The sequence below is a fragment of the Lutimonas saemankumensis genome (genome assembly GCF_020171465.1).
GTDB lineage: Bacteria > Bacteroidota > Bacteroidia > Flavobacteriales > Flavobacteriaceae > Lutimonas > Lutimonas saemankumensis.
Genome location: NZ_JAIUZR010000006.1, coordinates 173,015 through 386,542, shown reverse-complemented (window position 1 = coordinate 386,542; position 213,528 = coordinate 173,015). Strand labels below are relative to the sequence as shown.

At 38.6% G+C, this 213,528-nt stretch carries 162 protein-coding genes, 1 other RNA gene and 1 pseudogene (1 of these 164 running past the window's edge); 82 read left to right on the top strand and 82 right to left on the bottom strand.

Annotated features, from left to right (window positions below):
* Positions 1-379: 379 nt before the first annotated feature.
* Genes LCM02_RS15860 through LCM02_RS15850 form a run of 3 tightly spaced genes read right to left on the bottom strand, consistent with a single transcriptional unit; the run spans position 380 to position 2,571 of the window.
* Positions 380-1,300 carry an SDR family oxidoreductase gene (locus LCM02_RS15860; RefSeq protein ID WP_224932240.1) on the bottom strand — a complete coding sequence of 307 codons (921 nt, stop codon included), beginning with the start codon at positions 1,298-1,300 and terminating at the stop codon, positions 380-382.
* 11 nt (positions 1,301-1,311) lie between these two features.
* Complete coding sequence (locus LCM02_RS15855; protein ID WP_224932238.1) at positions 1,312-2,325, bottom strand: potassium channel family protein; 1,014 nt, start codon at positions 2,323-2,325, stop codon at positions 1,312-1,314.
* An 18-nt stretch (positions 2,326-2,343) separates the two neighbouring features.
* Positions 2,344-2,571, bottom strand: a complete 228-nt coding sequence (locus tag LCM02_RS15850; protein WP_224932236.1) for a PspC domain-containing protein — start codon at positions 2,569-2,571, stop codon at positions 2,344-2,346.
* 102 nt (positions 2,572-2,673) lie between these two features.
* Between LCM02_RS15850 and uvrA the strand changes: the two genes are divergently transcribed.
* The 5 genes from uvrA (at position 2,674) to LCM02_RS15825 (ending at position 12,528) form a co-directional block, all read left to right on the top strand.
* Positions 2,674-5,514 carry an excinuclease ABC subunit UvrA gene (gene uvrA / locus LCM02_RS15845; RefSeq protein ID WP_224932234.1) on the top strand — a complete coding sequence of 947 codons (2,841 nt, stop codon included), beginning with the start codon at positions 2,674-2,676 and terminating at the stop codon, positions 5,512-5,514.
* A gap of 32 nt (positions 5,515-5,546) precedes the next feature.
* Positions 5,547-6,260 carry an LOG family protein gene (locus tag LCM02_RS15840; RefSeq protein ID WP_224932224.1) on the top strand — a complete coding sequence of 238 codons (714 nt, stop codon included), beginning with the start codon at positions 5,547-5,549 and terminating at the stop codon, positions 6,258-6,260.
* A gap of 100 nt (positions 6,261-6,360) precedes the next feature.
* Positions 6,361-9,096: an aminopeptidase gene (locus LCM02_RS15835; RefSeq protein WP_224932222.1), complete on the top strand. Its 2,736-nt coding sequence runs from the start codon at positions 6,361-6,363 to the stop codon at positions 9,094-9,096.
* 117 nt (positions 9,097-9,213) lie between these two features.
* Positions 9,214-11,667, top strand: a complete 2,454-nt coding sequence (locus tag LCM02_RS15830) for an alpha-ketoacid dehydrogenase subunit alpha/beta (protein WP_224932220.1) — start codon at positions 9,214-9,216, stop codon at positions 11,665-11,667.
* Positions 11,668-11,751: 84 nt separating this feature from the next.
* Entirely contained in the window at positions 11,752-12,528 is a 777-nt protein-coding gene (locus tag LCM02_RS15825) for a murein L,D-transpeptidase catalytic domain family protein (RefSeq protein ID WP_224932218.1), read from the top strand.
* A gap of 17 nt (positions 12,529-12,545) precedes the next feature.
* On the opposite strand, the gene LCM02_RS15820 is transcribed toward LCM02_RS15825, so the two are convergent.
* Positions 12,546-13,562: a quinone-dependent dihydroorotate dehydrogenase gene (locus LCM02_RS15820; protein WP_224932216.1), complete on the bottom strand. Its 1,017-nt coding sequence runs from the start codon at positions 13,560-13,562 to the stop codon at positions 12,546-12,548.
* A 13-nt stretch (positions 13,563-13,575) separates the two neighbouring features.
* A complete protein-coding gene (gene pheT / locus LCM02_RS15815) occupies positions 13,576-16,008 on the bottom strand; it encodes a phenylalanine--tRNA ligase subunit beta (protein ID WP_224932214.1) in 2,433 nt (810 codons plus the stop codon).
* Positions 16,009-16,214: 206 nt separating this feature from the next.
* Between pheT and LCM02_RS15810 the strand changes: the two genes are divergently transcribed.
* The 3 genes and pseudogenes from LCM02_RS15810 (at position 16,215) to miaE (ending at position 20,443) form a co-directional block, all read left to right on the top strand.
* Entirely contained in the window at positions 16,215-17,993 is a 1,779-nt protein-coding gene (locus LCM02_RS15810) for an AMP-dependent synthetase/ligase (protein ID WP_224932212.1), read from the top strand.
* Positions 17,994-18,076: 83 nt separating this feature from the next.
* Positions 18,077-19,844, top strand: a pseudogene (locus tag LCM02_RS15805) (DNA polymerase III subunit gamma/tau).
* Positions 19,845-19,861: 17 nt separating this feature from the next.
* Positions 19,862-20,443: a tRNA-(ms[2]io[6]A)-hydroxylase gene (gene miaE, locus LCM02_RS15800; protein ID WP_224932210.1), complete on the top strand. Its 582-nt coding sequence runs from the start codon at positions 19,862-19,864 to the stop codon at positions 20,441-20,443.
* Between the two features lie 13 nt (positions 20,444-20,456).
* Here the strand turns inward: miaE and LCM02_RS15795 are convergent, their stop codons facing one another.
* Positions 20,457-20,795 carry a DUF4870 domain-containing protein gene (locus LCM02_RS15795; RefSeq protein WP_224932208.1) on the bottom strand — a complete coding sequence of 113 codons (339 nt, stop codon included), beginning with the start codon at positions 20,793-20,795 and terminating at the stop codon, positions 20,457-20,459.
* A 99-nt stretch (positions 20,796-20,894) separates the two neighbouring features.
* Here LCM02_RS15795 and mnmE point away from each other — a divergent pair, with 99 nt between their 5' ends.
* The 20 genes from mnmE (at position 20,895) to LCM02_RS15700 (ending at position 46,834) form a co-directional block, all read left to right on the top strand.
* The gene (mnmE, locus tag LCM02_RS15790) at positions 20,895-22,298 is read left to right on the top strand and encodes a tRNA uridine-5-carboxymethylaminomethyl(34) synthesis GTPase MnmE (RefSeq protein WP_224932206.1); all 1,404 of its coding nucleotides are present in this window, start codon (positions 20,895-20,897) and stop codon (positions 22,296-22,298) included.
* A gap of 247 nt (positions 22,299-22,545) precedes the next feature.
* Positions 22,546-22,899 carry a helix-turn-helix domain-containing protein gene (locus tag LCM02_RS15785; RefSeq protein WP_224932204.1) on the top strand — a complete coding sequence of 118 codons (354 nt, stop codon included), beginning with the start codon at positions 22,546-22,548 and terminating at the stop codon, positions 22,897-22,899.
* Positions 22,900-24,039, top strand: a complete 1,140-nt coding sequence (locus LCM02_RS15780) for a site-specific integrase (protein ID WP_224932202.1) — start codon at positions 22,900-22,902, stop codon at positions 24,037-24,039. It abuts the gene before it with no gap.
* Positions 24,040-24,054: 15 nt separating this feature from the next.
* Positions 24,055-25,044, top strand: coding sequence for a hypothetical protein (locus tag LCM02_RS15775; RefSeq protein ID WP_224932200.1), 990 nt, complete (start codon positions 24,055-24,057; stop codon positions 25,042-25,044).
* A gap of 137 nt (positions 25,045-25,181) precedes the next feature.
* Positions 25,182-25,511: a helix-turn-helix domain-containing protein gene (locus LCM02_RS15770; RefSeq protein WP_224932198.1), complete on the top strand. Its 330-nt coding sequence runs from the start codon at positions 25,182-25,184 to the stop codon at positions 25,509-25,511.
* Positions 25,512-25,515: 4 nt separating this feature from the next.
* On the top strand, positions 25,516-26,910 hold the full coding sequence (locus LCM02_RS15765) for a DUF3987 domain-containing protein (protein ID WP_224932195.1): 1,395 nt from the start codon (positions 25,516-25,518) through the stop codon (positions 26,908-26,910).
* A gap of 127 nt (positions 26,911-27,037) precedes the next feature.
* Positions 27,038-27,649 (top strand): hypothetical protein, encoded by a 612-nt coding sequence (locus tag LCM02_RS15760; protein WP_224932193.1) that lies wholly within the window; start codon positions 27,038-27,040, stop codon positions 27,647-27,649.
* A 585-nt stretch (positions 27,650-28,234) separates the two neighbouring features.
* Positions 28,235-28,684, top strand: a complete 450-nt coding sequence (locus tag LCM02_RS15755; protein WP_224932191.1) for a JAB domain-containing protein — start codon at positions 28,235-28,237, stop codon at positions 28,682-28,684.
* Between the two features lie 308 nt (positions 28,685-28,992).
* Entirely contained in the window at positions 28,993-29,406 is a 414-nt protein-coding gene (locus LCM02_RS15750) for an HYC_CC_PP family protein (RefSeq protein WP_449566804.1), read from the top strand.
* Positions 29,407-29,513: 107 nt separating this feature from the next.
* Positions 29,514-33,221 carry an efflux RND transporter permease subunit gene (locus tag LCM02_RS15745; RefSeq protein WP_224932187.1) on the top strand — a complete coding sequence of 1,236 codons (3,708 nt, stop codon included), beginning with the start codon at positions 29,514-29,516 and terminating at the stop codon, positions 33,219-33,221.
* A complete protein-coding gene (locus LCM02_RS15740) occupies positions 33,218-34,453 on the top strand; it encodes a TolC family protein (protein ID WP_224932177.1) in 1,236 nt (411 codons plus the stop codon). The genes LCM02_RS15745 and LCM02_RS15740 overlap by 4 nt, the downstream gene beginning before the upstream one ends.
* 2 nt (positions 34,454-34,455) lie before the next feature.
* Positions 34,456-36,957: a heavy metal translocating P-type ATPase gene (locus tag LCM02_RS15735; RefSeq protein ID WP_224932174.1), complete on the top strand. Its 2,502-nt coding sequence runs from the start codon at positions 34,456-34,458 to the stop codon at positions 36,955-36,957.
* A gap of 4 nt (positions 36,958-36,961) precedes the next feature.
* A complete protein-coding gene (locus LCM02_RS15730; RefSeq protein WP_224932172.1) occupies positions 36,962-38,734 on the top strand; it encodes an efflux RND transporter periplasmic adaptor subunit in 1,773 nt (590 codons plus the stop codon).
* Positions 38,735-38,767: 33 nt separating this feature from the next.
* Positions 38,768-39,256, top strand: coding sequence for a heavy-metal-associated domain-containing protein (locus LCM02_RS15725; protein ID WP_224932170.1), 489 nt, complete (start codon positions 38,768-38,770; stop codon positions 39,254-39,256).
* A gap of 298 nt (positions 39,257-39,554) precedes the next feature.
* Complete coding sequence (locus LCM02_RS15975; protein WP_317197461.1) at positions 39,555-39,866, top strand: DUF6660 family protein; 312 nt, start codon at positions 39,555-39,557, stop codon at positions 39,864-39,866.
* 119 nt (positions 39,867-39,985) lie between these two features.
* A complete protein-coding gene (locus LCM02_RS15720) occupies positions 39,986-44,317 on the top strand; it encodes a CusA/CzcA family heavy metal efflux RND transporter (RefSeq protein ID WP_224932167.1) in 4,332 nt (1,443 codons plus the stop codon).
* A gap of 4 nt (positions 44,318-44,321) precedes the next feature.
* Positions 44,322-45,527, top strand: a complete 1,206-nt coding sequence (locus LCM02_RS15715; protein WP_224932165.1) for an efflux RND transporter periplasmic adaptor subunit — start codon at positions 44,322-44,324, stop codon at positions 45,525-45,527.
* A 2-nt stretch (positions 45,528-45,529) separates the two neighbouring features.
* Positions 45,530-45,946 (top strand): Fur family transcriptional regulator, encoded by a 417-nt coding sequence (locus LCM02_RS15710; RefSeq protein WP_224932163.1) that lies wholly within the window; start codon positions 45,530-45,532, stop codon positions 45,944-45,946.
* A 63-nt stretch (positions 45,947-46,009) separates the two neighbouring features.
* A complete protein-coding gene (locus LCM02_RS15705; RefSeq protein ID WP_224932160.1) occupies positions 46,010-46,594 on the top strand; it encodes a methyltransferase family protein in 585 nt (194 codons plus the stop codon).
* Between the two features lie 30 nt (positions 46,595-46,624).
* Entirely contained in the window at positions 46,625-46,834 is a 210-nt protein-coding gene (locus tag LCM02_RS15700) for a hypothetical protein (protein WP_224932158.1), read from the top strand.
* A 29-nt stretch (positions 46,835-46,863) separates the two neighbouring features.
* On the opposite strand, the gene LCM02_RS15695 is transcribed toward LCM02_RS15700, so the two are convergent.
* Positions 46,864-47,376, bottom strand: coding sequence for a hypothetical protein (locus tag LCM02_RS15695; RefSeq protein WP_224932156.1), 513 nt, complete (start codon positions 47,374-47,376; stop codon positions 46,864-46,866).
* Positions 47,377-47,624: 248 nt separating this feature from the next.
* Here LCM02_RS15695 and LCM02_RS15690 point away from each other — a divergent pair, with 248 nt between their 5' ends.
* The 10 genes from LCM02_RS15690 (at position 47,625) to LCM02_RS15645 (ending at position 64,189) form a co-directional block, all read left to right on the top strand.
* On the top strand, positions 47,625-48,419 hold the full coding sequence (locus LCM02_RS15690) for a cation transporter (RefSeq protein WP_224932154.1): 795 nt from the start codon (positions 47,625-47,627) through the stop codon (positions 48,417-48,419).
* A gap of 385 nt (positions 48,420-48,804) precedes the next feature.
* Positions 48,805-49,698: a methyltransferase domain-containing protein gene (locus LCM02_RS15685; RefSeq protein WP_224932144.1), complete on the top strand. Its 894-nt coding sequence runs from the start codon at positions 48,805-48,807 to the stop codon at positions 49,696-49,698.
* Entirely contained in the window at positions 49,695-51,047 is a 1,353-nt protein-coding gene (locus LCM02_RS15680) for an oxygenase MpaB family protein (protein WP_224932142.1), read from the top strand. Before LCM02_RS15685 ends, LCM02_RS15680 begins: the two co-directional genes overlap by 4 nt.
* A 118-nt stretch (positions 51,048-51,165) precedes the next feature.
* Positions 51,166-56,472, top strand: coding sequence for a protein kinase domain-containing protein (locus LCM02_RS15675; protein ID WP_224932140.1), 5,307 nt, complete (start codon positions 51,166-51,168; stop codon positions 56,470-56,472).
* 169 nt (positions 56,473-56,641) lie between these two features.
* Positions 56,642-59,296: a LuxR C-terminal-related transcriptional regulator gene (locus LCM02_RS15970; protein WP_317197460.1), complete on the top strand. Its 2,655-nt coding sequence runs from the start codon at positions 56,642-56,644 to the stop codon at positions 59,294-59,296.
* A 121-nt stretch (positions 59,297-59,417) separates the two neighbouring features.
* Complete coding sequence (locus LCM02_RS15665) at positions 59,418-59,714, top strand: hypothetical protein (RefSeq protein WP_224932131.1); 297 nt, start codon at positions 59,418-59,420, stop codon at positions 59,712-59,714.
* 14 nt (positions 59,715-59,728) lie between these two features.
* Positions 59,729-61,063, top strand: a complete 1,335-nt coding sequence (locus LCM02_RS15660; RefSeq protein WP_224932130.1) for a metal-dependent hydrolase family protein — start codon at positions 59,729-59,731, stop codon at positions 61,061-61,063.
* 91 nt (positions 61,064-61,154) lie between these two features.
* Positions 61,155-62,438 carry a carbohydrate porin gene (locus tag LCM02_RS15655; RefSeq protein ID WP_224932127.1) on the top strand — a complete coding sequence of 428 codons (1,284 nt, stop codon included), beginning with the start codon at positions 61,155-61,157 and terminating at the stop codon, positions 62,436-62,438.
* 8 nt (positions 62,439-62,446) lie between these two features.
* Positions 62,447-62,947: a DUF2391 family protein gene (locus tag LCM02_RS15650; protein WP_224932125.1), complete on the top strand. Its 501-nt coding sequence runs from the start codon at positions 62,447-62,449 to the stop codon at positions 62,945-62,947.
* Positions 62,948-62,995: 48 nt separating this feature from the next.
* Complete coding sequence (locus LCM02_RS15645; RefSeq protein ID WP_224932123.1) at positions 62,996-64,189, top strand: DcaP family trimeric outer membrane transporter; 1,194 nt, start codon at positions 62,996-62,998, stop codon at positions 64,187-64,189.
* Between the two features lie 56 nt (positions 64,190-64,245).
* Here LCM02_RS15645 and LCM02_RS15640 read toward each other — a convergent pair whose 3' ends face one another.
* The 5 genes from LCM02_RS15640 to LCM02_RS15620 form a co-directional block, all read right to left on the bottom strand.
* Complete coding sequence (locus tag LCM02_RS15640; protein ID WP_224932121.1) at positions 64,246-64,461, bottom strand: hypothetical protein; 216 nt, start codon at positions 64,459-64,461, stop codon at positions 64,246-64,248.
* A gap of 11 nt (positions 64,462-64,472) precedes the next feature.
* Positions 64,473-65,489 (bottom strand): FAD binding domain-containing protein, encoded by a 1,017-nt coding sequence (locus LCM02_RS15635; RefSeq protein WP_224932119.1) that lies wholly within the window; start codon positions 65,487-65,489, stop codon positions 64,473-64,475.
* 41 nt (positions 65,490-65,530) lie between these two features.
* A complete protein-coding gene (locus tag LCM02_RS15630; RefSeq protein ID WP_224932117.1) occupies positions 65,531-67,873 on the bottom strand; it encodes a xanthine dehydrogenase family protein molybdopterin-binding subunit in 2,343 nt (780 codons plus the stop codon).
* Position 67,874: 1 nt separating this feature from the next.
* On the bottom strand, positions 67,875-68,510 hold the full coding sequence (locus LCM02_RS15625; protein ID WP_224932115.1) for a (2Fe-2S)-binding protein: 636 nt from the start codon (positions 68,508-68,510) through the stop codon (positions 67,875-67,877).
* A 158-nt stretch (positions 68,511-68,668) separates the two neighbouring features.
* On the bottom strand, positions 68,669-69,619 hold the full coding sequence (locus tag LCM02_RS15620; protein ID WP_224932113.1) for an ABC transporter ATP-binding protein: 951 nt from the start codon (positions 69,617-69,619) through the stop codon (positions 68,669-68,671).
* A gap of 335 nt (positions 69,620-69,954) precedes the next feature.
* Between LCM02_RS15620 and LCM02_RS15615 the strand changes: the two genes are divergently transcribed.
* From LCM02_RS15615 to LCM02_RS15585, 7 genes are all read left to right on the top strand, one after another.
* Positions 69,955-70,419, top strand: coding sequence for a (2Fe-2S)-binding protein (locus LCM02_RS15615; protein WP_224932111.1), 465 nt, complete (start codon positions 69,955-69,957; stop codon positions 70,417-70,419).
* Between the two features lie 59 nt (positions 70,420-70,478).
* Positions 70,479-72,695: a xanthine dehydrogenase family protein molybdopterin-binding subunit gene (locus tag LCM02_RS15610; RefSeq protein WP_224932109.1), complete on the top strand. Its 2,217-nt coding sequence runs from the start codon at positions 70,479-70,481 to the stop codon at positions 72,693-72,695.
* Positions 72,696-72,821: 126 nt separating this feature from the next.
* A complete protein-coding gene (locus tag LCM02_RS15605; protein WP_224932100.1) occupies positions 72,822-77,213 on the top strand; it encodes a response regulator in 4,392 nt (1,463 codons plus the stop codon).
* Between the two features lie 27 nt (positions 77,214-77,240).
* Positions 77,241-77,618, top strand: coding sequence for a response regulator transcription factor (locus LCM02_RS15600; protein WP_224932098.1), 378 nt, complete (start codon positions 77,241-77,243; stop codon positions 77,616-77,618).
* A 1-nt stretch (position 77,619) separates the two neighbouring features.
* A complete protein-coding gene (locus LCM02_RS15595; protein ID WP_224932096.1) occupies positions 77,620-79,317 on the top strand; it encodes an adenylate/guanylate cyclase domain-containing protein in 1,698 nt (565 codons plus the stop codon).
* A 100-nt stretch (positions 79,318-79,417) separates the two neighbouring features.
* The gene (locus LCM02_RS15590; protein WP_224932094.1) at positions 79,418-80,170 is read left to right on the top strand and encodes a head GIN domain-containing protein; all 753 of its coding nucleotides are present in this window, start codon (positions 79,418-79,420) and stop codon (positions 80,168-80,170) included.
* A 550-nt stretch (positions 80,171-80,720) separates the two neighbouring features.
* On the top strand, positions 80,721-81,593 hold the full coding sequence (locus LCM02_RS15585) for a helix-turn-helix domain-containing protein (protein WP_224932092.1): 873 nt from the start codon (positions 80,721-80,723) through the stop codon (positions 81,591-81,593).
* A 57-nt stretch (positions 81,594-81,650) separates the two neighbouring features.
* Here LCM02_RS15585 and LCM02_RS15580 read toward each other — a convergent pair whose 3' ends face one another.
* The 21 genes from LCM02_RS15580 to LCM02_RS15480 form a co-directional block, all read right to left on the bottom strand.
* Positions 81,651-84,086, bottom strand: coding sequence for a GH36-type glycosyl hydrolase domain-containing protein (locus LCM02_RS15580; protein WP_224932090.1), 2,436 nt, complete (start codon positions 84,084-84,086; stop codon positions 81,651-81,653).
* Between the two features lie 21 nt (positions 84,087-84,107).
* The gene (locus LCM02_RS15575; protein WP_224932088.1) at positions 84,108-85,721 is read right to left on the bottom strand and encodes an MFS transporter; all 1,614 of its coding nucleotides are present in this window, start codon (positions 85,719-85,721) and stop codon (positions 84,108-84,110) included.
* Positions 85,722-85,852: 131 nt separating this feature from the next.
* Positions 85,853-86,764 carry a ribokinase gene (gene rbsK, locus LCM02_RS15570; RefSeq protein ID WP_224932086.1) on the bottom strand — a complete coding sequence of 304 codons (912 nt, stop codon included), beginning with the start codon at positions 86,762-86,764 and terminating at the stop codon, positions 85,853-85,855.
* Between the two features lie 6 nt (positions 86,765-86,770).
* Positions 86,771-87,775 (bottom strand): GRP family sugar transporter, encoded by a 1,005-nt coding sequence (locus tag LCM02_RS15565; RefSeq protein WP_224932084.1) that lies wholly within the window; start codon positions 87,773-87,775, stop codon positions 86,771-86,773.
* Positions 87,776-87,821: 46 nt separating this feature from the next.
* Positions 87,822-89,279 carry a sugar porter family MFS transporter gene (locus tag LCM02_RS15560; protein WP_224932082.1) on the bottom strand — a complete coding sequence of 486 codons (1,458 nt, stop codon included), beginning with the start codon at positions 89,277-89,279 and terminating at the stop codon, positions 87,822-87,824.
* A 120-nt stretch (positions 89,280-89,399) separates the two neighbouring features.
* The gene (locus LCM02_RS15555) at positions 89,400-90,905 is read right to left on the bottom strand and encodes a CotH kinase family protein (RefSeq protein WP_224932080.1); all 1,506 of its coding nucleotides are present in this window, start codon (positions 90,903-90,905) and stop codon (positions 89,400-89,402) included.
* Positions 90,906-91,108: 203 nt separating this feature from the next.
* Entirely contained in the window at positions 91,109-92,038 is a 930-nt protein-coding gene (locus tag LCM02_RS15550) for a glycosyl hydrolase family 17 protein (protein WP_224932078.1), read from the bottom strand.
* 40 nt (positions 92,039-92,078) lie between these two features.
* On the bottom strand, positions 92,079-92,966 hold the full coding sequence (locus LCM02_RS15545) for a glycoside hydrolase family 17 protein (protein WP_224932076.1): 888 nt from the start codon (positions 92,964-92,966) through the stop codon (positions 92,079-92,081).
* Between the two features lie 2 nt (positions 92,967-92,968).
* Positions 92,969-95,314 carry an MFS transporter gene (locus tag LCM02_RS15540; protein ID WP_224932074.1) on the bottom strand — a complete coding sequence of 782 codons (2,346 nt, stop codon included), beginning with the start codon at positions 95,312-95,314 and terminating at the stop codon, positions 92,969-92,971.
* Between the two features lie 35 nt (positions 95,315-95,349).
* On the bottom strand, positions 95,350-96,849 hold the full coding sequence (locus LCM02_RS15535) for a glycoside hydrolase family 30 protein (protein ID WP_224932072.1): 1,500 nt from the start codon (positions 96,847-96,849) through the stop codon (positions 95,350-95,352).
* Positions 96,850-96,892: 43 nt separating this feature from the next.
* Entirely contained in the window at positions 96,893-97,918 is a 1,026-nt protein-coding gene (locus LCM02_RS15530) for a glycoside hydrolase family 2 TIM barrel-domain containing protein (protein ID WP_224932070.1), read from the bottom strand.
* A complete protein-coding gene (locus LCM02_RS15525) occupies positions 97,919-99,205 on the bottom strand; it encodes a glycoside hydrolase family 17 protein (RefSeq protein WP_224932068.1) in 1,287 nt (428 codons plus the stop codon). It lies immediately after the preceding gene.
* An 8-nt stretch (positions 99,206-99,213) separates the two neighbouring features.
* Positions 99,214-102,672 carry a hypothetical protein gene (locus LCM02_RS15520; protein WP_224932066.1) on the bottom strand — a complete coding sequence of 1,153 codons (3,459 nt, stop codon included), beginning with the start codon at positions 102,670-102,672 and terminating at the stop codon, positions 99,214-99,216.
* 66 nt (positions 102,673-102,738) lie between these two features.
* Entirely contained in the window at positions 102,739-104,250 is a 1,512-nt protein-coding gene (locus tag LCM02_RS15515; protein WP_224932064.1) for a sugar porter family MFS transporter, read from the bottom strand.
* Positions 104,251-104,289: 39 nt separating this feature from the next.
* Complete coding sequence (locus LCM02_RS15510; protein ID WP_224932062.1) at positions 104,290-105,771, bottom strand: glycoside hydrolase family 30 protein; 1,482 nt, start codon at positions 105,769-105,771, stop codon at positions 104,290-104,292.
* A 127-nt stretch (positions 105,772-105,898) separates the two neighbouring features.
* Positions 105,899-107,533, bottom strand: a complete 1,635-nt coding sequence (locus tag LCM02_RS15505) for a glycoside hydrolase family 16 protein (RefSeq protein ID WP_224932059.1) — start codon at positions 107,531-107,533, stop codon at positions 105,899-105,901.
* An 11-nt stretch (positions 107,534-107,544) separates the two neighbouring features.
* On the bottom strand, positions 107,545-110,706 hold the full coding sequence (locus LCM02_RS15500; protein ID WP_224932057.1) for a hypothetical protein: 3,162 nt from the start codon (positions 110,704-110,706) through the stop codon (positions 107,545-107,547).
* 19 nt (positions 110,707-110,725) lie between these two features.
* On the bottom strand, positions 110,726-112,189 hold the full coding sequence (locus LCM02_RS15495) for a RagB/SusD family nutrient uptake outer membrane protein (protein WP_224932262.1): 1,464 nt from the start codon (positions 112,187-112,189) through the stop codon (positions 110,726-110,728).
* 5 nt (positions 112,190-112,194) lie between these two features.
* Positions 112,195-115,245 carry a SusC/RagA family TonB-linked outer membrane protein gene (locus LCM02_RS15490; protein WP_224932056.1) on the bottom strand — a complete coding sequence of 1,017 codons (3,051 nt, stop codon included), beginning with the start codon at positions 115,243-115,245 and terminating at the stop codon, positions 112,195-112,197.
* 282 nt (positions 115,246-115,527) lie between these two features.
* Positions 115,528-118,338, bottom strand: a complete 2,811-nt coding sequence (locus LCM02_RS15485; protein ID WP_224932054.1) for a helix-turn-helix and ligand-binding sensor domain-containing protein — start codon at positions 118,336-118,338, stop codon at positions 115,528-115,530.
* A gap of 114 nt (positions 118,339-118,452) precedes the next feature.
* Positions 118,453-120,075 carry a family 16 glycosylhydrolase gene (locus LCM02_RS15480; protein ID WP_224932052.1) on the bottom strand — a complete coding sequence of 541 codons (1,623 nt, stop codon included), beginning with the start codon at positions 120,073-120,075 and terminating at the stop codon, positions 118,453-118,455.
* A 507-nt stretch (positions 120,076-120,582) separates the two neighbouring features.
* Here LCM02_RS15480 and LCM02_RS15475 point away from each other — a divergent pair.
* Positions 120,583-120,972 carry a DUF302 domain-containing protein gene (locus LCM02_RS15475; RefSeq protein WP_224932260.1) on the top strand — a complete coding sequence of 130 codons (390 nt, stop codon included), beginning with the start codon at positions 120,583-120,585 and terminating at the stop codon, positions 120,970-120,972.
* On the opposite strand, the gene LCM02_RS15470 is transcribed toward LCM02_RS15475, so the two are convergent.
* Positions 120,969-121,514 (bottom strand): hypothetical protein, encoded by a 546-nt coding sequence (locus tag LCM02_RS15470; protein WP_224932050.1) that lies wholly within the window; start codon positions 121,512-121,514, stop codon positions 120,969-120,971. The genes LCM02_RS15475 and LCM02_RS15470 overlap by 4 nt on opposite strands.
* Before the next feature lie 87 nt (positions 121,515-121,601).
* Here LCM02_RS15470 and LCM02_RS15465 point away from each other — a divergent pair, with 87 nt between their 5' ends.
* Entirely contained in the window at positions 121,602-122,942 is a 1,341-nt protein-coding gene (locus tag LCM02_RS15465; protein WP_224932048.1) for a DEAD/DEAH box helicase, read from the top strand.
* A 409-nt stretch (positions 122,943-123,351) separates the two neighbouring features.
* Here LCM02_RS15465 and pafA read toward each other — a convergent pair whose 3' ends face one another.
* Positions 123,352-124,989, bottom strand: a complete 1,638-nt coding sequence (gene pafA, locus LCM02_RS15460) for an alkaline phosphatase PafA (protein ID WP_224932046.1) — start codon at positions 124,987-124,989, stop codon at positions 123,352-123,354.
* A 95-nt stretch (positions 124,990-125,084) separates the two neighbouring features.
* On the opposite strand from pafA, the gene LCM02_RS15455 reads away from it, so the two are divergent.
* Complete coding sequence (locus LCM02_RS15455; protein WP_224932045.1) at positions 125,085-125,825, top strand: MlaE family ABC transporter permease; 741 nt, start codon at positions 125,085-125,087, stop codon at positions 125,823-125,825.
* Entirely contained in the window at positions 125,826-126,587 is a 762-nt protein-coding gene (locus LCM02_RS15450; RefSeq protein WP_224932044.1) for an ABC transporter ATP-binding protein, read from the top strand.
* A gap of 18 nt (positions 126,588-126,605) precedes the next feature.
* On the opposite strand, the gene LCM02_RS15445 is transcribed toward LCM02_RS15450, so the two are convergent.
* The 4 genes from LCM02_RS15445 to LCM02_RS15430 are packed head-to-tail and all read right to left on the bottom strand — an operon-like array spanning position 126,606 to position 130,487.
* A complete protein-coding gene (locus tag LCM02_RS15445; RefSeq protein WP_224932043.1) occupies positions 126,606-128,054 on the bottom strand; it encodes a DUF389 domain-containing protein in 1,449 nt (482 codons plus the stop codon).
* A 42-nt stretch (positions 128,055-128,096) separates the two neighbouring features.
* A complete protein-coding gene (locus LCM02_RS15440; RefSeq protein WP_224932042.1) occupies positions 128,097-129,167 on the bottom strand; it encodes a mannose-1-phosphate guanylyltransferase in 1,071 nt (356 codons plus the stop codon).
* 1 nt (position 129,168) lies between these two features.
* Positions 129,169-129,771 (bottom strand): SprT-like domain-containing protein, encoded by a 603-nt coding sequence (locus LCM02_RS15435; protein WP_224932040.1) that lies wholly within the window; start codon positions 129,769-129,771, stop codon positions 129,169-129,171.
* A gap of 23 nt (positions 129,772-129,794) precedes the next feature.
* Positions 129,795-130,487 carry an SDR family NAD(P)-dependent oxidoreductase gene (locus tag LCM02_RS15430; protein ID WP_224932038.1) on the bottom strand — a complete coding sequence of 231 codons (693 nt, stop codon included), beginning with the start codon at positions 130,485-130,487 and terminating at the stop codon, positions 129,795-129,797.
* Positions 130,488-130,538: 51 nt separating this feature from the next.
* Here LCM02_RS15430 and LCM02_RS15425 point away from each other — a divergent pair, with 51 nt between their 5' ends.
* Positions 130,539-131,813: a metal-dependent hydrolase family protein gene (locus tag LCM02_RS15425; RefSeq protein WP_224932036.1), complete on the top strand. Its 1,275-nt coding sequence runs from the start codon at positions 130,539-130,541 to the stop codon at positions 131,811-131,813.
* Positions 131,814-131,821: 8 nt separating this feature from the next.
* Here the strand turns inward: LCM02_RS15425 and LCM02_RS15420 are convergent, their stop codons facing one another.
* Together LCM02_RS15420 and LCM02_RS15415 are read right to left on the bottom strand one after the other, a co-directional pair.
* Complete coding sequence (locus LCM02_RS15420) at positions 131,822-133,345, bottom strand: hypothetical protein (protein WP_224932034.1); 1,524 nt, start codon at positions 133,343-133,345, stop codon at positions 131,822-131,824.
* A 4-nt stretch (positions 133,346-133,349) separates the two neighbouring features.
* Positions 133,350-134,366, bottom strand: coding sequence for a glutaminyl-peptide cyclotransferase (locus LCM02_RS15415; RefSeq protein ID WP_224932032.1), 1,017 nt, complete (start codon positions 134,364-134,366; stop codon positions 133,350-133,352).
* 139 nt (positions 134,367-134,505) lie between these two features.
* On the opposite strand from LCM02_RS15415, the gene LCM02_RS15410 reads away from it, so the two are divergent.
* The 3 genes from LCM02_RS15410 (at position 134,506) to LCM02_RS15400 (ending at position 136,077) form a co-directional block, all read left to right on the top strand.
* Positions 134,506-134,757 (top strand): type B 50S ribosomal protein L31, encoded by a 252-nt coding sequence (locus LCM02_RS15410; protein WP_224932030.1) that lies wholly within the window; start codon positions 134,506-134,508, stop codon positions 134,755-134,757.
* A 275-nt stretch (positions 134,758-135,032) separates the two neighbouring features.
* Positions 135,033-135,557: a hypothetical protein gene (locus LCM02_RS15405; protein ID WP_224932018.1), complete on the top strand. Its 525-nt coding sequence runs from the start codon at positions 135,033-135,035 to the stop codon at positions 135,555-135,557.
* 85 nt (positions 135,558-135,642) lie between these two features.
* On the top strand, positions 135,643-136,077 hold the full coding sequence (locus tag LCM02_RS15400; RefSeq protein WP_224932016.1) for an NUDIX domain-containing protein: 435 nt from the start codon (positions 135,643-135,645) through the stop codon (positions 136,075-136,077).
* Here the strand turns inward: LCM02_RS15400 and bshC are convergent.
* The 7 genes from bshC to LCM02_RS15365 form a co-directional block, all read right to left on the bottom strand.
* Positions 136,074-137,669 (bottom strand): bacillithiol biosynthesis cysteine-adding enzyme BshC, encoded by a 1,596-nt coding sequence (bshC, locus tag LCM02_RS15395; RefSeq protein ID WP_224932014.1) that lies wholly within the window; start codon positions 137,667-137,669, stop codon positions 136,074-136,076. The genes LCM02_RS15400 and bshC overlap by 4 nt on opposite strands.
* A 147-nt stretch (positions 137,670-137,816) precedes the next feature.
* Complete coding sequence (gene rimO, locus LCM02_RS15390) at positions 137,817-139,127, bottom strand: 30S ribosomal protein S12 methylthiotransferase RimO (RefSeq protein ID WP_224932002.1); 1,311 nt, start codon at positions 139,125-139,127, stop codon at positions 137,817-137,819.
* 3 nt (positions 139,128-139,130) lie between these two features.
* Positions 139,131-140,087, bottom strand: a complete 957-nt coding sequence (gene ftsY, locus LCM02_RS15385; RefSeq protein ID WP_224931994.1) for a signal recognition particle-docking protein FtsY — start codon at positions 140,085-140,087, stop codon at positions 139,131-139,133.
* A gap of 135 nt (positions 140,088-140,222) precedes the next feature.
* Positions 140,223-140,375, bottom strand: a complete 153-nt coding sequence (locus LCM02_RS15380; protein ID WP_224931983.1) for a DUF4295 domain-containing protein — start codon at positions 140,373-140,375, stop codon at positions 140,223-140,225.
* 46 nt (positions 140,376-140,421) lie between these two features.
* Entirely contained in the window at positions 140,422-140,607 is a 186-nt protein-coding gene (gene rpmG, locus LCM02_RS15375) for a 50S ribosomal protein L33 (protein ID WP_224931981.1), read from the bottom strand.
* 6 nt (positions 140,608-140,613) lie between these two features.
* Positions 140,614-140,853, bottom strand: a complete 240-nt coding sequence (gene rpmB, locus LCM02_RS15370) for a 50S ribosomal protein L28 (protein ID WP_224931979.1) — start codon at positions 140,851-140,853, stop codon at positions 140,614-140,616.
* A gap of 62 nt (positions 140,854-140,915) precedes the next feature.
* Positions 140,916-142,175 (bottom strand): competence/damage-inducible protein A, encoded by a 1,260-nt coding sequence (locus tag LCM02_RS15365; protein ID WP_224931977.1) that lies wholly within the window; start codon positions 142,173-142,175, stop codon positions 140,916-140,918.
* 117 nt (positions 142,176-142,292) lie between these two features.
* Here LCM02_RS15365 and LCM02_RS15360 point away from each other — a divergent pair, with 117 nt between their 5' ends.
* The 3 genes from LCM02_RS15360 (at position 142,293) to LCM02_RS15350 (ending at position 144,949) form a co-directional block, all read left to right on the top strand.
* The gene (locus tag LCM02_RS15360; protein ID WP_224931975.1) at positions 142,293-143,789 is read left to right on the top strand and encodes a M28 family peptidase; all 1,497 of its coding nucleotides are present in this window, start codon (positions 142,293-142,295) and stop codon (positions 143,787-143,789) included.
* A 115-nt stretch (positions 143,790-143,904) separates the two neighbouring features.
* Positions 143,905-144,408, top strand: a complete 504-nt coding sequence (locus LCM02_RS15355; protein ID WP_224931973.1) for a hypothetical protein — start codon at positions 143,905-143,907, stop codon at positions 144,406-144,408.
* Between the two features lie 4 nt (positions 144,409-144,412).
* Positions 144,413-144,949 (top strand): hypothetical protein, encoded by a 537-nt coding sequence (locus LCM02_RS15350; RefSeq protein WP_224931971.1) that lies wholly within the window; start codon positions 144,413-144,415, stop codon positions 144,947-144,949.
* Positions 144,950-144,979: 30 nt separating this feature from the next.
* On the opposite strand, the gene LCM02_RS15345 is transcribed toward LCM02_RS15350, so the two are convergent.
* From LCM02_RS15345 to LCM02_RS15335, 3 genes are read right to left on the bottom strand one after another with little or no spacing between them, the layout of a single operon-like run.
* Positions 144,980-145,453, bottom strand: a complete 474-nt coding sequence (locus LCM02_RS15345) for a CYTH domain-containing protein (RefSeq protein ID WP_224931969.1) — start codon at positions 145,451-145,453, stop codon at positions 144,980-144,982.
* Between the two features lie 2 nt (positions 145,454-145,455).
* Positions 145,456-146,064: a fumarylacetoacetate hydrolase family protein gene (locus LCM02_RS15340; RefSeq protein ID WP_224931968.1), complete on the bottom strand. Its 609-nt coding sequence runs from the start codon at positions 146,062-146,064 to the stop codon at positions 145,456-145,458.
* 29 nt (positions 146,065-146,093) lie between these two features.
* Entirely contained in the window at positions 146,094-146,933 is an 840-nt protein-coding gene (locus LCM02_RS15335) for a 1,4-dihydroxy-2-naphthoyl-CoA synthase (RefSeq protein WP_224931966.1), read from the bottom strand.
* A gap of 149 nt (positions 146,934-147,082) precedes the next feature.
* Between LCM02_RS15335 and LCM02_RS15330 the strand changes: the two genes are divergently transcribed.
* A complete protein-coding gene (locus LCM02_RS15330) occupies positions 147,083-148,312 on the top strand; it encodes an alpha/beta hydrolase (protein WP_224931964.1) in 1,230 nt (409 codons plus the stop codon).
* Positions 148,313-148,321: 9 nt separating this feature from the next.
* Here the strand turns inward: LCM02_RS15330 and menD are convergent, their stop codons facing one another.
* From menD to LCM02_RS15310, 4 genes are all read right to left on the bottom strand, one after another.
* Positions 148,322-150,037 carry a 2-succinyl-5-enolpyruvyl-6-hydroxy-3-cyclohexene-1-carboxylic-acid synthase gene (menD, locus tag LCM02_RS15325; RefSeq protein ID WP_224931962.1) on the bottom strand — a complete coding sequence of 572 codons (1,716 nt, stop codon included), beginning with the start codon at positions 150,035-150,037 and terminating at the stop codon, positions 148,322-148,324.
* A 118-nt stretch (positions 150,038-150,155) separates the two neighbouring features.
* Complete coding sequence (locus tag LCM02_RS15320) at positions 150,156-151,277, bottom strand: chorismate-binding protein (protein ID WP_224931960.1); 1,122 nt, start codon at positions 151,275-151,277, stop codon at positions 150,156-150,158.
* The gene (locus LCM02_RS15315; RefSeq protein WP_224931958.1) at positions 151,277-152,143 is read right to left on the bottom strand and encodes an alpha/beta fold hydrolase; all 867 of its coding nucleotides are present in this window, start codon (positions 152,141-152,143) and stop codon (positions 151,277-151,279) included. The genes LCM02_RS15320 and LCM02_RS15315 overlap by 1 nt, the downstream gene beginning before the upstream one ends.
* A gap of 8 nt (positions 152,144-152,151) precedes the next feature.
* A complete protein-coding gene (locus LCM02_RS15310; RefSeq protein ID WP_224931956.1) occupies positions 152,152-152,568 on the bottom strand; it encodes a PaaI family thioesterase in 417 nt (138 codons plus the stop codon).
* A 94-nt stretch (positions 152,569-152,662) separates the two neighbouring features.
* On the opposite strand from LCM02_RS15310, the gene LCM02_RS15305 reads away from it, so the two are divergent.
* Positions 152,663-153,166 (top strand): plasmid pRiA4b ORF-3 family protein, encoded by a 504-nt coding sequence (locus LCM02_RS15305; RefSeq protein ID WP_224931954.1) that lies wholly within the window; start codon positions 152,663-152,665, stop codon positions 153,164-153,166.
* A gap of 100 nt (positions 153,167-153,266) precedes the next feature.
* On the opposite strand, the gene LCM02_RS15300 is transcribed toward LCM02_RS15305, so the two are convergent.
* The 3 genes from LCM02_RS15300 to LCM02_RS15290 form a co-directional block, all read right to left on the bottom strand.
* Positions 153,267-155,396 (bottom strand): DUF418 domain-containing protein, encoded by a 2,130-nt coding sequence (locus tag LCM02_RS15300; RefSeq protein ID WP_224931952.1) that lies wholly within the window; start codon positions 155,394-155,396, stop codon positions 153,267-153,269.
* Between the two features lie 146 nt (positions 155,397-155,542).
* Positions 155,543-156,667, bottom strand: coding sequence for a helix-turn-helix domain-containing protein (locus LCM02_RS15295; protein ID WP_224931950.1), 1,125 nt, complete (start codon positions 156,665-156,667; stop codon positions 155,543-155,545).
* Positions 156,668-156,709: 42 nt separating this feature from the next.
* Entirely contained in the window at positions 156,710-157,774 is a 1,065-nt protein-coding gene (locus tag LCM02_RS15290; RefSeq protein WP_224931948.1) for a hypothetical protein, read from the bottom strand.
* 138 nt (positions 157,775-157,912) lie between these two features.
* Between LCM02_RS15290 and LCM02_RS15285 the strand changes: the two genes are divergently transcribed.
* The 4 genes from LCM02_RS15285 (at position 157,913) to LCM02_RS15270 (ending at position 164,562) form a co-directional block, all read left to right on the top strand.
* Complete coding sequence (locus LCM02_RS15285) at positions 157,913-158,812, top strand: ABC transporter ATP-binding protein (RefSeq protein ID WP_224931946.1); 900 nt, start codon at positions 157,913-157,915, stop codon at positions 158,810-158,812.
* Between the two features lie 22 nt (positions 158,813-158,834).
* Complete coding sequence (locus LCM02_RS15280; protein WP_224931937.1) at positions 158,835-159,671, top strand: ABC transporter permease; 837 nt, start codon at positions 158,835-158,837, stop codon at positions 159,669-159,671.
* Between the two features lie 30 nt (positions 159,672-159,701).
* The gene (gene uvrB, locus LCM02_RS15275) at positions 159,702-161,693 is read left to right on the top strand and encodes an excinuclease ABC subunit UvrB (protein WP_224931935.1); all 1,992 of its coding nucleotides are present in this window, start codon (positions 159,702-159,704) and stop codon (positions 161,691-161,693) included.
* A gap of 94 nt (positions 161,694-161,787) precedes the next feature.
* Complete coding sequence (locus LCM02_RS15270; RefSeq protein ID WP_224931933.1) at positions 161,788-164,562, top strand: T9SS type B sorting domain-containing protein; 2,775 nt, start codon at positions 161,788-161,790, stop codon at positions 164,560-164,562.
* A gap of 45 nt (positions 164,563-164,607) precedes the next feature.
* On the opposite strand, the gene LCM02_RS15265 is transcribed toward LCM02_RS15270, so the two are convergent.
* Positions 164,608-165,456 (bottom strand): carboxylesterase family protein, encoded by an 849-nt coding sequence (locus tag LCM02_RS15265; protein ID WP_224931931.1) that lies wholly within the window; start codon positions 165,454-165,456, stop codon positions 164,608-164,610.
* A gap of 167 nt (positions 165,457-165,623) precedes the next feature.
* The gene (gene fsa, locus LCM02_RS15260; protein WP_224931930.1) at positions 165,624-166,277 is read right to left on the bottom strand and encodes a fructose-6-phosphate aldolase; all 654 of its coding nucleotides are present in this window, start codon (positions 166,275-166,277) and stop codon (positions 165,624-165,626) included.
* 212 nt (positions 166,278-166,489) lie between these two features.
* Here fsa and LCM02_RS15255 point away from each other — a divergent pair, with 212 nt between their 5' ends.
* Positions 166,490-167,095, top strand: a complete 606-nt coding sequence (locus LCM02_RS15255; protein ID WP_224931928.1) for a carboxymuconolactone decarboxylase family protein — start codon at positions 166,490-166,492, stop codon at positions 167,093-167,095.
* Positions 167,096-167,170: 75 nt separating this feature from the next.
* Complete coding sequence (locus tag LCM02_RS15250; protein WP_224931925.1) at positions 167,171-167,869, top strand: nitroreductase family protein; 699 nt, start codon at positions 167,171-167,173, stop codon at positions 167,867-167,869.
* Between the two features lie 10 nt (positions 167,870-167,879).
* On the opposite strand, the gene LCM02_RS15245 is transcribed toward LCM02_RS15250, so the two are convergent.
* Together LCM02_RS15245 and ffs are read right to left on the bottom strand one after the other, a co-directional pair.
* Positions 167,880-168,680: an SDR family oxidoreductase gene (locus tag LCM02_RS15245; RefSeq protein WP_224931923.1), complete on the bottom strand. Its 801-nt coding sequence runs from the start codon at positions 168,678-168,680 to the stop codon at positions 167,880-167,882.
* 83 nt (positions 168,681-168,763) lie between these two features.
* An RNA gene (gene ffs / locus LCM02_RS15240) (signal recognition particle sRNA small type) lies at positions 168,764-168,862 on the bottom strand.
* A 122-nt stretch (positions 168,863-168,984) separates the two neighbouring features.
* On the opposite strand from ffs, the gene LCM02_RS15235 reads away from it, so the two are divergent.
* The 6 genes from LCM02_RS15235 to LCM02_RS15210 all read left to right on the top strand — a co-directional run bounded on the left by LCM02_RS15235 (position 168,985) and on the right by LCM02_RS15210 (position 176,393).
* Positions 168,985-169,512 (top strand): DUF4199 domain-containing protein, encoded by a 528-nt coding sequence (locus tag LCM02_RS15235; RefSeq protein ID WP_224931921.1) that lies wholly within the window; start codon positions 168,985-168,987, stop codon positions 169,510-169,512.
* Positions 169,513-169,531: 19 nt separating this feature from the next.
* Positions 169,532-170,488, top strand: a complete 957-nt coding sequence (locus LCM02_RS15230) for a glycosyltransferase family 2 protein (RefSeq protein WP_224931919.1) — start codon at positions 169,532-169,534, stop codon at positions 170,486-170,488.
* A 103-nt stretch (positions 170,489-170,591) separates the two neighbouring features.
* Positions 170,592-172,313, top strand: coding sequence for a phospho-sugar mutase (locus tag LCM02_RS15225; protein WP_224931917.1), 1,722 nt, complete (start codon positions 170,592-170,594; stop codon positions 172,311-172,313).
* Between the two features lie 61 nt (positions 172,314-172,374).
* A complete protein-coding gene (locus tag LCM02_RS15220) occupies positions 172,375-174,204 on the top strand; it encodes an ABC transporter ATP-binding protein (protein WP_224931914.1) in 1,830 nt (609 codons plus the stop codon).
* A 37-nt stretch (positions 174,205-174,241) separates the two neighbouring features.
* Positions 174,242-174,889 (top strand): NAD(P)H-dependent oxidoreductase, encoded by a 648-nt coding sequence (locus tag LCM02_RS15215; RefSeq protein WP_224931912.1) that lies wholly within the window; start codon positions 174,242-174,244, stop codon positions 174,887-174,889.
* Between the two features lie 43 nt (positions 174,890-174,932).
* A complete protein-coding gene (locus LCM02_RS15210; RefSeq protein ID WP_224931910.1) occupies positions 174,933-176,393 on the top strand; it encodes an aminoacyl-histidine dipeptidase in 1,461 nt (486 codons plus the stop codon).
* A 24-nt stretch (positions 176,394-176,417) separates the two neighbouring features.
* Here the strand turns inward: LCM02_RS15210 and LCM02_RS15205 are convergent, their stop codons facing one another.
* Positions 176,418-177,083, bottom strand: a complete 666-nt coding sequence (locus tag LCM02_RS15205; protein ID WP_224931908.1) for a uracil-DNA glycosylase — start codon at positions 177,081-177,083, stop codon at positions 176,418-176,420.
* A gap of 41 nt (positions 177,084-177,124) precedes the next feature.
* On the opposite strand from LCM02_RS15205, the gene LCM02_RS15200 reads away from it, so the two are divergent.
* Entirely contained in the window at positions 177,125-179,386 is a 2,262-nt protein-coding gene (locus LCM02_RS15200) for an endonuclease MutS2 (RefSeq protein ID WP_224931906.1), read from the top strand.
* 3 nt (positions 179,387-179,389) lie between these two features.
* Here LCM02_RS15200 and LCM02_RS15195 read toward each other — a convergent pair whose 3' ends face one another.
* On the bottom strand, positions 179,390-179,617 hold the full coding sequence (locus LCM02_RS15195; RefSeq protein ID WP_224931904.1) for a hypothetical protein: 228 nt from the start codon (positions 179,615-179,617) through the stop codon (positions 179,390-179,392).
* 149 nt (positions 179,618-179,766) lie between these two features.
* On the opposite strand from LCM02_RS15195, the gene LCM02_RS15190 reads away from it, so the two are divergent.
* Together LCM02_RS15190 and LCM02_RS15185 are read left to right on the top strand one after the other, a co-directional pair.
* The gene (locus tag LCM02_RS15190) at positions 179,767-181,707 is read left to right on the top strand and encodes an AMP-dependent synthetase/ligase (protein ID WP_224931902.1); all 1,941 of its coding nucleotides are present in this window, start codon (positions 179,767-179,769) and stop codon (positions 181,705-181,707) included.
* Positions 181,708-181,723: 16 nt separating this feature from the next.
* A complete protein-coding gene (locus LCM02_RS15185; RefSeq protein ID WP_224931900.1) occupies positions 181,724-182,158 on the top strand; it encodes a GNAT family N-acetyltransferase in 435 nt (144 codons plus the stop codon).
* Between the two features lie 2 nt (positions 182,159-182,160).
* Here LCM02_RS15185 and LCM02_RS15180 read toward each other — a convergent pair whose 3' ends face one another.
* The 6 genes from LCM02_RS15180 to LCM02_RS15155 form a co-directional block, all read right to left on the bottom strand.
* Entirely contained in the window at positions 182,161-182,862 is a 702-nt protein-coding gene (locus LCM02_RS15180; RefSeq protein WP_224931898.1) for a lycopene cyclase domain-containing protein, read from the bottom strand.
* 4 nt (positions 182,863-182,866) lie between these two features.
* Positions 182,867-183,316 carry a sterol desaturase family protein gene (locus tag LCM02_RS15175; RefSeq protein ID WP_224931896.1) on the bottom strand — a complete coding sequence of 150 codons (450 nt, stop codon included), beginning with the start codon at positions 183,314-183,316 and terminating at the stop codon, positions 182,867-182,869.
* Positions 183,317-183,330: 14 nt separating this feature from the next.
* Positions 183,331-183,801 (bottom strand): hypothetical protein, encoded by a 471-nt coding sequence (locus LCM02_RS15170; RefSeq protein WP_224931888.1) that lies wholly within the window; start codon positions 183,799-183,801, stop codon positions 183,331-183,333.
* A 44-nt stretch (positions 183,802-183,845) separates the two neighbouring features.
* Positions 183,846-184,685: a phytoene/squalene synthase family protein gene (locus LCM02_RS15165; protein WP_224931886.1), complete on the bottom strand. Its 840-nt coding sequence runs from the start codon at positions 184,683-184,685 to the stop codon at positions 183,846-183,848.
* Position 184,686: 1 nt separating this feature from the next.
* A complete protein-coding gene (locus tag LCM02_RS15160) occupies positions 184,687-186,150 on the bottom strand; it encodes a phytoene desaturase family protein (RefSeq protein ID WP_224931884.1) in 1,464 nt (487 codons plus the stop codon).
* 340 nt (positions 186,151-186,490) lie between these two features.
* On the bottom strand, positions 186,491-187,378 hold the full coding sequence (locus tag LCM02_RS15155; RefSeq protein WP_224931882.1) for a MerR family transcriptional regulator: 888 nt from the start codon (positions 187,376-187,378) through the stop codon (positions 186,491-186,493).
* Positions 187,379-187,546: 168 nt separating this feature from the next.
* On the opposite strand from LCM02_RS15155, the gene LCM02_RS15150 reads away from it, so the two are divergent.
* Together LCM02_RS15150 and LCM02_RS15145 are read left to right on the top strand one after the other, a co-directional pair.
* The gene (locus LCM02_RS15150) at positions 187,547-189,370 is read left to right on the top strand and encodes a fasciclin domain-containing protein (protein ID WP_224931880.1); all 1,824 of its coding nucleotides are present in this window, start codon (positions 187,547-187,549) and stop codon (positions 189,368-189,370) included.
* A 158-nt stretch (positions 189,371-189,528) separates the two neighbouring features.
* Complete coding sequence (locus tag LCM02_RS15145; RefSeq protein WP_224931878.1) at positions 189,529-191,937, top strand: TonB-dependent receptor; 2,409 nt, start codon at positions 189,529-189,531, stop codon at positions 191,935-191,937.
* Positions 191,938-191,943: 6 nt separating this feature from the next.
* Here the strand turns inward: LCM02_RS15145 and asnB are convergent, their stop codons facing one another.
* The 7 genes from asnB to LCM02_RS15110 form a co-directional block, all read right to left on the bottom strand.
* Entirely contained in the window at positions 191,944-193,629 is a 1,686-nt protein-coding gene (gene asnB / locus LCM02_RS15140; RefSeq protein ID WP_224931876.1) for an asparagine synthase B, read from the bottom strand.
* Between the two features lie 318 nt (positions 193,630-193,947).
* Positions 193,948-195,036 carry a non-hydrolyzing UDP-N-acetylglucosamine 2-epimerase gene (gene wecB / locus LCM02_RS15135; protein WP_224931874.1) on the bottom strand — a complete coding sequence of 363 codons (1,089 nt, stop codon included), beginning with the start codon at positions 195,034-195,036 and terminating at the stop codon, positions 193,948-193,950.
* Positions 195,037-195,081: 45 nt separating this feature from the next.
* A complete protein-coding gene (locus LCM02_RS15130) occupies positions 195,082-196,353 on the bottom strand; it encodes a glycosyltransferase (protein WP_224931872.1) in 1,272 nt (423 codons plus the stop codon).
* Positions 196,350-197,540: a glycosyltransferase family 4 protein gene (locus LCM02_RS15125; RefSeq protein WP_224931871.1), complete on the bottom strand. Its 1,191-nt coding sequence runs from the start codon at positions 197,538-197,540 to the stop codon at positions 196,350-196,352. The genes LCM02_RS15130 and LCM02_RS15125 overlap by 4 nt, the downstream gene beginning before the upstream one ends.
* A gap of 23 nt (positions 197,541-197,563) precedes the next feature.
* Positions 197,564-198,094 carry a methyltransferase domain-containing protein gene (locus LCM02_RS15120; RefSeq protein ID WP_224931869.1) on the bottom strand — a complete coding sequence of 177 codons (531 nt, stop codon included), beginning with the start codon at positions 198,092-198,094 and terminating at the stop codon, positions 197,564-197,566.
* The gene (locus LCM02_RS15115; RefSeq protein ID WP_224931867.1) at positions 198,072-200,558 is read right to left on the bottom strand and encodes a YfhO family protein; all 2,487 of its coding nucleotides are present in this window, start codon (positions 200,556-200,558) and stop codon (positions 198,072-198,074) included. The genes LCM02_RS15120 and LCM02_RS15115 overlap by 23 nt, the downstream gene beginning before the upstream one ends.
* A gap of 40 nt (positions 200,559-200,598) precedes the next feature.
* Positions 200,599-200,871, bottom strand: a complete 273-nt coding sequence (locus tag LCM02_RS15110) for a DUF4834 family protein (RefSeq protein WP_224931865.1) — start codon at positions 200,869-200,871, stop codon at positions 200,599-200,601.
* A 94-nt stretch (positions 200,872-200,965) separates the two neighbouring features.
* Between LCM02_RS15110 and LCM02_RS15105 the strand changes: the two genes are divergently transcribed.
* From LCM02_RS15105 to LCM02_RS15080, 6 genes are read left to right on the top strand one after another with little or no spacing between them, the layout of a single operon-like run.
* Positions 200,966-202,114, top strand: a complete 1,149-nt coding sequence (locus tag LCM02_RS15105; protein WP_224931863.1) for a transporter — start codon at positions 200,966-200,968, stop codon at positions 202,112-202,114.
* A gap of 27 nt (positions 202,115-202,141) precedes the next feature.
* A complete protein-coding gene (locus tag LCM02_RS15100) occupies positions 202,142-203,269 on the top strand; it encodes a GTP cyclohydrolase (protein WP_224931861.1) in 1,128 nt (375 codons plus the stop codon).
* A gap of 55 nt (positions 203,270-203,324) precedes the next feature.
* Positions 203,325-204,053 (top strand): 16S rRNA (uracil(1498)-N(3))-methyltransferase, encoded by a 729-nt coding sequence (locus LCM02_RS15095; protein ID WP_224931858.1) that lies wholly within the window; start codon positions 203,325-203,327, stop codon positions 204,051-204,053.
* Positions 204,043-204,717 (top strand): DUF4159 domain-containing protein, encoded by a 675-nt coding sequence (locus LCM02_RS15090; protein ID WP_394369949.1) that lies wholly within the window; start codon positions 204,043-204,045, stop codon positions 204,715-204,717. The genes LCM02_RS15095 and LCM02_RS15090 overlap by 11 nt, the downstream gene beginning before the upstream one ends.
* Before the next feature lie 18 nt (positions 204,718-204,735).
* Positions 204,736-205,647, top strand: coding sequence for a bile acid:sodium symporter family protein (locus LCM02_RS15085; RefSeq protein WP_224931856.1), 912 nt, complete (start codon positions 204,736-204,738; stop codon positions 205,645-205,647).
* Positions 205,644-206,669: a lysophospholipid acyltransferase family protein gene (locus LCM02_RS15080; protein ID WP_224931854.1), complete on the top strand. Its 1,026-nt coding sequence runs from the start codon at positions 205,644-205,646 to the stop codon at positions 206,667-206,669. Before LCM02_RS15085 ends, LCM02_RS15080 begins: the two co-directional genes overlap by 4 nt.
* Positions 206,670-206,679: 10 nt before the next feature.
* On the opposite strand, the gene LCM02_RS15075 is transcribed toward LCM02_RS15080, so the two are convergent.
* The 5 genes from LCM02_RS15075 to LCM02_RS15055 all read right to left on the bottom strand — a co-directional run bounded on the left by LCM02_RS15075 (position 206,680) and on the right by LCM02_RS15055 (position 213,098).
* Positions 206,680-209,586: a glycoside hydrolase family 3 N-terminal domain-containing protein gene (locus tag LCM02_RS15075; protein WP_224931852.1), complete on the bottom strand. Its 2,907-nt coding sequence runs from the start codon at positions 209,584-209,586 to the stop codon at positions 206,680-206,682.
* A 93-nt stretch (positions 209,587-209,679) separates the two neighbouring features.
* The gene (locus LCM02_RS15070) at positions 209,680-210,165 is read right to left on the bottom strand and encodes an ABC transporter ATPase (protein ID WP_224931850.1); all 486 of its coding nucleotides are present in this window, start codon (positions 210,163-210,165) and stop codon (positions 209,680-209,682) included.
* 2 nt (positions 210,166-210,167) lie between these two features.
* Positions 210,168-210,986, bottom strand: coding sequence for a 3'-5' exonuclease (locus tag LCM02_RS15065; protein ID WP_224931848.1), 819 nt, complete (start codon positions 210,984-210,986; stop codon positions 210,168-210,170).
* Positions 210,987-211,024: 38 nt separating this feature from the next.
* Positions 211,025-212,365 (bottom strand): dihydrolipoamide acetyltransferase family protein, encoded by a 1,341-nt coding sequence (locus LCM02_RS15060; RefSeq protein ID WP_224931846.1) that lies wholly within the window; start codon positions 212,363-212,365, stop codon positions 211,025-211,027.
* Positions 212,366-212,510: 145 nt separating this feature from the next.
* Positions 212,511-213,098 carry a precorrin-2 dehydrogenase/sirohydrochlorin ferrochelatase family protein gene (locus tag LCM02_RS15055; protein WP_224931844.1) on the bottom strand — a complete coding sequence of 196 codons (588 nt, stop codon included), beginning with the start codon at positions 213,096-213,098 and terminating at the stop codon, positions 212,511-212,513.
* A 192-nt stretch (positions 213,099-213,290) separates the two neighbouring features.
* Here LCM02_RS15055 and LCM02_RS15050 point away from each other — a divergent pair, with 192 nt between their 5' ends.
* Positions 213,291-213,528, top strand: partial view of a thiamine pyrophosphate-dependent enzyme gene (locus LCM02_RS15050; protein ID WP_224931842.1) — the 5' end (the start) only. It continues 1,376 nt past the right edge of the window; only the first 238 of its 1,614 coding nucleotides appear in the window; the start codon lies at positions 213,291-213,293; its stop codon lies beyond the right edge, outside the window.

Here is a 213,528-nt window from a genome sequence, read left to right as displayed (position 1 = left end):
TGAACTCTAAATCCTTTTCTTCGCTCTCTTCCCTACTTCAAATTTCTTTAACCCTGAAAGCGGGTGCAAAACTAAAACCATTTTTTAAAACCACCAAATAAAATCTGAAAATAATTTTATCGAAAATTTTAATCCCTGATTTTGCCGTAAACATCCGGACCATCACCTAGCAATAGTCACAAAAAAAAGGGACTGCAAATTTATAACCCTTTTCTCTAAACAGCAAATAAAAACACATTTTTATTTACTTTTTTGTTTACCTAATAATTCAAAAGAACTATCCCGCAAAAAACGGGACTGCAAATCTAAAACAAATCCCAGAAACAGAAAACAATTTGGGTGCCAAACTTATTAACAATTGACTGATTTTTAAGAAGCATTATAAACTATTATAGCTATCGAGTTGATCCTTAAAAACTTGAAGACGTTCAGTAAAGGAATACAGAGGTAAATTAATTTCGTTTACTGACTTATTAAGGTCGAAACCTGTGCTAACAGGTCTTTCTGCAGGAAGCTTTAAGGCATTTGTTTCAACTGGCTTGATCAAATTTTTGTCGAGACCGAATTCATGGGCCACGGCAATTGCAATATCATATATACTCATCAAGCTATTACACGATACATTAAAGACTCCCTGAGCCTCGTTCATAACGGCGAGCCAGCAAGCTTCTGCCAGATCTTCTGCATAAGTTGGCATTCGCAACTGGTCGGTAACAACATTTATTTCTTTCCCCAGTTCCAGGGAATTCTTGACCCAAAGTACAATATTGCTTCGATCATTTCTATCCACCATTCCGTAGACGAGAATGGTTCGAAGTATGGAATGTTTGATGCCGGAGGATCTTAACAACTCTTCAGATTTCCATTTGGACAGTCCATAATGATTAACGGGACAAGCTGGATCATCTTCTGTATAAAGACCTGCCTTGTTACCGTCAAAAATAAAATCAGTGGAAAGATGCACAACATAGATATCCCTATCTCGACAATAATCTATAAGATTGGCTACAACCTCAATATTCATTTTATCGCAATCTTCAGGATTCAATTCACAGGCATCTACATTGGTCATGGCTGCTGTGTGAATTATAATGTCCGGAGATATTTGTGACAAAGTTTCAATCAAGATCTTTTTGTCCAGAAGATCAATATCAATATAATGGTATCCTTTTTTATCGGACAATCTGTTTTCACCTCTGGAAAGTGCAAAAATCTCGTAATTTACCTTACCCTTAAACAACTTGACCAGCTTTTGACCCAACAATCCGTTACTTCCGGTTATGACCAGCTTTTTGACCATTACACAATTTTCTAAAATAGTTTATTCAGCTTTTGAATTTCTTCGGGCCTTCCAATTACGATAAGCTTTGATTTTGGGACGAGTATGGTTGAGGCATCGGGATTGATCATATATTCCTTATCAGGTGTTTTAAAACCTATCACCGTACAGCCTGTCCTCTTTCTCAAATCAAGGTCAAGAATGGATTTATTGGTATATTCTTCAGGAAGATTTTCGATAACGAGTTCTTCTATATTTGATGAACTCTCCCCTTCAATGGAAAGCCTGTCAATAAACTCTATAATATCCGGGGTAACAACCAGTGAGGCCATATGGGCACCACCAAGCTTATCAGGCATGATTACATTGTCTGCCCCTGCTACTTTCAATTTTTTGTAAGAGGTATCGATTGAAGCTCGGCTAACAATTATGCAACTGTCATTCAATTGTCTTGCAGATAAAACAACATATAAATTATCGGCGTCTGATGGTAATGTTGTAATTAAACTTGCGGCCCTGTCAATTCCGGCAGCCATTAATACCTCATCATTGGTTGCGTCTCCGCGGACATAAAGCATGTCACCCTGCAATTCTATCTCTTCAATTAAGTCCGGATTGCTCTCCACAATGACACAACCTTTATTGTAGCTTCCCAATTTGGCCATTGCCTGTTTCCCATTTCGGCCGAATCCACAAACAATAGTGTGATTCTCCAGTTTCTGAATTCTTTTCTGTACCTGCTTCATTTTGAGTTCTTCAATAAATTTATTGTTAGCTATATAATCTGTGATTACCGAAATAATATAACCAAACAAGGTAATACTTGTTATAATCAAGAATATCGTAAAAATTTTCGATTCTGAATCGAGTGGCTCCACTTCCTTGAATCCCACGGTAGAAATTGTAATTACCGTCATATACAAGGCGTTCACCCATTCATAATCAGCAATCAGAATAAAACCTGTGGTACCAATAAATATCAACAGGAACAACAACCCCAGGGCTGTGTAGAATCTTGACTTTATAAATCCACTTTTAAATGCCAATTCAATATAGATTAGATGTTACAGATCAAAAACTGATGTCCTTTTCGTATAGATCATATCCTTTAATCTTAACAAAAATGCCAGGGTCAGGTAAATTCCAAAAGACAACCCAACCGTAACAAATGAAATATAGATAAAGAAAAGTCTGACATTAGTTGCTCGAATACCCAGTTTATCAGCAAATCTGGCCGACACATCAAATCCTCTTATCTCAAAAAAATGCCGTATGGAATGAATAAAGTTCAAGCTTCAATTTTTAATGCAATTTATAAAAATAAAATTTACAATACATGTATAATTTAAAACTGCTCTCAATTAATTAAATTTGCTCTTTTTTCACCTTTATATATGAGTATAAATCATGATAGCATAGAAGTTCTCGGAGCAAGAGTTCACAATTTAAAGAATATTGATGTTAGCATCCCGAGAGAAAAACTTGTCGTTATTACTGGTATCAGTGGCAGCGGGAAGTCTTCACTTGCTTTTGACACGATTTATGCTGAAGGTCAGCGAAGATATATTGAGACTTTTTCAGCCTATGCCCGTCAATTTCTAGGGGGGTTGGAAAGACCTGATGTTGACAAAATCGAGGGTCTGTCACCCGTTATAGCCATTGAACAAAAGACAACGAGCAAAAGCCCAAGGTCAACGGTAGGTACGATTACAGAAATTTACGACTTTTTGAGGCTTCTGTATGCCCGTGTTGGTGTGGCCTATTCATACAATACGGATGAAAAAATGGTAAGCTATTCCGATGAGGAGATACACTTACTGATCAGTCAGGACTTTTTTGAAGAAAAGGCAATGATCCTTGCTCCGGTGGTTAAGTCCAGAAAAGGACATTATCGTGAATTGTTTCAGCAAATCTCCAAACAAGGTTTTCTGAGGGTCAGAGTTGATGGTGAAATCAGAGAAATTGAAAGAGGCATGAAACTGGATCGTTACAAGACTCATGACATAGAAATTGTGATCGACAGGCTGGTGATCAATGAGAACGCTTCCAAACGGCTGATGGAAAGTATCAAAACTGCCATGTATCACGGAGATGAAACCCTGATGATAGTAAAGCAAAATGATGATGGAAGCATCTCAGGACCAAGATATTTTAGCCGTAATCTTATGTGCCCCTCCACAGGTATTTCTTATCCAAAACCCGAACCTAATTCATTTTCTTTTAATTCGCCAAAAGGAGCCTGTGAAAACTGTAATGGTCTTGGAAAAGTTCAACAGATCAATCTTAAAAAAATTATTCCGGACGAAAAGGTTTCCATAAAAAACGGTGGCCTTGCCCCTTTGGGGGAATTAAAAAAATCCTGGATTTTCAAACAACTGCAGCATATTGCTGATAAGTTTGGTTTCGATTTGTCAGACCCGGTTAGCGAAATACCCAAAGAGGCAATGACCCTGATTTTATATGGTGGTAAGGAAAAACTTGAAATAAATTCTAAAGAACTTGGAGTTTCAAGAAGGTATGATATTGATTTTGAAGGGGTGAGTAATTTTATTCAGTCTCAACACAAAGACAGTCATTCGGGTTCCATAAAAAGATGGGCAAAAGGTTTTATGGATGAAGTTGATTGTGGCGTATGCCAGGGAGGGCGTCTGAAAAAAGAAGCTTTACATTTTAAAATCAACGAAGCGTCAATAACGGATCTTTCCAATATGGATATTGATCATCTTGCCCTTTGGTTTGAAAATCTGGAATCCAAACTGACCGACAAGCAACGCATAATCGGAGAAGAAATAATCAAGGAACTAAAGACCAGAATAAGGTTTTTGCTGGATGTTGGATTGAATTATCTTTCCTTATCCCGAGGTTCCAAAACCTTGTCAGGTGGTGAAGCCCAGAGAATAAGACTTGCAACTCAAATTGGTTCTCAGCTTGTTGGGGTATTGTACATTTTGGATGAACCAAGTATTGGACTTCACCAAAGAGATAATATCAAACTCATAGAATCACTTCAGAAACTGCGCGATCTTGGAAATTCCGTTTTGGTCGTGGAACATGATAAGGATATGATGATCGCTTCAGATTGTGTCATAGATATTGGTCCGGAAGCCGGAAAACACGGCGGTGAAATTATAAGTAACGGGAGTCCTGAGGACTTGTTAAAAGGCAATACTTTGACGGCTGAATATTTAAACGGGACAAAAACATTTCCTATTCCTGAGTTCAGACGGAAGGGAAATGGAAAGCAGATCGTACTTAAAGGTGCCTCCGGAAACAATCTCAAAAACGTCACCCTAAAGGTTCCTCTGGGTAAGCTGATCGGAGTAACGGGCGTTTCAGGTAGCGGAAAGTCTACGTTGATCAATGAAACCCTGTATCCCATTCTCAACAGGCATATTTATAAATCAGTCAAAGAACCCTTGCCCTTCACCTCTATCGAGGGGCTGGAGCATGTTGACAAGGTTATCGATGTTAATCAAACAGCTATCGGCAGGACTCCTCGATCAAACCCTGCTACATATACAGGGGTTTTCAGTGAAATTCGGAGCCTTTTTGCAAAAACTCCTGAAGCACAGATTCGAGGCTACAAACCCGGCCGGTTTTCGTTTAATGTGAAGGATGGCCGCTGTGAAACATGCAAAGGAGGAGGGGTTCGTGTTATCGAAATGAATTTTCTGCCGGATGTGGAAGTTGAATGCGAAACATGCCAGGGCAAAAGATTTACGCGGGAAACACTCGAGATACGATACAAAGGAAAGTCCATTTCTGACGTATTGAATATGACCATTGAAGAGGCGGTCAAATTCTTCGAACATATCCCAAAGATTTATTTAAAACTAAAGACCATTGAAGATGTTGGACTGGGTTATATTACCCTTGGTCAGCAATCAACCACCCTCTCAGGTGGAGAGGCACAGCGAATCAAACTTGCGGCTGAGTTATCAAAAAGAGATACAGGAAATACATTTTACATTCTGGATGAACCCACAACAGGATTGCATTTTGAAGATATCAGCATATTGATGAAAGTTCTGAATAAATTAGTGGATAAAGGCAATACGGTCCTGGTGATCGAACACAACCTGGATGTAATTAAATTGTGTGATCATTTGATCGATATTGGAAAAGAAGGTGGAATGAAAGGTGGGAAAATCCTGTGTGCAGGAACTCCCGAAGAAATCAGTTTGAGCAAACAAAGTTATACGGCAAGGTTCTTAAAAAAAGAATTACATTTATAGAATTGCAGGAGAAATTGAAAATATAGTTGCCTATGTCACCGAATGAAGAGAAAAAAATACGAGAAAAGCTAAAACAAAAAACCTGGAACGAAATCAAGACTAATGATTCCTGGGCCATTTTTAAGGTCATGAGCGAATTTGTCGATGGGTATGAAAAACTCAGTAGAATAGGTCCATGCGTAAGTGTTTTTGGATCTGCCAGAACCAAGCCCGGAGATACCTACTATGAATTAGCTGAAAATATTGCATTTAAGCTGACGCAGCACGGATACGGGGTCATCACAGGAGGAGGGCCCGGAATCATGGAAGCTGGCAACAAAGGTGCTCACAGGGGTGGTGGTGTATCTGTTGGCCTGAATATTGATTTGCCCTTCGAACAAAAAGACAATCCATATATAGACAGGGACAAAAACCTGGAATTCGATTATTTTTTCGTTCGTAAGGTTATGTTTGTCAAATACGCTCAGGGATTTGTTGCCATGCCGGGTGGCTTTGGAACCCTGGATGAGCTTTTTGAGGCCATGACTCTTATTCAAACAAAAAAAATAGGAAAATTTCCGATCATTTTAGTTGGTTCTTCCTTTTGGGCAGGACTAATTGACTGGATCAAGGAAGTGATGATCAAAAAAAATGCAAATATTAGCGAGGGGGATCTCGATTTATTCAAAATCGTTGATACTGCCCAGGAAGTAGTGGACATTATTGATAATTTCTACAACAAACATCAACTAAGCCCAAATTTTTAAGTTTATAGACTATTTAAAAAATGAATTTGTGCGAAAGAAAAAGTTCATATTAACTTTTCTGATTTTACTGCCGTTATTTTTTTTCGGACAAAACAATAAGATGTCCCTTAAGGCTGTCCTGATGCAGGATTATAAAATTCTGATAGACCAGGACATCACCTATTTCAACCCATCTGACAGTATACTGGATACGATTTACTTGTTGAACTGGGCCAATGGATATAAAGATAAAACAACCCCTTTAACACGAAGATTGATAGAGGATTATGATAAAAGCCTTTATTTTGCAAATATCAAGGACCGGGGATATTCCGCCATCAGAACGCTTACCTGCGATAATTCTAACGTCCTTTTCTACGAACTTAAGGGTGCCTCGGACATTCTAAAAGTAGTACTCCCCAAACCTTTGGGACCCGGGGAATCAACAAAAATTCAAATAACTTATGAAGTCAAGGTACCCAAAGACAAATACACGCGTTATGGGCGTAATCCTCTTGGATACAAACTCAGGTACTGGCACCTTACCCCGGCGGTATTTGATAAAAAATGGCACCTGTTCAGTAACCTGAATATGGATGATCACTATATGCATCCAGCAGATATTGAGATTGAGTTCTCCATACCCCTGGGCTATACCTTAAATTCAGATCTTGAACAGGAAGTTGAGATCAAAGAGGATCATGTATTGTACAGATTAAGTGGTAAGAACCGCCTTGACACAGAGTTAAGCATTCAACCCAGAAATGATTATTCTGTATACCCTACTTCCGGTCCGGATATCATTACGAACCTAAAAAGTAAGAATCTGACCGAAAATATAAAAGCTGACGTCCTTCAAAGACAGCTTGACTTTATTGCCGATCACCTTGGAAAGTATCCTCATTCAAAATTAATGGTTAGCCAGACTACCTATCAGAAAAGGCCCGTTTACGGCTTTAATCAATTGCCAAAAAAATTAAATCCCTTCTCGGATATTTTTGAATGGGATATCAAAATATTTAAAGCATTGACCGAACGCTATATTGAAAATACGATCCTGACCAACCCACGTGAAGATAATTGGCTTGCAGATGGAATTCAGATCTACTTAATGATGGAATATGTAAAACAATTTTATCCCGAGGTAAAAGCCATTGGTAATATCTCTAAAAAGTGGGGTATCAGAAGGTACAATATTGCAAAATTAGATTTCAACGGAAAATATCCTTTTGTTTATCAGTTTTCCACCAGAAAACAATTAGACCAGTCCCTGACTACAAGGGCAGACTCCTTGTCAAATATTAATTTAAAGCTGGTCAATAAATATAAGTCAGGGCTTGGGTTAAGGTATTTGGATGCCTATCTTGAGAAAGACATCATAAGATCCAGTCTAAGGTTATTTTACAGGGAAAATGCCTTAAAACTATCTACAACTGACCAGTTCAACCGTATTTTAATATCCAAGGCGGATAAGGACCTCAATTGGTTCTTCGATGATTACCTGACTACCAATAACAAGATCAACTATACGATTGACAAAATTAAAAAGGATGAAGATTCAGTTCATGTCACGATCAGGAACAGAAGTAATTTTTCGGCACCAATGCTTCTTTACGGGCTGGACAAAAAATCCGTAAAATTCGAACAATGGATCGAACCGTTGGAGGATGAGACCACAGTAACTGTTCCGAAGAAGGACATAGATCGCCTGAATCTTAATTATGAATACCTTATTCCTGAGGATAATCTAAGAGACAACTGGAAAAAACTTGATAAAAAGCTTCTAAACAGGCCTTTAAAAGTTACTTTTTTCCGAGATATAGAAAACCCCTACTATAATCAGGTATTTTATAAACCTTTTGTAGGGTATAATTTTTATGATGGGTTCATGCTGGGTCCAACCATTTATAATCAGGCCCTTTTCAAGAAAAAGTGGTTATTCATTGCCTCTCCGGTCTACGGATTCAAAAGCAACGAACTAACCGGGGGGCTGGGATTCGCCTACGAACATTTACCTCAACAAACAAGTGTCTACAGGTATCGGGCCGGTTTTTCAGCCAGCCGGTCTCATTATGACAAGGACCTTGCATTCAACAGGTTCACCCCATTTGTAAGTATAGATTTCAAAAGAAATTCTTTACGCGACGTAGGAGGAAAGGCGCTGACAGCAAGATATGTAATGGTAGACAAGGAATTACCTGATGATGTTGTAAACCCTGAAACGTACAAATACAATATACTCAATTTCCGGTATGGTTATTCAAAGCCGGAAATTGTCAATGACCTTAGGTACTTTGCCGATTTTCAGTACCAAAAGGATTTTAGCAGGGTTTCCTTTGATGTTCGGTACAGAAAGCTGACAAATATAAATCGTTACCTGGATTTCCGACTATACTTTGGAGCCTTCCTGTTTAACAATACAACAACTGATTTTTTCAGTTTTGCCTCAGACCGGCCCAGTGACTATTTATTTGATCTGAATTATCTTGGGCGATCAGAAAGTTCAGGGTTTTTAAGTCAAGAAATCATCATTACTGAAGGAGGGTTTAAAAGTATATTTGAAGATCCCTATGCCAATGAATGGATTCTCAGTACGAATGCGAGTATAAGCGTTTGGAGATGGATTGAAATATACGCCGACGCAGGATTCTTAAAAAACAAAAATGAAAATCCAAGATTTAAATATGACTCGGGAGTAAGGCTAAATTTCATCCACAATTTTCTTGAAGTTTATTTCCCTCTTCAATCGAGCCTGGGTTTTGAACCTGGATTCTCTGATTATGCCTCAAGAATTCGCTTTGTACTGACGCTGGATTTCGAAAGAATTTACAACCTTATCAAAAGAGGATTTTACTAATTCATCTCTGAACAAAATATTTTACATAAGATTAACCACTCTTTTACAGGCATTTAGATCAGCCAGAAAATGCCCTTATTTTTTGTATATTTGCTCAACTCCTAAAGTCTTACTTATATGATCAAAAAGACGGTTGAATCTCCAAAAAAATTGTCATTTCTAGAATTTAAAAATGAAGTCCTAAAAGACTATAAAACTGCAATAGTAAGCAGGGAATGCAGTTTGTTGGGAAGAAGAGAGGTTTTGACCGGGAAGGCGAAGTTTGGAATCTTTGGAGGAGGGAAGGAAGTCCCGCAGCTCGCTATGGCCAAGGCGTTTAAAAAAGGGGATTGGAGGTCTGGGTATTACAGGGATCAGACCTTTATGATGGCCATTGGTGAGTACAATCCAAGACACTTTTTTTCCAGTTTATACGCACATCCCGACATTGCGGCTGATTCATTTTCTGCCGGCCGACAGATGAATGGCCATTTTGCCACCCATTCCCTCGATGAGGACGGTTCCTGGAAAAATCTTAAAGACCAGTATAATGTCAGTTCGGACATCTCCCCTACCTCGGGACAGATGCCAAGACTTTTAGGGCTTGCCGAAGCCTCAAAAAAATTCAGAAAATTAGAAGGTCTTGATAAAGAAAATATCCTTTCGGATCAGGGCAACGAAATCGCCTGGGGAACCATTGGTAATGCCAGCACATCCGAGGGCCCGTTTTTTGAAACCATAAATGCTGCAGGAGTACTTAAGGTACCTATGGTCATTAGTATATGGGACGATGAATACGGAATTTCAGTCCATTCTAAATACCAGACTACAAAAGAGAGTATATCAGAAATTCTTAAAGGTTTCCAGCGGGATGGCGACGGAGACGGTTATGAAATTTTTGTTGTCAATGGATGGAATTACACTCAATTGGTTGACGTGTACACCAAAGCAGCAAAAATAGCCAGAGAGGATCACGTTCCTGTATTGATCCACGTGAAAGAATTAACTCAACCTCAGGGCCATTCGACCTCCGGATCTCATGAAAGATATAAAAGTAAAGAGAGGCTTGCCTGGGAAAAGGAACACGATTGTATTGCCAAGATGAGAGAATGGATCCTGAATTTTGAGCTTGAGGACCAGGATGGTGAAGTTTTGAAGTTTGTTGAAAATGAGCAGGAATTGAAAGATCTTGAAAAAGAAGCCAAGACAGAAGTCAGAAAGGCAAAAACAGACTCTTGGAGAGCCTTTCTAGAGCCTATGTTAAAGGAAAGAAAGGAGCTGCTCGCCCTTCTGGAGAAAGCAGCAAAAAAGAGTGAGAATGAGATCTTTCTTGAAAAATTAAAAAGGGAACTTGAAGCCATTGACGAACCGATTCGTAAAAATATTTTAACCATCGGAAGAAGGAGCCTGATCTATCTGAGAAATGAGGAATTTAAGGAAAAAGAGTTACTTCAGAACTGGCTGAAGGACTATATGCAGCTTCAACAACCAAAGTACAGTACCCATCTTTACAGTGAGCTCGATTCCAAAGTGACCAACGTTTCAGAAGTTGAAGCCGAATACGATGATGAGGCCGAAGATGTAGATGCAAGGCTGATTCTCAGGGACAATTTTGATGTTTTACTTGGAAAGCATCAAAAAATTATGATTTTCGGTGAAGATTCCGGGAAAATAGGAGACGTTAATCAAGGACTCGAAGGGCTCCAGGAAAAGCATGGAAAGGAAAGAGTTTACGATACGGGAATAAGAGAGGCAACTATTATTGGTCAGGGAATTGGAATGGCTATGAGAGGTCTTAGACCGATTGCTGAGATACAGTATCTGGATTACATATTTTACGCAACGCAGGTTCTAACTGACGATCTTGCCACTTTGAGATACAGAACCTTTGGCAAACAGGTTGCCCCATTGATCATCAGAACGAGAGGTCATCGACTCGAAGGTATCTGGCACTCTGGGTCCCAAATGGGAAGTCTGATCAATTTGGTTCGAGGCGTTTATCTTCTGGTCCCGAGAAACATGACTAAAGCTGCGGGCTTCTATAATGCACTCATCCAATCTGACGAGCCAGCTATTGTGGTAGAAAACCTGAATGGATACAGGTTGAAGGAACGAATGCCTGTAAATCTGGGAGAATTCACTACACCCATTGGCGTTGTTGAGACTGTAAAAGAAGGTAATGATATCACCCTGGTGTCTTATGGATCAACTTTGCGACTGGTGGAAGAAGCATCAAAAGATCTGTCACAGGTAGGAATTGATGCGGAAATCATAGATGCACAATCCTTGTTACCCTTTGATATTGAAAATGAGGTTTTGGAAAGTGTTAGAAAAACGAATCGACTTGTGGTTATTGATGAAGACATTCCGGGTGGAGCATCAGCTTATCTTCTTGAAGAAATTGTGAATAAACAAGGTGCCTATAACTATCTGGACAGTAAACCGACAACCATAACCGCTCAGGCACACAGACCGGCCTATGGTACGGACGGTGATTATTTTTCCAAACCTTCTGTAAATGACATATTTGAAGGAGTGTATAAAGTGATGCAGGAAAGTGATCCTGCTAAATTCAAGAGTTTATACTTCTGATGACTGTTTATCATTCGCTATAGACACCTGATTTACGGTCTTAAAATTGATAAATTATTTTATTGAGGGGAAAAATACTTACCTTTGCATTTAAATTATTTGTTCGGGACAACTATATCCCTGAATTCAACAGCTGCCTTTTTAAATGACATGATGATGAGCAAACGTTTTTTGTTGTTTTTTGCTTTGACGCTCTCCCTGGTGGCCACAAATGTTTGTGCTGTAAACCGCGAGTACGAGGTTTTGATTGAAATTGAGGACTTCGAAATATATGCCCGGGAGTTATATTTGGAGCTCAATGAGCCGGATCTGGAGTACGACGCTTTTGAGACCGCTCTTAAAGGATATGTCAAGCTCCAGAAGGAGGGGCAGATCATGGAACACAGCCTGCTAACCGTGATAGACATGAGTGTCTCAGCTAATCGCAATCGATTCTTTTTGATCGATATTGACAAGAAAAAGGTAATACATAAAAGCATTGTAGCTCACGGGAGAAATTCAGGAGGAGAATTTGCAAAATATTTCTCTAATGAAGTAGGGTCCTTTAAAAGCAGTATCGGCTTCTATAAAACGGGAGAAACCTATCATGGTAAACATGGCTTGTCCCTTAGACTTGATGGCCTTGAATACACTAATAATAATGCCCGAAAGAGGGCGATTGTGGTGCATGCAGCCGATTATGTCAGTTCCGTATTCATTAAAAAGAATGGCAGATTAGGTCGTAGTCTTGGATGCCCTTCACTTCCTAAAGAAAACTACGACGAAGTTATCCACAGGATCAAAGGCGGATCCCTTCTGTTCATTTACTATCCGGAAGAGAATTATTTGAAAAAATCACTTCTGGCAAATTACAGAATTTAGCTCAACTGAGAATTCTTTTAACTCAATAAACTTTTGTTGATTCTTTTTACCAAACCAGGGCCTTCATAGATAAAGCCCGTATACAGTTGAACAAGATCTGCTCCTGCCGCCAATTTTTCTTTGGCATCCTCTTCAGAATGAATTCCACCTACTCCAATGATCGGAAATGCTTTATTGGATTTATCAGCCAGGTAACGAATAACTTCGGTAGACCTTTCTTTTACAGGTTTTCCGCTTAAACCCCCAGTTTCATCTTTGTGTTCAGATTTCAGGCCATCTCTTGAAATCGTGGTATTGGTTGCTATGACTCCTGCAATTTTCGTTGAACTGACAATATCAATAATGTCCTGCAGTTGATCATTCGTTAGGTCCGGTGCTATTTTTAATAGAATGGGTTTGGGTTGTTTTTTCTGATGATTGGCGTCCTGAAGGGTTTGAAGCAACTTGGTTAAAGGCTCTTTGTCCTGAAGCGCTCTTAAATTGGGCGTATTGGGAGAACTTACGTTTACTACAAAATAATCCACAACCTCGAAAAGTTTCTCAAAACAGATCATATAATCGTCAATGGCCCTTTCATTTGGAGTTACCTTGTTCTTGCCTATGTTCCCTCCTATAATGATATTCGACTTTTTCTTCTTGAGGCGTTCAACAACCACATCTACCCCATCATTGTTAAACCCCATTCTGTTGATCAGGGCCTCGTCCTCCTTTAAACGGAATATTCTCTTTTTTGGATTCCCGGGCTGTGGTTTGGGTGTAACCGTGCCTATTTCAACGAACCCAAAACCATAATTCGCAAATTCATCAAAAAGAAGTGCATTTTTGTCAAATCCCGCAGCAAGACCAACAGAATTCTTAAACTTCAGGCCAAACAGATTCTTTTCCAATTCAGGGTCTTCAATCTTAAAGATGTTGCGAGTAACTGAAGGAACCAGAGGAATCTTCATCAATGTTTTTATCGCAGAAAACGAAAAATGATGAATTTTTTCCGGGTCAAACCGGAAGAGAAACCTTCTGACAACTGATTTGTACATATCAAATATTTTTTTACCTCAATTCAGCTTTAAAATTCTTCTTAAAGCCCTCTTGCAATTTGTTCATGATCTTATCGATCTGTTTATCGGTAAGTGTCTTTTTATCATCCTGCAAAATAAAACTCATGGCATAGGATTTTTTACCCTCAGGCAATTTATCACCCATATAAACATCAAAAAGGTCCATATCTTTTAAAAGCTTTCTTTCACTCTGAAATGCAAAATTGTATAGATCGATGAACTCAATGTTTTCATCCAGCAATAGAGCCAAATCACGCCTTACTTCCGGGTACTTTGGTAATTCAGAAATTTTGATGCTGCTCTTTCCGGCATTTTCAATAACCCTGTTCCAGTCAAAATCAGCAAATAGAACCTCTTGCTTGATACCAAACTCTTTCAGGAGATTCGTTTTCAGAACACCAAATTCAACAATTCGGGTTTTTCCCAAATAAAGGCTGATCCCTTCTGAAAAAATGTCATTTTTGACCTTACCGTATTTAAGGTTCTTCAGACCCAATCCTTCCAGAAGTGATTTGATTATTCCTTTTAAATAAAAGACATCTGTTGAGCCATCATTCTGCGCCCAGTTCTCTTTAGACCTGCTTCCGGTAATCACAATGGACAGGTGCTTGTTTTCAACATAGCCACTGTCAAATTTATGGTAAGTATTACCAAATTCAAAAAGCTTTAAGTCACTGTTTTTTCTATTGATATTATAGGACAAACTCTCGAGCAAACCAAATAACATGGATTGTCTCATCACAGCCAGATCACCACTTAAAGCATTTAGGATATTGACGTTTCTTTCTTCATTCAAATTCTCAGAAATACTCGAATAATCCGGTTTTGTCAGTGAATTATTCATCGCCTCATAAATTCCATTGGAAATCAAAAAACCTGCAGCCCTCTGCTCGATTTTTTCTTTAGTCCATTTTTCAGAGCTCGAAACGGAAGTCTTTATTTTTTCAGGGATAGATATGTTGTTATAGCCATAAACCCTTAGAATTTCTTCCACGATGTCCGCTTCTCTTGTAACATCTACACGATATGCAGGAATGGTCAAACCAAGTCCGGATTGCGTCTGATGATTAATCTTTATGTCCAGTGACGCAAGTATATCTTTAATGGTGTCAGTGGAAATCTCTTCTCCTATCAATTTAAAAGCCTTTTCATAAGAAAAATTGACTTGAAAATCTTCTATTTTATTTGGATACAGATCTGTAATTTCTGAAACTATTTTACCATTGGCCAGCTGGGCAATCCAAATCGCCGCACGCTTCAATGCATAAACTACTGCGTTTGGATTAATCCCTCTTTCAAACCGAAAAGAAGCATCTGTATTCAGACCATGTCGTTTTGCTGTTTTTCGTATGGATACAGGATCAAAATATGCCGCTTCCAAAAATATGCTTTTGGTTTCTTCGGTCACACCCGAATTCAATCCTCCAAAGACACCTCCAATACACATGGGGTTATCCTTTGCGTCACAGATCATAATATCATCCTCGTGCAATTCCCTTTCAACACCATCAAGGCCCAAAAAAGGGGTTCCGGCAGGGAGGTTTTTAACAACAACCTTTCCTCCCTTGATCTTATCCGCGTCAAAAGCATGTAAAGGCTGTCCAAGGCCATGTAGAATGTAATTGGTGATATCTACGACATTATTGATAGGACCCAGTCCAATTGCCTTTAATTTGTTCTGAAGCCAGGCAGGAGATTCCTCAATTTTAAGATCCGTGATCGTGATTCCGGCATATCGCGGAACCTGATCATAATCATCAACTTCAACCTTTATATTAAAGGTTCTTTCATCAATGTGGAAATCACTGACCGACGGTGTATTCAATTTGGTTTGTATTTCTTCCATTTGAAGAAGTCCTGCATAAAGGTCTCTTGCTACACCAAGATGACTCATAGCATCTGCCCTGTTCGGTGTTAGGCCAATTTCAATAACCTTATCATTATACAGCTCGAAAATGTCAGCAGCAGCGGAACCAACCTTTGTATCTTCCGGCAAAACCATAATTCCGTCATGGCTTTGACCCAGGCCCAACTCATCCTCTGCACATATCATACCATGACTCAATTCACCTCTGATCTTTCCTTTTTTAATTTTAAAGTCTTCTCCCTGATCCGTATACAGCACCGTACCAATGGTTGCCACCGGCACTTTCTGGCCCCTTGCTACATTTGGAGCCCCACATACGATCTGTACCGGACTGCCATCACCTAAGTCTACCTGAGTAACCTTTAGTCTGTCCGCATTTGGATGCTGCTCACAACTTAGAACTTCACCTACGACAACCCCATTCAGGTTTCCCTTAACAGATTCATAAGATTCAATACCCTCTACTTCCAATCCCAAATCAGTAAGAATCTCACTGACCTTTTCAACGTCCAGGTCAATGTTCAAAAATTCTTTCAACCAATTGTATGATATCTTCATTGTAAAAATTTTAACGGTTCAAAATTAAGTAAAATGCTTCTTTTAAAGAGCCTTAAACCCTCAGAAACTCCTTAATTTTTTCAGCTGCAAAGATATACAATTGAACCAGTAATGATATAGCTTATACCCAAGAATTTTTAACTCTTTAGAACGATTTTAAATATTAATTTAATTTCCCTATTTTGCGATTTTAATAATTTAAACACATGTCTACAGAAATAACAAGAATTTTTGATTTCGCATATTATCAACTTGATAAATATAACCTCTCTAAGGCATTCGTGTCGAAAGTGACCGGAGAATGGGTGGCTACCTCAACCAAAGAATTTGTGGCCAAAGTGAATATTGTGAGTCGAGGTTTACTTGCCTTGGGTGTAAAACCAGGAGATAAAATTGCGCTCATTTCATCCACCAATCGGACCGAATGGAACATTCTTGATATCGCCTTACTTCAGATCGGAGCCGTAAACGTTCCTATTTATCCAACGATCAGCGAGAAGGATTATGAGTATATTTTCAATCATGCCGAAGTTAAATTCTGTTTTCTATCCGACGAGATTTTATTTGAAAAAGCAACAGCCATTGAAAAGAACGTTAAAAGTTTAAAACGAATTTTTTCATTTGACAAGATTAAGGATTGCGCCTACTGGGAAGAAGTTTTTACCCTTGGGTCAGACGAGGGCCTGCAGGAGAAGGTGGATAAACTTAAAGATAAGGTGAAGCCAGGTGACCTTGCCACGATCATTTACACCTCGGGTACTACAGGAGTTCCCAAAGGAGTTATGCTTTCCCATAACAACTTGGTGAGCAATGTTCTGGACAGCGTCCCAAGATTACCCCTTGAAAAAGGAGAAAGCACCGTTTTGAGTTTCCTTCCGGTCTGCCACGTTTTTGAGCGTATGTTACACTATCTGTATCTGTATTCAGGATTGACCATACATTTTGCGGAATCCATTGAAAAAATAGCCGATAACATAAAAGAAGTGAAACCACACTTCATGAGTGTGGTACCCAGATTACTAGAGAAAATATACGACAGTATCATTGCCAAAGGTGCGGATCTTACGGGAATTAAAAAACGCCTTTTCTTCTGGGCCGTGGAAACAGGATTGAAATACGAACCCTATGAAAGGAATGGATGGTACTACGAGAAAAAACTGAAGCTCGCCAATAAACTGATCTTCAGTAAATGGAGGGCGGCCCTCGGAGGAAATTTGTCTACGATGGTTTCGGGCTCTGCGGCCTTACAACCCCGATTATCAAGAATTTTTGCAGCTGCCGGTATGCAGGTCATGGAAGGCTACGGCCTAACCGAAACCTCCCCGGTAATTTCTGTCAATATGTACGAAGGTGAAAATTTTAAAATTGGTTCCGTTGGAAAAGCGATTGATAATGTGGAAATCAAGATCGCAGATGATGGAGAGATCTTGATAAAAGGTCCCAATGTAATGCAGGGATATTACAAGGATCCTGATAAAACAGCGGAGGTCATGACAGATGACTTTTTCCATACAGGTGACAAAGGAGAATTAGACAAAGACGGTTTTTTAACCATTACGGGAAGAAAAAAAGAAATTTTCAAAACCTCGGGAGGGAAATATATCAGTCCAACTCTACTTGAAAATGAAATGAAGCAATCGCGTTTTATTGAGCAGATATTAGTCATTGGAGAAGGACAGAAAATGCCGGCCGCTATCGTACAGCCAAATTTCGAATTTGTCAAGGAATGGGCAAAACGACATGATGTGAACTGTGGTAATACCCCTGAAGAGATGGCCTTCAACCAGGACGTTAAGAAGAGAATCAAGGAAGAAATAGACCTTGGAAATCAAAATTTTGGCAAATGGGAAACCATCAAGAAGATGGAGTTGACACCTGAGATCTGGTCTGTAGACAACAACCTCCTTACCCCTACATTCAAACCCAAAAGAGAGGTCATTCTGAAAAAATACAAACATCTTTATGACAAAATTTACGGATCCTAGATTTATATCAACACAAGCCTGTTAAATTTGTTGTAAATACCTAAGGTTATTCATACATTTGTTTGCTTCAATAATCGTATTAAATGGAACATTTTATCGTATCAGCCAGAAAATACCGTCCTCAGGTATTTAGTGATGTCGTAGGCCAGCGGGCCATAACGAACACCCTGGAGAATGCGATAAAAAACGATCACTTGGCACAGGCCTTGCTATTTACCGGGCCGAGAGGTGTTGGTAAAACAACGTGCGCCCGAATTCTGGCAAAACAAATCAATCTTGAGAGTCTTGAGAGCCCAATGGCAGATGAGGATTTTGCCTTTAATATATTTGAGCTTGATGCGGCTTCAAATAATTCGGTGGATGATATCAGAACCCTGACGGAACAGGTAAGGATTCCTCCTCAGACGGGTAAGTTTAAAGTATATATCATTGACGAGGTCCATATGCTTTCTCAATCGGCTTTTAATGCGTTTTTAAAAACGCTTGAAGAGCCACCCGCACATGCCATATTTATTTTGGCAACTACCGAAAAGCATAAAATCATTCCAACGATCCTGTCCCGATGCCAGATTTTTGATTTTAAACGCATTGGTGTGCTGGATATAAAAAATTACCTGCACAAAATAGCCAAAGGGGAAAATGTCACTGCAGAGGATGATGCCTTGCATATTATTGCTCAAAAAGCAGATGGGGCCCTGAGGGATGCCTTATCAATTTTTGACAGGGTTGTGAGTTTTTCAGGAGATCAACTGACCAGAAAGGCTGTTGCGGACAACCTCAATGTGCTGGATCACGATGTGTATTTTCAGGTCACGGACCTCTTGCTGGACAATAATATCCCACAGGTTCTCATTACACTGAATAATATTCTGACAAAGGGCTTTGAAAGTCATCATTTTGTAATAGGGCTGGCTTCGCATTTCAGGGACCTCCTCGTCGCGAAAGATCCTGAAACTGTCCAACTGCTCGAGGTTGGGGATACCACTAAAAAGCAGTATCTGGAACAGGCAAAGAAATCTGATTTACGATTTTTAATGAGGGCCATAGATCTTGCCAATGAATGTGATTTAAATTTCAAAAGCAGTAAGAATCAAAGGCTTTTGGTTGAACTTACTTTAATGAAAATTGCTTCCATCACATTTGATGGCAAAAAAAAAATCTAAACGATTTATAATTCCTTCGTTTCATTTTTTAACCACGACAAAACAGGTTTCACAACCGGCAATGCCTGTTACTGATCGAACTTCAGTGGTAGCTAAAGTTGCGGTTCCTAAACGCGAGCATGAGCATCCTCCTGCTGCCAAGAAGGAAACGTTGTCGGTCCCAACGCCTGCTAAAAACATAGAAAAGCCGAAGCCCTTAAAGGTAAAGCCCGGAGAGCGCAGGAATTCCGCCCTTTCTTTATCAAGTTTAAAACGGAATAAAAAGGAAGAAGAAGAGCGGATCAAAAAGAATAAGGAGGAACAGGACCAACAAAAAGATCTTCCCAAAGATCCTTTCACGGAAGGAACCTTTTTGGAAGTTTGGAATACCTATGTCAATGATCTGCATGTAAAAGGAGAAAAAATTCTGGCCTCTATTTTAAAAGCAGATGCTCCAAAATTAGTTGGAACTCAAATACATGTAACCTATCCCAATGAATTGATGAAGGTTGAATTATTGAAAGTTCGCCCAAAAGTTTTAAGGCATATCCGAAGAAAACTGAATAATTATGAAGTGGATTTCGAAATTTCCGTCAATGAGGATACCACCAAACGATTTGCTTACACACCTCAGGAAAAATACGAATTGCTTAAGGAAAAAAACGAAGCCATTTCCTTGCTGAGAAAAAAATTCAATCTGGAACTTTAAATACAAAGCGAAGAAATATGTTAGGACTCAAATTTGAAACTGAGACTTCCTGGGTGGAAGTTGCTAAAAGCGGTCTAAAACAGGTGCTTACCGACCATGCATTTGCCGAACAGAAGGCTGCATCCAATGCAGTTTCAATCATTATCAATTATTCTGAAGAAACTGAGCTGGTTCAGGCCATGAGCGAGATTGCCATAGAAGAAATGGAACACTTCAAAATGGTTCATGATTTTATGGTGGCCAGAGGCATGGTTTTAGGGAGAGAACAAAAAAATGATTACGCCAAACACCTCCATTCTTATTTCCCGAAAACGAATGACAGGACAGACGCCTTGATCCAAAGACTTTTGATTGCTGCTCTGATTGAAGCCAGAAGCTGCGAAAGATTCAAAGTCTTCTCTGAAAACATAGAAGACCAGGAATTAGCCCGCTTCTATCGTGACCTTATGGCTTCTGAAGCGAATCATTACACTGTTTTTCTTGGATTCGCCAGAAAATATCAGGACCGTAAGATTGTGGATCAAAAATGGGATGGTTTACTGGCTTACGAGGCCGAATTCATGCGAAACAGAGGTACCACAGCCAGGGTCCATGGTTAACCAGACTGCCTTCCTAATTGATAAATCGAATGGAAAGCGGATAATGTATGGGTTCTCCGTTGTTAACCTTTATTGCGTTGATTACGGGGAAAACAAGACATAAGATCCCAATGGCAATTAAACCGAGAATTCCTAAGCCAATCAATAAAATAAGCGGTACACAGATCAAGGCATACAAAAACATACTCAACTGGAAATTAATAATACTTTTCCCGTGTTCATCCATTTCATAGATTTCGTCTTTTTTACTGATCCAAATAACTAAAGGAACGATGAATCCTCCAAATCCTGTAACAAGATCAAGTAATTGGCTAAGATGGGTAAGCATTAAGGTTTGTCTGTCTTCTCTCATTTAAATATTTTTCTATTTGACGCAGACAGATTCAAAATGTTACATCAAGGTAAAATCAAATGTATGTACCTTTGCAACGATCGGATAAAGAAATAAAAAATGCAAAAAGGCTCAAGTTTAAACAAGGATACAATTATTGCACTGGCAACCCCTTTTGGAATCGGTGCTATAGCCGTGATACGATTGTCAGGTCCCGGGGCCATCGAACTTGTCAATTCGATTTTCCGTCCGCGAAAAAAAGGTAAAAATCTGAAGACGGTTTCTTCACATACCGTTCATCTGGGTTTTATCGTCGATGAGGACAGAATTATTGATGAATCTTTGGTTACTGTTTTTAAAGGGCCCCATTCGTATACCGGGGAAAATGTCGTTGAGATTTCCTGCCATGGTTCGGCCTACATTCAACAAGAAATCCTTCAACTCATGATCAGATCGGGAGCCAGACATGCAGAGGCCGGAGAATTTACCCTTAGAGCATTTTTAAATGGAAAAATGGATTTAAGCCAGGCTGAGGCAGTTGCCGATGTCATTGCCTCCGATTCACAAAGTTCGCACAGTATAGCCATGCAGCAAATGCGAGGAGGATTTTCAAACGAGATCGCCCAATTGAGGGAAGAATTATTGAACTTTGCTTCACTGATCGAACTGGAACTTGATTTCTCAGAAGAAGACGTGGAATTTGCTGACCGATCGGAATTTCAGGAACTGATCAACAGGATAACTAAGGTTCTAAAAAGACTAATTGATTCTTTCGCCTTGGGGAATGTTCTAAAAAATGGAATACCGGTAGCCATTGTAGGAGAACCTAATGTGGGGAAATCAACGCTGTTAAATGCTTTGCTGAATGAGGAAAAAGCCATTGTAAGCGATATCGCAGGAACCACACGTGATGCCATCGAAGATGAAATTGTATTACAGGGAGTCACCTATCGTTTTATTGACACAGCCGGAATTCGTGACACCCAGGATATTGTAGAAAATATAGGGATCCAGAAGACTTATGAAAATATTGAAAAGGCCCAACTCGTCCTTCATCTGATTGATGCAATTCAAATTAAGGAGTTCAGCAAATTGATTCAGGAAGAGAATAACCTTCAGGAAAAATATCCTGAAAAGAAAATATTAACCCTAATTAACAAATCTGATCAGTTATCTCAGGAGAAACAAAATGAAATCACTGCGGCTCAACCTGACTGGATATTGATCTCGGCTAAAGAAAAAACAGGTATCGATGTTTTGCTGGACCATTTGACTCAGCTCGTCAACACCGGAGCTCTTAGCAACCAGCAAACAGTAGTTAGCAATTCCCGCCATTTTGAAGCGCTTAACAAAGCATATATCGCCTTGAATGAAGTCCAGAAAGGAATGGATGACAATATCTCAAGTGACCTGATGGCTATTGATATCAGGCAAGCCTTATTTCATCTGGGGGAAATCACTGGTGAGATTACTACGGATGATCTTTTGGGCAATATTTTTGCCAATTTCTGTATCGGGAAGTAATTCAACAAAATAAACCATCCTTAAATATTAATAAACCTTCCATAAACCCTTTATTTAAAGTATTTTTAATCTATCAGCTAATATTTATTCATATTCCAAATAAGTTTAATTGGTAATTATTTGTACCCCTCTTGTACCTCAAAATAAAAAAACATTTAAAATGCAATTGATTTATTTATTATATTGCACTTAAATGCATCTAATTACACTTAATTACTCTTATATATACTTATCGTCACTTAAATAAATGAGTAGCAATATTAAAATTGAAAGAATATGTGATAATTGTGGTGAGGCCTTTACAGCGAGAACCACTAAGACTAAATACTGCTCCAAAAAATGTAATAGTCAACATTATAAAGCAAAGCTTAGACAAGAAAAAATTGAATCAAGCAACAAAGAAACAGTTAAAACAATTATGTTTCCTTTAGATCAACTTAGGGCAAAAGAATTTTTAACAGTAAAAGAGGTAGCAACATTACTCAACTGTTCTATTAGGACTATCTACTATTATATTGATCAAGGAAATATTAAGGCTGTTAATTTGGGTAAAAGAATGACCCGTGTAAAACGTTCTGAACTAGATAAACTTTTCAACTAAATGATAAGCAAGGTAACATTGAGAAAAAAATCCATCTCTAAAGGACGGTATAGCTTGTATCTTGATTTCTATCCTCCAATATATACATCAAGCTCAGATAAAACAACACGCCGAGAATTTCTAAGACTATGGATTTATGAAAAACCTAAAAATTCCATCCAAAAGCAAGAAAACAAACAGACATTATTGTTAGCCGAACAGATAAGGCTGAAAAGGGACAATGAAATAAACAAACCAGAAGTTTATACTCCATTCGAACTTGAACAAATAAAGGCTCAAGAAAGAGGTGAGAAATCCTTCCTTAATTACTATGAGTCTCTAATGAAAAAACGAAAGGGGTCAACTTACCTTGTTTGGCTAGCCACTTTGAAACATTTGAAGAGATTTGCTGATGACAATATTAAATTTAAAGATATTGATGAGAGATTTTGTAATGATTTCAAAGATTACTTAACACATGCAAACCGTATTAAGGGAAACAAAAAATTAAACCGAAATACTGCCAGCAGTTATTTCAACAAATTTAAGGCATCTCTAAAACAAGCCTTTAAAGATGGTTATATTACAATAGATATAAATTCTAAGATTGAAGCTATCAAAGAAGCTGAAACCAGGAGAGAATTTTTGACATTGCAAGAATTGGAGTTATTGGCCAATACGCCCTGTAAAAATACTTTACTAAGAAAGTTTGCTATTTTTTCGGCTTTAACCGGATTAGGATTTAAGGAGGTTCAAAATATGGTTTGGAAAGATATCTCCTACCAAGAAAACCAAGGTTATCTCGTAATTACAAAAAGGCAAAAGACTCAACGTGATAATTACCTTCCAATACCAAATCAGGCATATGAACTACTTGGAGAACCTGGTAAACCAGACGAGAAAGTCTTCACAGGCTTAAAGTATTCAGCTTATCATAATCGTCAATTACTCGATTGGCTTGATGATGCTGGAATCGAGAAAAACTTAACTCCTCATTGTTTTCGTCATACCTATGCTACATTACAACTTCAAGCAGGTACAGATCTGTATACCATTTCAAAGATGTTAGGGCACAAAAACTTGAAAACCACACAGGTTTACGCGAAAATCGTTGATCAATCCAAGCGTGACACTGTTGATAAAATTAAACTTAACTTTTAGCAAATTTTACTCACTATGAAATTCTTTACAGATTTAATTGCCAAAAGCTATCTTGAATATACAAAAGAAAATGATGACAATATTGCTCAGTTTTATTTCCAGGAATTTTATAAAGTTAGACCTGAAGCAAATGCTAAAGATATTTATTCAAAAAAACAGTTTTATACCAAGCTGATTACAAAACTTGATTCTTTAATTAACAAATCCATTTCAAAAGAAAGAATTACAATTGGAACTGAGACTTTAATACAAGCCTTTTCTGCAACTCAAGCTGAAATTGATGACATATATCTGGAACTTGGACATGAGCAGAGAGATGAAAAAAATGAGCGTATTGTAAGTAAAGAGGAATTGGACTATTATTTTGAGAGACCTAATTTATCATTTATTGAGCCTCTCTGGGAAACATGCGATGATGCTGCAACATTAATTTACGGTATAAAAAAAGCTAAAATAGAATTAAAAGATCCTATCTCAATTATTAATCCAAGTGTTGATATTCATAAGAAACTTTTGGTTCTGCGTAAATCAAAATTAGAATATTTGAAAGAAGAAGCCATTAGAGCAAGTCAAGCAAAGACCATTGCAGAACTTGATAGTCACCCAGAGCTCTCGGATAAAAACATAGTAGCATCGAAAGAATCAATTAAGGAAGAAAACCTAATATCACCGGAAGAAAGAACAGTTAAAGCTATTAAAGATTCTTTTGCACAACTAGGTTCTAAGGGATGGTCATATGCGTTTACATATGAAAAAGAGTTTGATGAATTTGTGGATATCCTCGCATTGATGTTAGAGGGTAAGTCATTTATAATCCCTATTAAACATTTCAAACTTAAAACACGTACTAGAACAAATGTTTCCGCCGTATTAAAATCTATACATGATGATTTAAGTAATGCTGATAACTTAAAAAATGATACTCCCTTTTTTCAATTAATAAGAACATTATCTGTATATGAGGGGATGGATGATCGAGCCATTTACAATTCTTTAACAAAATAAATCTTATTTATATCACTGATTTTCAGTGATCCCAATTATCCCATAAATACCCCCATAGCCACATCATACATTGACCATAATTTTGTCCTGAAATCAAGTACAAAGTGTATTTGATAATTAATATAAATTATTAAATAATGGAGAAAATTAACACCTTCGATTCGCTGCCAAACATGGTATACGAGCTAAAAGAAAAGATGGACTACTTCACCAGTATAGTAGAATCTCTAAAACCTGAAAAAGAATCAAACAAACTACTTACAATTGAGGAAGCTGCCAAATTGTTAGACCTAAAAGTATCTACCATGTACAGTAAAGCCAATAAAAATGAGCTTCCCTTTATGAAAAAAGGTAAAAAACTTTACTTCTTTAAAAGTGAACTCCTTAGTTATGTAAAGTCAGGCAAAATTCCATCTATTGAAGAGATTCATGACAGAGCAAAAAATTACTTAAACAATAAAAAATAATTCTATGAAATCAAATATGAAAGATTATAAGCCCAATAATAGTAAAGAAAAATTACCTGTTTTTCCAGATTCTTTATATCCTCAACTTCCTCAATTTCTTCAAGACGTAGTGATTCATGCCTCGTCAAATCAAGAAAGAGATATGCTCTTATTAGGGGCATTAACTAGCATAAGTTCTTGCATACCTAAATTATATGGATTCTACGATGGTGAAAAAATATATGCAAACTTGTATTTATTTGTCACAGCTCCACCTTCATCTGGCAAAGGCAAATTAAATCTATGTAAAAAGATCATATTACCAATACATGATTCTTTAAGAGAAGAAACCGAAGAATTAAAGTTTAAATATAAAAATGAACTAGCAATTTCAAAGATAAATAAAGAAACTAAGGCACCTAAAAGTCCTGCAGATAAAATGCTATTTATCCCTGCTAATAACAGCAGCACAGGCATGTTTCAATTACTCTCTGATAATGATGGTCGAGGTATTATTTTTGAAACTGAAGGAGATACTGTAACACTGGCCCTAAATTCGGATTATGGAAATTATAGTGATGGTTTTAGAAAAGCCTTTCACCATGAGACTATATCATATTATCGCAGAACTGATAAAGAATTTGTTGAAATTATAAGCCCTTGTTTATCCGTAGTTCTATCAGGTACACCTGGTCAAGTTAAATCCTTAATTCCAAATGCAGAAAATGGATTATTTAGTCGTTTCGTTTTCTATTATCTTGATTTAGAATCTGATTGGAAAGACGTCTTTAAACATACATCTAATGGATTAGAATCATTCTATACTAATTTAGGGTCTCAATTCTTTGACTTCTATGAAAAATTGAATCGAAACAATGAAATTGAGATCTTTCTATCTAAAAGTCAAAGAACTGATTTTCATACATTCTTTAAAAAATTACAGGAAAAATATCTCTACATTGAATCAGATGAATATATCGCCACAATAAGACGTTTAGGTATTGTCGCCTTCAGGTTTGCTATGATATTCACCTCACTAAGAATCATGGAAGATGGAAACGACTCACAAAAACTAGAGTGCTCTGACATAGATTTTAGTAATGCCCTTAAAATGATCCCTGTTCTCGATCATCATAGCCGGATAGTATTTTCTGCATTACCCAAAGAAAGAAAACCTTTACAATTTAAAAATTTAAAAGAGCAACTTTTAGATTCATTACCGAAAAAATTCAATCGTAAAAAATATTTAGATATTGCAAAGGAAATTGGAATCAATCCCAAAACAGCTGAAGGATATATTACAAAATTCATTGATAAAGGTTTTATATATAGAGAACAAAATAATCACTACATAAACACTTTGGTCCAAGAAAATAAGGATTCTAAGGATCTTAAGGATACAAAAAATAAATCCGTATAATCCTTTAAATCCTCATATTCCTCACCCATAAATCATGAGAACTTAAATACCATTTTCCCTTAAGTGCAGTAGGTGATCAAATCAAGAAACTAAAATCAAATTATTTATAATTAACTTACAATATTCTATGAAAAATAAATTCAAAATTACAGGCCTCTATTATGAAGTTCAAGACTTTAAACTAAGAAAATACCTAAATATAAGAAGAAAGAATTCATTGATTGAAAGACCGGACATAATGGTTATTATGATGAATCCGGGAGGTTCCAAACCTGTAGACGGAATCGATAATAACATTTTGGAATCAGAGGCAATACCGGATAGAACCCAAGATCAAATCATGAAGGTTCTGACAGCCTGTAAGCTTGAGTATGCACGGGTTTTGAACCTTTCTGACATACGCGAGCCTAAGTCCAAACAAATGCTTTTAAAAGTCTTAGAAATGGACAAGAAAGGTATAGCTCATTCCATATTTGATGATCGAAGAAAAGATGATTTTGATTCACTATTCATTAAGGATGTTCCTGTACTTTTTGCCTGGGGTGTAGGGAAAGAATTAAAGATTTTAGCGGAGAAAGCTATTGAAGCCATTGATAATGATAATCCAATTGGCTTAAAGAAAGAAGGTGTTGATTGGGCCTATTATCATCCCCTCCCACAAAATTTTCAAAAACAAGATGAATGGGTTGATAATATAATTGAAGCATACAATAAGTTTGCTAAACAAGGAGCTGTCTGAACGAGTATTTACATTTAGACTAGCTTTCATTCTGATTCTTTATAAGAGATCAGTTACAATTTTTTACTCATAATAAGGATCAACTTTACTTTGTCATGAAATTCATTCTGATTGTAGGCCCCTGGTTTCCAAAGCTATGTTAACATATTGCATAGTTATCGATGCATTCATTCACTTTCTGATCGATAACGGACAATATGTGGTAAATAGCCGCTTCCCAAGGCTCCACCCTCGCCTTCCCTTCTCTCCAACGTTCATATATCTCATATTCTTCTCTCTTTGAATAGATATACTAATCACTTTATGGCGGACTCATTTTTCCTCAAGGTATATTGAACTCTGCCTCTGTTTCTATCAAAAAATGATATGACTTCCGAAATTTTCTACAGCTAATTCTCATAAGTGGCTATATACTATTGGTGTAGCCCCCCATTCAATCATATGGGGAAAACCGTTTCTCACTCAAAACTTGGGTAGGGGCAACTTTCTTTTGTCTTTTTATTTCCAGACGTGCAGGGTCACAAGGATTCTGCCTTAACTATTCGAGAGACTGATTCCTGACTCTTGAACTAATTCCATTTAATTATGAAGATATTCAAATCAAAGCTTCGGGAGGTATCCGCTGTTTACAAAACAAGTGATGTTGTACCGAACGTAAAGATTAGTCAATCAAAAGATGTTGCAGATTATATCCGTCAAGTTTATCCTGTTGAGATCAATATTCGCGAAGCTATGGTCGTTTTATTCTTATCGAATTCAAATAAATCCATTGGCTGGAGTATTGCAAGTATTGGGGGTATAACAGCGACAATTGTAGATGTAAGGCTCGTTCTAAGGGATGCTTTACTCACTCAAGCCACAAGTATCATTTTGGTCCATAATCATCCTTCAGGATCGCTTAATCCAAGTAAGTCCGACCTTTCAATTACCCATAAAGTAAAGAAGGCCGCAGAATTAATGGACATTAAACTATTGGATCATTTAATTCTTACAGAGGATGCTTATTTTTCCTTCGTTGACGAAGGGAAATTATAATAAGAGGTTCGAATCCAGGGGGTCCACAATTCTAAAAATTAGAGGAGCTCTACAAGAAATTGCGGGGCTCACTTTATTCATATCAAAACAATCAAATCAGGAAATAATAAACAACCCATTTACTTCGTTTAGGATTGATTAATTTAATTATTTGAACAATTCAACAAGAAGGTGATTAATTTTAACATTCTACCTTGTAATTTCATGTTACTAATGACTAAAAACAAAGAATCTAACTCATAATTAAATGGTTAAATTTCCGTTAATTATACTAAGAAGTTATAAACTTTAGTATCTTTGTATTCGACATGAAGCAGATTTTTCATAAAATATCATCGGTTTTGATGGCCATTGTCGTCCTTTTCTCTACAATGTCATTTACTGTAAATATGCATTACTGTGGTGATACTTTGGCAGAAACTGCTATCTTTCATAAGGCAGAAGGCTGTGGAATGGAAATGGAGAAACCTTCAACCGAAGGTTGTGACATTGCAAAAAAGAATTGCTGTAAGGATGAGCAATTAGTAATTAATGGTCAAGACGAACTACAATTACAAGTTGACAAGATTTCTTTTGAACAACAAATATTTATAGCTTCATTTGTTTATACTTATATTAACCTTTTTGAAGGTTTAGACAAGAATGTATCTACTTATGAAGAATATAGGCCTCCACTCGTCATAAGGCAAATCTACAAGCTCGACGAGACTTATTTAATTTGATTTTTAAACAATAGACTGTTGTATCCTATGGCTTATGTCATATGGATAATTTCCTGTATTCGGTGTTTTCTTAACACTATTGTCTAATTGTTTAATTATCAAAGCCAATGCTAAACAAAAGCATAAAATTTCTAATAGAAAATAAACTTGTTGCCGTATTATTACTCGTACTATTTATAGGATGGGGAATTGTAAATGCACCTTTCAATTGGGATACTGGTTTTTTACCAAGTGATCCCGTAGCCGTGGATGCCATACCAGATATTGGGGAAAACCAACAAATAGTTTTTACCAAATGGGACGGTCGTTCGCCACAAGACATAGAAGACCAAATCACTTACCCTTTAACAACCTCACTCTTGGGTATTCCTGGTGTAAAAACCATCCGAAGTTCGTCTATGTTTGGCTTTTCCAGTATCTATATCATTTTTGAAGAAGATATAGAATTTTACTGGAGCAGAAGTCGTATTCTCGAAAAACTCAATTCCTTACCAAGTGGTTTACTACCCGAAGGAGTTAATCCTGCTTTAGGTCCAGATGCCACAGGATTAGGACAAATATATTGGTACACTTTAGAAGGTCGTGATGAAAACGGTAATGTTACTGGTGGCTGGGATTTACAAGAGTTGCGCAGTATCCAAGACTACTATGTAAAATATGCCCTATCCTCTGCAAGTGGTGTTTCCGAAGTTGCTTCAATAGGTGGTTATGTCCAAGAATACCAAGTGGATGTAAATCCAGAATTAATGCGTCAATACAATATTGGATTACATCATGTTGTAAAAGCCGTTAAGGAGAGCAACAAAGATATTGGTGCACAAACCATTGAAATCAATAACGCAGAATACTTAGTGCGTGGTTTAGGTTATGTGAAATCTATTGAAGATATAGAAAATGCAGTAGTCACTTCCGAAGATTATACATCAATCAAAATAAAAGATATTGGAAAAGTCTCATTAGGTCCAGCAACAAGACGGGGATTATTGGATAAAGAAGGTGCGGAAGTCGTGGGAGCTGTTGTGGTAGCAAGATACGGGGCTAATCCAATGGAAGTCATCAATAACGTAAAAGAGAAAATCAATGAGCTAAGTGCTGGATTGCCATCAAAAGTGTTAGCGGATGGCAGAACATCACAAGTGACAATAGTGCCCTTTTATGATAGGACAGAATTAATTCAAGAAACATTAGGCACACTTAATGAAGCATTGACTTTAGAAATCCTCATAACCATTCTGGTCATTATCATTATGGTCTTTAATCTTAGAGCTTCAGTATTAATTTCTGGCTTATTGCCTGTGGCGGTTTTAATGGTTTTTATCGCAATGAAACTATTTGGTGTGGATGCAAACATAGTAGCTCTATCTGGTATTGCTATTGCTATTGGTACCATGGTCGATGTAGGGGTAATACTTTCAGAAAATATTATAAGGCATTTGGATGAAGATAATGATTCACAATCCATTAATACAGTAGTTTATAACGCAACAGCTGAAGTGTCTGGTGCAATCGTAACGGCAGTAATGACCACTATTATTAGTTTCATTCCCGTATTTACAATGATTGGTGCAGAAGGTAAATTATTCAGACCATTAGCCTTTACGAAAACTTTCGCTTTAACAGCGTCTATTATTGTGGCCTTATTCTTAATACCACCATTTGCCTCTATTCTATTCAGAAAGAAAAGCATTAATACAAATTTTAAATACGTTTTAAATGGTGTTTTAATAGCATTAGGTATTACAGCAATAATTTATGGATATTGGTTGGGGTTAATATTGGTAGGTTTTGGAATCGTTGCACTAATTAAGCAACACAAAATACTATTTGAGAAACAGACTAACATTATCAATATAATCATTTCAGTATCGGCGATAGTATTCTTGTTAGCCGAATATTGGAGACCCTTAGGAGTTGACAAAAGTATCTTCTGGAATCTCATTTTTGTAAGTGTAATTTGCTTTGGCTTATTAGGCGTTTTCTCATTATTCATAAAAAACTACACACGTATTTTAAGGTGGTGTTTAGATAACAAATTTTTGTTTTTATCACTTCCAACGGCTATTGTAATAGCAGGGTTTTTCATTATGAAGAACACAGGCAAAGAGTTTATGCCATCATTAAATGAAGGTTCATTTCTCTTAATGCCAACCTCAATGCCACATTCTGGTGTAGAAGAAAATAAACGTGTATTGCAGCAATTAGATATGGCTGTTGCTAGTATTCCAGAGATTGAAACTGTCGTAGGAAAAGCAGGTCGTACAGAATCCGCTTTAGACCCAGCACCAATGTCAATGTATGAAAATATGATTCAGTATAAACCAGAATATATGCTGAACGATAACGGAAAGCGCCAACGATACAAAGTAAGTGATGAAGGTTTATTTGAACTAAAGGATGGTCGTTTTATTTCAAACCCTAATAATTCCGAAAATGTCAACTTTATCACAGTTAAAAGGTCTCAATTAATTGAAGATAATTATGGTGAGTACTATCGTAATTGGAGACCAGAAATACAATCACCAGATGATATTTGGAATGAAATAATAAAGGTTACAAAATTACCAGGTGTAACCTCCGCACCAAAGCTACAACCCATTGAAACCCGATTAGTAATGCTTCAAACAGGTATGCGAGCACCAATGGGAATAAAAGTAAAAGGTCAAGACTTGAATCAAATTGAAGCGTTTGGAGTTCAACTAGAAAACATTATCAAGCAAGCTGAGGGTGTTAAAAAGGAAGCCGTATTCGCTGACAGAATTGTTGGTAAACCTTATTTACTTATTGATATAGACAGAGATAAAATAGCTCGTTATGGTATTTCTATCCAGGATGTCCAAGACGTGTTAAAAATCGCTGTTGGCGGTATGGTATTAACACAAACAGTTGAAGGTCGTGAGCGATATGGTGTTCGAGTACGATACCCAAGAGAATTGCGAGCAAATCCAACAGACATACAACAGATATATGTGCCAGTTGAAAAAGGTAGTCCAGTTCCTTTAAGTGAATTGGCAACCATTCGTTACCAACAAGGTCCACAAGTCATTAAGAGTGAAGATACTTTTTTAGTAGGTTATGTATTGTTTGATAAATTGGATGGATTTGCTGAAGTAAGTGTTGTTGAAAACGCACAAGCGCTTATTCAAGAAAAAATAAATTCTGGTGAATTGATAGTTCCAAAAGGAATCAACTATGCATTCACAGGAACTTACGAGAATCAATTACGAGCAGAAAAAACTTTATCCGTTGTTGTACCATTGGCCTTGGCAATTATCTTTCTAATACTGTATTTCCAATTTCGCTCAGTGGGAACATCATTAATGGTCTTTACAGGAATAGCAGTAGCTTTTGCGGGGGGATTTATAATGATTTGGCTATACGGTCAAGATTGGTTTTTAAACTTCAATTTCTTTGGGGAAAATATACGAGACTTATTCCAGATGCACCCAATTAATTTAAGCGTAGCTGTTTGGGTTGGGTTTATTGCACTCTTCGGAATTGCAACAGATGATGGTGTTGTAATGGCAACCTATTTAACTCAAACTTTTGACAGGAATACACCAGAAAATAGGAACGAAATAAGAGCATCAATAGTAGAAGCGGGTGAAAAACGAATAAGACCATGTTTAATGACTACAGCGACCACAATTTTGGCATTGTTACCAGTACTAACCTCAACAGGACGTGGAAGCGATATTATGATCCCTATGGCAATACCGAGTTTTGGTGGAATGCTAATAGCCTTAATAACCTTATTTGTCGTACCAGTATTATTTAGCTGGAAAGCGGAGGTTCAACTTAAAAGACCTACAAAATGAAACAGATAAAATCATACATAAAAACAGTCTTTATTTTTTGTTCTATATTTTTTGTTCTCAAAGGAAATGCACAACAATTAGATTCACTTATTGATATAGCCTTGACAAACAATCCTGAAATTCAAAAATTTGAGTTGCAATATAAAAGAGCTTCGGAACAGGTAAACGAGGTCAATAATACTCCCAATACCGCATTTGCTGTCGGGTATTTTGTAAGTGAACCAGAAACACGAACAGGTGCGCAAAAGTTTAAAATATCGGCTAATCAAATGTTGCCATGGTTTGGTACAATTACTTCAAGAGAAAAATATGTGAGTTCATTGGCTGAATCTAAATACGAAGACATTGTCATTGCCAAAAGAAAACTAATGTCTTCAGTATCACAATCCTATTATAATTTATACGCAAATGAAGCAAAGCAAGAAGTGTTGAGAAAGAATATAAAGTTATTGGAAACCTATGAAACTTTGGCACTAACATCGGTTGAGGTTGGTAAAGCTTCTGCTGTAGATGTGTTGCGGTTGCAAATGCGTCAGAACGAAATGCAACAATTAAAGGATGTTTTAAAGCAACAATTTTTAGCAGAACAAACAAACTTTAATAATCTATTAAATAGAGCAAATGATGTAACGGTTAATGTAATAGAGGGTTTAACTATACCATCGGAAGATTTTGAAATCAATTCTGAAAAATTAGCATTACATCCCGAATTATTGAAATATGACAAGCTCTACCTATCAGTGGAACAATCTGAATTGCTAAACCAAAAAGAAAGCAGCCCTATGATTGGTTTTGGGTTAGATTATATCAATGTAGAGAAACGTCCAGATATGGATTTTAGTGACAATGGTAAAGATATTTTGATGCCAATGGTTTCATTAACAGTCCCAATTTTCAACAAAAAATATAAATCGCAAACAAAACAAAACGAGTTGCAGGAACGAGAAATATTGGCACAAAAACAAGAACGATTAAATACGTTGGAAACGGTTTTGGACAAAGCAATAAAGGATAGAATTTCTTCAAGAATAAGTTATTCTACCCAAACTAAAAACTTAAAGCAAGCGAAAGATGCAGAAAACATTGTAATCAAAAGTTATGAAACTGGAACCATAGATTTTAATGATGTTTTAGACATTCAAGAACTGCAATTAAAGTTTCAAATTAATCAAATAGAATCTGTGAAAACTTATTATGTGCAGACTACAATAATTAACTATTTAACGCAGTAATCATGAAACACACATATCACATACACGGAATGACCTGCAACGGATGTCGCAGTCACGTGGAAGAATCGCTCTCTAAAGTGGAAGGGGTTTCAAAAGTAACAGTTGATTTGGATAGAGCTGAAGCTACTATCAAAATGGAATTACATATTCCTATAGAAACTTTTCAAGAAGCCTTAAAAAAGGATGGTAATAGCTACAGCATTTTTAAACCAGGTGAACATCATCAGCATTCAAAAGCTAAAAAGAAAGAGCAACCCAAAGGAAATGACACAGGTACATTTTATTGTCCTATGCATTGCGAAGGCGATAAAACATACGACAAACCAGGCGATTGTCCTGTTTGCGGAATGGATTTGGTAGAAGAACAAAATCTATCTACATCAACAGCAGAACAATGGACCTGTCCTATGCACCCAAAAATCGTTAAAGACGAAGCAGGTTCGTGCCCTATTTGTGGGATGGATTTAGTACCCATGCAACCTGACCTTTCAGCAGAAGAAAAGACCTATAAAAAACTATTAAAAAAGTTTTGGATTGCCACAGCATTCACCTTACCAATTTTCTTAATTGCTATGAGCGAAATGCTCAATAACAATCCATTATACGATGTAATGGAACAGAAATATTGGAACTGGATTCAGTTTACATTATCAATTCCAGTTGTGTTTTATGCCACTTGGATGTTCTTTGAACGTGCCTATAAAAGCATTAAGACGTGGAATCTCAATATGTTTACGCTCATTGGAATTGGTGCTGGGGTAGCGTGGTTGTTTAGTGTAATTGGAATGTTATTTCCCGATGTGTTTCCAAGTGAATTTAAAACAGAATCAGGTGCAGTCCACGTCTATTTTGAAGCATCAACGGTAATTCTAACATTGGTGCTTTTAGGTCAATTGTTAGAAGCTCGCGCACACAGCAAAACCAATTCGGCAGTAAAAGAACTGTTGAAATTCGCACCAAATAAAGCTATAAAAATTGTAGATGGTGAAGAAGTTGAAGTCAGTATTGACGAGATAGAACTTAATGATATTCTAAAAGTAAAACCAGGTGACAAAATTCCTGTAGATGGTGTCATCACGGAAGGCAATACAAGTATTGACGAATCAATGATTACAGGTGAGCCTATTCCTGTAAACAAAGCTGAAGATGATAAAGTAAGTAGCGGTACAATCAATGGGAATCAATCCTTTTTAATGAAAGCCGAAAAGGTTGGAAGCGACACCTTATTATCTCAAATCATACATATGGTGAATGATGCCAGTAGAAGTCGTGCACCTATTCAAAATTTAGCTGATAAAGTTTCGGGTTATTTTGTGCCAGTTGTAGTAATCATTTCGGTTATCACATTTATTGTATGGTCAATTTGGGGACCAGAACCAGCTTACGTCTATGCGTTGGTTAATGCAATTGCAGTTTTAATTATTGCGTGTCCGTGTGCATTAGGTTTAGCAACGCCAATGTCTGTAATGGTTGGTGTGGGTAAAGGTGCTCAAAATGGTGTATTGATTAAAAATGCCGAAGCTCTTGAAAAAATGGACAAGGTAAATGCACTTATTGTTGACAAAACAGGAACAATTACCAAAGGAAAACCAACCGTAGAAACCGTTGGTGCTTTTAACAATGCTTTGAGCGAAAAAGAGGTGCTACAATACATCGTTTCATTAAATACAAATAGTAAACATCCTTTAGCAGAAGCTACTGTAAAATACGGAAAAGAACATATTACTGAAATACTAGAGTCCCAAGACTTTAGCGCGGTTACCGGAAAAGGTGTTGAAGCAAAAATTGATGGTAAAAAAGCAGCATTGGGTAATCCTAAAATGATGGAATATACCAAAGCAGACCTTACATCTACGATGAAAGAGGAAGCCAAAGCCTATCAAAAACAAGGTAAAACAGTTTCTTATTTAGCGATAGATAAAATCGTTGTTGGTTATGTAGTTATTGGCGATAAGATAAAGGAAACAAGTGCCAAAGCTATTAAAGCACTTCAAGATAAAGGTATTAATGTAATAATGCTTACAGGTGATAATCACGATACTGCACAAGCAGTAGCATCAGAATTGAATTTGGCAGATTTTAAAGCCAGTATGTTACCAGAGGACAAGCTCAAAGAAGTTGAGAAACTACAAGTAAATGGAAAAGTAGTCGCCATGGCAGGTGATGGTATTAATGATGCACCAGCATTGGCTAAAAGTGATGTGGGAATTGCTATGGGAACAGGAACAGATGTTGCCATTGAAAGTGCAATGATAACGCTGGTGAAGGGAGATTTACAAGGCATTGTAAAAGCACGAAATTTAAGTGATGATGTAATGAAAAATATCAAGCAAAACTTATTTTTTGCACTTATCTACAACACAATAGGTGTACCTATTGCGGCAGGAGTTTTATTTCCTTTTATCGGAATATTACTATCGCCAATGATAGCAGCTTTAGCAATGAGCTTTAGTTCAGTTTCGGTTATAGGTAACGCATTAAGAATAAGAAATATCAAAATATAATAATATGAAAAAATACATAATTTATTCAGGTATATTAATAGTAGGTCTATTATTAGGTTGGTGGATGTTTGGTGGTTCATCAAATGAAAAAACAGACCATAATCACGATAAGGTTTCAGAAACAAATCAAATGTGGACGTGCTCTATGCATCCACAAATTATGCAACCAGAACCAGGCGATTGTCCCATTTGTGGTATGGATTTAATTCCTGCTGATGGTGGAAGTGATGTATTGATGGCGGACCAATTCAAACTGACTGAAAATGCAATGGCCTTAGCCAATATTCAAACAACCATTGTGGGTAAAGGAAATGTAGAAGGCAATACCATAAAATTATCTGGTAAAATTGCTGAAAACGAGGAAGCCAATGCAGTTCAGGTCAGTTACTTTGCTGGCAGAATTGAACGGTTGGATGTGAGATTTACAGGTGAAAAAATTCGTAAAGGACAGCTTTTGGCGACCATTTATTCGCCTGAATTGTATGCAGCACAACAAGAATTGATTACAGCAGGGTCTTTAAAAGATTCGCAACCTGATTTATACAGAGCTGTTCGTAACAAAATGAAGTTATGGAAGCTATCTGAAAATCAAATCAATCAGATTGAAGAAACCGGAAAAGTGCAAGAAAATTTTCCTGTCTATGCAACCGTTTCAGGAACAGTTACAGAAAAGTTGGTAGAGCAAGGGGATTACATCAAACAAGGTCAACCTTTATTAAATATTTCTAACCTCAACACTGTTTGGGGTAATTTTGATATCTATGAAAATCAGATTAATCGCTTTAAAAAAGGACAGGAAGTATTGATTACAACCAATGCTTATCCCAACGACAAATTTAAAGGTAAAATCGATTTCATAGACCCAATCCTAAACACCAAAACAAGAACCGTAACCTTGCGTGTGGTTCTAAATAATATGGATGACAGGTTTAAACCTGGAATGTTTGTAATCGCACATATTGAAAGTTCTACAAGTAACAATGGCGAAGATTTAACTATTCCTGTAACTGCTGTTTTATGGACGGGTGAGCGTTCAGTGGTTTACCTTAAATCAAATCCAGACCAACCCGTTTTTGAAATGCGAGAAGTAACCTTAGGTAATAATATAGGCGATAATTATGAGGTATTCACTGGACTGGATAACGGCGATGAAATAGTTACTAATGGAACTTTCACTATCGATGCCGCGGCACAACTCCAAGGTAAAAAGTCTATGATGAATAAGGAAGGAGGAAAAGTAGTGACTGGTCACGAAGGACATTTGGGAATGGACAACAATTCAGTCAATAAAGAAAATGATCTTACCAATATGAATGAACGTTTGATAGTATCAGAGAAATTTCAAGAACAGTTAAAAATTGTTTTCAATGAGTATATTCATTTAAAAGATGCTTTAGTAAAAGAAGATTCAAAAAGTACTTCTGCAAGTGCATCAACTTTATTAAATAATTTGAGTGAAGTAGATATGAAATTGTTATCAGATAACAAGGCGCATAACCATTGGATGTCAATAGAAGGCGACATAAAATCTTCAGCTACTCCTATTTCAATGTCTTCTAATATTAAAGAGCAAAGAGAACACTTTAAACTTCTATCATCTCACTTAATTAATGCTGTACAACTCTTCGGAATCAACGAAAAAATCTATGTAGAATTTTGTCCAATGGCAGATAACAACAATGGTGCGTATTGGTTGAGTAAAGAAGAAAAAGTAATCAATCCATATTTTGGTGAAGCAATGCTAACCTGTGGAGAAGTAAAACAAGTAATAGAATAAATCAAAACAAGTATAAATATTAAATTTTAAACAATGAATTTTTCAAAGAAAAATCACGAACACAAAAACAAAAATGTAATCAAGGTGAGTAAAAAAGTAATTTTAAGTATCGCTGTATTAACAGCATTAGCTTTAACAAGTTGCAAAAACGAAACTAAAAAAGAAACGGAAACAGCCACTACAGAAGTTTCAAATGAAATGGCAATGACAGACCTGTCTTTTGGCGTAAGGGGAAACTGTGGTATGTGTAAAAAAACAATCGAAAAAGCAGCCAACAGTGTTGAAGGTGTTGCAAGTGCTAATTGGGATGTCGATAAAAAGAAGATTGATGTGTCTTTTGATGATACAAAAACCGATGCAATGGCAATTCATAATGCTATTGCCGAATCAGGATATGATACCGAAAAAGTACAAGGTGATGAGCAAGCCTATAAAAATTTAGCTGGATGTTGTCAATATGACCATAGTATGGAGATGAAACGATCCGGTGAAGCAGAAGATCATTCAAACCATGATCACTGATGCGTTTTTTATTAGTTTCAACAGAAAACAACTGCGAAATTTATTTAGTAAAATAATTAAACCGAGTGATTTTCATTCGGTTTTTTTATGATCAATATTGACAAAGGAATTAGTATTGTACTCATTTTTGACCCTACCCTGTCAAGTATTAATTCAATTCACCTAAATCTTTCAACATTAGACATAAATAACCATAATATTTAAGTGCAGTTTAAAACCAACTTCAACATGGATACAGAATAATTTAAGAATGACTTTTTGCACAACTATTGCATTAATTAATTGCTATATTTGACCCGTGAAAATTGTAACATTCATATTAGCAATAATTATACTGTTCTTATCAGTAAAACCATGTTCTGACGGTCTAAATCTCGAGGATCAAAACCCAACGGAAATTAGTAGCAATCACAACCATCAAGAAGATAGTGACGATTCTTGTCCAATAACGTGTATTTGTAACTGTTGCGGGATGTCAATTACTTATGAGCCTTTAGGCTCTTATAACCTCACAATTAATTCAAAAATTTCTACAGAAATAATGTCTTCATATCAATCATTATATCGATTTGATTTCCATTCCAGTATTTGGCAACCGCCACAAGTTTAATTCAGATTTTATAGGATAATTACATCCTTTTATGAACCTAAATTAGGTTCTCATTACTTCGATTTATGCCGTTCTTACGTCCGTAAATTGGAATGTTTAACTGAATTAATACATTTTCCATGATTAATAAAATCATTGATTTTTCAATCAATAACAAATTCATTATTGGTTTGCTTACGCTTACCATTATTGGAGCAGGAATTTGGAGTATGACTAAAGTACCCATAGATGCCGTTCCAGATATTACAAACAATCAAGTTCAAGTAATTACACAATCTCCTAATTTAGGAACAGAAGATATTGAGCAAATAATCACATATCCAATAGAAGTGGCGATGAGTAATCTTCCTAATGTTGAAGAGATTCGTTCAATTTCACGCTTTGGCCTATCAGTAGTTACAATTGTTTTTGATGATGACATGGGCACATATTTGCCCCGCCAATTGGTAGCCGAGAAACTGATCGATGTTAAAGAGCAAATTCCTGAAGGTTTCGGCGAACCCTCAATGGGCCCCATCTCAACAGGATTGGGTGAAATATATCAATATACATTAAAAGTAAAGTCTGGGTTTACCGACAAATATTCTATATCAGATTTACGGACAATGCAAGATTGGATTGTCCAGCGTCAAATGGCAATGGTAGATGGTGTCGTTGAAGTAAATGCCATTGGAGGAAAAATAAAACAATACGAAGTAGCTGTTGATCCAAACGATTTAAATGCAATAGGATTGACTATTTCAGATGTATTTCAAGCTCTCGAAGCAAACAATCAAAATACAGGAGGTGCATATATCGAAAAGAATCATCAAGCTAATTTCATTCGTGGCGAAGGTCTAGTACGTAATTTAGAAGACATTAAGAAAATCCCAGTTAAAACTGTCAATAATATTCCAATAACAATAAGTGACATTGCTACAGTGCAATTTGGTTCTGCAATTCGTTATGGGGCTTTAACACAAGATGGTGAAGGTGAAGTAGTCGGTGGCCTGGTAATGATGCTTAAAGGTGCAAATTCCAATGAAGTCATAGACAATGTAAAAGAAAGAATGAAGCAAATTCAACAGTCATTACCCGAAGGTGTTGTTATTGAACCTCTTTTAGATAGGAGTAAATTAATAGGCGAAACAACTTCTACAGTAGCCAAAAACCTTATAGAAGGTGCATTAATAGTCATATTTGTACTTATCTTCTTGTTAGGTAATTGGCGTGGTGGCTTAATTGTCGCTTCAACCATACCATTGTCCTTACTATTTGCTTTTATCTTAATGAACGTTTTTGATGTCTGGGCTAACTTAATGAGTTTGGGAGCTATTGACTTCGGTATCATTGTGGACGGTTCAGTTATCATTGTTGAAACTACAGTATTCCTAATCGCATCGCAGGTACTTAAAAAGAAAAAACTGTCCTCAAAAGATCGTGATAAAATAACATCAACTGCTTCAAAAAAGATGATGAATGCAGCGTTTTTCGGTCAGTTAATTATCCTAATTGTGTTTTTACCAATCCTAGCCCTACAAGGTATTGAGGGCAAGATGTTTAAACCAATGGCATTGACCTTTATTTTTGCAATGATCGGTGCTATGGTACTTTGTCTTACATATGTTCCAATGATGTCAGCTCTAATTTTAAGAGTCCCAAAATCAGATAAAAAATCGTATGGCGACAAATTCGTTCAATGGGTAGAAAACAAATATCAACCATTATTAGAGACTGTCTTACTAAAAGGAAAACTCGTTATAGGTATTGCTATTGGATTATTTGCACTAGCGGTTTTTATGTTCACCAGAATGGGCGGTGAGTTCATACCTCAACTCGATGAAGGTGACATTGCGTTCCACGCAATTTTAAAACCTGGAAGTTCACTTTCCGAGACTATTGAAACAACCACTAAAATTGAGCAAATTGTTAAAGCAAAATTTCCTGAAGTGGACAAAATTGTAAGTCGTATAGGTGTTGCTGAAATACCTACAGATCCGATGCCAATGGATTTAGCGGATATATTCGTAATTCTTAAACCCAAGAGTGAATGGACAACTGTATCTTCTAAAGATGAACTCATCGAAGAAATGAAGCAGGCTGTCGAAATCATTCCTGGTGTTAATTATGAATTTACCCAACCCATTGAAATGCGTTTCAATGAATTACTTGAAGGTGTTCGCGAAGATATAGCTATAAAACTCTATGGTGAAGATATTGAAGTGCTATCCCAAAAAGCCCAAGAAATATCAAAAATTATAGCTGGAACTGAAGGTATTGGAGATATGAGAGCAGAAGCTACAACGGGTTTACCTCAGATGACCATTGCATACAATAGGAATAAATTAGCGCAATATGGGCTTCAAATCAATAATTTAAACAAAATGGTACAATCAGCATTTGCTGGCGGTAATGCAGGTGTTATTTTTGAAGGTGAGAAACGATTTGATTTAGTAGTACGTCTCAATGCTCAAAGCCGAAAAGATATAACGGACATTCAAAACCTATTCATCAATTTACCCTCTGGTGTTCAAATACCACTGCGTGAAGTTGCAGACATATCCTATAAAGCGGGTCCAATGCAAATAAGTAGAGACAATACCAATAGAAGAACCTATGTCGGGGTCAATGTTAGAGGAAGAGATGTGAAATCTTTAGTAACAGAAATTAAATCAAAATTAGATGCGGAACTTGAATTGCCGTCTGGATATTTTATTCGTTATGGTGGGGCATTTGAAAACTTAGAACGTGCCAGTGATCGATTAAACACGGTTGTACCTATTGCCTTGCTACTCATCTTCGTTCTAATATACTTCGCTCTAAAATCATTGCCACAAACTCTAATGATTTATATAGCTATTCCCATGGCAACAATTGGTGGTGTCGTGGCATTGTGGTTACGTGATATGCCATTTAGTATATCAGCCGGGGTAGGTTTTATTGTTCTGTTTGGCGTTGCTGTTTTAAACGGACTTGTAATGGTCAGTGGTTTAAACGAATTAAAAGATGAAGGGGTAACCAATCTAAAAGAGAGGATTACAGAAGGTACAAAAAGAAGAATTAGACCAATTATGTTAACCGCATTTACAGACATATTAGGTTTCTTACCTATGGCAGTTTCTGCATCAGCTGGTGCAGAAGTTCAACGTCCATTAGCGACTGTAGTTATTGGTGGATTGTTAACTTCTACAATGCTTACCTTGTTTGTTTTACCAATTTTATACCATTGGGTTGAAAGCAAATCGTTTAAGTTTAAAGCAAATAAGGGAATCGTTACAGCCACTGCGGTTGTCGTATTCCTATTTGGGTTTTCATCACAGAGCAATGCACAAGAAATAAATGATTCACATTCCAAAATAACCTTGCAAGAAGCTGTGCAGTTATCAAAAACCAATTATCCCCTTTTAAAGCAAAAGCTGTTAGAAATTACAAAACAGGAAAAAATAAAATCAACAGCATTCGATGCTGGAACAACCCAATTATTTTATGGTGGTGAAGAAATTAATGATGAAAACGGGATTTATACGATTGGTATTGGACAATCAAACATAGATGTATTTGGTATTGGTGCAAAAAAACGTTTACAAGAGCAACGTATACAATTAGCACAAAAAGCATATCAATTGTCAGAGCTTGAACTCGAATTGGAAGTTAAAAAAGCTTGGGCTTACTGCTATCAGATGAAAAGAAAATACCGTCTTTATGAAGAGTTGGATTCCATTTATTCAAATTTTGAACAAGCCGTGACTTTAAATTTTGAAGTCGAAGCTATTTCCAAATTAGAATATTCGGCAGCCAAAAATCAAGCCTTACAAGTTCAAAGTAAAAAAACTCAAGCGTTTAGCGATTATGTGATTGCTTTACAACAATTCAATTTATGGTTGGCTTCAGATGAGTTTTTTTCAGTTTCTGATGATTACATAGATGAATTGGAAACTAATAATGATACACTTAGAATTGAAGAACACCCGTTGTATACCATATCACAGAATTTGATAGATGAAGCAGAAGCGAATTACAAGGCAGCACGAGTAAAAAATGTACCCAAATTCAACTTGCAAGGTGGATTACAAGAAGTAAACGGTAATTCTGGATTCTACACATATCAAGCAGGTATTTCAATTCCATTTCTATCTGGTACGAATAAAGCTCAAATAAGAACGGCTAGAATTGATATGGAGATTGCAGAAACAAGCCTGCTTTTCAAAAATCAAGAAGTTCAATCCAGATTTATTCAGGCTAAAGAAAAGTATAAGAAATGGAAGGTAACATGGGAGTTCTATAAAAATGAAGTGCTCATAGTAGCCAAAGAACAAAAAATGGGGGCTTTATTAGCTTATAAAGAAGGTGAAATTGATTATACCACTTTTACACAACTTATTAAAGAAGCGATTCAATCTGAATTGGAATCCCAAACCGCATTAATCAACTATTTAGAAAGTACATTTCAATTACAATATTTTAATCAATAGGACAATGAAAAATATAACATATAAGTTTCTAGCATTATTTATAGCGTCTACTTTAGTAACTGCTTGTGGTGATAAAGAAAAGCAAAAGGAGAATAATGGTTATTCCCATAAAGAAGAATCTAAATACGAAGCGAAAGAAGAACAACACAAGAGTGAAGAGATAATGCTCACTGAGCAGCAGTTTAAAGATTTAAAAATGAAAATCGACACACTTATATTAAGGGATATGAGTGGCTATGTTGAAGCTAATGGAACATTGGAAGTACCACCACAAAACGAAGCTGCCATAACTTCTGCAATTGGTGCTAATGTAGTATCTATTGAAGTAATTGAAGGTGATAAAGTGGATAAAGGTCAAGTAGTTGCCTACCTTTCTCACCCAAATATCATTAAACTGCAAACCGATTATTTAAACGCATATAGCAACAGTGATTTTTTGAAAAAAAATTATGAACGTCAGAAGAAATTATATGATGCAGGTGTAGGTTCTGGGGCTAATTTTCAAAAAGCCGAAGCTGAATACAATGCTTCAAAAGCAATGGTAAACGGTTTGGCCGCCCAGTTGAAAATATTAAATATCAATTCAACTTCAGTCAGTAATGGAAGTATTGCTCAGAAAATAGCATTGCACAGCCCAATTGAAGGTTATGTGCAAAAAGTTGAAGTAAAAACAGGACAATATGTAGAGCCACAGACAGAACTATTCGAAATTGTAAATACGCATCACGTTCATGCGGATTTAATGGTATTTGAAAAAGATGTATATAACGTTAAGAAGGGTCAAAAGGTTATCTTTACTGTACAATCTGTACCTGATTCCGAACTTACAGCGGAAATTTATTCCGTAGGCAAAACTTTTGAGGAAAACCCAAAAGCAGTTCATATTCACGCTGAGATAGAAAATAAAAAGGGAAATTTAATTCCTGGGATGTATATTCAAGGTAAAATACAAGTTGAAAGTATTAAAACAATAGCATTGCCAGAAAGTGCTGTCATAAAAGAAGGAGATAAGTTTTATGTGTTTTCAGCACATAAAGAAGATGACAAGTGGCGCTTTAAACCTATGGAAGTGATTATTGGGAAAAAAGATAACAATTGGATTTCAATCGAAATTACCAAAGAAATTGAGAAAAACGCAAAATTTGCGTATAATAACGCCTATTATCTTATGGCTGAATTGAAAAAAGGAGAAGCAGATCACGATCATTAAGTATGGAAACAATCGAACAAATATTAGAGTCAAAGAACATACGAGTCACTGCAATGCGTCTATTGATTTATAAGTTCCTTGCAGAAAACCAAGTAGCTGCAACGTTAAGTGATGTTGAGAATGCATTTGAAAAGGCCGATAGAACAACATTATACAGAACAGTCAAAACATTTGTAGAGAGGGATATTGTGCATCAGATAGACGATGGTACAGGTATCGTAAAATATGCACTTTGTGAACAGAATTGTAGTTGCGAAATTGAAACTGACTTACACTTGCATTTTCATTGCAACAATTGTAATGAAACAGTTTGTTTGACGGAACATAAAATCCCTAAAATTAAAGTGCCTGATGGTTTTGTTTCAGAAAATATAAACCTAGTGGTAAAAGGTATGTGTGATAAATGTAGTGGGCAATAATGCACTTCCAATGCATCTATTTTTTATGTTTTTTTGCTTGTTAGAAAATGTAAAGAAAACACGATGAAATTATTTATGTTCTTGCTAATATATTTTTTAATGATATTTGTAATAAGGTCAGTTTGGCTAAAGCTAAAGACTGGAGTAAACCCATTAACTTTTAATAAATCAGATGATGCCCACGGTTATAACGGCAAAGTATTTAAGGCAATATCTATTTTGGAACTAATTGTTGTTGGTATTTACGCTTTTAAAATTGAATGGTACAAATATTTACTTCCTTTTTGGTATTTAGAAAATGAGGCTATATCTAAATTAGGTTGGGGATTTTTAATCCTATCTCTAATTCTAGTTTGGGTTGCTCAATCACAAATGGCTAATTCGTGGAGAATTGGGATAGATGAGAAAAACAAGACTAAATTGGTGACTGGAGGATTGTTTTCGGTTTCCAGAAACCCAATTTTTTTTGGAATTATGATTGCCAATATTGGATTATTTCTGGTAATTCCAAATGCCTTTACACTATTAATAATATCACTATCGACAATAAGCATCAATACACAAATAAGATTAGAAGAAGCATTTTTAAAACGAGAGTTTGGTAATGATTATTTAGAGTATGTAGAAAAAGTAAGGCGTTGGATATAGGCGTTTTTTAATTAATAATAACACTAAAATATGCAAAAAAAGAAAAACCTTTTAAGAAACCTAAAGCCTTACTCGAAAGACCTGCATATTCGCAATGATGGACATAGCTACGGAGGTACATCAAATAAATTCAATGCGTATAACCCTCCATTCATAAGTTCATCAATGCTTATTTCAGAGATTGGGTTAATGGAAATAATAAATACCGATCGTTTACAGAGAATGAATTCGAAAAATTAGACCGTGGCTATGTGATGGATATGTACTTATTAATTTTTTGTTCCCTCAAAATGAAAGTCTCCTTTATCCATTCTAAAAGTATAGCTAAAAGATCGATTTCTCATATTAAAGCCTCCAAAATGTTCATCCTCTTCATCATGTTCATCGTCTAAATGATGCATCCATTGAGAATTAGATTGATTCATATGATTTTGTCCCATCATATGTCCCTGTCCCATCATGTGACCATACATATTGTAAAAGTCATTACCAGTAAGACAAACCATTATCGAATCATTGTAATGATATGTATCAAGAATAACAGTTTCATCAAAGTTTTCATTAAAACAATGAACCTCTATTTGATCACCAATTTTTCTAACGACTGATGTGGCTGTATTATTTGATTCATTCGTGATTGATTTATTTCCAACTTCTGATTTAAGAGAACCTATATAAGTACCCGTAATATCGTCAGAAACCATATCATCATTATCGTCACAAGCGATAAAAGTAATTGCCAAAACAAACGATAAAAACATAATTTTTATTAAGCTTTTCATAATGATTGATTTTTATGATTGTTAAATAAGTGGATTCATTCTAAAATAGGAAAAATTGACCTATTTCATTGATTACAAATCTATTACAATACAATTTGCAATCCTATGATTTTTATCATATAAATCTTTTAACAGAGTGTGGTTCGTAAACGGTTTTCAAACCGAAAAAAAGAATATTGTGTATATTGCTAGTATGGAATAGTTCCTTGTCAGCCTATTCAAAAAAACAAAAGTTTCGATTAATCATTATGCAAAAAACAATCTTTAAAATAACTAAAATGGACTGTCCTTCAGAGGAAAATTTAATTCGAATGAAGCTTGACGAAATTTCAAGTATTGCAAATTTGGACTTTGACATTCCCAACCGAAAACTGACCGTTTTTCACAGTGGAAAAATTGACCAAATCGAACAATCAATACTCGAATTGAATTTAGATGGAAAGAAATTATATACCGAAAAGACCGAACAAACGGAATTTAAAGAAAATGCAAACCAAAAAAAGCTACTTTGGTCTGTACTTGCAATCAATTTTGCCTTTTTTATTATTGAAATGACAACAGGAATGCTCTCAAAATCCATGGGACTTGTTGCCGATAGTTTGGATATGCTTGCGGATAGTTTTGTTTACGGAATCAGCTTGTTTGCGGTTGGCGGAACATTAGTTAAGAAAAAACGGATTGCAAAACTTGCTGGATATTTTCAAATAACACTTGCGGTTATCGGATTTGTAGAAGTATTGAGGAGATTTTTCGGAGCAGAAAAATTACCTGACTTCTCTACAATGATAATCGTTTCGATTTTCGCACTTATCGCAAATGGTATTTGTTTGTATTTGCTCCAAAAATCAAATAGCAAAGAAGAAGCTCACATGAAAGCGAGCATGATATTCACTTCTAATGATGTTATTATTAACTTGGGAGTTATAGCAGCAGGCCTTTTGGTTAATTGGCTGAACTCAAATAAGCCCGATCTTATCATCGGAACAATCGTATTTGCATTGGTCATTCAAGGAGCTATAAGAATATTAAAATTGGGTAAATAAATAAGTATTCAACCTATTATTTAAACTCCTAAAGTCATTCTTTTCTAATACATCTGTACCTTATTTGTACCTCAAAATGTTATTTGTTTGAATATCAGACCTTATTACTTTCTGTATCGGAAAGTAAGCTACTTAATGCTTAACCAAAACAGTATACTTTTAAGGCTTTTTGATTGAAAATGATTAATTTAGGAAAATTCGTACATTTACCTGAATCGATTTTGTTTAGACTCGATCAAAATTTTGATTTGAATTGACATATTGAAAATATTTCATGTCACATGAATTGATGTCATTTTGAATCCGGCAGATCATATCAGTTTATTTCAATGAAACCTGGGAATCGTCAAAAATTAAACTAAACAATCAAATTAACCAACAACCTATGATATCAGACACTTCTGTTAGCACTTCTCCGGAATTGAACGAGGAAGAAATTATCGAGTATTATGAAAAATGTCAAGTAGATTATGAAATTTGCTGGCATTTAAGCTCGTACATGAGTATGCATTATGGTTTCTGGACGAAGGAAACCAAAACACTGCGCAGCTCTCTCAATCAAATGAATCTCGAATTGATCAAGGAGATTAACATTAATAGAAACGATTACGTGCTTGACGCAGGATGCGGCGTTGGCGGATCTTCAATTTATTTGGCAAAAAACATTGGGTGCAAAGTCAAAGGAATTACCCTGACCCCCAGTCAAGTGGAAAAATCTACTCAAAATGCGATTACGCATTCCGTTGACTCTAGGGTCAGTTTTGAAAAACAAAATTATCTCTCTACCAGATATGAGGATAATACCTTTGATGTTGTGTGGGCCATTGAAAGTGTCTGTTATGCCTATGACAAACTTGACTTTTTAAAAGAAGCATATCGTATATTGAAGCCTGGAGGCCGTCTGGTGGTTGCGGATTTTTACGCAGAAAAAATTGAAGAAGGCAGTAAAGATGAAGAAATCATGACAAAATGGACAGATTCATGGGCCATAAAATCTTATGCCACAACTGAAGATTTTGTCAACAAATGTTCCCTCGCAGGGTTTAGCAATACGAGGGTAAGAAACATAACAAAAAACGTTTTACCCAGTATCAAAAGACTGTATTATTATTTCTTTCCAGGTCTTGTGGTAACAACCGTATCGGAAGCATTGGGATTCAGGAACAAGGTACAAACAAAAAATACCTGGTCAACATACTATCAGTACAGTGCCTACAAAAGAGGCTTATGGCGCTACAATATAATTTCAAGTAAAAAACCTTTAAAAACAACTACATGAAATGGACTAACGACTTTTTGAATGAAAAAAGGAAGCATGGAGATCCTTTGGCTGATAAAGCCGCAGCAGCACTGTTTGAATTGATCAATTCTCAAACCGGCGATAATCAGAAAAAGAAAGTTGCCAGGTTCATATCAGAATTTGTGAGTCATGACTTCACCCATGAATGGGATCATTCAAAACATGAGTTAAAAATTCCCAAGGAACTTTTTGACTATTTTGAGGACATGACACCCTTTAATTTTACACATGAGGAGAGTAAAGTACTGGAAAGAGGGTCACAGTTTTTTACAAATCACGGACCAAAGATAATCCTCATTTTATATGCGCGTTCACTCATAAAGCAGTACGCCCATACCAAGGCCATTCAGGTTTTACGAATGACTACCCTTCTGGAAGAGCATGTTCATAGAAGAATCATTGAAACCATGCAATTTGTAGCGGATGTCATGAATCCTATCTGGCATCATCATCACGATGACAAAGACCGGTCAAAATTCAACACCAACCATGTTGGAAAGCAGTCGATTCAAAAATTGAGATTGGTTCATGCCATGGTGCGCTACAAGATCAAAAACAATCTGAATCCGAAAAAAGAAGGGACCTGGGATTATGATTGGGGTTTCCCAATTAATCAGGAGGATATGATCTTTGCTACTCATACCTTTAGTATAGAAGTGATTAAGGGGTTGCAGCAAATAGGAACCGAATTAAAAGATGAGGAAATTAATGACTATTACCAGACATGGAGCCTGATTGGAAGAGCTTTGGGAGTGGATATGGACCTAATTCCGGACAGTTATGAGGAAGGTGTAAAACTCCAGGATAAAATTTACGAACGTCATTTTACTTTGCCCAATGACGATGGTCCGGTGCTGGCAAAGGCCTTGATCCAATGGGTTGTAGAATTCTTCCCTGGATTTTCTGAACAAACGGCACTCACTCTAATTAAGGAAATAAACGGCCCGGAAAATGAGAAATTAATTGAAACTCATTTAAAATTAAACCTAAACAAAGCGCATAATGACCTGGCAGAACATGTTAACGAATTGGATATTCCCGGAATAGAAGGAGCTGATAGTGAGTCAAAAAAGATGTCAGAAACGGATCGAATCGCTATCTTTTTCATTCAAAATCTATTGACAATTGAACGTGGGGGCAAGAATTCTCATTTTAGAATTGGAGATGGTTTTTTAACCGATTGGAATATTAACCAGGATCGAGAGAAACCAATGCCTAAAAAAGAACTAATTATCGATTCGATAATATTGGCCATCAGAACATTTTTTCTAAAAATATTTGGTTACTTTAACAAAGAACACGACGGGCATGAAAAGCATAAACATTAAGCTGAACGAATTTCTGGGTAAAATTTGAATAAAAATCCGACGATCTTAAACTTAAATCAAAACTATCAATTTATAAACGAAAGAACAGACAACCGAAAAACAACAAACAATTATCCGCATGAGTCTCAAAGAATCAAAACTCATTTTTGAAAGTGATACCTCTTTTATCTATAAGGGTAAAGACAAAGGTCAAGATGTTATCATCAAACTTCTTAAAGACCCTTCTCCCAACGCGGATTTACTTCTAAAGTTTCACAATGAGTATGAATATACAAAAGATGTCAAGCATCCGAGTATCAGGAAGGCCATTAGAAAAGATAAAATTGACAATAAGTACGCGCTTTATCTCGAGTATTTTGATGGAGAAAGCATAGGAGATGCCTTCATAAAAGAGAAAAGAGATTTTAAAGAAATTTTAGAGGCATCGGTGCTCATGGCAGACGCAATTAGTCAGATACACCAGTTAAAAATCATTCATAAAGACCTTACCAAGGACAACGTACTTATCAATCGAGCCACCAAGACAGTAAAAGTTATTGATTTTGGTTTATCGACGAAAGTGGATATTAAAAAAACGAATTTAGGAAATCCAAATGTGATTGACGGAAACCTGTTCTATGTTGCTCCCGAGCAGATGGGGCGAATGAACCGAAAAACGGACTATAGAGCAGATTTGTACAGCCTTGGTGTATTGTTTTACGAAATGTTTACAGGAAGATTACCCTTTACGGGTGCCGATGGGCTTGAAATAGTCCATAAGCATATGACTGAAATTCCTGTGAGGCCATCCGAACTAAACCCTTCGATACCTGAGACTATTTCTAATATCATTTTAACATTAATGAGTAAAAATGCAGAAGACAGATACCAGTCTTCTATAGGGTTGAAAAATGATCTCGTGGCTTGTCAAGCGATGTATCTAGAAAAACAAAGCATTGAGCCTATAGACCTATCGGTGTTAGATTATTCCGGGCATTTCAAGATTCCTGAAAAATTATATGGCAGGGAAAAGGAGTTGGAAGAATTAATGGAGGCCTTTGACAATATAGGTAAACCAGCCATAGAAGCCATTTTTGTCACGGGATACTCAGGAGTTGGAAAATCCGCATTGATCAACGAAACCCATATACCGATTACAAAACAAAGAGGATATTTTATTAAAGGAAAATTTGACCAATTCCAGAGGGATGTCCCCTACTTTGCATTTACTGAGGCCATCAATGAGCTGGCACGATACCTGTTATCGGAAGGCAGTATCATGATCGAAACCTATAAAAAACTAATTCTTGATTCTGTTGGGGAGCTCGGACAGATCATCATCGATATCGCTCCGCAAATGGAACTTTTAATTGGTACTCAGCCGGAGATCATACAGCTGGATGCCATGGAGAATGCAAATCGATTTAAACGTGTCTTTTTAAACTTCCTAAAATCTATTAGTATTGAAGACCATCCTCTTGTGCTTTTTCTGGACGATCTTCAATGGGCGGATATGGCGAGCATAGAATTGGTAAAACAAATCATTTTGAGTGATGATCATCCAAACTTTTTATTCATCGGAGCTTACCGGGATAATGAAGTTGATGAATCCCACCAGTTAAACATCATGCTTAATCAAGCTAAAGCGAAAGATGCCATCACAAGGGATATCCATCTTAGCCAATTAACTAAGAATAATGTTAAACGAATGATTTGTGAAACGGTTCATGAGGATTCAGACCTTATTCAAAAGCTAACTGATGAGGTGTACAGAAAAACTCAGGGCAATGCATTTTTTACAATTCAATTGATAACGAGTATCCTGGATGAGGGACACATAAGTTATGATATTCATAATCATAAACTTAATATCAATATTGAGCAGATTCAGAAAAAAAATTATTCTGAAAATGTGGTAGAGTTTATGGCTTCTAAACTTGATAAATTACCAAATGATACAATTTCTGTTATGAAATTAGCAGCGAGTATAGGAAATCAGTTTGAGATTGAAATGCTGGCAAAATTACTTGATAATTCGGTTAAAGTCACATTTGAAAAATTAAAACCGGCTATAAGTGAAGAATTAATTATCCCTGGTGATGAGGATTATCAGTTACTTGGAATGGACGAGAAAATTTTACTTGAAAAATTGTTCATATTCAATTTCTCACATGACCGGGTTCAACAGGCCGCTTATTCCATGCTTGAACCCGGGGAACGTTCAAAACTTCATTTGCACATAGCGCTGCTTTTAAATGACCTGGAGAATAAATCGGATTATATTTTTGAAATTGTGCATCAATTTAATGAGGCACTGGAGCTCATTAAAGAGCCTGAACATAAGTTAATGGTTGCTGAATTAAATCTGGAAGCTGCAAAAAAGGCAAGAAATTCAACGGCCTATTCGAGTGCCCTTATATATATCTCGGTTGCAGAAACTATGTTGGGTGAGAATTCATGGGATTCACACTATGACCTGACACTCTCCGCACACGGATTAGGAGCTGAAATCAATTACCTTAATGGTGAACCGGAAAAAAGTGATCATTATATTATTGAATGTTTAAATCACGCTAAAAACCCCATAGAGAAGGCAGATATTTATTACCTTAAAATGCTGAGGCTCACCTTATCGAATGAATATGCAGATGCCATAGAAGCCGGCCGTTCTGCCCTCGAAGAATTAGACTTTGATTTTCCAAGTGAAAATCTGGAAGCACACATTGGTGAGCAAATGACCTTCCTTATAGGATCATTTCAATCTGAGGGTGTTGAATCAATGGCCGATCATCCTGATATGAAGGGATCAAAGAATCTCGCAATTATAAAGATTCTTGATAATTTCTCAATGCCGACATACGTGGGTGGCTTTACAAACCTTTGGATTCTTCAGGCCTGTATGAAGGTGTCTTTTAGTATTAAAAACGGAAATACTCCTGAAACCGCTTATGCATTAAGTGAATTAGGTTTGATTCTCAACCTTCAGAGTCAATTTGAGTTAGGGCTTAAAGTGGGAGAATTATCCAAGACTTTGGCGGAAAAGTTTGAAAAGGTTTCCTTACGACACAAAGCCAGGTCATTTCATTTAATTGCTAATTATAATTTCGTTTGGAATAGACACATCAATGATATTGCCGAGATTAATGATGAAGGATTCAGGGCAAGTATGAACTGCGGAGAATTGATTTTCGCAGGTTATACGAACTTTCAAGGATTCTATAATCGATTCTATTCCGGGTCTTTCAATCTGGAGGAGATCAAGCAAGGGCTTCCGGACGCCATAAAATTTAATGAGAGCATTTTAATGGACCTTGCCAGGCATGCGTTAATAAGTCTTGAAATGTGCATCAACAGTCTGACAGGTGAAAGTAAAAATCCTTTAGAATTTCAGGCGCACGGATTTACCGAATCTGAATTTATTGAGTTATGTAAAAGCAAAAAGGATTTTTATGGTATAGCTACACTTTATACATACAAAGCTCAGGCTTTATACACAAATGGCTATTTTAAAGAGGCAAAAAAGTCCATTGAAATGGCTTATGAATTTGTGGCGCCTTTAATGGGATCAATGGTACATTTTCCCACCTTAAAGTTCTTCGAGGCATTAAGTAATTATCAGTTGTATGATGAAACGGCTGACAATAAAGAACTTGACAGCAAACTAGACGAAACCATTGCCTTATTTGAAAATTGGTCAATTGCTGGTAAAGAAAACCTACAGCATAAGTTGTTTCTATTGAAAGCGGAGCAATCAAGGGTAAAGAAGAATTTTTCAGATGCTAAAGAATACTATTTAAAATCAATTTCTGACTCAAAAAAATATGGTTTCCTTCAAAATGAGGCCATTGCGCATGAACTTATAGGAAGGCTTTGGTTTAATGAGGGCCAAGATATTTACGGTAATTTACATATTGAAAGAGCTTCGGTGAACTATTATCAGTGGGGTGCCATGCAGAAATATGATCAGCTGAAAAATGAATTTTCCGAGTTTTTAATCGGCATCAATGTTAAGACTTCTTCTCAGGACCCGCAAAGCAGCATGTATCAGGAGTATTACCATGGATCTTTTGATACAAAAACTTTGATTAAAGCCTCCCATGTTTTGGCTGAAGAAATACGATTGCGCGATTTACTTGGGAAATCACTTGAAATCATAAGTGAAAATGCTGGAGCGGATAAATCTGCAATTATTCTAAAAAGAGATAATGAATGGTATTTGGAGGCATTAAGTGAGCGAGGTTCAAAACTTAAGATTTTGGGCACCAAACTATCGGCTTCCAATCATGAGATACCCAGCAAAATTCTCTCATATTGCCTTAGGACCAAAGAGGAGTTCATTATGACGAATAATGAGCATCAAAATCTGGTGTCAAGAGATGATTATATCAAAAAATTTCAGCCTAAATCGATTGCTGTCATACCCAGTTTCTTAAAAAAAGAATTAAGAGCCCTTCTCTATATTGAGAATAAAGTTGCATCTGATGCTTTTTCAAAAAGTAAGATTCAGATTTTAAGAATGTTATCAGGTCAAATCGCTATTTCAATTGAAAATGCAAGACTTTATGATCATATGAAACAGGTAAATGAAGCCTATCAAAAATTTGTACCTACCAAATTTTTAGACTCACTTGGAAGAAAAGATATCCTTAAGGTGAATCTGGGAGATCATATTCCAAGACAGATGACAGCTATTTTTTCAGATATCAGGGATTACACGAACCTCAGCGAAAAGATGTCACCTAAAGAGAACTTTGACTTCATCAATCGATATTTAAATACCGTAGGGCCAATCGTAGAAAAACACGATGGAATCGTCATGCAGTTTATCGGGGATGGAATTTTATCCCTTTTTTCCAGTGCAACAAACGCTGTTAATGCTGCGATTGAAACCAAAAAAGTTGTAAATGGATTTAATCAGGATAGAATCAAGGAAAATAAATCTGCAATTGGCTTGGGATTTGGAATTCATACCGGTAAAATGATACTTGGCATCATTGGTGATCTGAAACGAAGACAAGCTGGAGTTATCTCTAGTGAAATTAATACGGTTAGCAGATTGGAAGGACTTAACAAGCTTTTTGGAACCTCAATAATTATCAGTGAGGATACATTCTCCCACATCGACAATAAGGAAGATTACCATTATCGTTTTCTCGGAAAGGTACAAGTTAAGGGGCAAGAAGCAATCGTAAAATTATATGAATTTTATGATGGTGAATTATCCGATGATATTCGTGTGAAAGTTGAGAGTCAAAGTCTATTTGAAGATGGTTTAACTGCTTATTTTCAAAAAGATTTCCTAACAGCCGCCGGACTCCTTAAAAAAGTTCTTGAAATAAACCCGAATGACAGAACAGCTGAAAAGTATTTGAAGAGTTCTGCTGAATGCATAGTTAGCGGTGTACCATCAGATTGGACAGGCGTAGAAAGGATGAAGTTTAAATAATATTGTTTTCATTTTACTTTTTCATTACAACATATTTCGAAAAAAATCTACCTCTGAAACTGACTTGTTTTATCTGTGCTGTCAGTAACTGCTCTTCAAAAAAAGGAATAGCAGTCTGTTTGAAAAATATTATATTTGATGATAATCATATCTTTAGAACTTTTTTTAAGTGTTTTCAAACGAAAAACTGATACCTGCAAAGTTCCAAGCGCCGCAACTTCCGACGGATCTTGTTGTGCGAACCGCTATTATTGACAAGCTTAAAAAGAATACGGACACCCCAATCTATTTGTTTTCGGCACCATCCGGTTATGGCAAAACCACTGCCGTAATAGATTGGCTCCATAGGTTTGAGCTTCCTTATTGCTGGCTGTCTTTGGATGAGGAGAACGATGATCTTAACAAATTCGTCCATTACATGATCACTGCCATTCAGCGTGTCATTCCCGAATTTGGAAAGGAGATCGATGATATCACAACATCCAGTCAGGAGATCAGCTCCAGGGATTATTACATCATGATCAGCAATGCATTGGATGCCCTTACACATGATGTATATCTTGTACTGGACGACTATCATTTCATTCGAACTAAGGAAATTCATGACTTACTAAATAAACTGTTCAGGTTTTCGCAGCAGCATTTAAAACTTGTGATCACGAGCCGAAAAGATCCCCCCTTTCCGCTGAGCACCTGGAGAATGAAGAACAAACTTACTGAGATAAGGATCAGGGAACTTAAGTTTAATTCAAGAGAAATTGACCAGTTTTTTCAAAATCAAGATCATGAAGAGCCCTTAAAGGATGCTATTAAAACCATTGAAAAAATTACAGAGGGATGGGTTACCGCTTTACGACTGCTCTCTATTTCCGGAATCCACAAAGGCCATGATCAAAAGCTGTTATCAGCATCCTCAATGAAAAGTGACAAGGTATTGTTGGAATTGGTTCATGGGATGCTTATCAAACAGGACCCCCAGGTTCGGGAGCGCATCTTGAGAATGTCAGTAGCAGCTGAATTTGACCGAGAGCTGTATCAATTGATCACAAGTCAGGAAGATGAAAGATCAGGATCAGGTCTTGAATTCGACGAATTCATCGATATACTCCTGAACTCAAATTTATTCCTGATCCAGCTCGGTGAGGGGCATGACAAGTTTCGGTTCCATCATTTGTTTCACGATCTTCTGCTGCAAAATTTCTTAAAAGAGGTTCCTCAACAAGAGATTAGAAGTATTTATGGTAAAGTAGCCTTATGGTACGAAGAAAACGATCAGGTTGAAAAGTGTGTTGAAATATTATTGAAACTGGATCAAAAATCAGAGGCCTTACATATTTTTACTAAACGAAGGGCAAAAATATTTGAGCATTCTGAATGGCAATTGCTCGAAAAGTTACTCCTGTTGTTTGACAAAAAAACCATTGACGGCTCCCTTATACTGGGACTGTCAAACGCCTGGTGGTACGTTTTCAAGGGAGATATAAATGGTATGATCTCTATGCTTCCAAATTTGGAAAGACAATGTCTGGAAGCAGGGCTTCTTGAAATAAACAAAGGTCATTATCTTGGAGAAATCAACGTATTAAAGGCTTATGCGCGTTACAATTTCAACATCGACATGCTGGTATGTCTGGACCATGCTTCGACCGCTCTGGAGCTTCTTACACAGGATAACCTATACGCAATCGGCGTAGCCTGGGTCTTTTATGGAGGAGCATTGCAAGCCCTTGGAAAGAGCCTCGTTGCAAAGAAAGACATCATGATCAGACTCGACGCTTCTTCCAGCCCGGTTGTTAGATCGAATCTGTACCTCATTCTATGTTATATCCATTGGATGGACGGGAACATCTCAGAACTGTCGGCTGTGTCATCCACCTTGATCAATCTCGGCCAGTCTCATCATCTAAAGGAAGCTGAGGCTAACGGTTACTATTTTTCAGGTTGTGCCAACTTCGCAAAGAACAGGAGAACTGAAGCCCTAAGGGATTTTAGGAATTTATATGATCTAAGGCATTTTACCCTAATGGTGCACAGATTTTTCGGAAGTGCGGCTTTGGCCTTTCTTCTGCCCGAAAACGATACAGATGAATTAGCTGATTTACTAAAGGAAATGCGTCTCAATGCCATGGAACGAGGCGGAATTCAATATGTTGGTTTCGTTCAGGCTATAACAGCCGCCGTAAACTGGGTCAAATCTAAAAGCCCGGAGTCCTTGCAATGGGCCATGGAAGCAAAACATCTTCCGCTTTTGCCCATGTCAAACTTCACTTCAAATCCAATGCTTCAATCTTTTATCCTGAGTTCTTCAGGCCATAAAGATCATGTAGAGCGGGCACTGGAGATACTTTATGACTGCGAGGTATTCCTAAAAAAACACAACAACATCAATTTTCTGACACAGACCTATGTACTCAGGACATTGGCACAACTAAAACTGGGTGAACAGAAAGCAGCCTTTAAAGATTTTCAACTTGCCCTTGAACTTGCGGTTCCGAGAGGTTTATACAGTACTTTTTTAACCCTTAAATATGAAGTTCTGTCTGATTTCCTTCAAACCTCGAGCCTCTCCTCTGATGCCCAAAAGTTTTTAGAAGAAATCCTGAGGTCTTTGCGCTTCAGAAGACAAAACAAAAAACCAATACTTAGCAGAAGAGAAAAAGAGATCTTTGAATTGATACGAGAAAATCTGACGAACAAACAGATTGGAACTAAACTTTATATATCGGAGAAAACAGTAAAGCGTCATATAGCCAATATTTATAAGAAATTAGATGTACACAATAGGAATCAGGCTATTGACAAAGCTGAACTTTTTAGCTTGTAAAACCTCCCAAAAACCTGATATTTAAGCTACTAAGCTCTATATTTACATCTTTTTTACACCTTTTTACACTTTAAGAACAACTAATTTAAGCTTATCTTTGGGTTTCAGAATTTAAATTCTTATGCCCCCGAGAATACTTTCTAAATCAGATGATATCTCCTATGCCTACCGCATAATCATTGAGGGAACCCTCGATCCAGCACTCTTACCCTACCTCAATGATTGGGATATCTCTTACAATAAAAAAAATGGCAAGGTCGATCCGGAAGATGAGAATCGCATTTCCATAATGACTGGCCCCATACCCGATCAGGTTGCGCTGAGCGGCTTGTTGGATGTTTTGATCGACCACCGTTACATTCTGTTATCTGTAAACAGAATTCCTTTTAATTCAATTAACAATAAAAATAATAACTAATAAACCATTTAACCATGAGAATCTTATTTTTACTTTTTACCCTACTAATTATTAATCCGCTTCTTGCTCAGGACAAACAGGAGGATACCTACGTTCTGATTACCAACGTTAATGTCTGGGACGCGAAAGGAAAAGACGTGGTTAAGGCCGATGTTTTAATCGAAAACAACCTGATCCAAAAGGTCGGGACCAATCTGAAGGCTCCCAAAGGCGCTACAACCATTGATGGAAAGGGGGGAACCCTCACTCCCGGTCTGATCGACATGCATACCCACATCATGCTGAATGGACCTGATGCATTCTATTCCGGGTCTCAGCATTACGATTCCTATACAATTGGAGCGTGGGCCTATCGCGACATGAATATGTTGATGGATCAGGGTTTCACCTCGATTCGCGACATTGCAGGTAACTCCCTTGGAATAGCAAAAGCCAGAGTTAATGGAGTAATCGAAGGACCGCGTATCTGGTCTTCCGGACCAGCTTTCAGTTCAACCGGTGGTCATGGTGATGCAGGTCCATGGAATCAATTGCCAGGAGAAACAAACCAACCTCATGAGTTGATGAACTTTGGCGTTGCTGATGGTAAAGATGAAATCATCAAGCATGCGAGATGGAACTTCCGACATGGCGCTGCCTTTGCTAAAATCATGGCTGGGGGTGGAGTAGCCAGTGAATTTGACCCGCTGGAAATCATCGAATACACCCAGGAAGAAATGGAGACTATCGTAAGTATTTGTAATGACAACAAGACCTATGCTACTATTCATGCTTATCGAGATGATGCCATTAACAGAGCTATTGATGCGGGGGTAAAATGCGTGGAGCACGGCTTTTTGATGTCTGAAGAAACAATCAAACGAATGGCAGATGAAGGCATTTGGTTGTCGCTTCAAGGTTATGTAAGTACTGTTCAGTTTGCTGCCGCTGCTCAAGTTCCATGGTTCTCTCCAGAGCAGGTTCGAAAAGCTACCCAAGTGAACGAAGGGGCAGTACAAATGATTGAATGGGCAAGAAAGCACAAATTGAAAATTATTAGCGGGGGTGACATGTTCGCGGAGAACACACCTATTGCTATCAAAAACCTGACCATTGAAAAAACCCTTGGTTTTGAAAATTGGGAGATCATGCAACATGCTACCTATAACGCCGGTCAGGTATTGGCCATGTCGGGACCAGCAAGAAATCCTTATCGCGAAGGACCGATTGGGGTGATAGAAGAAGGCGCCTATGCTGATGTCATCATCTGGGAAAAAAGCCCACTTGACGATATTGACAACCTGGAAATCAAAGGAAACATCAAGCTCATGGTTCAGGACGGGAAGGTACTGAAGAATATTTTGGATTAAGTAATTTAAGCTGAATTGGTGAAGTTTAACCGTGTGCTCAAATAGATTGGATAAAATAGTGAAGCCTGTCACGGAAGGCTTCCCTTGTCTTATGAAAAAACAACTTCTAATTTTTGTCATTTCTCTGTGTTTTGCTTCAGCCTGGGGACAGGAAGAGCAGGATTCGACAAGTACCTACAACAACGAAGAAGGATTCGGTGGTCCAAAGACCGTTGGAGCCCAATTGCAAATTGACAATCAGCCAAAATTCGACTATCGCATTCCTATCAAAGTCACAAAACCCTGGTACGATTTTAAGACGAACTTCTCGAAAGAAACTGGGATCGAATTCGGGATCAATTACACGAGTTTGATCATTGCCTCCACAGAAACTATTTCCGAGGAAAACACCAATAATGCAAGCAGCGGGGTTTTCGATTTCCAGGCCGGCTGGACTTTTCTCAATCGCAAAAAAGGGAAGAACACCGGTAAAATCTTTGTCAAGATTAATGACCGACATTCCTACAAAGGACCTGGAAGCACCCCTCCCATGTTTCACGGATTGAATGAATCTGGGTATTACGGATTACCCGCCACAGGTTATAGGGACTATAGCATTCGGATGCTCGAACTGAACTACCAGCAGGCTCTTCTGGATAATCATCTGCACTTCGTTGTAGGAAAGGTTGACGTGACCAATTACTTCAATTTTCACGGTTTGATCGTACCCTGGCAACACTTTATCGGTTATGGGGCCTCCGTTATCGGATCCGTCAATTGGCCGGATCAGGGATTGGGAGGCATAGTCAGCATTCGACCCACTGAGAAATTGTATATCATGGGTGGCCTGGCCGATGTGCGTGGAGATGTCTTCCGGGATGGGGAATTTTTGAATTTCGGAGATCAATTTCAAGATGGCAATTTTTGGAAGGCCGTTGAAGTAGGATATGTCCCCTCTTTCGGTGAAAGATATTTTAAAAAAATATCCATCATGTACTGGAACAGCGACGCCTACACCAATATCAATGGAATTGATGTCGCTTCTGGCCAGGGTATAGCGGTTAGCGCACATTGGTTCTTTGCGGAACGTTTCATTCCATTTGCTCGCTTTGGCATCTCAAATGGGAACGGCGAGAATGCTTTTTACAAGGCGGATGTGCAAATTGGTCATGGTTATCGGTTCCTTAACTATGATATTCTTGGAATCAGTCTCAGTTGGAACCAACCCAATATCCCGGACGTTAAAGACCAAATCACCGCTGAATTGTTCTATCGTTTCAACATGACTGCACATTTTGAATTGACCCCAAGCATGCAGTTCATATCAAACCCCACCTTCAATCCGGACAACAATAGTCTGTTCTATTTCGGAATGCGAGGAAGAATCACCCTATAAAAGTAGCCATGGCAAACGAAAGCAAATATGAAAAATATGTCCATAGGGTAGATGGACAACTATACGAGTCCTTTGTCATTAAGGATGATGACGGAAAGAAAATACAACAGATCGACATTCCATTGAAAGTTGAGTTGAAAATTCAAGATTTGCTCGAAATTCTTGTCGGTGCAAGTATACTTGCCGTTCCTGTTGCCTTTACTGAAGAAGTTTGGAACATGGGAAATGACCTGGGATGGTTCAACATCATTTTGTTGAATTTCGTGTCCTTGATTTTTATGGGAAGTTTCATGTATTTCAAGGGCTATCGGAATCGACTGGAAATGTATCGAAATGAATACCTAAAACGCCTTTTCTCAACCTTTTTCCTGTCCGTTTTAATCGTTGCAATTCTTCTTACGATTGTCGGAAAATGCCCATGGATTACTGATCCAGATCTGGCATTGAAACGCATCCTGATCGGATCATTTCCAGCTTCAATGAGTGCCACTGTAACAGATAGTTTTTGAAATGTGCCTGAAATTTCATCAATTTTTAAACCTATAACCCAATTCATCATGAAACGAATTTTGATAAGCGCAATTTGTCTTTCTTTAAGTCTTTTCTCTTACAGTCAGGCGGATGAAAAAGAAGAGCCAACAACCACCTTCAAGTTCGGTGGATATGTCAAAGCCGATTTTCTAAACTCGTGGTATAACAATGGAGACGTTGGAGACACCAGCCCATTGAAGGACATTCATTTCCCGGCGCAGATTCCCGTTGGCCCCGAGGATCAAAACTTCAATTTAGACTTTCATGTCAAAGAATCCAGATTTAATTTTGACGTAAAATCAAAACTCCTGGGTAAAGACATTCATGGATTTGTTGAAGTCGATTTTTTGCTTTCGGCCCAGGGCAATGAGCGGGTGAGTAATTCATTTGCCCCAAGGTTGAGACACTTCTATTTCGAGTGGGGAAATCTCCTCATCGGACAAACCTGGTCTACCTTTATGATCGTTGTAGTCCCGGATGATCTGGACTTTGCGGGTGCCGCAGAGGGTCTAGTATTTAACCGTCAGCCTCAAATCAGATATACGCATAAAAGCTGGCAGTTCTCGATCGAAAATCCAGAGACGACTTTGATGGATTTCCAAGATCCGACCGTGGTTGAGACGGAAAAGGAAATCATTCCAGACGTCGTTGTTAGGAAGAACTTCACTTTGGAGCGTGGCTTTATTGGAATCTCGTTATTGAATCGAGTGCTAAGCGGAAAAACAGCAGATGGAAACGATGTCAAGTCTCAATACGCGTTTGGCTTGTCTGGAGGTGGAAAGATCATGGTCGGCGACCGAGGATCAGATATTCGCTTCATGGCAACTTACGGATCGGGGCTGGGTCGCTATACTGCGCTTGGTTTCACAGCAGGAGGTGTTTTGGATGAGAACGAGAATATCAACGGAATTGGTTCTTTGAATGGATACTTCGCTTACAATCATTATTGGAAACCCGAGAAATGGTCTTCCAGTTTTAATGTATCCGCTTTTCAAGCCTTTAATGATATGGATTTTGTGAGTGAAGAAGCCAATGATCGAGCTTACAGCGCATCGGCAAATTTAAAATTCACTCCCTCGAAGGTCGTTATGTTTGGTGTGGAATTCATGCACGGGTACAGAGAACTGGCCAACAATATTGATGGTAGTTTCCAGAGGGTCCAATTTTCGGCAAAATACAGTTTCGGTTACAACAACACAGTAACTAACGAGAAGCGTTGACCTTAGAACTTTTATGTTGTTCGGTGTGGAATTTATCCACAAGTATCGGGAAGTAATTAGAGCTCATCTGAAACATAACAACTTCTTCCCTCCCGACATCTCGAAGTTGATACCAATCCATTGTCCGGGCCAACCCCTCCCACAGAATTAATACACCAACAAATTGTATTGGCATCATCTAATAAGAGCCAGGGTTGCTCTCCTCCCTCCATCATACCGTATGGATTTCTGGCACGAAGGAATTTACATATTGCATTCTTTTTTGATTCCATAGATTCGTTTGCTAGGATAATTCTAAAATTGCTTGTTTAATAATAGATTTAAATAAAGGTACTTTGTAAGCATTCTTTGATAAAGGACGTGCCACACTCATAGCTGCCTCAGCAGCTTTTTCAGCATTTGACTCATTTATGCTCACTTTCTGCATAACCTCCTGTGCCTGCCTGGAACGATAAGGAGTAGGTGCCGCAGCTCCCAAGACAATACTTGCCTCTTTACAATTCCCCCCGGAAACTTCCATGACCACAGCAACATCACCAAGAGACCAATCATAAGATTCTCGTGCCGCATGTTTTACATAAGCACTTTTTGTGTTTTTTGAGGGTGGAGGAAGAATGATACCGGTTATGATTTCTTTTGCCGTTAATACCGTTTCCATGGAGATATCCTGGGCCGCGGAAACAAAAAAGTCATCCATAGCAATGGTTCTTTTCTTTCCCTCTGCTCCTACAATTACAACACTGGCATTAAAGGCCATAAGCGCTGTTGCCACTGAAGAAGCATGAATGCTAACACAAGAACCATTATCGATAATGGCGTGATTCTCGTTTTCTCCGTTTACAGAATGTCTCGCAAAACAACGATCACCCGCCTTTCTAAAACACTGATGATCAGCAGATCTGAAATACCAGCAGCGATTACGCTGTGCTAAATTCCCTCCTAAAGTGGACATGTTCCTTAGCTGTGGTGTAGCTGCTTGATTTACCGCCTGATGTACAGCCAAATAATTTTCTTTGATCTCATTATTGGAGGCGATCTCGGCCAAAGTTACATTGGCTCCTATGGTCATTCCATCCTTTCGATCGAAACTTATCTTATCAAGTCCGGGTATATTGCGGATATTGACGATCTTTTCCGGTTTTAAAATTCCTTCTTTAACCCAGTCAAAAACATCTACTCCTCCCGATTTAAAAACGGCAGCTCCGTTTGAAGACGCATACAATTGTTCAGAAACAGTGGAATTCACATGTTCTAATGCATCCTCAAGTGACTTAGCTTCATACCAACTAAATTTATTCATGTCATAATTTTTTTTGAGACTATTGATCAACTCGTCTCATTCTATACTTTATTTAATGCTGTCAAAATACTTGCCGGGGTTATTGGTATTTCATAAATACGCACCCCTATGGCATTATACACTGCATTGGCAATTGCCGCTGCTGTGGCAATATTAGCAGGTTCACCAATGCCATAGGCATCGGTAGAAGACCTGGCATTGTACTCTTCGACTATTAAGGTGTCAATCTGTGGAATTTCCATTGAAAAGGGTGTCTTATACTGATCCACATTCGCATTCATCATATGGCCGGTACTGTTATCCATTACTCTGTTTTCATACAGAGCATATGAAACCCCCTGAATGACTCCTCCGTTTATTTGACTCTCCAACTGGCCTATATTCAAAGGTCTTCCACAACTATGGGCAGCAACAATACGATCTACCTTGACAAAACCCGTATTCGTATTCACACTTACTTCTGCAAATTGTACAGAACCCAAATCTCCGTAGGCAAGGCCCCAGGGTTGTTGAAATCCTCCATAATCATCAGAACGACTCTCAACTTTTGATATTTGACTCGTTCTCATTAAGCCGGTAGCTTCTTTAAAAGACATTATCTGGCTCGCATCTTTATCATTACGAACTTCTCCATTCTTCATGCTTAAATTTGACGAATCCGTTTCCCATTTTTTAGCCACCAACTTTAAGAGTTCTTTTTTTGCTTCAAAAGCAGCATTTCTCGCTGGAGGAGTAATTGAGCCGGTTACAACACTTCCTCCGGAACCTGGTCCTACAGGAAAAAAAGTATCTCCGATATTTACAGTAACCTGCTCAACTTCAAGACCTAATTCCTCGGCGACTACCTGGGCCAGTATCGTCTTGGTTCCGGTTCCTATGTCCTGAACACTGGATCTGATCTCGACGCCACCTCCTTTGTGAACTTTAACCTCTACAGAAGAGTCCAAAGTTACAAACCTGGGCCAAGTTGATTGTCCCACACCGAGTCCTTTTTTAATAACTCCTTCTCCGGAACCTGGCGCTTTTCTTCTTGACCAGTCAAAAAGTTTCGCCCCTCTTTCTCGTTCCACTTTCCTGACTTCACTTTTATCGATTATATCTCTGTAAGCCAATGGATCGATCTCTAATTTCTCCGCTAATTCATCAATGGCCTGTTCCAGGCCGAAGGCCCCCTGCACATTTCCCGGCGCCCTCCATGCGGCTCCCGGACCCGCATTGGTCAGTACATCATATTGCTCCGTTGCAAAATTCGGGCAGGCGTATAAAATCTGGGCAATCCGCCCCACTCCGGCGCCAAGTCCTACCCCGGCGGTCCCATGCGAGCGCTGCTGTATGGCCGTAAGCGTTCCGTCTTTTTTTGCTCCGATCTTAAGAAATTGTATCGAATTAGGTCGATTACCCTCAGCAATATGTTCTTCCTGTCTGTCCAGCATTAACCATATCGGTCTTCCCGTCTTTTTTGCCAGATTAGCTGCCATAGGCCCAAAACTTCCTGCGCTGTGTTTGGCTCCAAAACCGCCTCCCATAAATTCACAGATTACCCTGACCTTACTTTTAGGGAGGCCAAAAATACTGGCCATTTCGTTCCTTACTGCGGCTGTGTTTTGAGTCGAGGCATACACGGTCATCATGTCTGGCCTCCAGTCAACCACTACCCCATGGGTTTCCAATGGCATATGCGTATGAACCTGCGTTCGATAGGTATTCTCCACGATGACATCTGCTTCTTGAAACCCTACTTCCAAATCACCTCTGGGGCCTCCAAAAAAACTACTTGTAGATGGCCCTCTCACATTCCCTTCCCCCTTACTGCCATCATGCGTTTCGCCCACGTCTCCGCCATCTTCCTGCTGCTTGATAGGTTGTTTAAATACTATGGGGGCGTCTTTTAACATCGCAGAATCCAAGTCTATCACAAAGGGTTTTTCTTCGTATTTTACAGTAATCAAAGCCAGAGCATCCTTAGCAATGGCAAGGCTTTCCGCCGCAATACCACCCAAGGGCTGTCCAACGTACTTGACCATTGGATATTTTCCATTCTCATTCTCTTCTCCGTCTTTCTTCTCGTTCTCTAACAGGTGAATCGCATGAACGCCTTTCAGCTGTTTCGCTTTGCTAATATCAATGGATGAAATCACGGCATGGGGCACCGTTGATCGCAACATTTTTGCGTAAAGCATACCCGGCAATTTTAAATCAGAAGTGTATTTGGCTTTCCCGGTTACCTTATCCAGGGCATCAATTCTTGCAACCCTTTTCCCGATATGCTTTAAGTCTTTATTTACAGGCCAGGCTGGTGGCTCATTCACAGGTATATCTCTTTCTATTTCACTTAAGTTATGTCCAGGAATACCGTGTGGTAATTTTTCTTTTCTTGTATCCATATTAACTAGTTTTTTTGGCTGCGTCTAAAGTTGCTTTAAATACATGTGGATGGGTTCCACATCGGCAAAGGTTACCTCTTGTGGCACGTTTAACGTCTTCAAGTGATGGGTCTGGATTGTTGTCAAGCAGATGCGCGCATGACATGACCATACCTGGCGTACAGTAACCACATTGAGATGCATCATGCTCAATAAAGGCCTCCTGAACGGGGTGTAATTGCCCGTTTTGAGCTATTCCTTCAATGGTTGTGATTTCTTTATCAACAACATCAAACACAGACATCATACAGGAATTTACAGGTTTATCATCTACATATACAGTACATGCAGAACAAGAGCCTCTATCACAGACTACTTTTGTTCCTGTCAGATCCAAATGATCCCTTAAGGCCGAAGCAAGAGTTGTTCTGGGTTCAACACTGAGTGTCTGAATAGAGCCATTTACTTTCAATTGAATAAGAGTTGCTCCGGGGCCGTATTCTTTCCCTTCAGAATATCCTTCTTCGAATTCAAAGGCAAAGGTATTGGTAGTTAATAATACACTTCCGGCGGTAGACAATCCTGCTCCTCTTATAAAGCTCCTTCTGCTAAAACCCTTTTTTGAATTGGGATTCGCATCTTGTTTTTTATCTTCCATAAATCTAAAATATGGGGTTGTAAACTAATTGGTTTTTTTAGAATCAGGAAGTTACGATTTTATTCAATAAATAACTAAAAGAGTTTTCAACTTTAACGAATTTCAGATTGATCCTTTTACATATGCCGAACGAGGAAAATTACGCCAAAAAATCAAATTCACCCCTCCATATTATCTTGATCGAAGCTTTCAATTAATAAATGAACAGGGGTGTTCTTTTTGAGATCTTCATGATGATTTGAAAAAATGATCTGATCCTTTATTTTAAGTTCTATCATCCAGTGTGTTCCCTGATAATACGAATTCATCACCTGTGCCCTGAGGCCTGAACTTTCAACAATTTTAATCTGTTGAGGGTAAAGAAGTCTCTTAACCCCTCCAAGATTTAATTCGTTGACCTCATCAAATAAGGAGGCCACATATACACTCTGAGGATCCTTAAACAGTTTTTTTGGTACTCCGTATGAAATATTCTGCCCATTCTGAATGACCATCATCTTATCCGCAAAGGCCAGGGCATCCTCACTATCATGGGTGGCAACAATACATGTTATATTCTTTTCTTTTAGAAACTTATATAACATTCTTCTCAAGGAATTCTTCTTAAAATTATCGATCTGGCCAAAAGGTTCATCGAGCAATAAGAGTTCCGGCTCTTTGGCCAATGCCCTTGCTATGGCAACCCGTTGCTTTTGGCCTCCGCTCAGATATTTTACCTTTTCTTTGGCGAATTGGGTCATTTCTATAACCTCGAGCAATTCATCGGTTCTTTTCTTGCTTTCCTCCGGATAGAATCGTGACAGAAACTTAGAAATATTTTCTTCAACGGTCAGATAAGGCATCAAATCAAAATCCTGGGCCACAAATTTGGTAAAATCCATGCCGGGAATCAAATGATAGGCCGGTCCTAGAATAGGTTTTTCATCCCAGGTAATTGATCCCTCATCGAGATCATATAATCCGTATATGACTTTTAACAACGTAGATTTGCCGCAACCACTCTCTCCCATGACACAAAGGTGATCTCCTTTTTCTAATTGGAAGCTGATACCTTTTAACAAAGGTTTCTCCTTGTCATACGAAAAGCTTATGTCTTGTAGCTGTAACACAGTGCAAAAGTAAATTTAAAAAACAAAAAACATGAAAAAGTATTTGATCTATTTTGGTATTTTCCCCAAGATGATCACATGGGGTAATGTTATAGCTGCAAGCAAGGCAAAAAATAGCTGGTTAAAGAACTGAGGGTCATGCCTGTCAAAACCGCAAGCAATATGATCCCTAAAACGGAAATAAACCCTCTATTTTACGCCTGTTAAAAACTCTTTTTTACTATGACCCAATTTTATCAATTTTTTGCTAAATTTAGGGTTCTTCATAATACAAGGATACATTTTCCTTATGAGGCATAATTTAAACTTGTTAAACTAATTTTATCAATTAGATCATGGCACAATACACACTTAACGTCAACGGAAAAACCCGACAGGTAGATGTAGATCCAACCACGCCCATTTTATGGGTACTGAGAGATCATTTGGATCTTGTGGGAACAAAATACGGTTGTGGAGTGGCCCAATGTGGTACCTGCACCATTCATTTAGGAGGAGTTGCGGTTCGTTCCTGTCAATTACCAGTATCTTCCATTGGAAATCAGGAAATAACAACCATTGAAGGATTGTCAGAAAATGGTGACCATCCCGTTCAAAAAGCATGGCTGGAACATGACGTGTATCAATGCGGCTATTGTCAGTCAGGTCAAATCATGTCTGCAAGCGCATTTTTAAAAAATAACCCCAACCCGTCCGATGAGGAGATTGACGCGGTAATGGACGGAAACATTTGCAGATGTGGAACCTATACAAGAATTAAAAGTGCCATAAAATCTGCAGCCGGAATGAAAAGTTCCTGATCAGTTGAATTCAGAATATCATCATAAAACATTACTTGAATAAACCAACATAAACTATCATGACAATCGTAAAAACAACATTCGGCAGAAGATCATTCTTGAAAAGTTCAGCACTGGCAGGTGGAGGAATGATGCTTGGTTTCAGCTGGTTTGCTTCCTGTAAACCAACACCTGAACAGATTGTTAATATGCCCAAGGAATGGTTCAATATCAATGCCTACCTTAAAATTGGTGAAAACGGTTTGGTTACCATCATGTCACCAAATCCAGAGATTGGGCAAAATGTAAAAACCTCAATGCCGATGCTCGTAGCGGAAGAATTGGACGTGGACTGGAAAAACGTCATCGTAGAACAAGCCCCCTTAGACACCGATCTCTTTACGCGGCAACTTGCCGGTGGTAGTCAGAGTATCAGACAAGGCTGGGAATCACTGCGCATGGCAGGTGCATCGGCAAGACGTATGTTACAAGAGGCAGCTGCGGAGGCCTGGCAGGTTTCCGCGGATGAAATAACAGTCGAAAATGGCGTATTATCGCATGAGCAAAGTGGTAAGTCTGCAGGCTTTGGTGAAATGGCCTCAGCAGCGGCTGAAATTCCTGTTCCGGAAGAGGTCCGCTTAAAAGACCTTAAGGACTACAAGATCATCGGAACTTCAAGGAAAAATGTGGATGGAAAGAAAATTGTTACAGGCGAACCTTTATATGGTCTGGATTATAAGAAAGACGGTATGCTCATTGCCATGATCGCACATCCTCCTGCTTTTGGTATGAAATTAAAATCTTTCGATGCCAGTCAGGCCAAGGCTATGCCGGGAATCAAAGATGTAATTCCAGTAAAGACCTATAAAGATGATTACAAATTGCAATGGTCAGACACCAGCACTTATCCTGACCTGGTAGCCGTGGTTGGCAATTCAACCTGGGAAGTCATGCAGGCCAAAAAATCCTTACGACTCGAGTGGGAATCGATAGGAGAAAATGACAATATTCCAAGTGCCCTGGAAAACACAAGTGGACACAAGGCCTTGATGAATGAAATGCAGTTAAAAAAAGCGGAAGTAAGAAGAAAGGACGGTAATCCTGAATCTGCTTTTAAAAATGCAGCCAAAATTATTGAAAGAACTTACAGTTGTCCGTTCCTGGCTCATAACACCATGGAACCTATGAATTTCTTTGCGGATGTGAGACCGGATATGGCAGAACTCGCTGGACCAATTCAAACACCCGAATTTATGGAAAAAACTGTGGCTGCAAGACTCGATCTGCCACTTGAAAAAGTAGATATTCATATGACGCGTATGGGTGGTGGATTCGGAAGGCGTCTTTACGGCCATTTTTTGGTTGAAGCAGCTGTCATTTCTCAAAAAATGAATGCTCCAGTAAAACTGATTTACTCGAGAGAGGATGACATGTCTTATGGTATTTATCGTCCAGCCTATCTGGCCACATACAGAGCTGCACTGGACGCAAATAATAATCTGACGGCTTTTCATGTTAAAGCCGGTGGAATACCTGAAAGCCCGCTTTTTGCAAATCGTTTTCCGGCAGGTGCCATTGATAATTATCTTGCCGAATCATGGGCCGCCAAATCGAATATCAGCGTTGGGGCATTTAGGGCTCCAAGATCCAATTTTATTGCTGGCGCGGAGCAATCATTCTTGGATGAATTAGCTGAAGAAATGGGTAAGGACCCAATTGATTTTCGTTTAGAATTGCTTGAAAAAGCAAAAAATTCTCCAGTTGGGGAACGAAATGATTATGAAGTCGAACGATATGCCGGGGTTTTAAAACTCGTTAAGGAAAAATCAAACTGGGGCTCAGAACAGGAGGGCGTACACAGAGGAGTATCTGCTTATTTCTGTCACAACAGTTATGTGGCCCAGGTACTGGATATGGTGGTTAAGAATGGTGCTCCTGTTGTGGAAAAAGTGCACTGTGCCATTGACTGTGGCATTGTGGTTAACCCGGATGCTGCAATTAACCTTTCCGAAGGAGGAATTGTGGATGGGATCGGCCATGCCATGTACAGTGAAATAACGGTTAAAGAAGGTGTTCCTGAGCAGAATAATTTTGATAAATACAGATTGATCAGGCACAGTGAAGCTCCCAAAGCAATAGAGGTACATTTTGTAGAAAATGAAATCGACCCAACAGGTCTGGGTGAACCTCCTTTCCCTCCTATTATGGGAGCCGTGGCGAATGCCTTGTACAAGGCAACCGGTAAACGTTTCTATGATCAGCCGTTTATGGGTAGTAGTTCCAGCGTGTTAGGTTAGATATGGAGTTTTGATCAACGAACATTAATCCTTTAAAATTCTAAGAATCAGAGGATAATATTTTTTTTGTATTTTAGTGACAAGCAGAAGAACTTCACTAACCAAATTTTGTTCTGCTTTTCACTTATGAAACGACCCTTTAATCTTTATGCCATAGGCAAGGTATTGTCTATGGTTATTTTGCTGACTATTTTTCTTTCTTACATCCCTGTTACTTCACAGGAACAGATTGGGCGACCATTGATCACGAATTACGCCTATAAAGACTATAATAGTGGCCCGATAAACTGGTGGGCACTTGAAGACAGCAACGGTGTTATGTATTTTGCAAACAATGGTGGTGTTCTTCAGTATGATGGAGTGAATTGGAAGACAATTGATGAAACCTTTGGTGCAAGATGTATTGTACAGGATGAGAACGAGGTTATCTATGTTGGGCGGGAAGGTGATATTGGTTATTTGGAAAAATTGTCCAATGGAGATTTCAAATTCATCTCATTAAAGGATAAAATCCCCGACGAATACAAAGAATTTCAGACTGTCTGGGAGGTTGATTATTATAAAGGACGCATTATTTACAGAACGAATAGGCACCTGTTTTGCTGGGATGGCGAGACTATAAAGGTTATTGATTCAGAAGATGATTATCACGTCGGAAAAATTGTTCATGGTGTTTATTATTTAAGAATCTGGAACCGGGGTCTTTGTTATTTAACCGAAGAAGATACCTTTGAACTTGTACCCGGTGGTGAACGCTTTGCGGACGAGCGCATTTATCTTATGCTTCCCTATGATGATGAAAAAATGCTGGTTGGAACAAGAACCCAAGGATTTTTCATTTATGATGGAGAAAACTTTGTTCCATTTAAAACAGAAATTGATGATCTAATAGGTTCCAGTCTTTATCTACCCGGAACCGCTTTAGAAAATGGGAACTTCCTTATAAACACCTTCTCCAACGGAGCCTACCTGATCGATAATCAGGGAAAATTGATTCAAAAATATACTACAGAAAACGGTCTGCAAGACGGTTCAGTTGGTTACACTTATCTGGATTCCCGTAATGTAATGTGGCTCATGCTGTTTAATGGTATTTCAAGTATTAATCTAAATACTTCCACTACGCTTATCGATTCTAATATGGGTTTACCATCCAATATTGTGCATAGAATATATAAGCATCAAGGTATTCTCTATTTAGGAACGAATAATGGTATTTATTACATAAAAGACGGGGAAAATAAAGTGAAATATCTGGAAGGAACAATGGGACAGTCAAGAGCCTTTGACGAATACAACAACAGGCTCTATGCAGGTACCGGGGATCTGGGCCTTATCGAAATAGAAGGTGAAAAATGGAGCTATGTTAAAAGAAGTGTAAATTATGATTTTAGAGTTAATGGGATCCAGTTTTCTGAAAAAGATCCAAAAAGATTATATGTTGTTCATAATCAAGGATTTGCCAGCATGTATTTCAATGACAATAAAAAGCAACTCGAACTTGAAAGTAACACCGATGAATTAAATATCCGCACATTCAGGGATGTAGATGAAGATGTAGACGGCAACATTTGGTTTGAGGGAGAGGAGGAAGGCGAGATTCGACGTTTAAAACCTTCAATTGTTGATGGTAAATTGGACCTGTCCAATCTTAATCTTGAGGTCTTTAATGAAGATAATGGAGTTCCCTCTGATGGCCTTGGCTTTTGGAAACATGACGATGAAATTCATTTTTTCAATGGCCGAAACGACAGTACTTTCATGTACCTTTTTAATAAAGAAACTTTAAAATTTGAGGAGACCGAATTTTACTATATGAACCTGGATACCATTGATGGTGATGGATATCTAAAACCATTGAAGGATGATGATGGAAAGATTTGGTTCAGGGTAAACGGTCAGATTGTGATCAGTGAAAAAGGCGATGATGGTAAATACAAGATGAATTCTTCGGCCTTTCAGGAGTTCAGGAATATAAACCTCTGGGGAATTGTACCTGAAAAACCAAGGCCTGACGGAACCCGTGTTGTCTGGTTAAACAGCCCGGATGGAGTTTTCAGGTATCAGGGTAAGCTTGAGAAATCAAGTATTCCCGATTTTAATACCTTAATAAGAAGCGTAAAAATGACGGGGGATTCTCTCTTGTATGCAGGAGGAATGGAACTGGAGAAAAAAATACAGATCCCCTTTGAAAACAACAATGTGAATATAGGATTTGCAGCTCCTCTCTTCATTTCCCAAAACGAAATTCAATACAAGACTTTTCTCGAGGGCCTTGATTCGGAATGGTCGGAATGGAGCAAGCAAACCTCAAGAGAATATATAAACCTCCCTCCCGGGAAATACGCTTTTAAGGTTAAATCAAAAAACCAGTTCGGAGATGAGACTGATGAGGCCATATTTGATTTCACTATAATCCCTCCCTGGTACAGAACCTGGTGGGCCTATTTTCTTTACGGATTAGGGTTCCTTCTGCTCGTTTATGTGATCGTGAGATCTCGAACGCGTATTCTTATCAATCAGCGAAAAGCCCTGGAAGATAAAGTTGAAGAAAGAACTGCTGAAGTAAATCAAAGGCTCGAAGAACTGGCTACTGTAAATGATGTGAGTCAGGCACTGACTCAAAAACTGGAATTAGGGGAGCTCATCAAAATGGTAGGTGAACAAATGAAAAACCTGTTTAAATCTGATATAACTTATCTGGCCATTCTCGATAATGATAAAAAGGTCATCAATTTTCCATATCAGGACGGAGATTCTATGCCACCGATGAAATATGGGGAAGGGCTTACTTCCAGTATTATCAAAACAGGAGAGTCATTACTGATCAATCAGGATAAAGACATTATGGCTACCTACGATAAAATTGGTGTGGAGCAAACGGGTAAAAGAGCAATTTCATATTTAGGGGTACCTATCCCTGTGGAGGATACAATCATAGGGGTCCTGAGTGTACAAAGTACGAAACAGGCAAGCAGATTCACCGAAGAAGACAAAAGCCTGCTTAGTACTATTGCAATTAATGTCGGCGTTGCACTACATAACGCTGAGCTCTATGAAGAAGCTAAAGAGGCAAAAGCTAAGGCGGAAGATGCCAATGAGGCCAAATCGGCATTCTTGTCTACGGTAAGTCACGAATTGAGAACCCCTCTTACTTCGGTTCTGGGTTTTGCAAAAATTATTCGAAAAAGACTGGAGGACAAGATTTTTCCTTCAGTCAATGTGGAAGATCAGAAGATTAAGAGAACCATGAAACAGGTAAGTGAAAACCTTAATGTTGTAGTTTCAGAGGGAGAGCGATTAACGAATTTGATTAATGATGTCCTTGATCTGGCAAAAATAGAATCCGGCCGCATGGAATGGCATTTAAGGCCCGTCTTTTTGCAGGATGTGATTAGCAGAGCTATCGCCAGCACCTCAGCTCTATTCGAAGAAAAGAATTTAAAACTGAAAACCAATATAAGTCCCGACCTTCCAATTGTCAGTGCCGATGAAGACAAGCTGATTCAGGTAGTGATCAACCTGTTATCCAATGCAGTTAAATTTACGGACAAAGGAAAAGTGAGTATTGAAGCCTATTTAGATAATGGGCAGATCATGGTGGAGGTACAGGACACGGGTATTGGTATAGCAGAAGAAGACAAGCATAAAATCTTTGAACGTTTTCGTCAGGCCGGGGATACATTGACGGATAAACCTAAAGGAACCGGACTTGGTTTACCCATATGCAGAGAGATCATTGAACATCATGGTGGTATAATCTGGATGAAAAGTGAGCACGGAGTGGGTAGCTCATTCTTCTTTACGATTCCGACCATGGGAGAATCAGGAGCCGAACAACCTATTCAGCTTGACCGTATCTTGAATAGTCTCAAAAAGCAGATTAAGCATTCTTCTTTAACTGATGTAAAAAATGTCCCGACAATTCTGGTGGTAGATGATGATACTCCTATCAGGTCCTTATTGAGACAGGAATTAGGAGAGGCAGGCTATCAGGTAAAAGAAGCGGCGAATGGAAAGGCTGCTCTTGACATGGTCCGGCTGTCAAAACCTGATCTGATCATTCTGGATGTGATGATGCCTGAAATAAACGGTTTTGATGTTGCTGCGGTACTCAAAAATGATCCTGCTACCATGGATATTCCAATCATCATTTTATCAATTGTGCAGGATAAAGAGCGAGGCCTTAAAATTGGCGTAGACAGGTACCTGACCAAGCCTATCAATACGGAACAGCTTTTCCATGAAGTTGACGAACTCCTTGAACAGGGTGTTTCCAAGAAAAAAGTCCTTGTTGTGGATGAAGATGCCACAGCAGTCAAAACACTATCGGATGTACTGAGCGCAAGAGGTTACAAAGTAATGGAGAGCGATCCGAACAAATTAATTGAAACGGCAACCCAATCCAAACCGGATATTATCATGCTGAATTCAGTGTTTGACGCGAATCAAAAAATGATAAAGGATCTGAAAAAACAGAAAGGTATGGAAAACACAATGTTTTTCATTTATGAATAAAATCCAACTTAACCGAAAAAAAATAAAATGGAACAGAAATTATTAATTGTTGATGATGAATCGCATATCAGGATGCTCATCGAACAAACCCTTGAAGATCTTGAAGATGACGGAGTAGAACTTTTATTTGCCGAAAATGGTGAACAGGCACTTGAATTGATCCAAAAAGAAGAACCTAATCTGGTTTTCCTTGATGTCATGATGCCAAAAATGAATGGTATGGAAGTCTGTTATAAGGTTAAAAAAGAACTGAACCTATCTCATGTTTATATCATTCTGCTGACGGCAAAAGGACAGGAAGTTGACAGGCAGAAAGGGCTTGAAATGGGAGCTGACCGATATATGACAAAACCTTTCGACCCTGACGAAATGTTATCTGTTGCCGAAGAAGTTCTGAATCGATAAAATGACCAGCCCCGAAAAAAAAATAAGAAATAAAACCAGAGCGCTCAGGCATCTGCTAAAAGATGAAAAAATAAGAGAACTTCTAGTCTCTCTTTCGGACGAATTGAATCTTGAATTCTCCCTTGAAGATCATAGAAAATCTATCCTTTGGGGCAAGAATGGTAATTTATCAAATAAGTCTGAACTGATCCATAAAAACATTCATTTTGGGACGCTTTATTCAGATAAAAGCTCAGGAAAGATCATAGCTGAACTCATTGTTTCCCTGGTCAACAAGGAGCTTGAAAAGAAAAATATTGGCAACGAGGTTTTGGGACTTTACAGGGAAATAAATATGATTTATGACTTTAGTGAGAAACTTTCTGAAATCATCGAGGAAAAATCCATAGCTGAAATGGCCCTTTCAGAAGCCTCCCAGATCCTCGATACTTCACATGGGTTATTTCTTCTACATAATCAGGAATCAGATCATGTTGATATACTGTCTGCATTTGGAAAGGATCCGAATAGAGAGAAAAACATTCAGGAACAAAATCACAGACTAAAAGATCTTATAAAAAAAGGAACCTCATCCATTGTAAGCAAAGACATCATCCAGACAAACCCGGCTTTAAGACATTTAAGGGCCATGATGTATGCTCCTCTTAAAGTTAAAAACAAAACCCTGGGCATGGTTATTCTGGGGCATGATCAGGAAAAAGAATACAGGGCCGCTGACCTGAAATTATTGACCACCATTGCTTCTCAGTCCGCAGTTGCCATTGAAAGCGCCCACTTGTATCAAAAAGGATTGCGAGAAGCCCAGGAAAGAGAGGATGCCATCAAAAGAATCCACAACGTGAGTCAAAAATTTGTTCCAACAGAATTTATCAAATCACTGGGGAAGAACAGGTTGACAGAGGTAGCCTTGGGAGACCTCACGGAAAAGGAAGTAACTGTGATGTTTGTTGATATCAGGGAATTTACAAGTATTTCAGAGAATCTAAGCCCCAAGGATAATTTTTTGTTCATCAATGCCTTTAACAAACGGATGGGGCCTATCATTCGCCAAAACAACGGATTCATCATGCAGTATCTCGGAGATGGTTTTATGGCGCTGTTCCCGGACGGATCTCAGGATGCGCTGCGAGCTTCAGTTGAAATGCATAAATCTCTGGAAGACTACAATAAGATCAGAAAACAGAAGGAAAGGGCACCGGTTAAAGTTGGCATCGGAATGCAGAATGGTAACCTGATCATGGGAATTACAGGGGACGTGGAAAGGCTTGATGCAGCCATCATTTCAGACACAGTCAATACAGCCTCGAGAATTGAAGGGCTATCAAAGCACTTTTCAACCTCGATACTGATGACAGAAAAGTGTTTGAAGAATTTGTCAAATCCTAAAGAATTTGTTTTTCGCTACCTTGGACCCGTACAGGTAATCGGAAAACAAAAACCGATCAAATTATACGAATGCATTAACGGTGACCAAAACTCCCTGTTTGAACACAAATCAAAAACCCTAGAAACTTTCGACGAGGGCATGAGACTTTATTTCAAGAGGGAATTTGCCATGGCAGCTGTTACCTTTCAAAAGGTATTCAAACAGAATAAAAAAGATCTGACAGCAAAATTATTCCTCAACAGGGCCGCACATCTGATTACTGAAGAAATAGATGAAGACTGGAAGGGAGTTCAGTCCATGACTAAGAAATAACAGTTTTTTCATTCAAACTGTAACAATTGCCGGAAAGTGAAATCTATATATATGAACCCGGTCAATACTTTACCGGGAAATTTATTTGAAACTTAGCCTTATGAAAACAACAGCCACTAAACTTTTTGTACTTCTTTTTTTAATTGGAGCGACGCCTTTGATCCTGGGTCAGCAAAAAACCTTCAATGTAGATTCCTTCGATGAAGTTATCATCAGCCCCCATATTGAAGTTGTTTTTGAAAAGTCGGACAGAGAATCTGTAGTTATTGAAGATATTGATGTTTCCATGGATAAACTCAATGTTGAAGTTAAGGGAGGTACCCTGCACATTTATCTTGACGATGCCAAGGTATATACCAAATCTGAAAAAATAAAGAATGATGACTACAAAAGTAAACAGGCGATTTATCAGGGAACCAAAGTAACTGCTAAGGTTTATTATAAGGAATTAGTGGAATTATCTCTTCGTGGTGAAGAAATACATAAAGTCATCAGTCCGGTGAAAACCTCCAAACTTACGCTGAAAATTTACGGAGAAGGTGAGGTATATCTCAATGAAATAGATGTCGATGAATTATACGCTACCATGTACGGAGAAGCCTATCTTGAAATAAAAGAAGGAAATGCAAAAAGACAAAAGGTCATTTCATACGGTGAGGGAGAAGTTAATACCTTTGGGGTGCAGAATACAACCGCCAAAGTAACCGCTTACGGAGAAGGTAAGATCAAACTCAAGGTATCAGACGAATTAAAAGTTACGGCCTATGGAGAGGCCTCCATTCATTACAAAGGAAGTCCGATGGTCAACAGAGGGCTTGTCCTGGGAGAGGCTACGATCCATCAAATCAATTAGCAATCCTAATTTTGATTTTTTTATAAATCTTATCTGAGGCATTTCCAATGTAAAGAGAATAGCCTCCAGGCTCAATGATCCTGTCGGAAATTGATTCATCTTAAAAAGCCAGATCCTGAACAGATATATCTACATTTAACTGGGTTTGATCTCCGGGTTATAGCCTGAATGTTTTAAGGGCCTTTAATTCTTTGACCGCTAATAATACACAACTACCTTTTATTTTAGGTAAAAAGCGACAAAAAACTATCGATATTTTACTCAATATCGGTCCGATTGGACTGATCGGATTTTATCACTTTTTCTTCAGAAGAATTTTGATCCTTTGCATACAATTCTCCCGTTGCACGCAAAATGAATATTAAAACAAAAACGGTATGAAACTGGTAATGATCTACTTAGCAACTTCATAAGAATCAAAGTTTCTCAAAACATCTAAATTTAAAAAAATTACAATATATTTGGAGCCCGCAAGAAACATTAATATTATTTTGTCAATTTTTGATCATTTATTGATCATTTATTGATCTTTCAGCAGTTTAGATGAACCATGAGGAATCGCGTACACAGAGAAATAACACAATTAAGCCCGGAAGATAGTTTTTTAGTATATGAAAGAGTAAAAGATGACTTTGATTTTCCAATACATTTTCATCCTGAATTTGAATTGAATTTTATCTACAAGGGCAAAGGAGTTCGCAGGATCGTGGGTGATCATACCAGCGTAATTGACGATATGGAACTTGTTCTTGTAGGCCCTAATCTTATCCATGGCTGGGAATTGAATCAGTGTACCTGCAAGGAAATTTACGAGATCACTGTTCACATTCAACAGGACCTGCTCAATGATAAAATGCTTTCAAGGCGGATTTTTAAAAGTATCAGGGAAATGTTCAACAGATCCAAACATGGTATCCTATTTTCTCAGGAAACCACCGCCGAGATCATGCCGCGGTTGATGGTGCTTTCTAAATTGCATGGTATTCAGTATTTTCTGGAATTCATTTCTATACTGAATGATCTCGCCTTGTCGGAAGATCAAACTCTCCTGTCGACACAATTTTCAGAGATGAATGATTTTCAGAACAGTGAAAGGATCAAAAAAGTTTATGAATATATCCAGGAAAATTATCATCGAAAAATAGGATTGAATGAGATTTCACAACTGGTAAATATGAGCCCTGTCTCCTTTAACAGGTTCATTAAAAAGAGGACGGGTAAAACTTTTATAAACTATGTGAACGATACACGAATCAGCTATGCCAGTCGATGGCTTATTGAATCAGAAAAAAGTATAGGAGAAATCAGTTTTCAGTGTGGTTTTAATAATATTGCCAATTTTAACCGAATCTTTAAGAAGTCCAAAGACTGTACTCCAAGTGAATTTAGAAAGGAATTCGTAGGTATGCAAAGAGTATTATAAGAAAACTCCCAGTGGCCAGGACCATTGGGAGTTTCTTTCAGTAAAAACAAAAGCCCTTTATCCCATTATTATTTCGACTTTATGGTTCTTACCTTTCTCAAGTAGTGGAATTATAGTTGAGTTTAATTTTTCTCCGTTAACAAGGATCTCTTTTACACCTTTACTTACATGATCAGGATTCTTAATTTCTAAATTATAAGTGGCTCCCCGGAATTTCCTTTGCATATGGAATCCGTCCCACTTCTTAGGTATACAAGGATCTACTTTCAAACCGTCATATTCAGGTCTGACTCCAAGAATATACTGCGTGATCGCATAAAAGTTCCATGAAGCCGTTCCCGACAACCATGAATTTTTGGCCTCTCCGGGTTTAAAGGCTTCCTTGCCTGCAATCATCTGACAGTATACATAAGGCTCAACCTTATGCAATTCAGAAATTTCCTCTAAAAAAGCCGGTGCAATTTTCGTGTAGTAGTCATAAGCATTATCTCCTCGGCCAATCATCGTTTCTCCAATCATGATCCACGGGTTATTATGGCAAAAGATCCCTCCGTTTTCCTTGTATCCGGCTGGATAGGTTGAAATTTCTCCGTATTCAATATGATACTTGGTAAAGGCAGGATAGTTAAGTACGACTCCATATTCACAGTCCAGATGCTCTTTGACCGAATCCAATGCCTTGGTTACCATACCCTCATCCTTTCCGATCTCTGCCATAGAGCACCAGCCCTGAGATTCCACAAAGATCTTTCCTTCCTCGTTTTCATTGGTCCCGATCTTTTTACCATAATAATCATAGGCTCTTAGATACCAGTCGCCATCCCATCCATGTTGCTTAACAGCTTCGATCATGTCATTTACATGTCCTTCCGCTTTATCAGCCTCTTCATTTTTCCCGATATACCTGCACAAATCAACATATTCTTTACCATAGACCACAAATAGCCCTGCAATCATAAGTGATTCTGCTGTATCTCCTTTTTTGTTTCCTGTGGTTTGAAAAGATTCATTAGGATCACTTGAAAAACAATTCAGGTTTAAACAGTCATTCCAATCGGCTCTCCCGATCAAAGGCAGTTTATGAGGGCCCAAATTATTGACAACATGATAAAATGAGGCTGTCAAATGATCAAAATGGGGTTTAGCCCTTGAAGCATCATTATCAAATGGCACCATCTCATCCAAAAGAGAAAAATCTCCGGTTTCTTTGATATAGGCCGTCGTGGAAAGGATCAACCACAAAGGATCGTCGTTAAAGTCACCTCCGATAGCTGAATTTCCTTTTTTTGTCAGGGGCTGATATTGATGATAACATGAACCGTCCTCAAACTGAGTCGAGGCAATGTCAAAAATTCTTTCACGGGCTCTTTCCGGTATCTGGTGTACAAATCCGATCAGGTCCTGATTAGAATCCCTGAATCCCATTCCACGCCCTATTCCAGATTCAAAAAATGAAGCCGAACGTGACATGTTAAAGGTCACCATACACTGGTACTGGTTCCAAATATTTACCATTCTGTCCAGCCTTTCATCCCCTGACTGAATCGAAATGGTATTTAACAGATCATCCCAATAGGTTCGTAGTTCATCATAAGCCTGATCCACTTTGGCAACCGTATCAAACTTTTTGATCATTTCCTTGGCGGGAAGTTTGTTGATCACTGATTTAGCTTCCCATTTTTCTTCTTCTGAAACTTCCACATAACCCAACATAAAGATGAAGTCTCTTTGCTCTCCGGGCTGTAATTCAATTTCCAGGTAATGCGAAGCGATGGGTGACCAGCCATGGGCCACAGAATTTCCTGGAGCTCCTTCTGAAACGGCATCAGGAGCATCAAAACCATTGTAAAGTCCTACAAAGGTTTCCCGATCCGTATCAAAACCCTGAATATCACTGTTTACAGAATAAAAGGCATAATGATTACGTCTTTCCTTAAATTCTGTCTTATGATAAATTACGCTGTCCTCTATTTCAACTTCACCCGTATTGAAATTTCGCTGAAAATTCGTCATGTCATCTTCCGCATTCCAAAGGCACCATTCAATAAAAGAAAACAGTTTTAAATTTTTTACTTCCTGACTTTCATTTTTTAAACTGAACTTTTGAATTTCACCCCAAAAACCCAGGGGAATGAATTGCAATACTTCAGCCGTCACCCCATTTTTAGCCCCTTTGAATTTGGTGTAACTCATTCCGTGGCGGCACTCGTACTGATCAAGCTCCGTTTTCACCGGTTTCCAGCCAGGGGACCAGACCGTATCGCCATCCTTGATATAAAAGTACTTTCCTCCGTCGTCTACAGGAACATTGTTATATCTGTAACGCGTTAATCTCCTGAATTTTGCATCCTTGTAAAAGGTATAACCTCCACCAGTGTTTGAAGTCAATGAGAAGAAATCTTCGTTTCCAAGATAATTAATCCACGGATATGGAGTTTTAGGATCCGTGATCACATATTCTCTGTTCGCATCGTCAAAATGACCGTATTTCATCGCTTTATATTTATTGTGTTTCTAATTTTGACTTTCCTGAAGTCTTCGGTTATTTAATTCTGTGGTTACCTCATCGATCTTCTTTTGATTTAAAGGATAGATCAACATAAATACTGCGGCAATAACTGTAATCACCGCGGGAATCCAACTCATCAGCATGATAATGCCGGGAATGGCTCCTTCGATCGAACTGGCATTTTGCCCGTCATAGGCAAAAGCTCCAAGAACAAAACCTATGATCGCACCTGCGATTCCACCACCAAACTTTGTGGCAAATGACCCGGCCGAATAAATAAGACCTGTTGCCCTTCGTCCGTTCTTAAACTCTGAATAATCCGCAGCATCCCCTAACATCACAAAAAACAGGGTTGGGAAAATAGCTGAGGCAAACTCTGAGATGACTCCTATAGTGAATACAGCTTCAACATCTGTAGGCCCAAGGAAAAAGAACAGGGAATTGACACCTCCCGAAAAGAGTAAAGCAGCAATGAACAGATTTCTTTTCCCAAACCTTTTTCCCAATGGAGCGGTTGCCATTGCCCCTGCAACCGAAGCCAGCATCAGGGCAACAAGAAATGAGGCAGCCAGAAGCTGGTTATTCAAATAATGAGTAAAATAAATGATAACGATACCCTGCTTGATCGAATTATAAACATTGAACAATAAACCGATCACAAGAAGGACCAGCCAGGGTTTATTGGTTACCAGGTCTTTCAAATCTCTTTTCAGGTTGTTCTTCTGGGATTTGGGGGGTTGAATTCTTTCTTTGGTAGAATAAAAGGTAATAAACATGAACAGGCTTAAAAAGAAAGCCATGATGTACATTGAATTGCTATAACCTCTTTTCTGGTCAATGAGTGAAATACTGCCTTCACCAATATTTGGTTCACCTGTTACGATAAATGTGTATTCTTTATCAGCTTCCATTTTGAAGCTTTTAGCATGGGTCGGCTCATTATCTTTAGCCTTCATTTCAGGGCTTTCCCATACAAAATCCGCAATACCGTTTTCAGTTTTAATATTTACGCTGGCAACATCCGTTGGCGCCGAAACCGTTACCTTAAATTTCTCTTCTTCCAACTGGTCAATGGCAATTTCAGGATTTACATTACCAAAATAGGCTACCAAAAACAACAAGGCCCCCTGGACCAGCATTCCACCTCCAAACGCACCCACCATTCGATATGAACCCAGGCTTGTTCTCTCCTTATCATCTCCGGTCATAACGGCCATTAGAGCGCCGTAAGGAATATTGTTTGCCGTATAAATTAATGTGAAAAATATATAGGTGATGTAGGCATATACTATTTTACCAGAATCTCCCAATTCCGGAGAAGTAAACAATAAGGCAAGAATCACCCCCAATGGAACAGCAGTCCATAGAATCCAAGGTCGAAATTTACCATATTTGGAATTCGTTCGGTCACCAATTACTCCCATCAAAACATCGCTGATACCATCACTGAAACGTGCCACCAACATTAATACACCGACTGTTACAGGGCTTAGACCAAATACATCAGTATAAAAAATAAAAAGAAAAGTAGCTACTCCCCTCCAGGCTATATTGGCCGCACCATCTCCAAGGGCATAGCCTAGCTTTTCCCTGATGGATAACTTATTAGATTCTGACATGTTAATGGGTCTTAATATTTGCGTTTCAAAATTACATATCTCCTGACAAAACTATTAATACTATTTTGTCATTAACGAATGCTTTTATTGAAAAATTAAAGATTTAAAATTATTCCTTGAAAGATTTGAAATTATTCCTTGAAAGATTCAACTTCCCTTCGAAAAGGTATTGAACTTTGAGCTCCCAACCGTGTCACACTAATCGCCGCAGCCTGATTTGAAAACCGTATTGCCTCTCTCCAGTTCATGCCTTCTGATAAGGCCACAGCCAGAGCGCCGTTGAAAGTGTCGCCTGCTGCAGTGGTATCAACCACATCCGTTTTGAAGGCCGGAACAAGAAACTCTTCATCAGCGTTTTTAAAAAAAGCCCCCCTTTCTCCAAGGGTAATTATAACATTCTTGACCCCCTTGTCCAGAAAAATCTGTGCAGCATCTAAAGCCGATTCTATATCTGATACTTTTTTACCTAAAATTAGTTCCGTTTCAGATTCATTTGGTGTAATTACATCAATGCAATTATATAGATCGTCATTTAACGTCGTTGCCGGCGCAGGATTAAGAATAACTTTTTTGTTCAGCTTATGAGCCTTTCTAATTGCGTAATCGATCGTTTCGATAGGAACCTCCAGTTGAACCAATACCATATCAACAATTTCCATAACGGGTATGATTCTCTTTACATCCTTCCTGGAAAGCATGTTATTTGCACCCGGTGCCACCACGATTGAATTTTCTCCATTTTCGTTAATGATTATGGAAGCTACTCCGGTGGGATGATCTCTGTCCATCGAGATATAAAGGGTATCAATACCTTCATTTTTATAATCCTGAATCGCCTTTCGCCCAAAATCGTCCTGACCCAGGCAGGCAAGAAAGGTCACCTCTGCTCCCAGGCGTTTTGCTGCAACCGCCTGATTTGCACCTTTACCTCCCGCGAACGTATTAAATACTCCTCCGATAACCGTTTCTCCGGGTACCGGAAACTGTGAAGTTTTGATGACCAGATCCGTATTGGAACTACCGATTACAAGTATTTTTTTCATAAGATCTTATTTTAGTCTGGCATAGATTATAGAGATTAGACCCACTATGAAAAAAACGAACATCCAATTGATCATTCTTTGTGTTTTTTGATCTGCATTCTTAAATTCCTTCCAGACAAAAACGCCCCATATGGCAGCTACCATGGTTGCCCCCTGGCCTAAACCGTAAGAAATGGCGAAGCCCGCCTGTTCAGAGGCTATAAGGCTAAAGGACATTCCGATGGCCCAAATCATACCACCTAACCATCCAATACTGTGTAACTTTAAATTTCCATTTAAAAAATACTCCCTGTACTTAACCGGTTTTCCTGAAAATGGTTTAGCCATAACATATGAATTCCATAGAAAATTGGATGCATAAATTCCAAGAGCAAACACAAAAAATGCTCCATATGCAGTAAACTTACCCTTCTCGGGACTCAAGTTGTCGGTTACCATAGAATCAGCGACAAATCTGAAAAAGAATCCCATCAAAACACCGGCGGAAAGAGATAGAAGTATTCCTTTACGAGAAATTTGACTATCGCCTTTAGAGATATTTTTATAGGCTTTAGCATCCATTAATATGGCAACCACCACCAAAAAAACACCTGCAAACAAAAACAAGGGGTCTCCTACAGGGTATTTGATGTAATTTACAACAACCCCAATGACAAGTGCCAGACCAATTCCTATCGGAAAAGCAACCGCCATTCCCGCAATATCGATAGCTGCAACCAATAAAATGTTAGCTATATTAAAGATGACCCCGCCTATAAAAGCAGACAGAAAGGACGAGAAATCAGCCTGAAGAAGGTCGTCAACAAAAGGACGTCCTTCCTCTCCGATACTCCCCATGGTTAAACCCAATATCAGTGAACAGAACAGAATCCCTATAACATAATCCCAGTAAAAGAGTTGGAAGGGCCAGGATTTGGATGCAAGTTTCTGCGTATTTGCCCAAGAACCCCAGCACAACATTGTTATGATAAGCAATACCACTGCCGTAGTAAAGGATTCTATTATGACCATAAACAATCTATATTAAGAGAGTTAAGCTCGTATTAAATACGCTCTTTTAGCTTTTTCCTTTATTAAATATGGCTTCCATTTCTTCCAGGGTCTTCCCTTTTGTTTCAGGAATCCATTTCCATGTAAAGAATATGATGAATATGATGAAGGCTGAAAAAATAAAGTAAGGCAAGGAATTATTCCATGTACCTCCGTCCATGATAAGTTTATTGGCATCGCTTTCAACCACAATCGGGAAGGTCTGAGAAACGAAGTAATTTGCCAGCCATTGAGCGGCCACGGCAATAGCCATTGCAGTACTTCTTATACTATTAGGGAAAATCTCAGATAACAATACCCAAACAATTGGTCCCATGGACATCGCAAAAGAACCTATAAATAACAAGATGCCCACAAGGCACAAAATACCTTCCGCACTGGATATGGTAGGTAATCCTGCAGAATTGACCTGTGAATAATCACTCATATAAAGGGTGAATCCCATGATGAGGAAACCTACTAGCATTCCAACACCTCCAATGATCAGAAGTGGCTTTCTTCCCAGTTTATCAACCGTGAACATGGCTATGAAGGTAAACAGTAAGTTTACCGTTGCCAACAGAATTTGCTGTAATAAGATATCTTCTTTTCCAAAACCAAGGGCCTGTTCAAAAATATCAGCTCCGTAATAAAGTACCGCATTTATTCCTGTGAATTGTTGCAATATGGATAGTACCGTCCCGATAATTACAATAGGGAACAAAGATTTCTTGAAAATTGAAACTTTTTCAATTGAACCTTCCTTTTCAATCGACTCTTTGATCTCAACAAATTCTCTATCGGCGGTTTCCTGACCGTGAATAGCTACCAAAACATTTTTAGCCTCTTCTTCCTTTCCCTTAATCATTAACCATCTTGGACTTTTAGGGACCATAAAAAGCAACAGCAGAAACGCAAGAGCAGGAACAAGTTCTGACCAGAACATATACCTCCATCCGTAATCAATATTTTGTTGTTCCGTTAATCCGTTACCAATGAAATAGGTTACAAGGAATACAACGAAAAATCCTATTACTACGGCCATTTGATAATAAGTGACAAGGGTTCCTCTGTTTTCGGCAGGAGATATTTCCGCAATGTACATGGGCGCGTTCATCGAGGCCATACCAATGGCGATACCTCCAAGAATTCTAAAAAATACCATCAGGGCCATAGATTCAGGCAACATTTCAGGTAATCCGGACCCCCACGCCGAAACAGCGAAAAATATAGCGGCTATAATCAACGACTTTTTTCTTCCTATGGCTTTACTGATTATTCCTGCTGATGCCGCCCCCAACAAAGCTCCCAATAAAGCGCTACTCACTATAAAACCCTTCAACCAGCCTGTTAATTCAAAATATTTTGAAAAATAAAATTGAGTTCCATTGATTACCCCGGTATCATAACCAAAAAGCAATCCCCCAAGGGTAATTACAATGGTTACAAAATAAATATTGATTCTTTTTGTGCTAGTTTGTCCCATAATTTTGAAGTGATTTTAAAAAATTTGCTCAGCAAGATAGAAGTTATTTTTGATTAATTATAGTACTTGATGAGTTTTTGAAGTTTATTAGGTGCATCTATGAGTGAGCTTTCCGATTTGTTACATTGCGCCATATGCGGCATCAAGCCAGTCCATTCTTTCCCTGTACCATGCTTTCAAATGAGCAACTTCTGCATGATGCGAATCATGGACTACTGGATTTGGCCATACATATCTTCCAAAGAGATCCCATTTTTCATCATTTTCATACTGTGACCATTTCAACTGGGTGGCATAAAAATCCATTTTATCGAGAATAAAATTTTGATTCTCCCTGTAATACTGAAATCTTGACTTCACTTTCTCCACAAATACAGGATCTTCAAAAAGGCGTGCATACCAGTCATGATCTTTCACCCAAAAACCTGTTGGATGCTCACATTCAGAATAGTCAACATTCCCAAATGCCAGGTCAAAATCCCAGAGTGGGCCCATTTTTATCTTTTCTCCCGGAATTACATTGAGAAAAATACTTGAAAAACTCCTTGAATCCTGATTTTTTACAATTTCACTGATGAGATACCAGTCAATAAAACTATCAATATCGATATATTTGGAATATCCGGAATCTGGGTCTGCAAACCCAGGTCCCATCAAAACATCCTCAAATTCATTGATCAAATCTCTGGCATAATTATAGGTGTCACTATTGTACTCCGTGTCAGGTTCCTTTATGTTGATTAAAAATCTATCGGTTCTAAAATAAACATCATCAGGATCCAGCCTTTCCAACTGATCAATTTCCAGCAAATATCCTGTATCTCCCAAAACCACGCGATTATCACTTTCTTCCACTTTTTGAGAAATGTTATAAGTGCCGTTATAAACACCATTGATCACCACTTCGGCAAATACACTTTCCGGGGTATAATCCAAATCGCTCAAATACCCCATTTCAAAGGCAATGGTGTTTCGAATTAGCGTTTTATCAGAAAATTCAGCAAGGAAAACCCATTTTTTATCCTCAGGCATCCCCAGCATTTCAGTCTTTTCAGGAAACTTCATTTGAAAGGGTTTTTTGGGATGCATCCAGGTTGAATTCCCACGACCACGTATCTTCATGGAAGCAGAAGAGAAATCCGAAAAATAACGTCCGCCATCTATGGAAATCGTACCTTCAAAATAATCTTCCTTGGAATCGATCTCCTGGTTATTTTCAGTCTCTATATAAATGATGGGCAGGCCTGTAAAATAGGTCATGTCAACCTCGTACTGACCTGATTTCCCATCCTTTGTGGAAACCGTATAGAGTTGAATTTCAGTAAAGTCGTTGATGCTTTCGCCACTTACCTGGCTCGTATTATTAACTTTGACCTCTTGCCCTGTATGATCAAAACTGGCAACCATCTTTTCAATGTTGACCCCAAGAGGCAGCCTCCCCTGAATCAAGTCATTGTCAATGGTCGCGTATCTGTCTTTATCCAGGTTCGGATTATTTGATTTTAAAAATGAAAATCGGGTAATTTCTGTGCCTTGGACCTCGGGTTCAATAACAGGCGAATCGTCATTACATGAAGAAAGTGCCATCAAGGAGATGATCACAATTGCTGACCATAATTTTTTCATAACAATATATATTCTATAGGTGATTTACTAATAACTTGTCTGAATTTAGAAAGTCATTTCGTTCCTGAATAAATTCAAACCTTCCAAAAATAGAAAGTTTTTTTTATTTCAGGTCTGACATTTATCATTCAAGAAACGGATTTCTAAGAAACTATTGATATACCCTAATGTAGTCTATGATAAATTCGCGAGGAAAAATTGAATCAGTTACCCAAATTCTCCTGCATTACTTTTTTGGGCTTCCTGTCTTCAGTAAAAAGGCCCCAGTGCTTTTCGGGTTCAAGCATATCATCAGAACCTTTCCAGGATTCGTCAAAGGCCTCAAACACAAATGTTAGAACATTTTCTTTTTCACTCCATTCCACAAGGTCGTTATAATAAATCCTTTGAAAATCCTCATTTACGTTACTCGGATAAATTCCTTTTCCGTTTGAAAAAGTAGTCCATCCTGCTTCTGTAATAACAACCGGCTTATGAGGATAGGCATTGGCCACAGACAGGTAATTACTCACTGTGTAATCCATCGCTTCATGAATTCTTTTGTATTCCCAGACAGGATAGGTATGGATGGAAATAAAATCTACTTCTTCAGCGAGGTCCTTCATTTTATCCAACCAGGGAAGGTAGTTCTCACAAAAAGTAACAGGCTGCTTTGCCTCTTTTTTTATCATCCTCACATAGTTTATAACATTCTCAACGGGAACAAAATGATCCGTCCAGTCAACACAGGCCTCATTACCGGCAGAAAGAGAAAAAACGATATCAGGATACTCATTTGCCAGCCGGATCAGTTTTTTTATGAGTTTTATATTGATCTTTTTGTTCTCCTCTAATTTAGATTCTGAATAGGTTCCTCCCCAGGGGCAACCATAATTATTGGCTTCTGCCACAATATAGGCACCGAGCATTACCTTAAAATCAAACTTTTCCTTTCGAATCACCTCCAACACCATTTCGGAATGTTCATTGCAGTCATACAATCTGAGATATTTCCAGTTTTTTTGAAGTATCAAAAGATCCTCTTTGATTTCATCATAACTGGGGCTGCTTCCCCCGGGCCATTGTCCTTTTCTATATCCTGAATAACAGATAGCATTTCCTGCCTCTATGTTCAGAGCTTTTGTATAATTCATGAATTGAGTTTAGTTAATATTGTAAGAGGGTAAGAATCGTTTAAAACTTTTTTAGTTTTTCGTCCTTATCCCAGATTCCCCAATAGGCTCCAACATCACCCTCTGCTCCCACTTTCCATGACTCGTCAAATGAGGAGAAGTAGAAAACCTCGATATTGTCGGCCGCCGACCATTGCTGTGTATTGATAAAATACTTTACCGCATTGTGAAAAGAAGGATGTGAACCTTCAAAGCTGGCTCCCATAGTCGGCCAGCCCGTTTCTGATATAATTACCTTTTTACCATTAGCTGCTCTCACCGCCTGGTTGTACATTTCTTTCATATAGACCAATGAATATTCCAGAGGGCAGCCTTCCCAAAACGGATAACAATTGGCTAATATAACATCACATGCATCCGTTATTCTTGGTCTGTTTGAGAATTCATAATAGGCATCTACATACCCCATAGGAATCTCTGGCAGGGCCTCTTTAACCTGATACATAAATTCCAGTAACTCTTCTTCTGACAGATCTTTTCGGTACATCACCTCATTACCTACTGCCGCTATGTCCACATAGCCCTCGTTTCCAAGCTCTATTAATTTGGCGATTTCTTTTTTATTAATTTCAGGATCATCCCCCAACCATGCACCTACCATGGTCTTTAATCCAAATTCTCTGGCAATTCTGGGGATGGCCTCATTTCCATCGGTACATGAAAACGATCGAATCCATTTTGTGTAAGGCGCAATGATTTTCATTCTTCTTCTTATCTGCTCCTCGGTGATCTGATCTCCTGGTTCCTGACCCTCTTCATAAGGGCTAAAACAAAGACCATGCATTCCGTTCTTTAATAGCCTTTTGAATAAATTCTGTAATCCTTTTTGCGTTTTATCTTCGTAATCAATTCCTGTTAAGGACCTTAATTTTCCCGCTCTTCCTGACATTTTTAAATATTTTTTAGTTTTTCGTTTTTATCCCATATTCCCCAGCGCTGACCCACATCACCTTCATGATGAACCTTCCAGGATTCATCGAAAGAAGAGAAATAATATATTTCTATTCCTTCCTTATTAGCCCAACTCTGAACATTTATAAAGTACTTTATCGCATTACCTTGAGAAGCTACAGCATCACCCGTTGTACTTCCCTCACTTGGCCAACCCGTTTCAGAAATGATCACCGGTTTACCTTTGGAAACTTTCTTAACCGCCTTGTACATCTCCTGCAAATACTGCGTAGATTGATCTATATGACATCCTTCCCAAAATGGATAACAATTCACAAGAATTACATCACAGGCATCTACGAGGTCCTGGTTCTGCACAAACTGATAATAAGCATCCACGTATCCAACAGGTATACCCGGCAGGGCTTCTTTGACCAATTTGATATAATCAATTATATCCTCGGTACTTAACTCACCTCTTAACAATACTTCGTTACCAACTACGGCCATGTCGACATTTCCGTTTCTTGCCTGTTCGATCAAGGCCTGAATTTCCAGATCATTTTCCTTCTCATTATCTTCGATCCAGGCTCCAGCCATGGTTTTCAACCCTTTTTCACGAGCCGCTACAGGAATGAATTCGTTTCCTTCAGTACAGGAAAATGAGCGCACCCATTTTGTATAAGGCGCTATAACCTCCATTCGATGACGAATTTGGTTTTCAGACAAGATATCACCAATATCCTGTCCTTCTGCATAGGGACTGAAACATAATCCATGCAGTCCTTTTTTTAAGGAACCTAAATACAGTTTCTTTATTTCTGAACTTGATTTTCCAGAAAAATCAATATCTGTTCCGGCGCTGCCTTTCAAATCCTTTGATACCAAAGAAAGTAGTTTCCCACCTTGATATTTTGCATCCAGGTCCGGGTTTATGTCCGATTTGCGACGATCCAGTTCCTCACGAATTTCATTGGCACGATCTTCTGTTACATCATAACTCTTCATAATGAGCATTGCAAAGATGGTTCCTACCGCCGGAAAAAAGCAAAAGAAAGCGTGTAATCCATCAACAGCCCCTTGCTGGTCAGTAGTTGCTAAATCAGGATTGAAGCCTACAACACCAATGATAATACCACTCAATGCTCCGGCAATCGCAAAACCGACCTTAACCATCCACCAATAAATGGCACCAAAAATACCTTCTCGTCTTTTTCCTGAATTCAATTCGTCAATATCAATTACATCGGCTGTCATTGACATCATTATCGTAAATAAACTCCCAATTCCAAAAGAGAAAAAGGGCAAGGCGAAAAGATATAACCAGGGTTTACCAGGTACAAAAAGAAAATACATCATGGTGTAGCCTATGAGGGAAATCCCCTGTGACCACATAAATGCCCTTATCTTTCCCATTTTTTTGGACATCCTGGTAACCGCCGGAATGACGATAAAGGTTGTCCCCAATGCCCCGATACAGCCAAACAAGGCAACCCAGATTCCAGTGGCAGCAGCATCACCATTAAACAATTTATAGACTATTACAAAATAAGTGAGGGCAGCTACCGTATTAAATGCATTAAAAATCAAAAACGTTGCACCGCATATCTTTCTAAACTCTGCTATTTTAAAAGCATCTACAAAGCTTTGCAGGATTTTCAAAAGACTTCCTCCTATGTTAGAGGTATTCAGCGGCTCATAATTCTCATCGAGTGTGGACTTACTCTTAATGAATATAGCCGGTATCATCGCGGCAATTGCACAAGGTACGGCAACCCATGCAGCCAATTCACGAATCGCAACCTCTTGAGATGTGAACCAGTCCGGATCATCCATGATTACCCAAAACCATGGAGCGATGACCCATGCCCATTGACCGATCCACTGAGCAACAGCCATGATATTTGTTCTTTCGTGAAAGTCATTACTCATTTCATAGCCCATAGCGACATAGGGTACACTAAAAAAGGTTAGCCCTAAATAAAAAACAACGGACCATAAAAAGAAATACCAAAAATTATATTGCAAAGCATTATCTGAATAGATCTGCCACATGACTGTGAATGCCACGCCCATTAAAACTGCTCCAATAAAAACATAGGGTTTGCGTCTTCCGTATTTCGATTTCGTATTATCAGAAATGAAACCCATGATGGGATCAGTTATGGCATCAAAAATTCTGGGGAAAAAATAAACAAGAGACCACATCCATCCACTAAATCCAAAAGATTGGACCAAAGAGACCATAAATATTCCAAGAATAGCAGGAAACATTTGATTGGCAAACATCCCAACTCCAAAGGCCAATTTTTGACCGAAGGGAACCTTATTTGTAATAGCAGACATAAAATTTGGTTTTTAATTAATAATCTTCTTGAATATTACTCCTGTAAATTTGCGACCAATATTGTTTGAATTGCTTGTTTATCAATATTGATTGTCTTTATTTTTCCATGTAAGGACAAGTTAAAGCTCTTTGATTGATCGTCTTCATTGAAAACAATTACAGCAATCGAGCCATCTTCATTCTGAGCAGCCGTAACCATCAGTGAACTATCAGAATTCTCAAACCCAATTCGAGTGGCTCCGGGCCTTATAAATTTGCTGAAGTGACTTAAGGTGTAATAAAGTGGGGTCAAATACACTTCATCCTTTTCCGGATCTACAATCACAGGTGCAATACACCAGTTTTTAAACCAGTTAGGCCCACCTTTTTTGTCAAGTACCATATTCCAGTCTACCCAACCGTCTACCCAGTTATTCAAACAGCCTATAATATCCCTTGCATATCGATTAACTGGTGCATATTTTGGGTGCAAATATTTGTCCTTTTCCGGGGCCCAGTCCCATCCCCAATCTGTTGCTTCTTTTTCAAAATACCACTTATCATCTTTCCAAACGGGAACTTCAGCGTCTATACAGGCTTCAGATTGGATGAGTAACTTGTCCGGTGCCTTTTTATGGGCATATTGCAACTCCTCGGGAAATACTTCAAAAGTACTTGCATACCAATGTATGGCCGTTCCATCAAAATATTTTGCGCTCTCCTCATTTTTATATTGAGAATCTACCCATTCCTTTAAGTGTTCTCTGTTTTGATCGTATCCTAATATTTTGAGTTCTCCCTTACCATCCGCCTCTAATTTTGGACCTAGATGATGCTCAACAAAGTATGTCATTTCATCGGGTAAAAAATGCATGCTCTCCCAATTGTTTCCATTACCAAGAGGTTCGTTTTCCACCGTGAAACCCCAAATATCAATGCCCTCTTCCTTATAAGCATCAACGTATTTAGAGAAGAATAAGGCCCAGGTATCATAGTATTTGGGTAATAATTTCCCACCAACCCAATCATTGTTGTCTTTCATCCAAGGGGGTGCTGTCCATGGGGAAGCAAAGATCTTGAAACCATCTTCAGAGGCCTCCATAGCGTCTTTAATAAAAGGAATCAGATCATCTATGTCTTCTTCTATCGAAAAATGTTCCAATTCTTTATCGCCTTCAATTGGGGCATAAGAATAATTATTTAAAGAAAAATCACAAGAATTCATATGTGTTCTTGTCAGAGAATAGTTAGCTCCCTCTTGACTAAAATACGCATCGATTATTTTCTTGCGATTCTCCTTTCCCATTTTATTCAACAAGTAGGCCGAAGCTTCTGTAAAGGCCCCTCCAAAACCGGTAATGGTCTGATAGGTTTCTTCAGGTACAATTTTTAACGTTTCTCGCCCAATCGTTTCTGGAAAATCGGTTACTCTTGAAAGTTTTTTTCCTGCAATGGAAGTTTCATAGACAACTACCTCAAGCCTCTTATCATTCGGTTCACATCCCTGTGCTATGGCTAAAACTAAAATCAAGATCAAATAATTACTATGTTTCATAAAACCTTACTCTCTTAAACACTGAATTGCTAATTAGAAATACTTATTTTGATAACTCGTTATACTTCTGTTTTACGATTTCAAAAGTTTCTTTTTTATTTCTGTCAATATCAACAATCCCCCAAAATTCTTCGTTTGGAGTCCCGTCATAGGGAACCCCTGTACTGTTTGGAGCCCAACCACCTATATCTTGCGTGGCATTGTTTCCGGCTTTCCACCATCCATCAGTAAAGGAAAATAGTGTGACTCCAGAACCTACATCCATATGGTTAAAAACACTTTCCAGAATTTTAGCATTTGCACCAGCCTGAGCTTTTTCATTCACACCTTTCTCATATCCACTCTTGGAAATCGTCATATAACTATCACCTCCGGCTTCTGACAAATACATGGGTTTATTACTTATCTTTTCCCATTGAGAGAATATGTCATTTGGATCATCCCAACGATAAACATTCATGCCCCAAACATCAATGTTCGGACAGGAAGAAAGCGCCAGGTCATCGGGTAATTCCCCGTGAGCTGTTGTCACAGGATGGTCAGGGTCATTTTTATGGATCAATTCAGCAGCCTCATTCATTGCCCTGTACCAGTTTTTCAGATCGCCTTCAAACCATTCAGGATGATAATTGTATTCATTACCCAGTTCCCATAATAAAATGGCCTTATGCGATTTGTATTTATTCACATATTCGATAAATGATCCGGAAAGAATGTCAAAATTTCCATCCTGATTGTAGCCAAATCCAACAATAACTTTTATACCTGCAGCATCAAAAGCATTTAAAACTTCAATGTCATCAATCGGTGCGTAAACCCTGATCGTATTTATACCCGCTTCCTTCATAAGTTCAAGATCCCGGGATAAACTTTGAAAACTTCTTTGATCGCTTCCTTTTGGAACAGGATGATAACAAATTCCTTTGATAATATAAGGTTCATTGTTGACCATGATTCTTCTTCCTGATACCGTTACTTCCTGTAACTCGTCAGGTACTTTGCATGAAACTACTGCCCCTGCAATTCCAATTACAGTTAAGAACAGTATAAATAGAATATTTTTTTTCATTTACTCAGTTGTTGGTGGCGCTGAAACTGTTTTCATCAAGTCTTCCTTATCACCTCCAAAAGATTTTGTTATAGGATTCCCTCCTCGGGACAAGCCTTTAAAGGTACCGGCATCTACATGATCCCAGATGGCATACTTTGCGACCCCTTCAACGGTCATCAATCCAAAATGATTTTCTGAGCCCATTGGGTTTTTTGAATCTTTCCAGGGTTCATTAAAAGCTTCGAAATAGAAGCAAGATATACCTTCCTTGTTCGTCCAATCTCTCATGAGCTTATAGTACGTACCTTCTTTGTATTCATCTGTTGCTCTTGACCCGTCATCTCCATAAAAACCGTCAGATACCGTTGCCCAGCCTGTCTCACCAATATGAATAGGTTTATTTACCCCAATGCTTTTCATGTACCCGGCAACGCTGTCATACTGCTTCTTTGCAAAATCCCTGGCTCTAAGCATCGCTGCATCAATTTTTTCAATTTCCGTTAATTTCTCATCGTCTTCAATGATCCAGAATTCTGGGTTGTAATGCGTGTTGTGATAAGGATAGGTGTGCATGGACACATAGTCTACAACATGATATAATTTTTCAAGATCCTCCGTGTGGTATTCAGCTCCGCCTCCACCCCAGGAAGAAAAGTCATCAGAACTTGTAATCCACATATCTTTTGGAAGTTTACCAGATTTTTTAAGGTCCTGTAAATAATTAACCCATTTTAAAATAACAGAAGGCTGAACAAAATAAGTTGCCGCCCAATGAACCATGGCCTCATTCCCAACAGCCATTACCTTTACTATATCGGGGTATTTATTGGCTAACCTTACGGCCTCTTCAACCTGAGGCTTGTTGGCTTCACTTTCAACAGTGTGATCCGGCTCCTTGTCCGTCCATGCATTTTTACAATCGATCCAAATCCCTAACATAACGTACATCTCAAAATTTTCATCTTCCTCTTTTAACTCAGTGATCGCCTGAAGTAAATTGGCAGCTTGTGGCAAATGAACTTTGTAGGTCCGAACAATCCCGATTCCCATTGCGGATAATATTTTCATATCCTCCTTAAGCTCATCGATTGTTGGTTCAATATCATGATCCGCGTATCGATATCCTCCGTAAGACATGGCCAGATATTTTGGATTTCCCAGTATATCAGCTGCTGTAAGTTCTTTTGATGTCGTCATATGATTTTCATTGTTCTCTGATTGCTCTTCTTTTTTAGAATTTTTTCCGCATGACACTAGCATCAAAATGACCAGTAATGCGACTAAACTTTTCAAATAGTTTTTCATGATGTCATCTATTTTTTAATGGAAACTATAATCTGATGAATCTCTCCGGTTCTTTGAAATAACTTTTTACTCGTATCCGCGTCCAGTTTCAATTCAGAAGATTTAACTTCCTTGCCCTTATTAAATATCAATTGTAAACCTTCTTCGCTATCTAACTTATAGATTACAGGTGTTTGACAATAGGTAAAACATAGGGAGTTTTTATCTACCTCTATTTCCTTTAACTCTTTGTCTATAGAAACATAACTGAAAGTTTGCCGATTTCGCAAAAACTCTTCCTTTCTCAACAGGTTAGGTTCAAAGTATATTTCTCCTTGTCTGACAAATACACCTAACTCTCCAAAGCGACTTAAAATATCCTCCTTGACCTGTCCTGTCATTCCCGGCTGCTGCGCACCTTTGGTTGCAGGCGTATGTGAATAGGGATCCGTAGGAAAGGCACCATAAAGTTCCGGTGATTTATGGACTCCAATACCTTCACTCGCCTCATAATAGTGTTCGAGAAGCTTCCCAATGGTAACATCATCAAGCCCTTCTTCAATAGCCGCAAGACAGGTTTCCTGGATACTCAGTACCAGCTTGGAAACCATGTGCCAGTATATTGAACCTAATCCTTCATAACCAAAGAAAGTTCCTGATCTTCCTGTAAAGGATTTGTGGTCAAAGATGTCTTCAAAAATATCAAGTACCAATTGGGTGTCCTTTTCAACTAAAACGGAATAGCTTTCAGGCAGCTCAGACAATGCTTTTTTCAAACTGTCAGCATTATTGAAAGTTCCGTTAAAGTGACATACGCCCTGAATATCTTTTTCAATGACTTGTCTGTTGTCATCTGCCAATAATTTTGTCAACAGGGCTGATTCCTTGACCCTGTCACTATCAATATTGTTTTTCACATCAAATCGAGGCAATTCTTTATCAGGGTAAAGAATATAACTGTACTGGTCCTCTCTAAACAGGGCACTGCTTTTTAAGGCATTTAAGAGTTCAAGCGATTCTTTACCAGAGATGTAGCCTGAACTTAAGACCGCCACCTGACCCTCTAACATTTCAGGCAGATAAGAAATAGAAACCTCTTCATCGTTTTCAACAGTCATTAGATTATAGGCGTGATAAAGCTTGTCGCTTCTCCTGTTTGCCTCGATAGAATGCTCCAGGTACTTTTTTGAGATCTCAAGAAAACTCAAGAGATCCTTTTTAGAAATTGCACCCTTATCACTTGAAAATCCATTTTCGTAAATCCCTAGACGATAATCACTGCCTGCATGACCCAATCCGTCTAAGACAACCTTTCTTTCCTTATCTGATACTTTTCCGGCAAGAATTCCTTTATTCTCAATGAACGTTGCGTGTACTTTATTAAAAAATTCTGCAAGTTCAATGGAGACTTCATTATCTCCGTCAGCAACTTTTTCTACAATTCCTTCAAAGAAATTCAGAAATCGCCTTAAATAATACAAGGTTACCATGGACACACCGTTCCCAACAAGCGCATTATTGGCATCGTTCCATTCGGGCCGCTGGGTATTCATCCATATCCCTCCTTCGGGAATAAAATTGGATAATTTAGCCAGAACGGTTGCCAGTAATTTCTCAATGAGATTTACTTTGTAAATGAAGAAATTCTTATCTCTCAACAAGGCTCCGTCCGCTCCTAATTCAATTCTTTTCTGTGCGATTCTCTGATCAGAATCATGATCAAAATCAATGGTATCCTTTGGGTTTTTTAAAATATCCTCGTAACTCTTGATTCTGTAAGGTACATTGGCATAAACGAAAAAATCCTTTTGAAAATAGCTGCCCAGTTGATTTGGGTAGTGATCTTCAATGAATTCCAGGAACTTCAGTAAATAGATGATCTGATGATCGCCCCAGTATCCAATATAAGACCATGGATCATCCGGCTCAATGGTCTCCCAGTCAAATCCGTCTTTTGTAACCCGATAAGGATTGTAACCATCAAAAGTTGTGGCGTTTAAAAATTTATGGATCATGCTCTCGATAAACTCAGGATAGGAATGCGCAAGCGCTTCCCAGTTTTGAAAGATATCCCTCCAGTTCCCCTCGTAATCCAATATTTTGGAACCATCCAGTTCACTTGTAGTATTGATCGAAAATCTGTTCCAGGGCCTGCTGGGGTCCCCATGCCTTCTACTGAATTTTAAAGGCATATACTCCGTTGCCAGCCTTTTGAAATTTTTATCGTCATCATTTTGAGCCAGTCCCTTTAAATGACTTAAGGTGAATTTATCGGGTAGATTGGCGAGAAGCGTTTCCTTTTTCTTGAATACTTTTTTATTGGCTATTTCCAGATATTTAACAAAATCCCACTTTTCAATCTGGTAGCCATCATCAAAGATACCTCCACGCATAATATTGAAAAGCGTATTGGCAAAGTGCCTTGTATTCATCAATTTATCCGCCGTTAGCTGCAAGGCATCAGAGGCCGCATTCAACTCCAGTAAGTTTTTCGATCCCAGCTCAATATCTTCCTGAACCACGGACTCAAGGTCCTCGTCTGATTTTAGCATCTGAGCAATGTCGCTTACGTCAAGCATGGATTGATTTACATTGGCCACCAACATCCAGTTCTTCTCAGAGTCAGGCTCGACAACCAGGTTCTGACATACCAGATAGGCTCCCTTTTCGGCTTTAATATCTACTTCCTGGGTAATCTCTTTGCCCCTTCTAAAATTGTCTACCTGTAAAGACGAAAGCAGGTAGGTTGGGTTCTCCGTCCCCACTGACCAAACCGTGGTGGCCTTTAAGGCTTCACTTGGTTCTGCCTTATCAACAATAATAGCACTGAGGGCATAAATCCCGATTCCCACATCAGCCTCGAGTTCACACTTTTTATAAGCGTCCACCAAATTACTTCGGCTGTTCTGTAATCCTTCATTAACGCCATAGGGTAAAATGTTCTGAATACCATCAAGAACCGTTGTTTCAATCGCAGATGAAGAATTATTGATCAGACTTGATTTTCTTACAAAACCAAATCGGTTACTTGAGTTCCACTGGTATCGGAATGTAAGGCCCAGGTCTTCATTGATTTCTTCAAAAAGGACTTTGTTCCCGTAACTATTCTTATACAGGTTACGATGAACTTTATAAATTCCTGAGAATCGATCAGAAAATGGTTCCCACAGATAGGTCTTTTCACCTTTATGCACCTGTAATAAGGTTTTGCTTCCGGTGATATCAGCGGATTCTGTAATTTTATCATCAGTATAATAGGGAAATAACGATGATTCACTATCCTTCCTTCCGGCAGAAAGCCCTCCATTGCTGGAAATGAACATCCAGTGATTTGAATCGCTCACAATGCTCATGAAAAAAGGCCTCATTGCATCGCTGTTCTCTATTTTATAGTAATTTTCATTTTCGAAAGAAATTAACTTTCCCGTAACTTCTTTTGCTTCAAACGATGTTTCCGTCTCTCCTAAATAAATCTGATTCTTACTCATTATTCCTGTTTTTACGGCACATCAAGCTGTACCATTATCTCGAGGTTTATGTTAATTAATTTTCTTTCAGCTAATCAATAATTCTTCTACTTCTTCCAGGCTTTTCCCTTTGGTTTCGATGACAAATTTCATTACAAACAGTAATGAAAGAGCCGCCATGATCGCATAGATGGCAAAGGTCCATGTTGGCCCCAGATTGGTCAGCTCCCATGGGAAAAACTGCGTAACCGTATAACTCACCAATGAATTGAAGAAACCAACTACCGAAATTGCAATTCCTTTGATGTGGCCTGGGAAAATCTCCGACAATAAGGTCCACATGACAGGCCCCAATGAAATCGCAAATGCTGCAACATACAGCAAGATTGCTATCAAAACCAAAGTTGCATTAATACTGATAAACCCTTTTACTTCATTTCTTTTGAAACTAAATAGCTGGTCTTGATTCAGCACTGGCGTAACAGCTGCAAAAATCTCTTTTTGAGAATAGTAGGTATTACCTGATAATTCACTCATCGCCGTTCTCATCTCTTCGTTTTGGATTGTTGACAAGGTCTCTTCATTGATATCATAGGTGGCGTTATTAAAAGCCATTGTGGCCATTGACAAGGCTACTGTCATGGCCCCTGTACCAATAATCAGGAGTGGTTTCCTACCTAACTTGTCAATTAACCGAATAGCCACCAAAGTGAACACCAGGTTTGTCAGGCCTACAACGATGGCCTGTAAAAACGAACTGTCGGTACTTCCACCTGCCTGTTCAAATATGGTAGGTGCATAATAAAAGATTGCGTTAATACCTGTTATCTGTTGAAAAAAAGCAATTCCAAAAGCTATGGTCATAATAGTTGCCATCCGGCTGCTGAACAATTCCCTGAGTGTCCCGGCTTTTTCTTTTTTGGCAACCCCTCTTTGAATTTCATCGACGGTTATATCTGCATACTCCTTCCCGCCAATCTTTATCAATATTTTTCTGGCCACCTCAACAAGATTCAATTTCTGAATAAGCCATCTGGGGCTTCTGGGAACAGCAAAAAGAGCAACAAAATAGAGGAAAGCCGGTATAACCTCGACCCCTAGCATCCATCTCCAGCTCTCACCCTGCAAATCTTTAAGAAAATAATTGGAAAAGTAAGCTACCGATATACCCACCACAATATTCAGCTGATTCAATGAAACCAGGCTTCCTCTTAGTTTTGGAGGAGCTATCTCCGCAATATAAATTGGTGCTATAAGGATGGCACCTCCTATTCCTATACCTCCGATAATTCTTGCCGTAACAAATGCGACATATGTGGTTGCCAGTGCTGACCATAAAGCCGATATAGTAAATAGCATCGCGGTTACCAGCAGCACCTTTTTTCTTCCAAATTTATCACTCATTGGTCCGGCAACAATGTTACCCGCCATGGCGCCAAAAATCACACAGCCCACTGAAAATCCCAGTTCCCAGTCGGACATTTCAAAATAGGTTCGAATTCCGCTAACTGCTCCGGAAATTACAGCACTGTCAAATCCAAGAAGAAAGCCACCAAGAGCAACAATAAAACTAATGAAAAGTGTGTAGGATTTATTCATAGATGAAAGGATTGGTTCATTGATTTTTTATTTCTTAAACTATTTTAGGATAATGCTCTGAATGGCATGTGCCGGCATACTCAGTTCTGCTGTTTTATTGTCAATACTCAACATATAATTCAACTCTTTATCACTGGTATTCATGGCCACAACTACAACACTTCCATCCTTGTTCAAAAAGGAAGTGGCACTCAAATGATTGGCCGTTGTACCGGTAGAAATTCTTCTTGCTCCCGGCCTGATAAATTTCGAAAAATGCCCGATATAATAGAACGACCTGGTAAACATGAGTTTTCCCGTTTTCGTATTACCATGGACCGGGGCAAAACACAAATTTTGAACATGATTTGGCCCTCCTGTTTCATCCAGTAAAATATTCCAGTCTGTCCAGGCTACCGTTCCGTTGTTAAAATCGTTTATCATGGCTTTGCCATACCTTTCTGCCAGGGTCGGATCGTCCTTCTCGAGCCGCTCGATATTATAACCTTCGTTACATCCTTCTGTGAAGATAAGTTTTTTATCCGGATATGCATCATTAACACCCGCCACATTCTTAAACATTGGTGTCCCGTCTTTCCAGTCTTCATACCAGTGAAACCCGGTTCCCCAAACATATTTATTGGCTTCAGGGTCACTTAGGATCACATTGGCTCTTTCAAAAAGCAAATCTCGGTTGTGATCCCAAACGATTACTTTCTTATCTCCCATTCCTGATTTTTCAAGCGTGGGGCCCAAAAAATTCTTCAAAAAATCTCTCTCCTCTTCCGCCGAATAAATACATGACTCCCATCTTTGTGTTGCCATGGGCTCATTTTGAATGCTCAAGCCCCAAATTGGAACTCCTTCTTTTTCATAAGCCTCTATAAATTTCACGTAATAATTGGCCCACGACTGATAATACTCAGGCTTCAATTTACCTCCTTGTAGCATATTTCCGTTGGTCTTCATAAAGGCAGGAGGGCTCCAGGGACTTGCATACATCAGTAATTCTCCACCGGCAGCTTCAATGGCTTTTTTCGTAAATGGCAATCTGAATTGACGGTCGTGATCAATGTTGAAGGTTTTTAAATCTGCATCCCCTTCTTCAACATAGGTATAGCTACCTGATGAAAAATCACAACTATGAATAATCGTTCTTCCTAAAGAATATCCAATTCCTTTGTCAATACTGTAATAAGCCTCCATAAAAAGATCCTGTTGATCTTTGTCCAGCTTGTAAAAAGTTTCTGCTGAAGCATCAGTCAATGCAGCTCCAATACCTACGAACGTTTGATGTAATCGATCTGTATTCACCAAAATCGAGGCTTCCGTTTCAAGAGGTTGTTTAAACTTCCCGAATTCAACTTCTCCTGTTTCCTTGAGATTAAATTCAGTACCGTGAGCCGTTGTGTAAACTTTTGTATTTGAGAAATTTAACACTTCAGACTTATTGATACCAGTTTCCCCTGAAAAACCAGTTATCAGGGAGCCAATAACCAGGGAACAAAATACAAGAATCAGTACTATTTTTTTATTTATCATGTCCTAATTTCTTTAAAATTCATGTAAAAATAATATAAACTGACAAGTTTATTTAGTCTTAATTTGACAATGCTTGATAAAAAAAAACGCAAGTCCCCATTACTTGCGTTTTTGCTTAATAACTAAATTACTGATACACTCTTACATAATCAATCTCCATGGTAGATTCAGTAAAATTTGGATCAATAGCACCACCTAAGTTACCTCCCATAGCCACATTCAGAATTAGGAACTGAGGTGCATCAAAAGGCCAGGTGCTATCATTCTGCTCTGCAGGTTTATAGGTATAGAATCTTTGATCATCAATAAGGAAACTAATTTGGCCCTCTGACCAGATTACCGAATACACATGGAATTCAGTGGTTTCATTCTCGATTGTTGTTGATTTTACATTTACTGTGGCACCTGAACTGGAAGGGGTATGGATCGCACTCTGTACGTATCCCGGTTTATTCCCTACATATTCCATGATATCCATTTCGCCACATTTTGGCCAGCCTACAGTGGTTATACTCGACCCAAGCATCCAAATTGCGGGCCAGGTACCTCCTCCGCCTGCAACCTTAGCTTTGACATCAACTCTTCCATAAGTGAAATCAAATTTATCCTGCGTCTTAAGCCTTGCTGAGGTATATCCTTTTCCTGAAAAATTCTCTTTTCTGGCGGTAATTTTCAAGACTCCGTCGGCAACGATAACATTTTCAGGACGGTCCGTATAGTACTGCTCTTCAAAGTTACCCCAACCATTGCTTCCGGTTCCAATATCATAGTTCCAGTTGGCATCTGCAGGGGCTCCATCCGTATCAAACTCATCCTGCCAGACCAGGTCTGTAAATTCAGGATCAGGTGAAGCCGTTTTCTCTGAGGTAAAAATATGGTACCAAGCCAGGCCATTTCTTTTCTGTATTACCCTGACTTTCATCTCAGTATCCGTGATATACATAATTTCGTACGAACTTGAATTTAGGTAATAGCTCATGAAGCCTCCGTTGGTAAATTCCATATTTATACCTGTCGATGGATTTACCCCTGAATCCGTTGGGCTAAAAAGAACATCTTTATTTCCGGTAGTGTCATAAGCATAGCATGCGTCATATCCCGGGCTTGGTTCCCCAACAGCATCCTGTATTTCATCCGTATGGAAGAATGTATCTCCTTGGTTTTCCAAAGTATATCCAAAGGTCCCGTCACCATTATCAGTAAAAGTTAGAACATCCTCATAAAGGCAAAGCCCTTCTTTTTCATTGGGTGCCGCAGCATAATATGTCGGGTCCGAAACTACTTCTCCAGCATCATTAAACTGAGGTCCTACGCCAAGGTGACCCGAAACATCTTGTTTCCAGTACCATTCTTTAGAACCGTTGTTGGTAAGCGCCTTAATAATTTCAGAAGGCACTTCAAAATCAACAAAAACAGTAATCTCTTCAGTTATACTCGAAGACACACCTCCGGCACCAAAGGCTACTATTTTTACCAGATAGTCGTTTGTTCCGGTTTTTTTGTAAAAATTTGAGGCCTTACCATCAGAAGAAACAAAAGGATCTTCAGATGGGCTGTTCCCAAAATAGAAATGATAGTTTAACGCATCTGTGGCACTTGCCTGAAAGTTCACCAATCCTGAACCGTCCGATTGAATATCCACCGAAACCCCCAGGTTTGTGGGAACATATAAGGTTCCCAGTTCGGGTACTTCTTCCTGACAACTCCAAACAATGGTGCCGAAAAAAAGAAATGCAGCAAATAAATAAAGTATATTTTTCATTTTATGTGTTTTTATTCTTGAATTATATCATCCATATAAAATGTCCCTGCTGTGTTTCCTGGTCCATCTACAAATAATACCAAGGACGCATATTGTCCGGTTGGGACAAAGGGTTCACCTGCTCCTTGTGATCCATCTATATAACTTTTAATGGCATCTGAGGCAAAATCAAAACTGATCGTTTCCCATCCAGTTCCTCCATGATTTGCGACAACCTCGTTCTGTCTTTCACCATTTACACCACCCTCAAATTTCAGTAACAGCGGCGTTGCCACGTTGGACCAGAATTTGATCGTAATCGTCTTATTCGATCCACTGAAATCAACTGCCGTTTCCAGATTGAAAAGTCCTCCTTCCCATGGTCCACCTGAATTCGTGATGGCTCCAACTTTGGAAACTGTTGGGTTTGCTCCCGAAGGATCAGGGTTATCAACCACTTCGTAGGATGCCCCGTTGAAAGTTCCAAACTCATAGGTTACTGTTGGATCATCAAAACTTATTGGCAACTCCAGTTTACCCGCGGCACCACCTGAATCTTTTCCATGGAAATAAAGGTTGTCAATATAAATCGTTCCTCCGTTATCAGGCTGTACGTCAAACTTGAACTGGAAAATATCATTTACGGCTAAGCCCTGATCCGTGAATTCAGATAAAGGAATATCAATACTGTTCCATTGATTTGGAGTCAAACTCAAGGCGACGCTCTTTTCTCCGGATCCTGCGCTTATCAAGTAGAAAGGAACCGAGGTATAATCATCTGACCAAACATCAATATGGACGGTCTGATAAACTGATGCGTCAACGTTTTCACCAAGGCTTATCCCCTGATAATTCATGTTTGAGTATTTGATCGCCGCATCTCCCATTAAGTCAACCTGCTCGTAAGTGGTAGACTGCCCCCAGTTCGGGAAAAAGTCTGTTCCCGCAACATCGGTGTAGGCATCACTAAAGACAGAGGTTACATCTGATGCATCCTGACCCGGTACAGGTGCTGCCATTGTTGGCCCGCTAGGCGCACTTCCTCCTGACTTATAAAAGTAAATATTGTCAATATAGATCGCTCCTCCTGTATCAGGCTGTACATCAAACTTGAACTGGAAAATATCATTTATAGCCAGTCCCTGATCAGTGAACTCTGATAGTGGAATATCAATGCTGTTCCATTGATTTGGGCTGAGGTTTAATGCTACACTCTTTTCTCCCGAACCTGCACTGATCAAAAAGAAAGGTACAGAAGTATAATCATTAGACCATACGTCAATGTGAATGGTTTCATAAACTGAGGCATCCACCTGGCTTCCCAATGAAATACCCTGATAGTTCAGGTTTGTGTATTTAATCGCTTTATTTCCATTAAAATCAACTTCCTCAAAGGATGTAGACTGCCCCCAATCCGGGAAGAAGTCTGTTCCTGCCACATCCGTATAAGAGTCACTGTAAACAGAAGTTACATTCGCCTCGTCCTCAACAGGTGCCGGAGCAGCTTCTGTTGGATCCTGAGGTGCAGGACCGGACCCACCGCCTTCTACTTGCACTAAGTTATCAAAATAATAAACCGCGTCATCGCAGGTATTGTCCCTGTCGAAGTATACGATGATACTTTTGAAAGTTTTATCTGTGTGCTCTGAAAAATCAAAGGTCAATTCTTCCCATTCCCCAACTTTGGTCATTTCCTGATTTATGGCTACCAAAGGATCCGTATTTGGGAATGGCTCAAATTCAAGCTGCAAGGTAACCGTAGTTGTTTTGGCCTCACCGTATACCATCAACTTGAATACTTTATTTGGAGAAGTAGTCAGATCGATGGCATTAGCCAATCCTTTTCCAACGCCAGACCAGGTTTCACATCCTGCTGTTTTGACATATTGCTGTACATTACAGCTTTCATTAATGCCTGTTGGATTTGGGTTGTCAACGATTTCTGAAGCAATGTTGCCAAATGGCTCAAATGTATGATCAAAATCTTTTGTTTTAAATGTCCAGTTGATATCTCCGTTGGCAGGATCAATATTTTCATCCATTTCCGAGACGCAATTTAACTCAAGAGCTTCTTGCTCAATATCATCAAGATAGAATGTACCAGCTGCCTGGCCAGGGCCATCAACAAAGATTACTATGGTGTTGTATTGACCGGTTGGAACAAATGGTTCACCTGCTCCCTGGGTTCCATCGATATAACTCTTGATCGCATCCGTAGCAAAATTAAAACTCAAGGTTTCCCATCCAGTACCACCGTGAGTAGCTGTAACTTCAGTTTGTCTAGCGTCATCCACCCCGTCTTCAAATTTTAACAAAACAGGTAGTTCAACGTCTGACCAGAATTTCATCATGATCGTTTTATTGTCTCCGCTAAAATCAACCGGAGTTCCCAACGTTGCAGCTATACCTTCCCAGTTTACACCTGAATTCGTAATCGCACCAACTTTGGAAGCTGTATCATTAGCACCTGACTCATCCGGGTTATCAACAACTTCGAAGGTGGTACCGTTAAATGTTCCGAATGCATAATTTACTGTTGGGTCATCAAATGTTATTGGTAATTCCATTGCTCCTTCAGCATCTCCGATGGTGATTTCTTCAGAATATTCCAAAGTTTCTGATCCGGCCCCAACGGCTACCACTCGAATTGTATAATCACCGGCTTCCGCATAAATATGCTCTGCAACATCATCCGGCATTAACGGAGTGGGTTCTTCATCTTCAACGTCGCCAAAATAAACATCGAACATCGTTGCATTATCAGCTTTGGCACTTACTTTAACCAGTTTCGGATTCGGATCACTCTGATCAATGGTAACTTCTAAATTTTCGGGTGCACTGAAAGAGATCGTGATAACCTGGGTAAACTCACTGGTAAGGGCCGTTGACCCCACACCTACTACACGTACCTGATACTCACCTTCTCCATAAACGTGTTCTAATGATCCTCCCGGGGTAACTACCTCAGGTTCTTCATCCTCCACATCACCAAAATAAACATTGAAGGATTGAGCTCCTTCTCCGGATGGGGTTACAACTACTGTTCCTGAATCGTCTTGAGCGATATCAAAAACAGCTGTTACTTTTGTTGGAGCAGATATTTCCTGAAAAGCATAGGAAACCTCATTCTTTTCACAAGCAACAAAGGTCGCTCCAAAAATAATTAATACTAAAATTGCCTTTAAATATTTCATCTTTTTACTATTTAATTTTTTAATATCCTGGATTTTGTGCCCAGCGATTTCCTGCTAATTCTATTTCTATGGACGGAATTGGGAAAAGTTCATGTTTTCCGCTAACAAAACCGCTTATTTCCTGAGAGGCTCTACCGGTTCTAACGAGGTCAAAAAAGTGATGACCCTCTCCCAGTAATTCAAGTCTTCTTTCATTGTAAATTACCTCGGTTAATTCTGACCCGTTAGCGTTGGTCTCTTCCAACCCGGCTCTTGTCCTGACTCTGTTCAGGTACCTTAATGCAACTGCATCGCCAAGCCCTCCTCTATTGTAAGCTTCTGCGGCCATCAGTAAAACATCAGCAAATCTGATGGATCTGTAATTATTAGGGTTTGTAAGGTTCGCATCTCCCGTATTGAGGTCTCCCTGACGGGCAATATATTTACGATTGTAATATCCCGTATGCTCGTATCCTTTGGCAAAAGTTGCCCCTGTTTCTGCGGCCCAGGCTTCGATGTCCAAAATCGCTACATCCTTTCTGATATCTTCATCTGTGTAAAAATCAACAGCCTTTTGTGTAGGGACATTAAAGCTAAATCCTGAATCAAATTTAGGACCACTGTAATTTCTGATACCGTTAAAACCTACGGCTACATTTCCTTCACTACATTGCAAACAACCAAAGCCTGCTCCTTCCTTGTCAGTATACTGGACTTCGAACACGGACTCAATATTGTTTTCTCCTTCCTGTTCGAATATACTTTCGTAATCCGTTACCAGATCGTAAGGACCCGCAATCACAAGTTCAAATGCATTTGCAGCTTCAGTCCATTTTTCCTGGTACAAATAAGCTTTCCCCAATAAGGCCTGTGCCGCGCCTTTTGTAGCTCTGCCGGTTTCAGCTTCTTCCCATGAAACAGGTAAATTCTCGGAAGCATAGATCAGGTCTTGTTCTATCTGGGCATATACCTCAGCTTTTGGCGTTCTTTCCAATTCAAACTGGTCACCAAACTGAATTCTTTTATCTACCGACAACGGAACATCTCCAAACCATTTTACTAACTCAAAGTAATAATATGCTCTTAAGAATCTGGCCTGGGCCAAAACGATGTTCTTTCCCTGGAAATCAGTTTTATCCTGAAACTCCAGGATGTAGTTTGCGCGGTTTGTCCCTGCGTACATCCAGCTCCATATGTCTCTCAGCTGTTGATTGACAGGCGTATGGATCATGTCATCGATTTCCTGTATTCCAATAACGTCTGTAGCACTTTCTCCACCCGCCAGGGTATTGTCTGAAGCAATTTCTCCAAGCATCACATTAATGTAAGAAGCTTGTAAAAGATCATAGGCTCCAATCAGGGCATCCTGATAATCACCTTCATTGTTAAAAAAGTCTTCTGAGTTTTGATCAGGAGATTCAACATCTACAAAATCATCACTACATGAAGAAACCATCATATAGATGAATAATAACAGTATGGGTTTTATTCTAAGTTCTTTCATCATGATTAAAATTTAAGATTTAGTCCAAGCATATAAACTCTTGGAATGGGATAGAATCCCTGATCGATACCGCCTCCTATTGGTTCTCCGGTTGAGGCAGCTGGGTCGTAACCCGTATATTTCGTGAAGGTATAAGCATTGTTCACTGAGGCGTAAATCCTGAACCTATCAACATTCTTCCATTCATCTGAATTGAACGTGTATCCTAGTTGAATATTCTGAATTCTTAAGTAGGAACCGTCCTCGACGTAGAAATCAGAGAACAAGCCATTTGAATTGGCTCCTGTAGTAACTCTTGGAAAGGAATCTGTGCTTCCTTCACCTGTCCAACGATTCAGGAAGTAAGAACTTCTGTTCGTCAAGGGCTGGTTACGCTCATAGTTACGGACAATTTCGTTACCTAGCGAGGCGAAGAAATAAGCTCCGAAATCCCAGTTTCTGTAATTCAGTCCCAAATTCAGTCCCATGGTCCATGGTGCAATCGGGTCTCCAATATAGACTCGGTCATCTTCGTTGATTACGCCATCGGCTGCATCCGGAATACCATCATCATTAGTATCCACTGTAAGCTGATCAACATAACGCAAATCTCCTGGTGCGGCGTTTGCCTGGTCGGCATGAGCATCAACTTCAGCCTGATTCTGGAATAACCCGTCTGTTTTTAATCCGTAAAAATATCCTATGGGTTGTCCAACTTCCATTCTTGCCGGTGGATCCTGGCCAACACCAAAAGAACCTCCTGTTACAAAACCATTCTCTTCTGCAACTGACAATACATTATTTTGAAGATAGGTAACATTATAGCTAATGTTCCACCTAAAATCGTCTGAAACATCGTCACTGTATGTTATGGCAAATTCAAAACCTTTGTTTTCAACAGAACCTGCATTCACAATTGGAGGCCTTGAACCCGGTGCAGAAGCACCAAGCATACCCGAAACCTGCGGCACCAACAAAAGATCATCTGTTCTCTTGTTGAAATAATCCATGGTTACATCAAATTTGTTATCAAGAAATTTAAAATCGACTCCTATATCAAAGGTTTTTTGCTTTTCCCATCGTATTTCCGGATTCGCCAAAGCACCTTCGGCTTTTCCAAAGATCAGCTCATCATTTAAAACGTAAGTCCCTTCTCCATTCAGCAAGGAAACATATCCATAATCAGGAATTCGGTCATTACCCACGATACCGTAACTGACTCTTAGCTTCAAGAAATTCATCCAGGATGTGTTTTCCATAAAAGATTCATCTGATACTACCCAACCCGTAGAAATTGAAGGGAAATATCCCACTCTGTTTTCAGGACCAAATCTTGTCGATGCATCCCTTCTCAAAACAACTGATACTAAATATTTTCCCTTATAGTCGTATTGTGCTCTGGTAAAATATGACAGTAACCTTGTGTCGAAGGTATCACCTCCATTTCGGTAATTATCTTCCACATCGGATGCGTTTTCAATACTTGCATTAGCAGGATCATTGTCAGGGATATCATAACCTGTTAAGCCCGATAGTTTTCCACTTTCCTGACGAACCGACATCCCTAAAAGAGCCGTTAGGTTATGGCTTTCTGCCCAGGAATTCTTATAGGTCAGAAAGGTGTCCCATGTATAGTCTCTGTAGATGTTGTGGTATTCATTAACCAGGTTTCTTGTTACGTTAAAGACCTTTCCCGATCCGTAGTATACCTCCGGAGAAAAAACCTTTCCGGAAACTTCAGAGTAATTGAACTGGAATCTTGATTCTGCACTAAAATGTTCAAGAAAACTATAATTCAATCCAATTGCTCCACTTATTTTGTCTACATAGGTTTTATTGTGCGTATTATCAATTTGTGCCTGTGGGTTAATTACTTCATTTCCGAGTCCTTCAGCCAATGTATAATCACCGTTTTCATCGTATACCGGTAAGTTTGGTGCCATATTCAAGGCATTAAAAAGTACCGACCCCAGCGTATTTTCAAGCAAATTTTTTCGGTTGGTATTGGTATAGATCCAGGAAGTATTCAACTTGAAGTTCTTAAAAAAGTCTAGGTTGTAGTTTACCCTTCCCGTAAAACGGCTAAAATTGGCATCACTTCCTCCAACGATACCGTCCTGAGTGAGGTATGAAGTTCCTACAGATAATTTAGAATCTTCCCAGCCTTTATTTACAGCAAAATTTACATTTGCAATGGGTGCTGTTTGAAATATTTCATCCTGCCAGTCTGTACCTTCTCCTAATTCGGTGAAATCCAAAAAAGGAGGAGTAGATCCGCCAGCTGCAAAGGCTTCATTTACAATTACCCCATATTCCGTAGCATTTAAAACCGGAATTTTCCTTGAGGTTTCCTGAACACCTGCATAAGTATCCAGTTCAAATCTTAATGGACTGCTTTTAGCCCCGGATTTTGTGGTTATCAGAATTACACCATTTGCCGCACGAACCCCGTAAATACCTGCTGTTGCATCTTTTAACACATTCATGCTTTCAATATCGTTCGGGTTAATAACACTTAAATCCTCGATTACGTTTCCGTCAACAAGGATCAAAGGGTTGTTGTTCCCATTTGTTGTAACACCACGAATTCGAATGTTAGAGGCACTACCGGGAGAACCGGATTGGGCAGTAATACTTACACCAGAAACCTGACCCTGTAAAGCCTGCTCTACACGAACCGGATTCAGTTTTTCAATGGTTTCGGATCCCACGACGGAAACGGCACCCGTAATTTCCTTTTTGGCCTGGGTACCATAACCTATTAACACAACTTCATCTAAAGCTTCTGCATCCTCTTGAAGGGTAATAGTAAGAGGGGCATCATTTTCAATAACCACCTCATAATCCTGGAACCCTACGTAAGAAAACACAAGAACTGAAGAGATCGGAACGTCTTCCAGAACAAAATTACCATCAAAATCTGTGGCGGTTCCGGTACTTGTTCCTTTAATCAAAATACTAACTCCGGGTAACGGCATATCAGTACCTTCATTAACTGTTCCCTGAACCGTTACGTTCTGGGCAAATCCCGCGGCAACGAAACAAAAGAATACAAGCGATAAAATTTTTGATTTCATAAACTAAATTTTGAGACCTAAAATTAAATGCCAAGAGACTAAACGCCATAAATTCTACCTATACAAAAATGATACACACGGGTTTTAAGGAATTGATAATTTACTATAGTTATTTGGTAAAATAGTACAGGAATACCTACAACAAAGAGCATTGGAAGCGTTAACCAAGAGTTAAGGAACGGTTAAAAAAATATCTGATCTTTCACCAGAAATGCGGATTTCAAGACATATGTTGTGGTAATGTTGAGGTAAAATTGAGGTCTTCTTAACACTTGTAGGGGCTTATATCTCCAATATATAGTCGATGAGGTTCTCTGAATGGTCCAATCGCATTTTTTTTCGAAGACGGTATCGCTTGATTTCAACACTTCTTACCGAAATATTTAACAAAGGAGCGATTTCTTTAGAGCTGAGGTTCAACCTTAAAAAAGCGCAAAATTTGAGATCATTCGCGGTTAATTCCGGATGCTTTTTCTTCATCTTATTCAAGAAATCCTTATCCGCATTGTTAAATGCCTCTTTAAAAAACTCCCAGTCATTGTTGTTGCTGAGATTACTGTCTACAACTTTAATAACTTCATCACGGCTCGCTTTATCGTCCAGTTGCATCAAATCCTGCTTAATTCCCAGTAAAAGCTCATTTTTGTTTATCAGGCTCATGGCGGTTGTGGCCAGCTCCCGATTCTTGCTTTCCAGCTCATTCTTCAGCTGATCATTTTTCAGTTTCATGATTTCCTGCCTGCTCTCCATTTTTGAAATCTCCATCTTTTTTTTATTTTCCTCAATAAGGCGATTTCTTTGGCTCCTGTAATAACGAACAAAAAGCCTGTTTACTATAAACATAATCAAGCCCACAAAAAGCACATAAATTATCACCGCAAAATTGGATAAATACCAGGGCTTCTCTACCCGAAAGCTGTAGGTGATCATATTTGAGGTCAATCTGTTTCCTACCTTCCCCCTTATATTTAGGGTATAGTCACCATAAGGTAGGTTTTCCAGAGATATTGTTGACTCTTCGACCCATGGACTCCAGGCCTCATATAATCCGATCAACTGATACTGATAAGATACTTCAGTATATTTATTATAAGATGGGATACTAAAAGACACCATCAAACTGTTCTCATCAAACTTAAAAACACCTTTCTCCACGAGTGATACATCATATTTATCTCGATTTCGAAACTTTTTCTGGATCCTGTCAATTTGGATTGTATATTCCAACTCCTGAGGCCTGTCGAGATCTAACTGTGCATAACCATTCGAAGTTCCAATAATATATTTTCCACTTATTGTCCGCGAAATATTCTCATAACCCGTTAAACCTTGATTCTGGCGAAAAAATCTTGGTATTGAAATTTCATTCAATTCAGGGATCCCGTCAAATTTATCCTGGGCCAGATAAACAATATTTTGTGAAGAAAAACCCCATAATCGATCCTTTGTCATCTCGGGAATCAACCTCCCGTAAACCCTGTCATTCCTTTCGTAAAAAAGACGCGTGAGCAAGGAATCTTTTACAAGCCTGGATTCATCCCGTTCAATATCAAATACGCCTTCATTTGAGGCGTACTTTACTTTGTCCTGAAACCGAAACACATGAGAGTCGAACCCAACCGATTCAACTGAAACTGAACTTTTGACCCGACTCAAGTCTTTGCTTAGTTCAAGAACAAAAAGCCCCTTAAATTCGTGATTGACAACAACGCTGTTATCATCATAAAAATCAAAAGACTTTGATGATATATCAAATCCTTCTATTTTGTTATTGAAAATCCAGTCATCATTCCTTTTGATCAAAGTACTCAATCCATTGTAATTACCCTGAATCAAAACATTATCTATTCCTTCAATATTTTTAATCTCCCATGTACCGGATTGATCGTAAACCTGAGTAGCCTTATCACCATTTATCAAAAAAGTTCCATTGTTATGTCCGCAAAAGACAGATCCTTCAATTTCATTTAAACTCCATACCTGCCCGGCTGTTCCGTCTATTAATTCGAACCCGTTGGTTTCATCCTTTTTCCTTGCATAAAGGCCTTGATTGGTCCCTAAATACAACCAATTACCCTTGTCAAGAGAAGCATATACCGAACCAATCTTACCTTTGTTATCAGCAAAAATCCTGAAAGCTGATTCTAAATTTACAACACTTATACCGTTGTCCAGGCCCAGCCAGAGATTCTTATCCAAATCCTCAAAAACAGACAACACAGTGTTGTTGCCAAGGCCCATTTCCTGATTTACTCTTTCTATAATCTTCCCCTGATCATCCAATCTTATATACCCCTCTGATACGGTCCCAAGAACGAAACTTCCATCCTGAAGTTTAGTACTGCAATAAATAAAAGAATTACGATCCAAGGCCAGATCATCAGTTTTCCAGGATTTTATCTCATCCCCTTCCCATAAAAAGAAATTTCCCGATTCAGTAAGAATAAGCATGCCATCTTGATGCTCAAAAAGTCCTACAATAAAATCCGTTGTGAACAAGGAATTATCGGATTCAAGAACCGCCTTACCATTTTTTATGGAATAAAGACCGCCGCTTCCTTTTTGAAAATAAATGTTCTCAGACAGATTAAAGATTTTTGCCCTTGGAGTGATAAGCTCAATTACCTTTATCTGCTGATCTCTGGAATTAAAGAGATAAATACGATCCAGAGACTGAAACAGGATCCACTCATCTCTCGATGTAATGTTCCAAAAATGTTCATCTTCTTTGAGGTCTATTGAGAGCTCGTCAGTTAATGAATGATATGCAAGCCCTCCAAATTCATTGCGTTTCCAATATCCAAACTCCATGTAACAACCAGAATAGATCAAGCCATCCTTCTCGTGCACAGCTCTGACGATGGTGCCATTTGGCGAAGGATATAACTGCCAAACTCCTCCATTAAATTCCAACAGACCTATATTGTTCCCAAAAAAAAGTTTCCCGTCGGTAGACTGGGTCACAGACCAATTCTGCCTTCCGGCTTCGTAATCTATAATCTGATAATTTTGAACAGGAGGTAATTCCTGTGAAATTAAGTGTATTCTCGCAAGAAAAATCAGGAGAACCAATAAGCCCAATTTAATCTTCATAGACCTCCAAAATTAAAAATTAGAACTAACCATTTTTCCGATAAAGAACCATTTAATGTAGGCACATAACTCATAAATAGAAGACTAACCCTATCCTTTCCATAATGCCAAATCCTACTGATAGACCCTGACATAATCAATCACCATTTCCGCCTGATCAAAACTAGCATCAATACTTCCTCCAAGATTTCCACCCATGGCAATATTCAATATTATAAACTGATCCTTATCAAAAGGCCAGCTCCTGTTATCTTTTTGGAAGGGATAATAGGTATAAAAACGCTGTCCGTCAAGGTAAAATGAAATCTGATCTGCGGTCCATGTAACCGAATAAAGATGAAATTCACTATTTTCATTTTCAATATCTACCTCCTTGGTATTTACTGTTGCTCCAAAGCTGGAAGGAGAATGGAGAGAGCTTGTTATTTTTCCCGGATTGTTTCCAACGTATTCCATAATATCTATTTCGCCGCATCCCGGCCAGATATTGGTTTCATAATCTGCTCCCAACATCCATATCGCAGGCCATGTACCTCCCCCGGAAGGTAATTTAGCCCTGACGTCAACTCTTCCGTAAGTAAATTCATATTTATTTTCTGTCTTTAATCTTGCTGAGGTAAAGGATTTTCCTCCTCGACTTTCGCGTTTTGCTGTAATGTACAGATTACCATCCGCAACTCTAACGTTATCCGATCTGTCCGTATACCATTGCTCTTCATTATTACCCCATCCACAAAGGTCCTCGGACTGAGAGCATCCATCCTCCAGATCATAATTCCACTTTGCCTCATCGGGAGCACCATCAGTATTAAAATCATCTTCAAAAACAAGATTGCTGAATACAGGCTCTTCGTACTCATCTTCGGTACTAAGCAAAATAAACCATTCCAATTCATCAGCACCTTCGGTCCTCAGCACCATCGCTGTTTCAGTTCTTTGAAGTATGGTATAAGCATGTGTCCCTCCCACGTAAAAACCTAAAAATCCAAAATCTGATAAATATAAAGTCTCCCTGCCATCAACAAACCCATAAGTCCAGGTTCCACTGTAATCGTCTAATGGATAATTCTCATATTCATCTTCGTCATTTACAGGCTCTGAAGTACTTCCGAGATCGTCCTCCAGAGGACCTGCCTTTCCGTAAACAGTGCCGCTAGTTTTATGAGCAAATGACTTGTCCTGATCAAAGACATATTCATCATCATACATACCTGAAAAGTCTTTTTCAAAAGACTGTGCCTGATAATACTCAGGAACGGTTGCTCCACCAGGACCAACTCCAAAATGTCCGGTCACTTCGGCTTGTACTCTCCATTTCTGAGAACTATTATTGGTCAATAATTCCATCAAATCATCAGGAACTTCATATTCCCTTTTCACCGTAACATCAACACTCTTCGAGGCCCGTGAACCTCCACTTCCTGAAGCAGTGACTTTCACCGAATAATCCTGGATACCAGGATCATCAAACGTAACAGTCAATTCACCATTGATCATATTTTGAGAATTTCCGTCGTATTCAAGACTATATGAGGTAGCGTTCTCGGCGGTTGCTTTAAAAGTTACGTTTCCACTTCCGTCTCCCTCCGGGTTTTCTGAGGTTGCACCTTGTATATCGAATGTTACATTAAGATTTTTTACGACCACAACGGGTGGAGCAATTTCTTCACTATCACCTCCACAGGAAATCATTACCAACGAACAAACAAATAACAACAAGAAATACCGAATCTTCATAATCATAATTTTTTTTTGAAAAATACGAAATCTTATCTATTTTACTTTGGCTTAATTTGGATAATTATATCAAACCACTGCTCAAAATCCAATCTTCTAAAGATTTTTAATTAATATAAACTTTTACTTTACTTAATTAATATTAATCATCTGATTAAAAGTTTTTTAAATAAATTATATAAAACTGAAAATTCAATACTACAGCAACTATAAGCATCCTCTATAGTCGACAAAATAAACATGTTAAAAGTCTGGTTTACAAACACTTACAGCCTTCAAGGTTTCTAATGAAAAAACTTTTAAAAATTTCTGTAAAATACAACTTGTATTATCTTTTTTAATCAAAACTCACCTCCCCTTTTTCTGTTCTGATAAGAAATTCTCTTATTCTTTTTTTGGATTTCAGCCATTCGAATTGATCAAAAATTCTCTACAAAACTCTCGCGTAAAAAATTTAAAACCCTTAACTTTATGTCTATAGAATTTTTGAAAATAATAGTTTTTATCATGGAATATTATATCAACAAAACCTTAAATGATATTTCTTTCGAAGAAGGAATAAAAAGAATAACCGAATCTTTAAAAAATCAGGGGTTTGGAATCCTGACAGAAATTGACCTTAAGACCACCTTAAAAAACAAGCTTGATGTTGACTTTTACAATTACAAAATTTTAGGGGCCTGCAACCCTCCTTTTGCTTATAAGGCACTTCAAGCTGAAGATAAAATCGGCACCATGCTCCCCTGTAACGTTATTGTTCAGGAAAAAGTACCCGGAAAAATTGAGATTTCGGCGGTGGATCCAATGGCCTCTATGCAGGCGGTGGAAAACCCGGAATTGGGAAATCTTGCCATGGAAGTAAAGGACAGACTTCAGAAATGTGTTGATGCTCTTTAGTCGTTTATTGGCCCTTCATAACCGAAACTAAACTTTTTTATTCCCTCTGAAACCCATTTTCCGGCCAGGTAATCCCAATATCCGTAGTTCAAATCGAAATCTTCGAGAATAACTCTATAACGCTCTTCCCCATCTGTCTTACCCATGTACTGAATACTCAGCTTAAGCCCGTTCTCCCCGTTTGTATACCACTCCCACTGATCATTTCCATCAGTTGAATGGACAAAGCTCAGATCGTACGTCCCAATATCACCCGTCTTACTGTAAACATAAACACCTTCCAGCTCTGAACCACCGGGAACCGGGCTAAAAATAATCAAGTCAAACAAGCCAGTATTATTCAATGGCTCCAATAAGCGTATCTGTTCGGCATCACCCTGCTCTCCCGACGACTCCCGGTACATCTGTGTCTGAATCAAAGTTTCATATCCTTCCAAAAAGTAATGACTTACAATAGGCTCAACAACATCATCTGATGATGAACAAGAATATAAGGTAAAAATTGCCAGAATAAGCACCCTTAAATCGAACCTTAAAACCATAAATTCCCGAATATTACGAATAAATACAACTCTTCTTATTGAATCTCCGAATGTATAACTAATTTTGCAAAATAAAAGTATTGCCCGATGAAATCATTTGAGGACCTTAAAATTAAAAAACCGCAACTTAAAGCCTTAAGTGATATGGGCATTTCTTCTCCCACTCCCATTCAGGAAAAATCAATTCCTGCAGTAAACTCAGGAAATGACATGGTCGGACTGGCGCAAACAGGAACGGGAAAAACACTTGCCTATCTGCTACCCATATTAACTTCCTTATCCTACTCCGATCAAATACATCCCCGTGTACTTATACTGGTTCCAACCCGAGAGCTTGTGCACCAGGTAGTCAAAGTTGCCAGAGAACTGGCTTCTTATCAAAATGTTCGGATAGAAGGCGTTTACGGAGGAGTAAACATAAACACACAAAAAGAAACGATTGTTGAGGGACTGGACATTCTTATTGCAACCCCCGGAAGACTGTTTGACCTTGCCGTCTCAGGAGTTTTAAGGCTTGCCTCGATTCAAAAACTCGTGCTTGATGAAGTAGATGAAATGTTATTTGAAGGCTTCAGACCTCAATTGCTTAATATTTTCGATATTCTGCCCAGGAAAAAACAGAGTATCATGTTCTCAGCCACCCTGACAGAAGAAGTCGATGAACTGATACAAAACTTCTTTAAAAATCCGAGAAAAATTGAGATTGTTCCTGTGGGCACTCCGCTGGAGCGAATCATTCAAAAAGGAACCCCTGTCCCAAACTATAAGACAAAAGTAAATTTCCTTAGATTTCTAATAAGACGTGAAGGCTTTGACAAAGTATTGGTATTTACAAAAAACAAAAAAATTGCCGACAGACTCTTTACTGATCTTCAGGATGAATTTGAAAATGAAATGGACCTCATCCATTCGAACAAATCGCAGAATTACAGATTTAATGCGGTAGAAAAATTTGAAAAAGGAACGACAAGGCTGTTAATTGCAACAGACATTGTCTCTAGAGGAATGGATATCTTGGGCGTTAGTCACGTGATTAATTTCGACGCCCCTAAATATCCTGAACAATACATCCACAGAATCGGACGAACCGGAAGAGCCAGGGAAAGCGGTGAAGCCATTTTTATGTTCTCCCCTTTGGAAGAAGAAATGCTCCTTGAAATAGAAATCCTGATGCAGACAGAAATTCCTATTGACAAACTGCCATCAGAGGTGGAAATATCTGAAAAATTAATGCCTGAAGAAATTGACAGGAGCTCAGAAAAAGAAATTGGAGGAAAACAAAAACCTTCGCATATTCCCGGACCTGCCTTCCATGAAAAAAGTGATAAAAACAAGAAAGTAAATTTGGGAGGATCCTACAAAAGGGAAATCAAAAAAAAGTATAAAAAACCCAAAACCCGTCCCCCAAAAACCAAAGGGAAAAAATAGATTTTCTCGAAATCAGATACAAATACACTTTTTATTGATTTTTTTTTAGCAAAATCACAATAATAGAATTTAATTCACGTTGTATTATCTCATTAGTTTTTATTTTAAAACTAGGGAAAATTGTTATTGTTAAAGAAGAAAACTCTCCTGTAAAAGGGAGAGTTTTTTTATTTCTCTTTTTGACTCATTAATAGGTTTAAAATTTCACCCACTTAAAGTATTAAGTTAAATTATTTTGAAATTATTTTTCCTTTTCAACAATATAAAAAACTTAATCACGTTGTATAATCTCATTAGTTTTTTTTTATTTTAAAACTAGGGAAAATTGTTATTGTTAAAGAAGGAAAACTCTCCAGTAAATTGGAGAGTTTTTTGATTTAATTCAGTTATGTAGTCTTCTTTTGAAACCTTATTTTAAGGCTTCTGACAACACTCTTCCAGTGTAAGAATTCGGGAAAGATATTTGAAGTAAGTTAGACATAGTGGGTGCTATATCAATTATCTCAGCACGCTCCCTGCTTCTTCCCTTTTTAATCCCTTTTCCAAAGAATATAATCGGAACATGTGTATCGTAACTATAGCCTGAACCGTGCGTAGTTCCTGTCTCCCGGACATAGATCGTGGCAGGATTTGGAACCATAACAATATCTCCTGAAAGTTTTTGATTGTACCCGTTTTGTACGTGATGCAAGATGCCACGGTCGAAATTCGTATTCTGCAGCGTTTTTGCACTGACCACCTTATTCACCCCGGGATAATCAATGATTTCTTCACAAAGCCTCTCTGCAACCTCGCTGGCACTCAATCCTAATTCAGACAACCGCGTTTTGTCGAAAAAGATCTGATTATTGGATATATTTTCGACAAGGTTATTCGCTCCATAAAACGAATTGGTCAACTCATCAATAAAGGATCTGAACTTAGGATAATCAAAATAGCCAGCCGGAATCTTCAATGAGCTCAAATAAGCCGGAACCGGAAGCACAGCGTGATCTGCTGTTAAAAACAAGGTGTAATTCTCGTTTCCAATATGCTTATCCAGATAATTCAACAATTCAGCAATATCTTTATCAAGTCTTAAATAGGTATCTTCAATCTCCTTGGAATCAGGACCATACATATGTCCAATATAATCAGGACTTGAAAAACTTATCGCAAGAAAATCGGTAAAATCTCCCTTTCCCAGCTTCTCTCCTTTAATAGCGGATTTTGCAAACTCGATCAACAGCGTATTGCCATAAGGAGTCTCTTTTAGCAAATCAAAATTCCCATTATCCTTTCTCAATGTTTTCAACTTGTGAGGAAAAACAGGCTTTTCTTCACCATAAAAAAGACCTTCATACGGGTTGTCATCATCAATACTTTCGTCATAACTTGAAATCGGATACAACGTCTCCCATTCGTTTTTAAATACTTTCTCTGCAATACCACTTTTATTAAAATCATTCACCCATTTAGGGAGCTCATCCATATAGAATGTAGAGGTAATGAATTTTCCTTCATCCTTTCCAACAAACCAATAGGAACCGTTTGAGGTATGTCCTCCCGGCAACACCGCGGACCTGTCTTTTAATCCCATTGCTATGGTCCTTCCCCGCATATTCTGGCTTAATCGAAGTTCATCTGTCAGGGTTGTAGCCAACAATCTGGTAGGAGCCTTTTGTTCATATTCCAATTCCGTTCCCAAAGCCTTAAAATTAAGGTCATCCACACAGTAGATCATCTTTCTTTGAAATTTATCATACCAGTCATTGGCTATGATTCCATGACCACTTCCAGAGGTACCGGTATACACAGATGCATGGCCCACGGCTGTCACCGTTGGAACATAATTAAAATGGGCATTTTCAAAATTATACCCCTCCTTAAGCAGTCTTTTGAAACCATCTTCCCCGTATCTGTGATAAAACCGGGTTAAAAAGTCATAACGCATCTGGTCAACTATAATTCCAACCACCAGCTTCGGCCTGTCAACTTTTGTAGTTTCCTGAGCCATAACCGGCATAAACATCAAAAAGAGGCAAGTGAATAAGAAAATCCTTTTCATACGAGTAAATTTTGAGCGCAAATTTAAACATAAAAGGCAGTTTTAATCTTTAAATCTCAGTTAAATTTTAATATTTTAGCACTATTCAAAATCATATGAAATACTTTCACAACATTGGACTTTACTTTATTATGCTCTCACAGGTTTTTAAAAAACCTCAAAAGAGATCAGTATTTAGAGAAAGTTTATTTAAAGAAGTAGAAGAACTCGGACTCAAATCTTTGGGAATAGTTGCGTTTATTTCTTTTTTCGTAGGTGGAGTTGTTGCCATTCAGACTGCTTTGAACGTAGACAGCCCCTGGATCCCGAAATATCTTATAGGTTTTGCTACAAAAAGATCGATCATCCTGGAATTCGCTCCTACCTTTATGTCAATAATTTTAGCTGGAAAGGTAGGATCTTATATTACATCAAGTATTGGAACCATGAGAGTTACTGAGCAAATTGATGCCCTGGAGGTCATGGGGGTGAATGCGCTAAATTATCTGGTTCTGCCTAAAGTAATAGCTGCCGTTTTCTTTTATCCTTTTATTGTTTTACTAGCCATGTTTTTGGGGATCTTTGGAGGATGGGTATCAGGATTCATGACCGGACTTTTTGTTTCTGACAGTTATATTGAAGGTATCCGGCTAGACTTCAATCCTTATTTGATCCGATATGCCTTGATCAAAACCATGGTCTTTGCCTTTGTCATTGCTACAATTCCATCCTTTTATGGATTTTACGTTAAAGGAGGCTCATTGGAAGTGGGTAAAGCCAGTACCAAGGCGGTTGTTTGGACAAGTATCGTGATCATTTTACTGAATTATTTCTTAACACAAATGCTACTGGGATAGATGATAGAAGTCAAAGACATTCATAAATCTTTTGGGGATCAACACATATTAAAGGGGATTTCTGCAACGTTTCATAAAGGGGAAACAAGCATGATTATTGGCACCAGCGGTTCCGGTAAAACTGTATTTCTCAAGTGCCTTTTAGGCCTTTTTTCGCCCGAAAAAGGAGATATATGCTATGATAATCGATTTTACAGCAAAATGTCAATTTCTGAAAAAAGAGACCTGCGAAAAGAAATAGGAATGGTGTTTCAGGGTGGGGCCCTGTTCGATTCAGAGACTATTGAGGACAATATCAAATTCCCTTTAAAGATGTTTACGGATCAGTCTGAAGAGGAGATGAAGGAGCGAGTCAATTTTGTTTTAAACAGGGTACACCTGGAAAATGTAAACGATAAATTTCCGGCAGAGCTTTCCGGGGGAATGCAGAAAAGAGTTGCCATAGCGAGGGCTATTGTCATGAATCCAAAATATCTGTTTTGCGATGAACCCAACTCAGGACTGGACCCAAAAACCGCTATTGTGATCGATAATTTGATCCAGGAAATTACAGATGAATATCAAATGATCACAATCATCAATTCCCATGACATGAATTCCGTCATGGAAATAGGAGAAAAAATAATCTTTCTCAAAAAGGGATTAAAGGAATGGGAAGGTTCATATAAAACCATTTTCAAGACAGACAACGAAGCCGTGACGGATTTTGTTTATTCTTCCAACTTATACAAAAAGGTCAGAGAGGCCTACAACAAAGGATAATCCTAAGACCTATAAGACTTAATTGAGTTGTCTTACCTCAAGTTGTTTTAGGTTAAGACGTGTCTTTAACCATTCCTGCAATTGTTTTTCCTGTTGCTTTCTCTTTCGGTTGTTGAGCTTGTTTTTCCATTTGACCGAAACAATATTCAAGGTGTCAATTTTTTCAAAATTAGAAGCAAATTCTCTTGCAAACCTTATTTCCTGCAGGTCTGAGTAATTGATCCTGATTTCCTCAATGACCCTGTTGAACTGAACCTCATTGGCGTAATATCTTCTCAAATCCTTTTCCAGTTCCGAAATTCTTAAGTCTTTTTCTTTTATGGTTTCATCCCTGGAGCTCAGCATCTGATGCGAATTGATGTATAATTCCTTGATTTGATCTATATCCTCTCTGATCCCGGTATCATCCTGACTCTTTAAAATGGTCAGTTTTGTATTTCTTAGACCTAAGTCCTCCATATGCTCTTCCCATCTTTCCATATCCCTTACAGAGTAATCATTTCCGAATACATATAACTTGATCTCTTTCTCCTGATAATTGATACTTTCTGAATTGTCACCAATGATATTTACTCCTTCTTCCTTCAGATCCTTAATAAACTTTTCTGCCCGGATGGTATAATTGTTCAGTAAATAGAGTTGATAGAACAGGTAAATACTGAAAGCAAGAATAACAAAAGCAATGAGAGATGCGATTCTTGAAATTCGCTTTCTCTTGGCCTGATTGATATACTTAAGCATCGGAAACTTTAGATATTTTGTGATGGCGAAAGCGGCCAGGGCTATGTAGATACAATTAATTGTAAAAAGGAACATGGCTCCTCCAAAATAATTGAACTGTCCTGTTGCAAGGCCAAATCCTGCGGTACACAAAGGAGGCATAAGTGCCGTGGCAATCGCCACCCCGGCGACCGTGTTGAACTGAGGCTTATTTCTGCTTATCGCAATGATCAGCGCAAGTCCACCTGCCATTGCGATCAATACATCGCGGACATCAGGTTTTGTCCTCGCTAAGATTTCAGGTGTAGCTTCCTTAAAAATTGGAATACTGAAAAATATAAATGAAGTAATGATACTCAAAAAAACCATGGCCCCAAAGTTGATCACTGAGGCTTTAAGGGTATCTACGTCGTTCACCCCTATAGAAAATCCAATCCCAAGAATCGGACCCATTAAGGGTGATATAAGCATGGCCCCAATCACAACAGCCGTAGAACTCACATTCAACCCAATGGAAGCAATTAAGATCGAAAAAACAAGGATCCAGGCCGTTTGCCCTTTGATAGAAATTCCTTCACGAATAGTTCTTGCGGTAGCTTCTCTGTCCGTATCCCTTTTGATGTTAAGAAGCTGAGGTATGTATTCCTTTAAACTTTGAAAAAAGCCTTTAAATTCCTTTTGAACCTCTTCTTTTTGTTCCTGGAATTTCTTATCCTCTTCTAAGTTCTCCCTTTTCTTGTCTTCCATAAAGATCTTTTTACTTACGATTTATTTCATCGGAGTCATCATTCAACCTTTCCCAAACCTTAATTCGGCGGCCTTGGAAACTTCTTTGATGTCTTGCTCCTTGGATTTTGGATATATCATCAGCGTATCATCTGTCTCTACTATAATAAAATCACTTATCCCGCCAACAACAACCTTTTTATTAAGAGTCGTACTGATCATGTTCCTTTTTGCATCTTCCAAGAAACCCTGGGCATTTACGATTGCATTTTCTTCATGATCCTTATTCAGTTTCTCATACAAAGAACCCCATGTCCCCAGATCATTCCATCCAAATTCAGTGGCCATCACGTAAACATTATCCGCTTTTTCCATGATCCCGTAATCGATGGAGATATTTTCTGCCTTTCCATAGTTCTCCTTTATAAAACCCACTTCCTCTCCTGTATTCCAACAGGTCATACCGGCCTGAAAAAGACCATACATAGCAGGTAGACTTATCCTGAATGAATTTAATATACTTTGCGCACTCCAGATAAAAATTCCAGCATTCCACAGGTAATCCCCCTGAGCCAGAAATTTCTTAGCAGTTTCGAGATCCGGTTTTTCGGTAAAGTCCTTTACTTTCTTTACTTCATTTTCGGTGGCTTCAAACTGTATATAACCATAACCTGTATTAGGCCCGGAAGGCTTGATCCCAAGGGTCATTAATATGTCTCTCTTTTGACAGGAATCAAAAGCAGAAGCCACATAAGAAACAAAAGCCTCTTCATCCTCTATAAAATGGTCTGAAGGTGCCACGATCATAACAGCATCCGGGTTCTGGTCTGCAATTTTTAGCGCAGCGTACAAAATACAGGGCGCTGTATTTCTCATGGCCGGCTCCAACAGGATCTGATTTTCCGACATTGATGGTAAATGACTCATAACAAGATCCTTGTAGCGCTCATTGGTTGCCACAAGAATCTGCTCAGCAGGAATCAGTTTTGACAGGCGATCAAAAGTCTGCTGAATCAGAGACCTGCCCGTACCGAGCATATCGTGAAACTGCTTCGGGTTATCGGGAGTACTTACAGGCCAAAATCTTGAACCCACTCCTCCGGCCATAATGACCGCATAATAATTCTTGTTCATATTATTGATTTAGAAGGGTCACCTCCGCATGGGGGTGGAAAATATATTTTTTATGAGTGAGCACCTCAATGCACTCAAATCTTGAACGTCTTTTCCTTTCCTTGACAAAAGTTCTGTTCTTGTATTGAAATATACTTTTATCAGGAATTTCAAAAATAAGCGTTTTATCAGTATCAGAATCATATTTTCTTAATTCCATTGACAAATTTATATCTCCATCTGTGCTTGCCTTTGGGCTGATCATATAGGTTGCCAGTGACCGCAGGATCTCATCCGGAAAAATTTCGGGGTTTAAAAATGGCAGCATCAGTCTCTTAAAGTTTATTTTCCACGCTGCACCATGAGGCTTCACATCTCTGTGTTCCCTGAAGGTCACCAAATGTGCAAATTCATGAATTAACGTGATCAAAAATCGATAGGGATTTAAATCGTTATTGATCGTAATCTGAACGCGCCCGTCCCTGTACCTTCTGAAGTCTCCGTGCTTGGTACTTCTTTTCTTTACAATTTTCAGATGACAAGGATATTTTTTTATCAAAGAGTTAACTTCCCCCAGTGCATTTTGGGGTATATATTTAATAAGAATTTTGGAGTCTGTTTTCAATAGTTAAAATTTTACTTCTTCGATCAAGGTGTCGAATTTGAAACCGGCAATACTTTCCCATTAAAAACCTTATGTCCTCCAAGCGAAAAGTCTGCAATGTACTCGGCCATTTCAATTGCCGTTACAGGTGCTTTATAATCGGGAAACGCCTCTGCAAGCATTTCGGTTTGAACCGCACCCAGTGCCAGGGAATTAAATGAGACTTTGCGCTCCTTATATTCTTCCGCAAGCAATTCCATTAAGGTAATCACAGCACCCTTAGACGAGCTGTAAGCGGCTAGACCAGGGAATTTCATACTACCCTGAATCCCTCCCATGCTGCTAATTGTAACCACATGAGCCCCTGAGCTGAAATAGGGGTCAAGAACTCTAGTCAATTCGGCAACGGCAAAAACATTTACTTTATACACTGCAATAAAATCAGCTTCAGTTGTTTCTTTGAAAGGCTTAAAAAGCAACGTGCCTGCATTATGAATCAATACATCCAGGGAACCCCATTGATTTTTGATCCACTCCTGGATCTTGAATAAGCCTTCTTTGGATGTTATTTCTGCCTGTAAGGGAATCAAAGAGGGGTAAGAATCATTCGCTGCCATCAAATTCCTTGTATTTCTGCTTACGGCAACCACTCTGTGGCCCTTTTCCGATAAAAGTTTCACGAGCTCTAATCCTATACCTCTGCTGGCTCCAGTAACCAATATTCTTTTTGAATTCATCCCAATCCCATTAAGCTTTTTTATATTTATACAAACTTAACGGTCAAAAATATGAAATTTTTAAGCATAATCTTTTTTCTATTTAGCTCTTTTCTTTGCATAGGCCAATCAACCTATTTGCATTGCGGAAAATTAATCGACACAAAAAACGGCAAGGTTTTAAGCAAGATGACCATAGTCGTAAATAAGAATAAAATAGCAGCAATTCAAAAAGGATATTTGGAAGTACAAACTCCAGAAGATGTATTGATCGACCTCAAGACAAAAACCGTGTTACCGGGATTGATTGACATGCATGTTCATCTTGAAGGAGAGTCGAATCCAAAATCCTATCTGCAAAAATTCACCTTAAACAGCGCTGACAAGGCATTACATGGAAGTTATTACGCGAAAAAAACCTTAATGGCGGGATTCACAACTGTAAGAGACCTGGGGGGAAGCGGTGCAAATATTTCTTTACGAAACGCAATCAATGAAGGTTTTGCTGAAGGGCCCAGAATTTATACGGCTGGCAAAGCCCTTGGAACCACAGGAGGACATGCTGATCCCAGTAACGGATTCCGAAAAGATTTTATGGGAGACCCCGGGCCAAAAGAAGGAGTGGTCAATGGGGTTGAAGATGCTCCAAAAGCCGTAAGGCAACGCTATAAAAACGGGGCTGACCTGATTAAAATAACGGCTACAGGTGGTGTGTTGAGCATGGCTAAAAACGGACAGAATCCACAATTTACGGTGGAAGAAATAAAGGCGATCTGCGAAACGGCAAAGGATTACGATATGCACGTAGCTGCACATGCCCATGGAGATGAAGGAATGCAGAGAGCCATATTAGGAGGTGTAAAAACTATTGAACACGGGACATTGATGAGTGAAGAGACCATGGAACTCATGAAAGAGCATGATGTTTACTATGTTCCCACTATTACTGCGGGAAAAGAGGTTGGTGAGAAGGCTAAGATTTCAGGATATTATCCCGATATAATCGTTCCCAAGGCTTTGGAAATTGGCCCAAAAATTCAAAACACTTTTGCCCTGGCTTATAAAAAAGGAGTCAAGATAGCCTTTGGCACGGATGCCGGGGTTTTTCCCCATGGCATCAACGGAAAAGAGTTTGGATACATGACAGAGGTTGGAATGGATCCGATGGAAGCAATTCAATCAGCCACCGTAATCAACGCAGAAATTTTAAAGAATCCTCTGATTGGCAGTTTGGAAAAAGGAAATTTTGCCGATATCATTGCGGTTGAAGACAACCCTCTGCAAAATATCAAAACTCTTGAAAACGTCATTTTCGTCATGAAAGACGGTATAGTCTACAAAGAATAACAATCGGTTCAGGGCTCAAAAATCATATGCTGATATGCTCCTATATCAGGAGATTCTATTCGATACATTCCGAGTAAGTCAAACGGAACTTCCTGTGCAGCCTGAATATCTGCCATGTTGATGCAATCGGAATTCTCACCTATCATCAACTGGTTTAGATCTACATTTTTAAAATCCGCCTCTCCGTTTAATATATTGTCTTCGTATATTGAGGTATCCTCAAAATCATACAAAGGATCACCTGCTGCGCTTCCATTATCAATAAAACGTAAAAGACTGTTTTTAAACTTAAAATTGAAGGCTGCCCTGTCATCCTTCTGAAGAATAAATTCAATATTTTGATTTCCTTCAATAATACAACTGGTGAAATTTGCGGCTAAAAGATCATTGGGCACGGTAACAGATGAACCACCATTTGCACCTGTTTGCTGAAAATTATTAACCAGAACTGCAGGAAGCTCACGAATCCCTTCGGACCAAAAATTTCCAAAGGTAGAATGCTTGAAATTATAAGTTCCTCCGGCTGTACAGGCTAATGAAGATTGCCCATTGTTACCAATCACTACATTTGAGCCGTTTATATTTGCTGACCTTCCCAGTAAACCGAAATTGGACGTATTGTAAATTTCCGTATTATCAATCTGTAATGAGGGTTCTGACTTACTACCAATAGAATCCATTAAAATTCCTATAATATTGTTTTTTATCAGAGCATGATTGATTCTGTTTTCCTTGCTACCGGCCTTCAACCATATGGTACCCCACTGTCCGGCAATATTTTCATAAAAAGGTTCCAGCCTGTCACCCTGGATAACCACTTTTTGATCCAAGGTCCCCTCAATTTTTAAGGAGGCATTCTTTTCAACCAAGAGCCCCGAATTCTCATGAAAATGAATTTGAGCCCCTCGTTCTATTTTTAAGGTATTCCCAATATTAACTCCCGCATATCCATAAATGACATAGGGCTTATCGTTGCCCCACACAGCATTCTGCTCTAAATAAAATCCCTCTACCCTTATCTCATCACCGTTGTCATCAACTCCCCAAACTATGGTTTCTTTTATGCCATTTTCATCTCGTTTAGGGAACAAAAAATAAGCATCCTGGACCAAAGTGACAAGTTGAACTTCCTGAACGATTTCCCCCTGATCAAAAACAATCTCATCCTCATACAAAGGATCACTAACCTTGCTAAAATCAATAGTTGCCTCAACGAAAATATAAATACTATCCTTGGGAAGGATCTCAATATTCTCAAAACTCTTACCGGACTGCCCGTTAACGTTCAGCCTGTAAAAAGATTCAGGGCCATTAGCCAATTTTACAGTAGGAATACGAAGAAAATTATTGCTTTGATTATAAACTTTGAACGTTCTTGTGCTTGAACTTATATTAGAAAAAACTGTATCGAGATACACCGTGTCCCTGGAAAAAACGAGTTCACCTGTAGTAGGCTCTGCCTCAAAAACATCCTCGGCACATGACTGAAAACCAATAACAACCAAAAAAACAAGGGTTAGGATCCGCCACATAGACTTATTTCTCTTTTATTTTAATTTCAAATACCTTATTCCAGTTTTTACCCGTAACAAATAACCGATCATTTTGCTGATCATAAGCAATACCGTTTAACACATTGTCTTCCCCTTTTTGACCGGCTTTTGCCTGTAACCCTTTTAAACTGACAATACCTTCAATTGCACCATTCTCAGGATTAACGATCAGAATAGAATTTTGCTGCCAGATATTGGCATAGATTTTACCATTTACAAACTCAAGCTCATTTAATTTTTCGGCTTTTCTTTTATCTGTGTAGGTTTCTATGTACGAAACCTCATTAAAATTCTCAGGATCTAGAAACCACATTCGTTCTGAACCATCTGTTTTAATCAGCATTTCACCATTATGAGCCAATCCCCAACCTTCATTGCTTTTCCCGTAATCAAACGTTTTTTCAAGCTCAAAAGTTTCCAGATCATAAACAAACCCTATCTTTTTCCTCCAGGTTAGCTGATAAATTTTTCCATCTTTTATGGTCATCCCTTCGCCAAAATATTGCCTGTCCAGATCTATTTTTTTCAAAACCTTACCGGTTTCAATTTCCACTTTTCTCAAAGAAGATCTTCCATTTTGTCCGGTACTCTCATAAAAATATCCGTCTTGGTAAACGAAGCCCTGTGTAAATGCCTGATCATCGTGAGGAAAGTCTTGAATGACCTCAAAGGTGTAAACCTCGGGCGGTGTGTCATTCAGGAAATAGATCGTGTTATTCAATTGTCTTTTTTTTCCCTCAAAGTATACCTCAGCAGACAAAGCCTGTTTACCCAATTTATACCCACTGATATCAAAAGACTCATGGTTATCAATCAATTTCCCGTTAATAAAATACCTTACGGAATCAATAGGATTACCTCCTTTTTCATTCACACTGATTTTTAAGGCTTTATTTATCTTGATCGTTTTAGGTGAATCGAACTTCAATTGATACTTATTGCCGCATCCCATGGAAAGAAGTAGTGATACCAATACAATAATCGAAGCAATTTTATTCATATTATTATTTTTTTACTTAAAATAACTAAAATATTGTTTGAGATTTAAAAATAATATTTAAATTTGCACTCTCAAATTCGGCAGGTGCTGAATCTTCTTTTTAAGAGAAGCGAAAGTATAAAATTAAAATGAGTTAACGATGAGAAAAGGAATACATCCGGAAAATTATAGAATGGTAGCGTTTAAAGACATGTCTAACGGAGATGTTTTTTTAACTAAATCAACTGCCAATTCAAAAGAAACTATCGATGTAGATGGAGTTGAATACCCGTTGATCAAATTGGAGATCTCACGTACCTCACATCCATATTACACAGGTAAAATGAAATTGGTCGATTCTGCAGGTAGAATTGACAAGTTCAAATCTAAATATGCTAAATTCAAGAAATAAGAATTTACATCTTAAATCATTAAAAAGGTCCTTTTATAATCAAAAGGACCTTTTTTTATCTCATGGTTTTTGGTGGTTTTTATCAACAATTCCGGGTATATTTGTGCACTTTGTTAGGAAAAGTTGGTTTTATTTTTAACTTTGTTTTAAGATTAAAGCGGAGCTAATGGCAAAGTTTTTGATCTTCCCCTTATAATAACTCCCCTCAGTTAGCGTTAAATAATAATGATTGAACTATTGTTCAATCAACAATCTATTTAAAGAAAGTAAGGAATATGAAGACAAGTGAGGTAAAAGTGAGAAATGAGTTTTTTGTGTCTGCATTGTTTATAGAAAGTGCAATGACGGACTATCTTTCAGAAAAACTTAATATTAAAGACTCGATCAATTCTGAATTTCTTGGAAATCACGATAAGGCTCTAACCTTCAGTCAGAAAACTGATGCCTTGCTTGATTCTATTGATTTTTCAATTATTGACAAGAGTAAATTATCGGTCTTCAGAGAGATCTATGCTGAATTTCAGAAGAATAGTTCAGCCTTGACCCTTGAGGAAAGTTTTACCTCTCCTGATAGTAACGATGACTTTTTACTGATTCTTTATCCACAGAGTGACTATCTGCCCAGAGAGGAAAAATTGATAAACGCCTGTTACCAGCTCATAGGAGAGGTATCAGAGTTAGTTGCTGAACACACCAAGAAACCGGAAGTTAAACTTCATGGAATAAGTCGCTTTTTCAATGTTGATAAAATCAAAATTGGAAAGTTTGCAATGATGTTTTCTTTTCTATTCGTATCGTAAAAACTATTTCCAACATAAATAATTAATTAAGATGACCGGTTTAGCCGGTCATTTTTTTTAATTTTATACCTTAATTGGACCCCAGATGAGTAAAATTTACAGACAAGCTGTCATGGCTGTAATCATAAACGAGGAGGCAAAAGTACTGATTGGATACTCTCCAAGAGATAAAAGTTATAAATTTCCACAGGGTGGCCTTGAGGATAACGAAGACCTACTTACGGGAATAGCAAGAGAGTTAAAAGAGGAATTGAATTACCTGTTGCACGAAGATCATGTTTTGGAAGTTTACCAGGAAAAAGTCCGTTATCCTTTTCCGCCTGATTGCCACCCCCTGTATATGGGGCAAGAATTATCCATTGTTAAAATAAAACACCGCCTGGAAGCCGAAACCATTCCACAAGATGATGAATTTGACAGGTTATTATGGATTAAGCCTCAGGAAATTAGCTCCTATAATTATGAATATCGGTCAGAGGCCTACAAAAGGGCGCTTGAAATTTGTGGCCTGATTCATTAGGGCCTGATCACATCGAATTCCAGCTTTAACGGATCCAGGCAATCAATGAGCAATGGGATAAGATCATCACCGTACAACTCATAAAACTCAGAAAAATTAGCCTGTCGCTCCTGAAGACTGGATTTGGGAAACAATTGCTCCTTTAGGTCAATAATGCGATCGACAATTTCAGCATATTTTCTCTTTTGAGCCTTCAAAAGTCGCTTCTCTAATTTCTCCAGTCCGTTCAATTGCTTTTTTTCCTGGGCCAGTACAGCACCGCTAAAAGATTTATCGGTTTTGTCGGATAAGGACTTAAGGTGGCCGAACATTTGACTCAAAGCCATTTTCTCTTTTGAAAAGTCAATTTCTATGTCGGAAATCTGTTTGACTTTATTTTTGATCAATTGATTCCGATTCAAAAAAATCTCTTCAATTTCAATACCTAAGGCCTCCATTTTACGTTCGTATTTGGAATCCAGAAGGAGTACCGAATTCCGTAACAGCAAAATGGGAAACGGAACCTTAACCTCATTAAAATATCCTTTCAACTGCAACCAGTAAGCCATCTCTCCTCCCCCGCCTATATAACAAAGGTTTGGCAGGATCACTTCCTGATAAAGGGGCCTCATTAAAACATTAGGACTAAACTTTTCAGGATGCTCCCTTACCAAATTGATAAAATCTTCTTTTTCGAAAACCAGATTTGTGTTATTTATCTGAAACCGCTCATTTTGAAATAAGATACGTTCCCTGAGTCCCTTATCGAGATAAAAAAGGTTGATCTCTCTGGGGTTCACCTGAATGGGATAATTCAGGGACAGACTTTCGTTGGTTTTCGAAACGGTTTTAAAACAATTGTTTTCAATCAATTCCTTTTCAACATAAGGAGTAAAAACTCTCTTCAGGCCGGAATCGTCGCCATCCACAATGACCAACCCATGTGCAGCAAATAACTCATTGGCGAGGTACCTAGTTGCTTCTGTCAAAGTTTTATGCTTAAGGTAGGAGTCATAAAACAGGCTTTTCAACCTTTTTGAATTGGATCCAGTTCCAAAACTCTCTTCAATGATGTCATAGACCGCTTCCATTCCCTCCGTTGACAGTTTTCCTACAGCACCTCCTGGTTCGCGGTCCCATTTAATTTTTTTTCCTTTGTAATTGAAATACTTTATTTCCTCAAAATCGTGATCTTCAGTTGCCATCCAGTACACAGGAACAAAATTCTTTTCGGGAAATTCAAGCTTCAGTTGTCTGGTTAGATTGATTACGGAAATTATCTTATATAAAAAGTACAGCGGGCCTGTAAACAGGTTCAGCTGATGGCCTGTTGTAATGGTAAATGTATTTTCTTTTTTGAGCAGTTTTAAATTATCCTCCGTGGATTCAGAAAGCTCTGTTCCCTTGTATTGTCTCCTAAGGCAATCGTACAGGACAATCCTTTTATCTTTATTAAACGAATCCTGTTTTTCGATTATCTGAGCCCTGAATCCTTCGATATTTGGAAAGTGATTGTAAAATGCATTCACCTTTTCATTTTGATCAAGGTAATCGCACATTAAATTTGAAAAATATCCGGTATCCTTAAAGTGAATCGTAGAATGCTGTCTCAATGAATTGAAGTTTTTAGTAAAAATACACCTTTTTTGAGTTTGACAAAGGCACGAAGATTTTTTTAACCTTACCTTAAGACGCTTTATTTCACAACAAATTACTTGAGCATTTTACTATGCAGTTTCTTCTAAAAAAGGAGATTCCTATCAAGCCGGATGACCGTAAAGATCGAAATCCGTTGCCTCCGTAATGGTAATGTTTATAAACTGGCCTACTTGCAGATAATACTTTGTAGCATCAACAATTACATTATTATCCACATCCGGGCTATCAAACTCCGTTCTGCCTATAAAATAATTCCCTTCCTTTCTGTCGAATATGCATTTGAAGGTCCTTCCAACTTTTTCCTGATTCAGGTCGAAGGATATTTGCCCCTGGATCTCCATGAGTTCACTGACTCGTTTTTCCTTTTCAGCTTCAGGAACATCATCATTCAGTTTGTAGGCGTGGGTGTTCTCTTCATGAGAATAGGTAAAACAACCCATTCTTTCAAATTTCACACTTTTTACAAAATCCTTCAGCTCTTCAAACTGAGCTCTTGTTTCCCCGGGATAACCCGCAATAAATGTGGTCCTGATAGCCATATCAGGCACAGCTTCCCTGAATTTTCGTATCAGGTCCATTGTCTTTTCCGCACTGGTTCCCCTGCGCATAGACTTTAAAAGATCAGTATTTATATGCTGTAAGGGAATGTCAAGATAATTACACACTTTTGGCTCTGTCCTCATGACATCAAGCACATCCAAAGGAAAGCCTGTAGGAAAGGCGTAATGCAATCGGATCCATTCTATTCCTTCAACCTTAACTAAAGCCTTCAGGAGTTTGGCCAAAGCTCTTTCTTTGTAAAGGTCAAGGCCGTAATACGTAAGATCCTGAGCGATCAGAATAAGTTCTTTGACTCCTTTTGATGCGAGATTCTCAGCCTCCTCTACTAAATGCTCAATCGGAGTCGATGTATGACCCCCCCGCATCAGGGGAATGGCACAAAATGAACAGGGCCTGTCACAACCTTCGGCAATTTTCAGATAAGCATAATGTTTTGGGGTAGTCGTTAGTCGTTCTCCAAGAAGTTCATGTTTATAGTCAGCCTCCAGGGCTTTCAGGAGGTTGGGAAGGTCATGGGTGCCAAAATATTGGTCCACATCAGAAATTTCCTTTTCAAGATCCGGTTTATAGCGTTCAGACAAACAGCCGGTAACGAAAACCTTGTCTATCTCTCCTGCCTCCTTTTTATCAACGTAATGCAGGATAGTATTGACAGATTCCTCTTTGGCTTTTCCTATAAATCCACAGGTATTTATGACTACGATGTTTCCTTCATCGTTAATATCTTCGTGTACTACCTCCTTATCATTGGCCTTCAGCTGACCCATAAGGACCTCGCTGTCATAGACATTTTTAGAACAACCCAAGGTAACGACATTGATCTTGTTTTTCTTGGTAGATTTAGTCCTCATATCCTATTTAAAAAAAGAATCTACGAATTCTACTTTATTGAAGACCTGCAGGTCATCAATTCCTTCTCCTACCCCTATATATTTGACAGGAATCTGGAACTGATCTGAAATTCCTATAACAACACCGCCTTTTGCCGTTCCATCTAACTTTGTTACTGCTAAAGAAGTAACTTCGGTTGCTTTTGTAAACTGTTTTGCCTGTTCAAATGCATTCTGACCGGTTGAGCCATCTAAAACCAATAAAACTTCATCGGGTTTATCAGGAGCAATCTTCTGCATCACCCTCTTGATCTTTGTCAATTCATTCATCAGGTTGACTTTGTTATGAAGCCTTCCTGCCGTGTCAATAATCACCACATCAGCTTCCTGATTTACCGCAGACTGAAGTGTATCATAGGCAACCGAAGCGGGGTCACTTCCCATTTGCTGCCTTATCATAGGAACGTCTACCCGGTCCGCCCATACCTGAAGCTGGTCAATTGCAGCTGCTCGAAACGTATCGGCTGCACCTAAAACCACTTTAAGGCCCTTGCGCTTGAATTGGGCGGCTAATTTTCCAATGGTCGTTGTCTTTCCAACCCCATTAACCCCCACGATCATAATCACGTAAGGCCTTTTTGTGTTTTCAGGAATAGAAAAATCCGTTTCATTACCAGTATTTGTTTTGGCCAGAAGGGCAGCAATTTCTTCACGAAGTATACGGTTCAACTCGTCGGTTCCAAAATATTTATCTCTTGAAACACGATCTTCGATCTGTTCTATTATTTTCAAGGTTGTATCCACACCCACATCCGAAGAAACCAGGACCTCCTCTAGATTGTCAAGTACGTCATCATCAACTTTCGATTTCCCGGCAACTGCCTTGGATAATTTATTAAAGAAAGATGTTTTGGATTTTTCAAGCCCTTTATCAAGGGTTTCTTTTTTTTCCTTGGAAAATATATTTTTGAACAAACTCATGATAGTTCTCTGATTAGATCATTTTTTAGCGGACACAAAGATAATTAAAATTCAGATGATTAAGGGTCCTGGCCTAAAAACAAAAAAGCCGCTTTCGAAGGAAAGCAGCTTTATGTATATGGTGTTTCTTAACGACTATTTTTTACTCAAATACTCATTAACTTTTGATGGATCCATGATACTTTCAACAAATGTATATGCACCTGTTTTTTCAGATTTCACCATTTTAATAGCCTTTGTCAATCTCTTTGACCCTGTTTGTAAAGATGCTACTGATTTCTTTGCCATGACTCAATGTTTATGTGACATTCTCACAAAAGTGAAAATCCCTTAATTATTTAATTTCTTTGTGAACTGTCATTTTTTTCAGGATAGGATTGAATTTTTTGATTTCCAATCTATCCGGAGTATTTTTCTTATTCTTCGTTGTAATGTAACGAGAAGTACCAGGTTGTCCTGAAGCTTTATGCTCCGTACATTCTAATATTACCTGAATTCTATTTCCTTTAGTCTTTGCCATCTCTTCTTATTTTTTTAGATAACCATTAGCTCTTGCTTCAGCAATTACTGCCTCAACACCTTTCTTATTGATGTTCTTTAAAGCTCTTGTGGAAACCTTTAAAGTTATCCATTTATCTTCCTCTGGTAAATAAAAACGTTTTTTTACCAAATTAACTTTGAATTTTCTTTTGGTTCTATTCAAAGCGTGAGATACGTTGTTTCCAACCATTGCTCTCTTGCCCGTTAACTCACAAACTCTTGACATTTCCTGACTGTTTTAATTCTTATTTCAAAACGAGGTGCAAAAATAAATATTCTTTCCTAATCTCACAAACTATTTACAGGGTTTTTTAAAATTTCTTTCCTGATTAGTTCCAGGGCTTTAACGGAAGCTCGCTCAATGACTTTGGATCTCGGTTTGCCAAAATAAAATTCTTTGGAATAAACCCCTGACTGAGTTGCAATAGCAATAAAGACAACACCCACTGATTTATCCGTTTCATCAGTTGTCGGTCCGGCATTACCGGTGGTGGCAACCGCTAAATCCGAGTTAAAAAGATCTCTGCATGCAACGGCCATCTCCTCGGCAACCTCCTTACTGACTACAGAAAATTCATCAATGGTACTTTCCCTTACTCCCAAAATTTGGGTTTTGACTTTTTTATTATACGCTATTAGAGCTCCATTCAAAAAGTTGGAAGTTCCCGGAATCGTGGTAATCATTTTAGAGATATTTCCACCGGTACAGCTTTCGGCTATACTCAAGGTCAAATTCCGTTCTCTCATTAATGTGTTGATCGAAATCTCAAGGGCTTCATTTAAATCCTCTCCTACCAGAATGTCTTTAACAAGAGACCTTAAGGCACCGGTTTCTTTCTCGATTTGCTTTTGAAGCCACTCAAGTTGATCCCCTTTTGCACTCAACCTGAGTCTGACCTTTCCATAAGATGGCAAATAGGCAAGTTTTACATAAGAGGGCAATTGATTCTCCCAGGATTCCAGCCTTTCAGCTAAACGGCTCTCACCCATTCCATAAGTATGGAGGGTTTTATGAATAATAAAAGGCAAATGGAACTTATCTCTGATACCCGGAATCACATCATTTTCAATCAAACCCTTCATTTCATTTGGCACACCCGGAAGCGAGACTATAACTTTATCTTCTTTTTCGAACCACATTCCTGAAGCTGTTCCCAAATTATTCTTTAAAACCTTGCAGGTACTTGGAAGCATGGCTTGCTTCATATCCATATCGGTAAATTTATATTTGATTTTAGCAAATAAAAATTTGATATGCTGTTCTATTTCGGGTTTTCTCACCAAAGTATCCTGAAAATATTCAGCCAGGGTAATTTTTGTTATATCATCTTTGGTAGGCCCTAATCCCCCTGTTAATATGACAATATCTGCATTGGATTCTGCCTCAGCAATAGCTTTTAAAATATGGTCCTTATCATCCTGAACAGAAGTAATCTGATAGACCGAAACCCCTATTTCGTTCAGTTTTTTACTCAACCACTGTGAATTTGTATCCACAATCTGTCCAATAAGGATTTCATCTCCTATAGTAATGATCTCTGCATGCATATATATGGATTGTAACGGACAAAGATAATCATTGTATGCAACACAACATGGTGTTATCTATTCAGGGTTTTAATTTTAATCTATATATTTAGGCCCTAATTTTAAAAAATCAAATAAATGAAAATCAAATTTTTTCTGACGCTGTCAATTTGTTCAGTATTAGTTTTAACCGGACAAACAGAAGCAGAGCTCGCGAATTCAACTGTATTCAAAAAGGATATTGAAGGACATATTTATTTTTTGGCCTCAGATGAATTGAAAGGAAGGCAAACCGGGACACATGAACTTGATATTGCAGCGGCCTATCTAGCGAATAACCTGAGAAAATACGGTGTAAAACCTGCGGGAAAAGATGGTTCTTTTTATCAAAATGTACCTTTGGAAAAAGTGAGTGCGCCTAATGCGATAACCTTGAAGATAAATGACCAGAATTTTGATAATTTCCTGGCCATGTCCGTAAAAAACTTTACCTACGAAGGAGATGCAGTGTTTTTAGGATTCGGATCTGAGGAAGATTTTAAAAATAATGACGTTGAAGGTAAACTTGTTATCGTGAAGGCCGGAACGGAGGAAGGGTCGAATATGCGTGAGAAATATCGAGCAGGGAGAAAGAAAAAGTCTTTAGCCTTGGAAAATGGAGCCGTTGGCCTTGTTGAACTTACCGACGCCGATGAAAAAATGTGGAGCCGTTATGCGCATTATTTTAATGAAGGTAAAACAGGCCTGAAAAAAGAAAAAGAAGAGGCCAAGTTTGTCCATGTATGGATGATGGACAAGGAACTGAACGGAGCCACCAAACTGTCGGAATCGAAAACACTGAGATCTTCACTCTCAATTGATGGAATCGAAACTAAAGAAATTTCTTCAAGAAATGTTGTAGGTTACTTAGAAGGAAAAGATCCTAAACTGAAAGACGAATACATTATTTATTCTGCCCATTATGACCACGTAGGAATAGGAACACCAAATGCTGAAAACGATTCTATCTATAACGGTGCCCGAGACAACGCTGTTGGTACCGTTACCGTTTTAAGTGTTGCTGAAAATTTATCGAAATATCCCACGAAAAGATCTTCATTATTCATTTTGTTCACAGGTGAAGAAAAAGGCTTACTCGGGAGTAAATATTATGTTGAAAACCCGGTAATTCCACTGGAAAAAATGGTTTATTGTTTCAATAGTGATAATGCGGGTTATAATGACACCTCAAAAATTACCATTTTTGGACTTAACAGAACTACTGCGGCACATCATATTATTGAGGGCGCAAGCGAGTTTGGATTGACAGCAATTGATGACCCGGCTCCTGAACAGAACTTATTTGATCGATCGGATAATGTGAATTTTGCGGCTAAAGGAATTCCTTCACCAACGTACAGCATGGGTTTCAACGCCTTTGACGACGAGATCAACAAATATTACCATCAGGTAACGGATAATCCGGACAATGTAGATTATGATTATCTGGAAAAGTTCTTTAAATCCTATGTACTTTCTTCTAGGCTTATTGCAAACGATCCTAAAACACCATTCTGGACGGAGGGTGATAAGTACTATGAAGCGGGTGTGGAACTCTACAAAGAACAAGAAGCTGAAACTTCCGTATTGGATTAATTCAAATATTCCGTAAATTAGTAGGGCTAAAAAATTATTTTTTAGCCCTTTTTTTTATCGTCCTAGTTAGGGTATTCTGAAACTGGGCGAGTTCAATTAACTAAATTGATAATTCATGAAAAATGTTTTTTTATCCTTTTTAATCCTTTTTTTTGTCCTGCCGGCAATGGGCCAGGAATTACTTGTAAGACGATTTGATTCGAACTACAATGAAGTAAGCATAGATACTTTTATGTTGGGCGACCTGATCATCATTGGGCATGCTAAAAAAGGTAAAAACCCTCATTATTTTCAGGGTAAAATTACAGGAATATTTAAGGACCGGGGCGTGATCAGGGTGTTTGATTATGCAAGAAGTACCCGATTTATGCCGATTGCAGGAAAAAAAATTCCAGTGGAAAATATTATTGCTGTCGGACGTCCTGATGAAAAGAAAATGAAAGGACGAGAAACCAGGGCCATTGCTGCAACTGCCGGACAGTTCTTAGGAAGGGCCGTGGGTGGTGATGCGGGAGATGTCATTTATTGGACTTCAACCGCGGGTAATGTTGTTTCAGATTTTGTCTCCCGGGAAAAACTCAGGACAGAAAGAATTAAATGTGAAATATTTGAATTTTAACGGTATGAAAAAAAATAAACTCCCATTACTGGTCCTGACTGCATTAATTCTTTTTGCGGGTTGTGGAAAGGAAAAAAAAATAAATACGCCTACAACGGCAGAAATTGAACCAAATCACCAATGGACGGAAAAAAACATCAAGGAATTTGAAAAAAATTGTGTTGGATTCCTCGAAAGTGAAGGTGTCGACAATGCCAAAGAATATTGTGACTGTTTGCTTGAAACCTCGATCAAGGCATATCCCGATCCTGCGGTGGCAATGGAGTTGGAGCAAAATGAGATTGTAAAGCTATTTGAAGGTTCCAAATGTATGGATGACCTTCTCCTAATCAAAATAGAAGATCCATGGACCGAAGAGGTTGAGAATTTATTTCTGAAACATTGTAAATCTACGCAGATTGAAAATGGCGTATCGGCCTCCGATGCTGATGAATATTGTGCCTGCGCCCTAACTGAGATCAAAGAAATCGTTCCAAATCCTCATCATGTCATGTCACTAACGGAAGAGGAGCTAACCCATGTCCTGGAAAAATGTAAATAAAGTCAACTTAGACTGAAACGCGGAATAAAATTACCATTGGTTAAATGGCTTCCTTGCAAGTGAAGAATTGTAGTATTTGGCTTGGCCGGTGACCTCAGCGCCAAGCCAAAGCGGTTTTATATAACTTTCTTCCTCATCATTTAATTCAATCTCGGCCACGGTCAGTCCCTGGTTTTCTAGACCAAATTCATCAATTTCAAATATATGGGCTCCTGATTTTACGAAATATCGTATTTTTTCGATAGTTCCCGGCTCGCAAATCAACAGTAAGTTTTCGGCTTCGCTCACATCGATTTCTTTTTCCCATTCAAAGCGAGTAGTTCCGGAACGATTGCCAATACCCTTTACTGTTATAAATCCTTTCTCTCCTGATATTCTTACTCTTACGGTTCGCTCTGGCACCGAGGACAAAAATCCTTGTACAATGCGTTCATTTTTGAATGATTCCTTCTTAAAATCATCATTAAGTACCAGGAATTTCCTTTCGATTTCTTTATTGACCAAATCTATTTCACTTTAACGCGGAAAAAATCCTCATTAGCTATTCTTCCTACCAGCACATCATCAGGCTCCACCCTTCCGACACCTGCCGGGGTTCCGGTAAAGATTACATCTCCAATTTTAAGGGTAAAGAACTGAGAAACATAAGAAATCAATTCGTCAATTTTCCACAGCATGTGGGAAGTATTTCCATCCTGAACCACCTCTCCGTTTATTAAGAGCTGGAACGGAATCGCTGCTAAATCCAGTTCTGATTTCTTGCAAAACTTGCCAATCACGGCACTTCCATCAAAAGCTTTGGCCTTCTCCCATGGAAGCCCTTTTTCCTTCAACTTTTGCTGTAGATCACGAGCGGTAAAGTCGATCCCCAAACCAATTTCTTCATAGTATTTATGTGCAAATTTCTGATCAATAAATTTCCCAATCCGGTTGATCTTTACCAGTATCTCTACTTCGTAGTGTATATCTTCAGAAAAAGGAGGAATGATAAAGGGGTTATTTTTGAGTAAAACTGCAGAATCGGGCTTCATAAATATGACCGGCTCATCAGGCCTTTCATTCTCTAGTTCTTCAATATGCTTGGTGTAATTTCTTCCTATGCAGATTATTTTCATAATTCAATTCTTAATTATTCGAATAATTCCTAAGGAATCCATTTCTTTTCAAAATTTGGTTTTCTTTTCTCCAGGAAAGCATCCCTTCCTTCCTTGGCTTCGTCGGTCATATAAGCCAGTCGAGTCGCCTCTCCCGCAAATACCTGCTGTCCTACCATACCGTCATCTGTCAGGTTCATGGCAAATTTCAGCATCTTTATCGAGGTTGGTGATTTGGCCAGAATTTCCTGGGCCCATTGAAAAGCGGTATCCTCCAGCTCCTGATGAGGAACAACAGCATTTACCATTCCCATCTCGTAGGCCTCCTGAGCAGAATAATTTCTTCCCAGGAAAAATATTTCACGTGCTTTTTTCTGCCCAACCATTTTGGCCAGGTATGCCGAACCATATCCTCCGTCAAAACTGGTAACATCTGCATCCGTCTGCTTAAAAATTGCATGTTCTTTGCTGGCAAGTGTCAGGTCACAAACAACATGAAGGCTGTGCCCTCCTCCTACGGCCCAACCCGGAACCACTGCTATTACTGCTTTAGGCATAAATCGAATCAACCTTTGAACTTCAAGGATGTTCAGTCGATGATACCCGTCATCTCCAACATAACCCTGGTGCCCCCTGGCTTTCTGATCGCCTCCGCTACAAAATGAATACACCCCGTCCTTGCTTGAAGGGCCCTCTGCTGAGAGTAAAACCACTCCAATATTGACGTCTTCCTGGGCATCATAAAACGCCTCATACAATTCTTTTGTGGTCAAAGGACGAAATGCATTTCTCACATCCGGGCGATTGAATGCAATTCTAGCCACTCCATCACACTTTTTATATGTAATATCCTTAAATTCCTTTACTGTTTGCCAATTTGCTTGCTTCATTTGATAAGTTTTATCGTTTCTGTAAAATATTCGCCCTTGCTTTTCGTTGGGTAAATAAATAAACAGAGCGAAATTAACAAAAGTTTAGAGATTAAGCTTCTTGTTAATCGTTTTTGTCATGCTGTAAAACACCATTTAAAACATTTCCTATGAGAAATTTAGTTCTTATCCTGTTTTTATTTTCGTTTGCTGTGAAGGGGCAGAATAGTATTGTTTACAAAAAATTCAATTCTTTCCATTTGAATGAAGAACGAATTTTAAAAATTTATGTTCCGGAATCATACGCTGAGGACGACAAAAACACCTACCCGGTTGCTGTGATTTTTGACGCAGAATATTTATTTGATGTTTATGTTGCGAATTCTAAACTTTTTGCGGCAAGAGATAAAGCTCCTGAGCAAATCGTTGTAGGAATATACCAGAACCAGAATGAAGAACGCTATTCGGATTGCGATTACAGTGAAGATACGGGTCTTCCTAATCAGGAAAGCTCAAAATTTTATGGATTCGTCCGGGATGAATTACTCCCTTATATTGACAACAACTATCCCACCTCATTGTTCAAGACCATCGTTGGAAATACGTTGACAGCAAATTTTATCAATTATTTCTTTTTTGAGGAATCTCCGGTGTTCAACGCCTATATCAACATAAATCCAAGTTATGCACCAGAAATGCATCAGAAGCTGGAGCTTAAAAGCCAGAGTCTCATCACACAATATTTTTATTATTTGAGTGGAGGCGATTTCAACACTGAAAAGCGTACGGCAGGCATCAACAATACGAATAATCTTTTAAGCTTATCTGAAAATCCAAATTTCAAATACCATTATGACGATTTCTCAAATTCGAGTAAAACAGCGTCAATAGGTCAGGCTTCGGCCAGTGCAATCGCATTTACCTTCAAGCAGTTCGCAGCAATTACCAAGGAAGAATTCGATACGGAAATTGCCGACATGGATCCAGGCGATGCCATCGAATTTTTAGAACGTAAATATGTGGAAATAGAATACCTATATGGTTCTAATGTAAAAATCAGAGAGAAGGATATTTACAAAATAGAACCTATCATAATTGACAAAATGAATGGGGATTACCTGGAAGAATTTGGAAAAATGATCATGCGTCTCTATCCTGACAGTCCTCTTGGAGATTATTATATTGGGCTCTACTATGAAACTGGATACCAGTATAAAAAGGCACTCAAGCACTATAAGAACGGTTACGCTAAAATTGGTTCAGACAATCCTAACTCAGATGGTTACTACGCCAATATTGAAAGGGTACTTGAAAAACAAAGAGCGGAACGACTTGGTTATACTACAGAAGAAGAAATCATCGATGAATCTGAACCTGATTCTTCAGAACAAGGCCTGTAATTAGAAGACCTATATACTTTTAAAATAAGTCCTGAGTACTGAATCGTTATCTTCTTTGAAAGTAAAGATTTCGAGTAAAGAAGGTTTATCTGAGGGTCCATAAAAATCCTGAAGGACAGCTTCCAGTTCATCTGTTGTATGAGCTGAATAATAGCTGAATTCGAACATTTCGCATAATTTAGAAGCATTCAGACTATGTGTGGTTTCAAAGTAGTCCAAAGCACCTGAAGCCTTTGGGCCCGGAATAATCTTAAAAATTCCTCCTCCCCCGTTATTGATCACTATGATTCTGAAATTACGCGGTATATAGTTGTTCCACAAAGCATTACTATCGTAAAAAAAACTGATATCACCCGTTATAAAAACGGTTTGTTCCTCAGTTACGATGGCTGATCCTAATGCAGTTGAAGTACTTCCGTCAATACCACTCGCCCCCCGGTTGCAGAAAATACTTTTATCAGAGTCAAAATCAAATAACTGACTGTATCTGATAATGGAACTGTTCGACAATTGTAAATTTGTTCCAAAGGGAAGGCTATCAAAAACCTTTTCAAAAACCTTTAGATCGGAATAGGGAGCATCATCCAAAAACTTTGCGTGTAATTCTTTTCGCTTCTTCTTTAACTCAAGCCATTTGTTTTGAAAGTCACTTTCTTTATTTTTCGTCAAAAAGAAAAACTGACTGAAAAAAAGCTGAGGAGAAATTTTAAAATGATGAGTCAGGCACAAAAAGGTATCAAGAGCTTGTCTACCGTCTACATGCCAGTGATGATCAGGTTTGTAATTTCTCAGTAACTGCTTGACTTTTTTCGAAACTACCATTCCTCCAAGCGTCAATAATATCTCAGGCTGAAACTTCTCAAATTCATACCCCTCCAGCGGGAATATAAGTTGATCTATATTATTTATGAATAAAGGATTTCTTAAGTTAGAAGTTGTCTCAGTAAGAACGACAACCGATGGGTCCTTGACCAAATGCGAAATCTGAGTTTGCAAGAGCTCATCAGGGTCACTACATCCCACAAGAACCAGCTTTTTGGAAGAGTTATTCCAGATATTAGAAAATTCTTCCAACGCTTCTACGCTCAAGGGAACCTCATCTAGCAAGGAATTTTTATCTCCGGTCTCTTCTTCTACAAGTAAATGCTTAAACTCTTTCAGCGATTCCGAGGTTTCATACAGAGGTTCGTCCAAAGGAACATTCAAATGCACGGGGCCTTGCTCTGCCTGGGCAATTTTCAAAGCTTCCTTGATCTTTACAGCGTTTTCTGCCAAAATATCCATTGAAGCGGATTCATTCTGATATTCTTCTGGCTCCTCCAAACCCGCCTGATAAAAAATATGGTGTCCAAAAACCCCTTCCTGCCTTATAGTTTGTCCATCTCCAATATCAATAAGCCTTTTTGGACGGTCAGCTGAAATAATCAACAAAGGAATCCTGCTGTAATATGCTTCTGCAATGGCTGGGTAATAATTTAAAAGGGCCGATCCTGAAGTACATAGAATCGCAACAGTTTTTCTCCTTTTCTGCGCAATTCCTAAGGCAAAAAAGGCAGCGCATCTTTCATCTACAATGCTAAAGGTATTGACCTCGGGATGATTTACAAAACCTAATGTTAATGGAGCATTTCTTGAACCTGGAGAAATAACAACCTGTTCAATGTCATTTTGTACACATGCCTGAATTATCAATTGGGCAAGTTTCTTTTTCGGGTACTTAGGCATTTATACTTTTAAAGTTTCCCTACAAAAATACGTCAATTTTCTTGATTCCTAAATCGTTTTTCAGAGATAAAAAAATGGTGAAAAATTAATTAAAAGCCTTTAAAAAATTGGCTCATGCTTATAATACTGACTTCATCACAAGGCCTTTTTGAACTGTTTCAAGCCATTCTAAATCCGGATCGCTCTGATCCGTTATTCCACCCCCTATGTAAAGTGTTGCAGTGACATTATTCTTCTCACTGATTTGCATGCATCTCAAATTCACAAATAACTTTGAAACCTCAGTGGCATTCGTATCCATTCCATTCGAAACATCCTTTTTTTTGTTTATCTCTCCAAGGAAACCTGTATAGAAATCCCTTTTGTAATTCTCTTCCGATCGGATAAAATCCATTGCCTCTGTCCTTGGCAAACCACATACTGCAGGCGTAGGGTGTAATCTGTCTATCAATACCCTGAGATGCAGATCATTTCCAAATTCTCCTTTTATTTCATTGCATAAATGCAGCAAATTTCCTGCCCTGACCGTATATGTTTCTCCACTCTCAACTGACAGGTCATGTAATACATTTTCAATATGTCGTGTAACAATTCTTTGCTCCTCAATTTCTTTGGGTCCCCAACGTACATCAATATTTCCTTCGTATTTCTGGGTGCCAGCCAGTGACATTGTTTTAAAATTGTTTCCCTCAGTGAGTAAAAAAGTTTCTGGTGTGGCTCCCGCCCATAATCCCACTTTTGGGTGAAACCAGACGTAAACCATTGCCGAAGGATATGTTAAAATCAATCTTTTAAGAAGTTTAGGAATATCGAATTCAACTACTTCTAATTCTTCCTTTCTGGAAACTACAATTTTTTGACATTCACCTGTCCGAATTTTTGTAATGGCCTTCCTCACCAGACTAAGGTGAACCATTTTTTCATTCTCAGTAATATCAGTATCAGGATGTAAAGAGCTCACATCAGTTGAAGTATCATTGGGATCAACTAAGAGGTCAAGGTTATCAAATGAAGCATTGTATTGATCACTTTTTCCCTGCGGGAAGATGACCGTATTATCGCATAAATCAAATGGAGCCATTACAAAGCCTGATGCTTCAAAATCCTTGGTAAAAAAAAGGTCATCGCTGTGCTGGACGTAGGCAAAAACCTGATTTGATTCCGGATATCGAAAAACAGTAAATGGCAGCTGATTTTCCTGAGCCTCCAGAATTTTTTTCATCAATCCCTTAATATCCATCAATCTTCTAAACTTTTTATAATCTCATCCTTTATCAGATCAAAATTAGTCCAAATTAAGGAATGATTCCCTTGCTTGATCGGAATAAGCGTAAATTTTTCTTTTTCGAAGTTATCTCTCAAATAAATCGAATTTCCAAAGGGTACTATTCTGTCTTTCTCGCCGTGAATAGCCAATACTTTGCTCGAACTTATTTCCCATCGATCATGAAACAGCGGCAACTCATCCACATGTCTGAACTTTTCTGAACTTGCAGCGAGCAAAACCTTGGGAAGAAAAGGCCTACTCAATTTCCATCGAGATAAATTCATCAACCAGAACATGGGCTCCAGATCACCTCTGACCGAAGGGGCCAGTGCTATTTTGCTCCTGTAATTCTTGTCAGCGGCCATGATTAAGGTCCCTCCGTATGAATAACCGATCAAAACAACATCAGACAAGTTGAAACTCTTTAAAACCTTATCCAAAACAGCCATTTCCTCCTCCAGGCTTTTCAATACCTTACCCTCATTATTGGCTCCGTAACCAATTCTGTCATACGCAATCATATTGGCTTTGTTGTTTAGAGTAAAATCTGACAAATAGCGTTTAAAGTCCATAAATGATCCTGGAGAACCGTGAACAAAAACCAGGGTGGGCAGTTTGCTGTCAAGGATGCGTTTCATTTGGATTACCCTAACCTTTTCCCCTTTGAAATCAATATAATTCAAAGCAGGATCAAGGTTTACTTCTTTAAAGGTATTAAGAACCGTTTCGTCGGATTTTGGTCTTATAAAATAGTGAACCAACAAGTAAAAAGTTATCAAAAGAACAACAAATATTCCGCCTAATATTTTTAGAATTCTTTTTATTGTTCTTCCTGACATCTTCCAGTTTAGTCTTTTTGAAGCACGATGCAGGTAAGTTTACAAACAGAAATCAATCGATCCCTTTCGTCCGTTATCCTTATCTCCCATAATAGGGTGGTTCTTCCCTTGTGTGTTAATTTGGCCTTTGCATAGACCATCCCTTGTCTGACACTTCTGATATGGTTTGCTGAAATCTCTATTCCTCTGACTTCTCCTTTTGTAGGATCCAAAAAATGCAAAGATGCCGCACTACCAACACTTTCCGCTAAAGCCACCGAGGCTCCACCATGCAAAAGCCCCATGGGCTGATGAACCCTATCATTAACAGGCATACTTGCCACGAGATAGTTCTCACCCACCTCTGTGTACTTAATATCCAGGGTTTCCATTAAGGTGTTTTTATTATAGGTGTTGAGCTTTTCTAAAACTTTTTTAGGATTCATTTAATTTTTGAAAAATATGGATTCTTTTAACAAGGTAAAAGTAAGACATTTGGATTAAAGTAGTATTTTTGCAAAAAATTTAGACAAGGTAGTGATGGTATATAAAATTAGAGTTATTCTAAATACCGAAGAAGATGCAATAAGGGATATTGCTATCGATTCTGGTTCTTCACTTGAGGACCTTCATAATTCGATAACTAACTCCTTTGGATTCACCGGTGATCAAATGGCTTCATTTTACAGATCCGATGAAACTTGGATTCAGGGTGAAGAACATCCCCTTTTTGACATGGGAGAAGGAGCCGAGAGAAAAATTCAAATGAGCGAGATCAAACTGGAAGAAGTGCTGAGGGAGGCAAATGATAAAATGATCTATGTCTATGACTTTTTCAATATGTGGTCATTTTATGTGGAACTGATAGAAACCGAATTTGACCATAGTAATATGGAACTTCCTGCCCTTCTTTTCTCACTTGGGGTAGTACCCAGTAATGCCCCTGAAATTCAATTTGAGAGTGAAGACCTTTCCCTTGATGATCTCTCCGGAGAGGAACAGGAAGGTTTTGACGAAGACTATGGAGATTTCAGCTACAATTAAGAATTTTCCAGCACAATTCAATATATTGAAAAAAAGGCCTGTTTATCAGGCCTTTTTCGTGTCTAACTATTTTGCCTAACCGGCAGTTTGAATCATCTCTCTAAAGTGATAATACCCATTTACGAATCTCATTTTGAAATTCAGGATCAAAGTCATTCTTTGTAGCACTGTCCCAATCCACACACTTGTTTTCTACTTTGTAAAACCCATGATTTCCGCCGGGCATTGTCTTATAGGTAATGTTTTTTGGCACCTGATTGTTGTATACTTTTTTAAGATGATTAATATTGATTTCAGGGTCCACATTAATATCAAATTCTCCAAATAAAAATAAGGTGGGACAAGTCAGGTTCTTTAATTCTTTTTCGTTTTCATAATCACTGATCAGATACCAGTGTTTGGCAGCTCCTATCAAACCGGATTTTTTTCCAAGATTTGCTGACTTGATTAAAGATTTTTTTCTTTTTTCAACTTTTCTCTCCAGCTTTTCACCAGAGTATCCCTCGCAAATAAATCTTGACCGATCATTATCATCAACCTGTGCCTGAACACCTGTGGTGGGACCCGCCAAAGAAATCACAAAAGCAATATCGGGATGCTGTGAGGCAACAATCTGAGAGATCCATCCCCCTTGGCTATGGCCCGAAATTCCAATTCTCGAACCATCGATAAAAGGTAATGTTCTTAAAAATTGAACTCCTGCATAGGCGTCTTTTGCCCTGCCGTAAAAATCGTTTTGCCTCCAGTTTCCGGTTGAATTTCCCAATCCTCTTTTATTGCAATACAAAACCGCATAGCCTAGCTCCAGTAATACATCTTCAATATAATATTTATGAGGGCCCCAGGCTTCAGTCTCATAACCATCAAAAGCATGAGGGCCGGATCCTTGCTGAAAAACTACAGCTGGAGTATTATTATCTAAATTAGGACGCACAAGTATACCTTCAATGGTTTCTTCACCGCTTTGAAACAATACCTTAGAAGCGATTCTGTTTTGAGCGTTACCACTTAAGACTCCGGATAAAATCAGAAGGATCATCAGGATGGTTTTAACCTTCTTTTCTCTGGTTTTTTGATTTATTTTCATGGTACTGAGGTTGCTGTAACTCAACTTCTTCCAAAGGTATTCAAATGGCCCCTGTTTAAACCTTTTTAACCATTGCGAACTGATCCAGGACTGCAATCCAAAAAAGACAAAAGCAATCAAGTAGGTTTCTCCAATTGTGATATTTTCATATAGGTGCAATCCTGGAAAGAAATGGAAAAATACCACAATATAAAATACGGACTGCATCAAGTAGTTTGTCAAGGCTGTTTTGCCTACGGGATTAAAAAACCCAAGTCTTTTTCCAAATAAATTTGACCTGTACAATCGCAGGAAAATTGAAATATAGGCCATACTTTGAAGCAGCATTCCTGCCACGATGGCGAAAGGGACCCATAAAAGAGGTATGTCCAGTTCAAGATTACCACTAAAGACTAAATGAAGAACATAACTCGAGGCAATCCCGATGGTCAATCCCAGAATAATAAGCCAGTTTGTTGCTTTTCTAAACCTTTCAGGCAACAGGAAAAATCCAGTTCTTCCAAGAAGCACCCCGATCAGCATGTTTCCAAAAGTAAACGAAAGTGTCAAGGGCATATCGTTCAAAAAATTATTCCACGGGGCAGTGATCCAGTTGATCTCCAAATACCGGAACATAGATTGTGTAAGAGGTTGCTCTGCCGCAATGGCAAAATCATAATCATAAGTGGCCCATCCCAGTGCCGAATTTCCGATAAAAATGACTCCCGTAAGAATCACGTTAAAGAATAGGGCAAGAACGAACAACCATTTATTTGATAATTTTCTGATGCCGAGAAGCAACAATCCTCCAACTGCGTAAGACATAATAATATCCCCGTTCCAAAATACAAAACAGTGTATGGACCCGATAATAAAAAGAAGTACCATTCTTTTGATAAAATATGAGACGAATCCTACATTGTTCTCTTTAGCTCGGGTCATCTGAATATAAAAGCCAAAACCGAAAAGCATGGAAAATATACTGATGAACTTTTTATCAATTAAGAGATGGTATAAAAAATTAAGGGTTGGGTCAAGTGCGGTTTGAACAGATTCCGCCATGCTGAAAGGCACATTCGCAATTAATACTCCAAGTATCGCAAATCCACGAAGAGCATCAACAACTTCAATTCTGTTTTTTTTAGTAGAGGCTTTAAATTCCATGATATTAGATTTAATTGTTTTTTAATTCATTTATATCATAGACTCAAAATTATTTCAGTATGTCAGTTTTGGAGGGGACCTGTTGTCCCTGAATCAGTATTCAGGACAAGATTGTGGTCAAATTACACGATTCAGGACAAGGTAAGTCAGGACCTTCGGTAATGCCCTGGCGAAAATCCTGTTTTTTTCTTGAAGGCGGCATACATGGCCGAACGCGATTTAAAACCTGAATCCTCACCAATTCCTTCAATGGAAAAATTGATTTTATCCGGGTCCTCTAACAATTTCAGGGCGGCATCCACCCTGTAATTATTGACCCATTCATTAAAATTTATCCCTAATTCTTTATTAATGCAATTGGATATGGCGCGAGAGGAGATTCCCATCTCCTTGGAAAGATCATAAAGTGTAAGGTCCTGATCGAGATAATATTTATTCAGGTTCATTCCATCTTCGATGGTTGCACGCATTGATGTAAGGTCCTTTTTATTCTGATCTTGATTTTCCACAGATGAAAATTCCTTATCAATAATAAGTTGAGGGGCACCATCAAATAGATTCTTTTGTTGAAAGGCAATAAAACTGACAAAATAGATGAATAAAATTATAAATGCCCAGGTCCAGAGAACAAAGGGAGACATTCCGGATCCTCCCAAAGCAATTCTCAACAATTCAAGTCCCCACATGGCTATGATAGGGGTCAAACTAAAAATAAATTGCCATAACCATCTGATCTGAAGCATACCGAGGTCGGAATACTGATTTTTTATCTCGTCTTTGTAATGCAAAACTTCAACCACCGCGATCACAAAAACAACAATCGTAAGAAAAAAGGCGTAATATTGATTCGTCATAAAAGTGGTGGAAATCGTATCCCAGGAAAAATAGTCATGTAAGGAATTTCCTGTTGCCAAAAAGATAATAAGGTTGATCACCGTCAGGAACGAGATCATTGTGGCAAGGATATAATGAAAAACAAGAAATCGAATGAATTTTTTGGTTTTCCCAATTTTTTCAAGAACATAGTGCAGGAATAAAACCGGAAAAAATAATTTTACCTCGGGTAAATCAAAATATTGCCCGATGCTATAGTCTGCTACATAATTATAGGGAATCCACATGGTTAAGGCTTCCATAACGAAACATAACAGAAAAAAGCCGAGTAACTTATTGGCCAGACTTCGGTGCCGTTTTGAAAAGATGTACAATAATCCAAGTAACAGGCCCTGTAAAATGGCAGCCCATACAATCGTATTAATTACAGATTCCATGAATCAATTATTGCAGATGATAAGTAAACCCATCCCATTGTTTTACCGAATAATATAGGCATTGACACTTTCGTAGTTCCTAACAACGAAATTAAAGACTACCTGAATGATCTCACCCATGTTTTTACATTCTTTGAAATCTTTGTCATGGGTGTAATCCACAAGTTCCTTTTTTAGCATCTCGACGTTTTCAGGTGTAGAAATCTGGTCGTTCTTCATGCATTCCATCAATCTACGAATTCTGTTTCCGGTAGCTTTTAATCTTTTCGCCAGGGCGGAACGCTCTTCTTTTTTATACTGCTCCACGGATTCCTTGCCCAGATTCTGTTCCACCATTTTAACGAAGGCAAAATTATCTTTAAAGAATTGGGGACGATACACTTTTAATTTGCCTTCAAAGCTTTGCTGGTCAAAATCCATCGCCCTGATCCGATACTGAACCTGGTCAAAATCATAGGTTGGAACGATGACATAGTTATATGCTCTCATATCCCCCAGCAATCTTAAGGTGGATCGTTCGTTGAATTTGACAAACTCCTTTGAAAGTCTTTGCTTTTCGGCTTTTGAGATTGAATCAAGGCTTTCCTCAATAAACATGTCTCCGGGAATTCCCAAAACATGCTCTTCGATCAGTGTGTCTTTATAAATTAAAAAGTTTAAATGATTCGGTGACAGGAGATGCTCAAACTCAAGTCCGTAAACCCTTGAGGCATCTGCTTTTTTTACATAAATGTAGGTGTAATTATCATTTAATATGTTTCTCACCTTTACTCTGAAAGGTTTGGAATTACCGAAAGTACAATAGTCAATTTCATCTATCATTAGGTTTTCCAAGATCTCCTCACTTCCGTCTCCATGCAATATATTATACATGCGCTTCAGGCTCAAATCAATTTCTTTCTGCTCAAATTCAGGGTAATACACTCGTATCCACAAGGTATCCTTATCATATTTATCGTAAACATTCACCGAACCTGAAAATCGAAGAAGATCATCGTAAAAAATTGGAATCTTTATACTTCTGTTATAGGTACTTAGGTAACTGTACAATTCCTCGTTAATTGGAAAAGTAGGTTTTTTCTTAGAAATTAATTTCTCATTCATCATCCAAGATTAATTAAATCCGACATTGACGAATTTAAGAAACTTTAGCCGCAGAACCTAACATTTCGGCATAGAGCTTTATTTTTGAGTAACATTTTGAGAGATGACTCGTCTAATTAATGTCATCCAAAATAACAGCGCTTGGAAACTATATTATCACTAAACAAACTTCATAAGAAATTTGGTCGGATTCATGCGGTCAATGACCTTTCATTTGACATTCAAAAAGGTAATGTTTATGGCATACTCGGACCTAATGGCAGCGGGAAGTCTACTACCTTGGGAATCATTTTGAATGTGGTGAACAAAACCTCTGGCACCTTCAGCTGGTTTGACGGAAATATGTCAACGCATGATGCACTGAAAAAAGTGGGCGCCATCATAGAGCGACCCAATTTTTATCCGTACATGACTGCAACTCAAAACCTTCAGCTGGTTTGTAAAATTAAAGGTGTACCCTTTGACAAAATTGATGAAAAATTAAAAGAGGTAAATTTATACGAGAGACGTAACAGCAAGTTTAAAACCTTTTCTCTTGGTATGAAACAGAGGCTGGCCATCGCTTCAGCCTTATTGAACGATCCTGAAATATTAATTCTTGACGAACCCACGAATGGCCTCGACCCTCAGGGAATTCATGAAATAAGAAGTATCATTAAAACCATTGCTGCAAACGGCACGACAATACTTCTTGCCTCACACCTCCTGGACGAGGTTGAAAAGGTGTGCACGCATGTTGTTGTGATCAGAAATGGTATAAAATTATATTCGGGGCGCGTTGATGAAATGACCTCCTCCTATGGGGTAATTGAGCTGGGATGTTACGGATCTGAAAAGGCTATTGTCAAAATTTTAAAAGATTACGACGGGATAGAAAGCATCAGCGAAGAAGGAGGGAAAATTTTTCTCAAGCTCAATAAAGAAATCTCCGGTGGAGAAATTAATCAGTACTTAATGAAAAACAAGATTGTTCTCTCTCATCTGGTCAAAAGAAAACCTACTTTAGAACAACAATTCCTAACCATAACTAATAACCACTGATCAGGGTAAAGCCACAAGCACCATGTTAAGACTACTAAACATAGAAATTCATAAATTAAAAAACAGCAGGGCAAGTAAGATCTTGATTTTTGTGTATTTCGCACTTCTTACCTCCATTGCCCTGATTGCCGCCATAAAATTTGATATAGGCCCTATTCAATTCCATCTCGCCGAGCAGGGAATTTTCAATTTCCCTTATATCTGGCACTTCAATACATTTATTGCCGCCTTCTTTAAATTCTTTTTGCTATTGGTCATTGTATCCATGATGGCCAATGAATACAGCAACAAGACCCTGAAGCAAAATTTAATTGACGGACTGAGTAAAAAAGAGTTTGTTCTGAGCAAATTCTACACGGTGGTATTGTTCGCTTTTGTTTCAACACTTTTTGTTTTTGGTGTCTCCATGGTTCTCGGTTTGATCTACTCCGATTACAATGAAGTTTCTATAATATTTTCTGATCTGGAATATCTTATTGCCTTTTTTGTAAAATTGACCGGTTTCTTTTCATTCGGCTTATTCCTGGGGGTTTTGATCAAACGATCTGCTTTTGCTGTTGGAGCCATGCTGGTTTGGTTCTTTGCAGAGACTATTGGCTATAATATCTTTAAATGGAATCTGTTTAAAGGAACCGATGTTGCAGATTATATTTTTCAGTTTGCTCCGTTGAAGGCGATGTGGAATTTGATCGATGAACCCTTTTCAAGACTTAATGCTGTTAAAACGCTGGCCAATCAAATTGGCGAAGACATCAGCACGGATTATGGAATACAAATTTACGAGATAGCCATTGTTCTTGGATGGACCGCAATTTTCATTTACGGTTCTTTTTACCTGTTAAAAATCAGGGACCTGTAATTAGTGAATTGAATACCCTATTTTTGCATTATGCAATTTCAAATCGTTTCAGACTTCAAACCCACAGGGGACCAGCCTAACGCCATTAATGAGTTGGTAAAGGGTATACAGGATAATGAAAAATACCAGGTTCTTCTCGGGGTAACGGGATCAGGTAAAACATTTACTGCTGCCAACGTCATTGAAAGAGTGCAAAAACCAACCCTGGTTCTGGCTCACAACAAAACCCTGGCCGGTCAGCTGTATTCCGAATTCAAGCAGTTTTTTCCTGATAATGCCGTGGAATATTTTGTATCTTATTATGACTATTACCAGCCCGAAGCATTTATTCCGACAACCGGACTCTATATAGAAAAAGATCTTTCGATCAACGATGAAATAGAAAGGATGCGACTAAGTACAACCTCAGCATTGTTGTCCGGGAGAAGAGATGTACTGGTTGTTGCCTCGGTAAGTTGCCTGTATGGTATTGGCAATCCGGTTGAGTTCAAAAAAAATGTTATCGAAATTGAAGTTGGGCAAACGATTGCGAGAACACGTTTTTTACATCAACTTGTGACAAGCCTTTATTCAAGAACTGATGAAGAAGTTAAAAGCGGCACCTTTAAGGTAAAAGGCGACACCATAACTATCTATCCATCTTATGGAGAATACGGGTTCAGGGTTCATTTTTTTGGGGATGAAATAGAGGAAATAGAAAGTTTTAACCTCATCAGTGGAGAAATTATTGATGAATTTGAAAAACTCAATATTTATCCTGCGAACCTATTTGTAACCTCTCCTGACGTTTTGCAAAATGCTATACACCAGATTCAAGATGACCTGATGAAGCAGGTAGCCTTCTTTGAGGATTCAGGCAGGCCCTTGGAAGCCAAAAGGTTAAAAGAAAGAACGGAGTTTGACCTGGAGATGATCAGAGAGCTGGGTTATTGCAGTGGTATCGAAAATTATTCTAGATATTTGGACGGCAGACCTGCCGGCACAAGGCCCTTTTGCCTGCTTGACTATTTTCCGAATGATTATCTCATGCTGGTAGATGAAAGCCATGTTACCATTCCACAGGTACATGCCATGTACGGAGGTGACAGATCGAGAAAAGAAAATCTAGTTGAATATGGGTTCAGGCTTCCTGCAGCTATGGACAACAGACCTCTAAAATTTGAAGAATTCGAAGCCATTCAAAATCAGGTTATCTATATCAGCGCCACCCCGGCTGACTATGAATTACAGCATTCAGAGGGGGTCTTTGTAGAACAGGTAATTCGTCCTACGGGACTACTGGATCCTGAAATCGATGTCCGACCCAGCAAAAATCAAATTGATGACCTTATTGAAGAGATTCAGCAGCGTATTGAAAATGACGAAAGGATCCTGGTGACAACATTGACTAAAAGAATGGCGGAAGAATTGACAAAATATTTATCCCGAATTCAGATTCGATGTCGCTACATCCATTCTGATGTGGACACCCTGGAGAGAATCGAAATCATGACAGATCTTAGAAAAGGCCTTTTTGATGTGCTTATCGGGGTAAATTTACTGAGAGAAGGCCTCGACCTTCCGGAGGTATCCCTTGTTGCGATTCTGGACGCCGATAAGGAAGGGTTTCTCAGAAGTCATCGTTCACTCACTCAAACCGTAGGAAGAGCCGCGAGAAATGTCAATGGGAAAGCCATCATGTATGCCGATAAAATCACCCGTAGCATGCAGCTTACCATAGATGAAACAAAAAGAAGACGTGAAAAGCAGTCCATTTACAACCAGGAAAATGGAATTTCTCCTCAGCAAATAAAAAAGAACATTGATGATTCGCTGACCAAAAATCAACTGGCTACGTATCAGTATGAGGAAGCCAATCAGAAAATTTCGGAAAATGAAATACAGTATTTGAGTAAAAGTGAAATTGAGAAGCGGATCAGGGAAAGACGAAAAGACATGGAAAAAGCGGCAAAAGCACTTGATTTTCTTATTGCGGCCCAAATAAGGGATGAAATCAAAGAATTACAACTACATCTTAAATAGGATATTACATTTTCATCCTCTCGTTACCTCGAATTTAAATCAAACGAATTAATTTTAACTATCTTGCACTACTATACCAAGAAATCAAACTGCTTTGAAAAATAAACTATTCATCATATTATTGAGTTTTATTTTCTCCTTTTCCTATGGGCAGAAGGAGACAAACAACTGGTTTTTCGGGGAATTTGGTGGGCTGAATTTTAGCACAAAAACACCTACTGCCCAAGAAGGATCTTTGGCAACACTGGAAGGATGTGCGGCAATTTCCAATGATCAGGGAGCCCTTCTGTTTTATACGGATGGCAGTACTGTCTGGAACAGAAATCATGATCCTATGCCAAACGGTACGGGACTTTTCGGTGGAAGTTCCAGTACTCAGTCGGCAATTATTGTCCCGAAACCCGGGGATAAGAACATCTACTATGTTTTTACGGTTGACAATCCTGAAAGAAAACTTACAAATACCATTCCTGAAGGCCTGAATTATTCAATCGTGGATATGAATCTGGACAATGGAAATGGAGATGTAATCGAGGGATCAAAGAATATGCATTTGATCACCTATAATGAAAGCAATCCGGAACAAAGTTTTTGGAAGTGTACTGAAAAAATTTCGGCAACGATTCATGACAACGGAAACTCATTTTGGGTTTTGACTTTTTTTGTAGACACTTTTTACGCCTTTGAAATCGATGAGAACGGAATAAATGAGTCTGCTGTTCAGTCCAGGGTTAACGATGTCATTCCTATTGTGGACTGGGAGGACGAAAGTCAGTCTATACGGACCAACGGATCCGCACCGGGATATTTAAAACTTTCTCCCAATGGAAAAAAAGTAGCTATTGCCCACAGTGCTACAGCAAGGAACAGAACCTCTGGAAAAGTTTTTCTATACGATTTTGACAATACTTCAGGAACAGTTTCTCAGAATGGTCAGCAACTATTGAGCGGAAGCTATCCTTACGGGGTGGAATTCTCCCCTAAGTCGCGAAAATTATACATTACAACCAGTACTTATCAAACGAACAGAGGGGTTGTTCAGTTTGCAGGAAGTAAACTCTACCAGTTTAATGTCGAAAGCCCCAATGTAGCATCTACAAGGGTTGAAATAAGTAGTTCAGGAACCTTGCTTGCTGGAGGTCTGCAGCTGGCATTAAACGGCCGTATATACAGGGCCAAAAGGCTTGTAGGTTCTTTTACCGGAGAATCGAGTCTTGCCGTAATTGAAAGGCCCGAATTAGAGGGAAGAGATGTCCTTTATAAAAGCATTGGCGTCAACTTATTACCCGGAACTTATTCCAATTATGGCTTACCTCCCTTTATTTCATCAGCTTTTATTTTAACCTTTGATTTTGAGTTCCTCTGTTTTGGTGATGAAACCCATTTTTATATTACTTCGGAGGATCCTTATGATACGCTGGTATGGGATTTTGGAGATGGAACAACCAGCACCGACGAGGAACCATACCATCGCTATCAGGAACCTGGGGAGTATACGGTTACGCTGACAACTAAATTCAATGGATTCACCAATAAGCCGCTAAAGAAGAAAATTGAAATAGTAGGTGTTCCTGAGGTTGTGGATGAACCTTATGATTTTATTGAGTGTGACGTAGATGAAGATTCTGAAGATGGAATTACCACCTTTAATTTACAACTTGCCAATGATCCCATTACGATGGGCAGAGGAAATGAAGTTGATGTTTATTATTACAAGGATCTTGAACTTTTAAATTCGGATACCTTAAACATCAAGGCCCTTCCGAATTTTTACACGAATACGGTTTACGGTGAACCTTTGTTTGCAAAAGTATACAGATCAGGTTCAGATTGTTTCACAACAGCCGAACTTGTATTGAAGGCCAATAAATCGATCGAATTTGAACAGGAGAAGCTCTATGGTTGCAACCTTGGGGATGGAACGGCAGAATATGACCTGGGCTCGTTGAAATCCGGAATTATCACTGATTTAGGATTGCTACCCTCAACTGTGGTAAGTTTTCATGATAATTTGGAAAATGCCTCACTTGGATATAATGCTTTTGAAGACTTGCATATTGGCCCGCCTCTGATGGCCTATATAAGAATTGAAAATGAAAATATTTGTTACGGGATAGGTCAGATTGAGTTGGATATGCCGGTATTACCAAGGATAAATCTGGATGAAGAATACGATATCTGTGCGGATGATTTCCCGATTATTATCGATGGAGGGGTAGATATTTCGGAGCAACAGAATTATACTTATGAATGGCTAAGTGGAGAAAAAACGTATCAGCTCGAGGCGCGAAATGAAGGGGAATACTATTTGACTATAACGGACAAACTTACCCTCTGCAGCACGGTTAAAAGCATCAAATTAAATACCGTTGAAGCGCCTATTGTGAAAAGGGTTGAGTTAGAGGAAAATACAGGCACCCACAGTGCCACTGTTATCCTGGAAAGAGAAGGTGATTTTGAATTCTCTTTAGAAAACCCATTCGGTCCTTATCAGAAAAATCCAAGATTTGATAATTTACCCCCGGATTCCTATTCCGTCTTTGTTCGAGATCTCAATACATGCAATTTAGTCGAGAAGAAATTCTTTGTTTTTGGATTTCCAAAATACTTTACGCCTAATAATGACGGGCAAACCGATGTATGGGAGGTTAAAGGACTTGATCCGGTAGATTTTCAGTATTCCAATATTCAGATCTTTAATCGATTTGGGAAACTACTGGCCTCGATTCCTCCTGATGGTCACTGGGATGGAACCTACAACGGAAAAAGACTTCCTTCTGATGACTATTGGTTTACCATAACTGTTGTAGATCCGGATAATATTTCCACAACCTACACCAAACACTTCAGCCTCCTGCGTAATGAATAAAGGTCGGTATATACCGACCTTTTGACTTTGATATTTATTCTTAATTTAATCCCAAACTTCTGTTTCCAGCCAGTTAACCGCTTCCCTCAAATAAGAAACATACGAACAGGGAGCGTTATGGACAAGTCCTTCTGCTTCGGCAAAAGTTATGTCAGAGCCTTCAGCAATGTATTCGTCAACAAATCCTCTTGTTGTTTCTATTGGGAACAGGTCATCATCTGTACCGTGAATCACATATACGGGAATATCGATCTTGCTGACGTCTCCACCACTTGGCGGGTTCCTGTAAGAACTCGCCATCGGAATCGAGGCCGAGAATTGATCTCCAAATAAAACAGAATTGAATTCCGCAAAAAACCAGCTTCCGTTACCTCCGTCGCTGTAGCCCATTGACACAACCCTGTCTTTATCTACATCAAACCTTGAAGATACCAGGTCGAGCAAAGCCTGAACCTGAACGATATTTGGTTCCTGATACCAAAATATTCCGTTACTGTTTGGGCTAAGGATAAAAACATCCTTGCCTTCAAAGCCAGGTTCTACAAGACATTCGGTAGAAAGGTGAGCATCCGGTGAACCGGATCTTGCCGCCCCATGAAGGCGTAATACCAATGGCCTTTTATTGGTAGCTGAAGCTCCTTCAGGCACAATCAATCGAAATTTCCAGAAAACTCCTATCTGTAAGGATTCCAGTTCCAGGTCATTTTTACCTTCGGTTATTTCCAAATTATTAAAGTCGTCTATGACATCCTGAGCAGTCCTCACGTCAGGGTCAGGGCCGGGACCAGGACCGGGACCGGGACCGGGACCGTCATCATCCCCTCCGCAACCAGTGAATAAAATCAATAGAATAATGACCAGAAAAGGCCTCGTTTTTAAAATAAATTGTTGCATCTTGATAATTTTAGTTGGTTAAATCTAAAATAAATTTAATGCAACCCAAAATAATTGATGTTAAAAAAAAAAAAGTTGCAAGACTTGCAACTTTTTTTTCTTATCCGGTAAAGAATCTTCCTCGGTCTGAAACGAGGTTCGGCATTTTTTAATTCTGTAATAATTTTTTAATTGCCCTTTTTGAAATCTGCCAGGAATTTAGCCAGGCCTATATCTGTCAGTGGATGTTTCAACAACCCAGAAATAGCACTTAAAGGGCCGGTCATTACATCGGCACCAATTTTTGCACAATCAATGATATGCATAGTGTGTCGCACAGAGGCGGCTAGTATTTCCGTAGTATATCCGTAATTATCAAAAATCAATCTAATTTCAGAGATCAATCCCAATCCATCCGTAGAAACATCATCCAGCCTTCCAATAAATGGAGATACATAAGTTGCACCTGCTTTGGCAGCCAAAAGAGCCTGGCCCGCAGAAAAGACCAATGTCATATTGGTTTTGATTCCCTTATCTGCAAAATATTTACAAGCCTTAACCCCATCCGCTATCATAGGAAGTTTAACAACAATCTGAGGATTTAAAGCAGCTAGAGCTTCTCCTTCTCTGACCATTCCCTCGAAGTCCGTTGCAATTACTTCTGCACTGACGTCACCTTCCACGACATCACAAATTGCCTTATAATGATTGACGATATTTTCAGCCCCGGTTATTCCTTCTTTTGCCATTAAAGATGGATTAGTGGTTACTCCGTCAAGAATGCCTAGTGCTTGGGCTTCTTTAATCTGATCAAGGTTTGCGGTATCTATAAAAAATTTCATGTGGTTAATTTATAATTTTTGCAAATATAATTTAATTTATTCCTCTTAAAATAAATCACCAGATATTTTTTAGGACCTTCTGGCACTGACCAAAAAACATCTACATTACAATTTGCAAAAAAATGAGAAAAATAATCATTCATGGCTTTTCCACTTTTGATTACCTTTAACTCAATTTTTTAATTTCAAATCCCAAAAAGTAAAATCTGTCTATGTTCTGGATAAAACATTTTGATTACCAAGAGGCTGATGCAAGGCTTAAAAAAGTTTATGATCGCGTTAGTGGTCCTGACAAAAACATTGATAATATTTTGATGGCTCACAGTCTTAGGCCCCATACTTTAATCGGTCATATGGCACTATATAAAAATGTTCTTCACAACGGAAATAACAAACTCCCCAAATGGTACCTTGAGACCATTGGAATCTACGTCAGTCATATCAATAATTGCTCCTATTGCGTTGAGCACCACTTTGAGGGACTCAAAAGAATCTGGAATGACAATGCCAAATCTTCGAAGTTCAAATCAGCTCTGGAAAATGAAGATCTGAAATCATTTTTTGAGGAAAAATGGTACTTAGGTTTGTCATACGCCAGAAAGTTGACAAAGACTCCCGCTCAATTGAAGGAATCTGATGTTTTACGATTGAAAGAGCAATCTTTTTCAGACGGAGAAATCCTCGAAATCAATCAGGTGGTAAGCTATTTTAATTATGCCAACCGAACGGTACTTGGCTTAGGAGTAAACACAGTTGGTGACATTCTGGGATTGTCACCAAATGACAACACAAATCCTGACAACTGGTCCCATGTCTAGGGAATTCGGCTTGAAGAATCCATTCTAAAATGCAAATACTATATTACGTTCATTTCTAAAAATCAAACTCAATCCATGGCTAAAAAGGTTCAAAACGAAATCAACATAAACGGGTTCAAACATGTGAAATACGATGCCCTTGAATTTTCAACAAATGAAATGCTCAAGCGCGCTGAGAGCTTTTATCATTTTATGGATAAAAGACGTTCCGTCAGAGGATTCAGCAATAAAGAAGTTCCGAGATCCGTTATTGAAAACATCCTGAAAACAGCATCAACTGCTCCGTCCGGTGCTCATAAGCAACCCTGGACCTTTTGCGTAGTCTCCAATAAGGAACTCAAAAGAAAAATCCGGGTTGCTGCGGAAGCTGAAGAAAAGGAAACCTATGAAAACAGAATGGGGGAGCGTTGGAAAAATGATCTGGCCGCTATGGCCACAGATATGCACAAACCGTTTCTTGAAATTGCACCATGGATCATCGTTGCTTTTAAGAGGGCTTATGAGTATAAAAGCGACGGGACAAAGCATAATAATTATTATGTAAATGAATCGGTTGGCCTCGCCTGTGGAATGCTTATTACCGCTATCCATAATGCCGGCCTGGCAACCTTGACACATACCCCCAGTCCCATGAAATTTCTAACTGAATTATTGAACAGGCCGGATAATGAAAGAGCCTTTTTATTGCTCCCGGTTGGTTACCCGGAAGACCCGGTATACGTACCTGACCTGAAAAGGAAGAGCCTTGAGGATATTTCTGAATTTTATGAATAGAGCCATTGGATCACAACTTATAGTGGTTCATGATCAGCTTTTCGTACATTTTGTCGGGCAAAACCCTTTTGAGTACGATTGAAAATTTCTGCATGAACTCCCCTACCTTATAATGAATTTTTGGGTTCGAACTTTCTATGATCCTTCCAATGGCCTTTGCCATCATTATGGGATCTTTACCTGAGTCAACGTGTTCATTCATCAGATCGAGATTCCTCTGATAGGTCTCGGCATAAGGAGAGTTTTTTATTACAGGGCTGTGGTATCTTCCTGAAGCGATATTTGTTGCAAAATCCCCTGGGGCAACATTCGTGACCTTAATATTAAAAGGTTTCGTCTCCATGCTCAAGGCCTCTGTTATAAGTTCCAAGGCCCCTTTGGTTGAAGAATAGACCCCTCGAAAAGGCAACCCCATATAACCGGCAATTGAAGTCACATTCACGATAAGGCCGCTATTTTGTTTCCTCATCTGAGGAAGCACCGCTTTAATCACTTCAATGGCCCCGAAAAAATTCGTTTCAAAGACCCTTCGCATTTCATCCGTGGGTATTTCCTCAATAGGCCCGGTAATACCCATTCCTGCGTTATTAACCAGGACATCGAGCCTTCCTTCCCTTCCAATGATTTTTTTAATCGCTTCTTCTATGCTTTTCGTATCATGGACATCAAGACGAATAAGTTCAAACTCCTGGTCAGTCTTTTTTGGATTTCTGCTGGTTCCATATACCCTATGCCCCTGGGCAGTTAAATATCTTGCGGTAATGGCGCCTATACCCGAAGATGCACCCGTAATTAAAATAACCTTACTCATGCTGCAAAGATGGCATAAATAAATGAAATTTTTAAATGTAAGCGGGTCTTATTCGTGAAGCAGTTTTTGTTTCGAAAAACAAAAAACGGCAAGCTACCTGCATCACACCGCTACGACCTAATACCTTTGCTGCGTTCCCGCCCTGGAGGATTCAAAGGGAGCTGGTTGTGCAGGACTTGCCGGTGCAAAAATACTACCCTTTTACAATAAAACAAGTTTTTTTGTAACTTTTCATATTCATTATTCACTAATACCTGATGATACGTTATATTAATTATATTTGTGTAAATTAAAATCAAACTTTATGGAAGACCAACCTAAATCAAACGCGAAATCGATCATGCTTAATTACGGGCTTGTTCTCGGCCTGGCCTCGATCATTGTGATGTTAATCAATTATGTTTTCGGAGACCTGTACGAGCCTCACTGGTCCATAATGGTTATTTCACTTGTTATAACCTCAGCGATCATTGTGATGGCGCTGAAAAAGTTCAAAGAAGGAAATTCAGGTTTCCTGAGTGTTGGAGAGGCCATTAAAACAGGCCTTGGAATTTCTCTGGTTTCAGCCATTATTTATTGTGTATATCTCTTAATCTTTTACAATGTAATTGAACCTGATTACTTTACAAATATGATTGAGTTTCAGGAGCAAATGATTGCTGAGAGATACCCCCAATTGACCGACGAACAATTAGAAGGGGCACAGAAAAATGCCGCTATGTTTGCGAGTACTGGACCTAATTTGACAATTACCATTATTGTAAGCCTTTTCTTTGGATTAATTATATCTCTTGTGGCTGGGTTGGTGATGAAAAAATCGAAGGAAGATTAAATAAATTGATAACAATTAAATGGATATATCCATAGTTATTCCTCTGCTGAATGAGGAAGAATCTTTACAGGAATTACATGATTGGATTGCAAAAGTTATGCAATCCAATCGTTTTTCTTATGAAATACTTTTTGTAGATGACGGAAGTCAGGACAATTCCTGGAGCAGGATCACACAATTATCTAAAAACAACAGTGCGATCAAAGGGCTTCGATTTCAGAAAAATTATGGCAAGTCCCAGGCATTGAATGCAGCTTTTAAAGAGGCTGATGGAGACGTCGTGATCACTATGGATGCCGACCTGCAGGATAGCCCTGACGAAATCCCTGAATTGTACAGACTGATATCTGAAGAGGGTTTTGATCTTGTTTCAGGATGGAAAAAGAAAAGATACGATTCAAAAATCCGAAAGAATTTACCTTCAAAGCTATTTAATGCTGCGGCGAGAAAAACTTCAGGCTTGAAGCTACATGATTTTAATTGTGGTTTAAAAGCTTATAAAAATGAAGTAGTAAAAAGCGTTGATGTGTACGGAGAAATGCATCGATACATTCCTGTTCTTGCCAAAAATGCCGGATTTAGAAATATTGGTGAAAAAGTAGTTCTCCACCAGGCCAGAAAATACGGAACGACAAAATTTGGCATGGATCGGTTTATCAATGGGTTTCTCGATCTTATTACCATAAATTTTTTGACCAAATTCGGCAAAAGGCCTATGCATTTATTTGGGCTTTTGGGAACTCTGGTCTTTATTCTTGGATTTTTTGCCTCCTTGTATATTGGCATTACCAAGCTTATCAAACTTTATCTGAAGGAACCTACGATTCTGATAACCGACAACCCTTGGTTTTACATAGCCCTGACCTGCATGATCCTGGGATCCCAACTTTTTTTAGCCGGGTTCTTGGGTGAATTGATATTAAGATCAAAAAGAAAACCTCAACGGTACTCGATTCGTGAAAAACTGAATCTTTAAAACTGGATGAATTTTTGGTTCTTCACTTCATAAACCCTGATCCGTTAGGGGTCGAATTTCAAGACAAAAAGTTTATCTTTGTGTCCTTAAATTTTAATACCCTATGAACAGCAACGAAATAATCAACAAGGCCAAATTATGGATCAAAGCCCCATTTGATCAAGCAACCCAAAATGAAATTCAGGAATTATTAAATTCAGGCTCCAAGGAATTAACCGACAGGTTTTATAAGAATCTTGAGTTTGGAACAGGCGGTATGCGAGGAACCATGGGAGCCGGTACGAACAGAATCAATAAATATACCCTCGGTAAAAACACACAGGGTCTGTCTAACTACCTCCTGAAAACCTTCTCAGGAAAACAGCCCAAGGTGGCCATTGCATATGACTGCAGGCACAACAGCAAGACATTTGCAAAATCAGTGGCTGATGTCTTTTCTGCGAATAACATAATTGTTTACCTGTTCGAGGATTTAAGAGCAACTCCTGAATTATCCTATGCAGTGCGTGCCCTTCAATGTGACGCAGGAATTGTACTAACCGCTTCGCATAATCCACCGGAATATAACGGATATAAGGTTTATTTCAACGATGGCGGACAGATCATTCCTCCTCAGGACGGGGAAATTGTTGATGAAATCAACGAGGTTCAATTTGAAGATATCAACTTTAAGGCAAGGGAAGAACTCATTGAAATCATAGGGGAAGAAATCGATGCAAAATTTGCCGAGGAAGCTGTTGAGAATGCCGCCTCAAAAGATACTAAGGGTCGAGATAATTTAAAAATTGTTTTTACATCACTTCACGGAACCTCCATTACAATGGTACCCCGTGCTTTAGAACTCGCTGGGTTCACTGATGTGCACATTGTGGAGGAACAAAGGGAACCTAACGGAGATTTTCCTACCGTTGAGTCTCCGAACCCGGAAGAGCCTGCCGCTCTTAAAATGGCGACGGACCTTGCGGATCAAATTGGGGCTGACATAGTAATCGGCACTGACCCGGATTGTGACAGATTGGGTATTGCGGTTCGAGATCTTGATAATAAACTTGTACTTCTCAATGGTAATCAGACATTTGCGGTTTTGGTAGATGCGTTGCTCAAAAAATGGCAGGAAGAGGGCAGAATTAACGGTAAACAGTTTGTTGGTTCTACCATAGTTTCAACGCCAATGATTCAAAAAATAGCCACGAGTTATGGTGTAAATACCAAAATAGGCCTCACCGGATTCAAATGGATCGCAAAAATGATCAGAGAAGCAGAGGGGAAAGAAGAGTTTATAGGTGGTGGTGAAGAAAGCTTTGGTTTTATGGTTGGGGATTTTGTGCGAGACAAGGATGCTGTTTCGAGCACCCTTTTGGCTTGTGAGATCGCAACCCAGGCAAAATCCATGGGTAGTTCTGTCTATGCCGAATTGCTGCAACTTTATAAAAAACATGGTTTTTATAAAGAACATTTGATTTCTGTAGTGAAAAAGGGTGTTGAGGGTGCCAATGAGATCCAACAGATGATGTCTGATATGAGAAATTCTCCTGTCACAGAAATTCACGGGGAAAAGGTGAATTTCCTGTTTGATTATCAAACTTCTGTGTCCAAGAATCTATTGACCGGTGAAGAATCAGAGATTGATCTTCCAAAGTCAAATGTATTGATCTATCAAACGGTTGAAGGAACAAGGATGGCAGCAAGACCAAGTGGAACGGAACCTAAAATTAAGTTCTATTTTAGCGTTCATCGACCTCTTGAAAGCATTGGCAATGCCAAACAGGTAGAAGAACTATTGGATCAAAAGATCCAGGAAATAATTAAGGAATTCAAGTTATAAACCGATAATAGGTTATTACTTTCTGGGTTGGCATTTAGTTGCAGCCTTTTAAATAATACAAATGAATTATTTTAAAAAAATCCTGCGTTTTGCTAAACCTTATCTCAGGTATGCATGGCTGAATGTTTTTTTCAACATCCTTTATGCCATTTTTAATGTGTTATCGGTACTTGCCTTTATCCCGGTTCTTGGAATACTGTTTGGAAGAGAGGAAAAAGTTACGGTAAAACCTGAATTTAAAGGCTTAACCGGCATCTACGATTATGTTCAGGATTCTCTTAATTTCTATGTTTCCAACATGATGGAAACCGGGGGTCTTGAACAGGCTTTGCTCTTCATTTGTTTGATCAGTTTTTCCATGTTCTTTTTTAAAAACCTCTTTAGGTATCTGGCGCTTTTTGTATTGTCATTTCTTAGGACCGGAGTTGTAAAAGATCTGAGGGATGCCTTGTACAAGAAAATTGTCTCCTTACCTCTTTCCTATTTTTCAGAAAAGAAAAAAGGAGATACTATGGCAAGAATGTCGAATGATGTCCAGGAAATCGAGGTGTCATTTCTCAATACCCTGGAAGCCATTGTAAGAGAACCTTTGACCATTGTTTTTACCCTCACGTCAATGTTTGCCATAAGTGCAAAACTGACACTTTTTGCCTTTATTCTGTTACCGGTATCCGGAGTCATCATTTCTTCAGTTAGCAAACGACTGAAGGCAAAATCACTCTTGGCGCAACAGGAAACTGGAAATTTTCTTTCTTTTATCGAGGAAACATTGACAGGGCTGAAAGTGATCAAAAGTTTTACGGCCGAAAAGAAAATGGAACAAAAATTCAAAGGCTCAACCCTGAGATTGAAACAATTGATGACAAGTGTCTTCAATAGAACGAATCTGGCCTCGCCGATGAGTGAATTTTTAGGATCTGCAACTATTATTGCCATCTTATGGTACGGAGGAAGAATTGTTCTTCTGGGGGAAGATGAAATGAAGCCTCAGGAATTTCTTGGCTATATAGGACTGTTCTATTTGATTTTAAATCCCGCCAAGGCAATTTCGAAGGCACTTTTTAGTATTCAAAAAGGAAATGCCTCAGCTGAACGGATCATTTCCATACTCGAAACGGAGAATGATATAATTGACCGTGACAATGCCATTGAAAAAGAAAGTTTTGAACACGAAATCGAACTAAAAAATATTAGTTTTAAATACAAGGATGATTATGTCCTTAAGAATTTTTCAATGAAGATTCCAAAAGGGAAATCCATAGCCCTGGTTGGGCAATCCGGTAGTGGAAAATCGACCTTGGCCAATCTCATTCCACGATTTTATGATGTCAATGAAGGAGCGATTCTGATTGACGGCGTATCTGTTAAGGATATAAAGAAAAGAAGTATAAGAGAGTTGATGGGCATAGTAACCCAGGAATCCATTTTGTTCAACGACTCCGTTAAAAACAATATCACACTGGGAGTTGACCATGCCAGTGATGAAGCCATTGAGGAGGCTGCTAAAGTGGCAAATGCTCATGAATTCATTATGGCACTTCCGGAGCAATATGACAATAATATCGGAGACAGTGGAAACATGCTCTCCGGTGGGCAGAGGCAAAGGTTATCGATAGCCAGGGCGGTATTGAAAAACCCTCCGATAATGATTCTTGACGAAGCAACCTCGGCACTCGATACGGAATCCGAACAGCTTGTTCAGTCCGCTCTGGAAAAAATGATGGAGAACAGGACTTCCGTGGTTATTGCACACAGATTATCGACAATTCAAAAGGCTGATCTGATTGTTGTGATGCAAAACGGTAAAATTGTTGAGCAAGGTAAACATTCGGAATTACTCAAGAAAAAAGGAGCCTATTTCAAACTGGTCAATATGCAATCTTTGGCCTGATGAAAATAAAAAAGCTTAGTGAATCGAAAAGAAATTAATGGAAATGGAAGTGAACAATATCCTGGAAAGCCTGAAATGGCGTTACGCATGCAAGAAATTTGATCAAAATAAAAAATTGACCAAAGATCAGGTTGAATTACTGTCAAATTCATTTAACCTGACAGCGACCTCATTTGGCCTTCAGCCCCTTAAAATGCTGATCATAAAAGGCTCAGAACTGAAGGAGAAATTACTCCCTCATGCTTATTTTCAGCAACAGATAACCACATGCTCTCATTTATTTGTGATTTGTATAGATACGGCATTTGACGAATCTTCTATTGATGCCTATTTTGATCTTGAAAAAAACATACGGGGAACAAGTGAAGATATCATCGGCAAGTTCAGGCAACAATTAAAAGATATTTTCAAAGGCAAGTCCAGGGAGCAGATTGACAGATCAGCCATATATCAGGCCTATATCTCTATTGGCACCCTGATGACGGTATGTGCGGATCAAAGAATCGATTCCTGCCCCATGGAGGGATTTAACCCGGTCAAGTTTGATGATATCCTGGAACTGGATAAACTGAATCTTCGATCTGTCCTTTTGCTGCCTGTAGGATACAGAGCAGAGGATGACATCATGAGCGGTATGAAAAAAGTTAGAAAACCGCTGGAGGATGTAATCATTGAAATAGACTAATTCTCAATTACTAATATAAACTTATAACTGAACTTTCTTCACAATGAGCAATACTGAAATCAGAAACCAGGAACCTAAAATACTTTGGAATCATTTTGCAGACATCAATGCCATCCCCAGAGCCTCAAAAAAGGAGGAACGTATCATTGAATTCATGGTCGACTTTGGAAAGAAACTTGGATTGGAGACTCTCGTGGATCCCGTGGGGAATGTAATCATCAGAAAACCGGCCACGATAGGTATGGAGAAGAGAAAAACTGTTGTCCTTCAGTCTCATCTCGACATGGTGCATCAAAAAAATGCTGATACCGATTTTGATTTTGATACCCAGGGAATTGAAATGTATGTGGAGAATGGATGGGTCAAGGCAAAGGGGACCACCCTGGGTGCCGACAATGGTTTGGGGGTTGCGGCTATCATGAGTGTTTTGGCTTCTGACAAAATAGAACACCCAGGTATAGAGGCTTTGTTTACCATCGATGAAGAAACCGGAATGACAGGAGCTCAGGGGCTTCAACCGGGATATCTCAACGGAGAAATACTGCTGAACCTGGACACTGAAGAGGACGATGAAATTGATATAGGATGCGCTGGTGGTGTTGATGTTACAGCCAAAGGAACCTATACTCAAACACAAGTGAATTCATTTTCGGAAGGCTTCAGAATAAATGTTAAAGGTTTGCAGGGAGGACATTCAGGAATGGACATTGATAAGGGCCTCGCCAATGCCAATAAACTCATGAATGGCTTCTTAAAAAAAGTAGCTGACCTTATTGAAATTCACAGTATTCATGGTGGCGGGCTAAGAAATGCCATTCCTCGGGAGAGTGAGGCAATTATCTCTTGTAACAAAGAAAATACTGAGGCTCTGAAATTGGCATATAACAATTACCAATTACAAATTAAATCGGAATACAAAGAGAAAGAACCTGAATTATTATTCAGCATTAAATCTGTTGAATTTCCAGAAAATGCGATGGATTCTAATTCAAAAACAAAACTGATCAAGTCGATTGATGAGGCCATTAACGGGGTTTATAAAATGAGTGAAGAAATTCCTGGTTTGGTTGAAGCTTCAAACAATATTGCCAAAGTCCTCGTGGAGGATGGAACAATTCAAATTTTGTGCCTAACAAGGTCTTCGGTTGAAAAATCCAAAGAGGAAGTTGCCCAACAATTAAGAGCAAGTTTCGAAAAGGCAGGGTTCGAAGTGAAATTATCAGGATCATATCCGGGATGGAGCCCAAATCGAGATTCTGCCATATTAAAAGTTCTTACTGAGCTTTACGAGGAGCTGTTTAAAAGTAAACCCGAAGTTGTTGCCTGTCATGCAGGACTTGAATGTGGAATTCTGGGAACTCACTATCCGGAAATGGACATGATCTCATTTGGGCCTACAATCAAGGGGGCGCATTCGCCTGATGAGAGAGCGAACATAGCCTCTTCTCAAAGATTCTGGATTTTTTTGCAGGAAATACTGAAAAATATTCCTGTTAAGAATTAGTTTTATTTTTTGATTTGAAGGTCACTACCAGATAATTTCATCTTTCCCTATTCTCTTTAAATAGGAATTAGCCTGACTAAAGTGCTTATTGCCAAACCAATAACCTCTGTTGGCACTTAAGGGAGAAGGGTGCCCACTGTTTAAAATAAGGTGTTTCTTTTGATTGATTTTTCTGCCTTTCTTTTTCGCATAGCCTCCCCAGAGCATAAAAACAAGGTGTTCTCTTTTTGCTGACAAGCTTTCTATCACTGCATCTGTAAATATCTCCCAGCCTTTTCCCTGATGCGATCCTGCTTCAGAGGCCCTGACGGTAAGTGTTGCATTGAGAAGCAATACGCCCTGATCAGCCCAGTTTCCCAAATCTCCGGAGTGAGGATAAGGTTTTCCAACATCCTGTTGCAGCTCTTTAAATATATTGATAAGCGAAGGAGGGTGTGAAACTGATTCATGAACGGAAAAACAAAGTCCGTTAGCCTGTCCTGGACCATGATAGGGATCCTGGCCTATGATAACAACCTTAACATCATCAAAACTACAGCGGTTGAAAGAGGCAAATATTTCACCACCACCGGGAAAACATGTGTGCTTTGAATATTCAGCTTTTACGAATCGTGTCAATTGTTCAAAATATTCTTTTTCAAACTCCGTATGCAGAATCTTTTTCCAACTCTCTTCAATGGCTACATTCATAGGATTAAATTGGTTATTTTTGCCTTAACAAAAGTAAGACATTGGTACATAATATTGCTCAAAAAACATTAACAGACCTCGAATTTTCTACCGTTTTAGAAACGATCAGGGAGTATTGCATTTCAGATCTTGGAAGAGAAGCTGTAAAGAAACTAAGCCCAATAAGAAGATCTCTTGAATTGAAATCTGAACTGAACCAGGTGAATGAGTATCTGTCATCTTTTGAAAACGAAAATCGTATACCAAGCCACTATTTTGAAGAAATAACCAAAGAAATTTCTCTTTTGGCTATTGAAGATAGTTTTTTGGAAGGCCCTTCTTTTATGAAGATCTCAGGTATATCTGAAAATATGAACAACCTGCTTCTATTCTTTAAAAAATTCAAAGACTACTACCCCACCCTATTCGCTGAATCCGAAGAAATAGAACTGAATAAGGAGGTGGTAAAACTCATCAGCAAAATCATTTCACCTTTTGGGGAGGTTAAAGACAAAGCCTCTCCCGAGTTGCTGAGGATCAGAAAAGAAATGAATAAATTAAGAGGACTGTTAGGGGGAAGTTTTAACAAAGCGCTCGCCCACTATGCCAGCCTGGGTTATTTGGACGACATCCGTGAATCAGTAATCGACAGTCAAAGGGTCCTGGCGGTTCAGGCCATGCATCGACGCAAGGTCAAAGGGGCCATCATGGGAAGTTCCAAGACGGGAAGCATCGTTTATATCGCCCCGGAAGCGACTTTGCAACTTTCAAGGGAACTGCAGAATATGACCTATGAAGAACAGGAAGAAATCGTCAAGATTCTTAAGGAACTTACCAACAGTGTAAGGCCTTATTCCCCTCTTCTCCAAAAATATCAGGAGTACCTGACACATCTTGACAGCCTGGGTTCTCGTGCCAAATATGCCAGGAAGATAAACGCCTGTCTTCCTAAAATTGTAAACGAAAAAAAAATCAATCTTAAAAATGCCTATCACCCCATTTTATGGCTTGAAAACAAGAGAAAAGGATTAAAAACGATTCCGCAAAACCTGGAACTAAATGAAAAGCAGCAGATTATTGTGATTTCAGGGCCTAATGCAGGTGGTAAAAGTATTACGCTAAAAACAATAGGATTACTCCAGGTTATGTTGCAAAGTGGTATTCTTATTCCGGTACATGAAAGAAGCGAGGTAAGTATTTTTGACAAAGTTCTCACTGATATTGGAGATAACCAGTCTATTGAAAATCAATTGAGCACCTACAGTTATCGCTTAAAGAACATGAGAAACTTTTTAAAAAAATGCAATGATAATACACTTTTTCTGATAGATGAATTTGGGACGGGAAGCGACCCTGAACTGGGTGGAGCCCTGGCCGAAGTATTTCTTGAAGAATTTTATGAAAAAGGGGGATTCGGTATCATTACGACACACTATTCGAACCTCAAGGTACTTGCCAGCGAACTCCCCAATGTAACCAATGCCAATATGCAGTTTGACCAGTCCTCCCTTGAACCCTTGTTTAAATTGCATACAGGACAGGCAGGAAGCTCTTTTACCTTTGAAGTAGCTCAGAAAAACGGTATTCCGTTCAGGCTGATCAACAAGGCCAAGAAAAAAGTAGAAAGGGAAAAGATTCGCCTTGATAAGACCATCGCTAAACTGCAAAAAGAGCGTAACGCCTTACAGAAGAAATCAGATGGGTTGTTGAAAGAGCAGGAACTGGCCAAAAGCGGGGCTGAAAAGCTATTACTTCAACAGCAAAAAATTCAGGAGAAAATTGAAGGGTTCCAGGAACTCTATGACAACAATCAAAAAATGCTCTCCTATGGTCGAAAGACCAATGAATTGTTTAATAAATTTTTTCAGACGAAAAACAAAAAAGAGCTTAGAGATGCTTTTGTCAAGTGGTCACTGATAGAACAAAGCAAGTATGATCAGAGGAAGAAAGAAAAAATACAGGCGGAACTGAACAAAAAAAATGATGAAAGGCAAAAACCATTGTCAAAAAGAGAAAGAACCAAGATCAATAAGGCTTTAAAGGAAAAGCAACGTCAAAAGGAAGCTGAGCTAAAGAAAATTGAAAAAGCAGTTCTTCCAGAGGTCGAAAAAGTTCGGGTTCAAAAGGAAAAAGTGGAAAGAGAAAAGGCGATATATATCAAAGATTATCGTTTTCAACTTAATGACACTGTACGGCTAAAAGATGGTAATGCCAAAGGAACCATAGAAAAAATAGAAAAAAATACCGCCGTGATCAATTATGGATTATTTACGGCCAAAACTGATCTATCCCAATTGGAACTTGTAAAAAAAGCAGCCAAATAAAAATTACTCTTCCGCGTAGCGCTCCATTTCACGATCATAGAACAAACTCGCTTCTTCAATCAGACGAGCGATTTCTATTGCAATTTCTGATTCATCTCCCCTTAGCTCATCGTACCATTCCACATCGTCATTTGCCAAATTGATAATAAATTGCGGATATTCAGTATGCATGATGAAAATATCTTCAGGATGATCGGTATTGTCCCCTAATAAAAATCTTGGTACTGTCATATTTAAAAATTAATTCTGTAAATCGCGGGAATGATCAAACAGAAAATTAGTTCTCAAAATTAATAAAAGCATTGCCATTTCAAGCGGCTAAAAAGAAAAAATTACATTCATCAAAAAAAACTACTTTTGTATCAAAACAGAATCTTAAAATGAGTAAAAGAAACATATTTTCAATGCTTGACACTGCAGTATTGAAATATCCAAATGCCCCTTATTTAAGTTCAAAAGGAAATAAAGGCTGGATCAGAACTTCCTTCAAAGAGGCTCAAATGAAATCGAGAAAGCTGGCATCAGCGTTTCTTGAACTCGGATTAAAAAAAGGTGACAAGGTTGCTATTTTGTCAGAGGCCAAAACGGACTGGATCATCTCTGAATTTGCAGCACTCTACGCAGGTGGGGTTTCGGTTCCCTTATCTATCAAATTGTTACCCGAAGAAGTTCCTTTTAGGGTTAACCATTCGGATTCAAGTTTTTTTATTATTTCAGAAAACACCCTGGAAAAAGTGATCAGCCAGTGGAAAAAGTATGAAAATAAGAAGCTGAAACTAATCCTTCTGGATCAACCCTCGGAAAAGATCAGCAAACAATGCAAACAATACGGATTTGATGAGGGTAACCTGTTTTATATCAAGGACTTGTACGATCTGGGGGCGGAGAAACTTGACTCCAATGAAGCAACACTGAAAAAAATCGAAGAGAACACAAAAGAGGATCAGGTCGTCACCATTTCCTACACCTCGGGAACCACAGGGAATCCCAAAGGGATCATGTTGACGCATTTAAACTACTTTTCCAACAGTCATGCAGCGGTTGCCACCTTTAAGATCAAGGAGAATATTTCTACGCTTCTTATTTTACCCACTGATCATTCTTTTGCCCATACGGTTGGTATTTATACCGCACTGGTTAAAGGCCTTTCACTTCATTTTGTTGATGCCAGGGGTGGAAGTGTTAATGCCTTAAAGAATATTCCGAAAAATTTAGTTGAGGCCGAATCGAATTTTCTTCTAACGGTTCCCGCATTGACAAGCAATTTTATCCAAAAATTCAAGGAAGGGATAAAAGCAAAAGGTCCTTTTATCGAAGGGATCTTTAACAGAGGTGTACAAGCCGCAATTAAAAGAAACGGGGATGGATTCAGTAAACCCGGCTTCGGGGTTCAGGCCTCTACCTGGTTTAATGCCAACCTGGCAGAAAAACTGATTTTCAGTAAATTGAGACTTATTTTTGGCTCAAAAATAGAATTCTTTGTTGGAGGTGGAGCGCTTCTTGACATCAAGCAGCAACAATTCTACAAGGCCATAGGAATTCCCGTTTATCAGGGATACGGCCTGACCGAAGCAACTCCAATTATTTCAACCAATACCCCTTTCAACCATAAAATGGGGACCTCAGGAAAAGTTCTTGAGGGAATCATATGCAAGATTTGTGATGAATCGGGTAAGGAGCTTCCCAAAGGTGAAAAAGGTGAAATTGTCATTAAGGGAGATAATGTCATGAAAGGATATTACAAAAATGAATCTGCGACACAAGAAACTATTAAAAATGGCTGGTTGCATACGGGAGACCTTGGCTTCATGGATGAAGATGATTTTCTTGTGGTTGTAGGAAGGGAAAAAGCGCTTCTTATTTCTGAGGATGGAGAAAAGTATTCTCCTGAGGAAATTGAAGAGGCCATTGTAAATAGCGCTGAATGTATCGATCAGATCATGATCTATAATGACCATGAAAAGTATACTACGGCTTTGGTAACGATCAATAAAAAAAATCTGGAAGAAATCATTCAAAAGGAAGGGATCAAATCGTACAAAGATATTAACAGAAGGCTTAAAGAGGACATGCTGTCATTTGCCAAACAAAAAGAATTTGAAGGTAAATTTCCGGGAAAATGGATACCGTCAAATTTTCAGGTGCTGCAGGAACCGTTTACGGAAGAGAATAAAATGATCAATTCAACACTAAAAATGGTTCGGCATAAAATTACTGAAACCTACCGTGGCCGTCTTGATCTGATGTATGGAACCAAAGCCGTTGATAAGGCTTTGGAAGAAAATGTCAATGAGTTAAAAAAAATTACAACGATCTCCTAAATCATCCTATATTCTTATGGAGAAAATTCAGGAAATAAAAACTTCCGGCCCCTATTATCAGCAAGAACGAGAATTAAGAAACAAGGTGCTGCTAAGGCCTATAGGTATTCCTGATTATGGATGGGAAAAAAATGATAAAATATCCTGGCACTTTGTTGCTTTGAAAGGTCAGTCTGTTATAGGCTGCGTCATTCTTTGCCCGCTTGACAAGGAAAAATCCAAAGCCCAGTTAATGCAGATGGCCGTGGACGCCGAGCATCAGGGAAAAGGAATTGGAAAATTACTCGTAAACCATTTGTTAAAATTTGCTTCCGAGAATGGAATCAAAGAAGTAATCATACATTCAAGGAGTGAAGTGACCTCCTTCTACACCCAATTTGGATTCAAAACTGAAGGAGAAGAATTTGAAGAAGTCGGAATCAAACATCAGTATTTGTCAGCCTTGCTGTGAAATTAGTCTTTGATAAGCTTATTTTTTGCACGATCTCTGAATTGTAAAAAGATCAAAAGATTCATTAGGATCATTGAGAAGGCGTAGGCACTGTCTTCCACAGGAATTGTCCCCATTCTTACCCCCAGGTTTTCTTTATCATTGTACCAAACTATATTTCCCTCAATACCTGTGCCGGTTAGAATGCCATTCACAATAAAAAAAGGTATCAGCATGACCAAAAAAGTCAAATAAAAAGAATTAAGTAGTTTCGGCCGAATTCGATGTGCAATGAATAATACGATCAGGGCAAAAATCATATCTACCGCGGTATAGGCTCTATTAAAATTAAAGAGCAGGATGCCGGTGAATATGATGGCCAATAGATAAGTAATTTTCTTAGTAACCCGATCCGATAACCTTATGTTTGGATTAAGTTCAAGCAATGATAAATGAGTAAACACACATGCATAAGGAATGCAAATAAAAAATAGCCACTCCTCTACAGGCAGATGAAGCGCATATATTCCCGAAAGGTATTCCGGATTAAAACCCCAATACTCTTGAATCGTAAAATAAACATCCCAGACGATAAAGGGTAGCATTGTAATCGCTATCGCCTGAAACAAAAATTTCCATTGTTTGTAGAGTTCTAATCTCGGGTGAAAGGATACAAGTAGCGGGACAGATAGTGATAATAGATCAATCCAAAGGTAGAGAGACATTTCTTTAATAGTTTCCTTTGTAGTATTTCATTGGGACCCACAGCATTCCGAAGCATTCTCCATCATGCTTACCGAGGTGTTTATGGTGAATTTTATGAGCTCTCCTTATCCCTAACAAATACGGATTTTTTGTTTTTCTCCAGATCTTTATTCTTTGGTGAATAAAAAGATCATGTATGATGAAATAGACGACCCCGTAAATAAAAACACCAATTCCAATGCCCAGACTAATTTGCCAGTCAAATATGGACCACAGGGCAAAGGCAGTAATAGAAATAATGGCAAAAAAAACAAAAAAGGAATCATTACGTTCAAAAAATGAGTCATGATTATCTCTGACATGGTGATCTTCATGTAGATTCCAAAAAATTCCGTGCATGATGTATTTGTGCATTGCCCAGGCTACTCCTTCCATCAGGACCGCTGTAACCAAAATTGTTATAAACAAGACCATATTTCTAAATTAAATCAACTATTTTCAACCTTTATCTGCTCTAAGATATCTCTTATTTCCCTCTTATCGGCCACACTGACCAGATTTTTTATCATAATACGTTTATAGCTTAAATCAATTCGGGCGTCAGCCAAATGATTCTCCAAAAAAACAATGTCTTCGTTAATTTCCTGATGGTAATTAAGATGACGTGGCACATTTAACTGTATCAGTAACCTCAGGTAAACCTTCTCCACTGATTTGTCATTTTCAATGAGTGTTTCCAGTTTTTTCTTTCCCTTGTTAAAATATTTGAGCTTGGAAACAGGTGAAAACACATATTCTGCCTTCATACAAGTGGCAGCCGCCTGATAGGCTCTGATCACATTTTGGTTGTCATATTCTGCCTCCTCCGCCCTGATCCGGTTTATGGACTCAATGTCTTCCTGGCTGTTAATTTCCTGAAAAGCTGATCGGATATTATGAAGAATGATATCTTTCTCCATCGTCAATCCGGAATAAAGTAACATTAATATGAACAACATTATCTTCAAAGCAAATTCAACTTATAATTTACAAATGATTTAGTCAAAAGCACCATTTTCATCGGATTACTGATTCGAATTCTTTTCTCCCTTATTTCACTTGCTTTAGTTACCGTAAGCTTTCTCAAAAGTTTTCTGTAATAGATAAAGGCCGTGTATACCCCAAATTTCGCCTCAATAGGAAGCTTTTGGATTCCAACATAAGCCTCTTCAAAATCCTTGTTTATTTCTTCGATGATCAATGCTTTGGACTCGCTATCTATGATACCCCCTTTGATATGCGGAAAATAAGACCGATGAAGATTCTCAGTATCATCCTTAAGATCTCTCAAAAAATTGACCTTTTGAAATGCACTTCCCAATTTCATGGCCGGCTCCTTTAATTCATCATATCTTTTCTGATCTCCCTGCACAAAAACCTTTAAACACATCAAACCAACAACATCTGCCGATCCATAGATGTATTCCTCATATTCTTCAACACTCTTATATTCTTGTTTATTTAAATCTGCCCGCATACTTTTCATAAAGTGGTCAATAAGATCAGCATCAATATTATTCTTATGAACTACCTCCTGAAAAGAATTCAATATGGGGTTCATACTCAATCTTCTGTCAAGGGCCTTGGCAAGATCCTCTTCAAATTCGTCCAGTAAAAGTTCCTTATCGTATTCATGAAAGGTGTCTACAATTTCATCCGCAAATCGAACAAAACCATAAATGGCATAAATGTCTTTCTGTATCTTGGGAGATAACATTTTAACGGCAAGTGAAAACGATGTACTGTACAGGCTGGTGACCTTGTGTGAGCACTGATAAGATAATTTGTCGAATATTTGTTTCATGTTATTGGTCTTTAATTAGTAGATCGGAAACCAGTTTACCCGAGATCAAGGAAGGTGGAACTCCAGGACCCGGAACAGTCAACTGACCCGTAAAATACAAATTTTTTATTTTCTTGCTCCTCAGCTTGGGCCTTAAAAAAGCAGTTTGCAGCAAAGTATTGGCCATTCCATAGGCATTTCCTTTATATGAATTATAATCATTTTTAAAATCTTCCACACAATATGACTCCTTAAAGAGTATTGAAGATCTGACGTTTTGATCTGTTAATTTTTCAAGTCTTGTCATGATAATATCAAAATACTGCTCCCTTAATTCTTCCGTATCCTCAAGGTCCGGGGCCAAAGGGATCAGGAAGATTGCGGCCTCTTTTCCTGCTGGTGCTATGGAGTCATCTGTCATTGAAGGAAAACTGGCATAGAATAATGGTTCTTTTGGCCACATGGGGTCATCGTATATGGCCCTGGCATGTTCATCAAAGGGAACATCAAAAAATAGCGTATGATGCAAAACATTGTCCAATTTCTTGTCAAGACCTACGTAAAAGAGAAGTGAAGAGGGTGCCATCACTCTTTTCTGCCAGTATTTTTCACTATACATCCTGAGCTCCTCTGGCAACAAGGATTCTGTATGTGCGTAATCAGCGCCTGATACCAAAAGCTCTGTAGAAAGGATTTCTCCGTTTACCTTTATTCCTTTAACCTCTTTGTTCTTTCCTGTGATGATTTGATCAACGTTGGCATTGGTCATGAAACTTACCCCCAATTCTTTCGCCATCGTTATCATTCCGTCCACTACAGATTTCATTCCTCCTTTAGGATACCATGTGCCTAAGCTTAGGTCTGCAAAATTCATAAAACTATAAAAAGCCGGCGTCATGGAAGGCTTTGCACCTAAAAAAAGAACTGGAAATTCAATTATTTGCCTCAACTTGGAACTTTTAAATTTCCTCTTGGCCACATCATGAATTGTTCCAATAAACTGGGGAATCTCTAAAACAGTGCTCCTGGTTACCAATTCAAAAGGACTAAGACCGGGTTTGTATACGAGGTCCTTAATGGCCACCTCATAATTGAATTCCGCTTTTTTTAGAAAATCGGTCAGGGCAGCAGAGGATTGGGGCTCTTCCTTTTCAAAAGTTGATTTGATCTCTTCCAGGTTATCCGATATATCAATATAATCCTGCTCTCCAAAATAAACACGGTAGGCAGGTCCCAGCCTTTCCAAATCATAATAATCTGATGGATTCCTGCCAAAGTCTGCAAAAAACCGTTCAAACACATCGGGCATCCAGTACCAGGTTGGTCCCATATCAAATTTGAAACCATCCTTTTCAAATTGTCTTGCCCTTCCTCCTAGCTGAACGTTTTTTTCATAGACAGTAACGTTAAATCCTTCTTTCGCCAAATAACATGCGGCCGATATAGAGGCAAATCCTGAACCAATTATGGAAATATTTTTTTTCATCGTTATACAAATCTAAATTAATTTTTGCACAAAACGTCAATTTTTGTTTAACTTTTTATATTTTTTTTTAAACTTTTTTGTTCAAGACTAATTTTGTCTAACTAAAACAAATCACTGTGTCTTTCAAACAGCTTAAAAAAATTGATTCCTCCTCGAAAATCTGATGAACAAAACTTTCAAATCGGAATAAAACAATAAAAATTATGCAGAAAACCGTTTACTGGCAATCGAATTATTGGAAAAATACAAAAAATATAAATTTAATTGGAAGCATTAAGAGTAAATAAGAAGAGACAGTATCTCAGATATAGTCACCTCAATATTGATATTGAGGCGTCTGTTATAAGTTATTTTGGATTTTCTCCAACTGATCCCTGAAGTCGTGAGGGGATGTAACTTTAAGCACCAAATCATGATCTTCCACCGCGTCTAAATTCTCCTGACTTCCAGAAATTACAAAAGGGACGTCGACTCCATCAAGGATTGATGCTATAAATCCATTTACCTTTTGCATTTTCGGCGTTACAAACATGGTCATCATCAGGTTTGGCTCAGCAATCTCCAAAACCTTTTTTATATTCAAGATTGGTACACCATAACCCAAATAATAAACGTTCCAACCCATTTCTTTTGCCATAAAACTAGCTAACAACAATCCAATTTCATGCTCTTCACCTTCAAGTAAAAAAAGAACCAGAGAAGGAGCTCCTTTAGGAGGAATCGCTAACTTTTCAATAGCAGCAATTATTTTCTGACGGATCAAATTAGACATATAATGTTCTTGAGCTATCATCGCCTTATTAGTTGTCCAAAGCACCCCAACATATTGCAGAAAAGGATAGATTGACTCTGTAATAGTTCGGAAAAAACCTTTTCGAATGACTTGTCTTTCAAAAATTTCGTCAAAATCCTCTTCATTCATTTCCAACATACTCAATGTCAATCCTTTCATTTCGTCGCTGCTTTCAGATCCAGGACTGGCCAGGACTTTTGTAACCTCTTCATAAACTTCCGCATCTGACATTTTATTCAGCTTGGATACCCGATAACCATTTCTTACCAGAATACCAAAATTCAAAAGCTTCTTTAACTGCTCATCAGAATAATAACGAATATTGGTTGCCGTTCTCATCGGGGTAAGGAAATCATATCTTCTTTCCCATATCCTTAAAGTATGAGCTTTAATACCTGTTAAGGCTTCAACCTGTGCTACTGAATAAGTAATCATGTTTAACAATAAAAAGTTAATACTTGAACAAATATAGTATAAAATCTCAGAAATAAGCAATAAAAATGTGCAAAATTATTTTTTTGTTCAATTTTTTTATTTTTTTCTTGGACGTTAAATTTTTTTTTATTTATCTTTGTTCAACTTTTATAACTAAATTATTAAACGATGAAAAATTTAATCCAACACTTAAACTATTTACCCAAGGCCCTGATGCTTATATTAGTATTATCCTTTACGATGACAACACAATCATGTGACGATGACGACGATGACATGATAGACCCGGGAGATCAGAACATTGTAGAAGTCGTTTCAGGACGACCTGACCTTTCTACTTTAACTGGCGCTGTAGTAGCTGCAGGACTTGATGAAGCTCTTGCAGGACCGGGACCATTCACGGTTTTCGCTCCAACAAATGCCGCTTTTAACGCTATGGATCAAGATGTACTTAATAATGTGATCGCAAATAAATCATTATTAACTGCTTTACTTCAATATCATGTAGTCTCAGGTGAAGTAGAATCCGGTGACCTTACCAATGGCCCTGTTCAAACCCTGCTATCCGGACAAACCATTGATGTTGACCTTTCTAACGGAGTTGTTTTGAATGGATCCGCAGACGTTACAACTGCCGATGTACCAGCTTCTAACGGGGTTATTCATATAATCAATGAAGTTTTAATTCCTGAAGATTTTGTAACAAATACACTTGCTCAGATTGTTGCAGGAAGTCCTGATCATACGATACTATTGAGTGCTCTTGGAAAACCAGAGTTAGGAGATTTGTTGGCTGCAGCGAACGATCCTACTCAGGACCTTACAGTATTCGCACCGACTGATGCCGCTTTCGAGGCTGTTTTAGGAGCTTTAGGAAAAGCAAGTATAGACGAAATTCCGGTGGAATTACTAAAAGAAATAGTAACATATCACATTTTAGGTGGTGCTGTTACTTCGGATCAATTATCTAACGGAGATGTCAATACCTTACTACCAGGAATACCTGGAGGACCAGAATTCGAATTTGTGACGGTAGACCTTACAGATGGTGTTAAAATTAACAATGCCAATGTTACAGCAGCAGATTTAAAAGCTGTCAATGGTGTGGCGCATGTGGTTGATGCGGTCTTACTACCAAGTTATGTAGCCTATTCTGTAGGAACAATTGCCGAGCCCGTACTGTTTGAAAATGACTTTACAATTTTGGCAGCTGCTTTGAGAAAAGCTGAATTACTGGAAACAGTAGCTACTACTGCTGACTTAACAGTATTTGCTCCAACTAACGCAGGATTCGTAGCCGCGGGAATTACTTCCCTTGATGGTTTGGAAAAAGAAGACTTGACACCTGTATTAACATACCACGTCTTAGGTGGGGTTGTGAAATCCGGAGATTTACCTGAAAGCGGAATAGCTGCTACTTTAAACGGAGAAAATATTTACCTTGGATATTCAGCAAATGTATTGATCAATGGATTGACTACGATTACAGCAGTTGATATCGAAAAGAGCAATGGTGTGGTTCACGTAATCGACAGAACGTTGATCCCTCCGGCTCCAAACGTGGTCGAGATTGCGTTAGCTTTAGCGGATAACGGAGATGCCTCAGAATTCACAGTATTAACGAGCTTATTGGCTTCTGATGCTTTTGCAGACATTACCCAAGCCATTATAGATGCTGAAAACATTACGGTATTTGCTCCAACTGACGCGGCATTCGAAGAAATTGAGGACGTTATTCCAACTTTAACTGAGGATCAAATCAGAACAATTTTGACCTATCATGCGGTTGGCGCAAGGGTATTTAGCTACAATCTTGTAAACGGCCAGGTAGTTCCGACACTGAATACACAAACTTTAAAAGTGATTCTTAATGATAACGGAGCCTTCCTTGAAGATAAAACTGATGATAATGCCGAAATTATTATAGTAAATGTGCATGGAAGCAATGGTGTAATTCATGCAGTAGATAAAGTATTAATCCCAGAGTTATAAACCTGGGGTCGCTTTCCCCGAGTTTATAATCTTATTTTTGATAGTTTGATTTATTTTGGATGCGTGGATCGATGGTTATTGCAATCATCGGTCCATTCTTCTTACATAATGATTTAAACTGAAGCCTTTTCTCATTACCTTTAATAAAACTTTTGCTCGTGTTCATAAAAAAACTTTTTTTTCTTTCATTTGCCCTGCTTTTTTGTATCAATATGGTTGCACAGACCGGATCGATCAAAGGAAGGGTTTACAATGAAATAAACAATGAAAGTATACCCTTTGCCAATATCATTCTGGAAGGCACTCAGATCGGAGCCACATCAGATGAAAACGGTAACTACCAGTTGGATGAAATCCAGCCAGGAACGTATAACCTCATTTGCAGCTTTGTAGGATTCACAACCGTATATGTGTATGAAATCATTGTTGGATCAACCGCAACAACCGAGATTGACATTGCCTTAACAGAAGAAAGCGCCTTACTGGATCAGGTCGTTATACAGACCAACAGAATTGAAAAATCTCAGGTAAGCCCTCTGAGCAAACAGACCATCGGCGCGACTGAAATTTACAGAAACCCAGGTTCCAACAGAGACATCTCAAAAGTGATACAGATCCTTCCCGGGGTCGCAACCACCGTATCTTTCCGAAATGATATTATTGTTAGAGGCGGAGCCCCGAATGAAAACAGATTCTACCTGGATGGTATAGAAATTCCAAATATAAACCACTTTGCTACGCAAGGGTCTTCCGGAGGCCCGGTAGGGATGATTAATGTCAATTTTATTAGAGACGTTGATTTTTACTCAGGAGCATTTCCAGCAAACAGAGGGAACACCATGAGTTCCGTAATGGAGTTTCAGCAGATCACGGGAAACAGAGAGAAATTCGGAGGCAGCTTTATGGTGGGTTCAAGTGATATCGGGTTGACCTTAAATGGTCCCACAGGAGAGAATTCTTCGTTTATTTTATCGGCCAGAAGATCATATTTACAGTTTTTGTTTCAGGCTTTAAAACTTCCATTCTTACCCACATATAATGATTTTCAATACAAACACTTCTTTGAACTTGACGAAAAGAACCAGCTAACTCTCGTGGGCTTGGGAGCTATAGATGATTTTGAATTGAATGAAGATGTAAATGACGGTGAAACTGATCAGGAAACCATAGATCGAAATAATTACATTCTTGGTAACCTGCCGGTTAACAGCCAATGGAACTATGCCATTGGAGCCAATTGGAAACATTTTTCAAAAAACAGTTTTCAGAATGTGGTTATAAGTCGTAACCATTTAAATAACAAAGCCGTTAAGTACAGGGATAATATAGAGATCCCTGAAGAATTACTGTATGACTACAGTTCAGAAGAAATAGAAAATAAGCTCAGGGTTGAAAGCACAAAAAGAAAAAACGGGTGGAACTGGAACATTGGAGCAGGATTCCAGCATGTAGTGTACAAGAATTCTACATTCAACAAAAAAGCAATTAACGGAGAGGTACAGATCATTGATTTTGATTCGGAATTCAGCATGCAGAAATACGAATTATTCACACAGATCAGCAAGGCCTTTTTTAGCGAAAGGCTCTCGTTGTCTTTCGGCATCAGAACTGACGCGAACAGCTATTCGGATGAGATGTCTAACTTTTTGGATCAGTTATCTCCTCGTTTTTCAGCCTCTTATCAAATTACAGAAAAGTTCGCGGCAAGCTTCAATTTGGGTCGTTATTACCAATTGCCTGCCTATACGGTAATGGGATATAGAGATAATGACGGAAATCTCGTCAATAAAGAAAACGGCATTACCTATATACAAAGTGATCATTTTGTGGGAGGTGTGGAATACAATCCTACCAAATACTCAAAGATCACAGTTGAAGGCTTCTATAAAAAATATGATAACTATCCTTTTTTAACAAATGACAGCATCTCTTTAGCTAATCTTGGTGGTGATTTTGGCGTGATTGGAAATGAACCGGCTATCCCTACCTCGGTTGGTAGGAGCTACGGAATTGAATTTTTCCTGCAGCAAAAGCTCAGCTCCTCAGTATATGGTTTGATCTCTTATACATTCGTCAGAAGCGAATTTGAAGACAAAAACGGAGATTATGTGGCCTCATCCTGGGACAACAGACACGTTCTCAATGTAACAGCTGGTAAAAAATTACGGAAAAACTGGGAACTTGGAGCGAAATTCCGGTTTTTAGGAGGCTCGCCCTACACTCCTTATGACATTGAGCAATCTTCAAGAAAAGAAATATGGGACGTAACCCAAAGGGGAATCAATGACTGGGATCTTTTAAACACCGAAAGAAATGGAAATTCACACGGTCTTGACCTAAGGGTAGACAAAAGATGGTATTTCAAAAAATGGGCATTAAATGCCTATCTCGATATTCAGAATATTTACAACTTTAAAACAGAAACTCAGCCTTTTCTTGATGTGGTAAGAGATGAAAATGGTGATCCTATTGAAGATCCTGCAGATCCTGAGCGTTACCTGGTCAGAGAGATTGAAAACACAACAGGAACGGTGTTACCTTCAATAGGAATCATGATTGAGTTCTAAAATCGATTACACACTTGCCTCATCTTTTTCATAGGCTTCTTCATGAACATTAGCAACGGCTCTTCCTGAAGGGTCGTTCATGTTTTTAAAGCTCTCATCCCATTCCAGGGCGATCTTTGTACTACAGGCAACAGAGGCTTCCTGAGGCACACATAGCGCGGCAGTATCAGACGGGAAGTGCTCTGCAAAGATACTTCTGTAATAGAATTCTTCTTTACTGGTCGGTGTCTGAATAGGGAACTTATATTTGGCATTGGCCAGTTGCTCATCGGACACTTCCTGCTCCACAATTTCCTTTAAAGTGTCAATCCAGCTATACCCTACTCCATCAGAAAATTGCTCTTTCTGCCTCCAGGCTACACTTTCCGGAAGGTATTTTTCAAATGCTTTCCTTACCACCCATTTTTCCATTCGCTCACCGTTGATCATTTTATCCTCGGGATTCAAACGCATGGCAACATCCATAAACTCCTTGTCCAAAAATGGAACACGACCTTCAATACCCCAGGCAGCCAGAGATTTGTTAGCCCTTAAACAGTCATACATATGTAACTTGTCAAGTTTTCTTACCGTTTCTTTATGAAACTCTTCAGCGCTAGGCGCCTTGTGAAAATATAAGTACCCGCCAAATAACTCATCAGCACCTTCTCCTGAAAGTACCATTTTTACCCCCATGGATTTGATTACTCTTGCCATCAGATACATTGGAGTCGAAGCACGAATCGTTGTAATATCATAAGTTTCAAGGTTATATATCACGTCGCGCACAGCATCAAGTCCTTCCTGAATTGTGAATTTGATCTCATGATGCACCGTTCCAATATGATCTGCTACTTTCTGAGCCGCCGCAAGATCCGGAGATCCTTCCAGGCCTACAGAAAAAGAATGAAGTCTCGGCCACCAGGCTTCCTGAGTATCCCCTGACTCAACTCGTTTATCGGCATACTTTTTTGCAAGGGCTGATGTAACGGAAGAATCGAGACCTCCGGAAAGTAAAACACCATAAGGTACGTCACTCATCAATTGTCTGTGAACCGCCGCTTCCAAGGCATCGTGAAGTTCATCGATGCTCGTCTGATTTTCTTTTACTGCTTCGTACTCCGTCCAGTCACGGTCATACCACCGGGTCAATTCACCATCCTTACTTGATAAATAATATCCGGGAGGAAACAATTCTATTTTGGTACAAACTCCTTCAAGAGCTTTTAGCTCAGAGGCTACAAAAAAGGTTCCGTTTGCATCCCAACCTATGTACAATGGAATAATTCCAATATGATCACGGGCAATAAAATACTCATCTTTCTCTACATCATATAGCGCAAAACCGAAGATACCATTCATATCATCAATAAAATCAACTCCCTTTTTCTGATATAAAGCCAGGATGATCTCACAATCTGACTCCGTCTGAAAATTATAATCTTTGGCAAACTGCTCACGTAATTCCCTGTGATTATATATCTCACCGTTTGCAGCTAATACCAGTTTTTTATCTTCACTGTATAAAGGTTGCTTTCCTGAAGCCGGATCAACAATCGCGAGTCTTTCATGAGCAAGAATAGCCTTGTCATTACTATATATCCCACTCCAGTCCGGACCTCTGTGACGAATCCTCTTAGACATTTCCAACAATTGAGGCCTCAAAACCTCTGCCTTTTCCTTTAAATCAAATGCACAAACTATTCCACACATCGTATCTTCTCTTTTAATTATTAATTAGGTTGCAAATATGAATTAAATATTTCAATACGTAAATAATAATTTATTATTAATTATAATTTATAACTTTTACTTGAATATTTATTTACATATGTAATTAGAATTGATAGATTCAATTTATTAGTTTACAAATTGCAATGATTGCGGTTACAGGTATTCAGAAAGAATGGAATAGAGTAAATATTGAGATAAGTTTATACTGTTTTAAATCGACCCTCAAAACCATTAAGAGGTGCCTGACTGAAACCCTTGATGATCTTGAATCATAAAAGGTAAAACCCAGCATCTGGATTATTTATTCTGAAGAAACCCTTTAATAACCAGATAGATGGTTTTTCCTGCATTTTCCCCATAAAGACCTGGATCAAAAACAGGTTTGTTTTCTTTGAAGAGACTGTAGGCCTCTTTTATTTTACCAGCCTTTGCTCCGGTGAGCGAAGCATAATGATTCCTGACCAATTCTACCCATTCGGTTTCCTCTCGTACAATAATGCAAGGCTTTTGATTAAAATAAGCCTCTTTCTGCAGTCCTCCGCTATCTGTGATGACCATTTCGCAATGCTTTAATAGCTCAAGCATATCAAAATATCCTAACGGATCTGTGGTCAAACCCTCAAAACTTAATCCAAATTTTCTCATTGCCGCCTTGGTTCTAGGATGCATAGGCAGGACTACCTTGGTAGATTTAGAAATCTCATTGAGGCCTGTTATAATGGACTCCAGATTTTCAACATCATCCGTATTCTCTTGTCTGTGCACAGTAGCCAGTACAAAACTATTGCCTTCAAGGGATAATTGATCCATTAAAGTCGATTTTTGGGAAGACATCCCACTGTAATACGCTACTGAATCCTTCATAATATCACCAGATAAAACTATATCTGCATCAAAATGATCAAAACCTTCCGATTTTAAGTTGGCGACAGAGGACTGGGTTGGACACATCAAAAGATCAGAGATTCGATCCGTAAGGATCCTGTTCACCTCTTCGGGCATTTCCATATTAAATGATCTAAGCCCTGCTTCTACATGAGCAACCGGGACACCGAGTTTCTTTGCGGCAAGAGCCCCGGCAAGTGTAGAATTTGTATCACCATAAACCACAACCAAATCGGGATTTTCTTTTAAAAGAATTTCTTCAATTCCCTCAAGCATTCTTCCTGTCATTGCTCCATGGCCAAGATTATTCACCTCAAGGTTGTACTGAGGCTTTGGAATGTCCATTTCATCAAAAAAGACATCACTCATATTTTGATCAAAATGCTGACCGGTATGAATAATTACCTCTGCAAACTCCCCTTGTTCTCTTATGATTCGGCTTAACACAGCAGCCTTTATAAACTGTGGCCTGGCTCCCAATATGCTAACTATTTTCTTCATCTTTGAATTGACCTTGTTATTCGTTCTTCCATTTAATAGAAATCCCTAAACTGTTTTTATGAGCCCTGCCAGTTTCTCGGTAAGGTTCCTCCTGTGATACCGATCAATATGCTCCGATCTGACCTTTAATTTATTTGATTTGAACTTCTTATAGCAAGCCTGAATGTATTCTTTAAGTCCTTTTGCATCCTCAAAATCAATCATTATGCCACTCCCTGAATCATTTATTATATCCGCCAGATCCCCGTCAAGGGGCCCTATTGCCAGGATGGGCCTGTTACTCTGTAGGTATTCAAAAACCTTTCCTGTGATAATTGATCTCGCCGAGGGAACCTTATTTACGGATAGTAACAATATTTGGGACATTTTTTGATAATTCATCACTTCTTTATGCGGTAAATAAGAAATAAAGTTTACCGATTCCGTGAGTCCTTCCGATTGAATACTATCAAAAACGGACTTATCACATTGACCAATTAGTTTAACCTGCAGGTCTTTGGCAAAATCAGGAGATTCCACGATCAGTTCTTTTAGAACTCCCCAAAGGATCAATGGATTTCTGTCAGCGTTCATCATTCCAATGTGCGAAATACTGAATTTCTTGTCAAGCTTATCCTGGCCACTCGCAATTTTTCCATCAAAACCGTTTGTAATTATATGTACGTTTTTATTGCGATCGTCAAATTCCTTCTTCATTGAGGCACCGACTACGACTATGGCATCCGCTTTTTTCAAGACTTCATTTTCGAGTTTATAGTGCTTGTTTTTAGATTTTTTTGTCATGGGAAGGGCATGGAAATAATCTATGTTTGTCCAGGGGTCCCGAAAATCGGCGATCCACTTTACACCTGTTTTCTCCTTTAATTCCTTCCCAATCAAATGAAGGCTATGAGGAGGGCCGGAGGTGACAACGACATCTATGGACTGCTTCGCCATGTAGTTCAACAATCTTTTAACCGATGGTTTTATCCAATATTTTCGAGCATCCGGAATGAAATAATTTGCTCGTATATACTGTATCTGTCGTCCAACAAAAGATGGCTTACTACTCAGGAATCCTGCACTCACTTGTTTCTCCTGATTACCTAACTTGGTTAATAAATCGTTAGGCTCCCAGATCGGTTCTTTAATCACTTTTACTTTGGGTGAAACCTCTTCAGTCAAACTCGCATCTGTAATGGCATAATTGGCATCCTTAACGGTATAAACAACGGGTTCAATCCCAAATTCAGGCAGGTATTTGACAAACTTAAGCCACCTCTGAACTCCGCTTCCGCCGGCAGGTGGCCAATAATATGTGATCAACAGTGCTTTCAAGATGATTCAAATTCCAAATATAAGTTCTTCAGTTCACTCGAGACCATTTCCCATGAAAATTTGTTCTTGATGAACTTTTGACCGTTGCTTCCCAATTCGCTCGCAAGGTCATCATTTTTTAAAAGCTGTCTTATTTTTTCTTCTAAATCTTTTATATCCTTTTCCTTATGGATAAGTCCGCTCTTTGCTCTTTCCACCAGATGCTTTTGAGCTTTCGCATCACTTGCAACAACGGGCACCCCAAAACTCATATACTGAAACAATTTATTGGCATAGGTTGTATCATGATGAAGGTTCCTGTGCAATGGTGAGACTCCTATCCGTGCCACTTTTAAATAACTTTGAAAGGTATTGGGTTCCTGCCATCCTTCAAAATCGACATATTCCTGAATTCCCAGTTCTTCCACCTTATTTTTTAAAATCTGATCCGTGGAATTACTACCCACGATAACCAGCTTTAATTTTTGCTTTAAATGTTGACCATGTACAATATTTGCCACCGCCTCGATGACAGATAATAATCCACGGCGAAGGCCCGTATCCCCAAGATAAAGGATTACGAATTTACCTTCGTACCTTTTCACAATTGAACCATCCAGGACATAATCCTGATAGAAGCCTTCTTTTACCGTATTAGGAACCACAGCGACGCGATCAGAAGAAATTCCCAACCGCTCTGTCAATTCCTTTTTTGACTCATCTGTTACAACTATGGTTTTTGTAACCTTTTTCACCAGTTCCCCTTCTTTTTTTCTCCATTTTCCAGGAGAAATAAGCAGGTTTCCAGGAAACTTATTCAGATGAGGATAGTACTTCATAATTTCAGGGCGATTCTCATGAAGGTCTAAAATTACCGGAAGGTTTAGGCCTGTATTTGCCGACAAAACGGCTTCTCCTGCTACCATATCATGAATATGAATCACACCAATTTCATTAACTTCCAGAAAATTCCGGATCTTCTTTGAAAGGCTCATACGATAAAAGGGAAGCGTATAAGACAGAGCCGAAAATTTATATTCCATCCTGCTGCTTGAATATCTTTTTATTTGAATTCCTTTATAGGACTCACTCTCAGCCTCCTTCTGATAAGAAAGACAAAACAAATAGACTTCATATCCTGAATCAATCAAAGCCAAAGCCTCATTCTCAACCCGAGGATCGGGTGGAAAGGGCTTGTCTAAAATCATTCCAATTTTCATTTTTAATTCAACTATCTTTCAGCATATACCGCGTAGTACCGAGGAGTGAACCTTCTTAGTATGGGCCTGAATCCAATCTTATTGACGGGGCTTGACCATTTTTCATATTTTTTTATCTTCCAGCCCGATTTCTCCAAAAGCCAGTCAAACTGCCAGTCTTCAAATTCATGAAAATGCCGGTCCCATTTATCGGTTTTGCTTCTGTAGGCAGATGCAAACCATAATTTCAAAGGAACAGTAGTTATCAATTTTGACGCCTTAATTGTATTTAGAACATTAAACGGAGCAATCAGGTGCTCAAAAATTTCAAAGGCTGTAACCGCATCGACCTCGTACTTGTTCACATGGGCATAATCAAAGTCCAGGTCCTCGCCTTTTGTGTTGTACACCTTATAGCCATGCGCTTCCAAAATTTCACTAAGCTCATTTCTAACGCCCAGATCAAGAATTGTCGCCGGGGCCGGAAGAACAGATTGCAAAAATTCCAAGGTATGCTCATACCTTTTCTTTGGCATCGTTTTATATGACTTGAATTGACTCATTTTTTTCTGTTGGTCCTTCTTTATCTGTTGGTCCCTCTTTATCTGTTGGCCCTTTCTTAGATTTCCTGGCTTTCAAATACCATCCCAAAGGTATAAGCAATAACAATCCGTAGGAAACAAGCGAAATGATACTACCTGTATGAATTACCTTTGGTTCAAATTTAAATACAAGTGTATGGTTCCCGGCAGGAATAACAGCTGCACGTAACACATAGTTTGCCCTCATATGAGGAATAAGCTCTCCATCCACATAGGCACTCCAACCATCTTTGTAGTAGATTTCAGAAAATACAGCCAATTGATCAGACGAGGTATTTGTTTCATAGACCATTTCATTCGCTTTATAAGAGGCCAGTACAATACTGTCCGTGCTGTCTTTAACAAAGCTTCTCCCCTCCAAGACGGGCTCAAAATCTCTGGTCAGCACAACTCCTTTCTCAGTATCAAGACTGTCCAGAGCTCTTATTTCTTCATTGGCAGTATCAACAAATTCAATCTGGTCAACAAACCAGGCATTCCCGTTGGCCTCCTGATTCAACTGAACATTCTCAACATTATTCTCGCCCGGAAAAATAAAATACTTGGTGTTGAGCATGTTTAAAACCTCGATATTATTTCTCGCAATCTGAAACTCATAAAGTTCCTGATACCTTCTGGGCTTGGCAGCGTGATATCCACCGATTGAATTATGAAAAAATGAAGTACTTCCGTCATTCAGAGGATCCACCATAAAATTGAGGACCCTGTAATGCCCTTTATCCTTTAAGATCTCAGATTGCATGGGGCTTAAATCAAAAGGCTTCTCAAGCCTTGATTTTGTTATAAAATCATCATTGTTGACATAACGCTGATCCACAACAACCAGGTCAACAACAACAAGTATCAAAATCCCTCCAATGACAACATTCCGTTTAATTTTATCCGTTAGAAACAACCATAACAAACAGGCTGTTATGACCACATAGACCAAGGATCGCAAACTGTCCTGAAAGAAGATGGTTCTTCTGTCTTCTATCAAAATATCCGATAATCCTGCCAGCATATTTTCATAACCAGGATCTCTAAAGCTTTCAAACGAGAATAAATTAGCTCCAAAGGCGGTAAAGAACAGAGCCAGACCTGCCACTGAAATCCCTGCCCATTTAAAGGCCTTTAAGCGTTCTTCCTTCTTTGTATTCTCACTTAAAAATTTTTGTAATCCCAAAATGGCAAGAAGCGGAACAGCCAGTTCAGCTATAACCTGTATTGAAGAAACTGCCCTGAACTTATTGTATAGCGGAACGTAATCAATAAAGAAATTCGTTATTAAACTGAAATTCTTCCCCCAACTCAAAACAATGGAAAATACAGTAACTGCAATTAACCATTTCTTCATCGGACCCTTTATTAAAATGGCACCGAGCACAAAAAGGAAAATCAAAACCGAACCTAAGTAAGGCGGAGCTGCTACTATAGGCTGATCTCCCCAGTACATTGGTGCATTTTCCGCAAAATTAAGTGCCTGTTTTCTCCCAGCCTTATCCTTCAAGAATCTGTACGTATAACTCTCCTTGTCTAATTTTTCATTATTGGACCCTCCCATAAAACGAGGGATAAAAAGGTCAAAAGTTTCCAGAAACCCAAAACTGTATTGCGTAATATATTCTCTCGAAAGCCCTGAACTGATCTCCTTTGGGCTGCCATCAGGATTAATGGTTAATTCACTTCGGCTCCTCGTGCTATGGTCCGCATATTCCTTGGTTGCCAGTAAACTCGTTGCATTTACTCCAACGGCCAAAACTACCGCAACCATTAGTAATCCTATTTGTCCTGCAAATTCTGGCAACTTTCTTTCCTTATAGGCTTCTATCAGATAAATGATCCCAAAGATCAGTACGGCAAAAAGCAGATAATAGGTCATTTGAGGGTGACTCGCATTAATTTCCAATGCCATGGCTGCCGCTGTAAGGATAAATCCTTGCAAATATTTTTTATCGAAAACCAGAAGCAATCCGGCCAATACCATTGGCATGTAGGCTATTGCATGAGCCTTGGCATTATGTCCGACACCCAGAATGATGATAAGATAGGTAGAAAAACCAAAGCCCAACGCTCCTATAAAGGCCAATTTCCATTCCACTTTCAGAACAGATAACAAAACAAAAAATCCCAGAAAATACAAAAACAAATAGTCGGCAGGCCTGGGTAAAAATCGCAGCAAACTATCCACTTTTTTAACATAATCATGCGGATAGTAAGTACTTAACTGATAGGTAGGCATCCCTCCAAATGCTCTGTTTGTCCAATAAGGTTCTTCTTGAAACTCAGCTCTGTGTTCCTTGACCTCCTTTGACATCCCCCTGAATTGTGCAATATCAGATTGGTAAAGTTCCTTTCCTTCAAGAACCGGAGAAAAATACGCCAGGGCAATTACCACAAAACTCAAAATCGGGATAAGAAACGGCAGGAATTTCTTGATATTCATAAACTAAGCTTATTTCTATTTAAATATGACAACCAGCCTATCATTCATCAACCTCTTCGAAGTCAATATATTCGCCAACATCTTTATTGCTTTCTCTTTGTTTAACCGGTTTTTTATCGATGATCGTTTCACCTTCCCGAATATTATCATTATGATTTGAATACCCTTGTTGTTCTCTCGCTTTTTTTTCAAAATTCCGTACCGCTTTCTGCATCAAAACGGGCAGTAAAACCCGTGCCAGCCACCTGAAAGCATAATACCCAAGAATCAGGAACAAAATGAACCATAAACCCTGAATTGAAGCCTCCTGCATAATTATAAAATTTAATTTTCAAAAATAACAATTTGCAGGCAACTTGAGCGTTTATATATTGAAAACTTACTTTTGATCATATATTAAGTTGAACATGAAATCTTTTCTTAGCTCCCTACTTGTCATACTTTTGACACAAATCTGCCATGCACAATACACAGAGGTCATCAATTCCCGACGGCCTGGATTTTCGGATAGTCCCTATAGCGTAGGTACCAAGGTATATCAGGTTGAGGGTGGATTATTTTATAAAAATGTAGGGAGATTCGAGTATTGGGATCCAATCCTGGAACAAACCATTACTTATAGTTCATCAAGTTTTGGTTCGGATATCATGCTAAGAACGGGACAGTTCTTCGAAAAGCTTGAATTTAATCTGGACATGGCAGTGGTCAGTGAAAACAGAGATTACACCAGGCCGGCAGTTTACAGTGATTCCGGCTTCGGATTCAGTAAACTTACCCTTGGAGCAAAATACCTTGTTTACAAACCAGAATACGCGGATAAATCAAAAGAGATACGCAGCTGGAAGGCCAGACATAGTTTTGATAAAAAAAGGCTTATACCTGCTGTTGGCGTCTATGCCGGGCTGAATACAAACTTACTGACGGACCTTCATAAGAACCCTGAAGGAATCAGCCCAAGATTTGCCATTTATACCCAAAACGATCTTTCAGAACGACTGATCGTTCTTCTTAATTTTATTGCCGACAAGGCTTTTACCAATGAAGCCGAAAATTCATATATCATTACCGTGACCTATTCCTTATTTGAAAACTGGTCGATTTTTGGTGAAAATCAAGGGTTTTTCAGAAAAAATGTTCCCAATGATTTTCAATTCGGAGCCGGAGGTGCTTACCTGGTCAATCCGAACATGCAAGTTGATTTTTCGGGCCGTATCATAGTAGACTCCAGAGGGGACAACACCTATTTATTCGGCGGTGGCGTTTCCTGGAGGCTGGATAAACACAAAGACCAGGTTATTGTGACCAAGCCTGAAAACGACGAAATCAATGTTCCTAAACAAAAGAAAAGTTTCTTTGATACCATTACTTTTGGCCTGTTTGCCGGGAACAAATCTTCCAATAATGGCAAGATGAGAGAGGTTAAAAGTGCAAAAGTAAAAACCAGAGAACTGCAGGCTCCCGTGAATAAAAAAGCTCAGAAAGCCAGAAAAAAGGCGAGTAAACAAGCCGAAAAAGAAAGAAAACAACGAGAAAAAGCCCAAAAAAAATCAGGATAAAAATTAGAAATCCACTAATTTTGCCGAATGATTCAAATTAAGGAGATTTCGACAAATCAGGAGCTCAAGGAATTTGTAAAATTCCCATTTAGATTATACAAGGGAAATCCCTACTGGGTACCGCCTATCATTAACCAGGAAGTAGCCAGTTTTGACAAAGCTACCAACCCTGTTTTTGAACATGCTGATGCTCGATTTTTTCTTGCGATGAAAGGTGAGGAGATCGTTGGAAGGGTAGCCGCAATTATCAATAATCTTGAAGTCAATCAGCAAAAAGTCAGACGAATGCGTTTTGGCTGGATCGATTTTATCGATGACCTGTCAGTGAGCAAGGCTTTACTTGATAAAGTTGAAGAAATAGGAAAAGAAGCGAACCTTGATTTTATTGAAGGGCCTCTTGGATTCTCTAATCTGGATAAGGTTGGGGTCCTTACGGAAGGATTTGATATTTTGAGTACCATGGTAACCTGGTATAATTATCCATACTATGCTGAACATTTTAAAAAACTAGGCCTGGTTCCAGGGCAAAAATTTCTGGAAACAAATTTCAAACTGGAAGACGTGGATATTGAAAAATATCAGAAATATGCCTCATTGATCAAAAGGAGGTATAAACTCAAGGCCATAAATTTCAAATCTTCAAAAGAGGTCCTGCCCTATGTTGAAGAAATGTTTGAACTTTTTAATACCTCTTATGCGAGATTATCTTCTTTTGTTCCGGTAAGCGACAAACAAATCGCTTATTTAAAAAAGAAGTTTATAAGTTTTGTAAATCCCGAATACATTAAGTTCATTGTTGATGAAAATGGTAAGCTTGTAACCTTTTCCATAACCATGCCTTCATTTGCCAGAGCACTCCAAAAGGCGAACGGAAAGTTGTTCCCGACAGGATTCCTTCATCTTTTGTATGCAAAAAAATACTCCAAGTCCTCTGTCTTTTTCCTCATCGGGATAGCTCCCGAATACCAGAAAAAGGGAGTTACAGCCATTGTATTTGACGAATTTTTTAAAACCTACAGTCAAAAGGGTGTTTCAAAAATGATTATCACACCTGAACTTGAGGAGAATAAAGACATTCAGCTCATCTGGAAAAATTTCAAACCCGAAATTCATAAAAGGAGATGTACCATGAGAAAGGACATCGCTAAAAAATGATCATTGATTGTAAAGTGAGGGGAATTAATTACTTTTAACACTCACTAGATTCCATATGCAATTATTTTATAGTCCTGACATATCCAATTCAGAGGAATACATAACTTTTTCAAAGGAAGAGAGCCGTCATATTGTAAAAGTTTTGCGAAAAAAAACTGGGGATCTGCTTCAGATCACAAATGGAAATGGCTTTTTATATTCAGTTGAAATCGAACAGGCTCATGACAAAAAATGTACGGGTCGAATTCGGAATTTTGAAGAAAAACCCCGAGAACGGCTCTATTATCTTCATGTTGCAATAGCGCCAACAAAGCTCAATGATCGAATGGAATGGTTTTTGGAAAAGGCCACTGAAATAGGAATTGACGAAATTACACCCATTCGCTGTGACCGATCAGAAAGAAAAGAAATTAAGCACGAACGCATGGAAAAAGTGATTATTTCAGCCATGAAGCAATCGCTTAAATTTAGGCTGCCCAAATTAAATCCCACAATGGGTTTTCGTGAATTTATAAAGAAATGCGACTGGGACCTGGGTTTGATTGCGCATTGTGAGGAAGGGGATAAAACAAACCTCAGGAATTTCTTACCTTTCAAAAAAAGAATTCTGATATTGATTGGCCCTGAAGGAGATTTTTCTCCCAGAGAAATAGAAGAGGCCCAGAAATTAGACATCAAACCTGTCAGTCTTGGAAAAAGCCGGTTAAGAACAGAAACCGCAGGGATTGTTGCCTGTCATACGGTTTCCGTTTTCAATGAAGAAGTATCAAATCATGAAGCTTAAGAACAACAAAAATCTGGTGCCCTTTCAACAGCTAAAGAATTTATTTCTGTTATTGATGATCTGTAATATCGGTTATGCCCAGGAAGTTGGAATTCTAAAATATGACGGAGGGGGAGACTGGTATGCAAACCCAACAGCAATCCCAAACTTAATACGGTTCTGCAATGAAAACATCCGAACCAATATTGATGAAAAACCGGACAATGTTGAACCTCAGAGCAAGGAATTATTCAATTATCCCATTGTCTTTCTGACAGGACATGGCAATGTGTATTTTTCCGAAGATGCAATCGATAATATAAGGAATTATCTTATTTCTGGCGGGTTTCTTCATATTTCTGACAATTATGGTCTGGACAGTTATATTCGCAGGGAGATGAAAAAAGTTTTTCCTGAAATTGAATTCATTGAAATTCCTTTTGATCATGCTATTTATCATCAATCTTACGATTTTGAGGGTCTTCCAAAGATTCATGAACATGATAAAAAACCAGCCAGGGGCTATGGACTGTTTTATGAAGGAAGGCTCATTTGTTTTTATGATTACGAAAGTGATCTCAGCGATGGATGGGAAGATGAATCCGTTCATAATGACCCCCCTGAAGTCAGGTTAAAAGCCCTTCAGATGGGTGCTAACATTATTTCCTTCGCCTTCAAAAACTAGTTCCTTAAAAATATTTCAATGATAAACTCCATAGACAGCATTCAGATTCATTTTAATTCAGATAATTTGTGGGTGGTGAACCTGACGCTTTCTCTGGTGATGTTCGGGGTGGCACTGGACATAAAAGTTTCGGATTTTACGAATCTTTTAAAATCGCCCAAACCGGTTATCGTCGGTGTTATTTCACAGTTTATATTGATTCCCCTGGTTACATTCTTAATGATTATTTTAATAAACCCTTACCCAAGTGTGGCCTTGGGAATGGTCATGGTTGCAGCATGTCCGGGTGGAAATATTTCGAACTTCATGACTAAATTAGCAGGTGGAAATGCCGCCTTATCTGTGAGCCTTACGGCTTTTGCATCGCTTGCGGCCCTTATCATGACACCATTAAATTTTGCAATTTGGGGAAGTTTTTACGCGCCAACAAAGGAAATCCTAAAATCTGTTCAGGTCTCCCCCACTGAAGTGGCTCGCTTTGTCCTTCTGATACTTGGAATTCCACTGATCCTTGGTATGGTTATTAAGAATTATCATCCAAATTTCGCTTCCAAAGCCTCCAGGGTATTAAAGCCCGTTTCTATAATCATATTCCTGTCCTTTATCGCAGGAGCCTTTTACAATAACCTGGATATTTTTATGGAACACATTCATTATGTTTTCTTTTTAGTCATTGCGCATAACACTCTTTTGCTGCTTACAGGATTTTATTTCGCCAGGCTGAACAAACTTTCTTATCTTGATCAGAAAACCCTCAGCATTGAAACCGGGATACAGAATTCCGGATTGGGGCTTCTGCTCGTATTTAGTTTTTTTGACGGGCTTGGAGGGATGGCTTTGCTTGTGGCCTTCTGGGCAATATGGGATATTGCCTCGGGACTTTTGATTGCTTATTTTTGGTCCGAAAAAACGGTTAAAGATAAAAGATGAAGAAACTCTGGTATCTTTTTGTAAAGTTCTATATTCGAACTGGCTTTGCTTTTTATTTCAAAAGAGTACTGGTCTCAGGTAAAGAAAATGTACCAAAAGATAAAGCTATCCTGTTTGTTGCCAATCATCAAAATGCCCTGATAGACCCCCTTTTGATCGGGTCAGTTTCTCCACGTGAATTAAATTTTTTAACGCGTGCAGATGTATTTAACAAAAAACTGGTCAGATGGCTGCTGTCTACTGTGAACATGCTTCCTATTTACAGGATCAAAGACGGGCTCAACAGTCTTTCAAGGAATGAAGAAGTATTTGAGAAATGTTATAAAATTTTAAACAACAAAGGGACGGTACTCATTTTTCCCGAAGGAAATCACAATATTCAAAGAAGACTAAGAATTTTAAGCAAAGGGTTCACCCGAATTATTTTTGGCACCTTAAAGACCAATCCGGACCTGGAAATTGTTGTTGTGCCCATTGGGATTAATTATTCAAACGCCAAGAAATATGCCAGCAGTGTTCACCTGATTTTTGGCGAACCCATCATCGTCAATGATCATCATAAAGAAACGGCTTTAAACGGGGCATCGTCTGAGTTGAAAACAGATGTAAGCAATGCCATGAAAAAGCTCATTACCCACATTGAAAATACCGAACATCATGATAAAATAACGGCTAAATTCAAAGAGGATGAATTTCTGCATCCCAACGAGGTAAATCAAAAGATTAGTGAATTGCATCATGAAGAGGAAATAGAAAGATCTGTTGAAAGTGATTTTCACCTGCTAAAACCTTTGATCCAGGTGAATAGCTTTTTCCCCTTACTGATATGGCGAAAGTTTTATCCCAAAATCGCAGAAGAAGAATTTATTGCGACATACCGGTTTTCAATGGGTATCACAATTTTTCCCTTATTTTATCTTTTCCAGGCCTTAGTTATATCCCTTCTTCTTGGAAGCACTGCCGCCTATTTTTACCTGATGTTCAGTTTTGTGGTCGTATTTCTATATGTAAAATCCCGTTAGGCCTTGTTTATTAATCCATGATGGATTCCTGGATCAAACCCTGGACAACCGTTCTTATATCAGCATCTCCGAGCTTATTGTTTTCACGAGTTGGATACACTCTGTTAGAAAGGAATACATAAACGATTCCAGAATCCGGATCTGCAAAAGTATAGGTACCGGTATAACCACTATGCCCAAAACTTTTAAAGGAAACGCAGCCGCATGTGGCCATAGATTCATCCAATTGAGGCTTGTCAAACCCTAAGCCCCTTCTCACTCCCTTTTCCTCGAAATACCTTCTGTTGAACTTGTCAAAAGATTCCGGTTTGAAGTAACTCTTCCCTCCATAGTAACCCTTTTGAAGATACATCTGCATCATTTTCGCCACATCATTGGAATTTCCAAACAGTCCGGCATTTCCACTAACGCCACCCATCATGGCCGCACCTTCGTCATGTACGTTACCATGAAGCAATTGATGCCTGAAGAAGGAATCATCTTCGGTGGGTACAATAGTCGATTTCGGTATCTTATTCAAGGGGTTGTATACCAGGGTGGTAGCCCCGAGAGGTTTGTAAAAATAGTTCGCATTCAATTCATCCAGAGATTGGCCATAAGCCTTTTCCAGATAATCCTTAAAAAGATAAAATGGTAAACCACTGTACTTATATTCCAGCTCCTCCCTTTGTGGTGCCTCAGCAATCAGTTTATAAATGGTGTCTCGGTAATCGGTTCTTAAAAAGAGGTTTTCAGCAACCTTAATACTGTATTTAGAGGAAGGTTTCGAACTGAAATATTTCTCCATGGGGGTATTATCATCCCCCTCAACCATGGTCTCATAATATGGGATATAGGGTTTGAGCTTTGCATAATGAGACAAGGCTTCCCGCACCGTTACGGTATCCTTGTTACTTCCTTTCAATACGGGCATCAACTCCCCTAATGGTGAATCAAGATCAAATTTACCATCTTCTTCTGCCTTAATGATCATGGGAAGACCTCCCAGGATCTTGGTTACAGAGGCTAAATCATAAACACTGTTATTGTCTACCTTTTTTTTTTGATCGTAGGTATAGTAACCGTAACTCTCTCTAAATACCACCTTACCGTGACGTGCAACTAAAACATGAAGCCCGGGAGCCATGGCCGAATCGATGACCATTGCAGCAACAGAATCAATTTTTTTCAGTTTCGACCTGTCGAGACCTACATCCTCGGGAATGGAATATCCCAGACGGTCTATGGAAGATAATTGAAGGCCATAGCCATACTTAAATTCATCCTTGATGTTTACCGGGAGCATTCCCTTGATATCAAGTGCTCCAAAAATCATCTGGGCCGATAGGTCCTGAGCCAAAGCTGTGTTTTGATACGAAACGATGATTCCGTCAATATGTTCATAAGACTCCAGCTTAAGCAAGCTATACGGGCTGGCAAACACATTCAAAATAACCTTGTGCTTTTCGGCTATTCCTTCAAGAAGGGCAAGTTCATCGTCTGCTATCTTATAATTTGCATAGGCTCCTAAACTGGTATGAAACCCAACAATAACAGTTTCATAGTTTTTTAACTTATTCAAATACTCAGAAAGGCTTCTTGCCGTGATCACATCTACTTTTGTATAATCATTTAATCGTTTAACAAAAGTCCGGTTGTTATGTTTACCGATCTTGATATAGGCTACTCTGTTCTTTTCGAGATCGCTTACGGGAAGTACCTCGTTTTTATTCTGAACCAAGGTAATCGAACTTTCCACGAGCCTGCGGTTCATCAGGTCATCCTCAATTGTATTGAGGTCCTTCATGAGATTATCGGTTGCAATTGGTTGATAATTGTTCAATCCAGCCCTGTACTTTGTTTTCAGTATCTTTCTGACGGACTCATCCAGTCTTTCTTTTGTCAGTGCGCCTTTTGAATAGGCTTTTTTAAAGAGTTCTATCGATTTTGCAACTTCAAGTGGCACGTCAAGGAGATCATTTCCGGCAAGAATCGCCTGCAGGTTAATTTCTTCTGAGGATGCGAAGTTTGTCGAACCTTTCATATTCAATGCATCCGTAACGACTAACCCCTTAAATCCCATTTCTTCTTTCAACAATCCTGTAATGATGTTGTGAGACAAAGAAGAGGGCAGCGATTCATTTGGTTCCAGGGCAGGTACGCTAAGGTGCCCTACCATGGCTGCTCCAATTCCTTCTTTAAAAATTTCGCGGTAGGGATAGAGCTCAACAGAATCCAGTCTGGCTCTGTCATGATTGACGGAAGGTAATGTTTTGTGTGAGTCCTGTGAGGTGTCCCCATGACCCGGAAAATGTTTGGCACATGCCATGATATTCTCACTTTGTATCCCTTTCATAAAGGCAACTGCCTTCCTCGTTACGTTCTGCACATCTTCTCCGTAGGACCTGTTTCCAATCACAGGATTTAACGGGTTCGTATTTACATCAACCACAGGAGCAAAATTAATATGTACTCCTTCTCTTTTCATATGCTTTCCCATTTGCTTTCCCATATCATAGAGCAGACGATTATCTCTTATGGCCCCCAAAGCCATGTTATACGGAAAAGCTACCGTGTTTTTTAGCCGCATCCTTAGCCCCCATTCTCCGTCAATCCCAATCAACAGCGGAATTTTTGAAAGAGCTTGATAGCGATTTGTAAGTTCCACCTGTTTTACCGCCTGGTCCTGAAAGAAAATCAAGGCACCAATATGATGTTTGGTGATCAGGTCACTTATGAATTTTTCGTGGGCCTCATCTTTATTACTGTAAGCGGCCACCATGAACAACTGGCCAATTTTCTGCTCAACACTCATGGTTTTCATGATACTATCAACCCACTGATCCTGAGCAATACTATCTTTCGTTTTTAAAGGATCTGTCTGAGCCTGGAGGGTCAGACCAACAATCAAAGCAAGGAACACCATGATCTTATTCATAAAGCACGTTTTAAGATGAAATATTCGTAGTTAACTTATCCGGATTTCTGAAAAATCTTTCAAAAAAAATAAGTTGCTGCAAATTAAAAAAGATTAGTTAAAATATCGGCTGTGCCAGCTTTTATTTGCAGGTACCTCCCAGGAATTTTCTAACTGTCCTTTGTTTTGAACCATGTTGTTAAAAACCAGGGTATCCGGCTTGATCTTATCTTCCTGAACAAATCGTTGAAAATCAGAAAGGGAGACTATATTGATATGGTCTCCATTTCGAAATGCCGTGTTTAATTTATTTAGCAGTTCCACCTGGAACTGTTGTTCGAAGTTCTTAAAAACGTGCGTGGAAGCATCAATGGAACAACCCGATACCTGCGTAAAGTTCTCATCAACTGCCAGGATGATAAAATGATCATACCTGATATCAAATGAAGCCTTGAGGTCATCACCATGTCGGGTCCAATCCTCTACAAAAGATCTCAACTGGTTCGAAACAGCATCAAGTTCCTGATCAGTAAAAGCCCTGTTAGACTGATAAATCCATATTCTTGCATCCGGCCCAAGCGTATCAAAATCTACAAACATGATTAAATTTTTTTATTGAATTTATTTTGAAGGTCCTCCAGCGTATTGATTTGCTTTTTTACGGACATTCGTTCTTTAACATCAGTTAAAATCTTTTTCGTATACAAGGGAAAATCTGCATTTTGCATCCAGCTGTAATATCCCGGATTCTCCCTGAAAACATCCTTGACCTTTCTCCCCTTGTACTTTCCAAAAGAGAATATTTCTTCTGACTCCTGATCAAATAGAATAAACCCTGCAAAATCAGCTCTCTTCTGATGTGAGGAATAGTTACTTAAAAAATCAACATCGGCCTCAATATCTTCATATTTCTCAATCTGTGCCTCAAGTATTTCAAAGGTTGCAAGTGTGTCGGCCTCCGCCGAGTGGGCATTATCCAGCGTTTTACCACAATAAAATTCATATCCTGCACTTAAATTCCGCTGTTCTTTTTTGTGAAAAATGACCTGCACATCAATGGCCTTCCTGTCTTCCATGTCAAAATTCACATTCGCTCTGAGCATTTCCTCGGCAAGCAGCGGAATATCAAATCTGTTGGAATTAAATCCGGCAAGGTCACAACCCTCGATCATAGTACTTATTTTTGGAGCCAGTTCAGAAAACTTCGGTTCGGTTACAACCCTTTCATTGGTAATACCATGAATATCCGATGCTTCTTTTGGAATTTCAATCTCTGGATTTACTAGTTTGGTCCAACTCTCCTTATTTCCGTTGGGGTATACCTTTAAAACGGAAATCTCCACGATCCGATCTGTTGCAATCTGAATTCCAGTCGTCTCAAGATCAAAAAAAACAATTGGTCTTTCTAATTTAATGTTCATCTGAATGATGTAAAATTGATATTAATGTTAAAGGTTGGCTAGAATCCTGCGTTCTGATCCCAGGCTTCAAGATAATCCCCGACTCTTTTCGCAAACATACTTCCCAGTGCTCCATTGACTACCCTATGATCGTAGGAATGTGATAGGATCATTTTATGCCTGATACCTATCAAATCCCCTTCCGGAGTTTCAATTACTGCAGGTATTTTTCTTATTGAACCCAATGCCAGGATGCCTACCTGGGGTTGATTTATTATTGGAGTTCCCATGATACTTCCAAAAGAACCAACATTAGTCACGGTAAATGTTCCTCCCTGAATATCATCAGGGTTGAGCTTACCTCCTCGCGCTCTGACCGCAAGGTCGTTCACAACCTTGGTCATGCCCACAAGATTCAATTGATCTGCCTTTTTAATTACCGGAACGATCAGGTTTCCATCCGGCAAAGCTGCAGCCATTCCAAGATTGATATCCTTATATTTGATCACCTTGTCTCCGTCTACCGAGATATTCATCATTGGGAAATCTCTGATAGCTTTTGCGACAGCCTCCATAAAAATCGGCGTGTAGGTAATTTTTTCTCCTTCTCGTTTAAAAAATTCATCCTTAATACGCTCCCTCCACTTCACAATGTTGGTAACGTCTACCTCCACAAAACTTTGAACATGAGCTGAAGTTCTCAAAGAATCCACCATGTGCTTGGAAATTAGTTTCCCCATGCGTGTCATTTCTATAACTTCATCTCCTAGTACAGGCTGAACAGGTGACGGAGGCCTTGTACTGGCCTTCGCCGGTTCAGGTGTCGCAGTTTTAATGCCTGGCTCGGCAGTTTCAGGAGCCTGCTGTTTGCCATTTTTCAGATAAGCCAGAATATCATTTTTTGTTACTCGGTTATCCTTACCGCTTCCCTGGATAGATTCGAGCTCTTGAAGACTTATGCCTTCCTTTTTTGCTATATTACGTACCAGTGGAGAATAAAATTTTCCCGAAGGAGAACTCATATCAACTGAAACGGGAGCTGGCTCTTCAATTTTTTCTTTTACTTTCTCTACCGTTGGAAGATCCTCCGGCAATTCCATCTCTTTTTCTTCTGTTTTTTCCGATTCTTTCGGTACGACCTCACCTGAAGAAACATCTCCATCGGTCTCTATCACTGCAATTACCTGGCCTACCCCAACTACATCATCCACCTCAAAAAATCGTTCCAGCAACACACCTTCTACCTCACTGGGAACCTCAGAATCAACCTTATCTGTCGCAATTTCAACAATCGGTTCATCCATTTCTATGGTATCTCCCACCTCTTTGAGCCATGAAGTTATCGTTGCCTCAGCAACACTCTCGCCCATTTTTGGTAATTTCAACTCAAATTTTGACATTTACTGGTAATTTTTGAGGCAAATTTAGTAAATAAAAAAGATAAAATTTAGGAGTTTTTAACTAGATAAATATTTTCTAAATTAAATTCAATCAAAATGAAAAATTTTTACGAATTCCGCATCCATTTCATACAGCTCAGAATTCTCAGGAATCCTTCTTCATCCTGATCATTTCCTTGGTCAGGTCATTAAGTTTTGAGACTTTGTCTTCAAAATCACCTTTAATTGTTTTTCGGTAAGCATTAAGATTCTCTACGAGTTCATTGATGTTTTCAGGCAGTATTTCCTCGAAAAACTGCCTTAACCTTTTGGCAGCCGTCGGAGATTTTCCGTTGGTTGAAATGGCAATTTTTACATTCCCCTTTGTAACGATTCCTCCCATATAAAAATCGCAATATTTAGGATTATCCGCCAGATTTACCAGAATATTCTCCTCCTTACAATCACGGTGGACTTCAAGATTTACTTCCAAATTGTCCGTAGTTGCAATAACTATCTGTTTACCCTTCAAAAAACTTTTTTTGTAGGCTGATTTTATCAACTCAACCTCATATCCTTCTGCCAGCGCAATTACTTCGGGAATATAATCCTTGGAGACCATCGTCACCCTGGCACTTGGACTGGATTTCAATAAAAAGGTCAATTTTTCCAGCCCTACATTCCCTCCTCCAACAATCAGAACATCCAAGGATGCAACTTTTAAAAAGACAGGATAAAGTTCATTTCGTTCCAAAACTCTGAGATTTATTTAAATACTTTATTTGAAAAAAATCCAACCAAGGAACAAAAATACTTGATTTTATCAAACACTTTATCAACTGGATTCATATTTAATTAAGATTTTCAAACAACCATGATGAAAATCATAAAATTTAGCACACGTAACTTATACATTTACTTTTCAAAAGATTTATATCATCTATCAATGAAAAATTTAGTTCTTGGCAATGAAGCGCTGGCTCAAGGTGCTATAGATGCTGGTATTTCCGGGGTTTATGCCTATCCGGGCACACCTTCAACGGAAATAACAGAGTATATTCAAAATTCTAAAATTGCAAAAGAACTTGGTTTACATGCTACCTGGTCCGTAAATGAAAAAACAGCCATGGAAGCTGCTCTGGGAATGTCCTATTGTGGTAAAAGAGCGCTAACCGTCATGAAAC

Excerpts from the sequence above, each read along its gene's own strand:
- LCM02_RS15335 (WP_224931966.1), bottom strand. The coding sequence starts at position 146,933 with ATGAAGCAAGCAAATTGGCAAACAGTAAAGGAATTTAAGGATATTACA.
- LCM02_RS15795 (WP_224932208.1), bottom strand. The coding sequence starts at position 20,795 with ATGAGAGAAGACAGACAAACCTTAATGCTTACCCATCTTAGCCAATTA.
- LCM02_RS15705 (WP_224932160.1), top strand. The coding sequence starts at position 46,010 with ATGAAATTATTTATGTTCTTGCTAATATATTTTTTAATGATATTTGTA.
- LCM02_RS15770 (WP_224932198.1), top strand. The coding sequence starts at position 25,182 with ATGGAGAAAATTAACACCTTCGATTCGCTGCCAAACATGGTATACGAG.
- LCM02_RS15205 (WP_224931908.1), bottom strand. The coding sequence starts at position 177,083 with ATGAATGTAGCCATTGAAGAGAGTTGGAAAAAGATTCTGCATACGGAG.
- LCM02_RS15380 (WP_224931983.1), bottom strand. The coding sequence starts at position 140,375 with ATGGCAAAGAAATCAGTAGCATCTTTACAAACAGGGTCAAAGAGATTG.
- LCM02_RS15710 (WP_224932163.1), top strand. The coding sequence starts at position 45,530 with ATGGAAACAATCGAACAAATATTAGAGTCAAAGAACATACGAGTCACT.
- LCM02_RS15440 (WP_224932042.1), bottom strand. The coding sequence starts at position 129,167 with ATGAACAAGAATTATTATGCGGTCATTATGGCCGGAGGAGTGGGTTCA.
- rimO (WP_224932002.1), bottom strand. The coding sequence starts at position 139,127 with ATGAGGACTAAATCTACCAAGAAAAACAAGATCAATGTCGTTACCTTG.
- LCM02_RS15305 (WP_224931954.1), top strand. The coding sequence starts at position 152,663 with ATGGTATATAAAATTAGAGTTATTCTAAATACCGAAGAAGATGCAATA.
- LCM02_RS15360 (WP_224931975.1), top strand. The coding sequence starts at position 142,293 with ATGAAAATCAAATTTTTTCTGACGCTGTCAATTTGTTCAGTATTAGTT.
- LCM02_RS15525 (WP_224932068.1), bottom strand. The coding sequence starts at position 99,205 with ATGAAAAACTATTTGAAAAGTTTAGTCGCATTACTGGTCATTTTGATG.
- LCM02_RS15095 (WP_224931858.1), top strand. The coding sequence starts at position 203,325 with ATGCAATTATTTTATAGTCCTGACATATCCAATTCAGAGGAATACATA.
- uvrA (WP_224932234.1), top strand. The coding sequence starts at position 2,674 with ATGAGTATAAATCATGATAGCATAGAAGTTCTCGGAGCAAGAGTTCAC.
- LCM02_RS15215 (WP_224931912.1), top strand. The coding sequence starts at position 174,242 with ATGGAAATGGAAGTGAACAATATCCTGGAAAGCCTGAAATGGCGTTAC.
- LCM02_RS15465 (WP_224932048.1), top strand. The coding sequence starts at position 121,602 with ATGAAATCATTTGAGGACCTTAAAATTAAAAAACCGCAACTTAAAGCC.
- LCM02_RS15105 (WP_224931863.1), top strand. The coding sequence starts at position 200,966 with ATGAAATCTTTTCTTAGCTCCCTACTTGTCATACTTTTGACACAAATC.
- LCM02_RS15740 (WP_224932177.1), top strand. The coding sequence starts at position 33,218 with ATGAAACAGATAAAATCATACATAAAAACAGTCTTTATTTTTTGTTCT.
- LCM02_RS15085 (WP_224931856.1), top strand. The coding sequence starts at position 204,736 with ATGATAAACTCCATAGACAGCATTCAGATTCATTTTAATTCAGATAAT.
- LCM02_RS15265 (WP_224931931.1), bottom strand. The coding sequence starts at position 165,456 with ATGCAACAATTTATTTTAAAAACGAGGCCTTTTCTGGTCATTATTCTA.
- LCM02_RS15160 (WP_224931884.1), bottom strand. The coding sequence starts at position 186,150 with ATGAAAAAAAATATTTCCATAATTGGTTCAGGATTTGCCTCTATATCG.
- LCM02_RS15535 (WP_224932072.1), bottom strand. The coding sequence starts at position 96,849 with ATGAAACATAGTAATTATTTGATCTTGATTTTAGTTTTAGCCATAGCA.
- LCM02_RS15190 (WP_224931902.1), top strand. The coding sequence starts at position 179,767 with ATGAGTAAAAGAAACATATTTTCAATGCTTGACACTGCAGTATTGAAA.
- fsa (WP_224931930.1), bottom strand. The coding sequence starts at position 166,277 with ATGAAATTTTTTATAGATACCGCAAACCTTGATCAGATTAAAGAAGCC.
- LCM02_RS15615 (WP_224932111.1), top strand. The coding sequence starts at position 69,955 with ATGGCACAATACACACTTAACGTCAACGGAAAAACCCGACAGGTAGAT.
- LCM02_RS15675 (WP_224932140.1), top strand. The coding sequence starts at position 51,166 with ATGAGTCTCAAAGAATCAAAACTCATTTTTGAAAGTGATACCTCTTTT.
- LCM02_RS15720 (WP_224932167.1), top strand. The coding sequence starts at position 39,986 with ATGATTAATAAAATCATTGATTTTTCAATCAATAACAAATTCATTATT.
- LCM02_RS15680 (WP_224932142.1), top strand. The coding sequence starts at position 49,695 with ATGAAATGGACTAACGACTTTTTGAATGAAAAAAGGAAGCATGGAGAT.
- LCM02_RS15165 (WP_224931886.1), bottom strand. The coding sequence starts at position 184,685 with ATGAAACAAATATTCGACAAATTATCTTATCAGTGCTCACACAAGGTC.
- pafA (WP_224932046.1), bottom strand. The coding sequence starts at position 124,989 with ATGAAAAGGATTTTCTTATTCACTTGCCTCTTTTTGATGTTTATGCCG.
- LCM02_RS15510 (WP_224932062.1), bottom strand. The coding sequence starts at position 105,771 with ATGATAAATAAAAAAATAGTACTGATTCTTGTATTTTGTTCCCTGGTT.
- LCM02_RS15330 (WP_224931964.1), top strand. The coding sequence starts at position 147,083 with ATGAGAAATTTAGTTCTTATCCTGTTTTTATTTTCGTTTGCTGTGAAG.
- LCM02_RS15075 (WP_224931852.1), bottom strand. The coding sequence starts at position 209,586 with ATGAATAAGATCATGGTGTTCCTTGCTTTGATTGTTGGTCTGACCCTC.
- LCM02_RS15445 (WP_224932043.1), bottom strand. The coding sequence starts at position 128,054 with ATGGAAGACAAGAAAAGGGAGAACTTAGAAGAGGATAAGAAATTCCAG.
- LCM02_RS15225 (WP_224931917.1), top strand. The coding sequence starts at position 170,592 with ATGAACAGCAACGAAATAATCAACAAGGCCAAATTATGGATCAAAGCC.
- LCM02_RS15430 (WP_224932038.1), bottom strand. The coding sequence starts at position 130,487 with ATGAATTCAAAAAGAATATTGGTTACTGGAGCCAGCAGAGGTATAGGA.
- LCM02_RS15500 (WP_224932057.1), bottom strand. The coding sequence starts at position 110,706 with ATGAAATATTTAAAGGCAATTTTAGTATTAATTATTTTTGGAGCGACC.
- LCM02_RS15775 (WP_224932200.1), top strand. The coding sequence starts at position 24,055 with ATGAAATTCTTTACAGATTTAATTGCCAAAAGCTATCTTGAATATACA.
- LCM02_RS15070 (WP_224931850.1), bottom strand. The coding sequence starts at position 210,165 with ATGTTTGTAGATTTTGATACGCTTGGGCCGGATGCAAGAATATGGATT.
- LCM02_RS15340 (WP_224931968.1), bottom strand. The coding sequence starts at position 146,064 with ATGAAAATAATCTGCATAGGAAGAAATTACACCAAGCATATTGAAGAA.
- asnB (WP_224931876.1), bottom strand. The coding sequence starts at position 193,629 with ATGTGTGGAATAGTTTGTGCATTTGATTTAAAGGAAAAGGCAGAGGTT.
- LCM02_RS15210 (WP_224931910.1), top strand. The coding sequence starts at position 174,933 with ATGAGCAATACTGAAATCAGAAACCAGGAACCTAAAATACTTTGGAAT.
- LCM02_RS15315 (WP_224931958.1), bottom strand. The coding sequence starts at position 152,143 with ATGTCAGGAAGAACAATAAAAAGAATTCTAAAAATATTAGGCGGAATA.
- LCM02_RS15700 (WP_224932158.1), top strand. The coding sequence starts at position 46,625 with ATGCAAAAAAAGAAAAACCTTTTAAGAAACCTAAAGCCTTACTCGAAA.
- uvrB (WP_224931935.1), top strand. The coding sequence starts at position 159,702 with ATGCAATTTCAAATCGTTTCAGACTTCAAACCCACAGGGGACCAGCCT.
- LCM02_RS15365 (WP_224931977.1), bottom strand. The coding sequence starts at position 142,175 with ATGCATGCAGAGATCATTACTATAGGAGATGAAATCCTTATTGGACAG.
- LCM02_RS15630 (WP_224932117.1), bottom strand. The coding sequence starts at position 67,873 with ATGGATACAAGAAAAGAAAAATTACCACACGGTATTCCTGGACATAAC.
- LCM02_RS15735 (WP_224932174.1), top strand. The coding sequence starts at position 34,456 with ATGAAACACACATATCACATACACGGAATGACCTGCAACGGATGTCGC.
- LCM02_RS15415 (WP_224932032.1), bottom strand. The coding sequence starts at position 134,366 with ATGAATAAAATTGCTTCGATTATTGTATTGGTATCACTACTTCTTTCC.
- LCM02_RS15355 (WP_224931973.1), top strand. The coding sequence starts at position 143,905 with ATGAAAAATGTTTTTTTATCCTTTTTAATCCTTTTTTTTGTCCTGCCG.
- LCM02_RS15575 (WP_224932088.1), bottom strand. The coding sequence starts at position 85,721 with ATGTCAGAATCTAATAAGTTATCCATCAGGGAAAAGCTAGGCTATGCC.
- LCM02_RS15665 (WP_224932131.1), top strand. The coding sequence starts at position 59,418 with ATGCCCCCGAGAATACTTTCTAAATCAGATGATATCTCCTATGCCTAC.
- menD (WP_224931962.1), bottom strand. The coding sequence starts at position 150,037 with ATGCCTAAGTACCCGAAAAAGAAACTTGCCCAATTGATAATTCAGGCA.
- LCM02_RS15520 (WP_224932066.1), bottom strand. The coding sequence starts at position 102,672 with ATGAGTAAGAATCAGATTTATTTAGGAGAGACGGAAACATCGTTTGAA.
- LCM02_RS15545 (WP_224932076.1), bottom strand. The coding sequence starts at position 92,966 with ATGTCAGGAAGAGCGGGAAAATTAAGGTCCTTAACAGGAATTGATTAC.
- ftsY (WP_224931994.1), bottom strand. The coding sequence starts at position 140,087 with ATGAGTTTGTTCAAAAATATATTTTCCAAGGAAAAAAAAGAAACCCTT.
- LCM02_RS15170 (WP_224931888.1), bottom strand. The coding sequence starts at position 183,801 with ATGGAGAAAGATATCATTCTTCATAATATCCGATCAGCTTTTCAGGAA.
- LCM02_RS15625 (WP_224932115.1), bottom strand. The coding sequence starts at position 68,510 with ATGGAAGATAAAAAACAAGATGCGAATCCCAATTCAAAAAAGGGTTTT.
- LCM02_RS15295 (WP_224931950.1), bottom strand. The coding sequence starts at position 156,667 with ATGGAATCTGTAATTAATACGATTGTATGGGCTGCCATTTTACAGGGC.
- LCM02_RS15565 (WP_224932084.1), bottom strand. The coding sequence starts at position 87,775 with ATGGTCATAATAGAATCCTTTACTACGGCAGTGGTATTGCTTATCATA.
- LCM02_RS15310 (WP_224931956.1), bottom strand. The coding sequence starts at position 152,568 with ATGAATCCTAAAAAAGTTTTAGAAAAGCTCAACACCTATAATAAAAAC.
- LCM02_RS15725 (WP_224932170.1), top strand. The coding sequence starts at position 38,768 with ATGAATTTTTCAAAGAAAAATCACGAACACAAAAACAAAAATGTAATC.
- rpmB (WP_224931979.1), bottom strand. The coding sequence starts at position 140,853 with ATGTCAAGAGTTTGTGAGTTAACGGGCAAGAGAGCAATGGTTGGAAAC.
- LCM02_RS15785 (WP_224932204.1), top strand. The coding sequence starts at position 22,546 with ATGAGTAGCAATATTAAAATTGAAAGAATATGTGATAATTGTGGTGAG.
- LCM02_RS15250 (WP_224931925.1), top strand. The coding sequence starts at position 167,171 with ATGGCTAAAAAGGTTCAAAACGAAATCAACATAAACGGGTTCAAACAT.
- LCM02_RS15195 (WP_224931904.1), bottom strand. The coding sequence starts at position 179,617 with ATGACAGTACCAAGATTTTTATTAGGGGACAATACCGATCATCCTGAA.
- LCM02_RS15600 (WP_224932098.1), top strand. The coding sequence starts at position 77,241 with ATGGAACAGAAATTATTAATTGTTGATGATGAATCGCATATCAGGATG.
- LCM02_RS15605 (WP_224932100.1), top strand. The coding sequence starts at position 72,822 with ATGAAACGACCCTTTAATCTTTATGCCATAGGCAAGGTATTGTCTATG.
- LCM02_RS15610 (WP_224932109.1), top strand. The coding sequence starts at position 70,479 with ATGACAATCGTAAAAACAACATTCGGCAGAAGATCATTCTTGAAAAGT.
- wecB (WP_224931874.1), bottom strand. The coding sequence starts at position 195,036 with ATGAAGAAAATAGTTAGCATATTGGGAGCCAGGCCACAGTTTATAAAG.
- LCM02_RS15255 (WP_224931928.1), top strand. The coding sequence starts at position 166,490 with ATGTTCTGGATAAAACATTTTGATTACCAAGAGGCTGATGCAAGGCTT.
- LCM02_RS15550 (WP_224932078.1), bottom strand. The coding sequence starts at position 92,038 with ATGAATTATACAAAAGCTCTGAACATAGAGGCAGGAAATGCTATCTGT.
- LCM02_RS15745 (WP_224932187.1), top strand. The coding sequence starts at position 29,514 with ATGCTAAACAAAAGCATAAAATTTCTAATAGAAAATAAACTTGTTGCC.
- LCM02_RS15835 (WP_224932222.1), top strand. The coding sequence starts at position 6,361 with ATGTCCCTTAAGGCTGTCCTGATGCAGGATTATAAAATTCTGATAGAC.
- LCM02_RS15495 (WP_224932262.1), bottom strand. The coding sequence starts at position 112,189 with ATGAAAGAACTTAGAATAAAACCCATACTGTTATTATTCATCTATATG.
- LCM02_RS15530 (WP_224932070.1), bottom strand. The coding sequence starts at position 97,918 with ATGAAAAAAAATATTCTATTTATACTGTTCTTAACTGTAATTGGAATT.
- LCM02_RS15155 (WP_224931882.1), bottom strand. The coding sequence starts at position 187,378 with ATGATTACTTATTCAGTAGCACAGGTTGAAGCCTTAACAGGTATTAAA.
- LCM02_RS15280 (WP_224931937.1), top strand. The coding sequence starts at position 158,835 with ATGTTAAGACTACTAAACATAGAAATTCATAAATTAAAAAACAGCAGG.
- LCM02_RS15560 (WP_224932082.1), bottom strand. The coding sequence starts at position 89,279 with ATGGGACAAACTAGCACAAAAAGAATCAATATTTATTTTGTAACCATT.
- LCM02_RS15405 (WP_224932018.1), top strand. The coding sequence starts at position 135,033 with ATGAAGACAAGTGAGGTAAAAGTGAGAAATGAGTTTTTTGTGTCTGCA.
- LCM02_RS15300 (WP_224931952.1), bottom strand. The coding sequence starts at position 155,396 with ATGGAATTTAAAGCCTCTACTAAAAAAAACAGAATTGAAGTTGTTGAT.
- LCM02_RS15695 (WP_224932156.1), bottom strand. The coding sequence starts at position 47,376 with ATGAAAAGCTTAATAAAAATTATGTTTTTATCGTTTGTTTTGGCAATT.
- LCM02_RS15650 (WP_224932125.1), top strand. The coding sequence starts at position 62,447 with ATGGCAAACGAAAGCAAATATGAAAAATATGTCCATAGGGTAGATGGA.
- LCM02_RS15515 (WP_224932064.1), bottom strand. The coding sequence starts at position 104,250 with ATGAATAAATCCTACACACTTTTCATTAGTTTTATTGTTGCTCTTGGT.
- LCM02_RS15590 (WP_224932094.1), top strand. The coding sequence starts at position 79,418 with ATGAAAACAACAGCCACTAAACTTTTTGTACTTCTTTTTTTAATTGGA.
- LCM02_RS15595 (WP_224932096.1), top strand. The coding sequence starts at position 77,620 with ATGACCAGCCCCGAAAAAAAAATAAGAAATAAAACCAGAGCGCTCAGG.
- LCM02_RS15350 (WP_224931971.1), top strand. The coding sequence starts at position 144,413 with ATGAAAAAAAATAAACTCCCATTACTGGTCCTGACTGCATTAATTCTT.
- LCM02_RS15425 (WP_224932036.1), top strand. The coding sequence starts at position 130,539 with ATGAAATTTTTAAGCATAATCTTTTTTCTATTTAGCTCTTTTCTTTGC.
- miaE (WP_224932210.1), top strand. The coding sequence starts at position 19,862 with ATGTTAGGACTCAAATTTGAAACTGAGACTTCCTGGGTGGAAGTTGCT.
- rbsK (WP_224932086.1), bottom strand. The coding sequence starts at position 86,764 with ATGAAAAAAATACTTGTAATCGGTAGTTCCAATACGGATCTGGTCATC.
- rpmG (WP_224931981.1), bottom strand. The coding sequence starts at position 140,607 with ATGGCAAAGACTAAAGGAAATAGAATTCAGGTAATATTAGAATGTACG.
- LCM02_RS15065 (WP_224931848.1), bottom strand. The coding sequence starts at position 210,986 with ATGAACATTAAATTAGAAAGACCAATTGTTTTTTTTGATCTTGAGACG.
- LCM02_RS15830 (WP_224932220.1), top strand. The coding sequence starts at position 9,214 with ATGATCAAAAAGACGGTTGAATCTCCAAAAAAATTGTCATTTCTAGAA.
- LCM02_RS15245 (WP_224931923.1), bottom strand. The coding sequence starts at position 168,680 with ATGAGTAAGGTTATTTTAATTACGGGTGCATCTTCGGGTATAGGCGCC.
- LCM02_RS15580 (WP_224932090.1), bottom strand. The coding sequence starts at position 84,086 with ATGAAATACGGTCATTTTGACGATGCGAACAGAGAATATGTGATCACG.
- LCM02_RS15120 (WP_224931869.1), bottom strand. The coding sequence starts at position 198,094 with ATGAGTCAATTCAAGTCATATAAAACGATGCCAAAGAAAAGGTATGAG.
- LCM02_RS15115 (WP_224931867.1), bottom strand. The coding sequence starts at position 200,558 with ATGAATATCAAGAAATTCCTGCCGTTTCTTATCCCGATTTTGAGTTTT.
- LCM02_RS15290 (WP_224931948.1), bottom strand. The coding sequence starts at position 157,774 with ATGATGAATGAGAAATTAATTTCTAAGAAAAAACCTACTTTTCCAATT.
- LCM02_RS15585 (WP_224932092.1), top strand. The coding sequence starts at position 80,721 with ATGAGGAATCGCGTACACAGAGAAATAACACAATTAAGCCCGGAAGAT.
- LCM02_RS15730 (WP_224932172.1), top strand. The coding sequence starts at position 36,962 with ATGAAAAAATACATAATTTATTCAGGTATATTAATAGTAGGTCTATTA.
- LCM02_RS15555 (WP_224932080.1), bottom strand. The coding sequence starts at position 90,905 with ATGAAAAAATTATGGTCAGCAATTGTGATCATCTCCTTGATGGCACTT.
- LCM02_RS15760 (WP_224932193.1), top strand. The coding sequence starts at position 27,038 with ATGAAAAATAAATTCAAAATTACAGGCCTCTATTATGAAGTTCAAGAC.
- LCM02_RS15175 (WP_224931896.1), bottom strand. The coding sequence starts at position 183,316 with ATGGTCTTGTTTATAACAATTTTGGTTACAGCGGTCCTGATGGAAGGA.
- LCM02_RS15485 (WP_224932054.1), bottom strand. The coding sequence starts at position 118,338 with ATGAAGATTAAATTGGGCTTATTGGTTCTCCTGATTTTTCTTGCGAGA.
- LCM02_RS15230 (WP_224931919.1), top strand. The coding sequence starts at position 169,532 with ATGGATATATCCATAGTTATTCCTCTGCTGAATGAGGAAGAATCTTTA.
- LCM02_RS15410 (WP_224932030.1), top strand. The coding sequence starts at position 134,506 with ATGAGAAAAGGAATACATCCGGAAAATTATAGAATGGTAGCGTTTAAA.
- LCM02_RS15755 (WP_224932191.1), top strand. The coding sequence starts at position 28,235 with ATGAAGATATTCAAATCAAAGCTTCGGGAGGTATCCGCTGTTTACAAA.
- LCM02_RS15505 (WP_224932059.1), bottom strand. The coding sequence starts at position 107,533 with ATGAAAAATATACTTTATTTATTTGCTGCATTTCTTTTTTTCGGCACC.
- LCM02_RS15220 (WP_224931914.1), top strand. The coding sequence starts at position 172,375 with ATGAATTATTTTAAAAAAATCCTGCGTTTTGCTAAACCTTATCTCAGG.
- LCM02_RS15685 (WP_224932144.1), top strand. The coding sequence starts at position 48,805 with ATGATATCAGACACTTCTGTTAGCACTTCTCCGGAATTGAACGAGGAA.
- LCM02_RS15690 (WP_224932154.1), top strand. The coding sequence starts at position 47,625 with ATGCAAAAAACAATCTTTAAAATAACTAAAATGGACTGTCCTTCAGAG.
- LCM02_RS15125 (WP_224931871.1), bottom strand. The coding sequence starts at position 197,540 with ATGATTTTAGACAAGCCCTTTCCACCCGATCCTCGGGTTGAGAATGAG.
- LCM02_RS15540 (WP_224932074.1), bottom strand. The coding sequence starts at position 95,314 with ATGTCTGCTATTACAAATAAGGTTCCCTTCGGTCAAAAATTGGCCTTT.
- LCM02_RS15185 (WP_224931900.1), top strand. The coding sequence starts at position 181,724 with ATGGAGAAAATTCAGGAAATAAAAACTTCCGGCCCCTATTATCAGCAA.
- LCM02_RS15660 (WP_224932130.1), top strand. The coding sequence starts at position 59,729 with ATGAGAATCTTATTTTTACTTTTTACCCTACTAATTATTAATCCGCTT.
- LCM02_RS15480 (WP_224932052.1), bottom strand. The coding sequence starts at position 120,075 with ATGAAGATTCGGTATTTCTTGTTGTTATTTGTTTGTTCGTTGGTAATG.
- LCM02_RS15450 (WP_224932044.1), top strand. The coding sequence starts at position 125,826 with ATGATAGAAGTCAAAGACATTCATAAATCTTTTGGGGATCAACACATA.
- LCM02_RS15235 (WP_224931921.1), top strand. The coding sequence starts at position 168,985 with ATGGAAGACCAACCTAAATCAAACGCGAAATCGATCATGCTTAATTAC.
- LCM02_RS15100 (WP_224931861.1), top strand. The coding sequence starts at position 202,142 with ATGATTCAAATTAAGGAGATTTCGACAAATCAGGAGCTCAAGGAATTT.
- LCM02_RS15820 (WP_224932216.1), bottom strand. The coding sequence starts at position 13,562 with ATGTACAAATCAGTTGTCAGAAGGTTTCTCTTCCGGTTTGACCCGGAA.
- LCM02_RS15780 (WP_224932202.1), top strand. The coding sequence starts at position 22,900 with ATGATAAGCAAGGTAACATTGAGAAAAAAATCCATCTCTAAAGGACGG.
- LCM02_RS15320 (WP_224931960.1), bottom strand. The coding sequence starts at position 151,277 with ATGGATATTAAGGGATTGATGAAAAAAATTCTGGAGGCTCAGGAAAAT.
- LCM02_RS15765 (WP_224932195.1), top strand. The coding sequence starts at position 25,516 with ATGAAATCAAATATGAAAGATTATAAGCCCAATAATAGTAAAGAAAAA.
- LCM02_RS15645 (WP_224932123.1), top strand. The coding sequence starts at position 62,996 with ATGAAACGAATTTTGATAAGCGCAATTTGTCTTTCTTTAAGTCTTTTC.
- LCM02_RS15180 (WP_224931898.1), bottom strand. The coding sequence starts at position 182,862 with ATGTCTCTCTACCTTTGGATTGATCTATTATCACTATCTGTCCCGCTA.
- LCM02_RS15060 (WP_224931846.1), bottom strand. The coding sequence starts at position 212,365 with ATGTCAAAATTTGAGTTGAAATTACCAAAAATGGGCGAGAGTGTTGCT.
- LCM02_RS15860 (WP_224932240.1), bottom strand. The coding sequence starts at position 1,300 with ATGGTCAAAAAGCTGGTCATAACCGGAAGTAACGGATTGTTGGGTCAA.
- LCM02_RS15640 (WP_224932121.1), bottom strand. The coding sequence starts at position 64,461 with ATGGAATCAAAAAAGAATGCAATATGTAAATTCCTTCGTGCCAGAAAT.
- LCM02_RS15475 (WP_224932260.1), top strand. The coding sequence starts at position 120,583 with ATGGAATATTATATCAACAAAACCTTAAATGATATTTCTTTCGAAGAA.
- LCM02_RS15840 (WP_224932224.1), top strand. The coding sequence starts at position 5,547 with ATGTCACCGAATGAAGAGAAAAAAATACGAGAAAAGCTAAAACAAAAA.
- LCM02_RS15715 (WP_224932165.1), top strand. The coding sequence starts at position 44,322 with ATGAAAAATATAACATATAAGTTTCTAGCATTATTTATAGCGTCTACT.
- LCM02_RS15490 (WP_224932056.1), bottom strand. The coding sequence starts at position 115,245 with ATGAAATCAAAAATTTTATCGCTTGTATTCTTTTGTTTCGTTGCCGCG.
- LCM02_RS15110 (WP_224931865.1), bottom strand. The coding sequence starts at position 200,871 with ATGCAGGAGGCTTCAATTCAGGGTTTATGGTTCATTTTGTTCCTGATT.
- LCM02_RS15470 (WP_224932050.1), bottom strand. The coding sequence starts at position 121,514 with ATGGTTTTAAGGTTCGATTTAAGGGTGCTTATTCTGGCAATTTTTACC.
- LCM02_RS15150 (WP_224931880.1), top strand. The coding sequence starts at position 187,547 with ATGAAAAATTTAATCCAACACTTAAACTATTTACCCAAGGCCCTGATG.
- LCM02_RS15090 (WP_394369949.1), top strand. The coding sequence starts at position 204,043 with ATGAAGCTTAAGAACAACAAAAATCTGGTGCCCTTTCAACAGCTAAAG.
- mnmE (WP_224932206.1), top strand. The coding sequence starts at position 20,895 with ATGCAAAAAGGCTCAAGTTTAAACAAGGATACAATTATTGCACTGGCA.
- LCM02_RS15635 (WP_224932119.1), bottom strand. The coding sequence starts at position 65,489 with ATGAATAAATTTAGTTGGTATGAAGCTAAGTCACTTGAGGATGCATTA.
- LCM02_RS15655 (WP_224932127.1), top strand. The coding sequence starts at position 61,155 with ATGAAAAAACAACTTCTAATTTTTGTCATTTCTCTGTGTTTTGCTTCA.
- LCM02_RS15400 (WP_224932016.1), top strand. The coding sequence starts at position 135,643 with ATGAGTAAAATTTACAGACAAGCTGTCATGGCTGTAATCATAAACGAG.
- LCM02_RS15810 (WP_224932212.1), top strand. The coding sequence starts at position 16,215 with ATGTCTACAGAAATAACAAGAATTTTTGATTTCGCATATTATCAACTT.
- pheT (WP_224932214.1), bottom strand. The coding sequence starts at position 16,008 with ATGAAGATATCATACAATTGGTTGAAAGAATTTTTGAACATTGACCTG.
- LCM02_RS15420 (WP_224932034.1), bottom strand. The coding sequence starts at position 133,345 with ATGTGGCGGATCCTAACCCTTGTTTTTTTGGTTGTTATTGGTTTTCAG.
- LCM02_RS15455 (WP_224932045.1), top strand. The coding sequence starts at position 125,085 with ATGAAATACTTTCACAACATTGGACTTTACTTTATTATGCTCTCACAG.
- LCM02_RS15080 (WP_224931854.1), top strand. The coding sequence starts at position 205,644 with ATGAAGAAACTCTGGTATCTTTTTGTAAAGTTCTATATTCGAACTGGC.
- LCM02_RS15750 (WP_449566804.1), top strand. The coding sequence starts at position 28,993 with ATGAAGCAGATTTTTCATAAAATATCATCGGTTTTGATGGCCATTGTC.